Here is a 230686-nt window from a genome sequence, read left to right as displayed (position 1 = left end):
TTTCAAAACCTATGCTGGCACCCAAGGCGAATGCGGTGAAGAGACGAAGTGTAAATTCTAAGGTATTCATAACTTTTCTGTTTTTTATAGCATTCAGTGCATACAGAAAAGTATTTTGCTGAATGTTTAGTTGTTGTAATAATGTGACGGACCAGTATCCATAGTGACTTCTATTTGCTGCAAAGGTATTTCTACTTCTGATGAAAGGCCGTTAGAAAGACTTTAGAATATTATTAGAAAGTTATTAGAGAAAATGATGATGAGAGTTTTTTTAATAAAGACTTATATCGTTAATGTTATCATTTGATACTATCAATGATGAAGTATCACTATAAGATTGTGAGTGAGGTTTTGTTTTAATTGATTGTATTTCAGTTTAATGTGATGATTTACAGTTATGCATAGATTGACTAATGGTTACAGATTGGAGTTTAAGTTCTGATCTGTAACCCCATTTTAAGATAAAATTTCAATACATTTGGCGAAAAATGAGCTTGATACTACAGTTTTGTAGATAAAGCTTGTTTTATCCCCGGTTTCCAACCAAAAGTTGTCTGTATAAATTATATATTTTAGAAATGAAAAATTCAAACTTAGCGATTCCAGCTACACTTTTAGCGATCATCTGTGTACAGGGTGGAGCGTCAATTGCCAAGCAGCTTTTTCCGGCAATTGGAGCTATTGGAACCGTTACTTTGAGGATTGTACTTTCTGCAATTCTGCTTACCATCATCAATCGGCCCAAATTTTTAGAGTTTACTCCACAAAAATGGAAGTATTGTGCCATGTATGGAACAGGGCTGGCAGCTATGAACCTTATTTTCTATATGGCGATCCAAAGGATTCCTCTGGGCTTGGCTGTTACTGTAGAATTTGCAGGACCTTTATTTCTTGCGTTGGCATTGTCCCGTAAGCTTTTGGATGTAGTATGGGCATTATTAGCTTGTGTAGGAATATTACTTATTGTTCCGTGGAAAAGTGATCATATAGATCTTGTTGGGCTTGGGCTTGCCTTTCTGGCAGGAATATTCTGGGCGCTATATATTGTAATGGGTGGAAAAGTTTCTAAAATAATGGATGGCAAAGACGCTGTTACCACAGGAATGCTATTTGCCAGTCTTGTGATTATTCCCTTTACCATTTGGGATGGTGCTGTTTTCAATATTACACCTTCTATTTTTGTAAAAGGGTTGGGAGTAGCCATCCTGTCAAGTGCTTTGCCTTTTTCGTTGGAAATGATGGCCTTAAAAAAGCTTCCTGCAAAAACGTTCAGTATTCTGATGAGTCTGGAACCTGCATTTGCAGCCCTTTCGGGATTAGTATTTCTTGCCGAAGAATTGTCTTTTTTACAGTGGATCTCTATTAGCTGTGTCATTGCCGCAAGCATAGGAACTACAGTTTTCAATAAAACAGCTACAGCTCATAATTAAAAGATATTAATATTTAAAAACCATTAAGGGGTATAAGGTTTTAAGAAAAGTTAAGATTCAAATAAATTTGAATGAAGCATTCTTCTAATAAATATCTTTAAATATTTTCTTAATGGTTAAAAAGGTAGCTGTTAAGTTGTTTCAATATTAACAATCACCATAAAAACAGTCTTATTGTTTTCTGAAGTAACTTTAATGACTGCCTGATGAAGGTGAATAATCTTCTCAGTAAGGAAAAGTCCGATTCCATGACCTTTTTCATTTCTGGAATTTTCGCTTCTATAAAAAGGCTCGAAAATATGGGCCAGATCTTCTTGGGAAATAATAATTCCGGTATTGATAAAACTGATATACAATTTTTCGGTATCTGCCTGAACATCTATAGAGCATAAATGTTCTGGGGAATATTTGCAGGCATTATCAATAAGATTATTAAAAGCAACCTGTAGTAGATACTCATTTCCCTGTATAATCAGCTGATGTTCTTCTACGGCATCATCAATATTCAAGGAAACTTTATAGGCTGAATTTTCTTTGATAATTTTGGTATAGGATTCCAGAAGAACTTCATCAAGCCGCACTTCAGAAAAGCTGATTTCGTTAGGATCATAACTAGCCTTAGCAAGATCCATTAAACTATTGGATAATTTAACCATATTACGAGCGTCTTCTAAAGCGCATTGAATGGTAAGCTGGTATTCTTCTTTAGTCAATTCTTTTTTCGAGGCTAATTCCAGCTCTGTAATAATAGCGGAAAGTGGAGTCCGAAGTTCGTGAGAAATATTAGATACAAAGTATTTTTGCGAATCAAAAGAATTTTCAAGGCGTTCAAGCATTCCGTTAAAATTCTGAGCCAGCTCGTTAAGCTCATCTTTTTCTCCGGTGGTTTTAAGACGCAGCTGCAATTTTCCAGCAGTAATTCTTTTTATCTGACTGACCATTTCGCTCAGTGGGCTCAATGATTTTTTAGAAAGAAATATTCCGGCCAGATAAATTAATAATAAAATACTGATGAAAGAAGCAATACTGATGGTGAGGAGATGAGTAAGGTATTCATATCCATATTTGTCATAGGAAGCAGCTGTAACAGCGTAGGTATTTCCATTATGATGGTAGGTCATCCCAACAACCTGCAAGTCTTCCATAAAGAAACTTATCTTCTTTTTCTCAAATATCTGAGAAAGCATTTGAGGTGTTTCTTTTACATAATCCACTTTGGCATCATCATGATAAACAAGTTGTTTGTTTGAATCATAGATAGCCACCTGAACTTCATTAAGGGTTCTGTTGTTGTTTCTATACAGCTTATGCATTTCCTGTTCCGGCAAAGAACTTTGGAAGAATAAATCAGCTTTAGCAATAGCCTCATTCTGCAGTTCGCTGTAAAAAGATTTTTCCCGGGCTTCTTTTGAGGAATAATAAATGGTGATACTGTAAAACCCTAAAAGCATAGCCGTGATTAACGTAAAAAGCAGGGTAAGCCTTGTTCTTATCTTCATGTTGACGAAAATTACACTTTTACCGTATTAAGAATTTCCCGTTTCGTAGTCTTTTTTCAGAATAAAACCCATTCCAGCTTTGGTGTGGATGAGTTTATTTTCAAAATCCTTATCGATTTTTTTTCGCAGATAATTGATATAGACATCAATAAAATTGGTCCCAGTATCAAAATGAGTTTCCCATACTTTCTCTGCAATTTCACTTCTGGAAAGTACCTTCTCTGAGTTTTCCATCATAAATTTGAGCAGATTAAATTCCTTTGGAGTCAGTTTTATAGAAATATGATCTCTGCTTACTGTTTTTTGTTCCAGGCTCATTTCAATGCCTTCGTATTTAAGCACAAATATTTTTTGCTGCCTCTGTTGTGAAAAACGTTTTAAAAGAACATTGATTCTTGCAACCAATTCACGTATTTCAAACGGCTTGGTCATATAATCATCAGCACCGGCATCAAATCCTTCCAATTTGTCATCTGTAGTTCCCAATGCGGTAAGCATTACCACGGGAAGATTAGGTTTCAGAGCCTTTATTTCATTACAGAATTCGAGACCGTCTTTTTTAGGCAAAACAATATCAGTAACTACCAGATCATAGTTTTTTTGCAATGCCAGTTTCAATCCTGTTGATCCGTCATAGGCTGTGCTTACTTCAAATTCAGCTTCCTGAAGCCCTTTTGTGATAAGCTTGGAAAGTCTGTCATCGTCTTCTACTAATAAAATATGAGGCATAAGAATGTGTGAAGGGTTTTGTGGGGGTAAAGATGAGGTAATATTCTTCACAAATGTAATGATTTCTATTTTGTAATTTTGCCTTGAAATAACAATCAGAATACCGGAAATTAAAATGATTTTCAATAAAAAAATTAAAAAAGGAATTGTTACAGGCCTGCTTTCTCTTGTAATACTAGTGTTGATGCAGTGTAATTCCTATCAAGGTTCAATACAACTTCAAAATGGCGATTTACTTTTTGTAACTGCAAAACAAACCGGACTTTCAGGCGCTATTAATAATGTTACCCAAAAACAAAAGACAGCTTCTTTTGATCACATCGGGATTCTTGAAAAAGAAGGAAATAAAATATATGTTCTGCACGCGACTCCAAAAGGAGGCTCACAAAAGCAAAATCTAAAGGATTTTATGGAGGATCAGAAAAAAGATCAGCAAGATATTATTGTATACCGCCTGAAACCTGAATATCAAAAGTCCATTCCTGAAGCGGTCAAAAAGGCGTATTCCATGCTGGGAAAGCCATATAATTTCAATTATATTTTGGATGAAAGTTCTTATTACTGTTCAGATTTTGTGGAAAGAGCTTTTCGCAACGATCATATTTTTACATTAGAACCTATGACGTTCATAGATCCCAAGACGGGAAAGACTAATGCATTCTGGGAAGAATTTTATACTAAGAAAAATCTGAAAGTTCCTGAAGGAGAGCCTGGTTGTAATCCCAATGGATTGGCCGGATCGGAAAAATTGGAAAGGGTAGGAGACCTTTAAAAAGATTAGAAAGGAAGCTGGATGAGGGAGGCTGGAAGTTACTATTAGACATACAATCTCTGAAGTCTGGACCTAAAATTAAGAAAGACCTAAGTTTGATAAAAATAGTATTTTGATTTTAATAACTTAATGACTTCCTACCTCCAGCTTCAGGCTTCCTGACCTTATATTTTTTCCGAAATTGAATGAAAATAGATAGAGAAGCTGTAATGGCTTTTTTTTATGTTAAATTTTTAAAAATATTAGTCTACTAATTTGGTGGACTAATATTTTTTTATATTTTTGTGACAGATTTAAATGCAGAACGCAATATGATCTGAGTATTAACCCAAAAATGTTTAGAGATGATTACACCTAACCCAAGCTTGCAGGTTTTTCAAAATACACTGAATCTGCCTAAAAAAGAATTGTTATTGGAAATAGAGTTGAATGGCAAAATGAAATTTGAGCATTTAATGCATACCATCCATAATCAATTGGGTATTTGTCACAGAGTGTTATCAGCAAACGTAGAATATGTAAACGGATACAGTTTTGGTTCAGTACAATTATATATTAATGCAAATTTAGATGACTATCATCAGCTTGAGGTTTATCTGAATAAAAATAAACTTTTGAATACAACGGTGGAGTATTTCTGCCGAAAGTATTCTTAGGGGAGATTCATATAGTTTTAATTACTCAAAGTGTCCGGTTCTTTTACCGGGCACTTTTTATTTTGCATTAAATAATTTTTTATTCTCCCACAGATTCTACGGATTACGCAGATATTTAAAATGAAGAGTAAATATTAACCTATAAAAACTTCCAATCCTGACAATTATCCCAATTGAAGGAGTGAGAATTCCCCCTCCAGTGGAGGGGTGGTCATAAAAAGAACCTTTATTACTTTCTTAGACGCAAAGTTTACTCGCAAGATTATGTATTTTAAGACAGAAAAGAGATAATCAATTAAAATTGATTTGATGAAGCTTATACTAAGGAAAATACATTTTATCATAAAAAAAGCGCTCAGATTTCTCTGAACGCTCTATGGTAATAAAAATAAGTTTAGATTCTTTCGATGTCAGCACCAATTGCTTTCAGTCTTCCATCAATATTTTCATATCCTCTGTCGATTTGTTCGATGTTGTGGATAATCGATTTCCCTTCTGCAGAAAGAGCTGCAATAAGAAGGGCATTTCCGGCTCTGATATCCGGAGAAACCATTGTAGTTCCTCTTAAAGGAGATTCCTGATTTAATCCAATTACTGTTGCTCTGTGCGGATCACATAAAATGATTTGTGCTCCCATATCAATTAATTTATCTACGAAGAATAATCTTGATTCAAACATTTTTTGGTGAACCAAAATACTTCCTTTAGCTTGAGTAGCAACTACTAAGATAATAGATAATAAATCCGGAGTAAATCCAGGCCACGGAGCATCAGAAATAGTAAGGATAGATCCGTCAATAAATTTCTGAATTTTATAATGTTCCTGAGCAGGGATGTAAATATCATCACCACTTTGCTCAAGTTGAATTCCCAGTTTTCTGAAGGTATTAGGAATTACTCCCAATTGGTTCCAGTTTACATTTTTGATGGTAATTTCAGATTTTGTCATGGCAGCAAGACCAATCCATGATCCGATTTCTACCATATCGGGAAGCATTGTATGTTCTGTACCGTTCAGATGTTCTACCCCTTCAATCGTAAGAAGGTTAGATCCGATACCAGAAATATTAGCTCCCATTCTGTTCAGCATTTTACATAGTTGCTGAAGGTAAGGTTCACAAGCTGCGTTGTAAATTCTAGTTTTTCCTTTTGCAAGAGCTGCAGCCATCACGATATTAGCCGTTCCGGTTACAGAAGCTTCTTCCAATAGAATAAATTTTCCTCTAAGCTCTTTTGCTTTTAAAGAATAGAAATATTCCTCCTCATCATAATGGAATTCAGCACCAAGTTCCACCAATCCCTGGAAGTGGGTATCCAATCTTCTTCTTCCGATCTTGTCACCACCCGGAGTTGGCATATAAGCTTCACCATAACGAGCCAACATAGGTCCCATCAACATAATTGATCCACGAAGTTTGGCACCGTCTTTTTTAAATTCACTGGATTTTACATAGTCGAAGTTTACTTTATCAGCCTTGAAAGTGTAGTCTCCATGACCATTTTTAGTAACATTCACTCCGAAATCCCCAAGAATTTCAATCAGTCTGTTTACGTCATGGATATCCGGAATGTTTTTAATTCTTACTTCCTCATCCGTTAACAGAACTGCACATAAAATTTGTAGAGCCTCATTTTTGGCTCCTTGTGGAGTTATCTCACCCTGCAGTCTTTTTCCTCCTCTTATTTGAAATGTTCCACTCATTATTTTCTGTTTTTATGATTGTTATTATGCCTTCTTTTGTTGGGTTGGTTCTTGTTATTATTGTTGTTATTATTACCGCTATTTCGGTTGTTGTTATTATTGTTATTATTTCGGTTGTTATTAGTTGTATAATAAATCTTACTCTTTTCAAGAGAATCAATTCCTGTAAGATCCAACCTGTTTTCAGACAATTCTTTCAAATGTCTGAAGATAACATCATCCGTTACGTGCTCTTTATTGTAAACATTATAGGATTTCTTCATATTGTTGGCAATAACCTCAATAAGGGCTTCTTTTTCGTCACCCGTTTCCAGTTCAATTGCTTTTTCTATTAATTGAAGAATACTTTTTCCGTAAAATTTAAAGTCTCCCTGAAGTTTTGGGTACTCCATTCTTTTAGGTTTTTCTGCCAATTGTTCCATGGTAGGAAATGGATAAGGAGAGTCTACGTCCAAATCATGGTTTGCCAGAATAAAAAGATGATCCCAAAGTTTATGTTTATAATTTTCTTCGTCGCGAAGTTGTGGGTTTCTCTGACCCATAAAATCGATGATTGCCATAGCCATTTCGTTCCTTTCCTCTTTGGTAGGAAGTTCTTTGCAGCGCTCAACCAACTGTTGTATAATTCTGCCGTATTCGGGCATATGAAGCTGAGTTTTTTGGGTATTGTATTCCATAGTATGCAAATATATGGATTAAAAGAAAAATTGTTTCGAGAAACTTTAAAATTTATGATTTTTTAATGAAAATTTCAGATGCTATTCTTATATAAATATTATTTAAATTTAAAATATTTCTCCTTATTTTGAATTTGTTTTTAATAAAAATGTAATTTAGTTAATAGTTTGATAATTAGTTATTCCCATGAAAAAAACACATTTTATTCTTTCCCTATTGGCTTTAGCCCTTGTTAGCTCATGCCAGAATAATGATGAATTGAGTACGGAATCCGTGAAGAAGGAAGAAGTACATGATAAAATAGTCAATGTAACCCAACATGACGGAAGACCATTCAGTACAGGAAGCGAATCCGGATCAGTAAAAGGGAAATTTGTTGCCGGCCCAGGCGGTAGTGTTTTGATACAAGGGTTTTATTGGGATGTTCCCGATGGGGGCAATTGGTGGAATACTGTTAAAGATAAATTAACGGTTTGGTCTAATGCTGGAATTGGTGCTGTATGGCTTCCACCGGCTTCAAAAGCTCAAAATGGAGCGTATTCTATGGGGTATGATCCTACTGATTATTACGATTTTGGAAATTTTAATCAGAACGGAAGTACAGAAACCCGATTTGGATCAAGAACAGAGCTGGAAGCTTTAATTACAAAAGCCCATGCAGAAAATATGCAAGTTTACGCTGATATTGTTATCAATCATAACAGTGGCGGACAATCTGAAGCCAATCCATTTACGGGAACTAATACCTGGACCAATTTCTCTGGAGTTGCTTCCGGAAAATTTCAAAGAAACTACAATGACTTTTATAAAAACGCCTACGGAAATAATGATGAAGGTGCTTTTGGCGGATTTCCGGATTTATGCCATGCCAACCCTCATGTACAGGATTGGTTGTGGGAAAGAGATGATTCAGTGGCGAAATATTATAAAAATGTAATGAAATTTGATGGCTGGAGATTCGATTATGTGAAAGGATTTGGCCCTTGGGTGGTGAATACCTGGAATTCTAAAGTAGGTGGTTTTTCAGTGGGTGAATTATGGGATTCCAATGTCAATACACTGGAATGGTGGGCTAATAATGCCAATAGTTCTGTATTTGATTTTGCTGCATATTATAAAATGGATGAAGCTTTTGATAACGGTAATCTGAATGTGTTGAATGACGATATGATGTGGAAAAGAAATCCGTACAAAGCAGTAACCTTCGTTGCTAATCATGATACGGATATTATCAACAATAAAATGCCAGCCTATGCTTATATTCTGACCCATGAAGGATATCCGACTATTTTTTACAGAGATTATGAAGAATGGTTAAACAAGGAAAGGCTGAACAATCTGATCTGGATTCACAACAATAAAGCTACAGGAACTACTTCCATTTTATATACGGATAATGATGAATACATTGCAAGACGTAACGGATACAATGGAAATCCAGGACTGATAGTGTATATCAACACATCATCAAATTGGCAGGAAAGATGGATTGATACCAATTGGACTAATCAACAGATCAAAGATTTTACAGGACACTCGAGCTGGTACCCGACAACACAAGGAGATAAGCGGGTGAAAATTCAGTGTCCACCAAATAGTTATTCAGTATGGTCACTTAATTTATGAGTAATGAGTAATGAGTAATGAGTAATGAGTGGCGGATTCAGAGCTCAAAATTTAAATAATAAATTGTATTTCTCGCAGATTTTGCTGATAACGCAGATTTTTTACCTCTGTGTACCTCTGCGAAATCTGTGGGAAATTAAACCTGAATAAATTTTTTCTTCTGATGCTGATCCGGAAGAAAACACTTTTGGTTGGCCAGTTTCATTCTGTTTCTTGAAATAAGATCATAAGCTTTATCACTCAGAAAAGCAGGCATAATTTTACCAATAGCAGAAAGTTTATAAATTCCCCCCAAGATATTGGCAATTTGAAGTACTGCTCTTGATTTTATGAAGTAATATTGTTTGGGTTTCCAGAGGTATAAAGTATTGAAAACTTTGGTTTCTAAGCCTCTTTCTGATAAAAACTGCTGTCCGAATTCAGATTGAAGTGAAGCAAACATAAATTGGTCTTTCTTATCCCTTTCCAGAATCCATTGAACCCAGAAATTGCAGACACCACAATCTCCGTCAAAAAATACAATATGCTTGTTTTCCCAGCTTTCCACGACTTCTATTTATTAAACATGATCCTTCTTTCTGTATCTTCTTTGGCTTGTTTGAAATACTGAATAAGATCTGTACGTTGTTCATCGGTTAGTTTGGCATTCTGATGTCCCAGATAGTAAGATTCAAGCGGCATTTCTTTTTTCTCAACCATTTCCATACATTCTTCCAGTTTACGAAGCTGTCTTTGAGGTTCATATACTGCAAAGGTAGAAAAATTAAGATGCTTTCTGCCTTCATTAATATGATTTTTTACATACCATGAAACCGGTGAAATATTGGCATACCATGGATATTTAGTTTCATTAGAATGACAGTCATAACATGATGTCTTGATGATTTTTACTACTTTTTCAGGAGTGTTTTTTATTTTCAAAAAATCCATGCCGGGGGTAGGACGCGGGTTGGTTTTATCAATAGGAAAAAACTGAATGAAAATGAATGCTGCGAGGAGGAGGATAAGTATTTTTTTCATGGGGAAGAATATTTATGTTGATGAATTAAAGGTAGTTATTTTTTTTGATGGGATTGAAAAGATGGGTTGGAAGAAGGGAGACAGAAGCTGGAGGTACTTGAAGCCAGAGTAAAAATAGTATTTCTTTATATAAAATGAGAGAATCATTCAATCCATAAAATTTATGATGTCAGATTTCGTTATAGAAATATTTTCTTTTCATTTAAATAAGTCTTCTAAAGTTGTTTTCGGTCTATCATAACTTCCAGCCTCCAGCTTCCTTCTTCCAACCTATCTTCCTTACATTGAGTTATTCTAAATAGAGTGGAGGTTACCAAATGGATTTAAAAAATTACTAACTTAATACCACAATTGTGTCTTTAGTTTTAATGCTGACGGAAATGTTTCTTTATAGTTTTTAACTATCGTTGAAATAATTATTAATAGATTGTATTTATTGAATGAACGTTGTAAGTTTGTCATGTTCTTACAACAGAGGAATCACTTAAACTGTATTAATCAACATAAAAAATAAATAAACGACAATGGAAAAAGATTTGAATGACATCAGTAAATGCCCTTTTCACAACGGAACAATGAACAAGAGCGTAGCAGGTGAAGGTACTCAAAACAAAGATTGGTGGCCGGATCAGTTAAGAGTAGATCTTCTGCGCCAGCATTCATCACTGTCTGATCCAATGGATAAAGACTTCGACTACGCAGAAGCATTTAAAAGCCTTGATCTTGAGGCCGTAAAAAAAGATCTTCATGCTTTAATGACAGATTCACAGGACTGGTGGCCGGCAGATTTTGGTCATTATGGACCGTTATTCATCCGTATGGCTTGGCACAGTGCCGGAACTTACCGTGTAGGAGATGGTAGAGGTGGAGCAGGAGCAGGACAGCAACGTTTTGCACCATTGAACAGCTGGCCGGATAACGTAAGCCTTGATAAAGCAAGAAGATTGTTATGGCCTATCAAACAGAAATATGGCAGAAATATATCATGGGCCGATCTTTTAATCCTTACAGGAAATATAGCCCTTGAATCTATGGGATTCAAAACTTTTGGATTTGCAGGAGGACGAGCAGATGTATGGGAACCGGATGCAGATGTATATTGGGGATCAGAAAAAACATGGTTGGGTGGAGACTTACGTTACGCTCATGGTTCTGAAGGAGTAGTGGAAGGACATGCTGCTGTTTTGCCTACCGATGAAAAAGCGGATGGGGATATTCATTCCCGAAATCTTGAAAATCCATTGGCGGCAGTACAAATGGGATTAATTTATGTAAATCCTGAAGGACCGGATGGAAATCCAGATCCGATTGCAGCGGCTAAAGATATCAGAGATACTTTTGGACGTATGGCGATGGATGATGAGGAAACAGTTGCTTTGATTGCAGGTGGACATACTTTTGGAAAAACCCATGGTGCAGGACCTGCAGATCATGTTGGTAAAGAACCGGAAGCGGCGGGAATTGAGCAACAGGGATTAGGATGGTCAAGCAGCTACAAATCAGGAAGCGGAAGAGATGCTATTTCCAGTGGACTGGAAGTTACTTGGACTGAGACCCCAACCCAATGGAGCAATTATTTCTTTAAAAACTTATTTGAAAATGAATGGGAACTAACGAAAAGCCCTGCCGGAGCTCACCAATGGGTAGCGAAAGATGGCGCTGAAATTATTCCAGATGCATTTGATTCCAATAAAAAGCATAGACCAACTATGTTGACAACGGATCTTTCCTTACGATTAGATCCTGTTTACGAAAAAATTTCAAGACACTTCTATGAAAACCCAGATGCGTTTGCAGATGCTTTTGCAAGAGCATGGTTTAAACTAACTCACAGAGATATGGGGCCGCGTGCCCGTTACTTAGGCTCAGATGTTCCTCAGGAAGAATTGATCTGGCAGGATCCTATTCCGGAAGTAAACCATGAATTGGTTAATGATTCTGATGTTGATGCTCTTAAAGCTAAAGTTTTGAACTCAGGACTAAGTATTTCTGAACTGGCTTCTACGGCATGGGCTTCTGCATCTACTTTCAGAGGAAGTGATAAGAGGGGAGGAGCTAATGGTTCAAGAATAAGATTAGAGCCTCAAAGAAACTGGAAAGTAAATAATCCAGCGCAATTACAAAAAGTATTGGGAGTATTGGAAGGGATTCAAAATGAATTCAATGCTCAAAACGGAGGTAAGAAAATATCTTTAGCAGATTTAATTGTTTTGGCAGGAAATGCAGCTGTAGAAGCAGCCGCAAAAAATGCAGGATATGAGGTGAAAGTTTCTTTTGCACCAGGAAGAATGGATGCTTCTCAGGAACAAACGGATATAGAATCTATGGGATATTTAGAGCCAGCAGCTGATGGATTCCGTAATTATCTGAAAACAAAATTCACGGTTTCTACAGAGTCTTTATTAATTGATAAAGCTCAGTTATTAACACTTACTGCGCCGGAATTAACGGTATTAGTTGGTGGAATGCGTGCCTTGGATACTAACTTTGATGGTTCAAAACATGGTGTGTTCACCAGTCGTCCTGGAGCTCTTACCAATGATTTCTTTGTGAATCTTTTAGATATGGGAACTCAATGGAAAGCCATGTCAGACGAAAAAGAAGTGTATATGGGAACAGACCGTAAAACTGGCCAGCCAAAATGGACAGCTACCCGTGCGGATCTTGTTTTTGGATCAAACTCTGAGTTAAGAGCTATTTCTGAAGTGTATGGAAGTGCCGATGCACAAGGTAAGTTTATCAATGATTTTGTGGCAGCCTGGACGAAGGTGATGAATCTGGATAGATTTGATTTAATTTAATAGAGAATATTTTAAAATAACAAAAGACAGCACACTGTGCTGTCTTTTTTGTTTAAATAATAAGAAAAGGACTTAAAAAAAATAATATTATTTTAGATGATTTTCTTTAATTATTTCCCAAAATAAGTAAACTTTTTCATTATTTTGCTGAAACTGGAACTGGTTCTGATATCGGAGGATCAGCAAACAAGTTATTATAATAAAAAGAATCATGTGTGGTTTTAGAAAAAGTATTGTTTTTCAGTTGGAAAATTTCAAAACATCTTTTTTCAGAAAGGATACCTTCTCTGTATTTATCATTAAAATCTTTATATTTTTTTAATAATGAGTCTTTTTTAATAGTATTATGGCTAATCTTATTTTCAAAGAATTATTTATTATAAAATACAATAAAATTGTTTTTGTATTCAGTACAATAAAATAATGAATCAGTGTTGTAATCATATACAGAAGCTATTTGTATAAAATCTTTATTTTCATATTTTTGATACCTTATTTGGAGCATTCTATCTTTGCCTCCTCTACAATATGTAGAGTCCAATACATAGTCTATTGAGGATATTAGTTCCTTTTCAAAAGCGTTATGTTGATCTGGGTCTACTTTTTTATTTTTATTACAAGACATCAGCGATAGATTAACAATGATGAATAGTAAGAGTTTTTTCATTCCCTGTTATTTTTATTCTTATGTATGAATTTTAAATAGATTAAAAATAAAAATGAATACTCGTATTATAGGTTATAGCGAGCTCAAACATTTTAATGATATCTTCTATATCATCAGAAATTTTCTTTAATTCAATGAAGGAATTGGAAATATAATTTAAATCAGTAATATGTTCATCTTCAAATTGATCTATATTACTATTCGATGTTTTATTAATTAAAGAAAAAACTCCTTCATTCCATAATTTTTCAAATGCTTCATTGGTTAAATTGAGTTCTACAATTTGTTCCGAAGTTGCCAAATCATAATCTAATGCAGTTTCGGCTTCTTTGTCTTTGGGGACAATTATTAATTTTGGCATGTTCAATCTGTAATATAAAATGACTTTGAAAGTTTAATATAGACTTAATTTTATTGGTCTCCTTTTAATTTAATAATTTCATCTACTAATAGTGAAATTACATTTCTTGCCATAGCAATGAAGTCCTGATCTTCAGGTTTTATTGAAATAAACTCTATATCATAATCTCTACTTCCTTTTTCACCGGTCATGATAAAGCTGGATCCGGAATTAAAATCTCTTCCTTCAATATATGAAGTCCATGGAGATGGAGTTGCTTTATTACATATTTTGATGATATTTTTTAATTCTAAATCTGTCATTTTGTTGAGCTGGGTTTTAATTAAATAGCTTTGTGAAGGCGTCTTGTTTGTGGCTAGCATTAACAAATTACATTTATTTCAGTATTCCTGTAAAAGCTATACAATAATATCGAAATATTCAATTTTATGAAACTTAGTAAACAGGTTGCATATTGATGTTAAGTTTGGATAAAAGGAATAAATATAATATAAAAACCACTGCATTCACAGTGGTTTTGTTTTATCTGATTCAAGCGAAAGGGTTTGTATCAGTATTTTTTGTCAGCGCAAAGTCGGGAGACTTTGCGCAGCTGTGGTAAAATTATTATTTTTTTCTAAAGATGTAAGACCATGGTAATATAGAAAGTAATAATAAAACTCCTAAAAAGTATATTCTACCAGTATTATAAGTTTTAACAGGAAATATAAAAATATCTCTCTCTTTGTTATATACAACTTTTATTTTACTATTCACTGGATACTTTATACAATTACCATAATCTAGTTTTACATTATATGCCTTACCTCCTACACTTATCATCACTCCTGACTGAAGTTTTTCATAGGTCCTACAGCTTTGGTTTATAACTAATGTTTCAACTTGAGTACCCTCTTTAATAGTTTTTTCATACCCAAAGAATGAAAAAGTTGTATATAGAAATCCTATAAGTAGGAAAGCAATAATAAAAACTTGATTCTTTGAATAAATTTTATTTCCCATTTGGATCTTTTTCTGAAGTTAATTCACCTATAATTAGGTTACCTGTTTTTTTTGTTTTGGAATCATCTTTAAGAAAAAGTTCATTAGTCAAAGAGTTGGCTCCTAGTTTCTTATAAGAATCATTAACTATTTTCACTCCAGCCCAAGCTTCGTTATATCTATTTAGATCTTTTTCAGCTTCTTGGAGTTTATTAGTCCATTTTCGAATAGTTTTATTTCTCCTAAGGTTTGATATTTTATCTTTAATTCTTGCTACCTTATTGGCACTAATATTCATTTTCCTAAATAATTTCTGTTCTAGCTTATCTACATATTTTATTGGGATTACCTTTTCGAAACTGGCAGATAGTAATCCTCCAGTAAGTGATTTCCAAAAATCATACTCTTGTCCATCCTCTGTATTTAAATAATCAGCAGCAGTATTTCCAATAGTATTAACTAAAATATCAATTCCATTATTAATCATTTTTTGGAATATTGGTTTTCCGACACCACTTGTTACAACATTTTTTAGAGAATCTATTCCTCCTGTAGCAAACCCTGTAGCTCCGGAAATAGCTAGTGACCAGCCATTTATATTATTGGTCATTGCATGGCGAAGATTAAAATTTGAATCACCTAAAAAGTAATTGTAGCCAACCTGGCCTGCATAATCGGCTAATATTCCTATGATAGCACCTGCCGGTCCCGGAAATTCACCATCATTGTCAACAAATCCAATAGGGTCATTAAAAGTAAACGTATAAGGTGAGAATTCGGAAAGGTATTCAGAAGCAGGATCATGTACCCCCCAACGTCCTAGATCAGGCATATACATTCTTGCCCCATAATCGTACATTCCTGTCTCTTGAAGTTCCTTTCCGTTGTACTTATACTGATATGCAAAGTTCCCTAGCAGAGTATTATACCCCTCATGTTTTAATCCAAAAGGATAATAATTATTTTCCTCAATGATCTCAGCTCCTAATCCATTTTTAGAATAACTCAATCTGGTATTTCCAAGATGATCTGTATAATTATAAACATATTTTCCGGTCTCAACATTAAAATAGCCTTCTGCTGTTGGGAAGAACTTTAATATCGAATTGGTATATTGGAAGCCATCCAGATAATCGGTTGTTTCTGTTCCGAAAACCTTTCTCACCTTTACTCCATCTGCTCTGTACATATAATCAGTTACTTTGGAGTTTTGGGTAATCTTTCCAGGTAAATTTAGATAATTATATTGAATAGAAGAAATTCCTTTATCCACCTGAGTCGTCATATTTCCATTTACATCATAGGTAATAGTACTTCCGGTACTTCCAGCTGCTAATGGATATCCACTTAGGGCATTTCCGGTTCCTATTTCTTTAAGATAAGACAACTTATTACTTTGTTCCCCATTCTCATAATGGTATTCCAGATGGTCCATTACTTCTGGTGCTGTGTATCCTGGAAGCTGCTTTCCTCTTCTTAAAAGCGTTTTAATATTCCCATTAAGGTCATAGGTAAGCTGTTCGTGGTATTCTCCTCTTTCTAAATTCATGGCATCCCAGAAACGACCTTCCTTAAGGCGGTTAAGGGCATCGTATTCATAAGAATAATTTCTCAGTACAGCATCATTTTGAGTAGTCCATGACATCTGGGAAATGTTTCCGTTGTATTTTGCAGAGCCTGAATACTGATTGTTTGGGTTACTATAACGAAGTTCGTAAGCAAAAAGTTTATTCTGTAAATTGGTAGGGTCATTAAGTTTAGTCACCCAACCTCTTATATTGTAGGCATATTTAACACTCTGCAGCGGGCTGCCTGCGGTATTTCCTACATTTTTAACTCGCAATTGCCCCAGATCATTATAAAGGTTTTCAGCAAGAAGTTCCTGAGTTCCTCCATTTACCTGATTCCAATGTCTTACTAATCTTTCCTGATGATCATATTCAAAGGTTTCCTTAATGTTGACCTTCGGGTCATTGGCTGTTCTTTTATGCTCAATAAGGGTATATTCTGGGACTCCTGAAAATTTCAGAGAACTTTCAGTCTTGGTGTATCCGCCCAAATGATTTAAAGAGTGGGTAGCAATTACTCGTCCTCTCTTATCATAATAGGTATATACTTTTGTCCAGCTGTCATTTTCAATATTCTTAGTGTAGCTGGCTGTGGGAAGGCTTTTAGTACTCACTTCTGAATTCTGAGTCTGTGGTAATGCTTCCTGATTTAAAACCGTAGTGACTACTGGTGCTTCCTGAGGATAAGTATCATAATAATTGACACTCAGAATGGTTGGTATTTCTCCAATAAAGTAATTATCTGTATAGTATGCGGTAATACCATTTCGGCTAAATCCTGTTGTATTTCTTTCTTCAGTAATTACCAAATCCTTGATTTCATTCTGTCGACCTGCTCTTTCACCGCCTGTTAACAATCCTGTATAAACAATCCTTCCGAACTTATCATATTTGTTAATAATCCATTTGTTTTGATCTTTGAGATTGGCATCCTGAGATAAAATCAGCCTGTCTGATTTATCATATACCATCTTTTCCCAACCTTTGCCAGGTAGTTTCTTTTCTACAAGCCTGCTTCTACCATCATATCTGTACTGGTAGCAAAGATCTTCTTTTATTGTAGCGGAAACGGCTGATGCCACGGAGGCTAAAGGTGGGATAACAAATGCCAGCTGATCGTATTCATTATAGACATAATAAGTATCTGCATTTTCTGAGGAACTGATTACTTTTCTGACCAACAGAGTCTGTCCTTTACCATTTTTAAATTCTATGGTTTTATTATGGTCTTCATCGGTTACTGTATTTTTATACAACTGTGCCTCTCCATAGGTGCCAGATATGCTTAGTTCAGAGGAAGTAGCTCCATCTGGCCATGTAGTGACTGTTGTATATTTTTTAACTTCGCCCTGTACATTAGCTTCATATCCAAAAACAACAGGTTTGTTTTTCCAGTCATTACCAGGGCTATTCTGGTTTAAAACTCTATTAAGTGGAGAATTTTCCAGGGTTTTATGAGCAAAAGGATAGGAATCATTAATATCATTAGACTGATAATAACTATTCGCACTAGTTTCTACTCCGGTCTGAATATTTCCATTTAATGAGGCCATAGGAACAGGAAGCCAACTATCAACCTGTCTTCCAAATCCGTCATAAGGAATATGAGTTACAAGGTCTTTTCCGCTAGAGGTAGATTTTATACTGACAGCCTGTTTAGGTCTTCCCAATCCATCAAAAAACTGAATATTTTGTATTTGCTGAAGAGATCCGTCTGAAACTGTAGTGGGCACTAAATACTGTCTGGTATAAATATAATTTTCGGTACCTGGAATATTATTGGACGAATAATCTACAGTGATAGGGGTATAGGTTTCTCCACTACCAGAGGGTGCCCCGCCAATGTAAGCACGAAATGTACCGTTGACTGAACTGAATTTGAATCCTGGAAGCATGCGTATACTTACAGGGTCTGCCACTTCGGTATTAGGAGTAGGAGGGGTTGTTAAAACAATCTGTCCAAAATGATGAAGACTCCATAACAGCCCTATGCTTATATATATTTTTTTATGCATTATTCTATATTAGCAGGTTAATACTGTACAATGAAATGAGAATCATAAGACCCAATTTCTAAATTAACTGATAGGGATGTAGGTGATACTGTATGGAAAATATCTGCTGATATATATAATGGAACTACTAAAGCTCCTGTAGTGAATATTATTTTTTTCATAATTTGAGTTATTACGGTTTATAGTTATATTTAAATTCTTTTAATAGTTTTCCTGTGTTGCTTTGCTCTCTTATTTCTTTAAGTCGGTTAGCCGAATCATAAACATAGACCTCTCTGATTCCAGATGGTGGAGTGATGCTTCGAACCCCTATCAATGGATCATAGCTGTAGGTAGTGATCTGATAACCGGATAAAGCAGGGTTATTTCTGAAAGTATTTAATTCTTTAATGAGATTCTCATCTGAAGTATCCGTTCCTTGCTTAGCATCTAAGTCAGATGCATTGACTATACTGTCTATAAGAGATTGCCCAATGTTTTCAAGTTTTGCATTTTCAATCTTAGCAATTGGCTGAGTCCCATTATATCCCCAGATGATAACTGTGGAAACTCCACCCTTAGTTGTATATTGGAGAAGATTACCTTTTTTATCGTATTTATCATAGTTTACTTCAACAGATGGAATTGTAGGGTTTTGAAGATCATAAGATAATACAGAAATGGGAAGTACTAAATTTCCTGTTTGAAATGTTGGTGTTGAAGTTGGATAAATAGTTTCTGTTTTCCTTAAAGTATTAGCTGAATTATTTATAGTAATTATCTCTAGTGGGATACTAATCATATTTTTATCAATCATTAATTGATTTGCTTTATTATAAGCATATTTGAATGTTGTATTAAGAGTACTTCCCTCTGAAAATGATTCTTTCTTGGAGGTTAATTGAATAGGGTATAATGGTTCATCATAAAAATATTCTGATGTTTTTATGACCTTTTTTCCACCACTAAAATAGTCTGTATAGGTTTCTTTTCTCAATAAAAATGCATCAGTATGCTTTACAAATATAGGAAAGTAACCAGGTTGAGTAGTAGTATTTAAACCTATATAGGAGGGAAAAATACCATTGATAGAAACATCTGGATCCATCATTGAAGCACCTGCATAAATATTCCTTAATGGAGTTCCTCCCGGCCAATAATCAATGGGTGAAATTAGAGCATATAATAACATCTTTACATTTCTCTGATTATAATAGTCTGCTGTCGCTCGTGGTGGCCCGGAAAGATAAAAGTCTCTTTTAATAGTTTTTAAGGTATCATTGTCATTATTTAAGGCTATATATTTTAATAATTCACCATTTCTCCAATCTCTACTTTCCATAAATTCGTATTTTGCCTGAGTGCTCTCTACATAAGCAAGTGAATTATCTCCAGTTTGTAATGGAGGCTCAATATAATATTGATAAATTTCTTTACCTTTAGTATTATTGGCTGCATCTGTTTTAATCACTTCTACATTTGTATAGCCAATAGTTTTACCTTGGGTTCTCATCCCAGCAATAGCAGGTCTGACTGAAATTTCTGTTCCATCTTCAATAGTTTTTAAAGCACCTGTATCACCAGAACATGCATGACCTTTAATTTGTCCAAAACGATTATTTTTAGTATACATAGGAATATTAAACAATACTCCACTTGAAAGCTTGCTATTTTCTTCTTTTTTATAAAAGTATTTAGTTGAAGATGTATATTGATTTCTATCGTATTGTTTAATTTCTTTTATTCTGATTCCTCCGCCATAGACAATATCATCATATGGCTTGAAATTAGGATCTTTTTCATCCCAACTAAAAGTAATTTGTGAATAAAAAAAGATATAATCAGAAAGATTACTTCCCCAATTTAATCCACCCCAATATTCATGCTTTATTTCAGCATAAACTTTTTGATTGGGAACATCCGTATTATTAAAGCGATGTCTGTAAATTGATTGTGTATTTCCCATTGGAGATCCTTGAAACCAGTAGGTCTTTACGCCATTTTTGTAATAAAAAATACTTAATTCAGCAATTATAGAACTTTCGCTTATATGATTTGAAAAATTAGAAGCTTTAAAGGTGGAACTATAATCTATATTCAACGTTTCCTCTTTATCATAGTTTGTTAAATCAACTTCCCAAACATAAGTTTTTACAGGTCCAGCATCAGTTGTTGGTGCAGCAGGATCATCTGTAATTAAGTTAGGACCATTTGCATATCCACTTACTTTAAAAAAACTACTTTTTGTAGGTTTCTTTTTAGGGGGAAGAAAATAATGTTCTTCATTAGGCTTATATAAAAAAGAACTTGCTGTATTAGCTTCATAAATGTATTCATTCTTTCCACCCTCAGGATATGTAATCGATTTTAGTGAAAATGTTTTAACAAGGCTAGGGCTAACGTTTTTATCTGATTTCTGAATAACATTATTTCCAAGATCAGAAACAAACCCCTTAATGGTAGTAGGAATACCTGTCCTAGTATCAATGTATTTTATAGGGACATTGGGAAAACCATCATTGTTAAGTTGACCATTATAGTATCCCCAGTGATCTGTTGCATAAGATAATCGTTGTGTCATGTTGGAACTCTCATAATATTCAAATGAAGTAGAAATACATTTTCCACCCTTGTCACATTCATCATAAGAAATCAATTTTAATTTTTTAGCTGGATTTTCTGTTGGATCTGTAGTGCCTGAAGCTTCAATTATAGTTTGAAAATAATCATAATTAAATTTTTTTTCAGAAATGAACTCCCCTGATTTACTTCTAATAATAATCTTATCTAGTTTTTTTAAATCGCTAAAATCTAATCGATTAGAATAGATAAAGTTTACAATAGCATCTGTAGTCTCTATTTTATCTAATAGAGCTTCTTTCGTCGAGTATTGTGTATCAAAATTTGGGGTTATTCCTTCAGAACCAGATGGGTCTGGAAAATTACACCCTGTCCCATAATTATAGCGAGTGTATTTGATAAATTTCACTTGTGGAGGAAGTTCTCGTTTAAGAATATTATTCGATATATAAGAGAAATTAATTTCATTATTATCAGTTCCTTTTATTTTCTTAATTTTCCAAGCATTTGCTCCATAATAGTTACTTTCTGACATACCACCGTTATAACTGAAAGTTTCTACCCCATCTCCTCCAAAAGTATACTTTAATCCATCAGTAGCAGTAACATTAATAGTATCAATTTGATTTCTATTTGTTCTGATATTTTTGATATAATAATCAATCTTCAAATCTGACATTGGAAAAGTTGCAATCCTTTTATTTTTAGGATTATATAAAAAACTACCTGTAAAATTGTTTATAGATAAATTAAACTCATCTGACATGAGGTCAGCAATAGATTCATTATACATTCCATTTGTTGCAGAAATCAACCTCAGCTGTTGATTATCTATTCCACTAGTAAGAAATCCCTCAATATTATCATTGTGTTTCATAACTCCATTTTCATCTGTATATCCATTAACTTTTCTGGTAATAGGCGAAATAGTACCAATAGACCAGCCTAAACCTACAGTACCTGCAATTTCTGAAACTAGAATTCCTCCAGAATGGTAGTTTAACGTAATGGGAACTTCTGTACTTCCAGATTTAATAGTATAGATAGGTATTGAGATATTAGGAACTCCTGTATAGTTAGAAACAGGTGTCTCCTGATATTTTACCAAACTACTTGTTTCTGGCGCATACGGAAATATATTTCTAGGGTCTTTAAATATTTGGGAAAACCCGATTGAATATATGAGTATGAATATTATTGTTATTAAAATCTTCTTCATTATTATTACTTCTTAATAATTTTAGCATTTGCTGTTTTATTGTTATCCGTTTTTATTGTTACTAAATACCCCCCTTGTACCAAAGCCTGGGTATTAATCTTGGTAACTTTATTCTTTGTTTTAAAGTTCTGAAGTTGCCTTCCGCTCATATCATACAGCATAATGTCAGCCTCTTTAAAATCAAAACCAATTTCTACATACGCATAATCCGATACCGGATTTGGATAAATTTTAATATCATATTTCTCTATCAGATCATTCACTTGTTTATCACCCAGCTTTACAATCTTCCAGTTCTCCTTACCAAGTTCTTTGGCACTGGTTCCGGCTAAAATAATAGAACCATCTCTATTCAGTTTCAAATCTGAAAGTCTCTCTTCTTTTTGTCTGGATTCTCCTGCTACATGTTTCCGCCACTGTTCATTCCCGTTTCCATCCAGATACAGCATCCAAAAGGTTTCATCATTTTCTAGTATTCTTCCTTCGGCTTGAGTGTAACCACCTAACAAGATTCCTTTTGAAGATTGAGTATCTGCAGAATGAATCACGCTCATTCCCATTAGAATATCACGGTTTTTAAAATTGTAAGATTTTTGCCACTGCTCATCACCTCTTTCATTAAGAGCAATAATCCAAAGGTCTGTTCCTTCTTCAATCCCTACTGTTTTGTTTCCGGATCTTTCGGATCTGGATTCACCACCAATGATATAACCATTTGCAGTTAAAGCCAGTGTTCTGATATGATCATCTCCTTTACCTCCAAAATTCTTTTCCCACTCTACTTTTCCGTTTTTCTCCAGTTTGATAACCCAATAGTCGCCTTCACCGAAATTGCTGCTGGCTTTTGGCATTTGGCTAATGGTTGTTGAGCTAACAGATCTTTCACCAGAAGACTTCTCTTCGCGGGTTCTAACCCAGGAACCTGCATCGCGAATCTCAGAACTTCTTGAATAAATTCCCAATAAGGCTCCACCATCTTTTGTTGGAATCATTTTTTCAACTTCGTCTAAGCCTTTTCCACCTAAAATCAGTTGAGAGAGCTCTTTTCCGTCTTTATCCAGTCTGGTGATCCAGACATCTTTAGAACCAAAACCATTGGAAGTACTTTGTACATTTCCAGCAACAAAAAAACCTAAATCTGTACTTTGGATGACTGCTCTGGCTTCTTCATCGGAAGAAGTGCCTAGTGTTTTTTGCCATAATTCATCTCCGAATTCATTGATCCTGATCAGCCAGATATCTGATCCTCCCTTGGAATCTTCTTTTTTATCCAATCCTTTTCCTGAATAGGAGGTTCCAGCTAACAGAAAACCTCCATCCTGAGTAGTTACCGTTGCAGATAAGTAATCGTGGTTATTTCCTGAGAAATATTTTTCCCAGGCTTCATTTCCTTGCTGATTGAGCTTTATCAAGTGAAAATCGTAGCCATTGTTTTGTTTTTGGCTGTTAAGAGTTTGTGACTCGTTTTTAATTTGGATTGAGCTCCCTGTAATAAGGTATTGCTGATCGATGGTCGTGGTAATCTGGCTTAGAAAATCCTGAGTAGAGGATTTGATATCTTTTTGCCAAACAACTTCCTGAGCAGATACTCCTAAAACGGTGCACAAAGTCCATGCACTGAGATAAAGTTTTTTCATTCCCTGTTGTTTATTATTAGTCGTTTAAAATCACGCGAAATTAGTATTTTTTAACATTTGTTAACGCTCATTGTAGAGTGAATTAATATGAGTTTTATCACTAATTGATCGGGGTTAAGACTTAATTACATTAAAATAAAAAAGATATGGAGAGTCCTAAATTATGTCGTGTTAAAATCTAATTTTGATAGTTCTTGTTAAAAAATCCTTCAAGGTATTATTGAATGAAGAGGGATTGGGTTGGAGAAAAAATTATTATGAATGAAAATGAAATGTTATTTAATACTTTAAAGGATTATAATAGAAATGAAGGTGGCAAAGAATATTATAAAAAAATAAAGACCATTGTCTTGCAATGGTCTTTATTTTATTTTTAAGGAGTCAGTAAGTGTGATTCTTGATATGACTCATACAAACATGATGCTTCTGGATAGATCATTTACCAGACCAATCACTGTTGTTATATCCTTTAACTCCTACAAATTTTATTTTTTCTATTTTCATATTTGAGAAAAATTCAACAAAAGTATTATTCCATTCTCCATGATACTGCTGTACCATGCTTTTAATTTGAGGAGGAATCTCATCCTCAAAGGTAATTGTTATCCAGGGAATTTGATACCTGTTATCTAATGCTGGTTTATCCATATTAGAATCACATAAGAATAATCTTAAAATATAATATTTTTTTCCAGTATCTGTTTTGCTATCATAATCTAATCCTACAATATTTATATATTTTTTGTTGAGTTCAGTATTGAATTTGGAAAAATTCTGCCCATAAAATTGTGTTTTATTCGGAGCAATAGTAGTCAATTTAGGAACAACCCCGTTATAGAATTTAATGTAGTCGTGTATAGATAAGGACTGAGCTTTGCTGATATGTGTAAAACATATACCAATTATAAACAGGCTTTTTAAAAATATAGTTTTCATATTAAGTTTTTCATCATTGTATCAAATGGGTATTGATACCAACTCTATATTTGTTTTTTTTAGGATTACTGTTTGAGTTCACTTTAACTCTAATTTAGATATTGATTAAGAAATTGCTTGGATAAAGAAACTCTATTTTTGAAAACCTTCCAAAAACAAAAAAGCAACTTGCTGTAAATTAGCGAGTTGCTTTTGTTTGGTTGTAGACCCACAGGGATTCGAACCCCGACTGACGGTACCAAAAACCGGAGTGCTACCGTTACACTATAGGTCTGTTTTGATGCTGCGAAATTAGAAAAATTATTTGAAATACAAAAATCAAAATTAAAAAAATAGTAACATAATCGTTGTGGTGTAGCGTTATCAGTTGATTTCCAAATAATTATTTTTCACTAAAAATTGTCAAAATAGAAGAGGTTTTTAATACTAAATAATAAAATCTTATCTTTGCAAAAAAATTGGGCTCCAAAAGTTGGAGTAACCCATTAATAACTTATCCTTAGCGCAGCAAAAGGATTATTAAACATTTTTTATGTCAAATATTGTCGCAATCGTTGGACGTCCCAACGTAGGAAAATCCACGCTTTTTAACCGTTTATTAGAAAGAAGAGAAGCTATTGTAGATTCTACAGCCGGTGTTACCAGAGACCGTCATTACGGAAAATCTGACTGGAATGGAGTAGACTTTACCGTAATTGATACCGGAGGATATGATGTAGGTACAGATGATATCTTTGAAGAAGAAATCCGTAAGCAGGTACAATTAGCAGTAGATGAAGCTACTTCCATTATATTTATGATGAACGTGGAAGAAGGTCTTACAGATACCGATTACGAAATTTACAGACTTCTTAGAAGATCTAACAAGCCTATCTATATTGTCATTAATAAAGTGGACTCATCTAAAGAAGAACTTCCTGCAACAGAATTCTACCAGTTAGGAATCGATAAATATTACACTCTTTCTTCTGCTACAGGTTCTGGAACCGGAGATTTACTAGATGATATTGTTAGGGATTTCCCAACTACAGAATACAAAGATCCCTTCGAAGGATTGCCTAAAATCACTATCGCGGGTCGTCCAAATGTAGGAAAGTCTACAATGACTAATGCTTTATTAGATGTTGAGAGAAATATTGTAACAGATATAGCAGGAACTACAAGAGACAGTATTCAAACTTTATACAATAAATTCGGTCACGAGTTTGTATTGGTAGATACAGCTGGGATGAGAAGAAAGTCTAAAGTAAATGAAGACTTAGAATTCTATTCCGTAATGAGATCTATCCGTTCTATTGAATATTCTGATGTTGTCATCATCATGGTAGATGCTACTCAGGGATGGGAATCTCAGGATATGAATATCTTCGGATTAGCACAGAAAAACAGAAAAGGAATTGTAATCCTTGTGAATAAATGGGACTTGGTTGAAGACAAGCAAACCAATACAATGCGTGATTTCGAGAAAGCAATCAAGGATAAAATTGGTCAGTTCCAGGATATTCCGATTCTGTTCGTATCAGCTTTAACGAAACAAAGAATCTTGAAGGCTGTAGAAGTAGCGATGGAGGTATACGAAGACCGTAAAAAGAAGATCAAAACTTCAAAACTGAATGAAGTAATGCTTCCTATTTTCGAAAATACACCACCACCGGCGTTGAAAGGAAAATATATTAAAATTAAATATTGCGTTCAGCTTCCTACACCATCTCCGCAGTTTGTATTCTTCTGTAACCTTCCACAATATGTGAAAGAACCATATAAGAGATTTACTGAAAACCAGTTGAGAAAAGAATTCGGGTTTACCGGAGTTCCGATTGAAGTGTATTTCAGACAAAAATAAAAGAACATTATTCATAAAAAATCTGGTAAGGAAACTTACCAGATTTTTTATTTTAAATCACTTATTGAATACAAGTGGTTATAATAATCTTTACCGTGGAGTAGAAGCTTCCGCCTTTCTCTCTTTTTATCACAACCATTTTTCATAAACCAGCCTTACGGGACGATAGCCCTGTGAAGCCAGCCAACGCTGCATGGTATCATTGTTGCAAAGCGTAAAACGGTATATTTTTCGGATTTTATAGTCAGAATAAGTTTCTTCGAAAGTTGTATTGAGGGCAGAGTAGATCCCTTGCTTTCTGTATTCTTTTTTCACATATCCTTCAGAAACATAGAGGTCATCACCATCTCCCTGTTCAAAATTACTTTCATCTTTTTCGTCAATGTATCCAAATAGAAATCCTATAGCTTTTCCATCAGCTTCAGCAATGAGAAAGGTACCATCATTTTCTTCTTCACAGTCTGCCATAAATTGGAGATAATTGTCCCGAATTTGGCCCCAATCAGCGGTTTTATCATTCATATCTTTTTCAGAAACATGAAGTTCACCTACCAACTCATCTACAATCGATAGATTTTCTGTGATCTTTATTTTTTTAATGGAATAATTCATAATGGTGTTGTTTTTTTAGGTTTGGAAGAAGGAATTGAAAGTTTCTATCAGAAATTTATTAATGAAATGATGGCTATTTTTCTTTTGAATTTTTAAAAATTTCATCTCCCATCTTACTGCTTATTTATTTTCCTCTCAAAGGACTTCCATACCAGGAAGTATTATCAGAAAGAACTTCTCCTTTCATCACCAGTGAAAGAGGAGCAATGTTAACATTATTTCCTATTTCACTATCGTATAGTATAATGGTTCTGGAATTGATTGTTGTTTGGCTTCCGATTTTCACACTTCCTACTTTCATGATTCGGTCTTCAAAAAGGTGTGTTTGAGGTCCACAATCTTCATTCAGCATAGATTCATCACCAATGGATACCATGTCAAACTCTGTAATGTCAGTCGTGTTAAGCCATACTTTTTTTCCGATTTTCACTCCCAAAAATCGCATAAAGAACGGAAGCCATCCTGTACCACGGAGAAAGTCAAGAAAGAATAGAACGGGAAGAGCTTCATAGATCGTGGTAATTCCTTCACTTAGCCATACTTTCAGGCTATACATAGGCATTTCCGTTTTCTTATATTTTCCTATAAATATCCATTTGAGTAATACCGTAAAGAAAAAAGAGGGTAGAGCAACAATTCCAAGATAATAAAAAGGAGCAAGTAATAAAAGGTAATGGATTTTTCCTTCCAGATAAGTACTTGTATAGGCAATAAACAATACACTGCATATAATAACTACGGTTTGTGGAAGGATGATTCTTATGCCTTCTACAATCGCCCTTGCCAGTTTAAGGCGGAACGGAGGATTATAGGTAAGATTATCCTGAAACCCCTCTGATTTCTGTCTGGATGGAAGACCAATTGGAGGTGATCCGAACCAGTCTCTTTCAGAAGAATTTTTAAGCTGTTCCTCAGAAGGTGCTTTACTCAATACCCCAATCAGCATATTATCACCAAGTTCATATCCTTGCGGAATAAGTCCGCTGTTTCCTACAAAACTATTGTTTCCAATCGTTGTTTTGGATAAAATTAATTTCTCATTTCTTACATCATGCTCTCCCAGAATAACTGCATCAGCAATAAAAGAGCCTTCACCAATTTCCAGAAGATGGTGAGAAACATCACTGGCTGTAGATATTTCTGAGTTTTTACCCACTTTTGCTCCCATCATTCTATAAAATTTGCTGATATAAATGGATGCAAAAAGGGGATGCACAATAATAAGCGATAAATTAAAGATCTGATCCTTGATCCATTTTCGATAATAGGTGAAACTATATACCGGATAGATTCCAGGTTTCATGTTATACTGTAACATTCTCGTAAGAATACTCACGACAGCTATAAACAGTAAAATATATACAGTAGAGAGTATTGGAGCCTGCCACAGGTAATAAAAGCTATAGTCAGAGGAGCGGTCATCCAGATAATACAGAGTATAAAGTGTAGGTGCCAGGGGTAAAACAATCAGAAGCGGAAAGAAAAATAAAGAACATGAGTATAATAATGAATATCTGTTTCTCTTTGCTGCTGAAGATAAAGTAGGAACCTCGATTTCTTCTCCCGTTTTTACCCTTACCTTTTCTGCAGGACTGCCATTCCATACCTCACCAAATCCGATTTTTTCTCCTTCATTCAGACAGCTTAGATCCTGAAGTTCTCCAAATTCTTCAATAACCGTGTCTCCACAAACAATAGCCGAAGATCCCAGGTAAGAATGAGCTTTGATATGTACTTTTCTTATCTTTAAAATACCATTTTCAACAGAAGCATTGTCTATACTGCATCCCGAACTTGAATTTACATTTTCATCAATTGTAACAAGGTCTTCAGCAGCAATGGGTAATAAACTTAATTGGGCACTTGGATGTACTTTTACTCCCAATAATTTTAAATATTTTGGATATAAAGGGGTTTCTACAATGAATTCGGAAGGCATTAATCTCTTCATAGTTTTCCATAGCCACCATCTGAAATAATACCAGCCCCAAAGTGGATAATCTCCTTCCTTGATCTTTCCTATCACCAGCCATTTGGTCAAAACAATAATAAGAGAGTATACCGGTGGAATTAAAGTATACAATAAAAATGCACTTAATAAAGCATAATGCAGCCCATATCCATTAAGCTGGAAATAATAATAGCTTAAATAAGGGAAGAATATCTGAATACTCAACAGAGCAAATACCACCAGTAAACTTAGGGTCTGAGCAATATTACAGGCGATATACTGTAATGTTGAAACCTTGTGGAAAGGTTCATGGTTTGAAGCTTGTTGGGATTGCTTATTTTTAAGACATTCCGAATAAGCAGATAAAGGGCGGTTTTCGTAAATCTCCTTTAATGAGGCGGTTGGAATTCCTGCTTTTTGACGTAAATGGGATATCAAAGTAGCGGCAAGTAATGAATGTCCACCAAGATCTATAAAGAAATCCTGATTCAGATTAATGTCTTTTCCTGGAAATACCCATTTCAGTGTTTGTAACAATCTTTCTTCTACAGGAGCATCAGTGTCTATCTTAATGTTATCATTTTTTTCATGAACTGTAAAGCTTTCAGGAATAGGAAGTCGTTTTCTATCGATCTTACCACTTGGCATTCTTGGCATTTCCTTCATTTGGATAATGGAAATAGGAACCATATAGGGAGCTAGAAACTTAGCCAGTTCTTTTCTCATTTCATTTTCCTCAAATGAAATATCATTGCTCATAACAGCGTACCCTACAAGCTGTCCTTGTCCATTAGAATCCTCTTTTACAGCTACTGCAGCAGAAGAAACATCCTGGAGCTGGTTCAGGCGGGTTTCTATCTCTCCAAGTTCAATTCTGTAGCCTCGGAGCTTAATTTGGTCATCTATTCTTCCTTGAAAATCAATAAACCCATTTTCTCTTATGACAACAGCATCTCCAGTTCTATAGATTTTATCTCCGGGAAGTTCCGGAAAAGGATTGGAAAGAAATTTTTGTTCAGTAAGTTCCGGAAGGTTAAAATATCCATTGCTTACTCCCGGTCCGGAAATAATCATTTCACCACGTTCTCCTCTTGGAAGAATATGCATGTTTTCATCAACAACAGCAATATGATAATTGGGAAGAGGGGGACCAATGGTAAGTTCTTCCTGACTGTTCAGTTTAATCATATTGGATGAAACTGTGGTTTCTGTAGGACCGTAGCTATTGATAAATATTCTGTAAGGCTTTGCCCACTTTTCCTGAACCTGTTTGGTACAAGCTTCTCCACCTGTATTTATAAACCTGATGGCAGGAACTTCATCAATAATAGCTAAAATACTGGGAACAGCGTGAAGTACTGTGATTTTATTTTCTGTTAAAACATCACTAAGTTCATCAATTGCTTTTACAGTAGTAGCATCCGCAATCCAGATAGTAGCTCCGGCAAACAGGCTGATCCAAACTTCTTCACACCACATGTCGAAAGAGACAGAGAACCCCTGATAAACAATATCTGTATCTTTTATCCCTATGAAATCCTGCTCAGAACGTATCAGATGGCATATGTTCCTGTGGGAAATAGGAATTCCTTTAGGGTTTCCTGTACTTCCGGAAGTAAATAAAACATACGCCCAGTTATCCGGATTAGGATTAACATTAGGGCAAGGAATAATTTCTTTGGGTTGAGGAGGAATTGCTAATGGCTGACAGTGGATGTGAGCATCCGTATCTGAAAAATAAGTTTTAACATTAATATCAGTAAAAACTTTTTTTATTCTGTCTTCCGGCATTTCCCTGTCCAGAGGGATGTAAGAAGCTCCCGCTTTTAAAATACCAAGTATGGCAACGGGAAGTTCAAGACTTCGTGGATGCCAGACTCCTACGCGGTCGCCAGGTTGTACACCCTCGCTTTGCAATTGGAAGGCGATAGCATTGCTCCAGCTGTCGAGTTCAGCGTAAGAAATTTTTTTATCCTTAAATATAAAGGCAGTTTTGTCCTTATATTTTTCAAAGGTGGGAACCAGTAATTCAGGCAGAGTTTCATCTTTTATAAACTCTGGACTGATTTTTCCTAAAATCAGGCTTTTCATCATTAAAAAAATAAAATATTGGTGTTAGGGAAATTATATAAATATAGCTTATTTCTGTTCATGTTCAATCTGCGGATTCGTTTTTTAGTTGTAATTTTGCAATAATTAATGTTTACTAACTGTAATTAAAACCTAAAATCTTCATGCTTACTATTTTATCGCAAAACTTTTCCCTTGTTAATGAATGGATTAATGAACTTCGAAACGTTCAGGTTCAGCATGACCGAATGAGATTCCGAAGAAATATGGAAAGAATCGGAGAAATTGCGGCCTTTGAAATCAGTAAAGGATTGGAAGTAAGAGATGTTGAAATCCAAACTCCTTTAGATACCATTAAAAGCAGGGAAATTGCAGTACAACCAGTAATTACAACCATTTTAAGAGCTGGAGTTCCATTATTTGAAGGAATTCTTAATTATCTTGACAGAGCAGATTGTGGTTTCGTGGCAGCTTACAGAAAACACGATGCTAATGATTATTTCTCTATTAAGCAGGATTATCTGACTTGCCCAAGCATTGAAGGGAGGCCTTTGATTGTAGCAGATCCCATGCTGGCAACCGGAGCTTCCCTGATTGAAGCCATTAAAGATCTATTAACTAACGGCAATCCAACTCAGCTTCACATTGTAGCAGCCATTGCTTCAAGACAAGGTGTTGAAACCGTTCAAAATGCATATCCTGATGCTCATATCTGGGTAGGAGCTATTGATGAAAACTTAACATCAAAAGGATACATTACACCAGGATTAGGTGACGCCGGAGACTTAAGTTACGGAGAAAAACTTCAACGATAATTTAAGAAAGATTCCAGAAGTCTTTTATTAAATTCAATAATAAATTTGGTCGTACTTTATCCATGGGATGTTTTGTCTCAGGAAGTACGGCCAATTTTGCATTAGGCAGGCTTCTGTAAACATGAGCACTTTCCTCAAGTGTTACCATATTATCTTTATCTCCTACCATGATCTGAACAGGAGTATCTATAGAAGCAAGATGATCTTTCAGCGGTGGTTTTTTTCCGAGATCAATCATTAAATCAGCAATAGCAGAAAGTAATTGCTTCCATTTTAGACCATGTTGTTTCTCTAAAAGCTGAGCATATTGAGGAATTTTTTCAAGAATAATATCCGGATTAAGCATTTTGCTTTCTTTTAAAGCCTGCTCCTCAGTCCAATCGAATTTTGTTCCCAAAGTCATAATAGAATTGACATTTTCTGGATGTTTCATAGCATAACAAAGGGCAACATAACCACCCATGCTGTGTCCAAGAAAATATACATCCTTTAGATTGTTCTCAGTACAATATTCCGCTAATTCATGAGTGTATTTTTCTATACTGATTCCATCTGCAGGAAGTTCATTATCTCCATGTCCTGAAAATAAAGGAGTATGAATCGTAAAATAGACGGAAAGACTATTCAGGTAAGAATTAAATATTTCAGAATGACCTAAAGCTCCGTGTAATAAGACCAAATTCGGCATGATTATTTGTTTTCCGGAAAATTAAGCAAAAGAATTGGAACACAAAAACGAAGAATTATGCTGAAAAATTTAGGATTAAAAGGATAATCTGATTGAATTTGTTTACACGTCCATTGCCATCACCAGTACACTCACTTTGTTATCTCCGGCATTTAAAATTTCCCAGGCAATGGATGAAACAGTAGTTCCTGTTGTAAAAACATCATCAATGATAAGGATATGTTTTCCTGTAATAGGTTTAGTGAGAGAAAATGTATTAATAGTTTCCAGTCTGTGTTTCTTGTCTTTTAAGGCTTGGGCTTTAGAATAATAGTTTCTCTTGATTAATTGATGATCAAACGGAATTTCATAATATTTTGAAAGAACTTCTGTATATAAATGAAGTTGATTATAACCTCTTTCTCTCTGTTTTTTGGGATGAAGAGGTACACTTAACAAAAGATCAGGTCTCAGTTCTCTGAAATCCAATCGTTCAATAGTCCATTCTGCAAGAATTTTTCCGGTGATTTCTCTGTTACTGTATTTTAGTTCATGAATGATTTTCCTGCTTAAACTATCCTCTTCAAACTGAATAAGAGCGTAAGTATTCTCAACAGGAAACGAAAGCTTACATTGTTCTTTAACCGGATTATTTTTGGAATAGTCATAGTGCGTAAAATGAATTTGTCCGAAGCATAGATCACAAACCAAAAGATCTGCTTCAATAATTCTATTACAATGAAGACATCGGTTGGGAAAGAGTAGGTCTAATATCATAAGTGTGTTTTTACTAAGATATAAAATAGTTTTTTAATCTTTACTCTCAAACACTCAATCTTTTAAACTCAAAAATCCTTTTTTATCTTCTCAATAGCATTCTTCATACTAAGATTGAAATGTTCTTTTTCCAATCGTACCGGAGGAGCCTGTCTTACCTCACAATCCGGGATACTGCAGGATTCGCAGGTTACTCCCACATTGATAGTTTCTAACGATGGAGATTTTATAAAACTGATTTTTTTTATCGTTTGCGAGTTCAATAAAATGCCAAGACAATAACTTCTGTTGCTGCCATCAGAAAAAGGATTTTTCTGAGAAGTAGAAATAACCAGATAGCTTATTCCCTGATCTTTATAATGAGAAATTTGGGCATCTGTCAGCGTTTCATTTTCCTTTAAATGATGAAGGTTTTTCACGGCAATCCATCTTCTGCAGTAATGCTCATTCATAGCATTGGCATGAGGGGCCTGTTGATGATTAAGGTGCAGCTCCTTTAAAATTTGAATTTTTTCTGAACCTTTCTTTTTAACCAAACATAAATAAAACAAATCCTTAATTCCCATTTCCGCAGAAAGGATGTTAGTCAGACGATAATAGAATGTTTCCGGTGAATCTGTGAAACTATTGATAAGGCTGGCAAAGTTCTCAGGATTCCATGTATTTTGCTGGAAAAATTCTGAAGTTTTTTCAATGGCAGGTTCCTTTGATATTAATAACGCTCCTGCAAAATAAGAAGCATAGAAATTATTCAAGATTTCCTCAAAGCTTCCGAAATCAAGCCAGGAATATGTGGTAGGGCGAACTTTTAATTCCAAAACGTTGAACCCTATTTCTTTAGCCAGAATAAATGTTTTCTGATCCTTTTCAAGCTTTTTATTCAGAAGTAGTAATTTTTTTTCCGGAATAAACAGAGATCTTAGGTTGTTCAGTGTTCCATAACTTTCAAAATCTTCAGACTGAATCGTATAATTGAAATTCTCTGTAAGAATTCGCTCCAGAATATCAGACTTTAAATTTTTATCAATTTGAAGATGGTTTTCTTCGGTAAACTGACTTACCTTATCTTCAATTTCCGGGAAATAATTGTCATATAACTCCTGGAATGATCTCAAAACTGCAAAGTAGAACCTTTCCTTTCCAAGATTATAGTTCTGAGAAATTTCTATCAGTGCATTAATGAAAGCCGTTACTTTTTTAGGCGCATCGCTGATAATACTGATGAGGTTATTTTTGTTGATTCCGAATAATTCCAATGGAACTTCTTTGAAGAAATCGGATTGTAGAATTTCATTAAATGGAGCAAGACTTTTATCCAGTTTTGTAGAAACCAGGTCATCAAAAGTGCAGTTCAGAGCTTCAGAAAGCTGAATGATTTTATCATGTTTCGGATATTTTTTTCCATTTTCAATCTCATTAAGGTAAGATTTTGATAATCCGGTTTTTACAGCAAGATCCTGTAGAGACCAATTTTTCTTTTGTCTCTGCTGCTTCAGTTTTAGCCCGAAAACTGTTTTGATATAATCGCTTTCTGAATTCATTACTCAAATATAAATAAATAGATGCGATTATTCGCATAATAATTTTTTGAAAAAATTAGCGAACGTTCGCTGTTTGTGAAAATTTTTGTTTATGTTTGTAACATCAAGTCACAAAATCAATATGTTATGGAAACCAAGACTCAATTAAAAATTACGGCCAAGAAGCAGTTTGAAGAAATTTTCACTCCCGATTTGATAGATTTTTTAATAGCGCTTCATCAGAAATTCAATCAAAAAAGAGTAGATCTTTTAGAAGAACGAAAAAAAACGCAAAAAGAATTCGATCAGGGGAATCTTCCGAAATTTCTGAAGGAGACAGAAGAGGTCAGGAATGGTAATTGGGTATGTGCACCATTACCAGAAGATTTGCTGGACAGAAGAGTAGAAATTACAGGCCCGGTTGATCGTAAAATGATTATCAACGCTCTGAATTCCGGAGCCTTTACCTTCATGGCAGATTTTGAAGATAGCAGCTCACCAACCTGGGAAAATGGGATGGAAGGACAAATTAATCTTTCCGATGCGATTAACAGAACCATAGATTTTGTCAACGAAGCAGGAAAGGCTTATAAACTCAATGAAAAGACAGCTGTTTTATTGGTAAGACCAAGAGGATTACATCTTCCTGAAAAGCATATTAAAATTAATGATGAAGAAGCATCAGGATCATTGACAGACTTTGGAATTTACTTTTTCAGAAATGTGAAAAACCTTTTAGAAAAGGGAAGTGGCCCATACTTTTATCTTCCAAAATTAGAACATTATAAAGAAGCAAGATGGTGGAATGAAGTATTTGTCTTTGCTCAGGAATATCTGGGAATTCCACAAGGAACTATTAAGGCTACAGTTTTAATAGAGACTATTACAGCCTCATTCCAGATTGATGAAATTTTATACGAATTAAAAGAACACAGCTCCGGACTGAATTGTGGAAGATGGGATTACATCTTCTCATACATCAAAAAATTCAGAAACCTTCCGAAATTTATTGTTCCAGATAGAGATCAGGTAACAATGACTTCCCCTTTTATGAGCGCTTATTCAAAAAGAGTGATTGAAGGTTGCCATAAGAGAAATGTTCATGCAATGGGGGGAATGGCAGCACAGATTCCTGTAAAAAATGATGACGAAGCTAATAATATTGCTTTTGAAAAAGTAAGAAGCGATAAAGAAAGAGAAGTGAAAAACGGTCATGATGGAACCTGGGTGGCGCATCCTGCATTAGTTTCAGTGGCTAAGGATATTTTTGATGAGCATATGCCTTCTAAAAATCAGATCGATAAAAAATTTGAATACAATATACAGGAAAGCAATCTGCTGGAAATCCCAAAAGGAGAAATTACAGAGAAAGGAGTAAGAAAAAATATCAATGTCGGGATTCTTTATCTCGAAAGCTGGCTGATGGGAACCGGAGCAGCGGCTATTTACAATCTGATGGAGGATGCTGCCACTGCTGAGATTTCAAGAACGCAGATCTGGCAATGGCTGAAAAATGAAGCGGTATTAAGCGATGACAGAACATTAACCAGAAATATGATCCTTCAATGGGAATCCGAAGAAATGGACAATATTGAAAAATATGTTGGCGAAACCCGCTTTAAAAACGGAAAATTCAAACTTGCTAAAGAACTTTTCAATGAATTGATATTCTCAGAAAACTTTGAAGAATTTTTAACCCTGAAAGCATATCCCTTTATATAGTTAGATAGTGAGAGAATAGGAACATCTGAATATTCACGAAACCTCATATCCCGAACTCCAGAATTCAACAAACAAAATCCAAATATTATGAAAACAAGACGAGAACAAATCCAGGCTCTAGAGCAAGATTGGCTGATAAATCCACGCTGGAATGGCATAAAAAGGCCTTATACGGCAGAAGAAGTATTAAAACTTCGTGGCTCTTACAAAATAGATTATACCATTGCGACAGAAATGTCTAAGAAATTCTGGGAAAAATTAAATACCCAAGATTTTGTGGCAGGACTGGGAGCTTTAACTGGTAATCAGGCTGTGCAGGAAGTAGATGCCGGCTTAGAGGCGATTTATCTTTCAGGATGGCAGGTGGCGGCAGATGCTAACTTATCTGGAGAAATGTATCCGGATCAGTCTTTGTATCCAGCAAATTCAGTGCCTTCTGTTGTGAAAAAAATCAATAATGCTTTATTAAGAGCAGATCAGGTTCAATCGGTAAGTGGAGCTGGAGATAAAGAATATCTTGTTCCAATTATTGCAGATGCCGAAGCAGGTTTTGGTGGAAACTTGAATGCATTTGAACTCATGAAACAAATGATTGAGGCAGGTGCTGCCGGGGTACACTTTGAAGATCAGCTTTCTTCTGCAAAGAAATGTGGACATTTAGGAGGAAAAGTATTGGTTCCTACTCAGGAAGCCATTAATAAATTAGTTGCGGCACGTTTGGCAGCAGATGTATTGGGTGTTCCAAGTCTTATCATTGCCAGAACAGATGCTGATGCAGCAGACCTGCTTACCTCAGATATTGATGATAGAGACAAAAAATTCGTGACAGGAGAAAGAACTTCTGAAGGGTTTTATGTAGTAAGAAATGGAGTAGAACAGGGAATAGACCGAGGATTGTCTTATGCACCCTATGCAGACCTGATCTGGATGGAAACTTCAAACCCGGATTTGGAACAGGCGAAAAAATTTGCAGACGGAATTCATGCACAGTTTCCAGGAAAAATGCTTGCTTACAACTGCTCACCTTCATTCAACTGGGCAGCTAAACTAAGTGTGGAAGAAATGTCTACCTTCCGCGAAGAGTTAGCGAAAATGGGCTATAAATTCCAGTTTATTACCTTGGCAGGATTCCATGCTTTGAATACGGCAATGTTTGAATTGGCGTTGGCATATAAAGAAAGAGGAATGGCTGGATATTCAGAACTTCAGGAACGTGAATTTGCTTTACAATCAAAAGGATTCAGAGCGGTAAAACATCAGTCTTTTGTAGGAACAGGATATTTTGATGAGGTTCAGAATGTTGTTACCAACGGGTCTTCTGCTACCGTAGCAATGAAGGATTCTACAGAAACAGCACAGTTTCATTAAAAATCAGTTTTTTGCATTATACATATTTTCGAAGCTCTCTCCGTTTTTTGGGGAGAGCTTTATGTTAATGGGAATTTTAATGGTAAATATTTTGAACACTATGGATATTTATAACAATGTTTATATCCAGAAAAAGTCGAATGATTCTAAATGAAAAATTATATTATATTTGGACACTGAAAAAAAAGTGAATTTTTCAAAAAAAGTATATATCATAATGAAACTAATTAAATTATTTTTTATTGCAGCAGGATTAACTTTAACTGCTAATACTGTAAATGCTCAACAAAAAATCGGAAGTGTAAACACTGCAGATGTTTTTGAAAATATGACTGAGGTAAAAACAGCAGGGGAAGCTATTGATAATCTAACCAAAACAAAGCAAACTGAGATTGATAAGCTGATTAATGAATATCAGACGAAGTTGAAAGTAGCACAAGATAAAGAAAAAACATTCAACGAAACTAATAAAGAGGCCTTAACGAAAGAGCTTATTGCAGCACAAACAGAATTAGATAATCTGGGTAAAAAAATTGAAGAGGCTAGAGCACAGGCAGCTAAGGAAATTTCTGCTAAACAAGGCGAATTGTTTACTCCAATTCAACAGAAAATAAAGACTGCTATTTTTGCAGTGTCTAAGGAAAGAAACCTAAGCTATGTATTTGATATTGCAGCGCAGGGAAGTAATCTTGTGTACACAGACGAAAGTGAAGATATTACAGCACAGGTAAAAACAAAATTAGGAGCTTCGGCAACAGCTTCTAAGCCAGCAGCAGGAAAAGCTAAAAAATAATTTCAATCTATTGAATAGTATAAAAACGGAATCAGATCAGTCTGGTTCCGTTTTTTTATACAATAAAATATGACTTTTTGTATAAAGATTCATCGGAAACCTTTTATTTTAAATCTTAAATTTGAGTAAATATTTCAATGAAATGAGTTTGGTATATGAAAAACAGATTAAAGTAACGGAAGAACATATCGATCAGAATAATCACGTTAATAATGTTCAATATGTACATTGGGTAGAAGAAATAGCAGCAGAACATTGGGATCTCTTAAAGCATAAAACAGAATATGAAAATGATGTCTGGATGCTTCTGGATCATCATATCCGTTACAAAAAGCAGGTGTATCTGAATGATATAATTACAGTAAAAACTTATCCGCAAGCTCCGGAAGGAGCTAAGCAGCCGAGAAAAGTAGAGTTTTATTGTAATGATGAACTGGTTGTGGATTCAAGCACACTTTGGATTCTGTTTGATACAGAAGCAAAGAAAATAAAAAGGCCGGGAAATGACTGGCTGGAGAAATTAGAAGAACAGATTGAAGAATAAATTAAGAAAGATAACTGTTGAATATCTAGAGTATTTGTATTTAGTTACAAATAAATATAATCGTGGAACAGATACCAATACACTTACTGTAAAGGTATTTTTAAGCGGAGAGAAACAAACTCCATTAATTCTTGATTTTCTAACCGTTGATGATTACCTGATGGGACAGCTCTTAAATTCCGGAATCTTTTTGATGAATACAATAACAAATTCAATAGAAAGAGTCAATACAAATGAACCTAAGTATATACAAAAGCTTATTGTAAAGGGAAGAGAAAAGGGTTGGAATGGGAAAAATAGGATAGAAAAACAAAATGGACTGGATTATTTAGCTGAATTGGGGTATGAAATTGATTCATTAAAGCCCAAATAAAATGTACTGAATTATTATAAAATTCATAAATTTTGTAACATACTAAAGTTAGTAGCTGTCTTATTGAATGAAGATATCAAGAAACAATGAAGCAATCCGTTTTAGCAGCCCTATTTTTTAATGTATCCATTTTAGGATTCAGCCAGACAGCAGAACAGTCAAAAGCCATTGACAACTATATAAAAAATGTTATCCAAATCAATGAAATTCCTGGAATGGCTGTAGGAATTGTAAAAAATGATAAAGTAACCTTCCAGCAGTATTATGGGCGTGAAAACCTGGAAAGTGATGAAAAAGTGAGCTCTAAGTCCATGTTCAGGATATATTCCAATACAAAGCTGATGGCTAATATTGGTCTTTTTAAACTTGTTGAGGAGGGTAAACTGTCTGTAGACGATAAGATTTCAAAATATATAGATAACCTGCCCAAAGATTGGCAAAATATCGAGGTGAAAAATCTTCTTTCCCATTCTTCAGGGCTTCCGGATATGGCTGATGTAAAAGACCTTCCTGAAAAAGCAACCTTTAATGAAGTTATTCAACGGTTGTCAAATGAAAAAAATGAATTTGAAGCCGGTGATCATTATAGGTATAATCAGACGAATTATATGTTGATTAGTATGATTATTGAAAAAATAACAAGAAAAACTTTTGAAGAATATATTCTCGAAAATCAATTTCCGGAATCCAGAAATCAGGTGATTTTTTCTTCTAATTCTATTGAAAGAATCCCTAATAGAGTGGGAAAATATAATTATAATCCTGAGAAGAAGCAGTATGAGAAGCTAACTGAAATTAGTGGTGTAAGAGCCCATTCTGCCAATGGTCTGGCGGTTACTCTTCCTGCTTTTCTACAATGGAGCATCCATTTCAGTAAAAATGATTTTCTGAAACCGGAAACAAAGAAGATGATGTGGAAGCCGTTTGACTATAAAAATAACGGCTGGGAATTCGGACATGGCTGGGAAATTACAGATAATAATAAGACAAAATCATATGGTTTCTCGGGTGGAAATGTAAGTGCTTACAGTATTTTCCCGGATAAAAGTATGTCTATTATTGTCATGTATAATGCCAATAAAGGGTTCCCTGTAATGTACCAAATGGTAAATCATATTGCAGGAATTATAGATAAAAACCTGATGGAACCTTATATGTTGGCTGAAGAAATCACGATCACTGAATCCTTGGCTCATCCCAACCTGAAGAAGGAAACGTACGGATATAGAATAGAAAATGATAATGTGATTTTTTCTTACCAATACCCTAAGAACTCAAGTACAGAATTCATCAAAAGTGTTTCGGTGGCAGGTGTATTCAACAATTGGAATATGAATGATCCATCCTATCAAATGATTCTTAAAAAGAATAATGTCTTCGAGGTTGCAGTACCCAAATCTCAGTTTGAAAAAGGAAAAAGCTATGGCTTTAAGTTTGTGATGAATAAGAGTGGATGGTTAACGATTCCTTACAATGCGGCTAACACAGATGGAACGCAGGATAATAATTTATCCTTAAAAATTGATTAAAAATATATTTGAAAATCATTGTAATAGAGACAGTATTTTCTTTGTTAAGCGGTTTTGTCATATCTTTGCAATATGATACGTATTACAAAAATTTTTACATTCGAAACAGCTCACGTACTGTACAACTACGATGGGAAATGTAAAAATATGCATGGACATTCCTATAAGCTGTTTGTAACAGTGAAAGGAAAACCGATTAATGATATTGATAACCCTAAAAACGGGATGGTAGTTGATTTCGGAGATATCAAAAGTATCGTAAAATCTGAGATCGTAGACGTTTGGGATCACGCAGTGCTTTTAAATGCACTTACTCCTCATAAAGAGTTGGGTGATGATCTTGAGCAGAAAGGACATAAGGTAATCTATTGCAGCTTCCAGCCAACCTGTGAAAACATGCTGTATGCCATTGCTGCTAAAGTAAAATCAAGACTTCCGGAAGGAATTTCTCTGGCTTATCTTAAACTTCATGAGACTGAAAACTCTTATGGAGAATGGTTTGCAGAAGACAATCAATAATTATTATCCCATAAAGCTCACAAGGTGTTAAAAACAACAATTAATTTAGAACCTGGAAAAAAAGTATACTTTGCTTCAGATCAGCATTTCGGTGCACCTACTCCTAAAGAAAGTAAGGTACGTGAAGAGAGGTTTATACGATGGATGGATCAGATCAAGGAAGATGCACAGGTTTTATTTTTAATGGGTGATCTTTTTGACTTCTGGCATGAATGGAAACATGTAGTGCCAAAAGGATATGTTCGTGTTTTAGGGAAAATCGCAGAACTTAAAGACAGAGGAATCCATATTTATTTTTTTGTGGGAAACCATGATCTTTGGATGAAAGATTATCTTGAAGAAGAAATTGGCTGTACAGTTTTTTACCAGAAACAATATTTTGAAATGGGTGGAAAGCAATTTCTGCTCGCTCATGGAGATGGTTTAGGACCTGGTGATAAAGGATATAAAAGAATGAAAAAAGTCTTTACCAATCCAATAGCACAATGGTTTTTTAAATGGCTTCATCCTGATATAGCGATGAAAGTTGCCTTGTATCTTTCTCAGAAAAATAAAATGATCTCAGGCGAAGAAGACAAAGCGTTTTTAGGAGAGGATAAAGAGTTTCTTATCATTTATTCTAAAGAAAAGCTGAAGACCCAGAAGATTGATTATTTCGTATACGGACATCGCCACCTTCCTATGGTATTAGATTTAGGACAAAATTCACAATACATCAACTTGGGAGACTGGATTTCCTATTTTACCTATGGTGAGTTTGAAAAAGACTTTGAATTGAAAACTTTTGAGTAATAAAAACAAAAAAATTACCCCTAAAAAGAGGTAATTTGAGAATGAGTGGGGGACTCATTCTGTTTTTAATCCATATTCCGATTAAGTAATTGCAAGAAGTTTACCAAAGTCAGATTCTGATATTAAAAAACATTAAATAAAAATATTTTATCCTGATAATTGCTTTGTAATGAAGTAATAAGACGATTGAAAAAAAAATTATGGAACCGAAAAATATATTCAACATACAAACCGAACAGGACTTCCTGGATGCATCATTGAAAACATTTCGTTATCAGTATGAAAATGTTGAGATATATAGAAAGTTTGTAGATTTTTTAAACATCAATCCGGATGAGGTAAACGATGTATCGAAAATTCCTTTTCTTCCGATTGAAATGTTTAAAAACCATCAGATTCTGGATAAAAATGTGACTACGGACTTATTTTTTCAGAGCTCAGGTACTACACAGATGAATCTTTCAAAGCACTTCATTGCCAATACAGATTTATATGAAGAAAGTATTTATAAAAGCTTCGAACAATTCATTGGAAAACCGGAGGACTTTATTTTCCTTGGGTTATTGCCAAGCTATCTGGAAAAACAGAATTCATCATTGATCTATATGGTAGATTATCTGATGAAAAAATCGGCAAAGCCTGAAAACGGATACTTCCTTTACAATCATGCTGATCTTTTCAATCTTTTGAACCAGTTACAGGATAAAAAAGTAATTCTGTTCGGTGTCTCCTTTGCTTTGTTAGACTTTTTAGACTACTGTCATTCTGAGCATAGCGAAGAATCTCTAAGTATTCTTGAAAATCTAATCGTCATTGAAACCGGAGGAATGAAGGGCAGAAAGGAAGAAATGACAAAAGACGAACTACTGAAAATTTTACAGGAAGGTTTCAAAACAGATAAGATTTACTCAGAATATTCCATGACTGAATTGTTGTCTCAGGCATATTCTCTTGGAAACAATGAATATCTGTGTCCCAATTGGATGCGAATTAAGATCAGAAATGCTGAAGATCCTTTCTCCTATGAAAAAGAAGGCAGAACAGGAGCAATCAATATCATCGATTTAGCCAATACTCATTCATGTTCTTTCATTGCAACTCAGGACTTGGGGAAAATAATAGGCGATAAATTTCAGGTGTTGGGGAGAATAGATCACTCTGATATCAGAGGCTGTAGCTTGTTAGTGAGCTAATCAAAGATAATTTCGGGATTCATAATATTGAATTTTGGTTGTTGAAGAAAGTCTCATATCTCGCGTCTGAGTGTCTCTAATCTAAACTTTACATTATGCTTAAAATAGAAGAACTTGTTCACGCATACATCCATACCTATTGCGATTTTGAAAAAGAACTCGTACTTACCAATTATTTTCAGGCTGATTGGGAAGCGGATATACTCATTATTGATGCGGAAGGAATGAGCCATGAAATTGAGATCAAGCTTTCTAAAAGTGATTTTAAAAATGATTTTAAAAAATCATATATACATAAAGATACAGGAGAAAAATTTCTGAAACATGATAAAATTTCCTGTGGAGATTATGTCTGTAATGCCTTTAGTTTTCTATTACCAATGGGAATGGTAGACTCCAACCTCATTCCGGAACATTGCGGAATCATTGAATTTTACCATAATGCAGATACCTGGAATACGGAATTCTACATTATCCGTCCACCCAGAAGACTTCATCAAGATTCTTACTGGATGCTGAATGACAAAGACCTTTTCATTAGAAAAATGGCTTTAAATCTGCTTCAACGTAAAATGGAAATCAAAGGAAAGCATGAAGAACTTATTTTCAAAAATCCTTTTGATCTTAAAAATAAAAAGTAAAGTAATTATTTCTTCTAAAAACAAGATGAAATGACTAGCAATATAAGCATACCTATAAAACTAAATCTAACAGGTTTCAAAAAGTTATTAGGTTTATATCAGACACCATTCAACCTAGGAATATAATTCGCTTGCTTCATCAGCGGCAAAGTCGCACTTCTTTGCCTCCTAAAAATAATACTCCCTCATCATAAAACTTTGCGTTTAAAAAACAACCTTATAAAACAAAAAATCCTGTCAGATGACAGGATTTTATAGTTATATGTAATTCTAAAATTAATTAGTCAGCTACTTCTGCAGTATCTCTCTGAAGTAAGAATTTGTAGATTAATCCACCTACAATTCCTCCAAGAATTGGAGCTACCCAGAACAGCCAAAGCTGTGACATAGCCAATCCGCCTGTGAAAACTGCCTGCGAAAGGGATCTTGCAGGGTTTACAGAAGTATTGGTGATTGGAATAGAGATCAGGTGAATCAAAGTAAGAGCAAGACCAATAGCGATACCTGCAAACTTACCATTAGCCCATTTATCCGTAGCTCCCATAATAACGATAAGGAAGAAAGCTGTTAATAAAAACTCTGCAAGGAATGCTGCTCCCATACTGAAGGCTTTTCCGTTGTAGACTGCTTCTCCATAGAAATTGGTAGCAAATGCTCCAGGTGCTGAGAAATCTACAACTCCGGCTCCGTTAAGGATCGTGTATAGACATCCTGCAGCAACAATAGCACCAAGACACTGCGCTACGATGTAAGGGATAAGGTCTTTTGCAGAAAATCTTCCTCCCGCTAAAAGCCCAAAAGAAACCGCCGGGTTGAAGTGACCACCGGAAATATGTCCTACGGCATATGCCATCGTAAGAACAGTAAGACCGAAAGCTAAAGCAACTCCTAAAAGTCCAATGCCGATATCAGGAACACCCGCTGCAAAAACAGCGCTCCCGCAACCTCCGAAAACAAGCCAAAATGTGCCGAAAAATTCAGCAAAAAGTTTTTTTATCATATTGTTTATTTTTAAAATGTAACTCAAATGTAGAATTTATATCTTAAAGTAAAAAGTTAAAACTGAAAAAATATTTCAAAATTAGGGGAACAAAAATTGTAAATTCAATAAATTGGTTTGATGTTTGTTTGGGAATTGTTGGGATACTATTATAGTTGCTATTGAATGAGGTAACATAATTGTTTTATCCTTCCTTAGTAATTTAAAGTGGTGGTTAATGAGAAAGTTTCTTTGTGTGGTCTTTGTACCTTTTATGTATAGTTTACATTATTCGCAGACGGCTAAAAAAGCCCTTCCCTGCTATGATCTTACAACTGTTTTAAAGGTTGAGCCTACTGCGCTTTACAAAACCCATCTGGATGCCTCTAAAAGTTTTGGAGTACAGCTATTGAAGGATTCTAAAACAGTACAGAAGTATATTAATAAAGGAAAGTTTCATAAAATCAAGAAATCCGGAAAAGGATATCAGGTTCAGAAACTTGATTATAGTAAAGCCTATATGGTTTCGAAGGCGAAAACTACTTTGGAGAATATCGGTTCCAAATTCAGTAAAGCAACAAAAGGCGCAACCTTCACTGTTTCATCTATGACCCGAACTCTGGAAGACCAATGCAGATTAAGAAGAGTGAACTCTAATGCATCTTTAGGAATAAGCTCTCACAACTACGGCAACTCCTTTGATATTTCTTATGTAAGATTCAATAATATTCTTAAAAATAACCCGAAAATGGAAGCAGCCTTGGAAAAGGTTTTAAAGCATTATGCAGATGCTGGTAGAATTTATTACATAAAAGAAAGACAGCAGAGCTGTTATCATATTACAGTGCGGAATTATTAATTAAATTCCTACTTGCACAACATGTTTAGTTTATATAATTTTATACAACTAAAAACCATGCTTATGACAACATTAAACATCGTAGACTATTTACTTCCTGTAGAAGAATGCAGGATTGCTGCAGATGAATGGAGCCTTTGTCGTTCTAATTATTCAAAAATTAAGGAATTAATTCCTACAACTTATGTCTTTACGATTTCTGATGGTCCTCTTGAATGGATGAAAAGCTTCAGGGATTATCCTGAATTCTGTACTACAATGGGAATATGGAAGAATCAATTGATCCTGATTTTTTACCCTCTGAATGAAAAAGGAGACAGAATAGATCAAAAAGAATATCCTTATTGCGTTCTTTCAGAATTGGTAAGTGATATAAAGCTTCAGGAGGTACAGGAATATACCATTGTTAAAAATACCATTCTTTCCAAAGGACTTGAGAAAATTGAGAAAAATGCAGATATGGCTTTTCCTATATCCAATAAACCCATTCTTGAGCAGGATAAAGCGATAGAAGCTATTGAAAGCTGGAGAGAATCAGGGATGGATTGGTTTTACAAAGAATGTAATGAATCTAAAGGAATTGGCATTTTTAAAAGATTTTATGTTCCTACGGCAGACTTATGTCTTTCAGATGAAGGTTTGAAGGAAATTAAATGTTCTTTCGGACTTAAATATAATGAAATCTATGGGAAAATGTTGGTAACCCTTATTTTTATCTCTTTCCGCGAAAATTTACAGAATGCTGAACGCGCTCAGATGATGTCCAATACCTATGATTGGGCAAAACCATGTCCGCCTATCTGCCGTATACCAGGATTGGATGGGGAATTTTAAAATAATAAATAAAAGGAATGGCAGATCTTTATAAGACGATTTTATTCCTAAACTACGGATTGCTTCTTACAGTTATAGTTTTGGGAGCTGTTAAATACCGCATATTAAATTCTAAAGAAAAGCAGTATTTTTATTGTATTGCTTTTCTGTTTTTTATTGAACTGCTGAATCTGGTTTTACCTTATGTTTTCAAGCTTAATGATACTTCGTTTCTGTATCCATTCTACATTGCTGGAGAGTTTTTCTTATTAACAGGTCTATTCATCAGAAAATTAGCCTGGCCTAAATATCTTTTAGGGTTGGGTGCTGCAATTGCAGTGGGTTTTATGATTTCAAAATACGGTTTTGATGAGCCTGCCAATGCCGATATTGCAAAAGTTGTTTCCAATATTATCATTATTTGTTTATCAGGAGTAACGCTGATTGATGAGATCAAAAAAACATCCGCTCAGAATCGTTTTCTTTGGGTAGATGCCAGCATTTTTTTCTATTACTCCGTGTCGGTATTCATTTTCATTATTCAGCATCAGATTGTTAACCTTTCAGAAAACAATTATTATATTCTTTTCACGGCCAATAATATTTTTTCCAGTATTCTGTACTGTTCACTTTTATATACCTTCATCCGATTAAAGAAGTAACCTTAAATATCAACCTTTTGATTCTTATAATTGTTACCATAGCAATTATAGTTTCTTTTATAATACTCGCGTACAGAGCTTTTATAAGCAGAATTATGAAGGAAAAAAATGTGCAGCATGAAGCAGAAGTTCTTCATCAGAAAAAGCTGGCATTGGAAAACATCAAAGCTCAGGAAGAAGAACGGAAAAGAATTGCGGTGATGATTCATGATGATATAGGAAACAGACTTAATATTCTTTCCTTATGGCTTAATAATCTGGATACAAAAGGGGATGAGCTGATTAAAAAAAATATTCACAGCCAGATGTCTTCACTTGTGGATGCTGCCAGAAGTATTTCCCATTCATTATATCCTGTGAATTTAGAATCGGTGGGACTGGTTTTATATGCTGAGGAACTTATTGCTAACCTTTCCCATAAAATTAATATTTCCCTGCAGGTAATGCCCGGATATGAAAAGAAAGATATCTTTGTGGAAGTTCAGTTGTATCGGATTATTCAGGAATTTACCACCAATGTCATTAAGCATTCAACAGCAACAGATCTTTGGATTTATATTAAAGATTATCGGCAGAATATGGCAGTCGTTATTTCAGATAATGGGCAGGGATTTGAGTATGAAGAAGTAAAAAAGGGCATGGGAATCAAAAATATTGAATCCAGAATCAAGTCGATGAATGCCGTTCATAAATGGAAAAAATCTTTTTTAAATAAAGGAAGTCGTTTAATTATTAAAATTCCCAAACATCATGAGTTCCCAAATCAAAATAGCACTAATTGATGATGAGCAGCTGATCCTTGAAGGAGTAAAAATGCTGTTGTCCAATGAAAAAAATATATCCGTATGCCTTACTGCAGATAACGGGCCCGATTTTATAGAGTATCTTGGAAAACTTTCAGAACAAGAATTTCCTGATATAGCACTGGTAGACGTTCAGATGAAACCGATGAATGGTTTTGAACTGGTAGAAATTCTTAAAGAAAAATATCCCGATCTTAAGATCATTATTCTTTCTTCCCACTATAAAACATCCATCTTAGGATATATGGTTAAGCTTGGGGTTTCAGCTTTCCTTCCTAAAAATTCAGATAAGAAAACATTTATTGATGCCATTACAATGGTTGATAAAAATGGAGTTTTTTTTACGGCTGAAGATCATCAGATGTTGTTTACTTATATGAACAGTTCTGCCAAGAAAAATTCACTTTTTGAAACGGATGATGAACTGTCTGAGAGAGAAAAAGATGTTGTGAAATTAATCTGTCAGGAATTTACCAACAATGAAATAGGGGAGAAACTATTCATAAGTCCCAGAACTGTTGAAAGTCACAGGCAGCGTATTCTTGAAAAGATAGGTGCTAAAAATACAGTGGGAATAGTTATTTATGCCATTGTGAACAATATTTACTCTCTTGAAAAAATATAACTTGATTCCGTAGAAATACGGAATTTTTTATTTGGTACTTTTTACTCTAGCCAAACTGCACATTCTTCCGTTATTTTGAAATGTCTCTTTTAGGGATTTTAATAAAAACATAAATGCACAGAGAAGATCTGTAATAAAAAATTAACAAAAGAATGAATGTTAGTAGAGTGATTTCCGTCGGGATTTTCTTTGACGGCACGGGAAACAATGGAGTAAATGCACTTTCATCAGACAAACCGCTGAATAATAATGAAAGCTATCACGGTGCATTCACCAATATCTATAAATTGTACAAATCATTTATCGGTAATGAAAAAATATATATCGAAGGAATAGGAACCATCCCAGGCGGGGAAGATAGTAATTTCGCCATGACAACATGTGCCAATCCGCCCTATGGAAAAGGATATGCTTCAGATGATAAACTTCAGAAAGCAGAAGATTTTGTACAAAAAATTATCCATGATGAAGGAGATGAATATCATTTTTACCTATATGGGTTCGGAAGAGGAGGAATGCTGGCAAGAACCTTTAGTCATTGGCTTTTCTCAAACTATTCTTTTGCTAAGATAAGGGTGAAGTTTTTAGGAGCTTTTGATACCGTAGAATCAAAACCATTTAATACATATGATCTGCGCGTGCCTGATCAGGTGGAAAACGTATTACATATTTGTGCAGTCAACGAATGCCGGTTCTTTTTTCCATTAACTGGTATTTTTGAGAATTCAAAAATGATGCAGGATTGCCGGTTTAGAAATAATACATCCACCAGGAAAGAAATTTTTGTTCCGGGTGCTCATGCAGATATTGGTGGTGGCTATCTGGAAGGACCACAATCAGTTTATATTTCTACAAATTTTGCCAATACAGATGATCTGATTGGCTATATTAAAAATATAAGAAATAGAAAAACAGATGCCGAAGGAAATAAAATATGGGACGCTTTACTTTCAGAATTCGGAGTAGAAAGAAAAGATGCTTTTTCTAAAGCCTACCTCTGCAGAAATAAAGTGTATAACGAACTGTCAAAACTATATGGAAAACTGATGTTGCAGGAAACGAATGCCATTTCACCTGTTTTTGCATCAGGAAAAGATTTTGAAACAGATTATCACAGACATCCTTTACTAGAAGACTTATATGAAGAAATGAGGGTTTATGTAAAAGATCTTTTCATAGATAGAAAACCAGTATACAATTACAGTAAACTGGCGGATTACATCCATATTTCAGCGAATTTCGGACTTTTTCATGATGGTTTGTCGAAACGATCCGAGTACGAAGTGAATGTTGAACTTCTCAACAACGGATTAAATGTTTCAAGCAGCACCATGGTAGATCAGAAAAGTCATGCAAGGCTTTCTGCTGAGCTTCATCTTCCTGAGGATAATTTTGTAGCTGAATTTCTATACGGAACAAGTGTTCCCAATAACGATATCTGGACTCGTTCAATTATCAAAACTCCGGTAACAAGACTGGATGAAATAAATAATAAATGCTAGTCCTTATTTAGTTTTAAATTTTAGGTTGGGGAGCACTATGTTAGGTGTTCCCTTTTATTTGGAGTGTATTTTAGATCAATAAGTATAACTACTGAACCTTGAATTTGATATTTTATACTGTCGTTTTTAGGTTTCGATTCCTGTTACTTTGATATTTATATAAATATTGCACCTTCAGGATCCTCATTGGTATAGCTTCTTAATGTTTTTTTAAATAAATTTTACTGGAAAATCAGTCTATAAAAAGCTTCCTGTTTTGGGTCGTTTTTTTATTTCTGGGCTATTCATTTCTTTTTCCGTATTTTTGCACCCGAAAATTCATTATTCATTACTAATTATTAATTACAATGCTTTCGGTTCAAAGTTTAGGATTACATCATTCAGGAAATTATTTATTTCAAAACGTAAATTTCACCATTAAAAAGGATGATAAAGTAGGGCTCGTAGGAAAAAATGGAGCAGGTAAATCTACTTTATTGAAAATGCTGTCCAAAGAAATTAATTTCTACGAAGGAGAGGTTGTAACAGAAGGAAGCATTACCATTGGTTTCCTGAAGCAGGATCTTGATTTCGTAAAAGGAAGAACCGTTTGGGCTGAAACCATGCAGGCTTTTGAGCAAATTAATGCATGGAAGAATGAGCTGGAAGAGGTTAATCACCAAATGACTGTAAGAACTGATTACGAAAGTGATTCATACACGGATTTGATTAATAAAATGACCGAGCTGAATGACCTTTTAATGAACCATGATGCCTACAACTTGGAAGGCGACATGGAAAAAGTGTTGTTTGGTTTAGGATTTAAAGCCGATGATTTCCAAAAAATCACTGATGAATTTTCAGGAGGATGGAGAATGAGAATCGAATTGGCAAAACTTCTTCTTCAAAAGAATGATATCATGCTTCTCGATGAGCCTACCAACCACTTGGATATGGAATCCATCATCTGGCTTGAAAACTTCTTAAAAGATTATCCTGGAGCAATTGTTCTGGTAAGTCACGATAAGCAGTTCATGACCGCTGTTTGTAACCGTACTTTTGATATCAATAATAAGAAAGTTGACGATTATAAAGCCAACTATACCAAATATCTGGTGATGCGTGAAGATCGCCGTGAAAAACTGATTCAGGCTAAAAAGAATCAGGATGCGGAGATTAAGCAGATGGAAGATAACATTAATAAGTTCCGTGCAAGTGCTACTAAAGCATCGTTCGCACAGTCGCTTATTAAGAAATTAGATAAAATTGAGCGTATTGAAGTAGATAACGAAGACGTTTCAAAATTCAATATCCGTTTCGTACAGTCTATGGTTCCTGGAAAAGTGATTTTCGAAGCAGCTAAACTTGGAAAAGCTTATGGCCAGAAACAAATTTTTGATGATGTAGATTTCATCGTTCAGAGAGGAGACAGAATTGCGCTTTTAGGACAAAACGGACAAGGAAAAACAACACTAGCTAAAATTCTGGCAGGAGATATTAAAGATTATTCAGGAGCTTGGAATCTTGGGCATAATGTAAACATCGGATATTTTGCACAGAATCAGGAAGAGGTTTTAACACCTAATAAAACAGTTCTTGAAGAAGCAGAAGATGCTGCTACAGAAGAAACGAGACCTAGAGTAAGAGACTTATTAGGATCTTTCCTATTCCAGGGAGATGCTGTTTCTAAGAAGACAAAAGTACTTTCCGGAGGGGAGAGAAACCGTTTAGCACTTTGTAAACTGTTGCTTCGTCCTTTCAACACTTTGATTATGGATGAACCTACCAACCACTTGGATATTCAGTCTAAGGAGATTATTAAGTTGGCATTACAGAACTTTGAAGGTACGTTGATTGTAATCTCTCACGACAGGGAATTCCTTCAGGGGCTTTGTGATAAAATCTATGAGTTCCGTGATGGAAAAATGAAAGAATTCCTGGGAGACATCAACGAATATCTTGAATACAGACAAAAAGAAAGCATCAGAGAGATTTCTGCAGAAAAGGCGAAGCTTCATAGCGAAGTGAAGGAAGAACCTAAGAAAGTAGAAGAAAAACCTGTTGTGAGTACTAGTCAGACCTCAAATGTTATCACTAAAGAACAGAAAAATATTCAGAATAAAATCAAGAAGGTAGAAGAAAAAATTTCTGAGCTTGAAACTAAAGTAGAAGAAATGGAAGCTTCTTTCGCTAAAGAAAATCCTTCCGAAGAAACTTTAGAAAAATATAATAAAGCTAAAGAAGAGCTGGAGAATGCTCTGCAGGAATGGGAATACTTAGGAACCCAACTTGATTAATTCATCATACAAAAGCTTCATAATTTACTTTATGAAGCTTTTTTTTGTAACAAAATATCATTCTTTTCTACTTATCAATAGTGAATCGTAAAAGTAATTTAATGGAAGTTGTAGCTGAAAATTAAATTATTTTCATAATTTTGAACCATGATTAAAGAAAGCAGAAACTTAAAAGTATTTATTTCCAGGCTATTGTTTGGAGTATACTTCATCGCGCTGCTTTCTCAGAGCTTTCACCATCACGAATCTGTAGATTATTTTAAGGCGTTTAACCTTAAAAAAGTCGAAAATTCTATAACGAAAGCTATTTCTAAAGAGAAAGCGGGTGACTGTCTGGCCTGCCACTTTTTGGTGACCGGACACACATTAGCTCCTGAAGAATTTAGCTTTAGCTTTGAGCATTATACGCACGAAGTAAAGCAAATTATCGCTATTCAGGAAAAAATCTGGTCTCAGACCAAATTTACCTTTCAACTTCGCGGACCGCCCGCAATTTCCTAATCAATACATTCTTATTGGGTTTATAACTCTATGTCATAGAGTTTAAATGTTCACTGTTTAAAGTTATTGAAAAATAGCTTTTAGTTCGTAATGAGTAAATACTCAGCTGCTTACTTCTATAATTTTAAATGATGGCTTTTCATCATTGAAACATTTTACACGGTATCTTATAAATGGTATCAAGAATCTAAGCCCATTCAATAAATTTTAACGAAAAATGTACCTTTCATTAAAAGGGTACGCAATCAATCTATTTACAATGAAATTGATATATTGCCTGTTGCTGATCTTTTGTGGATCGGTATTTACGAGTGCACAGAAAACATATACTGTACAAGGAACGGTTCAGGATTTTCACGATAAAACGATGCTGGAAAATGCAGTAGTGAAGATTGGGAACTTTACAGCGAAAACAGATAAAAAAGGAGTGTTTTCCCTAAATAAAGTTCCTGCAGGGAAGTATACACTCATTGCAAAACATCCTGATTGCAATGATTATACTGAAAATATAGAAGTTGCTCAGGATGTTCATCTGGTTATTACATTGGAACATCATAGCAATGATATTGAAACCATTACAATACATGGAAATCATAAAAATAATGGTTCACTGGTTATTAAAACAGTCAGCAAATCTGATATAGAAAAGAATTCTACAGATAATCTGGGGAATTTATTATCTAAAATTTCAGGGGTAACTGCTTTGAAAACCGGAAATAACATCTCAAAACCCGTTATTCATGGGCTTTATGGAAGCCGTATCAGTATTTTGAATAATGGAGTACGACTGGCAGAACAGGAATGGGGAGTAGAGCATGCTCCCAATGTTGATATCAATAATTTTCAGCATATTGACGTGATTAAAGGAGCATCTGCCTTGAAATATGGAAGCGATGCCGTAGGTGGAGTTGTAGTGATGGAGCCGGAAGTTTTTCCTAAAAAGGATACAATTAAAGGGGCAATTGGGCTTACCGGAATTTCTAACGGAAGAGGTCTTGGAGTGGATGTAGATGTTGCTAAAACCTGGAAAAACGGCTGGGCTGTAAAATCAGGTGGAAGTATCAAAAAACTAGGAGATCAAAGTGCTCCTGATTATAATCTGAAAAATACAGGAATGGATTTTTCATCCTTCAATTTTACTGTTCAGAATAATACCTTTGAAAGAGGAATTTCTTTTGATTATTATCTCACTAATCAGAATATTGGGATTTTAAGAGATTCGCATGTCTCTACAAACGGAGATTATGAAAGAGCGATGAATGCCAACCCTCCTGTTTATTCAGGAAAGTTTAGTTATGATATTGATAATCCGAGACAGGTTGTTGAACATCATATTGCTAAGATTTCAGCATTCAAAAGATTTGAAAATATCGGAAAACTGTCAGCAACATATAGCTATCAGTACAATCACAGGCAAGAATACGATATCAGAAGAGGAGAATTGAAAGATACTCCGGCTCTTGATCTGGAACTAATGACCCATCAGTTTAATATTAATGATCTGATAGAAAGAGGGAAATGGTCTCTGGAAACAGGGATTGATGCTGGGTTTCAGAATAATTATTCAGATCCGGCGACAAAGGCAAGACGTCTGATCCCGAATTATGATAAATATTCTGCAGGAGCTTATTCTATTTTCAAGTATAAAATTTCACCTGAATTCAATTTTGAGACAGGAGCAAGATATGACTTCACCCGTTACGATGTGACCAAATGGTATGATATGAGTGACTGGGAGAAATTATATGCAGATACTTATCCACAATTTTATGTGAAGACAGATCAGAATAGAATTTTGACACGTCCTCAGCTTAATTATAATAATGTCTCCTTCAATGCAGGGTTGGAATATCGCCCCAATGCAAACTTTGATTTGAAATTTAATTATGCAAAAGTAGGCAGATCACCGAATGTTGCAGAATTGTTTTCAGATGGTCTGCATCATTCTGCAGGAGTGATCGAAACAGGAGATATGAGTTTAAAAAACGAACAGGGACATCAGTTTAATTTAAATATTGATTCAAAATTCAATGTTTTGAAAGGGTTGAATGTTTCTGTAAATCCTTATTTATTCATTACTAAAAATTTCATTAATGAAGTTCCGGTGGGAATCAAGGGAACAATAAGAGGTGTCTTTCCGGAATGGGAATACCAACAGATTGATGCAAAGATGTATGGAGTTGATTTAGATGTTAACTGGAAACTGACAGATGACCTTACCTATGTAGGAAAAGGAAGCTATGTCTATGGGAAGGATGATACAAACAACGAACCGTTGATTCTAATGATGCCACCAAATTTCTCCAATGCATTGCAGTTTAAAAAACAAAAATGGAATAATTTCTATTTCACTGTTGAAAATCAAACGTTTTTAAAGCAAACCAGATTCCCGATCAGAAATATACCCTTGGAACTTTATGAAAATGGTGAACTGGTAGATAAAGTACTGGATATTAGTACTCCACCAAAAGGGTATTCACTTTGGAATATCCAAACCGGAATTAACATCAGTAAAAACTTTTCTGCAGGACTTATCGTAAACAATCTGTTCAATACTTCATACAGAGAGTATCTGAATCGTTTGAGATTCTTTGCAAATGAGCCTGGAAGAAACTTTATTGTAAGCTTTAGATATAAATTCTAAAGATCTTAAAACTATTTAATCAAAATTTTACAATTTTAAAATTCTTAAAAATGAACAAACTATTCAATACTAAAAATATTATCAAATTATTAGCGGCTTTATTTATTACTGTTACAACAGTTATTTCCTGCCAGAGAAATGGCTCTGCAGAAGAAGATGATCTTCCTCAGGAAGAACTTACGAACATTGTTCTGTTGGTAACCGAAGAGGGAACTACAAATACAATTTCGTATGACTACAGTATCGGAGCGGGTGGAACGCCAACGATTCCTCTTAAAGATGGGAAGAGTTATACTGTTGAAGCAAAATTCAGAAACGGGAATGAAGATGCTACTAAGGAAATTATTGAAGCTAAAAACGAGCACTTTTTGATTTTTGATTTTCCAAAGTCTAATATTACTGTTGAAAGACAAGACGGAGGCGATTTAAGAGGTGATGGAAAAAGAGTAGGGTTAAGAACAAAATGGACAGTTGTAAAAGCTGTAAACGGTGAGGCACCATTCTTAAAATTAACTCTTATTCACTCTCCGCAAAGTGTAAATGACGCTAAATCAGGAACTGCCTGGGGAAGCGTAACAGGAGGGGAAACCGATGCAGAAGCGAAATACAACCTAAGTAATTAGGAATAATTAATCTTGTTTAAGCCACCGAAACTCTCGGTGGTTTTTTATTTAACAATATTTGGCTGTATTAGTTGATTTTAAATGGGTGATTCTCATAAAAAATTCATATTTTTGCAACCTAAAATTTTAATCAATAATGAAGGTTACCGCACAAAACCATGATGATGTAAGTGCATTGCTTACAGTGACATTGGAAAAATCTGACTACAAAGAAAAAGTAGAGAAGCAATTGATTAATTATGCTAAAAATGCGCAAGTTCCTGGATTCAGAAAAGGGAAAGTGCCTTTGAGTATGGTTAAAAAACAATATGAAGCAGGAATTGCATTTGAAGAAATCAACAGACAGGTTTCTGAAGCTTTGAACAGCTATGTTAACGATAACAAGTTAAGATTAGTTGGTCAGCCTATTCCTCAGCCAGTAAACGAATTCGATTACAATGCTGATCAGCTTGAAGTTGCTTTTGAAGTAGGATATGAGCCTGCATTTACTATAGATTTAGCTAAATATGAAGCGCCTCACTACAAAGTAGAAGCTTCAGAAAAAGAAATCAGCAAGAGTATTGAAAACATGCAGAAGCGTTTCGCTGAGCAAGTTCCTCAAGATAAAATCACTAAAGATTCTTACATCGCTTTAGAGGTTTCTCAAGTTGTGGAAGAAGATGCTGAAGGAGAACACCACCACCACCCAAAAAACATCACTGTTACAGGTGAAAACAAAGAAGCTTTCAAATTAGTAAAAGCTTTAAAAATGGATGGATCTGTAAAAGTAACTAAAGAAACTCTTGCAGGTGATGAAGAATTAGCTAAAGAATTAGGATTCAGCAAAGAAGAAGTAGAGCACCTACACCACAATGAAATTGAAGTAAAAGTAAAAGACTTCTATTCATTAAACTTAGCTGAACTTAACCAGGAGTTATTCGACAAAGTATATGGAGAAGGAAACATCAAGTCTGAAGACGAACTTAAAGATAAAGTTAAGACTGAATTAGACGAGTATTTCCAACAAAATGCTGATGTTCACTTTGTGAATAAAGTATTAGAGCAAGTTACTGAAAAAGAAGTAGTAGCACTTCCTGAAACTTTCTTAACAAAATGGTTAATGTTCTCTAACCAGAACGTTCAGTCTGAAGAGCAGGCTAAAGAAATCCTTGAAGCTGAGAAAAACCAATTGAGATACCAGATCATCGAAGGTAAATTGATGACTGATAACGAAATTAACCTTGAGTATGCTGATGTATTGGCACAAGCTGAGCAGTTAGTGAAAAACCAATTGGCTATCTACGGAATCCACCATTTAGGTGATGAGGAGATCCAAAAATATGCTGTTGAAATGTTAAAAGATCAGGAGCAAGTAAGACAAATCTCTTCTGAAGTTGCTATGGCTAAATTAAAAGATGTAATTCTTGAAAAAGCTAGCAAAAAAGAAACTAAAATTTCTCACGACGAATTTTTAGAAGAACTTAAAAAATAATTATACTCAGATATAAATATTTTAAAACCGTCAATTTTTTGGCGGTTTTTTTTTATTTCTGTTCTTTTGTTCTTTGTCTAAGTATCTTTCAGTATCGCGACTATAATTCATCATTCATCATTCATCATTCATCACTTATCACCCATCACTCATTACTCATGATTTATGTATGTCCGCCATTATTCCTATATTTACCCTTTAAACTTATTACATATATGAAAAAGATCATCATTCCATTTTTCTGTGCCGTACTATTCTCTGTTCCGGCAGCAGCTCAGAAGAAAGATGCCGCTTCTGTAACAACAGAGGCTGTAAAATCAAAGTTAACGGCTAAAGAAGTATTGGATAATTACTTTAAAGCATTAGGAGGAAAAGAAAAATTAGAGGGTGTAAAAACTCTTTATATGGAAAATACCATGTCTGCTCAGGGAATGGAAATTACCATGACTACCAGAAAAATGGGCAACAAATTTAAGTCTGTACAGTCGCTTATGGGGCAGCAGATGGTTCAGTTTTTTGATGGTGAAAAAGGATATTTTGACCAGATGGGAAGCAAAACTGCAATCCCTGCAGATAAAGTTGCTGAGCTTAAAAAAGCAAGACCAGTGGATGCATTAGCATTTGACGGAGCTACTTTTCAAAATGTTACCGTAGAAAAGCTGGATGGTAAAGATTATAACGTATTGTCTTCAGATAAAGGAAAATTTTATTTTGACACTGCAACAGGACTTTTATATAAAACGCTTGCAGGAGAAGGAAACGTAACGATTAAAAGCTATATGACTGTAGACGGACTACAATTCCCAGCTGATGTAGAAGCAGAAGGAGCTGGTCAGAAGGTGACTATTAAAACTACTAAAATTACAGTAAATTCCGGAGTAACGGATGCTGATTTTAAATAGTTAGAATAAGGGAGCCTGAGGCCGGAAGCTGGAAGTTATTGATGGGAAATCAATAGGAAAACACCTCCATCATCAAGCTTCCATCCTAATTACATAAAAAAGCCGGAATGTAGTATTCCGGCTTTCTTTTTTTATTCAGGTTGTCTATGAACCATATTCTTTCTTCCATTCATCGGCAGCACCGCTCAGAACATTGTAAAATTCTTCGCCATACTTTCTGATTAATGGGGTCTTCAGGAATTTATAAACAGGAACCTGAAGCTCTTTTCCAAGCGTACAGGCATCGCTGCATACATTCCATTCATGATAATTTAAAGCTGTAAATGCAGAGTATTCCGTAACACGGATAGGGTATAGGTGGCATGAAATAGGTTTCTGCCAGTCTACGGCACCATCTTCATATGCTTTTTCAATACCACATTTCGTAATTCCTTTATCATCAAAAGTTACATAAGCACATTCACGGTTTTCTACCATGGGAGTAACATACATTCCATCGTGTGGATCGGTAGTCCATGTACCTTGCTCTTCAAGGGCCTTAATGCCTTCCTGAGTAAGATAAGGTTTGATCTTGTCAAAAATACCGTCCAGTATTTCGAGCTCGTTTTTGTCCAGTGGAGCTCCAACATCACCTTCCACACAACATGCCCCCTTACATTTGCTAAGGTTGCACACAAATTCTTCGGAAAAGATTTCCTCAGAAATCAATTTATCGTCTATCTGAATCATAATTTTCTAAAATAAATCAAAATACGTACCTGCTTTAAAGGTAAGTAAACTTAAAATAATAAGCCATAAGCCGGCCTCTTTCATCCAATATTTGGGTAGGAATCTCATCATTCTGCTCAGAATAATACTTGACGGAAACGCCAGAAGTAATAAGTATTCATAGCTTTTATTCATGTATAGAATGATGGTAATAAGCTGAGCCAGGGAAAAGACCAACAGAAAAGTATATTTATATCTGCTTATCGGGCTTTTCTTATTATAGTTTTGAAAATGGTCATATACGGCATAAATAAGCATCAATGCCACTGGGATTAATGGGAATAACTCCGTATAATCTGTTACCGGTTTCATCTTTCCAAATGGGAAGTAATCAATATTCCATGAAGTGAATTGCACAAAATACATCACAGAGAAATAACTGAACACAATCAGAATCATTCCTAAAAGGAACCTGAAAAGATTTAACCCTACTTTGGCTGAAGTAGCAATCACGTGAATGATTACAAAAACCGCCATGGGCCAGGTCGTAGGAAGAAAAATGAAATTCAATGCTACGATGGCACCTACCAATACATAAGATTTCTTCCTTATATCTTCATCGGCACTCGTTAAGAGTAAGATGAGGAAGGAATTGGTTAACAGTGAAACTGCGATTCCTATGTCTAAATTACCCGGATATAGTCCAAAAATAAAGAACGTATATAAAAATAATGGGAGATGGGTCTGATAATTAAGGGCAATACTATGAAAACAAAAATATCCCAAAGCAATTCCCAAAAATGTAATCCCTGCAATAATTGCCTCATAAGTATTGAAATTCAGTATGTTAAATATTACGACTACTAAAAGAAGACAACCAATATAAACAGGAATTGAAAAAATATTGCTTTCTTTTGAAAGTAATTTAAACATTTTTTATAAATTTGTGCAAAGTTAATTTAAAAAAGGAAAATAATGACGTCTTTCTTTCTATTCTTAAGCAAAGTTTTCAAATCGAGTTTCGCATTCTTTGATACTTTCGGAAATGTTTTAAACTGGATTCTATTTATAGTTTGCTGTGTATTATTCACTTATTGGTGCTACGTACTAGTTGTAACCCTAGGTGGTGACAAAGATAAAGACTATTATTCTCCAACGGAAGGTAAGCACCCTTACTACGATCCGAACATCTACAAAAAAGAAGGTTAATTAATTGGTTATATAGTAAAAAACCGATCAAATAATTTATTTGATCGGTTTTTTTATTACTAACGATTAAAATTTTCTTTTACTTAGTCGTGGATTGGAAGTACCAAAACAGGGATATTTGAACTCTTTGTAAGTCCTTTGGTAAGACTTCCTACAAATACATCATAAATTCCGCTTCTTCCGTGTGATCCCATTACAATATAATCAGCATTTTTTTCCTTAGCATATTCAAGGATAATATCTTTTGCTAATCCTTGTTTTAGAAGATGCTCACAATCGATATCATGGGCAATGATTCTTTGCTCAATTTTATTAAGCTGAACCAATTCTTCCCTGATTTCATTGGCTTCCACTTCCGGAAAATATTGAAATCCCATATCACCAATCGCAAAGCCGATGTCTGATGGTGCAACATGGATTAGGTAAATTCTACCATTAAGTTGTTTTGCAAATTTTATGGCACCTTCTACCAGCTGGTCTGTTTTGTCCCCAAAATCTACGGGTAATACAATATTGATCATAACCTTTCATTTTGTTACCTAAAGATATGAAAAATTTACCAGACTTTTATATTAAATACTTATAATATTCGGATGTCAAGCATTTTTTCTTCCCCAAGGTAAGCTTCCAGAATGTCTTTTTCCTCTACTTTTCCAACTCCTTTTGGGGTGCCTGTATAAATAAGGTCTCCTACTCTTAAAGTGAAATACTGAGAGGCAAAAGCAATAATATCATCAAAACCGAACAACATATCTTTCGTATTTCCATCCTGAACTTTTTCTTTGTTTTTCAGAAGGGAGAAAGAAAGGTTATTAAGATCAAAGTTCTCTTTTTTAAAGAAATTTCCTACTACAGCAGAACCATCAAACCCTTTAGCAAGTTCCCATGGTAACCCTTTTGACTTTAATTCGCTCTGAAGATCTCTGGCTGTAAAATCTATTCCTAAGCTCAATTCTTCGTAATGTTTGTGAGCCGTTTCCTTCTGAATGTATTTTCCACCTTTAGATACTTTTATGACCACTTCCAGTTCATAATGGATGTCATTGGAGAATTCAGGAATATAAAAATCATTTCCCTTTAAAACCGCTGTGTCCGGTTTCATGAAAATAACAGGGTTCTCTGGAATGTCGTTTCCTAATTCTTTAGCGTGTTCGCTGTAATTTCTTCCTATGCAGATGATTTTCATAACTTTTTTATTTTTTACTTCGTCATTGCGAGAAACGAAGGCGTCTTTTTAATGATGTAAATGTTTTATTGTGCTTATTCGTGGGTAAATTCATTTCCACAATAATAACACACAAATTTATGGCTTGTCAGAAATGAAATGCCAAAAAAACTGGTAGCTCTGTCATCTCTGTAGATGTGATTGGAGCTGCATTTTGGACATACAAAATCAAATTCCGGATCTTCAATCGTATGTTCTACTTCTAACGAATATTGCTCATTGTCTTTATAGTCCTGAAGAACCTGAGTTGCTTTTTCCCTATCTTCTTCAAAAACCTGAAGCTGAATGCCGCCTACAGCTTGAGAAAGCAGCCAATCCGACTGAATAAGCTGTTCATTCGCAATGAAACTATTGATTCCGTTTTCAGCCAGAATCTGCTTGTCCCTGTTAGCTTCAAGGGCAGTTTCATAAAATTTAAAACGAACGAGGTTAGACATATTTAAAATTTGCTAGACAGTTGAATCTTAGTGAATACTTTTTTCGTATACAAAGGGAAGTCTGCATTCTGAAGCCATCCGAAATATCCAAGATCCTTCTGAAAAACAGCTTTTACACCTTGTCCTTTATACTTTCCGAAGTTGAAAACCTCTTCCTGCTTATCATTATATCCAATAAATCCGGCAAGATCTGCATTCTTATTATGGAAAGTGAATTCGCTTAATTGGGCAACTTCATTCGGAATATCGTCATATTTTCCAACCTGAGCGTCCAGAACTTCGAAGGTTGCCATCACATCTGCTTCTGCAGAGTGTGCATTTTCTAATGTTTTCCCACAGTAAAACTGATAAGCTGCTCCTAAATTTCTAGGTTCTTTTTTGTGGAAAATAGTCTGGGCATCTACCAATTTGAATTTGCTAAGATCAAAATCCATTCCTACTCTTAATAACTCTTCAGCTAAAAGAGGAACGTCAAATCTGTTGGAGTTAAAACCACCCAGATCCGTACCGGTAATCATTTCCATCACCTTAGAAGCTATTTCTCTGAAGGTAGGAGCATCTTTTACATCCTCATCGTAGATTCCGTGAATTTCACTGCTTTCTTTTGGAATGGGCATTTCAGGATTTATTTTCCAGGTTTTGCTTTCTCTGGAGGCATCCGGATTTACTTTTAAGATACAGATTTCAACAATTCTGTCTTTTCCGATGTTGGTTCCTGTAGTTTCCAGATCAAAAATACAAAGTGGTTTATAGAGTTTTAAGTTCATGTTAATCAATAATAATTTGAAAATATGTTCATCAAAAATCAAAAGTTTTACCCTTTGATTTCTATTTTAATTGTCTTTGAAAAATAAGTGATACCAATATATAATAAATAACCAGCATCGGAATTCCTACAGTCTTAAAGATTACAAGAATAGCAATTCCGCCTACTAACAATACCACTTTTGGATAGTTGTCTTTTAATGCTTTGGATTTAAACTTCATTGCCATCATTTTAATAGGGCTAATGAGAAGCCATGAAGTAAGGAATGAAAGGATAATCAACAGTAATGCATTTTCAAACAAGAAACTGAAAGTTCCGGTTTCCTTAAAAGCATAGTATAATCCAAATAAAAGAACGGTGTTGGTTGGGGTGTTTAATCCTTTAAAATAATACCTCTGTTCCTCATCAAGATTGAAGATCGCAAGTCTTAAGCATGAGAAAACGGTTACTACCAAACCAATATACTTAATTTCAAAAGGAAAATGTAGTCCAAGAAGTTCAGCACCGAATGGCTCTAATGCTTTATACATAGTAAGGCCCGGGATCACTCCAAAACTCACCATATCCGCAAGAGAATCAAGCTGAAGCCCCAGATTAGAGTTTGATTTTAAAGCTCTGGCTACAAATCCGTCAAAAAAATCGAAAATAGAGGAGAGGATAAGGCATATTGCCGTTGTTTGATAGTCTCCTAAAATAAGATGTATTACACCCACACAGCCTGCAAATAGATTAGCCAGGGTTAAGGCATTAGCCAGATTATTCTTTATAAAATCCATAAGTACAAAATTACAGTTTTTAAAAATTCTAACTCAAAATAATATGCACTAAAAAACGCAATAAAGTGATTTTGATGTAAATTTGCCCCATGAAATTTTTAAAAGGATTTAGAAAACAGGAAGTTCTGGCACTGCTTTACAGGATTTTTTTAGTCTATGCTTTTTACCAGATCGCAAGACTTTTATTCTGGTATTTTAATAAGGATCTGATTAAAGTAGACTCTGTTTCAGAGTATCTTAAGTTGGCATATCATGGTACAGCCTTCGATACGACGGCTATTTTGTATGTGAATGCATTATTTATACTGTTAAGTCTTTTACCCTTGGTAATCAATACAAAGAAAGGGTTTCAGAAAGTCCTCTTCTGGGTTTATTTTCTGACGAACGGATTAGCGTATGGCATGAACTTCGGGGATTTTATTTATTATAAATTTTCACAATCAAGGCTTACTTCAGCTGTATTTCAGGTAGCAGAGCATGAATCTAATGTTTCTCAAACGCTGATGATTTCTGTTGGACAGCATCCTTTTGTGCTGATTTGGTTTATCGTTTTAATGGGATTGTGGGTTTTCCTTTATAAAAAAGTAAAGGTAGATGAAATAAAGCCAACACAATTACTTCCTTATTTTTTATCTTCCATTGTTACTTTGTGTATCACCGCTGTTCTGGTGGTAGGAGGAATCAGGGGAGATTTCAAACATAGTACAAGACCTATCAATATGGTGGATGCTACCCGTTTTGTAACCAACCCATTGCAGGGGAATTTGGTTCTGAACAGTACGTTTTCATTCTTCAGAACGTTAAACACCAATAATTTCAAGGAAGTTCATTTTGTAGATGAAAAATATATTGAAGAAAATATACATCCCTATAAACTATATGACAGAAAGGTGGAAAACCACCCCAATATTGTTATTTTCATTGTAGAATCTTTTGGCAGAGAGTATTCCGGAGCATTTAATAAGGATAAGAATATTAAAGATTACGTTTCCTATACTCCATTTATGGATAGCCTGGCAACACAAAGTCTTATTTTTCCGAATACTTTTGCGAACGGAAGACAGTCTATTCATGGGATGAGCAGTGTTTTGGCTGGAATTCCGAGTCTTACGGATGCTTTTACAGGATCTCCGTACTCCAATCAGAAAATTCAGTCGATTGTATCTGTTTGTAATGATCTGGGATATGATACGTCATTTTATCATGGTGCACCTAATGGTTCTATGGGATTCCTAGGATTTGGAAATATTTTAGGATTCAAACATTATTTCGGAAAAACAGAATACAATCATGATGAAGATTTTGATGGGATGTGGGCAATCTGGGATGAGCCATTTCTTCAGTATTTTGCTAAAAATGTAGGGAAAAAGCAGCCTTTTATGACTACAGTATTTACAGCATCTTCTCATCATCCATTCAAAATTCCTGAAAAGTATCAGGGAAAATTCAAAAAGGGGAAAATAGAAATGCATGAGCCGATACAGTACACGGATTATTCCATTAAAAAATATTTTGAAACGGCTAAAAAACAACCTTGGTTTAACAATACGATTTTCGTTTTTACAGGAGATCATACCAACCAGATCTATTATCCGGAATATGAAAAGGCAATGAACCGTTTTGCCGTTCCATTGGTGTTATATTCTCCAAATCCAGCATATCAGCTTAAAGGTGAAAATCAGGAAATGGCTCAACAAATCGATATTTATCCAACACTTGCTGACCTGATTGGTTATAATAAACCTATCAGAAGCTGGGGAAGAAGTCTGGTAAGTGATAAAAAATATCCGGGAATTATGGTGAATTCGGATGGAAATAATGAACAGTTTATGATTGGAAATTATATCTATCGATTTGATGGCAAGGAAATTGTGGGTGTATATGATAAAACGGATCTTGCTCTTGAAAAGAACCTTATTGGCCAGCTGAAAACCCCTGAAGTAGAACGAGGGAAACAAACTGCAAAAGCATGGTATCAGGATTATATGGATAGAGTGATTAATAGGAAGCTTAGATAAGTAAATCCATTTGTAGGCTCTTTTATGCTTTGTATAATAAAAGTTTTTGTTCGTTAAGAATTAATTTATATTTTTATCAATACATAGAAAAGTATATTGTATTAAAATTAAAACTATAGAAATATGAAAAAAATAATGTTAACATTCGCGCTTTCTTTATTTGGTGTGATGACTTTTGCGCAGATAGAAGGAAAGTGGAAGACAATAGATGATGAAACTAAACAAGCTAAATCTATTGTAGAAATCTTTAAGAAGTCAGACGGGAAGTATTATGGGAAGGTTTCTCAACTATTGATAAAACCTGCTGATCCTAACTGTAACGTTTGTAAAGATGACAGAAAAGGAAAACCGATTTTAGGATTGGAGGTAATCAGAGGTATGAAAAAAGAAGGTGATGAATTTACAGGAGGTACTATTACAGACCCTAAAACAGGAAAAACATACAAATGTACCATTACAAAAAGCGGAGATAAGCTTAATGTAAGAGCATATTTGGGGGTATCATTATTCGGAAGAACCCAGACTTGGGAGAAAATTAATTAATATAAGTTTAAATAGAATTTTAAAATGACATTTCAGAAATGAAATGTCATTTTTTTTTGAAAAATTATGTAACGAAAATAAAATCTCCCCACTTATAGAATATGAGCACCGGACAGGAGAAAACATTTGTAGAATTTTTTAAGCCTAATCAAAAGCTTATCCATAAAATATGCAGGATATATACAGATAATGCTGAAGATCATGATGACCTTTTTCAGGAAATCACCATCCAGCTATGGAAATCTTTTCCAGGTTTTAAAGGAGAAGCTAAATTTTCTACCTGGATGTATCGTGTAGCACTTAACACAGCGATTACACTATTCAGAAAACCTCAGAAACAGAAGGCGCAAACGGTTGATATTGATGTTTCAACCCTCAAAATAGAATATGAGGCTTACGAAGATGAAGAACATAAGCTTCAAAAAATGTATAAAGCCATCTATGAATTGTCTGATGTGGAAAAAGCTTTAATCATGATGTATCTGGAAGATAAACCTTATAAAGAAATAGGAGAGATCCTTGGAATTACAGAAGGGAATGCAAGGGTGAAAATGAACAGAGCCAAAAATAATTTGAAAACCAAAATAAACACAAAATAGTATGGACGAATTAGAATTACTGAAAAAAGATTGGAACAAGGCATCAGACGATTTTAAAGAATATTCTGAAAATGAAATCTATAATATGATAAAACATAAATCTGTTTCCATCACCAAAACATTGCTGCTTATTGGAGGAATTGAGATTATATTATGGACCTTGTACGGCTATCTTGATCAACAGTTTCCCTATCTGAGAGTGGCTATGTTTTTAGTTTTTACAGGATTAATTATTTATCTGTTCAGTAAAATGAAAACCGGGCAGAACAGTATTGCATTAATGAAAAGTATTATGAATCTGAGAACGCTCATATTAGCATATGCATGTATTTCTTTGATGTTGGCGGTTGTTGATAGTATTATTCATTTCGATCATAATGTAAAAGATTTTATAGCAGGTTCTAAAGATGGATGGAATACAGCTCATCATATGAATAAATTACCCACTAATCCTGATACAATAGTCCCTGTAATGGCAAATTATATTGTTTTTGCAATTGTTTTGCTCATCACCTTTTATCTTTTGTATATAATTTATAAAAGAACTTATGGGAAAATTTTACATGATCTTAGAAAAAACTACAAAGAACTCAGCTGCCACGAAGAAAACCCTATTTAAATAAAATTAATATTAAGGCGTTCCATTCAAATGAGATACCTTTTTTGTTATGTTAGTAATAAAAAATCACTATTTTTGTAGTCTAAATTTTTCAAATAAATATGGCAGAATATACTTTTCGTGAGGTAATTGCACAAGCAATGAGCGAGGAAATGCGTAAAGACGAATCCATCTTTTTAATGGGGGAGGAAGTTGCAGAATACAATGGTGCGTATAAAGCTTCAAAAGGAATGTTGGATGAATTTGGTCCGAAAAGAGTGATCGATACACCTATTGCTGAGCTTGGTTTTACAGGAATTGCTGTAGGAGCTGCAATGAATGGTAACAGACCAATTGTAGAGTATATGACGTTCAATTTCTCATTGGTAGGTATTGATCAGATTATCAATAACGCAGCGAAAATCCGTCAGATGAGCGGAGGTCAGTGGAACTGTCCTATCGTTTTCAGAGGTCCTACTGCTTCTGCAGGACAATTGGGAGCTACACACTCTCAGGCTTTTGAAAACTGGTTTGCAAACGTTCCTGGTCTTAAAGTAATCGTTCCTTCAAACCCTTACGATGCAAAAGGATTGTTGAAAACAGCTATCCAGGATAATGATCCTGTTATCTTCATGGAATCTGAGCAGATGTATGGTGATAAAATGGAAATTCCTGAAGAAGAATACTACTTACCAATAGGAAAGGCAGAAATTAAGAAAGAAGGTACAGACGTTACTTTGGTTTCTTTTGGTAAAATTATGAAGCTTGCTATTCAAGCGGCTGAAGATATGGCAAAAGAAGGAATCTCTGTAGAAGTTATTGATCTTAGAACAATTCGTCCACTGGATTTTGATACGATTTTAACATCTGTAAAGAAAACAAATAGATTAGTGATCTTAGAAGAAGCTTGGCCATTTGGGTCAATTTCTTCCGAAATTACTTATATGGTACAGCAAAAAGCATTCGATTACTTAGATGCTCCAATCAAGAGAATTACTACTCCTGATGCACCTGCACCTTATTCAGCAGCATTATTTGCAGAATGGTTCCCTAAACTTGAAAAAGTAAAAGAGGAAATCAAAAAAGCGATGTACGTAAAATAATGATAGATTATAGAGAAAAACTTCCGAAAGGAAGTTTTTTCATTTATTATATTCATGAAGAAAAGTTCTTGACGTCATAAAATTAGTATAAATTTGCGCCTTTAAAATAAATAAGCTGATATGGCAGAAGTTACAGAAGAAGGTTATCATTTTGATATAAAGAAACTTTCTTTTATTGGAGTTTTAGTGTCTTTGGGAATTGTTTTTGGGGACATTGGTACCTCTCCGCTTTACGTAATGAAAGCAATTGTAAATGCGAGATCTCAAGGTAGTAATATGCCTTTCAATGAATATATAGAAGGGGCTCTTTCTTGTATTATTTGGACGCTTACCCTTCAGACTACCATAAAATATGTAATTATTGCGTTAAGAGCAGATAATAAAGGAGAAGGCGGGATTTTAGCCCTATTTTCCTTAGTTAAAAACCTTAAAAAAGGTTGGCTATATCTTATTGCAATTGTAGGAGCTGCAGCACTTATTGCGGATGGGGTAATTACCCCTTCGCTTACAGTAATGTCAGCAATAGAAGGGCTTGAGATCTATAATCCTCATACCCCTGTTGTTCCTATTACTATTGGAATTCTTATCGTAATATTTGTGGTACAGCAATTTGGCACTAGTTTTATTGGTAAATTTTTTGGACCAGTAATGGTAGTTTGGTTCCTAGTATTAGGAGGCTTGGGAGTTATGCATTTGAGTGAAAACTTTGAAATCCTAAGATCTTTTAACCCTTATTACGGCTACAAGCTAATTGTAAACTCTCCAAGTGCTATTGTTATTCTTGGTGCAGTTTTTCTTTGTACAACTGGAGCTGAGGCTCTTTATTCAGACCTAGGACATTGTGGGGCCAAAAATATAAGAGTAAGCTGGGCATTTGTGAAAATTATGCTTATTCTAAACTATCTTGGGCAAGGAGCTTGGCTTTTGACCAACTATAATAAACCTGGATTCTCTGTTGTAAACCCATTCTTTGGTATTATGGAAGAATGGATGATTATACCAGGGGTTATCTTAGCAACAGCCGCTGCAATTATTGCAAGTCAGGCCTTAATTACAGGCTCTTTCACAATTTTTTCTGAAGCAATGTCCCTCAACTTATGGCCTAATCAAAAAATTGATTATCCTTCCGGAGTTAAAGGACAAATGTATATTCCTAGAATCAACTGGGGACTTTTAATTTTATGTATCATCGTGGTTCTTCATTTTAGGGAATCAGGAAAAATGGAAGCAGCATACGGACTTTCCATTACAGTTACCATGTTGATGACCACAGTCTTATTAGTCTTCTGGTTATTGAAACATAGAGTAAGTAAAGTACTGATCCTTCTTTTTGCTTTAGTATATATGGCGATTGAATTAGGTTTCTTCAGTGCTAATATTATTAAATTCATGGAAGGCGGTTGGATTACTGTTGTATTGGCTGGGTCTATTGGAATTTCCATGTACGCATGGTACAACGGAAGATTAATAAAAACAAGGTTTATTCAGTTTGTAAAAATAGAAAAGTATATTTCTATTCTTAAAGACATGAAATTGGATGAAACCATTCCAAAATATGCTACAAATCTTGCTTATTTAAGCCGTGCTAAAAGAAATGATGAAGTAGAATCTAAAATTATTTATTCCATCATCAAAAAGCAGCCGAAGAGAGCAGATCATTACTTTATTTTAAGTATTGTAAATCAGGAAGATCCATATACATTCAAATATACAGTAGATGAAATTCTCCCGGGAACTGTTTATAAGATCAATTTCCTTTTAGGATTTAAAGTAGACCGAAGAATTAATGACTATTTCAATATGGTGTTGAAAGATCTTATGGCAGACGGAACCATTCCTTCAAGAAGCAGCCATCCGTCTTTAAGAGCTCATAATATACCGCCGGATCTGAAGTATGTTATCATTGATAACACCTATATCAACGATATCCTTTTAACTGTTAAACAGAAGATTACCCTCAATATTTACAACTTTGTGAAGTATATCGGAAGTGATGACTTTAAGGCTTGGGGAGTGTCTTCTCATAACGTTGAAGTGGAATCTGCACCAATTACAGAGCTTACAGTTTATGACAACAAAATTGAACAATCCGGGTACTTTCGTCATAACCCTTAATTGCAAGAGCATTTAACCATACTATCTATTTAAATAAAAATCAATAAATTTGTAGATAATTTTTTTAATGGATACAATACAAAAAGAAAAAAATATAGCTTTAATCAAGGATGTTTTAAGAAACTACTTATTAGAAAAAGGGTTTAGAAACACTCCTGAAAGATATACGATATTAGAAGAAATTTATAATATGGATCATCACTTTAATGTTGATGATCTGTATCTTCTGATGATGCAGAAGAAATACCATGTTTCTAAAGCAACTATTTATAACACTATTGAGATTTTCCTTGATGCAGGTTTAATCCGTAAGCATCAGTTTGGAGAAAAAACCCTTACTTCTTCATCTTATGAGAAGTCTTATTTTGACAAACAGCATGATCACCTGGTGATCTACAAAAAAGACTCAGATAAAGAAATCGAAGAAATTATTGAATTCTGTGACCCAAGAATACAAGGAATCAAAGAAGCCATTGAAGAAGCATTTGGCGTAAAAATTGATTCTCATTCGCTATATTTCTATGGCACTAAGAATGACTAATTAATGAGAATAATCCTTTTTCTGTTTATCTTTATTTCTACGCTTAGCTTTGCGCAGGATAAAACTCCTGTGAAGAGAGATCCTTATTTACAGAATCCCTCTACGGCTCAACCCAAACAGCTGAAACCCGAAGATAAAGTAAAGATCATCCATGCGGATGAAATAAAAAAAGACCCAGCTAAATACGATGGGAACCAATATTTTATTGGAAATGTTCAGATTGAACATAAAGGTTCAGTGCTTACAGCAGATGAAGTGATCATCTATCAAGAAGAGAATTTCGTAAAAGCAATAGGTAATACAAAACTTCAAAATGCAGATGGCTCTGTAATCACTGCAGGAGAAATGGAATATGATGGTAATACTCAAAAAGGTGTTGCCCGTAAAAATGTTGTCCTTACAGATCCAAAGCAAACGATCAAAACAGATATTCTGTACTATGACAGGCTTGCCAACCAAGCTTATTTTAATACAGGAGGAACTATTTCCGATAGTCAGGGAAATGTGATGTATACTAAGTCTGCAACCTATTTTCTCGATACCAAAATGATTGATTTTGTTGGAAACGTTAAAATAGACAATGCCCAGTACATCATTGAAGGAGTTAATATTAAGCAGAACCAGAATACCAAAGTAGCCGAATTTTTCGGACCTACTACTATTACCAACAGAGCTAATCCAAAAAACAGGGTTTACACAGAAAGAGGAACCTATAGAATGGAAACCAAAGAAGCTTTCCTGAATAAGAATTCCAAGATCTTTTATAATGATAAAATCCTTACCGGTGATGATATGTACTTTAATCAGATCACAGGTTTTGGTAAGGCTACCGGTAATGTAACTTTGGATGATCCTAAAGAGAGAAGGTATATAAAAGGAGGATATGGTGAAATCTTTGAAAAAAAAGATTCTTCAATGATGACCAAAAATCCTTACGCTGTAAAAATCATGGAAAAAGATACCGCCTATTTTGCAGCAGAAAATATTATATCTTACCAAAAACCGGATTCTTTAGATATCAAAATAAAGAAGAGTTTTTTAAGAGCCTATAAAAAAGCAAGAATATACAAATCCAATGCACAGGGAAGAGCAGACTCTATTGCTTTCAATGAAACGGATGGTGTTATGCACATGTATACAAAACCTATCTTATGGAGTGGTGAAAAACAGGTAACAGGTGATAAAGTGGAAGCCTATTTCAATACCCAGAATGAAAATATAGATTCTTTAAAAGTAATTGGAAATGCTTTTGCCATTAGCAAAGTAGACTCTTTAACTCTGAAAGATGAATTCAATCAGGTAAAAGGTAAATATATGACAGTTTACTATCAAGGTAACGACATTAAAGAAGCCAGGGTAGTTGGAAATGCACAGTCTATTGCTTATGTAGATGATGTAAACAAAGAAACCCAAAAGCCCGAAAGAATTGGGATTACACTTTCAGCCTGTGGTATTATTGGTGCTTTATTTGAGGACAGAGCTTTGCAGATTATTTCCTGTAGTATTGGTGCTACCGCTGATACCTATCCCATGAGTAAAATAGAACCTTCAAAAAGAAAGTTTCCGGATTTCAACTGGAATACCAAAGACCGGATCAGGAAATGGCAGGATGTATTAGTTGATAGTCCGAATTATGAAGAAATTAAATATTCTTCAGATAATGAACTCTATGATCAGGCTCAGAATGCTATAGAAAAAGAAAGGGCCAAAGAAGAAGCCAAGAAGCCAAAAAGAGTTAGGAAATAAGGTATTATTATGAAAAAGATATTATTGTTGTTATTTTTCCCTGTAGTGATTTTTTCACAAAATTTACAAGAAGGTGAATTTATATGGAGTAAGGAAAGAAAATTACAAAAAGAAGATTATAAGTTAATAACTCGTGATAATAATGTTCCAATAAGATCGGCGATCAATTTTTCTTATCATTTGAGAGGTTTTAATGTCTTTAATAATAATTTTAATAGAAATATTATCAACAAATTTTCCAGAAATTCTTCAGCATTAAATCCAGTTTCAGATAACATCTCGGCTATGATAGCTTATCAGCAATTGAATTTTGATCTATCTGAAGTGTATGCCCGAAAAATGAGAAAGGAACTTCTTATTCATAAAAATAAGCTTTGGAAAGGATTTGATTACGCTGACAGTATTTTTAATAATCTGACAGTTGAATATGTCAAAACTCAAGCTTTAATGAATGAAGAAACACATTATGGACTTAATGTTCAGAAGCTTCAAGATTGGAATCAAAAAATAAACGATGAGTTGGAAGGCCTTTCCGAGTTTGATTACAATAACACATCTAAAATTAAGATAAAGAAAAGTTCTAAAGAAGATATCTGATTTAGAATTCTATAAAATATTTCCGAAATGCAGAAAGATTTTTTTACATACCAAGCGCAAACAACCCAATTTGCTGCAGGCTTTGAAGTTGAAAAAGCGGAAGGAAGCTATATCTATGGTACAGATGGCAGAAAATATCTGGACTTTGTAGCAGGGGTTTCTGCCAATACATTGGGACATTCACATCCTAAAGTGGTTAATGCCATCAAAGAACAAGCTGATAAATATCTTCATGTAATGGTATATGGTGAATATGCCCAGGATAAGCCAATAGCGCTTTGTAAGTTGCTTGCAGAGGCTACTCCGGATCCTTTAGAAGTTACTTATCTTGTAAACAGTGGAGCGGAGGCGATTGATGGAAGTTTAAAGTTGGCAAAACGATATACAGGAAGAGAAGAAATTGTTTCTTTTAAAAATTCCTATCATGGAAATACGCATGGAGCTTTAAGTGTTTCCGGAAATGAAACTCATAAAAGAGAATTCCGCCCGTTATTGCCGATGGTTACTTTTATTGAATTCAATAATGAAAATGATTTCGATAAGATTACAGAAAAGACAGCTTGTGTCATTCTGGAAACGATCCAGGGAGCGGCAGGTTTTTTAGTTCCAAATAATGACTATCTCATAAAACTGAAGAGAAGATGTGAAGAAGTAGGAGCTCTTTTGATTTTGGATGAAATTCAGCCGGGATTCGGGAGAACCGGAAAACTATTCTCTTTTGAACATTTTGGAATTGTCCCTGATATTCTTGTCATGGGAAAAGGAATGGGAGGAGGTGTGCCTGTGGGAGCTTTTATGAGTTCTAAAGAAATGATGGAAACATTATCTCATTCTCCAAAGTTGGGACACATTACGACTTTTGGAGGAAACCCACTGATTGCAGCAGCGAGTCACGCTACCTTGAAAGAAGTTCTTGAAAGTGGCTTAATGGGAGAAGTTGAAGAAAAAGAAAAACTGTTCAGAGAGCTTTTAGTACATCCAAAGATTAAAAATATCAACGGTAAAGGCCTAATGCTTGCGGTGAATCTTGGAGAGCCGGAATATACCTTAAAAGTAGCTAAAAAATGCATGGAGAACGGACTTATTGTTTTCTGGCAATTATACAGAAATGAATATCTGAGAATATCTCCGCCCCTTACATTATCTCTTGAGGAAATTAGAGAAGGTTGTCAGATTATACTTGATATTCTAAATGAAGATTAAAGATAAAATCTCTCCAAATGGGGAGATTTTTTTTTATGCTTAACATGGTAATTTTAAAGGTTAATACTTAACATAATACATATTTTTTATCTCTGATAAATATCATGCAGATTCTTTAAAAAAGTAACTGCAATTTTGTGTAATAAAAAAATTAATTTATATATTGCGGGACGATAAAAACAAAGATTATATGGCGAAACATAAAGTCCATTACGAATTTCCAATGCATTGTTTATCAGAGATTTTATATGAATATCTGGCTACTGCAGAGGGGTTGTCTGAATGGTTTGCGGATGAGGTTACAGAGAAAGGCGATGATTTCTTTTTTAGCTGGGGTGGAGGCCCTGCAGAAAAGGCCACTTTGATCAGATATAAGCCTGAAGGTTTCGTGCGTTTCAGATGGGAAGAAGATGAAGGAACTAAAAACTTCTTTGAAATGACCATCACAATTGATGATATTACAGAAGACTTAGCCCTGAATATTACAGATTTCTGTGAAGAAGGTGATGAAGATGAAAACGCAATGTATTGGGAAAATCTTATTGAGAACCTCAGAATAAAATTAGGTGCTGCATAATGCAGGACTGTATCAAATGATAAAACTGATGAACGATTTATCGTTCATTATTTTTTTGTAAATAAATCACATCGAAAATTGGAAAATCAATATTTTACTTCAGACGAGTTGAATGTAAAGAACAGAGCCTTTCTTTGGGGCGATGCAGTAAAGGTTTCTTTCTTTGTAAGAGACGGTAAATTGATCATGGATGAAGAATGCTATTTCTTCCTGATGGCTTCCATGAGAAAGATGAGAATGAATATTCCCTTAACCTATACGCTGGAGTTTTTCCAGTTACTGTTCCAAAAAGAGATCATAGATGGGAAAGGAATAAAGAATGGAATTATCAATTTCCAGGTATTTAGAAATCAGGATGCCTTAACATTGGCCAAGTCTTCAATTTCCTATTTTTATGAAGTTGATGAGATGGATGATGTACTGGCAGTTCATCAGAGATCTCTGGATCTGGATCTGATTAAGGAAATTAATGTGAATAATAACCTCTTAAGTAATATCAGAGTACATTGTCCTGAAAACATCTACGGCGGAATTTACGCCCAGGAAAATGATCTTGATGATGTTATCCTTTTAAACCCTAATAAAAGAATTGCCCGTACTACTTCCGGTAACCTTTTGTTTATGGAAGGAGATGTTATTAAAGTTCCAAAGCAGACAGAAGGAGCTTACATCTCTCCTTTAATGGAAAACTTCGTTACTTTTTTACATAAAAATAAGCTGGCTGATATCCAGGAACACGAGATTATTGCATTTGAATCTCAGAAAGCAGAAGAAATTCTAATGATTTCTGATGAGAAAGGCATATTTTCTGTAGGTAAAATAAGAAATAAAACCTTTGAAACTTCCCGATTTAAAGAATTGGTAGAAAGTTGGAAAGAGAGTTTTAACTCATAAAATTGACAAACCCGGTAAACAACAACATTACAAAGTCCTTTACCGGGTTTTATTCTGATTAAATCAGAAATTGTTTCTCTATTTTAATTTTCGTTGATGATGTCAACGAATTTTTGTGCGATTTCCTTTTGTCCGTTTTCGCTGGTAATATAAGCTCTGTCTGCAGAGTTATTGATGAATCCCAGTTCAACCAATACAGCAGGTGCTTTGGTTTCTCTTAACATGTGAAGATTATTACGTTCTTCAATTTTACGAACTTTAAACTTTTTATAGATTTTCCCCGCCAGTTGTTTTGAGTCTTCAGAATTCTGAACATATACCTCAGTTCCGTGCATAGAAGTCTCTTTCTGAAGAGAAGTATTAACATGGAGTGAAATGACCATTTCAGGGTTCAATTTGTTGATTTGAGTAGTTCTTTCTGAAAGGCTGGGATAAGTGTCTTCATTTCTTATTAAAATCACCTCATATTGATTCTGCTTTCCACTAAGTTTTTGAATTTGTTTCGCAATACTTAGTGTAATATCTTTTTCAGTGAAATGATCATATACTGAACCATTATCATTTCCACCATGACCGGCATCTATGACAATATATTTCTTATTGAGAGGAGTAAATGATAAAAAAGCAGTCGAAAAGATTGATAAAGCAAGTAGTGTAATACCTTTCATTTCAATGATTTTGGTTTTTCAAAGAACGGAAAAACTTTCTTTAAAATTGGTTAACAGAATCTTAAAATTTGTTAATTATTTTACCGGTCTGAAAAGGATATTGCTAATTTAATGAAATATCCTCAGGTGAATTAGCCCAAAGTAAGAATTCTCCACCAAGATTCTGCATGATAGATTTCCATAGGGTTTGGTCATTTGGAAGAGTATAATCAAGATTGTAAACATCTACTACGGTCCACATTTTTCTCTGAACCTCACTATCTAACTGGTTAGGAGCCCATCCCGAATATCCAGAGAATATTTTTACATTGTGAATATCCAGTTCATTGGCTAATACAGCATTGATGATACGTTCAATGTCTTCGGTAAGATAATATTCATCCGTGATATCAGTAAAAACCTCAGTAACTTTTTTATCCCCTTTCACAATGAAAAAGACCTTGTCGTTTTCTACAGGACCACCATCATATACCTCAATCTTAAAATCAAAGAAATCTTTGAATTTACTGCTCATCTGACTATTCTTTTTATTCAGTATTAAACCGAAAGCTCCGCTCTCGTTATGTTCAATAACCAATACCACCGATCTTGAAAAAATATCGCCGGAAATGTCAGGTGTCGAGATTAATATTTTACCTTTGTATGAGTGATTCATACTCAAATTTAATAAAAAATATTTATGGAAAACCTGCATGACAAAAGAAAAGTGTACGATAAATCCCAACTTATTGAAAGTGAGATAAAACAAAATCCAATTGAGCAGTTTAGAGACTGGTTTTTGCAGGCTAGTGAGAGTCCTATGATCTCTGAAGTCAATGCTATGGCGGTTTCTACAGTAGAAGAGGATGGTTGTCCAAGAACAAGAATGGTGTTGTTAAAAGCGTATACTCATGAAGGGTTTATTTTTTATACCAATTACAACAGCAGAAAAGGAAAAGCCATAGAAAATAATCATAAAGCCTGTTTACACTTTTTCTGGCCAAATTTGGAGAGGCAAATCATTATCAAAGCTAATCTTGAAAAAGTTGCAGAAAACTTAAGCGATGGTTATTTTCATTCGAGACCGAAGGGAAGCCAGCTAGGTGCTGTAGTTTCTCCACAAAGCCAGGAAATTCCTAACCGTGAGTTTCTGGAAGAAAAGTTAAAAGACCTTGAAAAGGAATACGAAAATACGGAAGTTCCAAGACCTGATCATTGGGGTGGATATCTTGCAAGACCTTATGAAATTGAATTCTGGCAGGGAAGGCCCAACCGTCTTCACGATAGAATCATATATCAGTTGGAAGACCTGGACTGGAAGATCTCTCGACTGGCTCCATAAGAAGAAAGATGGAAGCGGAAAGTTTGGAAATGGGAGCTAGTACCAGATGTCATTATTCCTATTTTCAGCTGATTAATTGAAGGAAATATTTTTAAACATCAATAGAAGCGGACTTTAGTCCGCTTATTTATTATACGCACTTTAAAGGCTTTAGCCTAAGCTTAATCATCTCAATATCTTCATTCCTCTTAATGTTTTCTTTTAAGGGTAATTTTTCCTAGTTCTAATCACTTAGTTTGTATCTAAGCTCTGTATAGCTAATTAGAGGTATGTAGATTATTTGCGAACGAATTAAGGTCTATTTTTATTGAATTATAGTTGTATTTAGGAATTCAAATCCATAATTAATAATCTATCCAATATCGGTAATTATAAGGTACAAAAAAGGCTGTTTCGAAGAAACAGCCTTGAATTTTCGTAATCTGAATGATTATTTTTTCTTAGCACCAGAAACTGCATTTGATAAATCAGCTCCAGCCTTGAATTTAGCAACTTTTTTAGCAGCAATTTTAATTGGTTTTTTAGTTGCAGGGTTGATCCCTTGTCTAGCTGCTCTCTCAGCTACTGAGAAAGTACCGAAACCTACTAAAGAAACTTTTCCGTCTTTTTTCTTTAAAGTAGAAGTTACGTTACCAATGAAAGATTCTAAAGCTGCTTTTGCAGCCACTTTAGTGATACCTGCATCTTTTGCGATTGCGTCGATTAATTCAGACTTGTTCATAATTTTTAATATTAAAGTTAGTTCGTAATTATAGCAAATATAATACTATTTTCTAATTGTGCAATTTTTTTATTAAAACTTGTACAATTTTTTTACTTTTCAGTGAAAATGGTTAAAATATGATAATTCGTGTTTTCACGAAAAACCTACGTTACGGGTTACTAAAATCATGCCAAATGCTTATGTTTATTGACTTTAGCAAAAAGTTAATATTATTTCCTGTATTTATTAAATCCTAAATTGTGTATAAAGTATTGATGTTTTTAAGAATATAATTGTTAATAATATAAGTAATGATCTCTTTTTTTGTGTTTTACAAAATTAAACCCCGTTGTTTATGGGAGTTTTTTAATGGTAATGAAGGTCTGTTTTATTAATTTTTATTAATAAATTTGCAGCATGTTAATAGAAGTTTTCAAATCCAAGATTCATAGGGTAAGAGTTACGGCCTCAGACCTTAATTATATAGGAAGTATAACGATAGATGAAGATCTTATTGAAGCTGCCGGTTTGGTAGTGGGAGAAAGGGTCTATATTGTTAATGTAAACAACGGCGAGCGTTTCGATACGTATGTTATCAAAGGGAAAAGAAAATCCGGAGAAGTATGCCTAAATGGGCCTGCTGCAAGAAAGGTACAAAGGGATGATATCATCATCATTATTGCCTATGCGCAGATGACACCTGAAGAAGCAAAAGACTTCCAGCCGAAAATCGTTTTCCCGGATGAAAAAACAAACCTTCTTACGTAATTCATGGAGAAAACATCAAAAAGTCCTTTAAAATCAATCATTACAATAGTAATATCGCTTGCTTTTGCAGGCTTTTTTTTATGGCTTGCCTTGCGTGGGCTTGATTTTAAAGTGATTCAACAGTCATTGGCTAAGGCCAACTACCTTTGGGTATTGTTTGCATCTGTATTTGGTCTGTTAGCCTATTGGTTCAGAGCGATTCGCTGGAATCTGATGCTGGAGCCAATGGGACATAGTATTTCCAATTCCAATTCACTTTGGTCTATTTCATTTGGGTATCTCATGAACCTTACCATCCCTAGAAGTGGTGAAGTGGCGCGAGCTACAGCTTTGTATGGAGTGGAAAAAGTACCTGTAGACAAATCCTTCGGAACCATAATTCTGGAAAGAGTGGTGGACTTGATATGTATGCTCGGTTTCCTTGGTCTGACATTATTGTTTAAATATGAAGCAATTGTGTCATTCTATGAAAATTCAGGAGTGAATATCAATCCTAATAAAATTCTGCTTGTTTTTGCTGTATTGATTGGAGGTACTGTCTTGTTTTTTGCCTTTAAAAAGAAATTAGCAAATGTTCCGTTTCTAGGTAAGATTGTCAATTTTATAGATGGAATTTTTCAGGGACTGACTACCATTTTCAAATTAAAAGAAAAAGGGAAGTTCATATTATATACACTGGGGATCTGGATTTCCTATTATTTTGCAGCTTATCTGGTATGTTTTGCACTTCCTGAAACTTCAGCATTTACCTTTGCAGATGGTTTCTTCATTATTGTTGTGGGAACAATGGGAATGATTATTCCTGCCAGTGGTGGAATTGGCGCCTATAATCTGGCGATGAAGTATGGTTTTATGGCTCTTTTTATCTCAGTGGGAAAAAGTGCTGATCTTGGTGGTGAAATGGGGCTTACCTATTCTTTTATTTCCTTACCGCTTCAGATTGTAATTATGCTTGTAATGGGGCTTATCTCAATTCCAATGCTGGCAAAAGCAAGAAATGAAGCTGCTTCAAAGAAGGAATTTTAAAAAAGTAATTCAATAATTATATCATATAAAGGTTCAATTTTTTAATTGAGCCTTTTTTATTGCTGTTTATGTAAGTGAAAAAAGAGACTTAATTGTTTTATATCCATTATTTTTAACAAATAAATTTGGTCAATTCGTAAATCAAATCTATCTTAATGCAAAAAATAATTCATAACATAAAATACTATGGCAATTAATCTACAGAAAGGACAAAAGATTGAGATCGGATTGACTAAAATGACAATTGGACTTGGTTGGGATCCTAATGAAGGGACAGGCTACGACTTCGATCTTGATGCTTCAGCAATCATGATTGATTCTGACAGAAAATTAGTAAGCGAGGAATATTTTGTTTTTTATAATAATCTGACTTCGCCGGATGGAGCTCTTACCCATACCGGAGATGATCCAAGTGGAAAAAATAGTGATGGAGATGATGATGAAGCAATCATTATTGATCTTGATAAAGTAGATTCAAGAGTGGAAGAAATTCTTTTTGTAGTTACTATTGAAGATTTTGAAAGAAGAAAACAAAACTTCGGACAGGTGAGAAACTCTTATATCAGAGTAGTAGACAACAGCAATAATCAGGAGATTGCAAAATATGAGCTTGATGAAGATTTTTCGATTGAAACAGGCGTTGAATTCGGAAGACTGTATAAAAGAAGCGGAAGCTGGAAGTTTGAAGCTTCAGGAATAGGATACAGAGCAGATCTTGGGTTCTTCCTTGAGAAATATTATAAAGGACAAATCATCAAATAAATAATCAATACACTAATACACAAAACGATAGCTATGGCAATTAATTTACAGAAAGGTCAAACGATTGATTTAAGAAAAAACGACCGTGGAGAGAGTGTTTATGACCTTTCAAAAGTAACGATCGGTTTAGGATGGGACGTAAGAAAGCAAGGAGGTTTCTTTGGTAAGATATTTAGTAAGGAAGCAGAATATGATCTTGATGCAGTAGCATTTCTTTTAGATGGCAACGGAAAAGTTGCCAATCTTGGAAGAACGGTTCAGACGAATGACGGAAGACAGATGGGATTGTATCAGGGAGATGTGGTTTTCTTCAATTCTATGCAGCATCCAAGCGGAAATGTATGGTTAACGGGAGATAACAGAACCGGTGCCGGAGATGGAGATGATGAGCAGATTATTGTAAAGCTGGATCAGCTGGATCAAAGCTACCAGAAAATTGTATTCCTTGTTACTATTTATCAGGGAAGAGCCAATAACCAGCACTTTGGAATGATTGAAAATGCATTTATCCGTGCGGTGGATGCTACTGGTAAAGAAATTACCAAATACAGCCTTTCCGGAGATTCAAGTATGAACGGAATGTGTGCGATGGTTTTTGCTGAAGCATATCGTCATAATGGGGACTGGAAGTTCCGTGCTGTGGGAGAGCCTCACAATACAGATAACTTCATTGATATTCTGAGACAGCAGTATTCATACTCAAACTAGACTTTAGATTTCAATTTAACATAAAAGCCGGCTGGGAAGTCTTCGACTTCCTCCGCCGGCTTCAGAATTAATAACCACCTTATGACCAGAAGATTATTAGCCTATTTTTTACTGGATACTTCCGGCTCCATGAACGGGGAGCCCATCCAGGCACTGAACAACGGTTTCAACGGGCTTATCAGTATGCTTCGTGCAGATCCGCAAGCCATGGAAAGCCTTCATTTAAGTGTCATTACTTTTGATAGAGAAGTTAAAAATATCATTCCGTTAACTGCACTTGCCAATTTTTATCCCATGGAGATTAGCTGTCCGGATAGTGGCCCAACTCACACTGGGGCAGCACTGGAAATGGTAGCTGAGCTTGTTCAGAAAGACCTTGTAAAGGGGTCTGCTGATGAAAAAGGAGACTGGCAGCCGTTACTTTTTATATTTACGGATGGAAAACCTTCTGATATTCAGAAATACAGACAGATGATTCCGGTTCTTGGAGGCCTTGAGTTTGGAGCTATTGTAGGTTGTGCTGCGGGTCCTAAAGCTGATGAACAGTATCTGAAAGAACTTACCGATCATGTTGTAAAACTTGACACAACAGATGCCATCACACTTTCATCCTTTTTCAGGTGGGTGAGTTCTTCCATTACACAAGGTGGACATTCACAAAATACAACAGATCACGTAACATTGCCTCCGCCACCATCGGAGCTTACTATTATTATTTAAAAAATTGTCTTTACAGTTATGAGAAGGCTACCGATTTATTTTTTAATTGACGTCTCCGAATCTATGGTAGGAGACCCGATTGAGCAGGTACAGGAAGGAATTTCCGATATTGTTAGAGAACTGAAAAAAGATCCGTATTCATTGGAAACGGTTTATATTTCCCTGGTAGGTTTTGCAGGAGAGGCAGAAGTAATTACTCCGCTCCAGGATATTATCAGTTTCTATCCACCTAAAATTCCAATTGGAAGTGGTACCTCATTGTCGCAAGGCTTGATTAAAATCATGGATTGCATAGATCAGGATATTGTAAAAACAACGTACGATAGAAAAGGCGACTGGAAGCCAATTGTTTTTCTGTTTACAGATGGTGTTCCCACTGATGATGCTACCAAAGCAATCGAAAGATGGAATACTAAGTATAACGGAAAGGCCAATACCATTGCTGTTTCTATAGGAGAGAATACCAATTATAAACTATTGGGTTCACTGGCGGATAACGTTTTACTGTTCAATAATACAGATGAAAATTCGTATAAAGAATTCTTCAAATGGGTAACAGATTCTATTAAAACAACTAGCCAGAGTGTTACCGAAGCGAAGAAAGAAGGGATTAATCTTTCCAAAATCGATTCTGTGATCCTTGAAAAAGTAGATCCGCAGATGGAACAGCGCTTTCCGGACAATAATTTTGTAGTTCTTAATGGAAAATGTTCTGAGACGGATAAACTCTATTTAATGAAATTTAAAAAGACATTCGGGGAATCAAGTATTCCGGGGATGTCAACCAGATATTATAAATTGGAGGGAGCCTATAAAATTGATGAAAAGTCTTATTACAGGCTGTCTTCAGCCCAAAGGAGTAATCTGAAAATTTCAATAGAAGAACTTCAAGGGGGAACTTCCTGTCCGCATTGTGCAAATCCTATTGCGCTGGCAACCTGCGCATGTGGTGGAATTCATTGCCTGCAGGGAGAAGGATATAATAAATGCCCTTGGTGTGGAACTTCTGATTACTACGGATATTCGGGAGGTGGATTTGATATCAACAGAACGTTAGGTTAAATCGTATTGCCCATGAAAATACCTTCATTTTATTTTGGGATTGGAAAAAAGCCTGTGGAAAAAGGAACTATTCATAAAGAAAAGGAAGAGTTTAAAGATGCTCACTGGGTATTAAAGCATGCCCATTCAGGAAAATTCTATGAATTCACCCTTGAAATGGTTGATTTTCCGAATATCAACATTAAAAATATCGGCAACCTGGAAGAAACAGGACTTACGTTTGAAAATAACAGAATTTCCGGAATTCCTACAGCCCATAATATGTATCATCTGGATATAGAATTTTTCCATACGGAGGATAAAGAAAATACAGATGTTAAAAGAGTTCAGCTATTGGTTAATATTGATCCCAAAGATTTATGGAAGAATATTCCAAGTGATAAGGATGCTGATTTCTATAAAGAAGATGAGGTCTCTTTTCAAGGAGAATTTTCAGACAAAAAAATGGTTGTAGCTTCCAAAAGAGGCCGTTCTCATGCCCATGAAGGAAAATTCAGAGAAGATGATTTTGCAATAAATAAACTTCCTTTAGACTGGAATATCATTTCTATATCTGATGGTGCCGGTTCTGCTGTAATGGCAAGAGAAGGTTCAAGGCTGGCCACTGTTTCTGTTAATCATTTTTTCAGTTCTGCGGAAGTTGTAAGTGAAATTGAAAATAATGTCAACATTATTTATACTTCAGAAGATGTAAAAAAAGAACAGGAAGCCAAGGAGAATGTGATAAGACTCCTGTATGAAGGGGTTTTATATGTTCATCATACTTTGGAGAAAAGCGCTTCAGAAAATAAATTTTCTACTAATGATCTGCATGCCACTCTTGTTTTTTCTTTGGTTAAAAAATTCAATTTTGGATATGTGATCCTGAGTTTTGGAGTAGGAGACTGCCCGATTAACCTTATCAATACTGATTTTTCTGAGGTAAAGCTTTTAAATATCATGGATGTAGGAGAGTTCAGCGGTGGGACTCGTTTTATTACCATGAAAGAAATTTTCAACGATCATATTGTTTCCCGTTTCGGGATCACTTGTGTTAAGGACTTTTCATATCTGGTGCTCATGACAGATGGAATTTATGACCCAAAATTCCTTACTGAAAACAAGCTGGAAGATACAGGAAGCTGGAAAACATTTTTTAAAGATCTTAACGGAGATAATGATGATCTTGCAAAAGTAGATTTTATCAATGATACTGAAATTGCTCAACAACTACTTCACTGGACTGATTTCTGGAGCAGAGGAAACCATGACGACCGTACATTGGCCATAATTTATTAATTCAATATGAAAAACACCATTAAGGTTGTTTCTGTTCTGGATGCAGCCAAATCCTATGAATATGTAGATGACAAACCAATCCAGGGCGGAGTAAAAGATGTTTACTTTTCGCCAGACAGAGAGTATGTAGTTGCTTTTTACAGAAATCCGCTGGATGAAGGGCAGAAGGAAAGAATTATGAGAATTGTTTCTACCTATCTGCAAAACATTCAGAATGGGAATTCAGCAGACTATTTTCTGAATGAAATATTCAGATGGCCCTATGATATTGTGGAAAAAGATAGGCTGACAGGAATTGTGGTTCCTATTTACAATCAAAAGTTTTTCTTTGCTAAAGGATATGTAGGTTCGGATAATATTCAGGGTGAAGATAAAGTAGGGAAATGGTACACAGCTCCGATGTTCAGAAATCCACAGTATCCTTTGAGACTGGATCAGTCTGAACTGGGAGATTGGTTAAGCTATTTTCAGATCGCAATCAATATCAGTAGAGGTGTAAAGAAGCTCCATCAGATGGGATTAGCCCATTCCGATTTATCATATAACAATATTCTGGTAGATCCAGTGACCAAATCGGCCTGTATTATTGATATTGACGGACTTGTTGTCCCAAAATTATTCCCTCCGGAAGTAATCGGAACAGCAGACTTTATTGCGCCTGAAGTTTTAAAAACCCAACATTTGGGACTTCAGGATCCCGGAAGACATCTTCCTAATCAAAAAACCGATTTGCATGCTCTTGCAGTCCTGATCTATATGTATCTGTTAAGAAGACACCCTCTTCGTGGTGGAAAAATCTGGGATCTGGATTCTGAAAAGGATGAAATGATATCTATGGGTGAAAAAGCATTGTTTATAGAACATCCTAATGATCCCTCCAATAATGTAAGAGCAGATCATCTTAGAAAATGGGATACTTTCTGGGGTGACCCACAGAAGATTCCTTATACTGCAACAGGGCCATATATTGCAGATTTATTCAGAAAAACATTTATATACGGATTACATGATCCGATCCGACGTCCTACAGCCAATGAATGGGAAACTGCCTTATTGAAAACGGTAGACCTGATACAGCCTTGTAAGAATTCAGAATGTACAGAAAAATGGTATGTTTTTGATAACATGAGCAATCCTAAATGTCCTTTCTGTGGAACTCCACATCAGGGAACGCTTCCGGTTCTGGATCTATACTTCAGATTTGATGATGAGGTCTGGAAACCTGAAAATCATAGGTTGATGGTGTATCACAATCAATATTTATTCAAATGGCATGTGTCCAGAAAGGTGATCAGAAATGAAAATCTTACGATGCAGGATAAAATGCCGGTAGGATATTTTACTTTCCATCAAGGAAAATGGGTATTGGTGAATCAAAGTTTAGCAGGGATGAAAGACATTACAGAACAGAAAGAAATTCCACCGGGATCAATGGTAGAGCTGACTGATGGAAAGAAAATACTGTTATCAGCAGAAGAAGGCGGAAGATTGATCTATGTGACAATGGCCAATCAATAGTATTAAAATTCAATAGAAGCGGGCTTTAGCCCGCTTTTTATATTTCTAACAAATCCACTGGCTTTAGCCAAAACTTATTCTGTTCAATTTGAAAATATTCTAATTATTTCTCGCAGATTTTTCAGATTACGCCGATCAGATCTTTATGTATAATCATCAGTGTGATCTGTGGTAAAAAATCTGCTTTATCAGCTTAATCCGCGAGAGATTATATTTTATTCAGATCTTAATTGGAACTTATTAGAGCAAATTTATCTGCATTATTAAGATTTAAACCGGAGAAAATTCCATAAAGTAGGCATACTCATCTTCATCTACGATTTTAAAACCTAAACTGGAATAAAGATGCTGTGCCTGATTGGTTTTTAAAACACTTAAAGACGCTGTTTTTCCTGCTGCAGAAGCTTCCTCTAAAATATCAGTCAGGATTATTCTTCCCAATCCTTTACCTTGCTGGCTGGGATCAATCTGAAGTTGCATGATATCAATATTCGTTTCAGCTCTGTCTAATTTCAAGAGCCCAATAGGCTGATTGTCCAGAAAAATAATATGTGCCTTAGCAAACTGATCAAGAACCCGGCTAAGAGTCATTTCCCGGTCTGTAGGGAGATTGGATGCTGCATAATGCGGAACCATTGTTTTTATCCTCAGATCAAGGAGATAATCAATATCGTTTTCTGTCGCTTTTTGGTAGGTAAGTGGAGTTTTCATATTTTTTTTGAATTCGAATTTTAAGCCAGGTTTTTCCTGTTGATATAAAAGAATTAATAAATATCTACAACAATAATCCTCGGATTTTTTTGAACATCAATTATTAATTTCATTTTGATGGCCTGTTTTAAGAAAGTATGGACATGATAAACAGCTTGGATAAAATCCTGTCTGTTATCAGGGTAAAATACTTTTGTAAGAAATTTCATTTCCTCTTCAATAACTTCAGACATCAATTCATTTTGCAGATTTTCTGATTGTACTGTTTCAATGATGCTTTCTTCCTCTTCGGTTAATTCATCAGGATAATCATACAATTGACTGTCAATAATTTTTTTGGTAACCAGAATAAGAAAATTATTGAAATGTAAAAAATCTTCAGTTCGGATATTGATGCTCAGATCTTTTCCCTGTATTCCGGTAACAGGAAAAGAATCAATATAAGCTTCATACAGGTATCCATAGGCTTTGCACGCATTTGTGGTAGTAAGCTCATAGAGTTTAGTAATTCCTAAATAATCATATAAGGTCTTGAAATACTCCTCTCTTGCTTCTACAGAATCATTAGGAAATAAGGGATGTATTTGACTTTTAAAGAAATGCGTAATTTCATACAGATCATTGGGATGCATCATATTGATGTCATTTCCAACACATTCCAGGAGACTGTTGAAATTAATGTTATTGTTCTCAACCTGCTTTTCCTGATCTTCAATATAATTTTTGAACGTACTGGTATGGTAGATTCGGTGCTGGAGATCCTTGTACAGATTGCTGGCAGCTTTTGTACTATCAAACATGTAGATTGTAATATTTCTTTCCATATACCAGTTTGTTATCCTATTAATTTCAGATTTCAATAATAAATAAATCTGTTTGCTGCCTGCGGTTTTATTTAATCAAATGTAATATTTCTTTGGCGAAGATAGGCTTCATCCATATTTTCTTTTTCAAAATGATCAGGATACATTGTGATTTTTATATACTCTTCATCAGGGTAAAGACCTCCTAAAAACAATTCATTACCTACTAATTTTACCTGGATGGTAAGTGCATTAATAAGAATTTCTTCATCTTGTAATGTTTTGATATTAAAAATAAAGAGCCTCTGATAATGGTTATCTTTGTACTTAATAATCAGATGATTTCCATAAAAATATAAAAGACCATCTCTGAAAATGGGTTGTCCTAAGGTATTAACAGGTGGCTTCCAGGTAAGCACTTTCTTTTCCTTCAGCCTGACTCTAACTTCTTCTTTTCCAGCTTCATTACATTGCCACCATGCGATCATACCATCATTATTGATGGCCGTCTGATGTGGAGATACCGAATTTTCCGTACCTGAATGATCCGTCCAGATAATCTTTTGCTCACTGAGTTCTGTTTTAATATTATCAGTGAACAATTCTTCATCAATCAGGGAAAGGATTTCAGCCTGCGTCATTACTTTTTGTTTCTTGGGACGAAGATATTGATTTAATTGGAGCCAGAGAAGAAGAGAAATGCCGGAAGCTTTTTTCCGGCACTCAATCTCTTTTTAGATCAGTTCAAAAAAGTTTCTTCTGCCAATTTTTATTTTGATTTCTTTTATCAGTTCTATTTCCTGGTCAGGATTTAGAATTTTAACAGAATTAATTTGAACACCACCACTTTCAATAAGCCTTCTCACCGCAGATTTGCTGAGGTCATTTTTTAGTTGGTAGCAAAGTTCAAGAACAGTTGTTCTCTGTTGGTTATGATCTAAAGTATGGATGGAAACAGGCTCAAAGCTTTTCTCATCAAAATTCTTATTCTGAAACTGGTTATTGAAGAAAAGTTCTGCACTTTCAGCAGCGTCATCATCATGGTATTGACTGATAATATTTTTGGCAACCAGTTTTTTAATGTTCATCGGATTTTCACCGTTTTCCATTTTTACCTTTAAATTGTTTTTCTGCTCTATTGAAAAATCTGTGGTAAGATCGATGAATTCTCCAATTAAAGCATCTGGAATAGACATGGTTTTACCAAACATTTCATTCGGCTCATCCGTCAATCCGATAATGTTGTTCAAAGACTTACTCATTTTCTCTTTCCCGTCAAGACCTTTTAACAAAGGCATACACATGACAATTTGAGCAGGCATCTGATGAACTTCCTGCAGTTGTCTTCCCATCGTACAGTTGAAAAGTTGGTCGGTTCCTCCCATTTCAATGTCGCATTCAATTTTTACAGAATCAAAACCTTGCAGAATAGGGTATACCAGCTCATGCATGGCAATTGGTGTATTTTCTGTAAACCTTTTATTAAAATCATTTCTGTGCATCAGTTGGGCAACCGTAACTTTTGATAATAGTTGAATAACTTCAGAAAAATTCAATGCATCAAGCCAATCAGAATTGAAAACGATTTTTGTTTTTTCAACATCAATAATTTTCGAAAGCTGATTGATATAAGTTTGTGCATTATGCTGAACATCTTCAACGCTTAAAGGTTTTCTTGCCTTATTTTTCCCTGTAGGATCACCTATTCTTGCGGTAAAACTTCCCACCACAATGATAATCTGATGACCCAGATCCTGAAATTGTTTCAGTTTTTTTAGCACAACGGCATGTCCCAGATGTAAATCAGGAGCCGTAGGATCAAAGCCCAGTTTAATAGAAAGTTTTCTGTTTTCTTCTTTGGCTTGTTTTAATTTCTCTTCCAATCCGTTTTCCGGAAGGATAATAGAAACATTTTCTTGTAATGTATCAATCATGTTGTAATAGTTTTAAATGAAAAAAGCCCGGACAGTACTGTCCGGGCTCTATATGTTAAGTAGATTATTTAATTTAGATTACAGATATAGAAAGTCTTCCCGAACGATAGCTCGGAGTGTAATATTCACTGAAGAATGGAAGACGCAATATGCTGTTTAAGTGTTTCATTGATATTGTAAATATAACAGGATTTTTCCTGAAGTTCCAATATTTAAACCATTAAGATGTAGTGTAAGTGATTATAACAAGATTTGTTTTTTTAGAAAAAACTTAACCATTTACGTATCTTAATGGTCTAAAATAATGGTTCAAAACAATTTTACTTGCCATTTCTCAAGCTAATTCTGTGCCACAATTTGTTAAATTGACTTTATATGTTTTTTATCATGTTATAAGCGTTTTTCCATCTTATAATTGATAAGATCGATTCCTTTTACATTTACTATTTGTTCCTGGATGAGCCTGAAATCCATAGTTTCAAAAAATGATTTTGCTGTTTTGCTTACATCAGCAGTTAAGACCTTTTGGTTTTGATCTAAGGCTTCTTTTTCAATAAGCTTATAAAGTTGGGAAGCAATTCCCTGATGCTGATAATCCTTGTGAACAAACAACAAATCAATATAATTTCCTTGAGCAAGAGTACAGAAACCAACAATTTTATTCTCAGATTCAGCAATTAAGATATACTGCTCCTTCATTACATTTAGCCATCTTTCTTTATTTTCAGCACCGGATTTCCAGGCTTCAAGCTGAGCTGTATTATAATCCCGTTGGCAGATGGCTGTAATGGTGTTCTGAAAAAGAAGCAGCATTTCCGGAAGATCCTGTAAGTTTCCTTTTCTGATCCTGATCATCGGTTTATCGGATGTATTGCTGCTCATAGAGCTTTTGCTGTTCTTTATTGAATAATGGATAAAAAAGATTCATCTGCAGAATGGTATAATGTTGAATGGCTGTTTTTTTATTGAGTTTTGAAATCAGTCTGTTGTGAGTAAGCCAATTGTCTGCAATAATGAAAATCTGTTCTGTAAGGCTATTTGTGATAAATTCCGGAATATCTTTTTTGAAAATATCGTTTTTCTGAAGATCTGAAAATATCAATTGAAACTCTTCTTTCCTGTTGAAATTAATGCCCTCATATTGAGTTTTCACTTCCGGAATTTTATTCAGAATATCTATAAAATTGATGAAAATAAATCGGTAAGAATAAAAGATTTCACACGTAGAAGAAGTCAGTGTATAAAGATCTCCCAATGTTTTATTTTCTATTTTCTTCATTTTGTTCAGCAGATCATCCATTTTCAGAGTGAGTTCTTCAAAGAGGATTTTGGTAATATCTTCAGAGTGCTTGAAATGATAATGAAGATTTCCCGGACTGATGGAAAGTTCAGCCGCAATATGCCTTGTGGTAATATGGTTGTAACCCTTTTCATTAAAGAGCTCCAGTGCCTTCGCCAGAATTTTTTCCTTTGTGCTCATTCTTCAAAGATAAGAATAATTAAGAGTGGGAATAAATCATATTTTTTAAATTAGAACAATTGTTCTAATTTAGATATATTTGCAATATCAAATCTTATGACAATGGAAGGAAAACAAAAGTTTGATTACGAGGCTGCTGGAAAGAGTGAAAAGAAAAATGAAACCGATATTCAGGATATCATGGCAAAAGTACTGCAGGTTATCATTGGGTTTATTATGGCGGTACTGCACATGTAATGAAAAACAAGATTTCTTATTGGTTTTTGCTGGGTTTAGCCATTTGGGTAGTTATAATTCTGCTGAGAAAGAATGGTATTTTTATTCCTGTTATTAATAATCATTTTACAGATTTTATTACCATTCCAATGTACTGTTATCTGATAGAATACATCATGAATTCCCTGTTAGGATTTCGATGGAAGCCTGATTTTAAATTTGTTCTTACTTCCATTCTCTATCTGTCCTTTCTCTTTGAAGTTCTTTGTCCCAAATTATCTCCGTTATTTACAGGAGATATTTTTGATGTTTTATCCTATTGTATTGGCGGAATGATCTATTACTTTTTTTATATCAGACGATTTTCAGTTTTAAAAAGAGAAAAAAATAAACTTTTAACCAAATAAAAAAGCCGACAGATTCTTATCGAAAGAAGCTGCCGGCCGGGGTTATTGTCTTTATCCTGTTTTTTGTTTTGTAATGAATTGCCGGAAGATTAATTATTACCTCCGCCTGCTCTGTTAGATTCTTCAAACTTCACCTGTTTGGTAGCTCCTTTCACATTATTATTCCCGAATTTGTAAGTAAGAGAAAGATGAACATTTCTTGTAATTCCCTTGTATCGATAATCAATATTATAATCCGGATAATATTCTATTCCTTTTTCACGGTTGGTATTCAGAATATCATTTAAATAGAGGTTAACAAGAAGCTTTTTATCCATAAATGCTAACTTTAGTCCCATGTATAATGAAGCATTGGTGTAGTAATAGGTATTTCCGCTTCTGTTGGGAAGACTTCCCCCTCCTCCAAATAAAAAAGTCACTGTTTTTTCTTTATTGAGAAAGAAATTATTGTCGATATTCATATTGGCACTATACCCTGACGGAACAGGCAGAACGGAAGGATCATAAGATTTAGCTTTGGTGTAGTAACCATTCACAAAAATGTTAGATTCCAGCCATTTCAATTTGTTGTAATTATAACTGATATTGATCCCGGTTTGGTTTTCATTATAGAAATTTTTGGCGATGCTGTATCTGTAATTTTCATCAATCATTTGAATCCTGTCCCAGTTGTCTTTGTTATAACTGTGATAAAGGGTAATGTTGAGATTGTTATTCAAAACATATCCGAACTCAAAATTATCCGAGAATGATGGTAATAGATAAGGATTTCCGGTAGTATACTCAAAGTTGGAAGTAAAATATTTAAACGGATTCAGGTTCCCGAAATAAGGACGGGAAATCCTACGGGAATAGCTTAACGAGAATGAATTATTTTCATTAGGCTTGTAACTTAAATAAGCTGTTGGGAAAAATTTACCATACTTAATCCTTGCGGAGGAATTATCGTTCATGGAAATACCTTCCAGTGTTGTGTATTCATAACGAAGTCCGGCTTTAGCATCCCATTTTTCATTGATTTTAAAATTGGTAGAAAAGTAAGCAGCATAGTTCTCTTCGTTGTAAAAGAAGGTATTGGTTTTTCCACTGTTAAGCTCGTACAGGCCGTTTTTAATATCAAAAAAATTAAATTCAGAATCATTTTTAATCTTTGTGTACTTTAACCCTGATTCTGTTTTTATTTTTCCAAATGTTTTTTCCAGATCAGCCTGTCCTGAATAGATCCTGTATTTACTGATAGGATTAGCCATTGAATAAATAGCTTCAGGAGTATAGGTATTGGAAAAGTTTTTGGCATTGGAATTATTGAGCATTAAATTGGCCGTAAGATTCAACTTTCCTCCTGCACTATCTATTTTAGCTTCATAAAAAGCTGTTGCATTATGAACATTTCTGCTGTTTCTGTTACTGAAATCAGAAGAAATATTGATGAGGTCTTTTCCATTGAACCGTACCGAGTTACTTTCCCCTTTTTCTAAAGGGTTACTGTGTGAATAATTATAGTTAATCCCAAAAATATTTTTATCATTGATTTTATATTCAGCTTTTACATTTCCGCTTTTATACTTGTAATTATTAAGATTATCACCGTCTTTATTCCAGTAATTATTATTCGAGGTACCGGACATATTGTTATAAATATTGTATTGCCAGTAATTATCACCAGCGGATAAATTGGTACTTAGCGAGAGTTTTTCTCCCTGATAATTAAAGGTAGCTCCTCCTCTGGAAGAAACCGTAGGTTTTCCCCAAAAATAATTTCCTGAAGTCTGAATAGAACCGTTCCAGCCCAGATTGGCATTTTTCTTAAGAATGATGTTGATTAATCCACTTTTTCCTTCTGCATCGTATTTGGCTGGTGGTGTGGTGATCACCTCAATCTTAAGAATATCATCGGAACGGAGGGTTTTCAGATAATTGATCAGTTCCTGCCCATTCAGGTTCAGTAATCTGTCATTAATCATAACAGCTACATTGCTTTTCCCCGCGATACTTATCGCTTCATCACTGGTTTTTACCATGGGTGTTTTGGCAAGAGCTTCTATAGCATCAATTCCCTGAGAGGCTACAGAATTCTCTACATTGAAGACTAAACGGTCTACTTTTCTCTCGAATAATTTTTTCTTTGCGGTAATGGTTACGCCTTCTACCTTCTGTATTACAGGCTGGTCTTTGATCTGAATATCTTTCCTTGCATTTCCTTTTACTGCAATTTTTTCACTATTGGTTTTTACCCCGTCTTTTATGATCTCAAGTATATAATTTCCATCCTCTTTTAAAGGAATTTTGAACAATCCCTTTTCGTCTGTAATCGCTGAAAACTTAGCATTGTCTTTTGTGATAAGTACTTCAGTTTCCGCTACTGGTTTATCTTCCTTATCAATAACAGTTCCTTCCACACTTTGTGCAAAAACAAATGAAGAAGCTGCTAGACTTAAAAGAAGAATAATTTTCCGGTTCATATTTAGCTTTTTATACAAGACAATTGTTTTGCGGAGAATATTACATGAGTTTGTGAAAAATCTTTTTATTAAAAAATATCTGAACAATGTTTTGGCTATTTTTGTATCTAACATAAAAAGGTCAATTTCAATGCACGACAAGCTTTTACAATACATTCGTTCTGTCTATAATTTTTCACCAATAGAAATTGAAATGATTAAACAGTATTTTGAGCCTGTAGTTTTTTCTAAGAATACTGTGATAGAAGACTCCGGTAAGGTTCCCCATTATCTTTATTATATTGTTTCGGGATACCTCAGGTTGTTTTATGTGGATCAGAATGGTAATGAAGTGACCACACACATCAACTGTCCACCCGGATTTTTTACCTCTTATTCTCATTTTATCAACAGAACCATCTCAGATCATAATGTGGAATGCATTACAGCGTGTGAACTTTTAAGAATTACTAAAGAAGATCTTGATCATCTGGTGAATATAAGTCAGGCAATGAAAGATTTCAGTATTTCGGTATTTCAACAATCGATTACATATAATGAAAACCGTTCCAGAGAATTGTCTGCTTTAAATGCGGAAGAACGGTATCTTAAGCTTTTAAAAGATTATCCGGAAATTATACAGCATGTTCCTATTCAATATATCGCTTCATTTCTGGGAATGAAACCGGAAAGTCTGAGCAGGATCAGAAGAAAAATAATTAACTAACAAAAGTCAAGCAGATCCAAAACTAAGAGGTTGAACTTTGCTGTATTAAAATCAATACAATGACAAAGAATAATCTAAGCCTTGTTTCAGGAGCTAATGGACATTTGGGAAATAATTTAGTCAGATTTTTACTCAAACAAGGAATTCCTGTACGGGCAACGGTAAGGAATATCCATAATACAAAACCTTTTGAAGGATTGAACTGTGAGCTGATGCAAGCCGATATCACAGATAAAGCTTCTTTTATAAAGGCTCTTCAGGGAGTGGAAACTTTTTATGCTGTAGGAGCTTCCTTTAAATTATGGGCAAAAGATCCGAAGAAAGAAATCTACGATGTCAATATCAAAGGAACCCGTAATACTATTGAAGCAGCAGCAGAGGCTGGCGTGAAAAGAATAATCTATGTAAGTTCTATCGCAGCTCTGGATTATACTCAATTACCTACAAAGGAAAGCAACGGTTATAATCCTGATCGAAGGGATATGTACTATAATTCCAAAAATGATGGGGAAAAATTGGCTTTTGAACTGGCTTCAAAACTTGGAGTAGAACTTGTTTCTGTGATGCCTTCAGCCATGATTGGGAGTGAAGCTTTTTTACCTTTGAATGTTTCCTACGGCGTATTGAAGCTTATTCTGAGCAAACAAATTCCTGTAGACACAAAAATTACCCTGAATTGGATAGATGTGAAAGATGTTGCGGAAGGATGTTATCTGGCAGCTCAAAAAGGACGGCCCGGTGAGCGTTATATTTTGGCAAATGAAAAATGTATGACAATCACTGATACAACAATTTTGGCGAATACATTATATCCGGATTTAAAACTGAAAGTTCCAAGTTCTGTCCCCAAAGGAATTCTTTACACCATTGCTGCCTTGATGGAATTTACTGTAAAATTGAGCAGAAAAGCTCCAGTACTCACAAGAAAAGATATCTCCATGTTTTCCGGATTACAACAGGATTTTGATATTTCCAAAGCAAGAAACGAATTAGGCTTTGCTCCTAGAAGCCCTGAACAGGCTGTAAAAGAAGCTCTTGGTTATTTACTGACTCATCCTGAACTTTTGAAAGAAGTTTAGCATTACAACTGGATAATAGAACCTTTATAAAATTTAGTTAGGTCATACAAATCGTTGAAATATTTTTGAAGGTCTGTATTGCTTTTATCATCAAGACTTTGAAGTTTAGAATGATTTTCAGCTAATTCATATAATAACTTATTATCCGGTTTCAGATAATCCGAAAGAATATTTTCTTTTCCCTGTTCTCTGCTGAGAATTTCAGTAAGGAATATTCCATAGATCAGAAATTGATTAAAATTTTGTGCATTAACAATATAATTAAGGTTTTCCTGAGAAAGTTTTTCATATTCAGAAAGTACCTTTAAGAAAGTTTCAGTATGTATGGGCGATTGAATTTCGTAGAAAAGGTCAATGCCATTAATAAACAGTTGAGTTTTTATTTCTTCATGATCGGAAGGATAAGCTTTGTTGAACCATAAAAATATATTTAAAAGCTCTTCTCGGGTAAGTTCTTCCACTGAATCTTTTACTTTATCCTTGATGATTTCAAGACTGATTTTTCCATCAGGCTGAAGAAACTTTTGAAAATTCTCTTCCTCACGACAAAGCTTATTGTACAAATTGATTTTGGCAATATTTGGGTTGGTTTTGATGAAATAAAGTTCTTCTGTCATAACGAATTACCAAATATTTTTATAGAAATGGTAATTAAAGATACAAAATATGCCGAAACATAAGTTAAAAAATAATATGCGATGAATGGGAGTGAGTAGGTTGTAAACGAAGAGTATAAAGATTTTTTAAGTTTGAAAGCTCGAAGGAAGTTTTGAACCACATTAGAAACATAGAGTTTTGATGCTTACATAAGATCTCAAAAACTTTTGTTTAAGCAAAAAATGGTAAAGAAACAGATATGTGGTTTTTTTATTCTCTTATTGTACTCAAAATCTTAAATAGTTTGATGCAGCGCAATCCTGTTGCCTTCAGAATCTTCAAACTCAGCTACCGCAAAACCATATTTTTCGTCCGTTCTTTTTGGATAAAGAATTTTTCCTTCGTGCTGAAGAACCTTTTCCAGAGTAGCATCAATATTTTCAGTTTTAAAATAGATAATAACCCCATTTTTCGTAGGTTGATAAACATCACCTTTGGCGAGAGCTCCAGTAATACCGCTGTTTTTTTCTTCAAAAGGGAAGAGCGCCATTTCATAATGATCAATAATTTCTTTCTCAAAGCTGAAATTAAATACTGCAGAATAGAAGTCTTCAGCACGTTCAAGATCATGTACGGGAATTTCAAAATAGACGACAGGATTGGATGAATTCATTATTTATCTTTTAAATGATGGAAGTTCTTTTATTTCTTTTTTGAAAATGATAGTGGCAGCGATTGATCTGATGAGAGATCTGGCAATAGAAAGCGGATGCTCAGGGAATTCATGATCGTACTTTTCCAGTTCAGACTTATTCATTAAAGTGCCTTGTTTAAAATCAGGGTCATAAGGATCTTCAAACCAGTTTTTCATATTTTCTTCATCAATTTCTACCTCTCCAGCTTTGTGTAAACGGTCAAGGATAAGTGCATCTCTCATTCCAGTAATTCCAATTTCATCAGCCTGAATTTTTATTACATAGCTGCAGTTTTCAAAAGGAATGGTAATGGACGCAATATAGGCCATCCCGGTTTCTTCCTGAGGAATCTTAATAATGGTTTTCACACAAGGGATATTGTGAATATGAACAATATCTGTTTCAATAGTTCCACCATTAGAAGCCGCTGCGATATTCCGGTAGAACTTTTTCAGATAATCTAAATCCTGTGCGGTGGGAATATCTGGCTCTTTATCAAAAAAATGGAGGACAATTAGAGCAGATTGTTGCGGATTTACCCATCTTATGGCTTCATTGTCTTCTGAAACTTTAGTCCATCCCTCATCGGGAATGATTACAGAATGAAGGTAGGCTTTAATTTTTTTCTTCTTCTTGAAAAGATTAAACATGGCTTGTCTTTTATAGCTTAAATATCGCGCTATTTTGCCAATAATAAAAAAAATTCAGGAAATAATTTTGATAAAATCATTAGGGTTTTAATGAACAGATAGAGACACTCTATGATAAAAAATAGATAGACTTCTCTATTTTTTATGTAGCTTTGTCAAAACTTTTTGGGATGAAAAAAGAAAAAGTACGAGATAGAATCATCAGAGTGGCTTCAGAATTATTTTACAAGCAAGGATATAATTCTACAGGGATCAATCAGATTATTGCTGAAGCTGATATTGCGATTGGTTCGTTGTATAATCATTTTGCATCCAAAAATGATCTCCTTCAGGCTTATTTAATCAAGGAAGAACAGGATTGGTTTGAAGGTCTTGAAAAAAGTATGGCTCTTATTTCAGATCCTAAAGAAAAGATATCAGCAATTATTGATTACCGTAAAAAACTGCAACAGTCATCAAAGTTTGCAGGATGCCATTTCATTAAAATAGTTTCTGAAATTGGGGATGGAAATGCAGCCGTTTCCACTTTTGCAAAAAATCATAAAGAAAAACAGAAGGTTATTATCCAAGACATTGTGCAGGAGTATAATGAGCTTCATCAGCTGCCAGACTCCGATTTAATTGCTGAAAATATATTTTTATTAATAGAAGGTGCTGTTGTAACTTCCACCATCACTAAAAAAAATGATTCTTTTAACAAGATCAAAAAAATGATTATGGGTTTATTACTCTAATTTTTTCATGTATTAAAAAATAGATATATCTATATAAAAATGAAACATAACTATCTGAAATTATTGGTAATACTATTTGGTCAATTACTGACCATTATGGATATTTTTATTATCAATGTATCCATACCATCCATACAGCGTGATATTGATGCTTCTAACGGAGAAATGCAGCTGATGATAGCTGCTTATCTTATCGGATTTGCTTCTTTTCTCATTACAGGCGGACGTTTGGGAGATGTATACGGAAGAAAAAGGATTTTCATTATCGGATTGGTCTTTTTTATGATAAGTTCCATTACCTGTGGAATTTCACAGGGAGCTGTTCAGTTGATGATTTCAAGGTTGGCTCAGGGAATAAGTGCAGCGTTAATGGCACCACAGGTTCTTTCCATGATCCAGATTTTATTTCCTATCCACGAACAGCGTACAAAAGCAATGGGCTGGTATGGAATCACCATTGGGATTGGGACAATACTGGGACAGTTTCTGGGCGGATATTTTTCATCACTCACGGTTTTGGAAGAACCTTGGCGGCTTATTTTCCTAATTAATATACCAATTTGTCTGATCGCTATTTTTTTTAGCGTGAAAATAGTAGAAGAATCCAGATTCAGTATAAAACAATCCTTTGATAATTGGGGTGTTGTTCTTTTATCGATGGGACTTTTCGGTATGACATACACGCTTACCGTTTCTGAAAAGGAAGTCTTTTTTGTTAAGAACATACTGCTCATGATTACTTCTGTAGGAGTTTTAATCTTTTTTATCAAAAATCAGAAAGATAAATTGAGAAATAAAAAACCTTATTTGATTGATTTTGAGTTATTCCATTACAAAAATTTTAATCTTGGAATTGTGGCTGTTGCTTTCTTCTTCATTATGCTGGATTCTTATTTCTACATTCTCTCTTTATTTTTTCAGGATGGATTAATGATAGGTCCGCTGAGAGCCGGAGAAGTGATCGTTTTTCAAGGGTTAGGATTTATTCTGGCTTCAGTTTTCTCGGTAAAACTGATCCTGAGATATGGGAAAAAAGCCCTGATAGCAGGACTTGGGTTTATCATGTTGATTTTGATTCTTCAGATTAGTTTTTTCAATGGCCCCACCGAATTTTACCAATTATGCCTGTTACTATTTTTGCATGGAGTGGGAGTAGGCTCTGTGATTCCTTCATTAGCAAATATTGCTCTTTCAGGAATGCCTGAAAAATTAATAGGAAATGCCTCCGGGGTTTATAATACCTTTCAGCAGATTGCAGCCATCATCGGAATTGTAGCTGTAGGAAGTGTTTTTTATTATTTTCTGGGTGAAAAACCTTTAATACAGAATTATCATAAAGCTTTTACAGTGGCAATACTGATTAATATTTTATGTTTGGTTATAGTCCTTGTTACTGTTATTAAAGTACCTGATGATGTTCTTCCCCAAAACATACAATAGTTTATACACGATATGAGTCAGTTGTTGAATATTTAATCTTTCAGGCAGATTATTTTTCAACAGAAATTAATAACATCATAGGTCTGCGAAGTTCATCCCTCATTTCAGGAATTTCTTTCAGCATTTCTGAACTTGGCTCTGGTTCAATGATTTCCTTTATTTTGAATCCATGCTTTAATAAAGTGTTCAGATAGGAAGTTAAGGTTCTGTGGTACTTGATAACGTTTTCACCTAAAAAGGTTGTATTTCTTTTTCCTTCTATAAAATACTTGTCAACAGGCCAGCACGTTTTCTCTCCATCTTTATCGTAGACCCAGTCCTGAGTTCCTTCAGCAGTGAAAACAGGATGTTCTACAGAGAATACAAAATGTCCGCCTGCAGACAGCCATTGATAGATATTTTGAGCAATCTTATCGAATGATTCCACATAATGTAGTGTTAATGAACTTAAAATAATATCAAACTGTTCCGCAGGATAGTCAACATCTTCCAATGCTTTTCTTTCGTATACAATCCCCTCAAGATTGTTGATTTCCTGCGCTCGGACCAACATTTTTTCTGAAAGATCAATACCAACCACAGATTTCGCTCCATTTTCTATGGCATATCGGCAATGCCAGCCGAATCCACAGCCTAGGTCCAATACATTCTTTCCTTTAAAATCAGGAAGCATATTTTTTAAGGCATGCCATTCCCCAGCTCCTTCCAAACCCAATTGGGAACGGAGCATTTTCTCATACTGGTCAAAGAAAGATGGGTTATCATATTTGTTTTCTTTCATGATAGAGAAGGTTTAAGATTTTATATTGCTATTGATCGTAATGAATGATAAATTTACGACTATTAACCGGAAAAGTTTTAAAGCCCTGATTCAAACTTTTTCAAAAAAAAATCCTTTACCGAAATAAAGGATTGTATGTTATAGATGTAAAATGATTTTATTTTCTCCCTTCACGCACAGCACGAATTAAATCTTCGTTGCGTTTGTTAGCTCTTTCATTATTTAAAGACATCACAGCCCAAATCGCAGCAGGAAGCCAGCCAATTACAGTAATCTGTAAAATAAAACAGATAATTCCGGTAAGAACTTTTCCTCTAGCAATAAAAGATAAAAAGGGAAGGACAATAGCTAAAAACATGATGTAAATTTTTTAAAGGTTATTATGTCGTTTTATGATCAAATATATTGAAATTAATCAGATGAAAAAATGGGTAAATTATTCGCCCATATTTTTATTCCATAATTTTTCAGCATATTCTCTAAACTCTTTTGGCCCTTCTTTAAAGGCCTTGTCAAAGGTATAAGATCCTCCTTCAAATACGGGCTTACCGTGACTTTCCAGCCCTGTTCGTATTTTTGTTTCCCCACGCATGGCAAATTTCTGTTTTCCTTCATACATGATGACTTTTAAATCTGAAGGGCTTACATCGCCTTTACAGGCCATTTCATACATCACCCAAACTTCAGCAATCCCATTTTTATCAAGATCTGTTACACTTAAAGAGTTTTTCTTAAATGCGGCATCAATATCTACCATACAGTCTTTGATAAAGTCATTCACCTTCCATATCTGTTGGTTGTTTTCCAGGGAATAGCATTGGGCAAAAACTTCAGCATCACTGCCATCATTTTCATGGTGAAAGTTTTCATTGATGTAAACTCCGGTTTCGGAAGTAACCACTATATATTTTCCTGTCTTATCTTTCCATTGGAATCCGTCGTTAAAATTTCCTTTATATTTCAATGCTTTTGGAACCTGGGCAGAATCAATTCTTGTAGTGACCAAAGAATCTGTTTTCTCTACCTGATTAATTTCCGGAGCTTTTATTTCTGTTATTGAATCTTTCTTTTCGCTTTTACAGCTTAAAAAGAGTAGGAATGGAAGGGTATAAAGAAAGTCCGTTTTTTTCACAATTATTATATTTCTTGTTGGTCTGATAACAGGGCTCGAACCTGTGTCCTCCCGGGTGAAGAGCCGGGTACTCTGCCACTGAGCTATATCAGAAATCAGGATAGGTGCAGGGCTCGAACCTGCGTCAACCCGGTTAAAGAGCCGGATGTTCTACCACTGAACTAACCTATCCTAATATTTTGTTTTTCAGAGTTTTCCTGAAAAATATTTGTTTTGTCTTAAGACTTTAGCAAGAAAAGGATTGGAAACGGTTACTCCGTGTACGAGTTCCGGAGTAGGTTTAAACTCACTTACTCCATGAGTGCGGGGAGCAATCCATCCTGATTTTTCAGGATCAATGCCAGCATCTTTACAGGCATTAATGATCATTTCCTTGTTACAGAAGGCCTTTTCCTGAAAAACCTCCCATGGCAAAGGTACTAAATTCCAAACTTCTGTGTTAGGATCAATCTTTCCGCCGGTTGATAAATGCCATGCAATAACATCGGCTGCCATTAATCGCATCACCTTTCCGAAACAAATATCATCAAGAATAGAATCAAGACCTAAAGCATAAATCAGGTTCATCCAATTATCCCTGGCTTTATTCCAAGCTCCGGCTGTATTGTTCCAGGTAGTGGAATCATTACCTTTCTTAACGGCCATTGTTTTTCTGTAAATGTCGTTTTCATTCCAGAGCTCTTCAAGGTAATCTGAAATTTCTTCAAGGATCTTTGTCCATTTGCCTAAGAGTTTACCTTTTTGTTCATCATTGAGTTGATCTAAAACTTTAGCATCGGAATAAATATAAGAAATCGCTTCCCAATGGGCTTCGTTAGAATTTTTAACACATCTGTTGAACAGCATTTCACAAATTTCATCAAACGGTCTTTCCTGACTTTGATTGGTAAATGTACTTCTGAGGTTACTTCGTGCATTGAAATAAGCAATAAAGCATGCTGTATTCAGATCTTTGCTGAAATTTTCAAAACTGATGGTATGGGAAAGCCCGTGTTTGGCTATTTTCTGAAGCTCAATCTTCTTAGATTCATGAATGAATTTTTGAAGACGGATTTCAATTCGTTTTAAAAGTCTCCATTTCTTGTTGTAATTTCGTTTGGAAATGTCCAATCCAGCCAGTTTTCTAAGATCTTTATTCAGACGGTCACTTTTGAAATTATTCTCTCCGACTTCTTTATGAATTAATGGGGAAACTTCTTTCAAAAATGTTTCAATTCCTTCCACACTATGATATCCGGAATTTTCTTTTTCATTAATTTTAAAGATCTCAATAGCTTTTTTGATCTGCTTTTCTGCACCCACTGCTTTTCCAAAAGTTTCAAGCATTGAGGTATAGCCATAGACACTATTCTTCAAAGAACGGTTGGCCGCTTTACTCAAAGTTGCCAGTTCATGAATGGCTAAATGATTTCTCATCAACTCAACAATCATTTCCGCAACATCTTCGGGACGGCGGCGCTGATCTAAGGTTTGGTAAAGCTGTTCTATGGTATTCATTTTTTATCGTTTTGGAAATTACAGTTTTGCCCTGTTTATGGAATCAATTCCTTCATTGTTTTCTCTGTATTCATCAAGTCTCCCTGGGGAATCTGATGATTGAGATAAGTGAAAAGTAAATTGGTTACCCAGCTGTTTTCAATATCGTGAATATAATAAGAAGAAATCAATCCAAAATCGTCGGAAATGTAGGCTGGCAGTTCAGATGAACCTGTCGTTTTGAAGATGGAGATGAAAATTTCTTTGCGGATATGAGTAATAGCATCTTCAGTTTCTTCATCAATTGTTTTTTCTTCAAGAGCCTGATAAGCTTTCATCCATGCATCTGAAAACTCCGGAAGGTCTCTGTTATCCAGAATTTCATCAATCTTTTCCGAATCAATATGGTGAAAAGCAGCTTTTAATGATTCATTAAAAGCTGCTTCCAGTTTATTTATTTTGTCTTTCATTATTTAAAAAGCTCTTAACGGGATTGCGGTTCAAAATGCGCTTTAAAGGTAAGCGGATTCTCCATTTTTTCTTCAACATCTTCAAGATACTCTAAATATTCTGACTGATGTTTTTCCATATAAATCATAACAATAGTCAGGTTTACAAAAAGATTTTTATCCTCAGAGCCTAAGTTTAAAGCCATTTTTAAATAATCCAAAGCCTTCTCGTTTTCACCCATATCGGAATAAATTGCCCCGATATTGATTAAAGCAGAGGTGTTGTGAGGTTCAATAAGTAAAATCTCATCTAATTCTTTAACTAAAAGATCATTTAAAGTATCCCAATGATCCTCGTTCTCCCATCTTTTCGCTTGAAGTTTTTTGACATTTTCAAGTCTTTGTGATATGCTATTCATTTGTTTCTGAAGGTTTTCCTTCATATAATGCTTCTTATTAATTTTTTACTATCCAAAAGCTCTTTTCAATAAGCTTTCTACTTTCGGCTCGCTTCCTCTGAATGCTTTATAAAGCTCCATAGGGTCTTTTGTTCCACCCGAAGAAAGAAGTACTTTATATTTTGCAGCAATTTCCGGATTGAAGATTCCGTTTTCTTTAAAATACTGGAACGCATCAGCATCCAATACTTCTGCCCATTTGTAAGAGTAATATCCTGCAGAATATCCACCCTGGAAAATATGAGAGAAACTTGGGCTCATCGCTGTTTCAGGATTCGTAGGGTAAAGTGCAGTAGCTTTGGTGTATTGATCTTCAAATGCTTTTACACTTTCGTTTTCCAACTCTGCAACTTTTGTATGATAGTTCATATCAAGTAGTCCAAAACCTAATTGTCTTAAGGTCTGGTAACCTTCCATAAAGTTTTTAGACTGCTCAATTTTTTCAATTTTTTCGTCAGGAAGAACCTCTCCGGTTTTATAATGCTTTGCAAATGTTTTCAGGAATTCAGGCTCATAGCAGAAGTTTTCCAAAAACTGAGACGGAAGTTCTACAAAATCCCATTTCACAGAAGTTCCTGAAAGAGTAGGGTATTGAGTATCTGCCATCATTCCGTGAAGGGCATGCCCGAATTCGTGGAATAAAGTGGTTACTTCCTGGAATGTTAGTAAGCTAGGCGTATCTTTTGTTGGTTTGCTGAAGTTACAAACAATAGAAATATGTGGACGTGAATTTTCACCATTCTGTTTGTACTGGTTTTTGTAGCTCGTCATCCATGCTCCGGCTCTTTTCCCTTTTCTTGGGAAATAGTCAACGTACAGGAGAGACTTGTAATTTCCATTCTCTTTTACTTCATAAACCTTTACATCTTCATGGTATTTCGGGATGTCATTTCTTTCTTCAAATGTTAATCCGAATAATTTACCAGAAAGTCCGAAAACAGCATCCTGTACTTGGTTTAAAGGGAAATAAGGTTTTAGTTCTTCGTCATTAAGATCGAATTTCTGCTTACGAAGCTTTTCAGCATAAAAAGTGTGGTCATAGCTTTGCATGTCTTCAATTCCATCAGCTTTTGCCAGAGATTTCAATTCATCAACCTCTTTGTTAGCGTAGGGTTTTGCCTTTATTAGAAGTTCATTTAAAAAGTCAACAACCTTTGTTGGAGATTTTGCCATTCTTTCTTCTAACACGTAATCTGCATAATCTTTATATCCTAAAAGTTCTGCTTTCTGTTGTTTTAACTGAAGAAGTTCTTTGATGAGGTTTTGATTATCATATTCTCCACCATCAAAAGATTTTTTACCATTAGCTAATGCCAGTTCCTTTCTCAGTTCGCGGTTTTCAGCATACGTCATGAAAGGGATATAGCTTGGGTATTGTAAAGTCACTACCCAGCCTTCAAGATTTCTTTCTTTAGCTTCCTCTGCAAATTGCTCAACAATTGCTTCCGGAATTCCGGCTAATTGTTCTTTATCTGTAATATGTTTGAAATAGGCATTGGTAGAGGCCAGTACATTTTGTCCGAACTGAAGAGACTTTATAGAAAGATCCATGCTGATCTTCTTTAGTTTTTCTTTGTCTTCTTCATTCAATAGAGCACCACTTCTTACGAAACCTTTATAAGTTTCATTTAAAAGCATTTGCTGCTCTTCATTAAGGTTATATTTCTCCTTTTCATCATAAACCTTTTTGATTTTGTTGAAAAGTGCTTCGTTTTGAGAGATTTTGGAAGAATATTCCGTTAAAATCGGGGAAACCTCCTGAGCAATTTGTTGAATCTCATCACTGGTTTCTGCAGAATTTAAATTGAAAAAGATATTCGATACCACATCCAGCTGCTCACCGGAATAAGCTAATGCCTCAATCACATTTTCAAAAGTGGGCGCTTCAGGATTGTCAACAATAGCATTAATTTCTTCTTCAGATTGTTGAATTAATTCCTTGAAAGCAGGAAGAAAATCTTCATTTTTAATGTCACCGAACGGTGCTGAGTGATATGGTGTGTTAAATTTTTCTGTTAAAATATTCATTTTTCGATTTTTAGTTAAACGTAAATGTAAGGATTCATCGGGGAATCCCACCTGAAATGCTCAAAAATAATGCCTGAAAGCCAAGTTGTGACAAAAATGCATTATCTTTAAATAATCTTGTCCTATGCAAAGAGGGGATGATGTCAGAATATTTAATTTTGAAAACAGATGAGAGACTCATTTTGAAATAAATAACCTTAAATATATAGACTATGAAAACACTCTTAAAATTTATCGGCATCATCATTTTGCTGGTTATCGTATATGCTGTAATTGCTATGTTGGCTTTCAGTAAAGATTATCACTACGAAAAATCTGTTGTCATTAATGCCCCTAAAGAAAAGGTATGGCAATATGTAGGTTCTCTGAAAGGATACAATATGTGGGATCCTTTTTCAAAAGAAATAAAAAACATTAAGATTACGTATTCCGGAGAAGGAAATAAAATGGGGGATTCTTACCACTGGAAAGGAGATGATAGTGAAGGAGAACAATCTATTATAGAAACAGTACCTAATGAAAAACTGGGAACTCAGCTTCATTTTATAAAACCTTTTGAAGGAAATGCTAAAAGTGCTCTGGTATTAACTCCAGATGGAAACGGTACCAAAGTGACCTGGATGATTGATAATGAATTGAATACTATGATGAAGATTATGAAGCCTATGATGGACAGCAATATGGATAAAATGTTCGGGCAGGGACTGAATAACCTGAAGAAATTATCAGAAAAATAAAATGAAAAGCCTTGTAGAAAATTTTACAAGGCTTTTTTATAACTGATGACCACAATCACTAATTAGAAATTTTGTTGATGGTAAGTTTTTTGTAAAGTATTTAAAGTGTAAATATTATTCTAAAATATTATCTTTATATAAAGAAACGATTGTATGGAGAAGACTGTATTTGAAAAAAGTAATATCAGAGACTTTGTAAAAAATACCCTTACAGAAAAAATTGAGAAACTTAAAAACTTCATCGAATTTACTCTGGAGGCCAGCCGTGACATTAAGAAAACCCCCAAATATGATAGTATGCGGGAAGAAATGCAGGAGGAAATTTATCAGATGCAGAGACAGCTTGCTGCTTTGAATGATCTCAAACGAAACATGGGGAAAGTTCTGAATACTTCTACAGATAGGATTCAGTTGGGCTCTTTGGTGATTACCAATAAAGCCCGTTTTTATATTTCAGTGTCATTAGGCGAATTTTTCTTTGAAGGAGACCGTTTCTATGCGATTTCTTCTGAAAGTCCTATGGCCAAAAAAATGATGGGAATGAAAGCAGGAGATGAGTTTACATTGAACAAAATTCATCAGAAAATAGTGGAAGTGCTGTAATGTGAACAGTAAATTTTTGCTTCGCAAGTGAATCATCTACGGACTTAATCAATACAGCTTCAAATTTATTTGAAGTTTTTGTTTTTATTTTAATACTTTGGATGTCAAAATAGACAACCATGAAATTTGACCGCTTAAGAACCAATAGATTCAATCATTGGATGATTATACACCTGCGCTATCTTTTGGGATTTGCTTTTTTTCCATCCGGATTAGTGAAACTATTGGGAGAGAGATTCACAAGTATTTCAACAGATCATCCGATCGGATACTTTTTTGAAGCTTTATATCAGTCTGGATTTTATTGGAATTTCTTAGGTCTTGCTCAAATTACAGCTGGAATTTTATTGATGACACAGCGGTTTGCAACCCTTGGATCATTATTGTTTCTGACCATATTGACTAATATATGGATCATCACCATGAGTCTTTCTTTTGTAGGGACCTGGATGATAACTTCTTTAATGATGATTGCTGTGCTGATATTGATAATATGGGATCAACATAAATTTCTTCCGGTTTTTAATTATAATAAAGCAAGCACGGTAAAGGAGTATCCTGATCCCGGTTACAACTGGATCATTGCAGGAGTGATATACGCTATAAGCTTTATTGTTCTGTATATGCTGAACCCTATGAAAGGAGGAGGAGATGAGAAATGGTTGGTAGGATTATTTGTTTTAATCATTCTTGTAACCTTTGTTGTAAGTAATTATAAAGCATATAAAAATCATAAATTAGCTGTAAATACTTAATGTTTTAAATACAACAGATTGAAATTCATGTTGTAAATTTGCAGGTATGAATAAAGCAGAAGTTTTAAAAGAAATCATAGAGCAAAGAAGAAGTATTTTCCCGAAAGATTATACTGATGCAGAAATTTCTCAGGAAGTTATTGATGAAATTTTACATTCAGCGACTTTGGCTCCCAATCATAAACGTACCAAGCCTTGGCGTTTCAAGATATTTAAAGGAGAAGAAAAAGCGAAACTGGCTTCAGAAATGCAGGCTATTTATAAAGCAAGTCAGCCTGAACAATTATTCCTTGAAAAGAAATATAATGACATAGGTTTTAAAATTAATAAAGCCAATGTAGTAGTATCCATTATTGTGAATTTCAGTGGTATGGTTCCGGAGTGGGAAGAAATTGCCGCAACTTCAATGGCTGTACAAAATATGTATCTAAGCTGTACAGCAAATAATATTGGCTGCTACTGGAGTTCTCCTAGAATTGTTGATGATTTGAAAGAGTCTTTGACGATAGAGGAGAACCAGAAATGTCTTGGGCTTTTCTATATGGGAGCTGTATAATAATATGAAGAATTTTTACAGTAATTATAATGAAGAAGATTTGCTTGTGGCTTATCTTTATATGGTTGATCATACAGGCAAAATTAATGATGAAATGTATGAAGTAATCTGTAAGAAGTTCAATTATGATGAATTTGTACAGAAAGCCGAATACAGAAAAATTTTAATTAAAGAAAAAGGAAGGATCTCATTTGACGTTCACAATAGCGTTCAGAAAGGAGATAAAATAGACCTTATTCTTAAAAATATTTCTTCTGAAGTTATAGAGAGTGATGACCTGAAGATTTTTATTGTTGAAGAATTTGAAAAATTTGTCAAGGTAAAAGAAAACGATAAAATAGATAAAGACGTAATTTATAAAAGTCTTTTGGGAATTGTTGTAGGAACTATGGCTGGATTCCTTTTTCTAAAAACAGTAATTGCGTTTACACACTCATTTTCATTTTTTTTACTGGGACCTGTTTACATCATAAATTATTTTGTGATTTATGGTTTTACAAGAAAAACAAGAGATAATCTTATTGTGTTTCTAGCTGTTTTTATTTCCGTTATTATTTCTACCATTTTAACTTTTATTCAGATCATATAACAAAAAATAAATTATTTCATTTTTCAATCATCTATTTGGAAAATTTATCCTATCTTTGCACTCTTAAATATTTAACTGGGACGAGTTCCCGTAAAATTCAAACATTATGTCAGTAAAAATCAGATTACAAAGACACGGTAAAAAAGGAAAACCTTTTTTCCACATCGTGGTTGCAGATTCTAGAGCTAGAAGAGATGGTAGATTCATCGAGAAACTAGGAACTTACAACCCAATTACTAACCCAGCAACTATCGAGTTGAACGTTGATTCTGCTGTACAGTGGTTAAACAACGGTGCTCAGCCTACTGATACTGCTAGAGCTATTTTATCTTACAAAGGTGCTCTTTACAAAAAACACTTACAAGGTGGAGTTGCTAAAGGTGCTTTTGATGAAGCTGAAGCTGAAAAAAGATTTAGCGCTTGGGTAGATGCTAAAGAATCTAAAGTACAAGGTAAAGTTGAAGGTTTAGCTACTGCTAAAGCTGATGCTAAGAAAGCTGCTTTAGACGCTGAAGTAAAAGTAAACGAAGCTAGAGTTGCTGCTGCTGCACAAGCTGATGCTGATGCTAAAGCTGCTGAAGAAGCTGCTAACGCACCTGCTGAAGAAGTTGCTACAGAAGGAGAAGCTGCTGCTGAAACTGAAGAAAACACTGAAGCTTAAGAACATTTCCGGTTATGCGTAAAGAAGATTGCTATTTGTTGGGGAAAATCACACGCAGACACGGACTTGCGGGTAACGTTATTCTTAAATTGGATACCGACCAACCCGAGCTTTACAATAAATTGGAATCAATATTCGTTGAAATCAACGGATTATTGGTTCCATTTTTTATTGAAAAATCATCATGGAGCAAATTAGATGCTCTGAACCTTGCCTTCAAAAACTCTTCTGAAGCAATGGTAGACCAGGCTTTAGGTAAAAGTGTTTACCTTCCGCTGGCTTCTCTTCCAAAACTTACAGGTAAACAATTCTATTACCACGAAATCATTGGATTTGAAATTTTTGATGAAAATGATAACAACTGTGGAGTGATCAGATCTGTAAACGATCAGACGGCACAAGTGTATTTCATCACCAATTTAGATGGAAAAGAAGTAGTTATTCCTATGATTAAAGACTGGATTCTTGAAGTTGACAAAGATGAAAGAACAATCAAAATGCAACTTCCTGAAGGTCTTATTGACGTTTTTCTGGTTCCATCTAAAAAAGACGAATAATTTCCGTCTTATTTTTCTGTTATTATCCCAAAGAATAAACTATTTATTAGTTAATTAAACAATTTTCTAAATTCTCCAGGTGACTGTTTTGTCTTCTGTTTAAAGAGTTTACTGAAAGACTGTGGATGTTCAAAGCCAAGCTCATAAGCAATTTCACTTACAGATAAACTTGTTGTACTCAAACGCTCTTTAGCCAGGTCAATTAATTTATTCTGAATATGCTGTTGCGTGTTTTGTTGTGTATGAATACGTAGTAATGTTCCCAGATAATTGGGTGAAATATTCATTTGTTCAGCAATGGTCTTTACAGAAGGGCTTCCATTTTCCAAAAGATGTCCGATTTCGCAATATTGTGAAAGAATTTCTTCAAACTTATGGAGCAATTCATGACTTGATTTTTTCCTTGTTAAAAATTGTCGTTCATAAAAACGTTCCGAGTAAATCAACAATAGCTCAATCTGTGCAATAATAAGTTCCTGAGTGAATTTATCAATATTCGACTGATATTCACGTTCAATATTTTTAAAAATGTCAACAATAATGGTTTCCTCCCTGTCTGAAAGAAAAAGAGCCTCTTTTACCCGATAGCTGAAGAAATCATAAGATTTTATTTTCTTTGTTAAGGAAGTGTTCCATAAGAAATCGGGATGAATAAGTAATAAAAAGCCGGTAGGTTGAACTTCAATATTCTGTTTTATTTCCAGACTCAAAATCTGTTGTGGAGAAACGAAACATAGCACTCCTGAATCAAAATCATATTGTTCCTGTCCATAATTGAATCTCGGGTTCACATCTTTTTTCAGGCCAATCGAATAAAAATTCTGAATCCATTTCAATTCATCATCATCCACAGTATAATTTACTTTGCTGTAATCTATCAGGCTTATCAGCGGATGCTCTGGCTTCGGTAGATTGCAGAAAATATGAAAATCTGAAATAGAATTAAAACTAAGGAACTGTTTCATATGAGCTAAGTTAATTGTTTTTGGATAAAATTGTATCCTATTTTGTTTTGAAAAAAGCTTCGGCTCTGCTCAGACTGATCTCTAAAGATATTTGTAGGATGACTGAGTAGAGCCGAAGGTTAGTAAGTGATCACTATAAAATCATATTGCGGTTGAAATGGTTAGGCTTTCCCATTTTTTGGAATCTTTCGTTAAAATATCAATTTTCTGATTCAAAAACTCGATTGTTCCAACTCCCAATAATAAATGTACCGGCGGATTTTTTTCTTTACTGATCTGAATCAGCACGTCTGCTGCTTTCTCCGGATCATTAGGCTGATTACCATTGATGTCATGAAGATGAGCCTGTTCAGAAAGCCTGGCTGCTTCATAAGCCTGAATAGGATTAGCCGGAGTTTTTACGGAATCTTTCGTTAAAAAGTCTGTACGGAAATAGCCTGGATAAACAACGGTGGCATGAATTCCAAAGTCTTTTACTTCTTCAGCCAGAGCTTCTGTAAATCCGGCAACTGCAAATTTTGTTGAACAGTAAATTCCCCATCCCGGAAAATTTGCTGAATATCCGCCAACAGAAGAGATGTTGAAGATATTTCCTGATCTTTGCTCACGAAGATAGGGAAGGGCATTTCTGATTACATTTAATGTCCCGAAAACATTCACTGCATAATTTTCTCTGGCTTCTTCATCCGTAAGTTCTTCCAGTGTTCCGATCTGTCCATAACCTGCATTGTTGACAACTACATCAATCTGGCCGAAATGCTCCACTGTTTTTGAGATAACAGATTTTATATCATTGTTGTCTTTAATGTTGACACTGAGTGGCAGGAAATTGTCAGAAGTTTCTCCAAAAGAAGAAATCAGAGATTCAATGGTACGGCTTGTTGCGGCTACTCTGAACCCTTCAGACAATAATTTTTTCACTAATTCGTATCCTAAGCCTTTCGAAGCTCCTGTTACGAACCATACTTTTTTTGTTTCCATTTTTAAATAATTTTTTGTTTAAATAATGGTACAAAGATGGGTTGTTAAGGAAATGAAAAAGTATCCAAATCGTGTAATGATGTATCCAAATCGTGAATGATCATAAAATCCGGGTATTTTTGAGATAAGCTACACTGATCAGTCTTTAATCAATTTATAGACTTTTCTAAAGATTTTTTTATCTTCCTTCCTTATTTAATAGCAGGCAAAAGATATTGCTCTACTATCTTGTCTGCTTGTGAATGACCATAAGGTTTATTGTAAGCTGTTGCAGTAATTACTATTACTACAGGAATATGAGTGAATATAATAATTTTGTTTCCACCATTTCCGCTGGATTGATAAGCTTCAAAATTTTGATCTCCTACTTTATATACTTTTCTCCAGAATAAATATCCATACCCCTCAAAATCTGAATGGTCTGTAAAATAATTAGTGAATGATTTTTGAATCCAGGTTTTATCCAACACTGTTTTTCCATTCCATACCCCATTGTTTTTATAAAGTTGACCAAATTTTGCAAAATCTAAAGCTCTCATTTTTAATCCTCCAGCTAGTGAAGGCTTATGCTGAGGAGTAAATTGCCATTGATAATTGGTGATTCCCAGAGGTTGAAACAATTTTTTATCCGCATAATTTTCCAAACCTTTTGGAACGTTTTTATCTAAAATATCTCCGGTTATGACAACACCGGCAGTAAAGTAATTCCATTTTTTTCCAATTGTATTATCTGTCATAGGCACATCTAATGCAAATTTTACCCAATTTTCAGTAGGATACATATTTTCTTCATTGCCGGGAGATTCACTATCCTCATCATTTCCATCAAAACCGGAACTCATTGTTAATAAGCTTTTGATGGTAACACTATCTTTTTTAGGAGAATAGTTTTTAAATTGTTCTATGGGATAAAATGTTTTTAAATTTTGCTCCTCATTTTTTATATGGTTTTCTTTTATAGCAATTCCCATTAAAGCTGAAGAAAAAGATTTACCTACGGATCTTGTATCCTGTAAAGAATCTCTTCCAGAATGATTAAAATATTCTTCTAATAAAAGCTTTCCATTTTTTATGACCACAATACCCGTTATGTTTTTGAACCTTTCTTCTGCTATTTTTTTATTTAAATTTCTAATGATTTCGCTGTTCAATTTTTCCTTTGAAATATCCCATCCACTGTTAGGCTGAATAGGCTGAACAGTTATTTGTTGTTCTGAAATATTCTTTTGTGGAACATTAATATTTATTTCACCTTCTGCAATAATAGGTCCTGCCTGTATTGTTGTTGTTTTCAGGTAAGGGCGGATTTCAATTTTTAGAATATGATTTCCGTTTGTTAAAGCATCAATTCCGTCATGGATTAAGTAAAATCGCATCCATAAATATCTTCCCCATGAATCCTCATTGTTGATGCTGATCAAAGGAATTTTGAAAGCAGTTTTTAGTTTTTTACTTTCCAAAGTACCTGCTCCTGTATTCAGATTCTCTTTGTAAATCAGTTTTCCATCAACATAAAATGAGAACTGATAATTTCCGTTTTTAAGTAATTCATCAGCTGTAAACGATGGTTTAAGCTGGTGCAGATAATTCACCAGAGAATTATTAAAAAAGGCGTGAATACTAAGATTTTTATCTTCCTGTAAAGTTACAGAGGAGAGGATATTATTTTCTTTTAGATCATCAAGGTTGATAGCTGAGTCTAGAAATATAATTTTTCCAGAATATTTTTTCTGAATCGGGTTTTCAATTTTTTCAGGAGTAACAATATTTTGGCTTTGCGCCGGATAAAGATAAAATGTGAAAATAAAGATCAGTAGTATTAGAGGCTTCATTTTTAAATATTTTAGCAAAAATAAATAGGCTTTATCTTTTAAAATAGAATGAAATTAACATTGCTATTTTTTTAGAAGATTTCTGAATTTCAAAGGAGTTACTCCAATGTTTTCTTTGAAACAGCGAATGAAATGGCTTTGGTCTGCAAACCCACACTCTATCGCTATATCCGTTAAAGAAGTTTGTTTAGTGAGGAGCTCCAGTGATTTATTCAACTTTAATTTTCTGAGATATTCTCCTAAGTTACAATGGAAATATTTTTGAAAATCTCTGCTTAAATGGATCGGATGAATGTTTAATACTGTGGAAAGTTCAATGAGGCTTAATTTTTCTGTAAAGCTTTCGTGTAAAATTTCATTAAGTTGGCTCACCCATACCGGTTTCTTTTCAGTTTTATCTTTCCGGATACCGAACTGACTGAACAGATTTAGCAAAAGTTGATGGATAGCCAATTCAAAAGTATGATCTCTAGTTTGGTTTTCCTTAAATATTTTATAAACCAATAATTTTAAAGTGGGATCCTGTATATTAAAACTACCTTCTGCATCATTTTTTTGAACATCAAACCGGTCAAACCAATTTTGTGAAATTTCAATATGAAAGCCTCGTGTAAATATATCAGGTTTACTATTATAGTGTGGATCTTCCCAATGATGGTAGAGTAATGTGCCTGCAGAACATTCGTAAGTTTCTTTTTTGTTTCCCTCAATCATATTTCCCTGAAGCAGAAAAGTAAAATAAGCATTTTCATGATAATGCCAGTCAACATAAGGATGAGTATATTCAGTATCTGTGATTATTAATCCATCAAGATTAACAATATCGTTGGTGTCACCAAAATATTCGCCGTTATGTAAAGTTTTCATGATAAATTCTGTTTTAATCGTTCAATTTGTTCATACATTTTATTAAAGAACATTTTTCTCTCCCGGTTTCCGGATTCATTCAAAGATCTTGAATTCTTGATCTGATGCTCGAAATAGCTTAAAGAATCCTCACAGGTTATTTTATCATTTGTCATCATATATCCAAACATGCTGAACGGGATAAAAAAGGAGCATTGTTGCTCATTTTTAAATAAAATACTGTTGTTTAAAATCACCAGGTCATTAATGTAAATCTGAAAATTAGATTTTTCCAGGGTTTTATTTTCCAGTTCCATCAATAGATTTTTCAGGTCTTCCAAGATTAATTCAATATCATTATTATTAAGCAAACCCATTTCAGAATAAAAAGAAATCTGTCTTAAAGCACTCAAAATCGTAGTGTCATTCCAGATTTCTGTAACATTTTGTTTATCATATAAATTTCTGAGCATCTCATTTTTTACAGAGTGATATTGCATATTGAAATCCTGGAAAGGGCTTAGAAATTTATCCTGATTCAGTAAATTCATCCATACATAAAACTTAAAACGGGACAGAATAGAATCTGAAATTGTATAAAAAAACGGAATATCTTTAGCTGAATAATAGACTTTGGAGTTCGTAACATCTTGAAAAACATTCAGGATTTTAAGAGAGTTCTCAAAGTAATTTAAAAGGTCATCAGTGGTTTTTACAGGCTGTGTTCTTTGGACTACCAATTGATTTTCTGTTCCCAGAAACTGATCTAATGATATCTGGTAATATTTGGCGAGTTCAAGGGCTTCTTCAAAACTAAACTTGGCCTTCAATGAAGTTCTTCGATGGGCAGCATCATAACTGATATTGAGAATATTGGCAATTTCATCATTTAATGATTTGTCACCTATTTTTCTCCGGATTTCTTTTAGTAAAGTTTCCTGATGCATGGCTTTGTGATTTTCACAAATGTAATATTTTTTTCGAGGCAAAAACCTTTCTTGAAAGTATCCTTGTCATTATTTTTTGCGATTTTCACAAACGGGATGTTTTTTTTAATTTTTTTTCACATTCAATACTGGGCTTTCTGCTGATAATTTTGAATTATAATTTTAAAATCATGAGTTATGAAAGCACATTTTTTTTTAATCCCAATGCTTTTATTCAGTAGTCTGTTCCATGCTTCAGATACTATAAAAGTTGATTCTTTGAAACCAAGAGTTGTTGGATTTTCGCCTTCAAAAAATGTAAGAAATGTTAATGGAGTTTTATTTAAATATTTTGAAGAAGAGGAGGATTTTATTCCCAAAAAAGTAAACGGATTGGGGGTAGGGGGGAATTTTTTGGGCGTTTTTTTTCCTGTTTTATTGTTTTTTAATTTGCCGGATGCTATAAGTAAAGGAAGTCTGAATGATGATTATGAAGTTGTTCCGGAAAATAAAATGACTAAGATTAATGGAGTTCAGTTATCATTAATCAATATGGAACCTACTGTTACCAATGGGTTGGAGATAAATGTTTCGAGTAATATAAATACCTATGCCATAACGAATGGTGTGGCTGTTTCTCCGCTGTATAACCTGCATCATGAAATAAAAGGTGTTTCTGTAGCTCCGTTTGCTAATGTTGGACAGAAATGCAGAGGTCTTCAGATCGGACTTTATAACAGCTGCAAAGATTTTCGGGGAATTCAGATTGGAGCGTGGAATGAAAATGGAAAACGGAGATTGCCCCTCATCAATTGGAATTTTAAGAAACAAAAAATAAACGAGTAGCCATGAAAAATTTTGTTTTGACTGTTGTCTTTACAGCAATAATATTGAGCCTGAACTCATGTGTGAGCTTCAGTAGGAAAATGATTCAGGATGATCTCTTGGAGTTGAAGGATGAAAATGTTCAGATGATCAACGGACAATATGGATATAAAGGATATGAACATATCAGAAATGGTAACGTAAAATCTGATAAAACAAGGAATGTTGGAGAAATGCTGGATGTGAAAAGTGAGGCTGTAAAGAATGTTGATAAACTTATTATAAAATCAATGCCATTGGCTAAAAGTAAAATGTACGAAATACAGTTTATGCTTTTAAAAGAGGATACCCTTAAATATACTTTTACCTATAAAGCCCGACTGAAGAATGGATTGTTTTTACTGAAGAATTTCACTTCGCATTGTGATGAAATTCCTTATCTGTTTGGAGGTTGTCGGATTTTTCAGTCAAGAATAGGATTAACAAAAGATCATAATCTTCTAATTCAGGATTATTATGATAACAGTGGTGCTTTTTTGTTCTTTTTCTGGGCTGGTTATACCATCAACTATGCTGAAAAATACAAAAGAATTCATTAAACATAATAATCATGAAAAATATACCTTATTTATTAATTCTATCCCGTTTTATTACAGCTTTTGTTATTCTGTATCTGGGATATTATGTAGGAGAAGCAGCCAGAAAATATATTCTGATTCTCATGTATTTTGGATTGTTTACCGATATTTTTGACGGAATTATTGCCCGTAAAACGGGTGTTTCTTCAGAAAAATTAAGACGAATGGATAGTCAGACAGATCTTGTCTTCTGGTTATCTTTAGGATTTGCTACTTATTTCCTGAATCCAGATTTGATTATCAATGAATGGAAAAGCATTCTGATGATCTTCATCATGGAAGCGTTATGCTATATTGTAAGCATCTGGAAATTCGGAAAAGAAACGTGTACCCATGCTTTTTTAGCCAAAATGTGGAGCTTGAGCCTTTTATTGGCTTTTACTTATCTGATCGGTTTTCAGGAAGCAGGTTGGACTTTTAATCTGGCCGTGATGCTGGGATTGGTTTCCCATATAGATGTTATCCTTATTATTGTATTTCTTCCCCAATGGCAATACGATGTTCCAAGCTGTTATCATGCCCTGAAAATCAGGAACGGAAAGCAGCGAAAAAAGACCATTTTCTTTAATTAAAGCATTAAATAATTGATAAATGATTTTTAAAGACGGCGCAATCATCAACTTGCGCCGTTTTTTTGTAACTTTGCAACCATTAATTTTTATACAAAAATTTATTATCAACAAATGAAAAAGCAAACGATCAAAGAAATCCTAAAGGATTACAAGAAAGTATTACATCATGACATTACAGTTTACGGATGGGTAAGATCATTCCGTGCTAATCGCTTTATTGCACTTAATGATGGTTCTACGATTAATAATTTGCAGGTAGTTGTTGATTTCGAAAATTTTGATGAAGAACTTATCAAGAATATTAGCACAGCTTCTTCTCTTAAAGTTGTAGGTGAAGTAGTGGAAAGCCAGGGAGCAGGACAATCTGTAGAAATTGTTGCTAAAAAGATCATAATTTTAGGAGATAACTTTACAGAGGAGCTTCAAAGCACCATTCTTCAGCCTAAAAAACACAGCTTGGAGAAACTTCGTGAGCAGGCACACTTAAGATTCAGAACCAACTTGTTTGGAGCTGTTTTCAGAGTACGTCACGCAGTAAGTTTTGCAATTCACTCATTCTTCAACCAAAACCAGTTCTTCTATATCAACACTCCGGTTATTACTGGTGCTGATGCTGAAGGAGCAGGAGAAATGTTCGGAGTTACCAACTTCGATCTGAATAATATGCCAAGAACTGAAGAAGGAGAGATTGACTTCGCTCAAGATTTCTTTGGTAAGAAAACCAACCTTACGGTTTCAGGACAGCTTGAAGGTGAAACTGCTGCGATGGGATTAGGAAGAATTTATACATTCGGACCTACTTTCCGTGCAGAGAATTCAAACACTACAAGACACCTTGCAGAATTCTGGATGATTGAGCCGGAAGTTGCTTTCAACAACCTTGAAGATAACATCGACTTAGCTGAAGACTTCTTAAAATATGTCATTCAGTATGTATTGGATAACTGTAAAGACGATCTTGAGTTCTTAGACAAGCGTTTTGAAGAAGAACAAAAGTCAAAACCGGAAAAAGAGAGAGCAAAAGAAGGTCTTATCGAAAAACTTCAGAATGTAATCGCTAAGCGTTTCAAACGTGTAAGCTATACTGAAGCTATTGAGATCTTATTGAACTCAAAAGAAAATAAGAAAGGAAAATTTGCTTATCCTGTTGAAAAATGGGGTGCAGATCTTCAGTCTGAGCACGAGAGATATTTGGTTGAAAAACACTTTGAGTGCCCGGTTGTATTGTTCGATTATCCGAAAGAAATCAAAGCTTTCTATATGAAGCTGAACGAAGACAACAAAACGGTTGCTGCAATGGATGTTCTTTTCCCAGGTATTGGTGAAATCATCGGTGGATCTGAAAGAGAAGCAAGATTAGACGTTTTAAAACAGAAAATGGCAGAAATGCATGTAGATGAACATGAACTTTGGTGGTATTTAGATACCCGAAAATTCGGTTCTGTACCGCATGCAGGTTTCGGTTTAGGGTTAGAAAGATTAGTTCTTTTTGTAACGGGAATGACGAACATCAGAGACGTAATTCCTTTCCCAAGGACGCCGAAAAGCGCTGAATTCTAGAATCATAAAAAAAAGCCTTCATCATTAAGATAAGGCTTTTTTTATTTTTCAATAGTTTATTATGTAGAGAGTATAAAGCAAAAATCATGCTAAATGTATTTTTTATCAAATAAATTTATTAAATTCGTAGAATATGTTATGTTAAAACGCCAATATTAATATGCTTAAACAACACTTACAACTCAAATTAGGACAGAAGCTGGCCCCTCAGCAGATCCAGTTGATGAAGCTTATTCAGCTTCATACTCTTGAATTTGAAGAGGAGTTGGAGAGAGAGTTAGAAGAAAACCCTGCTTTGGAAATTGTAAAGGAGGATTCTAAGGAAGATGACTTTTCTTCCCTGGAAGAGGCTTATCAGGATGAGGGTACAGAAAGCATTGAAACAGACTTCGACGTTAACGAATATCTTTACGACGACGAACCTAGCTATAAAACTGCATCCAGTAACTACTCTCCGGATGATGAAGAATTTGACAATGAAAGTCTTTTAACTGAAGGACAGTCGTTATATGACTATCTTACGGAACAGATTCACCTGATCAACATCAGTGAAGAAGATCTGAAGATTGCAGAATACTTAATCGGTAACCTTGATACAGATGGATATCTGAGAAGAGAGATCAAATCTATTGTGGATGATCTTGCTTTCTCACAGGGAATTTATACTACTAAAGAAAAAGTAGATGATATCCTTGAAAACTATGTTCAGAAGCTAGATCCACCTGGAGTGGGAGCCAGAGGTCTTCAGGAATGTTTATTATTACAAATCGAAAAGAAAGTAAGCTCTGATAAAGCGGTTTCTTTAGCTGCTAATATCCTGAGATATCAGTTTGATGCTTTAACCAATAAGCATTACAACAAGATCATCCAGAAATATGATATTGAGGAAGAAGACCTGAAGGATGCTTTAGATGAAATTTCCAAACTGTCACCAAAAGTTGGGGGGAATTTTGATACTCAAACTATTACCATCAATCAGGAAATTATCCCGGATTTTGTAATTCAGGTGAAGGATGGGATGGTTATTCCTATGCTTAACAGCAAAAATGCACCTACCTTAAGAGTTTCTGAAGAATACAAAGACATTCTTACTACCTACTCACACGATAAAAACTCTTCTGAACACAAGCAGGCAGCTTTGTTTATCAAACAGAAGCTAGATGCTGCTAAATGGTATATTGATGCTATTAACCAGCGTCAGAATACTTTACTGCAGACCATTACAGCTATTGTTAAGTTTCAGAAAGGTTATTTTATTACAGGTGATGAAAAGTCTCTGAAGCCAATGATCCTGAAAGATGTGGCAGATATTACCGGGTTTGATATTTCTACCATTTCCAGAGTGGTAAAAAGTAAATATGCAGATACACCAAACGGTATTGTTTATCTTAAGGACCTGTTCTCAGACAGTTTAACCAATGATGACGGGGAAGAAGTTTCTACTAAAGAGATCAAAACTCATCTTCAGGAAGTTATCAGTAAAGAGAATAAGAGAAAACCTCTGACAGATGATGCTCTAGTAGTTATCTTAAAAGAGCAAGGATATAATATTGCCAGAAGAACGATTGCAAAATATCGTGAACAGCTCAATATTCCTGTTGCCAGATTAAGAAAAGAACTTTAAAATATAATAAAAAGCATTTCAATTTTGAAATGCTTTTTTGTTTTTATACATTGTTGCTAGAACCACCCCGTCAAAAATTCTTTGAATTTTCGCCACCCCTCCAGTGGAGGGGAATATGTGGTCTTTCGATTGTAGTATTCATTATACCATCTATAGAAATTGGGAGTTTTTAAAAACTTTTGTGACTGAATATTTCAGTTCAAGGCCTATCATTAAAGCAAAGCTATCTTAGTATTCTTAAAGTCTTATTAATTTTTAATGGTAAAGGTTTTTAAACTTTATGACTTTCCAATCCTAATTCTTTCATAGAGATTTCGCGCATTTCAACCTTTCTTATTTTTCCGGAAATGGTCATTGGGAACTCGTCCACAAACTTCCAGTATTTCGGAACTTTATAATGGGCAATTTTTCCCTTACAATAATCTAATAGTTCCTGTTCTGTAATAGTAAAACCTTTTCTTACTTTCACCCAGGCCATAACTTCTTCTCCGAATTTTTCACTTGGCACTCCAATGATCTGTACATCAAGAATATTGGTGTAAGTGTATAAAAAGTCTTCAATTTCTTTAGGTGAGATATTTTCCCCGCCCCGGATGATAAGGTCTTTAATTCTCCCGGAAATGGTAATATATCCATCTTTATCCATTACAGCCATATCGCCGGTATGCATCCAGCGGGCATCATCCAGTACTTTTTTTGTATTTTCGGGATCATTCCAGTATTTCAGCATCACAGAGTAGCCTCTGGTACAAAGTTCTCCATGTTCTCCACGTTTCAGAATTTTTCCACTTTCATCAATGATCTTTATTTCAAGATGATCCTGAACGGTTCCTACTGTGCTAACCTGTTTTTCTAATGGAGTTCCTATTAACGTTTGTGTAGATACCGGAGAGGTTTCTGTCATTCCATAGCAGATACTCATTTCTTTAATGTTCATGAGGCTTTCTACTTTCTTCATGATTTCCGGTGGACAAACAGAGCCAGCCATTACACCGGTTCTTAAACTTGAAAAATCATAAGCGTCAAAATCTTTTACAGCAAGTTCAGCAATGAACATGGTGGGAACACCGTAAAGAGAGGTGCATTTTTCATCGGAAACAGCCTTTAAAGTAATATCAGGATCAAAGCTGTCATTGGGAATTACCATACAGGCACCGTGGGCTGTACAGCACATATTTCCAATCACCATTCCAAAGCAGTGATAAAAAGGAACAGGAATACATACACGGTCTTTTTCCGTATACTTTAACCGGACGCCAATAAAGTATCCATTATTTAAAATATTGTGATGGGAAAGCGTAACTCCTTTGGGAAACCCCGTGGTTCCTGAGGTATATTGAATATTGACAGCATCATCAAACTGTACATGTTCTTCAAAACTATGGAGAACTTCGTCAGAAATTTCCTGGCCATTGTTTACAAAGTCTTCCCAGTTATCATCGAAGAAAATTTCGTGCTCTAAAGTGGGACATACTTCCTTGGCATATTCAACCATTTCTTTGTAGTTACTGGTTTTAAAATGTAAGGAAGAAAAGATAAAACGAATTTCAGACTGGTTCAGTACATAGGTAAGCTCGTGGGTTCTGTAAGCGGGATTGATATTCACTAAAATAGTTCCGATTCTGGCAGTGGCATATTGCAGAAGCACCCATTCATAGCGGTTGGAAGCCCATATTCCTATTCTATCACCACTTTTTGCTCCTAAAAAAATAAGTGCTTTGGCAACAGCGGTTGTTTGATTGTAAAATTCTTGATAAGTAGCTCTGTAACCTTGATGAACACTGATAAGTGCTTCTTGATTAGGAAATTTTTCGACAGTACTTTTAAGGTTTGCTCCAATAGTCTGTCCTAATAATGGAACTTCAGATGCTCCATAAACATATGATAAAGGCATAGTAAAAAGATTTGGTGTAATAAAATTAACAATAATATCTTGAACTATAGCCTATGAATGCTAATTTTCCTGAGAATCTATTTCTTTAAGCTGTTCCAGATTTTTGTCAAGTTTTTTGATAATAGTACCATATACCAGCCTGTAATATACCCAGATCATAGATATGGCCAACAATGTGCTAATGCTAATGGCAACAATAATAACAGTAAGGTCAGAGCCTGAAGGTTGTATATTTTGAGAGTTTAAAGCGTAAAATATAAAAGCAAGCAATACAACAGTAAAGGTAAGCAGTAATACAATACTAATCAGAATGAAAGCATTGACTGTTTTTTTGAAACCGATAATTCTTGTAATAAGCCCTTTAAGATTTTCCTCGATTTTTATTTTACGGTAATTCTGATAAAACTTCAGAACAAAATAAGCTGTAATTAATACGCTCAGGATTTTAATTGCTAAATAGAAGTGACTGAAATTGTTTTCGACTTCGGGGGCTTCATGAGTGCCCAGTTTTTCTAATATTTTACGGAACCCGTCGGACTCATCATCCTGGAAGAAATAGAATAAGCCCAAAACGGAAAAAAACAGGAACTCAAAAACACTGATCCAGAAAATATACTTTACATAATTACGTGATTTTCTATTCAGCATCTGACGAATCTCGCTGTTATCGTATTTAGGGGCTACAGGTTGTTCCTGCCATGTCTTTTTAAAGCTATCTAGATCAAATTCAGGCATATTTTTCCATCTGTTCTTTAAGGGTTTTCTTTAATCTGTTCATTTTCACGCGTGCATTAACTTCAGTAATTCCGAGGTTTTCTGCAATGTCCTTGTAAGGCAGATCGTCAAGATACATCATGACAATGGCTCTTTCTATATTAGGAAGAGTCTTGATTACCGTATACAAAAGCGAAATCTGCTGCTGTTTTTCATCATCATCTTCCACAAAATCTTTGTGGTTAATGTCCAGTTCATTCGTAGGAAGGCTTTTGCTTTTTTTTCTAAAGAGGGTAATGGCTGTATTAAGCGCTACACGATACATCCACGTTGAAATCTTGGAATTTCCTTTGAAAGAGTCATAACTTCTCCAGAGTTGCAATACAATCTCCTGAAAAAGATCCTCTTCATCTTCCAGTGAATTGGTATATAAGCGCGATACTTTAATAATCAGGCCCTGATTATCTTTAATGAGCTGCGCAAATTCTTTTTCTCTGGAATCCATAGATGTATAATGGCACGAAGATAATAATAATGTGGTAATTGGGGAAAAATAATTGTAGCGAATAGTAATTGAGTACAGAACGTTGAGAAAATAAAGGTAATTAAGCGAATTTGTAAACGCATCAAATCCTCCTTTTCCCGTGAAATTTATGTATCTTTGCATCCGCGAGAAAATCGGCTTGTTGATTTCCCGTTTACGGGAGGTAGGAAAGTCCGGACACCATAGAGCAGCAAAGCGGATAACATCCGTCACCCGCGAGGGTAGGACAAGTGCAACAGAAAGCAAGTACAGTTCGGCTGTAGTGAAACCAGGTAAACTCTTTGCGGTGCAATGGTAAGTATATCGGTTCTTTTCAGTAATGGAAATAGGGGCGGCTCGTCCTGAAAACCGAGGGGTAATCAGCTCAAGTGTTGCAGCAATGTACCACGTAGATAAATAACAGGCGCTTCTTCGGAAGTACAAAATCCGGCTTATAGATTTTCTCGTGATTTTTACAAAACATCTTTCTTTAGATTTTTATTCTTTAAATCAGTTTTGTATTGATTTGTAAAACAATATATTATGTATTTGTAATTCTAATATAAGACTTTTAGAAAACTAAACAAGACTTATCAACGACTTTCGTATTCTTTTGTTATCTCAAATTTGGTATAAAGAAATTGAGATGAAAATAGAATGCATTTTACAGTCTATTCCAGAAGCAAAACCAGGTTTTATTGTTATCCTACTGTATGTGGTGTTCATATATGGCTTATTTTGGGGAATTGATCAATGTTTGGGCTATCTTTTCTATGGGATAACAAACGAGATCATTATAAAAATTCTTAACAAGATTCTGTGGATTGGATGTATGTTTTTAAACTATAAAGTGGTAAAGCATTTCCTTTATCTGGTAAGGAAACAAAGAGAACGTCCTGTTATTTACCCTGTTTTGAACATTTCCAGAGAAGGAATGAATTATTACCCTGAAAATAAAGAAATTGAATGGGTAGACATTTCTGAAATACAGATTATAGATTCGGTGCTTTCCGTAACAGTGGATGTTAATCCTAATAAAGATTTTAAACTGAACCTGTCCACAACAGATCTCCAGAAACAAATGACACAGGATCGTTTTGAAAAACTATTGAAATATCATTATAAAAAAGAAGTCTATATTTACAATACGCCACCATCCTGTGGATGCGGTTGTTGATTTTAAGGGTATATACAGATAAAATGAATTGCAATGGAATCAGAAATTACTTTATATAAATCCCAACCAGAAAGGGCAGGATATTCTACAATTACAATTTTTACAATATCCTCAGTTGCCTTACTGGCAGCCTTTTGTGCAGTGGTTTTTCTTTTGTTTACCAATCAAAACTTCTTTTATATTTTAATCTCCATTCTTGTCCTTTTGGGGGTTTCAGTTTTTCTGTATGCTTCAGTAAAAATCTTAATTAGCTGCATTGCTGAACGGATGAAACCAGTTGAAGAACCTGTAAAAAAATTAACTATCAGCTCAAAAGGAATTTTTAATCATAGGACAGAAAGACAATTGATCTGGGAAGAAATCTCTGAGATCCAGGTTATAGATTCAATGCTTTCAGTGACCGTAGATCCACATCCTGAAAAAGACTTTCAGTTGAATTTATCAGATACAGATGTTTACAAGCAAATGACGAGAGCGGATTTTGAAAACCTACTCAAACATCATTATAAAAAAGAGATTTATACCTATTACACTCCTCCATCCTGTGGATGTGGTGGCTGATTAAATATTCGTGTGGAAATTAGTAATCAATTAAGATTTTTAATATCATGAAACCTGAATTTATCCCCATTCTATTGAATAATACCCAGCTAGATTATCTCCAAAGCCCTTTATGGAAAAGGATTTCAGATTACCAGATTGATCAGGCTGAAGTCGTGATTCCTTTTACCCGAAAACTGGCTCAGACTGAAGGCTGGACGAGAAGATTCTGCCTGATGGCCATTGAAGAATATAAAAAGTTTGTCTACTTATGCTGTATTTCCAAAAATGGGGCATCTCCTTCCATAGCCGTAGATAAAGTTTGGCATCTGCATTTACTCTATACTACCGAATATTGGAAAGAATTCTGTCCGAAAATTCTTGAAAGAGAATTACATCATTTTCCGAATGTAGGTGGAATTAACGATTATAACAAACATCAGGATTGGTATCTGGAAACATTGAAGCTTTATATCAATATTTTCAGGCAAAATCCACCTGAACCCTTCTGGCGGATTCCAAAAGAAATTGAACTATTCTTGTTGCCTGAAAGTGAAAATAAGGTAAAAACAATCAAACAGTTTACATGGAAAAAGACTTTTGAAGATTTGCATTCAAAAGTCTTTAGATATATTCATGGTAAATCGGTTTACCAATAAATTGATTTTTGTTACTCTGCTAACAACTGTTTTTTAGCCTGTTGCAGCTCTTCTTTATCTTTTTCCGAAAGCTGGGGATACTTAAGATTCATTTTTTCCAGGGTATCTATAATAATCTGAATAGCTGCCGTTCTGGCAAACCATTTATTATCTGCTGGAAGTACATACCATGGGGCATGCTCTTTTGAAGTTTCATTGATTGCTGTTTCATAAGCCTCCATATACTGATCGAATAGGGCCCTTTCCGGAAGATCACCTGCAGAAAACTTCCAGTTTTTTTCCTGTTCGTTGATTCTGTCTAATAATCTTTTCTTTTGTTCATCCTTAGAAACATTCAGAAATATTTTAATAATTGTGGTGCCATTCTGGGCAAGATGCTTCTCAAAGTTTCTGATGCTTTCGTAGCGGTTTTCCCAGAATTTATTATCGAAATCCTTTACAGAAGACCATGTTTTTTCACTTAAATTATATTCAGGGTGAACTTTACACACTAAAACACTTTCATAATGTGAACGGTTGAAAATTCCAATCATTCCTTTTTGTGGCAGAGCCAGATAGTGTCGCCATAGAAAATCATGAGAATATTCTTTTGAACTTGGGGTTTTAAAGCTGGTGACATTACAACCTTGTGGATTTACCCCTCCAAAAACATGCTCTATCATACTATCTTTTCCGGCAGCATCCATAGCCTGAAGTACAACCAGAAGAGATTGACTTCCATCAGCATAAAGCCTTTCCTGCAGCTCACGAAGTTTTTCTTTTTCCTGAATTAATAATTGAGTTCCTTCTTCTTTGGTAAGTTTTCCTTTATAAGAAGTAGAAGCTTTTTTAATTGAAAATTTTCCATCTACCTTAAAGTCGTCTGAGAAATTGGTGTCCATATATTTTTTTATTTAAAGATAAAAGATAAAAGATAAAAGATAAAAGATAAAAGATAAAAGATAAAAGATAAAAGATCTTGTCGTTAAACAACTATTTTTCTACTTCTATATCCACACGATCCACACGGATATCAACATCAATAGAGGTGGGCTTTAGCCCACCTAAAATCAAAATAAAATATATCCATTGGCTTTAGCCAAAACTTAAAATTATTGGTGTGAAGATTGATAAACGTATCATTTTAATATCTACTCACATAAATGTAATAAAAAAACCGCCTCAATAGAGACGGTTCTTTTATTTTTAAGTAGAGAATTACTTCGCAACAGCTTTTTTAGCAATTTTTGCAGCTTTTTTCTCTGCTTTAGCAGCTTCTTTTTGTTCTGCAGGAGTCAATACTTTTGCTTCAGGAGCATTAGCATCTACGTTTCCTTTGATGTAGATTACACTTCTGCTGTTTGCAGGGTCATTAGAGAAAACCTCAATCATTTTGTTGAATCCTCCCGTAAGAGCAGTGTTGTATCCAACTTTGATCTTAGCAGATTTTCCTGGCATGATCGGATCTTGGCTGAATTCTGGTGTTGTACATCCACAAGATGGTTTTACATTTGAAAGGATCAAAGGCTTATCTCCAGTGTTTGTTACTGTAAAGAATCTTGTACCATCAGAACTAGGCTTAATGTTACCATAGTCGAAAGTAGTTTTATCAAACGTAATTGTTTGTGCAGATGCAAGAGCAAATGTTCCGAATAATGCAATTCCTGCGATTAATTTCTTCATATTCTTGAATGTTAATATGTTTGTTAGATAAATTTTGTGAAACAAAGTTAAAAATTATTTTAATTCATGCTTAAAAATTTTTTTCTTTAGACTATTTTTGCAAATTGCAAGCCAAAGAAATAGAATTTATGCAGATTTCAGAAAAGTACAATCCACAGGAAACAGAACAAAAATGGTACAATTACTGGTTGGAAAACAAGTATTTCCACTCAGAGCCTAATGACAAACCACCATATACCGTGGTCATTCCGCCGCCAAATGTGACGGGGATACTACACATGGGACATATGTTGAACAATACCATTCAAGATGTTCTGGTCCGTCGTGCAAGAATGCGCGGGTTTAACGCTTGTTGGATTCCGGGAACAGATCACGCTTCCATTGCTACCGAAGCTAAAGTTGTTGCTAAACTGAAGTCTGAAGGAATCAATAAGTCTGATATTACCCGTGAGCAATTCCTTGAACACGCTTGGGAATGGACGAATAAATACGGAGGAACAATCCTTGAGCAGCTTAAAAAGTTAGGATGTTCATGTGATTGGGACAGAACCCGATTTACATTAGAAGATAAACTTTCACAACAGGTTATCAAAAGCTTTGTTGATCTTTATAACAAAGGGTTAATCTACAGAGGATACAGAATGGTAAACTGGGATCCGGAAGCAAAGACCAACATTTCAGATGAAGAAGTAATCTTTAAAGAGCAGAACGGAAAACTGTATTTCCTTAAATACAAGATTGAAGGTTCAGAAGAATTCCTTTCAGTAGCAACTACACGCCCTGAAACTATTTTTGGGGATACTGCTGTATGTATCAATCCTAATGATGAGAGATATGCTCACTTAAAAGGTAAAAATGTAATCGTACCCATTGTTAATAGAGTAATTCCTATTATTGAGGATGAATATGTTGACATCGAGTTTGGAACAGGAGCTTTAAAAATTACGCCTGCGCACGATACCAATGACTACGAGATCGGTCAAAAACATCAATTGAAAATGATTGATGCATTAGACGATGACGGAAACCTAAATGAACATGGTCTTCACTATGCAGGTCAAAACAGATTTGATGTAAGAAAACAGATCGCAAAAGAATTAGAAGAAAAAGATCTTTTACTAAAAGCAGAAGATTACGTAAATAAAGTAGGAACATCCGAAAGAACAGGTGCTGTTATTGAACCTAAAATTTCAGTACAATGGTTCCTTAAAATGTCTGAAATTGCTAAGCCAGCATTGGATGTAGTAATGGATGATGAAGTTAGATTCTATCCGGATAAGTTTAAAAATACTTACAAATACTGGATGGAAAATATCCGTGACTGGAATATTTCGCGTCAACTTTGGTGGGGACAACAAATCCCGGCGTATTATTACGGTGCAGGAGATGAAGATTTTGTAGTCGCTGAAACCAAAGAAGAAGCTTTAACATTAGCAAAACAAAAAACAGGAAATCAGGAATTAACAATAGAAGATCTTAGACAAGATGATGATGCACTAGATACCTGGTTCTCTTCATGGTTGTGGCCAATGTCTGTATTTGATGGATTACTTGATCCTGAAAATAAAGATATCAACTATTACTATCCAACTTCTGACCTGGTTACAGGCCCGGATATTATCTTCTTCTGGGTAGCCAGAATGATTATGGCAGGATTGGAATACAGAAAAGAAGTTCCATTCAAAAATGTTTATTTTACAGGAATTGTAAGAGATAAGCAGAGAAGAAAGATGTCAAAATCTTTAGGGAACTCTCCAGATCCACTTGAGTTAATGGATAAATATGGAGCTGATGGTGTTCGTGTAGGAATTCTATTGAGTTCTGCCGCAGGAAATGACCTTCTTTTTGATGAAGATTTAATGCTTCAGGGAAGAAACTTCATGACGAAGATCTGGAATGCATTCCGTTTGATTAACATGTGGAATCATGAAGATAAGCCAGCTATTGCTACAGATCATCAGGCTATCGAATGGTTCGAAAACAAATTAAATAAAACCATTATTGAGATTAATGATCAGTTTGAGAAATTCAGAATTTCTGATGCACTGCATTTGATCTATAAATTAATTTGGGACGATTTTTGTGGTTGGTATCTTGAAGCGATAAAGCCTAACTATGGAGAAGGTATTTCTAAAGAAGTGTATAACAAAACAATATATTTCTTTGAAGAGCTAATGAAGTTACTTCATCCGTTCATGCCTTTCTTAACAGAAGAATTATGGCAGACGATTTCAGAAAGAAATATTGAAGAAGCTTTAGTGGTTGCTCAGCAGAAAGAGGCTAGTGCGTTTGATGAGGCCATCATTAAAAACTTTGAGACTGCAGCAGAATTGATCTCTGGAGTTAGAAATTACCGTCAGACAAAAGGGATTTCACCAAGAGAAGCTGCTGAAATATATACCAATGCTACTGAATTTGCTAACGAAGCAGTAGTAAGAAAACTGGCAAATGTTTCTGAAATCCATTTCGGACAGAAAACAGATAAGCCAAGCTTTACATTCCTTGTTGGAGCTACAGAAGTTTCTATTCCTTTAAGTGAAAACTTAGATTTAGGAGAAGAAAAAGCTAAAACTGAAGAAGAATTAAAGTATCTGAAAGGATTCTTGATTTCAGTAGATAAAAAGCTATCCAACGAAAAATTTGTTGCTAATGCTAAACCTGAAGTTGTAGAGGTAGAGCGTAAGAAGCAAAAAGATGCTCTTGACAAGATTGCGATCCTGGAAGAGAAGCTGAAAAGTTTGTAATTTTAAAATAAAGACAATGCGTTGTCTTAATATCAGGCTGGGTACAGATGAAAAGTTGTATCCAGCCTGATGGTTTAAAAAAGATATAAAATGAAACATATAGAAAACATAAAAAAACTATTTTCGAAGGACTTTGTAGAAAGTCCCTTGTTAGAAAGTTTTGAAGTAGGGAAGATCTACCTTTCCAGTGGAAAACTGGTAGCTTGTGATCCCTTAATCACTAATGATATGCTTCCTTTTTCTACAGAATTCCCAAAAGGAGAATTCTCTGTAATGTTGCATAAAGAGAGAGACAGCAATTGTGTGGCCTATGCAGAAATTATTTTCAATACTGCAGAAATTAAAGACTGGAAGCTGGCAACTACTTCGGGACAGAATATTAAAGAACTGGCAGAAGGTGAAGTTTTCGGATATCCGGTAGAAAGCGGCATGGGTTGTTTCATGGATGTGGATACTCAAAGCAGCCTTAATGAACTGGAGCAGAAACTTTATCAAAACAAAGGCGGAGACTTCATGGGAATTTATGAAGAATTCTTCCATGAATATTTCTTTGATGAAAACGGAGCAATAGATCAATATGCATTTTTAAAGCCTTCAGAAGCTCATCCTGGGACTATATTTGCTTTTGAGACCGGATATGGGGAAGGTTTTTATGCGAGTTATATTGCTTATGATAAAAATCAATCACCAGTGAAGATTATTACAGAATTTATTGAAATAAGTTAGGTAAAATTAGTTATTTTTGGCACGGAATTTAGTCTGTTATAATTTTTAAACTAATATCAAACACAATGAATTTCTCATCAGAACAACCAAAAATTATCGTTGTAGGAAGCTCCTCAATAGATCTTGTTTTGGAAACCGATAAACTTCCCTCGCCTAACGAAACCGTTCTGGCAGTTAACTCAGAGAGCTATTTTGGTGGGAAAGGGGCCAATCAGGCAGTAGGAACTGCAAGACTGGGTGCCAGTGTTTATTTTATAGGTTGTGTTGGAATGGATCCCCTGGGGCAGCAAATCATGAGAAATCTGGTGGGCGAAAATGTGAATGTAGGTTTTGTACATGAAACTGATAAAGAGTCTACAGGAACAGCTTATGTGACCACTTCCGAAGGAAATGCCGCTATTGTGGTAGTACCTGCAGCTAATAAATATCTGAGTGTCTCTCATATTGACGAAGCAGACCGCTATTTTCATACTTCAGACCTGATCCTCGTACAGCTTGAGGTTTCTATGGATGTTGTAGAATATACCGTAAGAAAAGCAAAAAAATATGGTAAAAAAGTAGGCTTATATGCTTCTCCTGCTATGAGAGTAAACGATGCAATTCTGGAGGAGGTAGACTTTATTGTTGCCAAAAGTAATGAGTTGTTCATCATTTTTGGAGAAGAAAAAAGAGAAGAGGTTCTTAAAAAATACTTTAATAAAGTGTTTGTAAGGGACGATACCAATTCTACCATTTATTTTGATGGTACAGAAATGAAGTATTACAGAAAGAATAAAGAGAAGACCGTTTATAAGATGGGAATGGGAGATGCATTTACTTCTGGATTTGCAATTGCGCTTTGCCATGGGAACTCTGTAGAAGACTGTGTGAAGTTTGGAAATGAGGTGTCATCACGGGTTTCAGGAAATAAAGGTTCACAGACCGGATTGCCGAGAATGTCAGATTTCTTTTCTTAAAGCTATTTACGGCATATCGAAAGTTTAAAACTAAACATAATAATATACTGAAAATGTCCACTTTTATAGTGGATTTTTTCTTTTTATCCTATGGAAAAACTAATACTTACCACAGAAGATCATGCCTCCCTGACAGCCCATCTTTTTCAGCCTGAAAAAAAGAATGGGAAATTATTGCTTATGAACTCAGCCACAGGAGTAAAACAGCAGGTATATTTTTCTTTTGCCAAATATTTTTCTGAGCAGGGATTTACTGTGATTACTTATGATTACAGAGGAATAGGACTATCTAAACCTGAAAATATGAAAGGCTTCCATGGATCTATGAGAATTTGGGGTTCAAAGGATTATAAAACATTAACCACATACATTAAAAATCAGTTTCCAGAGTATAGAAAATTTTGTCTGGGACATTCCGTAGGTGCTTTAATTTTAGGAATGAATAAAGACTCTGAAATGTTTGAAGAGTTGATATTTGTAGGAACTCAGAATGCTTTTGTAGGAAATCTCAGATTGAAGACAAAAATTGAAGCGTATCTCGGATTCGGAATTGTACAGCCATTAACCACTTCATTGCTAGGATACTTTCCTGCAAATTGGTTTGGACTTGGAGAAAGTCTTCCAAAAAATTGTGCATATGACTGGAGAACCTTAATTTTAAACAAAAAATCAACCAACAGGCTGTTGGAGAAGATTGATGATTATTCTAAAAATTTAACGCAGAAAGTATTTGTAGTTCGTGCAGAAGATGATGTATGGTTAACAGAAAAAGGAGTTCTGAGTCTTTTAAACAATACGTATCCTAATCTTAAACCAACGTACAGGCTGGTAAAAACTATAGAGTCTGAGAAAAAAGAAATCGGGCATGTTAATTTTTTTAGAAACTACAATCACAAGCTCTGGGATATTATTTTAAATGAACTGATAGATTAATGAAAAGTACGATTAACAACACTGTAGAATTTGTAAAAGAAAAGTTAGAGGGAGCTGAAGCAGGACATGACTGGTTCCATATTGAAAGAGTGTGGAAGCTGGCTAAAAAAATAGCGGAGAAAGAAAAAGACTGTGATCCGGATGTGGTGGAATTGTCTGCATTATTACACGATATTGCCGATCCTAAATTTCATAACGGAGATGAGACGATAGCGCCGAAAATATCCAGAGAGTTTTTAGAAAGTCAAAATGTTCCCAGTGAAACCATTGAAAAGGTTTTATTTGTGATCGAAAATATATCTTTTAAAAACAGAAGTCAGGCACCGGCTAATCCGTCTATTGAACTGAAAATTGTACAGGATGCGGATCGTATTGATGCCATTGGAGCGATAGGAATCGCCAGAACATTCAACTTTGGAGGGTTTAAAAATAATCCAATGTACGATCCCAATGTTCAGCCTGATTTAAATATGTCTAAAGAACAATACAAAAAATCTAACGGAACAACGATCAATCATTTTTATGAAAAATTATTGCTTCTAAAAGATTTGATGAATACCGAACATGGAAAAAAAATGGCTCAGGAAAGGCATGATTATATGCTGAATTTCCTTGACCAGTTCTATAAAGAGTGGAATGTGGATTAACATTCTCTCAAAAAATCTGAAATCAGTATCTTTGCAGTATGGTATTTTTCATTCTTGTTATCTTTTGGGCGTGTATATTTTCTCTGGTTTTATATAAAATAAAATCGGGAAGAATGGCAAAATGGGCAAGACTGTTCCGTATTGTAACAGTGGTTTCTTCCATCTCAATTTTTACGTATTGGTTTATAAAGAAAAGTGCTGTGGCATTTGTAGATAACTCTGTAGGCTTACAGGTCATCAATAAACTTCCGCAGGCATTGGATTTTTATCTTATCAATGTTAATAAAGTTGATAATACTACGAAGCTTGAACCTAAACATGTAGGGAAAATACGTCCGGAATATTACAGAGTAGAATACCTGAAAATGGACAAGTCTGATGAGTATTGGATCGTAGGATATCTTGGAAAGAAGAATCTGGTTTACTTTTCACAGCATTCTGTTCCTAATAAGAATATAGATCAGATTGTAGAGGTCCAGAATTACATCAATCAAAGTATGAAACTGTCTGATGCTGCTAAAAAACAGGTAGATGCCTACAATTATGAAAATACAAAGTTGGGAATCTGGATTACATTAGATTTTCTGCTTTTATTTCTTAACCTGGTATTGCTTCTTAAGAAAAATAATAAAAACTAAATTATATATTCTCTCGCAAATTTTGCTGATCCGGCAGATGATTGTATGATATCAATCTGTTGTATTTGTAAAATCTGCGAGAGTTTTTATTAAGGATAATCCAGAAGATGCATAATCTGTTCTTTAAATTCCTCAGGGCATGCTCTTATTAATTTATCCTTATTTTGTTTACTGATTTGATGAGGTTCCAGCCATTCCGTTTTGTTGGAGTTTAGGCTATGATTGTCATATACTCTTTTTATAGTATGATCCTCATAGAAGGTATAGTCGTCTCCAAGCCAGTTGCTGGAGACACTGATTGTACAAATTTCCTTTTCCATGACATTTATTTTTAAGTATACCTTTTTCAGTTTGAATAGGGTATTACTCTAATGTATAAATTTTTCAGTTACGAAAAGGCTTTTATCGTAATTTGTCTTGTAAATTAAAATTAGTCTATTTAAAATTTTAATTAAAATAAGGTTCCTGTACTTTCAGTAGCCATTTGGGGAATATGGATGTCTGTCTTCCATTCTTCATTCATTTTTTTAATGAAATAAGCGGAAAGAAGTGGAGAAGCTTTCTCAATATTCTGGTGAACGAAGAAATACAGATTTTGAAGGCCGTCTTTTTTCCATTGAGCAAGATGTTTTAACCAATCATCCAGCCTTTCATAATCACTTTCTGCATTGGCTCCTACATATCGGATAAACGCATTGGGAGTCGTAAGACGCATATGAAGCATATCTCTTCTTCCGGCAGTATCTACGATGATGTTGGTGATATTATGGGCTTCAAAAAGCTCACAGGTCGTATTCAGAATTTCCTCATCGGTAAACCATTCTGTATTTCTTAGCTCAATAGCAAGAGGAACTTCTTTAGGCCATTCTTTTACGAATTTTTCCAGTCTGTCATAATCTTTAGGTTTAAAGTTATCATGCAGCTGAAGAAAGGCCATTCCCAGTTTTTCATCAAAATTAATAACGGCGGATGCAAAGTGGGTAACCGGATCTGTAACATCAATCAGCCTTCTGAAGTGAGAAACAGTGTTGGTGATTTTAGGGAAAAATTTGAAGTTTTCCGGAGTTTTTTCCTTCCATGTTTTTACCTGATCCGGAGTAGGCATTCCATAGAAAGTAGCATTTAATTCAATGGAATTAAATTGAGTGGCATAGTATGTTAACTCATCCTTGGTTCCCTTAGGATAAAATCCTTTAAGATCTGTCTTATTCCATTTGGCACATCCTATAGAAATATTTTCCAGTCCTTTTTTATTTAGGCTTAAAATTTCTTTGGTTCTGGAGTGATCTTTGGGAAGGGTGAAGTTTATTTTTGATGGGTCTTCTACTTGTCCGAATTTCATATTAAGCGGTTTTAATGTTTAAAATTAATCATTTTTTTGCTGTAATTTTCATAGAAAGGACATAAAATTGAGGATGAAACTGGTGGTGAACATTAAGTTTTTTTTAAGGAAATATTAAACTTTATGTTACGCAATGTTAATTCTATGTTACCATACTTCATATTTGCTCAGTCTAATTTTACAGCAAGTTTTGTAGCAATAAAAATATGAAGAAAAAATTGATCTGTGCTTTTGCTTTATTATCTTTTGGATTTGCATTTTCACAGGAAACCAGTTCTAAAATTTTTGGAAGATTAAAAGGAGTTTCTTCCGAAGTTACCGTGAAGGTAGTGCATATTCCTACCAACAGTACTTTTGAGACTAAAAGTAACAGCAAAGGGCAGTTTAGCTTAGATAATCTTCAGCCGGGAGGTCCTTATAAAATTGAAATATCTGATGGTTCACAGGTTATTTATGAGAATTCCAATCTGCAGCTTTCCCTAGGAAATAACGATTTACCCGTAGTAGAAGTGGGCAATAAGGAAAAGACGATTGATGAAGTGAAGATCATTTCAAAAAAGACCAATGTAAAATATGGAGTGGGTATTAATCAAGCCCAGATTTCAGGGCTGCCTAATATTAACCGTGGGATTCAGGACGTAACTAAATTAATTCCACAAAGTGCTAATAATTCTTTCAATGGAACAAATTTTCGTTACAACAACGTTACTATTGATGGTTCAATTAATAATGACGCGATTGGGTTCAGTCCTTCATTGGGTGGGCAAACGGGAACTTCTGGAATGCCCGGAAGTAGTACACGTTCCAACTCAATAAGCTTGGATGCAATTCAGGATGTACAGGTTTATATTGCTCCTTATGACGTGAAACTTGGAAATTTCCTTGGTGGAAGCATCAATGCAGTAACCCGAAGCGGTAGTAATGATGTTACAGGTTCCATGTATGTATATGGCAGAAATGCTGCTATTACGGGAAGAAACAGAGTAGGAGACAATTCCAAAATGCCAAGTGATTTCTCTGATTTTATTTATGGTGGAAGAGTAGGATTGCCTGTAGTAAGAGACAAAGTGTTTTTATTTACCAATCTTGAATACACGAAAAGGGTAGATCCTATATTTTATAATGCGAATGATCCTAATGCATTGATAGATGAATCGGTGGCTCAGAAACTTTCAGACTTTGTTCAAAAGAAATACGGATTTAACATAGGAAGTTTTAATGGATATAATAACTTTTCTGAAAGTGCTAAACTTTTCAACAAGTTAGACTGGAAGATTAATGATAAGCATACTTTATCCATCAAAAATAATACAGTGTTTTCACAAGCGTCCAATCTTGAAAGAGATGGAGCCAACTTCAGATTTGCAAGTATGGATTTTGTTCAGAAAAATACAGCATCCACTACTACTCTTGAGTTGAAAAGCCGTTTTAATGATAAATGGAACAATAATCTGGTGGTTGGGTATTCTTCTATTCATGACTACAGAGATCCAACTTCAGGAAATGCAATGTTCCCACAGGTTGAAATTACTCATAATGGTGGAACAATTTTGCTGGGAAATGATAGGGAAGCTACTGTTTTCAATATGAAACAGAAGACTTTTGAAATTACAGATAACCTTACCTATAAAACAGGAAATCACACCTTCTTGTTAGGAACTCACAATGAGTTATACAATATCAATTACGGTTTTGTAAATGCTTTGAATGGAAGAATTTCTTATAAATCGTTAAATGATTTTTATAATGGTACTCCTGCAAGGGTAAGAGGAACCTATCCTTTTGGTGGAAACAGCAGACAGGATCTTTTCGACAATCCTTATGCTCAATATAAAGTAAATCTTCTTTCATTATATCTGCAGGATGAGATCAATTGGGGCAGAGTAAGACTTTCTCCGGGAGTAAGAGTAGATTATACAGATTTACCTAATAAGCCGCAACTAAGTCCAAATGTTAATAATTCTCCTCAGGATCCTTATTTCGGAAATACTTATAACTACACTCCATTAAGTCAGCTAACCAATAGCTATCTTAATAAGCCAACATTGTCTCCAAGATTAGGATTTACCATTGATCTTACAGAAAACAGATCGATGGTATTAAGAGGAGGTTCCGGTATTTTTGTAGGAAGAATTCCGTTTGCATGGTTAGGGTATGCTTATTATAATGACGGAGTTGGTTTTGGAAGTTATGATATCAACGGACCAACATCAGCACAAATTGCACAATATGGGGATCCATTGGTTGGAAATAATCTTCCAAACTGGCAAAACCCAACGAAAGATCCAAAATCATCTAAAGTACAGGTTGACCTTATTGATAATAACTTTAAGATGCCAAGAGTATGGAGAAGTTCATTGGCTTTCGATTATACGATTGCCGGATATAAACTGACATTAGAAGGTATTTATACAAAAGTACTTTATGATCTGAAATTCCAGCAGGTTAATAAAACAGATAATGTGACGTATTATAGCTATGATGTGAATCATGAAATGCCGGTTTATACTACAAACATCAATAGTAAATTCTCTAACGCTTATTTATTGTCCAATACAAAAGAAGGGTATCGCTATAACCTGACTGCTCAGATTTCAAAATCATATAATTTCGGATTCAATTTCTTTGCTGCCTATACTTATGGTGACGCCAAAGATATTACCAATGGGATCAGAAACTCTATGGAAAGTAACTGGCAGATGAACCAATCGTTGACACCAAATGATCCTCAGCTAACGACTTCTAATTTTGCGATCAAGAACAGAATTGTAGCCAATCTGGGATATGTTTTTAATATTTCCAAGTCCAATAAGTTATCTACCAACGTGTATTTTAACGCACAGTCAGGAAACCCTTTCTCATGGGGATTTGTAAACAGTACTATTGCTAATACAGGACAGGCAGCAGGCCTTGCTTATATATTTAAAGACGCTGCCGAAGCTGCGAAATACATTGTTCCTATTAAAGACGGATCAGGAAACGTTTTGGTTACTGCTCAGCAACAGGTTGCAGATTATGAAAACTTTGTTAATAACAATGATTATCTGAAATCCAGAAGAGGAAAGTTTACCGAAAGAAATGGGGATACAACACCTTGGAATGTACAGGCAGATATCAGAATTATGGATGAAATCAGGCTGAGTGAAAAATCCAAGAACAATATTCAGATTTCCTTAAGTATCATCAACTTTACCAATTTATTGAATAAAGATTGGGGTAAGGTGTACTTTGTCCCTAATACATTCAACTCTACAGCAAGTGTAGGACTTACGAAGGCTGGGAATATAGCATCAGGGCAACCGTCAGCCGGAGATCCTACCTATAACTTTAAAACACCAGGATCTGCTTATACTATAGATCAGTTTGCATCAAGATTCCAGGCGCAGCTGGGTGTGAGATATAATTTTTAATACTTCTTTTTACAAATACTTCTTTCAAAGGTTCGGATTTTCTTTCCGGGCCTTTTTTACTGTATAAAACAATGGAAGAAATAATACTACTTAATAGTTGAGTACTGTTATTTCTTCCATTCTATCCAAAAATATCTTTTTTTGATAGCCTATTTTATCGTTTGTGTTACCATTCTGTTTGAAACGGTAGAATAGATACATCCCGTAGTTTTTAGACTGACCGTAATTGTAGCCGGAACAGACCGATAGGCAGTGTCTCCATAAGGTTCAACAATTTTACCATTGGAATCTTTCACGGTTCTTCCTTTAACGGTATAAGTCATTGTTGCTGTTCCTGTAAATCCGCTTGAAGGGTTGAATGTTACGATGCCTGTTGATTTGTTGTAGGTCCACGTTCCTGCAGGAGTTACTTTTTTACGGTATAAGGTAAGATCTATGTCATTAGTTTTTGTAAAACTGAATGTTGAATAATCAATATTGGTATTGCTTCCAGTAGGCGGGGTTGTAATGCTGATAGGGCCTTTGTATGCTATATCATTATTGAAAACCGAGATATTAACCGGTTGAAATTTACACGTAGAAGCTACATCATCATTTGTTACTGCTGAATAAGGAAGTGTTAATTTCACATTTCGGATAATATGTTGCTGGAATGCGGCTCCCGTAGAGGCTGCAAAACCTAACTTTAGAAAGGATGGAGTTATTGCATTGAGCGTTTGGGAAGTTGCAGCTCCTTCTACATCCGAAGTATTAAAGTCTGTAGTTTGAGGATTAGCATTTTCCGTATAAGGCACTGAGGTTTTGTAATGATAATAATTGATGACATTCACAGGCGTTCCGTTTTGTACGGTCTGGATATCAACTTTTATATCAAATCCGTCTGTAGTGGTACTGTTTATAAAATGGGGAATCAGGTCAAGGTATACTTTTCTGAATTCTCCGGCATTGTTTCTGAGATCAAACACTGAAGAAAGGGTGTTGGTAGTAGTTAAATAGCTTCTGTCATCTTGTAATACCCTGCCTACCGTTCCTGAATTACTTAAAGTAGATCGTGTAATCAGAACAGGATATCCTGTAAAGCCATCTCCTAATCCTGTTGTATTGATTGCGGCCCCTTTTGCTCCTCTTAAGGTTACATGACTTGTCGGTTGAGACCAGGTTACCCCTGCAATTCCATTTACCCTTGATTCTCCCTGAAAACGTTTTGATTTAAAATTCCCAAACTCATCCAGGGCAATACCCAGATAAGCAGATGATAAACCCGCCTTTCTCTGACTTGCGTAGGTGTTCTGTGCTCTGTTATATGCATAACCAAGGCCGGCTCCTGGCGCCCCTATTGTAGGACTTGTCACTGCTCCATCATATAGGAAAAAAGATAAGCCATCTCCGTAAGTACCACCTAGCGGGGTTCCGTTTTTCATGTCATATTCAAACTCAACATGAAGTCCGTTTACAGAAGTAAAAGTCCTTCCATTGATAAATAATCCCCCAAACTGCCCTGAGCTTGCAGGAGTAAGCTGTACCCCGGTAGAGGTATGTGAGGCGTTCCCCTGTATCGTAAGTTCAGAAGCTGAAGAAGCATTCATAAGCGAATTAGAATAAGAATAAAATCCGTAGATACTTGCAACTTCGGTACTGTCTGTCTGTGCATACATAAAGTTTGTAAGCAGTGCAAAAACCAGGCTCATCAAAGACAGCCTTTTAAAATTCTTTTTCATGGCTGTTTATTTTACAACAAATACGATATTGATGAAAGATGCTGAAGTCGCATTGGATAAAACATCATAATTCAATACACCCGTGCTGCTGACGCTGTTTATTTTAAAAACAGAAGTGTCATAACCCGTTACATAATAGTATAAATCTGTTGCATTAGGAAAAAAGGGTATCGAAGCCGGAGCAGATGCACTTCTGGCATTTGTTGGAACATTCGAAAACTGATTTTTATACAATGTGTACAGATCTTTCGTTTGGCCTGTTGAAGTTGTTGTGGTATCAAAAACTATACTCGGCATGTAGAAAAATTTAGATACATACGGAGAAAGGCATGTCCAATCCGGGGTTGCAGGCGTTCCTACATTTTGGCTGATGCATTTTTTGTTGACATCAAAAATAATGAGCCCTGTGGCTGGATTGGTAACAGAAGATAGATTACTGATTCTTGGTAGTAGCACCCCTTTGGAAGTACTTGTAACATCTAAAACTGCGCTCTGATCGGGAGAAGAAGTATTAATTCCTACCTGTGCGTAAAGAGTAATGCTGGCCATTGCCATCATTAGGGTAATAATTTTGTTCATTTCGAAATAATTGTTTGTGTTTATATTGTAGCAATTTTTTGCTATGAGTAATTTGCTATCTGAGTTTTATTTTTGTGTTTTTTTAAATTAAAAGGTGGATTAGAATACATTATATTGTGTTTATAATGTATTTATTTTTCTCTTTTATATTGTGTTTTTAAAAAATAATCAGTTCTAAGAATTACTTTTCAATCATCAAAAAAGTTTTGTTAATTTAAATTAAAATACAATCTTTATTTCGTATTAAATTTATGTTTAATAATAAGTCTGATGGTTGATATTTTCTTTGCTAAAAACTGTTTTATTTGGTTTATCTTCAACAAATGTAAATAAAATCACTTCATATTAATAATAAAAAAACAATGATAGAGGGACTTGATTCACTATTTGGGGAGTGCAAGCTTAATATTTTCTGTATTAATAGACGATTAAAAGAAAATAATTTTTTTAAACCTAAATGTTAAATTTTTGTTAAAGTTTAATTACAATAAAAAAAGCACACCCAAAAGGTGTGCTCCACTATATAGTGTGTTTATTATTTGATCTTATGCTTCGCAGCTTGAGCATGATACAAAGTTCACCATCATTTCTTTTGAAACGGAAGAACTTCTTTGGTAGTAAAGTGTTTTTACTCCTTTTTTCCAAGCTTCGATATACAGATAATTTACATCTTTTACAGGCATTGTAGAAGGAATCTGAAGGTTCAGAGATTGTGCCTGGTCAATGTATTGTTGTCTTTGTGCAGCCTGAGAAATGATCTCCATTGGAGAGATTTCCTTGAATGTTTTGAATACTGCCTTTTCTTCAGGAGTAAGCTCATTCAGATGTTGTACAGATCCGTGATTCAACATGATGGTTCTCCATGTCTCCTCATTATCCAATCCTTTTTCTTTCAATAGTTTTGCCAGGTATTTGTTCTTACGCATAAAGTTTCCTTTAGCCAGACCTGCTTTATAATAGTTGGAAGAGAAAGGCTCAATTCCAGGAGAAGTTTGTCCTAAAATTGCAGAACTTGAAGTGGTAGGAGCAATAGCCATTGTAGTGGTATTTCTTAATCCGTATCCTTTCAATACTTCCGGTTCTCCATAGATGTTGGCAAGTTCTCTTGAAGCTTGCTCAGCCTGATCTTTAATATGTCTGAATGCTCTTGCGTTGAACTGAGTAGCTTCAAAGCTTTCAAACGGAATCATATTTTTCTGTAGGTAAGAATGATATCCTAAAACTCCTAATCCAAGAGCTCTGTGACGCATTGCGAAGTTTCTTGCTCCCTGTAAGTAGTAGTTTCCTTCAGTTTTATCAATGAACTCAGATAATACAGCATCAAGGAAGTATACGGCTAATTTAACAGCATCTGTATCTTTCCACTCATCATACAATTCAAGGTTCATAGAAGACAGACAGCAGATGAATGATTCTTCCATTGTGGAAGGAAGCATGATCTCAGAACAAAGGTTACTTGCGTTTACCGTCATTCCATGGTCTTTATATACCTGTGGTTTGTTTCTGTTTACGTTATCGGTGAAGAAAATATAAGGAAGACCTTTTTGTTGGCGACTTTCCAATACTCTTGCCCAAACTTTACGTTTTTCCATATCACCGTCAATCATATCCTGCATCCAGTAATCTGGTACACATACTCCGGTAAATAGGTTTTGAATTGGACTACCAATATCTTTAATGGATAAAAATTCTTCAATATCTCCGTGGTCAATATCTAAGTAAGCAGCAAAAGCACCTCTTCTTACACCTCCTTGAGAAACAACATCCATAGCAGTATCAAAAAGCTTCATGAATGAAACCGCTCCTGAAGATTTTCCGTTATCAGTTACAGCTGTTCCTCTGTTTCTCAGCTCTCCGAAATATCCTGAAGTACCACCTCCGATTTTAGTCTGCATGATCACTTCACCCATTTTATGAGTAATTCCTTCAATGCTGTCCGGAATGTGAGCGTTGAAACAAGAGATTGGAAGACCTCTTTCTGTTCCCATATTAGCCCATACAGGAGAAGAGAAGCTGATCCACCCTTTTGTAATCATTTCTTTGAATGCCGCTTGAAGTTCCGGTTTGTATAATCTTTTTGCAGCAGCGGTGGTAATTCTGTCGATAGCTCCGTCTACCGTTTCACCTTTCAACAGATATCCTCTGTTCAGCATCTGCTCAGACTCTTCGTTGAGCCACCATATATTTGAATTTTGCTCTTCCATAGATGTTATATTTTCGAATTCCGGAATGAGATTCCCACTCCGGAATTTTGTTTTTTTATATTATTGATTGTAAAAATTCTACTTTGTGAGAGTCGTTCAGTCCGCTTTCATCTCTCAACCTTTGAAATTCCTTAAAAGAAGGAACATTCAAAACTTCATGCTGAACGTCTTCATTAATGTAGTTTGAATAATGTAGAAAAGTAACGCCATCCTCCTTTACGAAAACCTTGTATTCAAATGTTGACTGATCCAGATTTTTAAAATCATTCAAAAAATTTTGAATATTGGCTTTATTGGCAGGAACAAATTCAGGTTTTACGGTGTAGCTTACTATTACATTAATCATATTATTTGTGCTTATTAAGTTAACTGTTGTTCTGTTTTGAAGTATGAGGAATTATTAATCCTAATACTTTTTGACGCTCGCTTCGCTCGCGCCCTTACATTAGAACAAGTCGTTTGCTGTAATACTCTTATCGTGTTTCGTGTAATCTACAGGTCTTTTTGCAAAGAAATCATCTAATGAATTAGCAAAAACTTCCTCTTCGAACCAAACCATTGGTCTGTATTGTTCTGGAGTGATGTTATATCTTGTTTTCATGTTGATTTTCTTCAAACTATCATCTACACGGTATTTCATGAAGTTCAATAGATCTTCTTTAGATACGTTATCAATTTCTCCTAATTCAAAGATCCATGTAAGAATATCTCCTTCTTTTTCAATAGATTCGTCTACAAGAGTATAGATGTCTTCAATATCGCTTTCAGTTAAAAGATCAGGTTGTTCTTCACGGATTTTGTTGATAAGATAGATTCCTGCATTAGCGTGAATTTGCTCATCTACAGAAGTCCATGCAATGATATTGGAAACATTTTTCATGAATCCTTTGAATCTTGTGAAAGAAAGGATGATGGCAAATTGAGAGAAAAGAGAAACGTTTTCTACTAAGATACTGAATAGCAATAATGCAGAAACATATTCTTTAGGAGTAGCAGAGTTGGCATGCTTTAAAGCATTTCCAAGGAACTCAATTCTACCTTTTACCGCTGGAATTTCAATTACATTAAGGAATTCGTCATTATATCCTAATACCTCCAATAAACGGGAATATGCTTCAGAATGACGGAACTCGCATTCTGCGAAAGTAGATCCTAATCCATTGAATTCCGGTTTCGGAAGGTGGTTGTATAAATTCCCCCAGAATGTCTTTACAGACACCTCAATCTGTGCAATGGCTAAAAGCGCATTTTTCACAGCATTCTTTTCATGTGGCTCCAACTGCGAATGAAAATCTTGTACATCTGCAGTAAAGTCCACTTCCGAATGTACCCAGAACGATTTGTTGATGGCTTCTACAAATTGAAGAACCTCCGGGTATTCAAATGGCTTATAACTTACTCTCTTATCAAAAATTCCCATATTAAAATATCTTTATAATTAAATAATTCAGATCTCTGTGGATAATGTTCAGAAAGTATTTAACTTTTTGTTTTTGTGATGGTTGTGAATTTAAATTATTCACATTGTAAGTTTTCTTTTCTGAACAGAATCTATTTACAAAGTTCGAAAAAAAGAACTGATTTTGAAAGAGGTAAATACTAATAGGCTGACTTTTAGCTGTAAAAGTTTTCCACATTTACATGAAACAGGCACAAATAATAGGCTAGACGGCTATATAGGGTATAAATGCATGGAAAACTCAAGTTACAGTTAAACAAAAATTAATAAGTTGCTTTAAATAAAGGTTTAAAATGTTAAACAAAAAAATATTTGAATAAATTTTCATTCTTGTAACAATTTGAAAATATCATCTACTTATTGGGTATAAAACATACATCACTTAATGTTAGTAATTCAGGATTTACATAAATCATACGATACAGGAAAAAGCAAACTTCATGTTTTGAAGGGAATCAATCTGAATATTTCAGAAGGAGAGTTTGTTTCTATTATGGGAAGTTCCGGTTCCGGAAAATCTACCCTTCTTAATATTATTGGTATTCTGGATGAAAAAGATTCAGGAACCTATGAATTGGATGGCGTTCCTATTGAACATTTATCAGAAGTAAAAGCTGCAGAATACAGAAGTAAGTTTTTAGGATTTATTTTCCAGTCTTTTAATCTTATCAGTTATAAAACCGCTCTTGAAAATGTTGCTCTTCCACTATATTACCAAAATGTACCAAGAAAGGAACGTAATCAAAAAGCAATGGAATATCTGGAAAAAGTAGGGCTTGCACAATGGGCAGATCACCTTCCGAACGAACTTTCAGGGGGGCAGAAGCAAAGGGTAGCTATCGCAAGAGCTTTGATAACCAATCCGAAAGTGGTATTGGCGGATGAGCCTACCGGAGCATTGGATTCAAAGACCACTCATGATATTATGAAGCTTCTTCAGGATATTAACAATGAAGGAAAAACAATCATTGTAGTAACCCACGAACCGGATGTAGCAGCACAGACGAAGAGAAATGTTATACTGAAGGATGGTGTCATTGAAAGTGATGAGTTTATTAAACAGATTGTGCTTTAAACAATTTGATAATTTGAAAATGAGATAATTTGAAAATTGAATGATGCTATTCTTTTAATTTTTCAATCTTTTAATATTAATAAAAATGTTTGACCTAGATCGTTGGCAGGAAATATTCAGTTCTATCCGTAGTAATGTACTTCGGACAGTACTTTCGGGATTTACAGTAGCTTTAGGACTGTTTATTTTCATTGTACTTTTTGGAATAGGACAAGGGCTTCAGAACGCTTTCTCGGAAGGGTTTGCAGGTGATGCTAAAAATCTGATTACCATTTATACAGGAAAAACAACTTTAGCTTATAAAGGATTACAGTCCGATAGAAGTGTGAGTATGAATAATGATGACTATGACTTTCTTGTTAATACAGAAAAAGAAAAAGTAGGAGCATCCAGTCCAAGATATGCTACCAATTTAATGGTGAAATATGGAAAGGAAAGTGGTCTTTATCAGATTCATGGCGCAGAGCCGGGAGAGCAAATTATTGAAAATAGAAAGCTTGTTGATGGACGTTATATTAATTCTTTTGACCTGGCTAGAAAGCAGAATGTAGCAGTGATCGGAAGAATGGTTCAGAGAGACCTTATTAAAAACGGAGGTTCCATTGGTAAAGAACTGGATATTAACGGAACCATGTTTAAAGTTGTTGGAGTGTTTTCAGATGATGGTGGAGACAGAGATGAAAGACATATTACTGTACCCATTACCACTTTACAGCAGATGAAAAAAGGGTCTGACACGGTAAATACGGTTTATATTGCCTATAATGATAAATTACTTAACCCTCAGGACGCTATTAAATATGGAGATGAACTGAGAGATAAACTGAAAGCAAGAAAGAGTGTGTCTCCAGATGATGAAAATGGGGTTCGTGTATGGAATAATGCCAAAAACATGAATGACACATTCACCTTTATGGCAGTTCTTACTGCAATTGTAGGGTTCATTGGATTAGGGACATTATTAGCCGGGATTATCGGGATCAGTAACATTATGGTGTATATCGTAAAAGAAAGAACCAAAGAAATCGGGGTACGAAAAGCCATTGGAGCGAAACCAGCAGGAATTGTTGCCTTAATTGTTCAGGAAAGTGTAGTAATTACTGTGATTTCAGGATTTGTTGGAATAGGAGTAGGTGTGCTAACATTGAGCCTGATTGGTGACAGTCTTGAAGAGTTTTTCATTAAAAGTCCAAGTGTAGGTTGGGGATCTATCCTTATGGCATTTATTGCCTTGGTTTTTTCCGGATTGATCGCGGGATTTGTTCCAGCATACAGAGCTTCAAGAATTAAACCGATTGAAGCATTGAGAACAGAATAGTAATTTGAAAATAATATAAAATTGGAAATGCAGTAATGATCGCAATTTGTTGATTTACTCTTTTACAACTATTAATAATTTATAATTCAGAAAGGTGAATATCATATTTAAAATAGATACTTGGCAGGAAATTTATTATTCATTGAGGAATAATAAACTCCGCACATTTCTTACCATGATTGGAGTAGGATGGGGCATGTTTTTGTATGTAAGCCTTCTTGGGGCAGCAAAAGGTATGGAGAATGGTTTTGATAAATTGTTTTCAGGTTTTGCGACCAATTCAATTTTCTTGTGGGCACAGAAAACATCTATTCCTTATGAAGGATTTCCCAAGGGAAGAGAAGTGCATCTCAATTTATCTGATATGGATATGTTGAAAAGAAAACTGATAGGGATTGATTATATATCACCACAAAATGCCAGAGGAAGTTTTACCGGAACGCCTGGTGAATCAATGTCTAGGAATGGAAAAAGCAGTACATATTCTCTTACCGGAGATTATTCTGTAGGAAATAAAATATCAGAGAAGAAACTTATTTTTGGGCGGTACATTAATGATGCAGATGTTTCAGGAAATAAAAATGTAGTGGTTATTGGAGAAGAAATCTATAAGAACTTATTTGATTCCAAGAAAAATGAAAACCCAATTGGGAAATCTATCAATATAAAAGGAATATTCTTCAATGTTATTGGTGTTTTCAGAGTGAAAAAAGGAGGAGGTTTTGAAAATGATCAAACGGCTTTTATTCCACTTTCTACCTATACTAAAATGTATAATGCAGGTGAACAGATAGACTTGTTTGCGATTGTAAGTAAGCCTAATGTTAACGTTAATTCAGTAGAAGAAGAGGTAAAGCAGGTGCTGAAAAATAAAAATAAAGTTTCTCCAGAAGATACCAATGCTTTCGGAAGCTTTAATTTAGGAAAAGAATTTAAAAAATTGACAGGTTTCCTAACAGGGATGCAGCTTCTAACCATTATTGTAGGAACATTAACAATTCTTGCAGGAGTTATCGCTATTTCAAACATTCTTTTAATTACCGTAAAAGAAAGAACCAAGGAAATAGGAATCAGAAGAGCATTGGGAGCAAAACCAGCAGAAGTAAGAAATCAGATTCTGTTGGAAAGTGTTGTGATTACACTCTCATCCGGATTGCTGGGATTTATGTTTGGAATTTTTGTGCTGATGATTTTAAATATGGTCACCCAGGGACAAGACTCGTTTCCTTTTTATAATCCAACAGTAAACTACGGAAACGTATTTGCAGCCATGGCAGTGATGGTTGTATTAGGATTAATTATTGGAATGATTCCAGCACAAAGAGCGGTGAAAATTAGACCAATTGAAGCATTAAGAACAGAATAATAATTTGAAAATAATATAATTTGAAAATTTTAAAATGAAAAATGATCAGCAGCCATGTGGTATTAATCTTTTAATTTTTAAATCTTTCAATCCTTTAATTAAAAAATAAACTATACATATGAAAAAGAAATTCACTTGGAAAAAAGCCATTTATATCGTGTTGGGGCTTTTATTTGCAGTGGCATTGTTCTCGGGGATTGGTTACCTTGTGAAATCGAACTCCCAAGAAAGCGAGGCTTTCCTTACCCGTAAACCTAATATCCAGAATATGGATGATAAGGTAATGGCCACCGGAAAAATTGTTCCAAAGGAAGAAATTGAAATTAAACCTAACATTACAGGGATCATTGATAAAATTTTAGTGAAAGAAGGAGATAGAGTAGAAGTGGGTCAGCTGATTGCTACTGTGAAAATTGTACCAAGTATCTCTGAAGTAAATGCTGCTCAGCAGGAAGTTCAGAATGCACAGATTCAGATTAGCAATGCACAGATGAATGTAGGAAATATGCAGAAGCAATTTGAAATGCAGGATAAACTGTATAAGCAAGGTGTAGCTTCCAGACAAGAGTTTCTTAATTCCCAGCAACAGTTATTCTCTCAGCAGCAGACTCTTAAAAATGCTCAGCAACAGTTGAATACAGCACAAAAAAGATTACAGATTGCTAAAACCGGAGCTACTCCTGAACTTCAGGGGCAAGGTTTGGCAACCACACAAATTCGTTCCAAAGCTTCAGGAACAGTGCTTGAAGTTCCAGTAAAGCTGGGAAGCCAGGTAATTGAAGCGAACAATTTTAACGCAGGAACAACCATTTGTTCAGTAGCAGATTTGAACTCTCTGATCTTCAAAGGAGAAATTGATGAAGCTCAAGCAGGAAAATTGAAGCAAGGGATGGATATGAATATCGTAATCGGTGCATTACAGAATAAAACCTTCCCTGGTAAACTTACGATGATTGCTCCAAAAGGAAAAGATAATGCAGGAACCATCAAGTTCCCGGTAGAAGGAAACGTAGATAATCCTAACAACGAATATATCAGAGCTGGTTTCTCTGCGAATGGGGAAATCGTATTAAGCTCTCAGAAAAATGCTTTATTACTGGATGAATCTTTGGTTCAGTATGAAAAGAAGCAAGGGAAAGATGTTCCTTTTGTAGAAGTAAAGCAAGCAGATGGGAAATTTAAGAAAGTATACTTAAAACTTGGAGCTAGCGACGGAATTAATGTTCAGGTTCTTCCTGGATCCAATATTACAAAAGATTCTGAAGTAAAAGTTTGGAACCCATCAGATAAAGATAAAGAAGAGTTGAAAGAAAAAGCGAAAGCCAAATAATAAACTACACTATACATTTTAAACTGTTAGATCCCGGAGAGATATTCTTCGGGATTTTTTATGAACTTAAAATTCCTACTTTTGAATTAAATATCATAAAATGTGCAGGTACGCTCAAAAAACATATAAGTCTCACTATGTCTGTTTTCAATGTAGAAAATCATTTAAGCAGCCGGATGTGGATGATATTTTAAGACGAATCAAAAAAGAGAAAATTTATCATGAGCCCGATGGGGGAACGATTCGTAAAGTTGGGCATATTTTTACCAACCGTAAAACAAGTGGTCTTTTTACAAAAAATGATACTGAGGAACTAAGACAATTAGCATCAGAAATAGAAAATCGAACGATAAAATGCCCTGAATGCGGAAATATAATGGCTGATCTTGGGAAAGATTTTAAGGCTCCTAAGAAAACTGCTGTTAAAGAATGGGAAATTATAGAAAGTCTTTTTAAAACAGGAAAATGTTTTCATACCTGCGGTTGTTATGGGATGGGTTATATTCCTCAAACTTCTCGGGAGCATGAAGTTTATCTTAAGACGATACTAGAATCTTATCAGAAGTCTCTAGCCTTCTGTCAGAACAAAACTATAGAAGAATATACTGATAAAATGGAAGAGATTAATTATTGGTCTGAAAGAATAAATAAAATAAAGGATGAAATCAACCATCAGCAATTTAAAATTGTCTGAAATAACTTCCATCTTCCAGCCTCCCACATTTTTATTTCAACTTTAAAATGTAATAAATCAGAAGTTTAAAATGTCTTATTTTTAAATATAAAATATAGCCATGAAGAAAAATAGCCTGATTCTGATCCTTTTTATCATTGTAAAATTTGTTCTTCAGTATTTCTTACTAAGCCCGGGATATGACCTGCAACGGGATGAATACTTACATCTGGATCAGGGAAATCATCTTGCCTGGGGGTATCTTTCTGTTCCGCCTGTAAGCTCATGGATATCATGGCTAATAAAAATACTGGGTGATTCTGTATTTTGGATTAAGTTTTTTCCTGCCTTATTCGGTGCATTAACAATGGTTGTGGTCTGGAAGGCGATTGAAGAATTAAAAGGAGGCCTTTTTGCCTGTCTTCTTACGTCTTTGGGGCTGTTGTTTTCCTCATTGCTTCGTTTGAATATGCTATATCAACCTAATTCGTTGGATGTCCTTTTATGGACCTCCTTTTTCTATATCCTGATAAAATATGTCAATACCGAAAAAGTAAAGTGGTTGTATTGGGGTGGAATCATCTTCGGAATCGGTGTTTTGAATAAATACAATATTGCTTTTCTTGCATTAGGATTTATTCCTGCCCTTTTAATAACTAAACAAAGGAAGATTTTTACAAATCCTCATGTTTATGGAGCAGCTCTGTTAGCTTTACTCATTATTCTTCCCAATCTTATCTGGCAGTATCATCATGGCTTTCCGGTCATTCATCACATGAAAGAGCTTTCCTCCACCCAATTGGTGAATGTGAACAGATTTGATTTCTTGAAATCTCAGTTTTTATTCTTTATTGGAGTTACTTTTGTCATTCTGTTTGGCTTTTATGCCTTGCTGTTTTATAAATCTTTTGAAAAGCTTCGGTTTTTCTTCTGGGGCTATGTGATAACAATAGCATTATTTATGTTTTTCAGAGCCAAAGATTATTATGCCATAGGTATTTATCCTATTTATATAGGTTTCGGATCTGTTTATCTTGAAAATATTTTAAAAAACGGATGGCAGAGATTTCTAAAGCCAGTCTGTATTTTACATCCATTACTTCTGTTTGTGCCTATATATAATCTGGCATTCCCTAATAAAAGTCCTGAGTCTATAGTAAAGAATCCTGAATCTTATAAGAAATTCGGGCTCTTGCGCTGGGAAGATGGAAAAGACCATCCTTTACCTCAGGATTTTGCAGATATGTTAGGTTGGAAAGAGTTGGCTCAGAAAGTAGATAAAGAATATTTGAGACTATCGAAAACGGGAAACACTTTGGTGCTGTGTGATAATTATGGACAAGCTGGTGCAATTAATTATTACTCAAGGAAAGGAATAAAAGCTGTTTCATTCAATGCAGATTATATCAATTGGTTTGATTTGAGGAAAAAGTATAAAAATCTAATCAGAGTTAAAAACGAACCTGAAGATGAGCTTGAAGAAACTGGTGCTTTTTTTGAACACTCGGTAACAGCTGATTCAGTTACCAATCCCTATGCTAGAGAAAAAGGGGCTAAAATTTTCAGTTTTGAAGGGGCTAAAATAGATATCAGAAAAAGAATTCAGGATGAAATTTTGGAAGTGAAAGGAGTAGACTAATATCTTTTTGTTTACTGTAGAAATAAAGAACGATAATTAAAATCGAATAAGAATATAAAAAAAACATTATTGCAACAATATTGCATTAATGTTTTTTGTTTTAACTTTGTAGGATTAATTATTAAAATGACTATGCACAATAAAAATTTTGATGTTATCATTATAGGGGGAAGCTATGCAGGGTTATCTGCAGGAATGTCTTTAGGGAGATCTTTAAGAAATGTTCTAATTATTGATGAGGGAAAACCTTGTAACAGGCAAACACCATATTCGCACAATTTCGTTACTCATGACGGGAAAATTCCAAAAGAAATTGCTGCTCTGGCAAAAGCTGATGTTGAACAATATAAAACGGTAGATTTTTTTGATAGAAAAGTAGTAAAGCTCATGAAGAATGCTGATGGCTTTGAAGCTGAAGTATCTTCTGGTGAAAAATTCTATGCAAAGAAAATTATTTTAGCTTCGGGAGTAAAAGACGTTATGCTGGATATACCAGGGTTTGCTGAGTGTTGGGGGATTTCTGTTATACATTGTCCATACTGTCATGGCTATGAAGTGAAAAATGAAGTAACAGGAATTTTGGCTGATGGAGATATTGCTTTTGAATTTTCAAAACTGATTTTTAACATGACCAAGAAACTGACCTTATTTACCAATGGAAAATCTACTCTTACTCAGGAACAAATTAAAAAACTGAAAGATCATGAAATCAATCTTAATGAAGATGAAATGGAACGTATTGAACATGAAAATGGGCAGATTCAGAAAGTAGTCTTTAAAAATGGAAATAACGTTGCTTTAAAAGCTTTATATGCAAAGATTCCTTTTAAACAGAATGTTGAAGTTTCAGAAAGTTTAAATTATGAACTAACAGAGCATGGATTTATTAAAGTAGATTTCATGCAGAAAACAACGGTTCCCGGGCTTTTTGCCTGTGGTGACAATGTAACCATGATGCGGTCTGTAGCAAGTGCGGTAGCACAAGGTAATTTAGCAGGAGCAATGGTTAATAAAGAACTCTCGGAGGAAGAATTTTAATAGAAGTTAAATACGGGTTGGTGTCAAATATAATATTGAAAATTACTAAATTGAGTTTGTTGAATAAAATTTATAAATAGTCAATACTTTAAAGCTTTTATGAAATATCAGGTCTAAAATCATATTTTTTGATGCCAAAATCTCAATGAAAATTCCGTACATTTGGGGTGGAAAATTTCAAAAACTAAAAGTAAAATGGATATTATTTTCGACCTGATTGAAAAGGAAAGACAAAGACAGGCCCATGGATTAGAGCTTATCGCATCAGAAAATTTTGTTTCTGAAAACGTGATGAAAGCAATGGGAAGTGTACTGACAAATAAATATGCTGAAGGGTATCCCGGAAAAAGATATTACGGCGGATGTGAAGTAGTAGATGAGGTTGAAACATTAGCGATCAACAGAGCGAAGGAACTTTTCGGAGTAGACTATGTAAACGTACAGCCACATTCTGGATCTCAGGCGAATGCAGCCATTTATCTTGCTGTTTTGAAACCAGGAGATAAGATCATGGGAATGGATCTTTCAATGGGAGGACACCTTACTCACGGTTCTGCAGTGAACTTCTCAGGAATTCAGTATGAAGTAGTTTCTTACGGAGTAGAAAGAGAAACTGGTCTTATCGATTATAACCAAATGAGAGAAGTTGCTTTAAGAGAAAGACCTAAAATGATGATTGCAGGATTCTCTGCGTATTCAAGAGATCTTGATTATGCTAAATACAGAGAAATTGCAGACGAAATCGGAGCAACTCTTTGGGCTGATATTGCTCACCCTGCAGGTTTAGTAGCTAAAGGATTATTAAACTCACCATTTGAACATTGCCACGTAGTAACCACTACCACTCACAAGACTTTAAGAGGTCCAAGAGGAGGGATGATTATGATGGGGAAAGATTTTGAAAATACATATGGCCACAAAACTCCAAAAGGAGAAACAAAAATGATGAGCCAGGTATTGGATGGAGCGGTATTCCCAGGAATTCAGGGAGGTCCACTAGAGCATGTTATTGCAGGTAAAGCTGTTGCCTTCGGTGAAGCTTTAGATGGTCAATTCGAAACATATGCAAAACAGGTTAGAGCTAATGCTCAGGCATTATCAAAAGCAATGATCGATAAAGGATTTGATATCGTAAGTGGAGGTACAGATAACCACTTAATGTTGGTAGACCTTAGAAATAAAGGAGTAAACGGGAAAGAAACAGAAAAAGCATTGGTGCTTGCTGATATTACATGTAATAAAAACATGGTTCCTTTCGATGATAAATCTCCATTTACTACATCTGGTATTAGATTAGGGACAGCTGCTATCACAACAAGAGGATTGAAAGAAAATGATATGGAAACTATTGCAGGATTAATTTCTGAAGTAGTAGATAATATCAAAAATGAGGAAGTTCTTGCATCTGTGAGAAAGAATGTAAATGAATTAATGGAAGGTAAAGCATTATTTAACTACTAATAAAGCTTATAATATAATATAAAGAATGGGCGGAAGCTCATTCTTTTTTTATTCATATGGAAAAAAAATCTTTTACTTTTGATGAAATCAAGCTGAAACTGGTAAACTATTGCGTATATCAGGATCGTTGTCATGCCGAAGTAGAGCAGAAAATGAGAGAGTTTTTACTAATTGAAGAGGCAAAGGAAGAAATTATTCTTTACCTGATGAAGGAAAACTATCTTAATGAAGAAAGGTTTACCAGAAGCTATATCAGAGGAAAATTTTACATCAAACACTGGGGAAGGAATAAAATCAGAATGAATCTTAAGCAGAAACAAATTTCTGAAAAACTGATGAATATGTGTTTTGATGAAATATATGAAGATGATTATATAAAAACCATCACAAGAATTTATGAAGATTATTCTGCTAAACAAAAGGGACTGCAGGAATATCAAAAAAAAGCAAAGACTATAAAATATTTGATGAGCAGAGGTTTTGAATATGAGAAAATAAATGATATTTTTGACTGAAATTTGATTAAACCTTAAAAATCAATTTTTTTGAATTGAAAAAAAGAAGAAATAACTTTTTATGAAAGAATATTCTTCGTAAATATCACCCCTCGCTGAATTTTTATGGTATGATTTTTGTCAACCCTTTGCTCTATTAGCTGACTTCTAATGATTTCAGAAAATAGATAAACATCAAATTTATTTTTGATTTCAGTAACTGAATAGAATTTTATTTTATTTTTGCATGATTGTATCGAAATTATCATTGGTGGATAATTGAATCTTACACAAACTAAAAATATGAACACAAACATAGACAATGTACAATTCTCTTAGAAAAAAAATATTTGGAGGAGATAATGTTGTCAATCTCTCAGATGTAAGGTATCTTCCCAGGTGGATAATACTTATAATAGATATTATCATTTTGGTAATATCCCTATTTCTTTCTACATATATCATAGAAAAAATAACCCAAAAAGATTTTGTTTATCATGAAGATAAAAGTATTGTTTTTGCTTTTATTATAATGGTGAATACGATCTTTATGTATTTTTTTAAAACATATGCTGGAATCATCAGGCATTCTACTTTTATAGATTTGTTTAAATTACTTGTATCGTGCTTCAGTACAATGTTTGTTGTTGCTACAATCAATGTGATATACTTTTGGATTACAGGTGGAAAGTTTATTTTGACTCCTTATTTGGTGTTATACTTTGTCATTTCCTTTATGGGATTATTTCTCTTTAGACTTTATGTTAAAGAATTCTTTCACATAGTAAGAGAATACAGACGAAGCGCATTGAAAAAAAGAATTTTAGTGCTGGGAATTGATGAACAATCTATTGCTATTGCGAGAGCAATTTTAGATAACCCTAATCTTCCTTATCATGTAGTTGGTTTTTTAACCCAAAGAACTGATTCAAAAAGAGCATCACTTTTGGGTAAACCAATCTATGCAAAAGAAAAGATTGAAAATACTACCAAGGATGACCTTGTTATTGATGGAGTTATTATTGTAAAAGAAATGATGGCTAAGGATGAAATGAATGCGTGGGTCAATTTATTTTTAGAAAAAGACCTTAATGTTTTCAAAGCACCGTCAGTACAAAAATTAAGAGATAGTGATTTAGGAGGATCTATTAAAAATCTTCAGATTGAAGACCTACTTAATAGAAAGCCAATCAAGATTGAAAATGAAGAGGTTAAAAGCAGACACTACGGTAAAAATGTTTTGGTTACAGGTGGCGCAGGATCTATTGGTAGTGAAATTATAAGACAGGTTGCACAGTTTACTCCAGCTTTAATTGTTGTTTTAGATCAGGCTGAAACGCCTTTATATGATGTAGAGCTTGAAATGAAGGAGAAATTCCCTCATATAAGGTTCAAGTTTGTATTAGCTGATGTATCTAATATTCATAGAGTAGAACCATTATTTCAGACTTATAACTTCTCAATGGTATACCATGCGGCGGCTTATAAACATGTTCCTCTTGTAGAAAATAATCCAAATGAAGCAATTCGTGTAAATGTTTTAGGATCGAAGAATATTGCAGTTTTATCCAGTCGTTACAAAGTCAACCGATTTGTAATGATTTCAACTGATAAAGCGGTAAACCCTACCAATGTAATGGGGGCCTCCAAAAGAGCTGCTGAATTATTTGTTCAGTCTTTACAGCACGCTGAAGACAATACCACAAAATTCATTACCACAAGATTTGGAAATGTTTTGGGTTCTAACGGATCTGTTATTCCTCACTTCAAAAAACAGATTGAGGCAGGAGGGCCTGTTACCATTACACACCCTGATATTGTAAGATATTTCATGACCATTCCGGAAGCTTGTGAACTTGTTCTTCAGGCCGGAACTATGGGACAAGGAGGTGAAATTTTCGTTTTCGATATGGGAGAACCTGTTAAGATTCTCGATTTAGCAAGAAGAATGATAAAACTATCAGGATTTGAACCTAATATTGATATCAAAATTATTTATACAGGACTAAGGCCAGGAGAAAAACTATACGAAGAGTTGCTAAGTGACAATGCAAAAACCCTTCCTACACATAATGAGAAAATTATGATCTCCAAAGATCCTACAATGTCATTTTCGGAAATTGAACGCTTGGTTAATCAGATAACAGAAGCCTCTATAATGCAGGAAAAAGTAGAAGTGGTTAAGATTCTAAAGCTGATTGTACCGGAATTTATAAGTAATAATTCCATCTACGAGGTTTTGGATAAATAGGAAAAAATATAAATGTATATTTGTACAATTTTAAAATATGAAAAGTAGAATATTAGGGCTGTTTTCTATACTTTTATTGGTATCATGTAAGGTTAAAGATAATGCTCAGAATGATTTAAACTATATGCAGAATATAGAACAAGTGGCTATTGAATCATCTGCAAAAAATTCAGGTAATACAATTCAAACAGGAGATCAGCTTGTTGTTCTGATTACCGCTAAAGATATGGATGTTGTAAAACCATTTAATCAGAGTTATTCTTCCTCTGAGATTGTTCAACCTAATAATGTTTATGCAGGAGGGAATATGACTAATCAGGGAATCTCTACAGTACCAGGACCTACTTATATTGTAGATAATAATGGTAACATAGATTTTCCGGTTATTGGTGCAATTAATACAATAGGTAAAACTCTGGTTGATGTTAAAAATGAATTAAGAGAAAAAGTAAGTCATTATGTTATTAATCCAACAGTAAGTATAAGGCTTACCAACTTTAAAATTACAGTACTTGGAGAGGTTAATAGACAAGGAGATTATGTTATTACTAACGGACATGCAACTATTTTAAATGCTCTGGGACTTGCTGGTGATTTAACCGGATATGGAAAAAGAACAGATGTATTAGTAATAAGAACTGAAAATGGAACCGTTACTCATGGTAGAATTAATTTGCAAGATGCTAATTTAATTAACTCTCCGTATTATAACTTAAAACAAGGTGACGCCATTATTGTTCAATCAACTAAAGCAAAAGAAATAGTATCAAGACAGAATCCTAATACAGGCCTTTATCTGACAGCTATTTCCATTGGTGTTACTGCTATTGCTGTTGTTGTTGGTTTATTTAAAAAATAGAATTTATTTAATTAAATTATTACGACAATGTTGTTGATTTAATTGTTTAAAAAAATCACAAAAGAATGAAATCATATAATATAGCCATTATCGGACAAGGATATGTAGGATTGCCTTTATCTTTGGAGTTTGCTTACCATTATCCGGTCTTGGGTTTTGATATTAATAAGGAGAGAATTAATGAGCTTAATAATGGTCATGACGCAACTTTAGAAGCGGATATTGATAAACTTAAAGACTGTTTAAACCGTTATAAAGAATCAAAAGGAAATATTGGCTATAGAGGAACAAGTAATATTCAGGAAATGGACGGATGTAACGTTTTCATTGTAACAGTACCTACGCCTATTGATAAATATAATGCTCCAGACCTGAATCCATTGCTTACTGCATCAAAAATGCTGGGAGAAATTATTAAGAAAGGAGATATTGTTATATTTGAATCTACTGTTTTCCCTGGTTGTACAGAGGAAGAATGTGTTCCGATTCTTGAAAAACATTCAGGATTGAAATTTAATGAAGATTTTTTTGTAGGATATTCTCCTGAAAGAATTAATCCTGGTGATAAAATAAATACTTTAACCAGTGTAATGAAGGTCACTTCCGGTTCTACAGATGAAATTGCAAAGGAAATTGACAATTTATATAAGAAAATAATTACAGCAGGCACTCATAAAGCACCCAGTATTAGAGTGGCAGAAGCTTCAAAAGCTATTGAAAATGCTCAGAGAGATGTAAATATTTCTTTTGTTAATGAGCTGGCTCTTATTTTTGATAGAATGGGTATTGATACCAATGATGTTCTTGAAGCTGCCGGAACAAAATATAACTTTCTAAAATATAAACCCGGTCTCGTTGGTGGACACTGCATTTCCGTAGATCCATATTATCTGGCACATAAAGCTGAACAGTTGGGTTATCATCCCGATGTCATATTATCAGGGCGTAGGGTAAATGATTCAATTTCCAAATTTATAGCATCAAAAGTGATAAAACTACTTATTGCTAAAGGAAATATTATCAAAAACTCTCAGGCTTTAATTTTAGGAGTAACTTTTAAAGAAAACTGCCCCGATGTAAGAAATACAAAAGTTATTGATATCTATAATGAATTAAAGGATTATGGAGTAGACGTAGATATCTTTGATCCATGGGCAGATAGAGAGGAAGTGAAGCATGAATATGGTGTTACTATTCTGGATCAGCTTGAAGAAAACAAAAAATATGATTCAATTATCATTGCTGTATCCCACAAAGAATTTCTCACACTAGATTTTGAAAAAATCAAAAAAGAAGATAGCGTTATTTTTGATACTAAAGCTTGTATTGATAGAAGCTTAGTAGATGCAAGACTCTAAAATTAGAAAAACTAATTAAAACCGGTTGTTCAATATAACAACATAACAATTTGTAAAATTTAAAACTAAATAATGGATAATCCAGTTATTGAAGGATCAGAAAAAGAAATTAATATTCAGGAGATTATTAAGCCCTATTTAAGAAACTGGGTGTGGTTTATTATTGTTCCTATCATATGCTTAATAGCAACTTACTTTTATTTAAAGTTTGTTACACCTATATATAAAGTTCAGTCATCTGTTCTTATTAAAGATGCTAAAAAGACACCCGCTGCAGGAGGTGAGTTTGGTGTTTTACAAGACTTATCTGGTTTTGGAGGAATGGGTACAAATAGTATTGACAATGAAATAGAAATTTTCAAATCTAAAAAACTTATCTATGAGGTTGTAAAGCAAAATAATTTACAGACTTCAATATACACAAAATCCAAATTGAATGATGTGGAACTCTATAAAGAGACATCACCTATAACCATTCAAGTTATTAATGAAAAGGATTATTCAAATAAAATAACACCTGTAAACATTAAAATTTCTGGACAAAATATTGTTTTAACAAGTGATAGTTTCCCAGAAGTTAAAACACAATTTAATAAAACAGTAAGCTTACCTTATGCTAATATATTGATTAGCAAAAACCCTACATATAATAAATCTAAGGCTAAGGCTGGAGATGCTAGTAATATGTATTTCACCTATTCTTCTATAGAAGGGACTGTGAATTATCTACAAAGAATATTAGGCGTAAGCTTAGCTAATAAAGATGTAACTGTTATCAATTTATCATTAAATTATGCCAACATCAATAAAGCTAAGGATATTGTAGATACTTTAGTAAGAGTATATAATGATGATGCTATTAGTGATAAAAATTCAGAGTCTCAAAAAACTAAAGATTTTATTGATGATAGAGTAAATCTTATTTCAAAGGAATTAGGGCAGGTTGAAAATGAAAAAGAACGTTTTAAATCAAGCAACCAAATTACAGATCTATCCACAGAAGCCAAAATAAATCTTGAAACATCAGCCGAAGCTAGATCAAAACAAATTGAGTTAGAATCACAACTTGAGCTAACCAGTGCTTTAATTGATTTTATGGGAAGGCAAAATAATACCCAGGTATTACCTTCCAATGTAGGGTTAAATAATACGACTGCTTCTACTAATATATCAGCTTATAATCAGCTTGTTTTAGAGAGAAATAGATTGTTGGAAAATGCTACGCCTCAGAACCCTTTAATCATTGATCTTAATAAACAGATATCTTCTGTAAGAGGCTCCGTTATGGAAAGTCTGGTAAAAAACAGAACGGGATTGCAGTTAGCTAAGAATCAATATCTTGGCGAACAAAATAATATAAGTTCAAAAATTACCAAAATTCCTGCACAGGAAAAGATGTTTAGAAGCATTGAAAGACAACAACAGATAAAAGAAAACTTATATTTGCTTCTATTACAAAAAAGAGAAGAAACTGCAATTTCATTGGCGGTTACAGCAAATAAGGCTAGAATTATAGATTATGCGTATGCATCACCAGCTCCTGTAGCTCCTAAAAAAATGCTTTTTTTGGGCGGTGCATTGCTAGTTGGGCTTCTTTTACCTATTATTGTTATTTATCTTAAGGAAATACTTAATAATAAAGTTAAAAGTAAGAACGATTTGGAAAAACTTTCCCATGCTTCTGTATTGGGAGAACTACCAAGTGTTTTAAAAGGAGATTCAGATATTGTACAGGTGAATGATCTTTCACCAATGGCTGAAGCATTCCGTATTTTAATTACTAACATGAACTTTTTATTACCTAAAAAAGAAAAAGGAAAAGTTGTTTTTGTTACTTCTTCGGTTAAAGGTGAAGGGAAAACTTTTGTTTCTGTTAATTTAGCTTTGACATTAGCGACGCCTAAAAAGAAAGTGATTATTATAGGATCAGATATAAGAAACCCTCAGCTTCAACGTTATAATACATCAAGAAGAGGTTTAACTGGTTTGACGGAGTATTTGTATTCAGACCAAACCAAATTAGAAGATATCATACATGTTACTTCATTTAACCCACATTGTGATGTGATTTATTCAGGAATGATTCCGCCAAATCCAACAGAATTACTAAGCAATGGAAGATATGAAGAACTATTAGATAGTTTGAGAGATAAGTATGATTATATTGTTATAGATACAGCACCTCTATTATTAGTGACGGATACTTTCTTATTTGCAGATTTAGCAGATGCTACATTATACGTTACAAGGTCTAGATATACTGAAAAATCTCTTATTGAGTTTGCAAATAATAATATTGATAGCAAAAAAATTAATAATGTAGGTTTTGTACTTAATGACGTTGATAAAAATTATTATGGATACGGGAACAAGTATGGCTATGGTTACTCGGCTAAGGAAAAAAACTGGCTGGAAAAAATTAAAGAGAGATTGTAATGCCTAAAATTATTAATGTAATACTTTCCGGAGGAGTAGGTAGTAGACTTTGGCCCTTATCTAGAAAACATAGACCTAAGCAATACCTGAATATTTTTGGAGAGAAATCGCTTTTTCAATTAACAGCAATTAGAAATATTAGTCTATGTAATAGTTTAACTGTGATAGGTAATACTGATAATTTCGAACTGTCTTCAAAAGCATTGCAAGAGATTGATATAAAGCAATATCAACAAATAGTAGAAGCTTCACCGAGAAATACTGCTGCAGCTATAGCTTTTGCTGCATTTTCAGCTGATAAAGATGATATTTTACTTATAACACCGTCTGATCATTTAATAGAAGATGAAGATGAGTATGCAAGATCTGTTAATGAAGCAATTAATCTGGCGAAACAGGATTCGATTGTTACATTTGGTTTGGTTCCGACTAAACCTGAGACAGGGTTTGGTTATATTCAGGTAAAAGGTAATAACGTGATAGGATTCAGGGAAAAACCAAACAAAGAAACTGCACAAGAGTTTATATTAAAAGGTGATTTTTTATGGAATTCAGGAATGTTTTGCTTTAAAGCAGGTATTTTCTTAGAAGAGCTTAAAAAATATCAACCTGATGTTTATATAAAATCTGAGATTGCTTTTATTGCAAGAAACGAAAATAGGTTACCTATTGAAGAGAGTATGAATATTCCTTCTATATCTGTAGATTATGCCGTAATGGAAAAAACTGACAGACTTAAAGTAGTAAAATCAAATTTTAAATGGTCTGATATGGGATCTTTTGAATCCCTTTATAGCTATTTAAAGAAAAATGGTCATCCAACGGATGAATATGGTAATATGGTAATTGGAACAAGTATTCATACAGAATTTTTGGGACTCAAAAAAAGTATATTAGTTGCTACTGATGATGCAATTTTAGTACTGAAAAGAGAAAAATCTCAAAAAGTTAAGGATATTTATGAAAATTTATCCGATAAGAAATTAACATAAAAAGTACTGATTATATAAAGATGAAAAAATATGATTATCTAATAGTAGGATCTGGGTTATTTGGAGCTGTGTTTGCTCATAAAGCAAAATTAGCAGGTAAAAGCTGCTTAATAATTGATAAAAGAAACCATAAAGGAGGTAATATTTACTGTGAAAATGTTGAAGGAATAAATGTACACAAATATGGTGCTCATATTTTTCATACTAACGATAAATTTATATGGGATTTTGTAAATAGCTTCGTTGAGTTTAATAGATATACCAATTCACCTGTTGCAAATTATAACGGAGAGATATATAATTTGCCCTTTAATATGAATACTTTTAATAAGCTGTGGGGAGTTATTACTCCTAAGGAAGCTCAGGAGCATATAAAGAATCAGATTAAAGAACTCAACATTTATAATCCTTCGAATTTAGAAGAACAAGCTCTATCATTAGTTGGAACAGATATTTTTAATAAGCTTATTAAAGAATATACTGAAAAACAATGGGGAAGAGAGTGTAAAGATCTGCCTGCATTTATTATCAAAAGACTTCCTGTTAGGTTCACTTATGATAATAATTACTTTAACGATAAATACCAAGGTATTCCAATTGGTGGATATAATAAATTGATAGATGGTTTATTGGAAGGTATAGAAATTCAGTTGGATACAGATTATTTCTCAAATAGAGAGTATTTTGATTCTCTTGCTGAGAATACTGTTTTTACAGGTAAAATTGATGAATATTATGACTTCCAATATGGTAAACTTTCTTATAGAAGTCTACGTTTTGAGACTGAGGTACTAGACAATGAAAACTACCAGGGAAATGCTGTAGTGAACTATACAAGTAAAAATGAACCTTATACAAGAATTATTGAGCATAAGCATTTTGAATTTGGAACTCAAAGTAAAACTGTTGTCACTAAAGAATACTCATTAGAGGCAAGTAGTAATTCAGAACCTTATTATCCTATCAATGATGATGAAAATAATGAATTGTATAGAAAGTATAAAAAATTAGCAGACGAAGAAAAAAATGTCATTTTTGGTGGGAGACTGGCTGAGTATAAATACTATGATATGCATCAGGTAATTGGTTCTGCATTGAAGAAATCTAGAGATATTTTTGGACTATAGTTCTAAATAATAAACTTCAATTTTTCTGTATTACGATACTAGAAAAAATAAATTTGGTACATAAAAAGAATGGGTTCTTCTAAACTAATAAAAAATACACTTTTCCTTAGTCTGGTTCAAGTGGTTAACTATGTTTTTCCATTGATTACAATTCCATATGTTTCTCGAATAATAGGTCCGGAGGGATATGGGATATTTAATTATTCTACGGCTTTTATTGGTTATTTTATTCTTTTAATTGCTTATGGATTTGATTTGACGGGAACTCGAAAAATAGCTAAAGCAAATGGAGATAAAAATGTTATTAATAATGTTGTTTCAGAAGTATTAAGTGCAAGAATATTATTATTTCTATTTTCTATAATTATTTTTGTTATTGCTTTACAATTTTTTAAGCCTATTCAAAAAGATTTATGGACGGTGTCTATTTTATTTATAGGTTGTTTAGGTACTATAATTTCACCTCAATATATTTTTCAAGGTTTACAGGAACTCTCGGTTTTTGCCAAACTTAATTTTGTAAAAGGCATCTTAAATACTGTTTTAATTTTTACCCTGATTAAAAAAAGTGATGATTACATTTTTCTAGCGGTACTGAATACGTTATTCATTATTTTAATAAATGTATTTCTATTTATTTATGGTATTTGGAAATTTAAATTGTCGGTTAGGCTAATTTCGATAAATAAATCACTGAAAATCATTTTTAATGAACGACTAATTTTTTTTTCTACAGTAGTTATTAGTCTATATACCTCTACAAATACAATTGTTTTAGGTTTTTTTGCAGATAATAAAGAAATAGGGTATTATACAACAGGTCAGAGTTTCTTAAGTATTGTAAATTCAATCGTTGCAATGCCATTATCTACAGCAATTTTTCCATTTGTAGGAAAAGCATTTTCTATTTCTAAAGAGAATGGTATTAATACAATAAAGAAAATTATGCCCATTGTTTTTTACCTGACTTTAGGTGCTTCCATTTGCCTATTAATTTTTGCGCCTATTGCTATAAAATTATTTTATGGTCACAAATTTGATAAATCTATACCAGCTTTACAGATCATTTCTTTTTTACCATTTATAATTGGAATGTCTAATATTTTTGGAATACAGTTAATGCTTAATATGGGGCTAGATAAATTATTTTTTAAAACAACCTTTATAGCAAGTATATTTGGTGTTATCCTTAATATTTTTATGAGTAAAATGTGGGGATATATTGGAACAGCATGGAATTGCCTAATTATAGAAAGCTTTGTAACACTATATATGTACTTTAGTCTGACTAAAAAAAATATTTATCCATTTGATTTTAATTATTTTAAGTTTAGCAGTATTAAAAAAATGATTTTATTATCCCTTCAAAAAAAATAGATATTAATGAAAGTAGTAAAAAATTTTACTTTTGATTTTACTCCTAATTGGAGTTCAGAATTAAAAAATATTGCTTCTGCGAAACCTCGTGATGATGCAAAAAAAATAACAATTGATAATGGTTTCATAGACATTTTACCTAATTATAACGGTTTTGGAATAAAAGGAAAATTATTGTCTTTAATGAAAGTTTTAATCTCAATATTAAAGCTTCCCCAAAAATCAAAACTTTTCATCCAGTATCCGATACAATTAAATTATCTACAGTTTTTTTTACCTTTCTTGTTGTCTTTAAAACAGATTGAAGGAATATTGTATGTACATGATGTTATTTCAATAAGAGCACCTCAACATATAGACGCGAAGACAGAGAGTAAATTCTTCAATAATTTTAAAAAGATTATCTTGCATAATAATAAGATGATTGATGTTCTAAAGCCATTATTAAATAAGGATAGAACCGTTTTTTCTCTTAATATTTTTGATTATCTATTAAATGATGATTTTACAGAAAATCAGAATCAAAAAACTATTAGAGATGAAATTGTTATCAGTGGAAATTTAGGACGTTCTGTTTTTGTTAAAAATCTTTATCAGATAAAAAATAATAAATTTCATTTATATGGCCCTTTTTATGAAAATGAAAGAGAGGATAATAACGTAATTTATCATGGATCTGTTTCACCTGAAGAATTAAATGACAGAATTAAAAATTATGATTTTGGATTGATTTGGGATGGTGATAAAATTGAATCTTTATCTAATGGGGATGGAAATTATATGAAATATAACAATCCATTTAAATTTTCTGCGTACATAGCTGCCGGGCTTCCAATCATTACATCTAAAGAAGCAGGTATAGCAAAATTTGTTAAAGAACAAAATATAGGTGTTTTAGTTGATTCTTTATATGACTTAGATAATTTTAGAATATCAGAAGTTAATTATAAAGAATTTAAAAATAATGTTTTAAACTTACGCATTAAATTAATAAAAGGGCAGCAACTGAGTTCTATTTTACAAAAAATATTAAATTAAACAAAAACGATGAAAATTGCGTTATTAGGTAATAAAGACTTTGATAGTTTAGAGTTTCATATTCATGATTCATTACGTCATTTAGGTCATGAAGTTTTTTATATCGACATTAAAGATGTTGTTAAAATTCCTTTTAGGTTTAACTATTGGGGAATGAAGCTATTTCCTAAATACGATCTAAGTGTTTTTAAAAATATTGCTACTCGTATAATAGAACAAAGCCCAGATTTAGTAATTTGTACTTATCGATTTATTCATCCTCAATGTATTGAGATGATTAAGAAAGAACTTAAGAATTCATTGGTTATTCATATCAATCCTGATGCATTAACAACATTCCAAGGGCAGCAAATTTTTATGTCTCCATATGATGCTTATTTTACAAAGGATCCATTTATTGTGGATTTTATGAAAAATAAGATGGAGTTAAATACATTTTATTTTCCGGAGGCTTTTAATGATAGGGTTCATAATTTTAATATTGAGAATAGAAAGAAGCTTGAAGAGAAAATTAATATTGATGTTGTATGCTTTGGCAATTTGTATCCGTATCGATCAAAAATGGTTGAAAAGCTTATTGCTGCAGATATTGATGTAAAGCTTTTCGGAACTCCTGACCGTCGATATTCTTTAAATAAACTCAACAATAGGTTTCAAAATGAATTTTTAACAGGAAGCAGAAAAGCTGAAGTTCTGTTGGGTTCTAAAATTGTATTTAATAATTTTCACTATGCTGAAATAGAATCTGTAAATGCTAAGTTTTTTGAAATTGCTGGAATTGGAGCTTTCCAAATTTGTGATTATAAACCAACCTTGGATGAATATTCAATTATTCCAAAGGAAAAATTTACTTTTAATAAGATCAATGAAGCTATCGAACTAATTAAATATTATTTGGATCGACCACAAGAGCGATATGAATTGGCTGAAAAACAAAGATTACATTTCTTAGCTAATCATACCTACGATATTCGTATGGAACAATTGTTTAATATTTTAAATATTTAATGGAAGTATATATAGTTTTTGCCATATTTCTATTTCTATTTTCTTTTTTTGAACTTTTTAAAGTTGGAAACGGAAAATTTGGAAATCTATTTTTATTTCTATCATTCTTAGGTTCTGTTTTAATTGTAGGAGGAAGATGGTATACAGGAACAGATTGGGAAGTATATGAATATTTATTTAATGAGAGTACTACATTTAAAGAAGCACTTAGTGTTTGGCAAACAGAATTTGGATATGGAATATTAAGTTGGTTAGTCCGATCAGTAACTGATGATTATTCTGTTTTTTTGATAATCCATGCAGTACTTTTTTATGGCTTATTGATAATATCATTTAAGAAAATAATTCCATACCCTCAAACTGCTTTTTTTTATTACTTTACTACGAATCTTGGTATGGTGGGAGCCAACAGACAATTATTAGGAATTGTTCTTTTACTCTTTGGGTTAAGCTTTTTATTAAATAATAATAAAAAAAAGTTTTTTGTATTTTTAGTTAGTAGTTTTACATTTCATGCCACAGCCTATTTAGCTATCGTATATTATTTTTTAAATAGGTATATATCTAAAAAGGTGATAATAATTAGTATTATAATTGCTTTTTTATTCGGTATATCACCTTTACCATTGCAGGTGTTTGGTTCTTTGGGTGCATTAAATGAACATTTTATGAGTAAGACGGAGGCTTACCTTGATAGTGCTAAAGCAGCTGCTGAAGAATATGGGCTTACTGCTGCCGGAGCATTTAAACGTATTTTATTTCTCATAATATTTCTAGGAATAAGAGATAAAGCTGTAATTCGCCTGAAAAATTATAATTTGTTTTTTAATGGATACTGGGTGGGGATTTTAGTTTATTTAGTATTTTCTAGTTCTTTGAATGTTATGGTTAGCCGTGGAAGTTTGTATTTTAATTTAATGGAACCGCTACTTATTACCAGTATTTTTCTTATTGTTAAGAAACCTATTGAAAAATGCTTTTGCCTTATACTTGTGTTTATCGTTTCAATTTTGTTGATGTATCAGTCTATTGGTGGTTATCCAGATGCATTTGATCCTTATAAGGGGATTTGGTACAATCAAGATTTTGTAAGAAGACCTCATAGATAGGTTTTATAATAATTTATTATGAAAATATTTTACTTAGATAGAAAAGTTAATCCTAATGAAAGAAGTTTTGAAAAACTTTTTTCATATATTAAAGAATACGTTAAAAGTAATAAGATAACTATAGAAAATATTGAGAATCCTTATGATAATGGTATAGTAAATCTATTTCGAAGTATTTTTTTCTTTCGAAAACAGATCCATAAAAATGATATTGTTCATATTACAGGCCAAATCCATTTTGCTTCAATTGCATTAAAAACGAATAAAATTGTTTTAACAGTTCATGATCTTGGATTGTATAGAGAGCTTCCGTTTTTACGTTCTTTTATTTTCAAACTTTTCTGGATTTATCTTCCTTTTAGAAAAGTTAAAATTATTACAGTAATTTCAGAAAAAACAAAAGAGGAAATAATTAAATTTATGCCTTCTGTTGAAAATAAAATTATAGTTATACCTAACTGTGTTACAATTGAAAAAGCAGAAGAAAAGGTTAAGGAAAGTAAAGATTTGTGCAATGTTCTTATTGTAGGAACTAGATCAAATAAAAATATAGAGAGAGCGGTTCAAGCCCTAATTAACTTACCAATCAAAGTAATTATAGTAGGGAAACTTGCAGAAGATATAAATGAGGTTTTAATCTCAAACAATATAAATTTTGAAAATTATTATAATATTGCAGAAGCAGAGTTACTGCAACTTTATAAAAATGCAGACATTTTATTATTCCCTTCTTTGTATGAAGGTTTTGGACTTCCCATTCTTGAAGCTCAGGCTCAAAATGTAATAGTGGTTACTTCAGAAATTTCACCTATGAAAGAAGTTGCCGGAGAGGCTGCCATTATTGTAGATCCTTATTCTGTAGATAGTATTAAAAGTGGTGTTAAGAGTGTTCTCAATTTTTCTAATGAGGAAAAAGAAAAAATGATTAAAAAAGGTAAGGAAAACCTTAAAAAGTATACTATTGAAAATATTTCAAAAAAATATATAGAAATCTATGAAATTTTATAATGTTATTTTCACAATATTGCTTTCTTTTTTTACAACTATGATTTTTGGGCAGAAGCCAAAATCTAAGTTGGGAGAGCAAAAGTTATTGATTTCATTGAAAGATTTTGGTGCAGTTGGGGATGGGAAAAATGATGACAGTGATGCTTTTCAAAAGGCAATAGACTATTGTGAAAATAATAAGAGAAAGACTTTATTTGTCCCTTTTGGAAAATATTTATTAAAAAAGAGTGTTTACTTTAAAACTGGAGGTGTTCAACTTTTAGGAGAAGGGGCTCTGTTACGAGAGGAAAGTTGGATAGATCGTGAAAATCTGAAAAATGATGTTATTAATAGTAGTGAACTTGTTATTCCCAAAGATAATACAGGGATCGTATTTGATAAGAATGTAAGGGACCCGGTTAGGATTGTTGGCATTCAGTTTAGTAGTCAGCAAGGGAGACAAGTTGGGAAGACTACAGGGATTTTGTTTCAATCAGAATGGAATGGTCCAACTTGGCCTTTTATCATCGAACGTTGTCATTTCACAGGTTTTAATTATGCAATGAAATTTGCATCTTCAAACCAATATTTAGTCGCTTTTCTGCAATTTAGACAGAACGCATTTAATCAGAACGATGAATGTGTATATTTTTCTGATATTAATTCAACAAATAAACAGTCAGGTGTACGTAATTTAGCTTGGGGATTTACTTTTGAAGATAATATGTGTCATGATAATTCACGTGTAATCAGAGGTACATTTGCCAAGGATGCAGTAAATATTCGAAATAATAACATGGAGGGTAATATTAAGTATGCAAACGGGAATCCTCCTTCTTATATTGTTGATTTAGAAATAAGTAATGCTACAGTTAATTTTGAAGGCAATCATTTTGAGGCTATTCTTAGTGATGCAGTGTATGTATCTTCTGTTTTTGCAGATAAAAATGGTGAATATTTACCTTTTCCCAACACAACAGCTTTAAACCCTAAAAATAAAATATTTATAAAAGGTAATAATTTAGATGGAGCTGCTAGCAATTTTAAACCATTTACATTGAAGGGAATTCTGGTTTATAACTATGACCAGGTTAATTTATTCTTAGATCAATGTGATTTGCGTGTGAATGAAAGTAATGAAAAAAATGTCTTTTTAACAGAGTTTGCAAAAGAAAATGGTACAGTAATTAAAGTTCCAATTAACAATGGAAAAGAAACATTGAAAAGTTATTTAAATGCAAATAAACAAATTAAGAAAGCAACTGCACTTAATTTAAATGAGAAATTATCGAATCTAAAACAATTGAAAATTGAGGATAAATTTTTAGTTGCTAAAATTGAAGTAATAAATGAAGTTGGAACATTGTTTTTAGGTTCAACTACATTTGTAATTACTTATGAATTAAATAATGTAGTTAAGACTATATCTAAATCAGTAAATAGTAATTATGGATTTAAACAGGGTAGGAATCTTAGTATTGCAGTTGTACCTAATTTTCTTCCTAAAAATGCTCAAAATGCTCATTTCACAGCAATGGTTGATTATAGTAAAAACATTTTAGAAAACAGATATTTTTATTATAATACAGCTGCAGAATTACTTGTATTACAGAATCCTATTTTTGCAGTATCTACAAGATAAAAAATGAAAAAAAATATAATTATATCTGGTGTTAATTTCTCAGAAGGTGGCCCACTAACTGTTATGAAGTCAGTGCTAGAGTTTCTAGATGATAGTCTTTTTATAAATGATTATAATATCATAGCTCTTGTACATTCCAAAAAATTATTTGATAATTTGAAGAATATTGAACTTTTAGAATATCCTACTGTAAAAGCAGCATGGAAAAATAGAGTTAAATTTGAGTATTTTGAATGTGAAAATTTATCAAGAGAGCTGAATAGCCATTTGTGGTTGAGTTTACATGATATGACTCCAAATGTAATTTCAGAAAAACGTGCGGTGTATTGTCACAATGCTTCACCATTTTATAAGCAAAATCTGTTTGGCTTTTTCCGTAATCCTAAGAGATTTTTATATACAAAGTTTTATAAAGAACTTTACAGAATAAATATCCATAAAAATGATTTTGTTATTGTTCAACAAAAATGGATAAAAGATGGATTTCTAAAATTTTTCAATCTTAAAAATGACAAAGTAATTGTAGCCTTACCTAATCAGGAGGATAAAAATACTGAAAATTCAAATAAAACAGTGATTAATATAAAATCTGATCGTTTTATTTTCTTCTATCCTGCGTTTCCTCGTGAGTTTAAGAATTTTGAAGTAATTTGTAAAGCTGTTGAAATATTAAAAACAAAAGGAGTAGAGAATTTTGAAGTTAAATTAACCATTGATGGCTCTGAAAACTTATATTCTAAAAATATTGTTGATCGATTTTCTAAAAACAAAGAAATTGAGTTTGTAGGATTATTATCTAAAGATAAAGTTGATGATACTTATGCTATAGCAGATTGTTTAATTTTTCCATCAAAATTAGAAACTTGGGGATTACCCATATCGGAATTCAAAAAATATCAAAAACCAATATTAGTTGCTAACTTACCTTATGCATACGAAACAGTTGGGAATTATGATAAGGTTCGTTATTTTGATGTAGAAAATGAAAAAATATTGGCAGAAAATATGTTGTCGTTGATGAATGGAAGTATAGAATATACTAACAAAGGAGAAATTAAGTATGAAGATCCAGTATGTAGAAATTGGAATGAGGTATTTAAATTATTATTAAAATGAGTTTATTAAAAAGATACGGTTTAATAGGATTATTTAAAGTAGTTATTTTTAAAATAAGAAGTTTTTTCGTTTTTAAGAATGCCAGATTAATAAGATTCCCGATAGATATTCGAGGAAAGAAGTTTATAAAGGTATCAAAAGGTTTTACTACAGGTGTAGGTTGTAGGATTGAAGCCTATCCGGAACATAATCAAACTACTATGTTTTTTGGAGAAAACTTTCAAATGAATGATTATGTGCATATCACCGCAATGGAAAAAGTGCATATTGGAAACAATGTACTTTTTGCGAGTAAAATATATGTTTCAGATTGTTCCCATGGAAGTTATTCAGGAGACGAAAATGATTCAGATCCTAGTTCTATTCCACATGATAGAAAATTGTATTCAAAACCAATCATTATCGAGGATAATGTTTGGTTAGGAGAATTTGTTTCTGTTTTACCAGGAGTTACAATTGGTAAGGGCACAATTGTTGGTGCAAACTCAGTGGTATCAAAAAATTTACCCCCAAATGTAATTGCAGTTGGAACACCTGCAAAACCTATAAAGAAATATAATTTTGAATTCCAACGTTGGGAAAAAATATAAAAAATACAGATATAGTTAATTATGAAAAAAATACTGATTACAGGAGGTGCAGGTTTTATAGGATCTAATCTTGCTTTAAAATTGATTGATAAAGGCTATCAAGTTACTGTTTTGGATAATCTTTCACCACAAATTCATGGAGAAAATCCTGCTGAAACATCACCTTTATACTTAAGTATCAAAGATAAAGTGAAATTTATTTTAGGAACAGTTACCAGCGAAGAAGATTGGAAAAAAGCTATTGAAGGGCAAGATGCTATTGTACATTATGCGGCAGAGACAGGGACTGGACAATCCATGTATGAAGTGAAAAAGTATATTGAGGTTAATATTAATGGAACTGCTTTATTATTAGATTTATTAGTAAATACAAAACATAGTATTAAAAAAGTAGTAGTCGCTTCTTCACGTTCTATTTATGGAGAAGGAAAGTATATTAGCCAAGAATTAGGCGTAGTTTATCCTACACAACGTACTGCAGATTATATGGACCAAGAAGATTTTGAAGTAAAATATCCAGGTTCTTCTGCGCTAACTTTAGTGGGAACAGACGAAACGTCTAAAATTCATCCTTCTTCTGTTTATGGTATTACCAAACAGAATCAGGAACAAATGGTTTTAACGGTTTGCCAGACAATTGGGATTTCAGGAGTAGCTTTTCGTTATCAAAACGTGTATGGTCCGGGACAATCATTAAAAAACCCTTATACTGGAATTTTATCTATCTTCTCTACTCAAATTAAAAATGGAAATAAAATCAACATTTTTGAAGATGGAAAAGAAAGTAGGGATTTTGTTTTCATTGATGATGTTGTAGATGCAACGATTTTAGGGTTAGAAAAAGAAGAAGCAAATAATCAAGTTTTCAATGTTGGGACTGGTATTGCAACTAATGTTTTAGAAGTAGCAAATGGGCTGGTTAAAAATTATGGAGTAGAGGTTCCTATAGTGGTTTCAGGAAACTATCGTTTAGGAGATATTCGTCATAATTATGCTGATTTAACTAAGATAAATACTCTTTTGGGCTTTGAACCAAAAGTTACTTTTGAAAAAGGTCTTAAGAAGTTTACAGATTGGGTAAATACTCAAGAAGTACAAGAAGATCAGTATCAAAAATCGATTGACGAGATGAAAGCTAAAGGATTATATAAATAATAATATACTTGTGGATTTATATTCATTAAAAGGTAAAAATATACTGTTCTTTTTAGTAAAGAATTTCGGAGGCTATAATTTAATTATTGATAAACTAAAATCATATGGTGCTAATACCATTCATTATGATGAAAGGCCTGCTAGTAATAATTTCACAAAGGGTATTCTAAGAGTTGCTCCGCGGTTGATAAAAAATGATATTACTAAATATTATAATTCAATATTAAAAGACCTGGAAAAAACGAAGTTAGATTATGTATTGGTCATTCGGGGAGAAGTTGTTCCTGCATTTTTTTTAAAAAAAATTAAAGAATTAAATCCCAATTGTATTTTAATTTTTTACAATTGGGATTCTTTTAAAAATACTCCTAATACCTCTAACCATTTAGATTTGTATGATAAATCATTTTCATTTGATTTGGAGGATGCAAAAAAATTTAATATTAACTTTCTTCCACTTTTTTATTATGACCAGTTCAAAGCAGATTTGAGTGATTCTACAGTTAAAAAATATGATTTGTTATTTTTAGGAACTGCTCATTCAGATCGATATATTATTGCTAATAAACTCAGTAAATGGTGTGAAAAGAATGGTCTTACAGCATTCAACTACTTTTTTATGCAGGGGAAATTGGTTTATTTTATTAAACGTATAATTGATCCTACATTTAAGAAATTTGACTATAAGAAATTGAGCTTTAAATCTTTAACAACGCTGGAGATGGTGGGGTTTTATAAACAATCAAAAGTAATTTTGGACATTAATCATCCTTATCAGACAGGGCTCACAATGAGAACTTTTGAGGCGATTGGTGCAAACAAAAAACTTATTACTACTAATTCGGAAATAAAAAAGTATCCTTTTTATAATGAAGGTAATTTTTATATTATTGATCGGGAAAAGTTAGTTTTAGATAAGGCTTTTTTTGAAAAAGATTTTCAACCACTAGAAGATTGTTTATATCAAAAATTATCGGTGGATGGATGGTTAGAAAGTTTATTTACTCAAAAGAACATCGAATATTGGAACAAGATGTTAAGAAATTAATATATTGAAAATGTATAAATATTTTCTCAAAAGATTTTTTGATTTTTTTATGGCGTTTGTTGGGCTGATTATTTTAGCTCCTATATTTGTTATTGTAACCATAGGATTATTTATGGCTAATAATGGAAAACCCTTTTTCTTTCAAAAAAGACCTGGTAAGAATGGAAAAATTTTCAGCATTGTAAAGTTTAAAACAATGAATGATAAAAAGGATCAGAATGGAAATTTATTACCTGATGCTGACCGATTAACAGGAATTGGTTCTTTTGTGAGAAAAACATCCTTGGATGAAATTCCACAATTAATAAATGTTCTGAAAGGTGATATGGCATTAATAGGACCGAGGCCGCTATTACCTCAATATCTTTCATTGTATAATACAGAGCAAAAACGAAGACATGAAGTTAGACCTGGAATTACAGGCTGGGCTCAAGTGAATGGGCGAAATGCAATCTCCTGGAAACGAAAATTTGAATTAGACGTTTGGTATGTAGATCATGTATCCTTTTCTTTGGATGTAAAGATACTCTTCCTTACCATAAAAAAAGTATTTATAAAAGAAGGAATTTCTCAGGAAGGACAAGCAACAACAGAAGCTTTTAATGGATTTAATTAGAAAATAATGAAAAAAATAGCAATAATAGGTGCAGGAGGATTTGGGCAGGAAGTATACTGTATTTGGAGAGATCAGCTAGAGCATGAAGGGATAGATTATGAATTTGTTGGCTTCTACGACGATGCTGATGACTTATATGAGAACCGCTTTGGGAAAATACTTGGAAAAGTGGATGCTTTGAATCATGTTGATTATCCTTTGGAAGTTGCTATTGCAATAGGTAGTCCTCAGCTAATTTATCAAATAAGAAATAGACTCAATAATCCTAATTTAATATTTCCAAATATTATCCATCCTAGTGTTCAATTTTTAGGAAAAGAATCAATTCATTTAGGAGAAGGAAATATATTATCTTTGAATGTCATTTTTAGCTGCAATACAACAGTAGGGAATTTTAATATTTTTAATACCAGAGCTACTTTAGGACATGATGACATTGTAGGTGATTATAATGTTTTTAGTCCAAATGTTCAGATTTCAGGAGCTGTAACTATAGAAGATCTTAACTTATTTGGATTTAGTTGTGGGGTAATCCAGAGAAAAAAAATCGGAAATAGGAATATTCTAGGGGCTGGTGCGATATTATTGAGGACAATTAAAGATGAAGGAACCTATATAGGAACTCCTGCTGTAAAAATGAAAATATAATTAAAAAAATAAATTAGGAATGAACGAAAATAAATTTATAGAAGACTTTGCAACGATTTTTGATGATACAGAAGCATCAGAATTGACAATGGATACACAGTTCAAAAACTTGGAAGAATGGAGTTCTTTAGCTGCGCTAGGTTTACTGGCTGTTATGGAGGAAGAATATGACGCAGAATTATCTAGTAAGGATATTGAGAAATCCGAAACAATCCAAGACATCTATAATATCATAAAAGGATAATTATGGCATTTATTCAGATACCCAATGTATTAATTAAAGGTATTTCTGCCTGTGTTCCTAAAAACATAGTAAAAAACGAAAGCCTAGGAGATCTCTTCCCAGAAGATGAACTTAAGAAAACAATTGAATCCGTTGGAATTGTAGAGCGTCGTATTGTAGATACAGATACTTGTGCATCTGATCTATGTTTCAATGCTGCAGAACAATTGTTAAATGAAATGGATATTGACAGAAGTTCTATTGATGTTCTGATTTTTATGTCTCAGACTTCTGATTTTAGAATTCCGGCTACAGCTCCAATTCTACAACATCGATTAGGGCTAAGTAAAGATACATTATGTTTTGATGTTTCCTTGGCTTGTAGTGGATATGTTTATGCATTGACTACCGCATTGTCCTATCTGAACTTACCCAATGTAAACCGCGTTTTACTTTTAGATGGTGAAACATTCTCAAAAATAGTTAATCCAAAGGATAAAACAAATGCCTTATTGTATGGAGATGCCGGAACAGCAACTTTATTAGAGAAGGGGAATAGTGATTTCAATGCTGTACTTCATACAGATGGAGAAGGTTGGAGTGCGGTTTGTGTTCCAGGAGGAGGATCTAGAAAACCATTTTCGGAAGAAAGTTTGCTTGAAAAAGAACGAGAAGATGGAAGTATAGGAAATGATTTGGAAGTGTATATGAACGGAATTGATGTCTTCAATTTTACCCTACGTGTAGTTCCGAAAAGCATTAAAGAGCTTTTAGAAAAAACAGGTACTAACATTGCAGACTATGGATCTATAGTTTTCCATCAGGCGAATAAATTCATGATCGAGTTTTTTGCAAAAAAACTGAAATATGACATGGAAAATGTACCAATAAGTTTAGATAAATTTGGAAATACAAGTTCTGCAACAATTCCTTTAACTATTGTAAGTGAGTTAAGGAACTGGGAGGCAGAAAATAAAAAAATTGTCATAAGTGGCTTTGGAGCAGGTTTGTCTTGGGCAGCCGCATCAATAGATCTATCTAATACACATATTTGCGAATTAACAGAATACTAATGAAAGTACACCATTATGGATTAGCAACTAAGTCCATTGAGAAAAGTGTGAAAACATTTCTATCTTTAGGATATGAAAAGTGTTCCGAAGTTATTTTTGATCCCCTACAAGGTGTTAATTTATTGTTCTTAAAAAATGAGAACGATCATTTAATTGAATTGGTTGAGCCAGTCGCAGAAGAAAATCCTGTTTCTAAAATTTTATCTAAGTCAGGATCATCTTTATATCATATCTGTTACGAAGTAGAAAACTTTGAGCAAAAAATTGAAGAACTTAAAAAACAACGTTTTGTCCAGGTGATTTCGCCAACTCCGGCAATAGCATTTAATGGAAGAAACATTTGTTTTTTGTATAATCCTAACCTAGGACTTATTGAATTACTGGAAAAATGATGAGAAATTATATTTATAGAAATTATACTGTAGAATATCTTTTTGATAATTCTTCAATATTCAGTGGTTATGGTGACGTATCATTACCCGCAGAAGATTTTGACAATATTATATTGTTCTATCAGGTGGATCCAAGTAAAACCCCTGATAATCAAATAGACGAAATTGAGGAAATTAAATCAAAAATTTCATTAATTACAAACTTAATTACTGATAAAAGAGTTGTAATACTAACTCTGTCTGAAAATTTTCAGAATAACTGGCAAATTAAAAATGCAGAAGTTTCAGATGCTATCTCTAAGTTTAATAACGTCTTTTTAAAAGACCTTGTGCTTAGACAGTCTAACCTTAAGGTAATTGACATTAATCAATTCTTTGAAAAACAGCATTTAGACAAAGTAGATTGGAGGTTCTTTTTTACTTCGCAGATGATTATTAACCCTAAATTGGCTAAGCCTTTTAAAAAATGGTTTTTGTCACAGTTGGATTTTATAAGTTTGAAAAGAAAGAAATGCATTGTTCTTGATTGTGATAATACACTTTGGGGAGGAGTTGTAGGTGAAGATGGAGTGCATGGGGTAAAATTAGGACAAGACTATCCGGGAAATGCCTTTAAAAGTTTTCAGGAATTACTACTGGAATTATCCAGCAAAGGAGTGATTCTTGCTGTTTGTAGTAAAAATAACATTGAAGACGTACAGGAGCTTTGGAACAATAATCCTAACAATCTAATCAATGATAAAGTACTGTCTGCTTATCGAATTAATTGGCAGAACAAAGCTGAAAATATAAAATCGATTGCAGAAGAACTTAATATTGGTACAGATAGTTTTGTTTTTATTGATGATAATCCAATTGAGAGAGGCTTGGTTAAAGAATTTTTACCAGAAGTAACTGTACCAGATTTTCCAGAAAAACCTTATGAGTTGGTTAATTTCTTTTGGAGTGTTTATAATGAATATTTTTCAACTTTTGAATTGTCTAACGAAGACATAAAAAAGACAGAACAATATAAAGAAAACTTTTTCCGAAATGAAAGTAAAAAGGTTTTTGAAAATATGGATGATTATTTGTCCAGTCTTGATATTGTGGTAGATATTATCCCTGCTAATGATGGTAATATCACAAGATTAGCGCAGATGACCCAAAAAACAAATCAGTTCAATCTTCGTACTCAACGTTATACAGAACAAGATTTGAAAGCAAAGATGGATAATGGAGGACATATTTTCTGTGCTAACGTTAAAGACAAGTTTGGAGATAACGGAATAACTATCGAATGTATTATCGATGAAAATGAAGATGAGTTCTTCTTAGATTCTTATTTACTAAGCTGTCGTATTCTAGGGCGGGAAATTGAGAAGATAACCTTATTGAGTATCATTAAAAATCTAACTTCTGTAAGTAATAAGCCTTTGAAAGCAGAATATATTCCAAGCAAAAAGAATATAATGACAAAAGATTTTTTAGAAAAAGTAGGGTTTGTGTTAGAAAAAGAACTTGAAGATGGAACTAAATATTATAATTTTGATCCAATCCAAAATATCGAAATAAAAGACTATTATACAATTAATATAAAATAAAAACTATGAAAGAGAAGATTATAGGAATAATGGCTGAAGTATTTGAAATGCCAATAAATGAATTCCCAACTGAAATTACACAAGGAAATATTGAAAATTGGGATTCACTGAAGCACTTGAACCTTATTGTTGAATTAGAAGATGCTTTTGATAAATCATTCGAACCGGAAGAAATCGGTGAAATGACTTCTATGGATAAAATCATTGAGATGATTGAAAAATAAGAAGGATGGAGTTAACTAATCATAAAATATTAATTGTAGGGGCATCTTCAGGAATAGGTCAAGCAACAGCGATAGATCTTGCCAAAAAAGGTGCGAAATTAGTGCTTATTGCGAGATCGGAAGATAAACTAAAAGAAGTTTTAGAATCATGTGAAGGATCTGGGCATAGTTATTTTGCAGTGGATGTAAAAAATGAAAAAGAATTAGATGATGCTATTTCTTCCTCGGTAAAGGATACAGGTGAACCTTTTTCTGGATTTGTATATTCTGCGGGTCAGGAAGGAACTATTCCATTAAAATTTGTAAAATCTGATTTTTTAACAAATATTCTTCAGGTAAATACTATTCCCGCATTATTGATAACCAAGATTCTTCAGAAAAAAGGAAATTTCTCTTCTGAAGGTGGATCTATTATCTTTATCAGTTCAGTGATGGGAAATTTAGGACAACCTGCGAAAGCCGCTTATTGCATGTCTAAAGGTGGTTTAGTTGCAGCTTCTAAAGCTCTGGCTTTAGAATTAGCTTCTAAGAAAATTAGAGTTAATTGTATTTCGCCAGGAATGGTTACCACTGAAATGTCATCTAAAATTTTAGATTCGATTAGTGAAGAAAATATAAAAGAAATAAAAAAAATGCATCCGTTAGGCATAGGGGAAGTTGAAGATGTGGTGAGTGGAATTACATTTTTAATTTCAGATAAATCAAAATGGATTACCGGAATTGATTTATTAATTGATGGAGGATATAGTGCACAATAAAAAAAATACAATGTCACAAAAAATCTGGTTGTCATCCCCACACATGGGCGGCAATGAATTAAAATATATCAACGAAGCTTTTAGGGAAAACTGGGTAGCACCGCTAGGACCTAATGTGAATGGTTTTGAAGAAGATTTAGAAAATTTTTTAAATAAAGATGTAAAAGTTGCAGCTCTATCAGCTGGTACTGCAGCACTTCACCTTGCTTTAATTGAGTCTGGTGTTCAATACGGAGATGAAGTAATCTGTCAATCTATGACATTTTCAGCATCTGCAAACCCTATTGCTTATTGTGGAGCAATTCCTGTTTTTGTAGACAGTGAACCAGAAACATGGAATATCTGCCCAAAAGCATTAAAAGAAGCCATTGAAGACAGGATTCAAAAAGGCAAGAAACCAAAGGCTATCATTGTTGTTCATTTGTACGGGATGCCTGCAAAAATGGATGAGATTTCAAGTATTGCAGAAGAATATCAGATTCCAATTATTGAAGATGCAGCAGAAGCTTTGGGTTCTACCTATAAAGGACAAAACTGTGGAACATTTGGACGTTTTGGAGTTTTGAGTTTTAATGGGAACAAAATTATCACTACTTCAGGAGGAGGAGCTTTGGTTTGTCAAACTCAGGAAGATAAAGATAAAACGGTTTTCCTATCTACTCAGGCTAGAGATAATGCACCTCATTATCAACATTCTCATATTGGGTTCAACTATAGGATGAGTAATATTGTAGCAGGGATTGGACGAGGTCAGATGGAAGTTTTAAAAGATCGTATAGAAGCGAGAAGAGGAATGCATAACTTTTATGTTGATATTTTTAAAGATATTGATGGAGTAGATGTTTTCTCTGAGCCCAATTTAGATTTTTATTCTAATCATTGGCTTTCTGCAATCATTGTTAATCCAGATATTACAGGAAAAAACAGAGAAGATTTAAGACTCACATTTTTAGAAGATAATATTGAATCAAGACCGCTTTGGAAGCCAATGCATTTACAACCTGTTTTTGCTGATGCTCCTTATTATGGAACAAATATTTCTGAGAAATTATTTGAGAACGGATTGTGTCTACCATCAGGATCTAATCTTACAGAAGAAGAAAAAGAAAGGATTGCGAATGTAATCACTACGTTTTTTAAAGGTTAATTTTTTTCTGATGAATTATAGAAGGTTTGGGAAAATTATTTTTGATCGTGTTTTATCAATTCTTTTACTATTTTCCGTATTTCCTTTATTAATTCTATTATTCATAATATCAAGCTTGGATACTCAATCTAACGGTATTTTTTTTCAAAAAAGAGTTGGACAGAATGGAGAGATTTTTATTATTTATAAATTAAAAACAATTAATCCCCAAAAAGAAAAAATTTCCCCAATAGGATTAATACTCAGAAAGTATAAACTTGATGAACTTCCTCAGCTCTTTAATATTTTAAAAGGTGATATGAGTTTTGTAGGACCTCGTCCTGATATTGAAGGATATTATGATAGGCTGAAGGGTGATGATCGTAACGTTTTACAATTAAAACCCGGATTAACCTCTGAAGCGAGTATTAAATATAGTAATGAAGATGCTTTGCTAAAATCTCAGAAAGATCCTTTGTCATATAACGATAATATAATATTTCCGGATAAAGTAAAAATGAACCTGAACTATCTGGAAAATATTTCTTTTAAAGAAGATCTGAGAATCTTATGGAGAACATTTTTCAAAATATTAAAATAAATTTGAACCCCTATAATTAATAAGGATCCATAAATTATGAAAATTAAAGAAACCCCGCTTAAAGACTGTTATATTATAGAGCCTACTGTATTTGAAGACGATAGAGGCTACTTCTTCGAAAAGTTCAACGAAAAAAAATTTGAAGAACTTACAGGAATGAACGGACATTTTGTTCAGGATAATATTTCCAAATCTTCTTATGGTGTATTAAGAGGATTACACCTTCAGAAAGGAGAGCATGCACAGGCAAAACTAGTTTCTTGCCTTGAAGGAAGTGTTTGGGATGTGGCGGTAGACCTTAGAGAAGATTCTCCTACATTCGGAAAATGGTTCGGAATAGAGCTTACAGCTGAAAATAAATTACAGCTTTATGTGCCAAGAGGATTCGGTCATGGCTTTTCAGTATTAAGCACTCATGCTGTATTCTCTTATAAATGTGATAACTTTTATAATAAAGAATCGGAAGGAAGTGTGAAATTTAACGATCCCGATCTGAATATAGATTGGCAGATTGATGAAAAAGATGCTGTCCTTTCAGAAAAAGATGAAAACGCCCCTGGCTTTAAAGAAAAAAACTTTTAAAGTATACTATTGAAAACCACTTTTTTAAAGTGGTTTTTATTTTTGTAATCTTTACTCTTTAATATTTTGTATCTTTGCAGACTCAAAATCAAAAAGATGCGTACAAAATCGGTAGGGAAGAAAAAAATCAATGTAGTTACACTTGGATGTTCCAAAAATGTATATGACTCTGAAGTATTAATGAGCCAGCTGAAAGCCAATGGGAAAGAAGTTGTTCATGAAGACCGCGGAGATATTGTTGTTATTAATACCTGCGGATTTATTGATAATGCTAAAGAAGAGTCTATCAATACCATTTTAGATTATGTAGAAGCTAAAAATAGAGGGGAAGTAGAAAAAGTATTCGTTACAGGTTGTCTTTCTGAAAGATATAAACCAGACTTGGTTAAAGAAATTCCAGATGTAGATCAGTATTTTGGTACAAGAGATCTTCCTATGTTATTAAAGCATCTTGGTGCAGACTATAAGCATGAATTGGTAGGAGAGAGATTAACTACTACTCCTAAACATTATGCATACCTCAAAATTTCAGAAGGATGTGACAGACCATGTTCTTTTTGCGCTATTCCTTTGATGAGAGGGGGGCACGTTTCCACACCTATTGAGAAGTTGGTTTCTGAAGCTCAGAAATTAGCTAAAAAAGGAACTAAAGAATTAATTCTTATTGCTCAGGATCTTACTTATTACGGACTGGACATTTATAAAAAACGTGCATTAGGAGATTTACTGAAAGAGTTAGTAAAAGTAGAAGGAGTTGAATGGATACGCCTTCACTATGCTTTCCCAAGTGGTTTTCCTGAGGATGTTTTAGATATTATCCGTGAAGAGCCCAAAGTATGTAATTATATAGATATTCCTCTTCAGCATATCAATTCTGATCTGTTGAAGTCAATGAAAAGAGGAACTACCCACGAAAAAACGGATGCACTTTTAGGAAAATTCAGAGAGAAAGTTCCTGATATGGCAATCCGTACAACACTAATTGTAGGATATCCGGGAGAAACTGAAGAAAGATTCCAGGAGCTTAAAGACTGGGTAAAAGAGCAGAAATTTGACAGATTAGGTTGCTTTACCTATTCTCACGAGGAAAATACCGGTGCGTATGTGTTGGAAGATGATATTCCACAGGAAGTAAAAGAAGCAAGAGTAGAAGAAATCATGGAAGTACAATCTCAGATTTCTTGGGAAAAGAACCAGGAAAAAGTAGGTAAAGTGTTCAGATGTATCTTCGATCGTAAAGAAGGAAACTACTTTATCGGAAGAACAGAATACGACTCTCCGGATGTAGATAATACTGTTTTAGTATCTGCTGAAGATACCTATATTTCCATCGGAGAATTCGCAGATGTGAAGATTACTTCAGCAGAAGAATTTGACTTATATGGTGAATTACTATAGAAATATAAGACATTATTAATCAGGAAGAAAAGTTTTGTTTTCTGAGAGATGGAAGTTAAATATGTAAGGGATTTAACATAAATAATTTCATATCTTATTTTTTTTAAATATTTGGCTTTCAATGTATTGTATTTTTGAATATTAAGATTTTTTAATTTTCTATCATAAATTATGTAAATTAAAAAATTATGTCTTAAATTTGCGCCATAAGCAATGTTTTTAAATCATGTGCTATCAATAAGTTATTTATTAAAATTGGGTTGAAAATTCAAAAAATATGTTTTTTTTATTTAACTTAGTCTTAAGATAATAATCGCAAGTTGAGATACATTTTCCCTTTGGAAATATTGATGAAAAATAATGTAATTAAAATCTTTAAAAACTTATGAAAAAATTTTTATTAACAGCAACTATGCTCGTTGCCTTTACGGCTCTTTCACAGGCTCAGCAAGGGCGAGTGGGGATTAACACAACCACACCTGCCGCGACTCTAGATGTAGTAGCTAGTACTGATGCTACTAGGCCTGATGCCTTATTAGTCCCTCGTCTATCAAGAGCTGATTTAGAAGCTAGAACGGCAGCTTATGCTGACGGGAATGCTACTGCTGCGAGTGCTCAGAATGGAGCGCTTGTATTTATTAATGCGCTAGGTGGTGCAGGAACTGGTAAAACAGTTAATGTTACTGCAACTGGTTTCTATTACTATGATGGAACAAACGGAAACAACGTATGGAAACCTGTAGGTGGAGGCGGTGCTGATACCAGTATATATTTGAATGATGGTACTTTAGGCGGTCCTAGAACGGTTACTCAAGCAAACAATAACTTAACATTTACTACAGGTACTGGACAATTTGTTGTTAACGGTACAAATAATGTTAAGGGAGCGCAGTTTATGAATATTAGAGTTGATAATAGTACTACGGTTACTATTCAGCCTAATGATTATATGATTCATTGGACAGGAGCAGCTCCAGGAACTGTAACTTTACCCACTGCAGCATCTTCTGCAGGACGTGAATTATGTTTCTTCTCAGAAAATGACGTTTTAAATACAGGAGCTTTAGGTAACGGTGGAAATGTGAATGCAGGATTTGGAACTTGCATTATTTCAAATGGTGTAATCTGGATAACTAAAAATTCATTCTAAATATTTACTGATGAAAAATATATTTATAACTATGCTTGCTGTTGCTAGTATCTCTCTATCAGCACAGCTAAGAAACAATACGACACCTTCAAATGGTTCAATCAATACTAACACTGCCTTCTTAGATGCTTCATCTTCTGTATCATGGAATGGAAGTACTAATAATGGTAAAGGGTTAGTTTTTCCAAGAACAGACTTAGTGGCTATGACAACGTTAGCTGCTCCTGTGAATGGAATTCCTGCAAGTTATCCAACCAGATTAGATGGTATGATTGTATATAATACTGCAACCGGAACTGCAGCAACCGGAACTGCCGGAGTTTCTGTTATACCTGGATTTTATTACTATGATAATAAATCTGCTACTCTTAACGGAGGTACATGGAAACCATTTACAAGTGTACCTGTAAACCCTAAGCTAAATATCCTTACTACAGAAACAATAACTAATACTTTAGTTAATAATGCTCAGGTATATGCTATAAAAGGTCAGTTTACAGCTAGTGGTACATCTACAGCAGTAGATATTCCTGCGCCTGCTGGTATGACAGCTATGTATGGAATTACTATCTACAAGGCAGGTACAAATACAGTATATGACAGAAGTGTATATTCTTATAACGTTGTTGCTACTCCTGGAAATGCAATTACAGGTTCTCCTAGTATGTCTGTAGTGTATCCTAACGGAGTATACGATTATGTATTGGAATACTTAAAATAAAAGAATTTTATTTAATTACATATAAAACCAACGATTTAATCGTTGGTTTTTTCTTTTTTATTCTACAGATGAGAATATCATTCGGATCAAGAATAGAATTTGGAACCAAGCAAGAAGTGCAGTTAGTATGGATTAAAGAATGTGCAATCCTTTATTCCTCCAAGTTAAATTGTGAAATCTTTTATCATTAAAAGATTCTGCCGCTTTATTTGTGCTTGTTTGGAGGCAAGAATCAATGTTACATAGGTTTTAAATACAAGGTGTAAATTAAGCAATAAGAGGGAAGAGAAGCTTACTAAATAATGATAAGCTATCGTTTCATCAGAATCAATATTCCAGCGATTAGCTTTTTAGGTTACTAAAATATGATACAACTAAAAATAAAATCTTTACGTTTATAAAATTCAGAATACCTAATTTATATTCAATTCTTCACTTGATTTTTGAGATTGATACCTTTATTCTTGATAACACTCCTCTTATCATTTAAATAGCTTTAAATGGCTGCAGTCAATTGGATAGGATAAGTTGAAATTTTGGACCTTTTAAAGCCAAATATTTGATTAATTGAGAGAATGGGATCTTATCCTGTTCCTGATATCTAATATTAATTAAAAGTAATAGTATAGATTGTTCCCTATTTTATCATCGAAAAGCTTTTTAATTTGATTCTTATCACTTATTTTTGAGGTGCAATTGCAAAGAGAAGATGATCTTTCAGATAAATAATGAATTAAATATGAGAAGATTTCAGTTATTAATTCAACAAATATAAATTTTGCTATTAATATTGCTGTTAAAATATTCTTAGAAGACTTAGCTTTATAGCCCTTGAGCTATTCTATCAGCTATTTTACCCTATATCAACTCTTAACATTTACAGCTTTTTAAAAGTTAGTTTTATAGATATAACTAATATTTTTGAATTTTATAACTTGTTGATTTGTAATATTTTATGATTTTCTATTTTTGAAATTATGCATAAATTAGTTAATTAAATTAACATTTTGATGGTTTTTTTAACACTTTTTAACAACAGTCTTTAAAATCCCTATTCATAGGAGGTTACAGAGGTGATTAACATATAATTTGGTTTTTATTAACAGTTTTTAACAATTGGAATAGGGAGATAAAAGGATTCCTGATACTTTTGCCCTGTCAAACAATAAAAATTTCAAAATGATGAAAAGATTCATTCTCGTAATCATAATGATGATTTCAACTTTAGGTATTTATTCATTTACGAATAATGCCTTAGATGCGAAAAAAACAAGTTATGCATCGTACTACCACGATAAATTTAACGGTAGAAAAACTGCTAGCGGAGAAATCTTTGATAATTCAAAGTTTACTGCAGCAAACAGAACGCTTCCTTTTGGAACAAACGTTAAGGTTACAAACCTTAAGAATGGTAAAGAAGTAATAGTGAGGATTAATGATAGAGGCCCTTTCCATTCATCAAGATCTTTAGATATGTCTAAAGCTGCGTTCGATGAGATCGGAGATATCAGTCATGGTACAATTCCGGTTGAATATGAAATTGTCGATTAATCTTATGATTTAAATTAAAAAAGCCAGCTGATTTCAGCTGGCTTTTGTGTTGTTAGATATTAGAATTATTATACATTTACTTCTAATAGGGCAGGGCAATGGTCAGAATGTACTGCTTCTTTTAAAATAACAGCTCTGGTAAGCTTGTCCTTTAAGCCATAAGATGTGAAGTTATAATCCAGTCTCCAGCCTTTATTTCTTTCTCTTGAATTTTGTCTGTAGCTCCACCATGTATAATTATCGGGTTCATTGTTAAAAAACCTGAAACTGTCAATCAGTTCACATTCATTGATGAAATTGGTCATCCATTCTCTTTCCATAGGAAGAAATCCTGAAACGTTCTTTAGGCCAATAGGATTGTGAATATCGATAGCCTCGTGGCAGATATTAAAGTCTCCCGATATAATAAGGTTGGGAATTTCTTTCTTTAAATTCTTTATATATTCAAGGAAATCATGACAGAACTGCATCTTGAAATCTAGTCTTTCAATATTAGAAGCAGAAGGTACATACACTGAAATCGCAGAGAACCCATCAAAATCAGCACGGATAATTCTTCCTTCATTATCATAGCTTTCAATACCACAACCGTATTCTACATGATTAGGTTTTACTTTTGAGGCGATTCCGACCCCGCTATAGCCTTTTTTTACTGCTGAATGCCAATAACTGTGATATCCTAATTTTTCAAGGCTTTCGATGTCTATCTGATCGTTTCCGGCTTTACTCTCTTGAATACAGATCACATCCGGATCAGCAGTTTTAAGCCAGCCCAAAAAATCTTTGGTAAATGCAGCTCTGATTCCATTAACATTGTATGTAATTAATCTCATTAGTCTTCTATAAATATTTTAAAATTCTCGTTGTATTTTGTTGGGATAAATTCTGTGATGTCATAATCCGCTACCTGATGGATATGGAAAGGATCTTCTGTAATAATCTGTTCAACTTCATTCCTGGATGGAGCATTGCATATGATAATTCCCCCGGTTCTTGGTTCTTTTCTTCCTGAGGCTATAAATAGTCCTGAATCATAATATTTTTGAAGAAAGGAATTGTGCTCCGGAATATGTTGCTCAACATTTTCAATAGTCACCTTATACGTAAGCGAAATAATGAACATATTTTTATTTTTTACGAAGATATGAACTCTTGCAGACTATAAAAAAAGAAGCAGGAAAAATCAATTGATTTTTCCTGCTTTAAACCCAAAATTAAATAAACTACTTGGGTTCTAAGATACTGATAGGAATAATACATTCCTCCAATGAGATTCCACCATGTTGGTAGGTTTCTTTATAGTAATTTACAAAATGATTGTAGTTCTTAGGATAAGCAAGGAATATATTATTTTTAGCAAAGATATATTTCGAACTTAAGTTCCCTTTTGGAAGGAAAAGTTTTTCAGGGTTGGTAATTGCCCAAACATCGCTGTCATCATAGGTTAAGCTTTTCCCTGTTTTGTATCGGATATTGGTAGACGTTTCTCTGTCGCCAACTACTTTACTTGGCTTTTTAACGTAAACCGTTCCGTGGTCTGTGGTGATAACCAATTTATATCCGCTTTCTGCTGCTGCTTTAATAATCTTGATCAATGAAGAATTTTCAAACCAGTTAAGCGTTAGAGAACGGAAAGTTTTATCATCACGGATAAGCTGATCCACAATATGGTTATCCGTTTTCGCGTGAGAAAGAATATCAATGAAGTTATAAACAATCACCAATAAGTCATTGTTTTTATGCTGATTGAAATCATCATAGATCTTTCTTTCAAAATCAGCATTCAATACTTTGAGATACTTCATAGATTTGGATCCAAGACCAATTCTTTTCATCTGATCTTCAAGGAAGTCACGTTCAAACTCATTTTTGTTTCCTTCCTCGTTATCATTAAACCATTTATCCGGGAAACGTTTTTCAATCTCTGACGGCATTAAACCTGCAAAAAAAGAATTTCTTGCATATTGCGTAGCGGTTGGAAGGATACTATAATAATAATCTTCCGAAACTTTATTGTAATACTTCGTAAATAAAGGTTCAACCACTTTCCACTGGTCGTAACGAAGGTTATCAACCATTAATAAAAGTACTTTGTCTTTTTCAACTTCAGGTTTTACCTTTTCTTTGAAAAGCGTGTGGCTCATCAAAGGTTTATCGGAGTCAACAAGCCAGTCTGCATAATTTTTTTCAATAAACTTAGCAAACTGAATATTAGCTTCTTCTTTCTGTGACTGTAAAAGATCTGCAAATTCATTATCTGCAACCTTATCAAACTTAATTTCCCAGCTTAGGATTTTTTTATAATACTCAGCCCAATCCTGATAAGTTCTTAAATAAGAAAGTTCCATAGAAAGGTTTCTGAATTCCTGTTGATATTGTAAAATAGTTTTTTGTTCTACAAGATTATCCTGCTGAAGATTCTTTTTTAATGAAAGTAATATCTGATTAGGATTTACAGGCTTTAGGATATAATCTGCAATTTGGGAACCAATAGCCTCTTCCATGATGTGTTCCTCTTCACTTTTGGTTACCATTACTATTTTTAAAGAATTATCTTTTTCTTTAATCATAGGAATTGCTTCCAACCCGGAAATACCAGGCATGTTTTCATCTATGAGGGTTAGGGCAAATTTCTCTGAATCCATAAGTTCCAAAGCCTCATTCACATTGTTAACAGGGGTTACCTGATAACCTTTCTTTTCTAAAAATACGATATGAGGTTTAAGTAAATCTATTTCATCATCGATCCATAATATCTTTTCTGACATAATTTATTTTTTACATGGTTATTGTATCAAAATGTTGACCAAATCCTTTTAAATTCTCACAAATTCGAGAGTTTAAAAGTTAAATATTAGTTAAATGGAAATACCCCATGATATTTCCCATTTTTATAGCTTTCAATTCTTATTTTTAATATACAGCAAAGCTCTTTCCAAAACTTCATCTTTTCCGTTTTTTATTCCTTCTACACTTGGTTTTATAAGAATATCAGGGATAATTCCGATCCTTTGGGTTTCTCTTCCATCCGGATAATAAGCACCAAGGCCGGTAAAGCAAGTATCTAAGTCTGCAATTTTAAACTTGATAATATCTCCGTTAGCTCCCGAAGTATTACTGCCGATCACTTTAGCTTTTGGATGCTGCTTAAACATCATGGTTGTGGTCTCTGCCTGGCTTTGTGTATTTTCATCTACCAAAACAATTACATTTCCTTTATAATAATCGGGATTCTTTACTCCAATATTGTTCTTTCTGCTGTAAAATTTTCCGGGATAATTAGGTTCCGGGAAGTTAAACTGATAATAAACGGAGGACTGAGGAAGTAACAATTCACTTAAAGGGATGATGGTAAGCTTGGGATAATTTCTAAGATCGAAAATGATAGATTCCGAAGATTGGAGGTCTTTGTACATTTCATTCACTTCATCTTTAGCAAGGATTCCCATATTGACATACCCGATTTTCTTTTCCTCGTCCAGGAATTTCCATTTTTGAGAAAGCGGTACTTTTTTAACGATAATATCCTTAACAAAATATGTTTTAGCTTTTATCTCTATGTTTTGTCCGTTTCTTTCCAGCCTAACGGAAAGCGAATCATTGTTACTAAAAAGAAGCTTACTCTTAACCTTATTTACTTTCCCCCAGGAATTGGAAGCAGGAATGTAGGTTCCAAGGCTGTTAACCATTTGTGGAATTGTTTTTCCATTCACATCATAAATAACATCACCGATGTAGAATGGACTTTCCTCATGAAACCGGTTACCATTAATTTTTGTAATGACTAACTTTCCTTCTGCATAGGAATATTCTACCGGAAGTTTTTTGTTTCCATATAGATGAAGACTAATGAGGGATGAAAAAAGATAAGCGTGTGAATCATCAGTCTTTGCTACCAATTCAGCCAAAGCTAATTGATAATCTTTGTCATTGTTAATATTGAGAAATGTTGGAATCATTTCGGTGAGCGTATCATTCCAGTTTTGATCCGTTTCATATTTATAGGGAAAGAAATATTCTACATAATTCCAGTATCTGAATAATTCTAATAAATTAACCTGTTTAGATGTGAATTGCGATCCGTAAGAGTTTTCATTTCTGAAAAATATTTTTCGTCCTCCTTTTCCTATATAATAATGGTTCCCCATATTGCGGTTATTTTCAATATAGTGCAGTTTTTGAGAAAGTGCTGAAGTAAAGATGTAGGAATTGTCCATCCAACTCAGATCAAAGTTTTTCAGGAAATACGCCTTATCAGTTTCCTGTAGACATTCTGTACACTCATTAATTTTTCCAAGACTAGCAATCCAATTGGAGTACAGATTGTTTAATGCAGCTTTGTCATTGATTCTTTCAAGCTCATTGATCTTTTTGAAAAGCTGCTGATCCCAATTCAAATTTCCTTTTGCAACATGAGGATGGTAATACTTTAAAAATCCCCAAACTCTGCAGAGGGATTCCAGTTTTTGATTTTCAGATAAAACCTGTGCGGAAAAATGTAGACTTAAAAATAAAAAAATGAAAAGAGAATATTTTCTCATCAAAAGGATTGAGTTTTCTCAAAGATAAATGATTAATGGGATAATAGCAAAGGATTCTTATGAATTATTTGGGCGGGAAGCTGGGAGCTGGAAGAAGGAAGTTACTGGAGGTTGTTAATACTAAAATTCAATATATATTAAGTATTCAGAAGATCAATGGTTCATCCTTGCTTGTTGTACTCAAAAACTTTCAGGCTCCCTATTCCAGCTTCCACCTATTTAATACTAATTTAATAATGCCTCAAATTTAAAATTCCTAACTTTGTTTACTCATACAGACGTTTCAATGCAGAATAAGCTAAAAATTATCAACGATCCTGTTCATGGATTTATCAAAATTCCTCATGAAATTTTATTTGATATTACTGAACATCCTTACTTTCAAAGATTAAGAAGGATTGGTCAAACCGGTCTTTTGAACCTCATTTTTCCTGGGGCTACTCATACAAGGTTTCATCATGCGTTGGGAGCAATGCATTTGATGTTTACTGCTTTGGAAACTTTAAAACAGAAAGGAGTTAAGATTTCCGAGGAAGAGGAAAAAGGTGCTATGTTAGCCATTTTAATGCATGATATTGGTCACGGACCATTTTCTCATGCTTTGGAGAATATGCTGATGGACGACTGGCATCATGAAAAACTTTCTTTATTACTGATGAATAAGCTGAACGAAGAATTTAACGGACAGTTATCCATGGCTATTGAGATGTTTCAAGGGAAATACCATAGGAAATTTTTTAATCAATTGATATCATCTCAATTGGATGTAGACAGGTTGGATTATCTGAAAAGAGATAGTTTTTTTACAGGGGTATCAGAAGGAAATATTAATACTCAGAGAATTATTTCCATGATGAATGTATGTGAAGAAGGGGAGTTGGTGATTGATGCAAAAGGAATTTACTCTATAGAAAACTTTTTAACAGCCAGAATGTTCATGTACTGGCAGGTATATTATCATAAAACATCTGCATTAGCAGAATTTCTGTTGGTGAAGATTCTCGAGAGAGCAAAATATTTAATTTCTCAGGGAATTGAACTTCCGGCAACAGAGAATCTGAAATATTTTTTATACCGCGGAAAGAGTTCGGCAACAGATGAAGACATAGAAAGATTTACCAGTTTAGATGATAATGATGTGATTCAGGCTATGAAAGAGTGGCAGAATTCTGATGATTTCGTTTTATCCTATTGGTGTAAAAGTGTTATCCAGAGAAACCTTCCTAAGACTATTATTTCATCACATCCTTTTGATGGGAAGATTATTGAAGAAAAAGTAAAAATCACCAATGAATTTTTTGGAATTGATAACGGAAAAGAATTGGTTCATGAAATAAAAAGAAAACTTTTGCCCTACGATACCGAAAAGCAGCCGATTTATTTATTGCAGAAAAATGGCAAAAGAATCAAGCTTCATGAGTCAGAAGATCAGCTTTTATCAGGGTTGATGGTAAATAAAACCACTCGTTATATTCTTATGTTTCCAAGAGATATCTCCCGTTTGGATTCTTAAATAATATTAAAATTGAATATCTGAAATCAAAAAATGTTTGCAAATTATAGAATTTCTTATCTTTGCAGAATATGGAATTCACAGCTTCGCAAATTGCAAGTTTTATTGACGGAAAAATAATAGGTGATGAGAATGCACTTATTACAGGGGTTTCTCCAATTGAAAATGGAGAATCAGGGCATCTTTCTTTTATAGCACAGGATCGATTTTCTCATTTTTTAGATACCTCAAAATGCTCCGTAATCATCGTTTCGGAAAAACTTCTGAATGAAAATAGTTATAACCCTACCTTAATTGTAGTAAAAGATGCTTATTTATCTTTTCAAGTCCTGATGAACTTATATCAGGAGATGAGAGGAAGAAAAGAAGGAATTGAGGATGGTTCATCCATTCATGATTCAGCTATAATAGGGGATCAAGTTTATATAGGAGCATTTACATATGTTTCCGAGAAAGCTAAAATTGGGGATGGGTCACAAATTTATCCACATGTATATATTGGTAAAGGAGTAAAAATTGGTAAAAACTGTAAAATTGACAGCGGCGCCAGAATTTATGATTACTGTATCATTGGAGATAATTGTGTTATTCACTCTAATACAGTAGTAGGAGGTGATGGCTTCGGGTTTCAGCCTACAGCTGAGGGATTCAAAAAGATTCCACAACTTGGAAATGTAATCATTGAAGATGATGTAGAAATTGGTTCAAACTGTAGTATTGATAGAGCAACCATTGGTTCTACTATCATTGGAAAAGGAACAAAAATTGATAATTTGATTCAGATTGCTCATAACGTGAAAATAGGACAGAATAATGTAATTGCTGCACAAGCAGGAATTGCAGGTTCTACTACTATCGGAGACTGGAATCAAATTGGAGGTCAGGTAGGAATTGTTGGACACATCAAAATCGGAAACCAGGTGAAGATTCAGGCTCAGAGTGGCGTGAACTCCAGTGTTAACGATAGAGAAACCTTATATGGTTCACCAGCAATTAGCTATAATGACTATTTAAGAAGCTATGTTCATTTCAGAAATCTACCTGGAATAGTCAACAGAATAAATAATCTTGAGAATAACTCAAAAGATAATACTAATGAGTGATATGCAAAAAACGCTTCAGGAAGAGGTAACTCTTTCTGGAATAGGCCTTCATACTGGTAAAGAAGTAAAACTTACCATCAAACCCGCAAAGGAAAATACGGGATTTGTATTTGTAAGAACCGATTTAGAGGGCAATCCTCAGGTTGAAGCTGATGTTAATTATGTAGTAGCAACAGAAAGAGGTACAACATTAGAAAAGCTTGGCGTAAAAATTACCACCTGTGAGCACCTTTTGGCTGCTTTAGTAGGCTGTGATATAGACAATGCAGTGTTGGAAATGGATGCTTCTGAGCCCCCTATTTTAGATGGATCTTCAAAATATTTTGTAGAAGCTATCGAAAGTGTAGGAGTAGTAGATCAGAATGTTGCCAGAGAATATCTTGTAGTAAAAGAAGTTCTTACCTACAGTGATCCGGCTACAGGTTCAGAGATCACAATCATTCCTTCAGATACTTACGAAGTAACTACAATGGTAGATTTTGGGACTAAAGTCTTAGGAACTCAAAATGCTACGCTTAAAAATATTTCCGAATTTAAAGACGAAATTTCTTCAGCAAGAACATTCAGTTTCTTACATGAATTGGAAATGCTTTTAGATCACGGATTGATCAAAGGAGGAGATATCTCCAACGCGATCGTTTATGTAGATAAGGATCTTACTCCGGAAACTACAGAAAAATTGAAAAAAGCCTTTGGTAAGGATAATGTATCCATCAGACCAAACGGTATTCTTGATAATCTTAACCTAAACTATCCTAACGAAGCGGCAAGACACAAATTACTTGATGTAATTGGTGATTTAGCTTTGGCAGGAGTGAAAATTAAGGGTAAGGTAATTGCCAACAAACCAGGCCATTTCGTAAATACTCAGTTTGCGAAAAAACTAAATCGTCAGTGGAAATTGCAGAAAAAGAAAAACGTTCCGGATTTTGATTTAACAAAAGAACCGGTATTCGATATCAACGGAATTATGAAGCTTATGCCTCACAGACCTCCGTTCTTATTAATTGATAAAGTTCTTGAACTTTCAGACTCTCATGTAGTAGGATTAAAAAATGTAACAATGAATGAACCTTTCTTCGTTGGACATTTCCCTAAGGAGCCTGTAATGCCGGGAGTACTTCAGGTAGAAGCATTAGCTCAAACAGGGGGTATTCTTGTGTTAGCAAGCGTTCCGGATCCTGAAAACTATTCTACTTATTTTATCAAGATTGATAAAGTGAAATTCAAGAGAAAAGTAATTCCAGGAGATACCCTTATATTCAAAATTGAATTGATAGAGCCTATCAGAAGAGGTATTGTACACATGCAGGGGTACGGATATGTAGGAGACACAGTGGCAGTAGAAGCAGAGCTTATGGCTCAAGTTGCAAAAAATAAAGTTGATTAAATGATTCATCAGTTAGCAGCCGTAGATAAACGTGCGAAAATCAGCAAAAATGTAATTGTAGAACCATTTACTACAATTGCAGGTGACGTAGAAATTGGAGAAGGAACATGGATTGGTCCTAACGTTACCATCATGGAAGGTGCAAGAATAGGAAAAGATTGCAAAATCTTTCCTGGAACTGTAATTTCTGCAATCCCTCAGGACTTGAAGTTCGATGGTGAAGATACAAAGACTATTATTGGAGATAATACTACTTTAAGAGAATGTGTAACAGTAAATAGAGGAACAAAAGCTTTAGGGTATACCAAAGTAGGAAGTAATTGCCTTATTATGGCTACTTCCCACGTTGCCCATGACTGTATCATAGGAGATAATGTGATTATTGCCAATGGTTGTGGTATTGCAGGACATGTTGAAATCGGAGACTTTACTGTAATGGGAGGTTTATCTGCCGTTCAACAGTTTGGTAAAATTGGAAAACATACCATGATTTCAGGAGGGTCTTTAATTAGAAAAGACGTTCCACCTTATGTGAAAGTGGCAAGAGATCCTATTTCTTATGCTGGTATTAACTCAGTAGGTCTTAGAAGAAGAGGCTTTTCCAATGAGAAGATTTTTGAAATTCAAAAGATTTACAGAGCTATTTTCCAAATGAAGATGAATGTTTCTCAAGCGTTGGCATATATTGAAAAAGAAATGCTTCCTACAGCTGAAAGAGATGAAATCCTTCAGTTTATCCAAAACTCTCCAAGAGGTATTGTAAAGGGATACGGAACAGGAAAAGACAGCAACTAAAAGTGCTAATAACTAAGTAAAAAAAGATAATATATATTAATGGCAACAAGTAACGATATTAGAAAAGGTCTTTGCATCGAATTTAGCAATGATATTTTTAAAGTAATTGAGTTTCTTCATGTAAAACCAGGAAAAGGACCTGCTTTCGTAAGAACAAAACTAAAATCTGTGACAAACGGAAAAGTATTAGATAATACATTCTCTGCAGGACACAAAATTGAAGAAGTAAAGGTAATCACCAGAAAGTTCCAATATCTTTATGATGATGAGAACGGATTCCACTTCATGAATAACGACGATTTTTCTCAGCTATATTTAAATAAAGAAATGATTGAAAACTCAAACTTGATGAAAGCAGGTGAAGAAGTAACAATCATTTTGAAAGAAGCTGATGAAACTCCACTTTCTGCTGAACTTCCACAGTCTGTATATCTGGATGTTATTGAAGCTGATCCAGGTGTAAAAGGAAACACTGCTACTAACGCTCTTAAAAACGCAATCGTTGAAACAGGAGCAAGAGTAATGGTTCCTTTATTCATTGAGCCGGGAGACAGAATTAAAGTAAGTACTGAAGACGGTAGCTACTTAGAAAGAGTAAAAGAATAAATAAAATTTACATAAATTCGGTTTGCATTAGCAGTCCGAATTTTGTTTTATAAGAAAATCTATTGTTATGAGATTCCATTCTCCACAAAAGCTTAAAACAATCGCAGATTTAATAGGCTCAAAATTTGTTGGCCCGGAAGACTTTGAAGTTTTGGGTTCCAATGAAATCCACATGGTGAAACCGGGAGAGATTGTGTTTGTGAATCATCCCAAGTATTACGATAAGGCACTCAACTCTGCCGCTACCATTATTTTGATTGATAAAGAAGTAGATTGCCCTGAAGGCAAAGCGCTTCTGGTTTCTGATGACCCTTTCAGAGACTTTAATAAAATCAATACCCACTTTACAAGAATTTACAACTTTACAGAAGAGCTTCATGATGCTGAAATAGGAGAGGGAACAAGAATTCATTCCTCTGCAGTAATCGGAAACAATGTGAAAATTGGAAAAAATACTTTAATTTTCCCTAATGTAGTGATTGGTGACAGAACGGTTATCGGAGATAATGTCATCATTCAGTCCAATACGGTGTTGGGAGGTGATGCTTTCTATTACAGGAAACTGAATGGGAACTTTGACCGTTTGATCTCCGTAGGTAATGTAGTGATCGAAAATAACGTGGAAATAGGAAATGGATGTACCATTGACAGAGGTGTTACAGATTCTACAGTGGTAGGAGAAGGTTCTGTTTTGGATAACCAGATTCAGATAGGGCATGACACTATCATCGGGAAGAAATGTTTAATAGCTTCTCAGGTTGGAATTGCCGGTTGCTGTGTGATTGGAGATGAAGTAACCTTATGGGGGCAAGTGGGTATCGCTTCTGGAAATAAAATCGAGAGCGGATCTGTACTTTTAGGTAAAACCGGAGTGAACAGAGACCTTGAAAAAGGTACCTATATCGGAATGTTTGCCGAAGATTTCAAGACTTACCTGAAAAAAGAAGTAAAACTGAGAAATCTCAAATAAACAATTCCAAAGGTTTTGTCCAAAATCAAAGAAATTTGAGTAAATTTGTGAGCATTAATAAAATAATAAATAAATTAAAACAACAATAAAATGTCAATTTTAGTAAACAAAGATTCTAAAGTAATTGTACAAGGATTTACAGGGAACGAAGGAACTTTCCACGCTGGTCAGATGATTGAATACGGAACAAACGTAGTAGGTGGTGTTACTCCAGGAAAAGGAGGAAGCGAGCACTTAGGAAAGCCTGTATTCAACACAGTAGCTGACGCTGTTGAAAAAGCAGGAGCAAACGTAAGTATTATTTTCGTACCACCGGCATTTGCAGCAGACGCTATCATGGAAGCTGCTGAAGCAGGAATTAAAGTAATTGTATGTATTACTGAAGGTATTCCTGTAGCTGATATGGTAAAAGTAAAATCTTATATTGCTGATAGAGACTGCAGATTAATCGGACCAAACTGCCCTGGAATTATTACTTCTGAAGAAGCTAAAATTGGTATTATGCCAGGTTTCGTTTTCAAAAAAGGTAAAGTAGGTATCGTTTCAAAATCAGGTACTCTTACTTACGAAGCTGCTGATCAGGTTGTAAGAGCAGGTTACGGTATTTCTACAGCTATCGGTATCGGTGGTGACCCAATTATCGGAACTACTACAAGAGAAGCTTTGGAATTATTTATTAATGATCCTGAAACTGAAGCTGTTGTAATGATTGGAGAAATTGGTGGTGGATTAGAAGCTGAAGCTGCTAGATGGTATAAAGCTAGTGGATCTACTAAGCCAGTTGTAGGATTTATTGCTGGACAAACAGCTCCAAAAGGAAGAACAATGGGACACGCTGGTGCTATCGTAGGTGGTGCAGAAGATACAGCTCAGGCTAAAATGGAAATCATGAGAGAGAATGGTATCAACGTTGTTGATTCTCCTGCTGATATCGGTGCTACTGTAGCGAAGATCCTAGGATAATATAAAACCAAATAAATATGAAAAAACTTTTATTAACCTCAGCTTTAGCTCTTTCTACGTTATCCTTTGCACAGGTGCAGTGGAAAAACACAAGATTTGGACTTACAGCTGGATTAAACTATTCCAGAGTATCTAATGCCCATAATCCTTCAGGTCCAAGATACACCTTCCAAGGTGGAGCTTTGGCTTTAATTCCCATAGGAAAGGCAAACCAGTTTTATATTCAGCCTGAAGTTTTATACTATGGAGGAGGAGAAACAGGTAAAGATAGTGATGCTAAGAACATGGATGGTTATAATGCAGTATATGCTAATAACTATCTGAGTGTACCTCTTTATTTCAAAGGGTACTTTTCAGAAGCAGAATCTGAATTCTTTGGACTATTGGGACCTAGATTTAACTTTTTACTAAGCCAAAATGTTAAAGATGTTCCCGCAAACAGACCTTATTATGATCCGGATGTTACTGATCCTTCCCAACCTTCAGGGGTCAATGGAAAAGCAAACAGCTTTAACTGGGGAATAGGACTAGGAGTAGGATATAGCTATAAGAGACAACTTGAAGTAGCTTTAAAATATGACTTAGGCCTTGGAGATACTTACCCTGGTCTTAAAAAAGAAACCAAAGGTACAGATAAGAAAAAGTCTGAACAGGTGATAGCTCTTACCTTAAGCTATATATTCAAATAAATAATTTTATTCAGAATATAAATAAGAAATCCCGGAAAGTAATTTCCGGGATTTTTTTTGAATTAAATCCATGAAAGGAATATGTTGGTAACTAATAAGAAAGGTTAGTTAAAACACAGATAAAACTAGATGATGATCCATTCGCTTAAAAAGAATCAATGAAATTGATTCCACCTTTGCTTCCTTAAAAAAGTATACTATAAAGATGCTAAAACTTTGCGTCAAACTTAAATCTCTCTCTTCATTTTCCAAATAAAATTAAAAATAGGTGGATCTTTATTTTTCACCATATACTCTGTAATTCAGAAGACGTGGCTTTATATAAAAAAGAGCAAATTCACAGATCTGCAAATTTGCCCTTTTTAAGTTTTTTTTAGCTTTCTGAACTAGCCTTTAATCCATTTCCAAAGCTCCTTTAAGGTAGCCTTATTTCCATACATCAAAATTCCTACACGATAAATTTTTCCAGCTAGGAATATCATAAAGACCGTGGTCGCCAATAATAGCACAATAGATAAAGCTATCTGCCAAGCCGGAACTCCGAAAGGTATTCTGGCAATCATGGCCACCGGTGAAGTAAATGGAATAATTGATAACCAGAAGCCCATTGGGCCATCAGGATTATTCATTAATGAGAAACTTCCATACATTCCCAGAGTTAATGGTAAGATCGCAAATAAAGTGAACTGCTGAGTTTCTGTTTCATTATCTACTGCAGAACCAATAGCTGCATAAATAGAACTGTAGAAAATATATCCTAACAGGAAGAAAACAATGAATACAAAAATAATCAGTGGGAAATTCAGCTCCAATAAACTGTGGGAAATCTGAGTAGCAAGCTGCGCCATATCCAATTTACTGGTAATTTGCTCACTGGCACCGGGAACATTCTGTTGTAGAGGAGAGAATCCGGTATTTAAAACCAAAGCTCCAATTACAGACATGGTGATCCAGATCAGAAACTGGGTAAGAGCAACCATTGTTACCCCAAGAATTTTACCCATCATCAGTTCAAAAGGTTTTACAGAAGAAATGATAATTTCTACAACACGGTTGTTCTTTTCCTCCAAAACGCTTCGCATTACCCTTACTCCATAGATAATAATAAACATGAAGGTAACGTACATCAAAACCATACTAAGCCCCGATTTAACGCCAAAAGTAAGGTCAGAATCCTCCTTATTATTGTCTGCAACATTAATGGTCTTCAGACTGAAACTTTTATCAAGATCATTCAATTGAGTTTCCTGGATCCCTAATTGTTTGATTTTTTCCTTTTTAACAACATTGGAAATATCGGAAACAATTTTTTGTTTTGTATCAAAACCCATTTTACTATTGATAACCAGCCTTGCTCCCGTTTCTAGCTCTTCATAATTCTGACCTTGTAATTCTGGTAAAATTAAAATTCCATCCAGAGATTCGTTTCCTTTTAAATTATTGATTTTAGAATTTTCATCTGCTGCAGAAACAAATACATAATTCAGTTTATCATTTGATTTCAGCTGATTGGTGAATAAACCACTTTTGTCAACCACTTCAATAACGCTGTGTGATTCATTGGCTTTGAACATTAATCCAATTACTGCCCCAAAAGCAATAATCATAACAGGTGCCAATAAAGTCAATATGATAAAGGATTTTTTCTTAACCTGAGTAAGAAATTCCCTCTTTGTAATTAAAAAAATATTTTTCATAAAATTAAGAATGGTTACTTACAGCGTTAATAAATACCTCGTTCATACTTGGAATTCTCTCATCAAATGATCTTACTTTCCCTACATGTACAAGATCAAGAAGAATATTGTTTTGATCCGTTTCATTTTTAAGGTCAAAAGAAACTAGACTGTTTTCATTGGAAAAGTTGAAAATCTCATATTTATTTCTGAAGATGTCCAATTGTTCATTGTTCACTTCAGAAAGCGTAATTCCAAAAATATTTTTTTTGAATTTTTCCCTTACATCAAAAACTCTTCCGTCAATAATCTTCTTGGAGTTGTTAATCAATGCCACATAGTCACACATTTCCTCTACACTCTCCATTCTGTGAGTCGAAAGAATAATGGTGGTTCCGTTATTCTTAAGATCAATGATCTGATCTTTTATTAAGTTGGCATTTACAGGATCAAAGCCTGAGAAAGGTTCATCAAGGATTAAAAGATGAGGTCTGTGAAGTACGGTTACCACAAACTGAATTTTTTGGGCCATTCCTTTAGATAATTCGGAAAGCTTTTTCTTCCACCATTGGTCGATATTTAGCTTGTCAAACCATTTTTTTGCTTCATTCAGAGCGTCATTTTTACTCATTCCTTTCAGTTCCCCAAAATAAAGAATCTGATCACCCACACTCATATTTTTGTATAGCCCTCTTTCTTCAGGCATATAACCGATATCTTTGATGTGGTTTGGGTTTAGCTTTTGTCCATTGATTAGAATCTCTCCGGAGTCTGCTTGGGTAATTTGGTTAATGATACGGATGAATGAGGTTTTTCCGGCTCCGTTGGGCCCTAAAAGTCCGTAAATACTTCCTTTAGGAACATGGATGCTGAAATCATCCAATGCGACCTTTTTTCCAGTATTATAGGTCTTTTTAATATGTTCAGCTTTTAGCATTAAGTTGTTTTTTACAATTAGTATAAAAAAGTCCTTAAAGTTACGGAAATATTAAACGAGATTGGTATAAAAGAAAAAATCCTGATGATTATCAGGATCTTAATTTATTGTTTCACGATTTGAGTAACTTTTTGCGTATTGTCGCTCAAAATATAACGAATCAGATATTTTCCGGGTTTTAATTTTTCAATATTAATCTCTCCGGAGTTCATATTGACTGTATAGTTGGCAACCTGCATACCCAAAATAGAATAAAAAGTCACACTTTTGATTCTTAAAGAAGAATCTTTTGCCTTAATGATAAGGAAATCCTTTGCAGGATTTGGATAGGCAAGCAAAACACCATCATCAGCTTTCTGATTGATGGAACTCGGCTCTCTAAGCTGAGCTTGTAAATTGTTGGAAAATCCAACAAAAGCGCCTACAAATAGAAATAAAAGTAAAAGTTTTTTCATCAAATTTATAATTTCTCGAATATATATAACAAATATAACAAATTCTACAATTTCATACAATAGTTTTTTGTATAACTTATAGTAAATTTGTAGAAACTTATTCAAAAAGTATTCCAAAATGATACATTCAAGAAATAGAAGACTTAGAGTTAATGAATCTATCAGAAGTTTGGTAAGAGAAAATGTGCTTACAACTGATGATTTTGTAATGCCGATCTTCGTAATGGAGGGCGAAAACATGCAGGAACCGATCCCGTCGATGCCGGGAATTTTTAGGCGAAGCATAGATTTAACAGTAAAAGAATGTAAGGAATTATTTTCTTTAGGCGTAAAAGCTGTCAATTTGTACATGAAGGTGTCTGAAAATCTGAAAGACAATACCGGAAAAGAAGCATGGAACAAAAACGGATTGATGCAGAATACAATCAAAGCGATTAAAGATGCAGTTCCGGGAATGGTGGTGATGCCTGATGTTGCTTTAGATCCTTATTCAATCTACGGACACGACGGAATTATTGAAAACGGAAAAATTTTAAATGATGCTACCAACGAAGCATTGGCAAAAATGTCAGTATCTCATGCAGAAGCAGGGGCAGACCTTGTTGCACCAAGTGATATGATGGATGGCAGAGTTCAGGTGATTCGTGAAGCATTGGAAGAAAGCGGGTTTACAGATGTTGGTATCGTAAGTTATGCTGCAAAATATGCAAGTTCTTTCTATGGACCTTTTAGAAGTGCTTTAGACAGTGCTCCAAAAGAAAATGTTGAAATTCCGAAAGATAAAAAAACGTATCAGATGGATTTTCACAACTCTCGTGAAGCTTTGAATGAAGTATTTAAAGATATTGACGAAGGAGCGGACGTTATTATGATTAAACCGGGGCTTCCTTATCTGGATATCGTTGCTAAAGTACGTGAAGCTATTGATCTTCCGATTGCTGTTTATAACGTAAGTGGAGAATATGCAATGGTAAAAGCGGCAGTTCAGAACGGATGGCTTGATAATGATAAAACTATTATTGAAAATCTTACATGTTTCAAAAGAGCAGGTGCCGATATGATCTTCACTTATTTTGCTAAGGAAGCAGCAATGATTTTAAATAGATAAAAGAATTACCTATACATAAAAAATAGACTGTCAGTAAGGCAGTCTATTTTTTTAACAAGATTATTAAAATATTTTCATAATAATTCTTTATATGGAGAATATTCTTATATTAGAATTCTAAAAATTAAAATAGATAATTATGAAAAATTTAAAAAAGATCGAAAGAAACCAATTGAAAGGAATTAAAGGAGGAGAAGTAATCATTGATGACCCGAATTGCGGTATGCTGTGTAAAGGTATTTGGCATCCATGTACAATCAATCATGTAGCTTGTCCAGATTAATTTGATAAAATATAAGAAAGCTGTCTCAATGAGGCAGCTTTTTTGTTGTATAATGTAATACTATTTTGTTATCCAAAACATGCTTTGTAATGAGGATGTCCTTCATGAATAGGACTTTCTCCGCCTTTATCATCCACACAGACATTGGTAGGGCATAGATACCAGCCGAAGGGACACTTGCCTTGCGAATCAGGAAAACGGATATTTCCGCCATGGATATTCTTTAAATCTTTTTTAGTTAATTTTTTCATGATAATTATTTTTTATTGGTTTGTGAGCCTAAAATAGTAAAAATATGTCACATGGTGTTGATATTTGAAGGGAAATGTGTTTTTTTGATAGATAATTATCAAACTGTTTGTCATCCAAACAAAAGATGGATGGTGTCTTCAAAGAAGTGAAGAGACGGGTAAGAATTCAAGTTTTGAAACATGGATACGGTATCTGTTATCTATGAATTATTAGTCATATGGCTTGCCTTATTAATTCATGATAAAAAATAAGAATGCTGCCTCATTGAGACAGCATTTTATATGACTTATTTGGACATGATTTTATTTATCTTCCCTGACAGAAGGGATCTTCAGGGTGTATAGGATTGTCGGGATGGGCTAAAAGACAAATTTTTGTTGGACACAGATACCATCCAGGAAAACAGTTCCCATTTTTATCAGGATAGGTATAATAATAACCTCCTTTGATTTGTTTTAAATCTTTTTTTGTTAATTTTTTCATGGTGATTATTTTATTAATTAGTCAATCTAAATTAATGAAAATATATCACATGATATTGATATTTAATTATAACCAACCTTTTCTTCCGTAAACATAGGTGTCATCAAACTGTTTATCACTCATAAACAGATATAGAATCCCTTCGATAAAAGGAATGATGGAAGCCGCTCCCAAAGTAACGATGTTGAGAACAATTTGAATAATTCCTTCTTTGGTATATCCAAGATAAAATTTATTTAAAGCCAGCCAGCCTACAAGAATACCCAACAGAGCCGCAGGGAGCTTTTTTTCTGAACGGTAAGGAATATTCGCCTGTTGTTGGTTTCCTGTATTTTCTGTTTTTGTGTAACCGTAATTTTCCATTTCTTAGTATTTGTAATTGATTTTGTATAGTATAAGTAGATTGAAATCATGAAAAGTTACAATGATTTGGAAGTGACAGGTTTAGATTTTTCAGATAAACAAAGTGTATATTGATGTAAAGAGAATTTATATTTTTGATATATTTGCCTTATGATTTTACGCGGAGAAAACTTAATCAAAGAATACGGTCCTAAAAAAGTTGTAAAAGGCGTTTCTGTACAGGTTCAGCAGGGAGAAATTGTTGGTTTGCTTGGTCCTAATGGAGCAGGAAAAACTACATCGTTTTATATGATCGTAGGGTTGGTTAAGCCTACTTCAGGAAAAATTTTCCTGGATAAGCAGGAGATTACTACAGATGCTATGTACCGAAGAGCCCAAAAAGGAATCGGATACCTGGCACAGGAAGCTTCGGTTTTCAGAAAACTGTCTGTAGAGGAAAACATCATGGGAGTATTGCAGTTGACAAAACTTTCCAAACGTGAACAGCAAATCAAATGTGATGAACTGATTGAAGAGTTTTCTTTACAGCATGTTCGTAAAAACAGAGGAGATCTTCTTTCCGGAGGAGAAAGACGTAGAACGGAGATTGCCCGTTGTTTGGCTACAAGCCCAAACTTTATCCTTCTGGATGAGCCTTTCGCTGGAGTAGACCCTATTGCGGTAGAGGATATTCAAAAGATTGTAAGAAGTCTTGTAGATAAAAATATCGGAATTTTGATTACCGACCACAATGTACAGCAAACGCTTGCTATTACCAACAAAACGTATATTATGTTTGAAGGAAAGATCCTTAAAGAAGGTCTTCCGGAAGACTTAGCCAATGATCCACAGGTAAGAGAAGCTTATCTTGGAGAAAACTTTGTATACCAAAGCATCTTAGATAAACCGAAGAAGAAAAAATACGCTTACAACATCTGGGCAGGGAATTTTGATTCAAAAGCTCACCTACAGGGATTCGTGGATGAAAACTTCAAAGAGTATGATAATCTGAGGCTGATGTATGGTTTTGAAGATGTCAGTTTTGCTTCATTAGGTAACTCAGAGATTGAGCATATCTTTAGTGAAGTAGTGGATAAAAATGCCAACAATTCATTTGTGTTTCAGAAAAAAGAAATCAATTCTCAATATTCCTTGGAACAGGCAGAAGCTGAATCTAAAAAAGTAAGCCAGCCGGAGCTTCATTATCTTACGACGTATATGTATGAAGGGTAGGTGATTTCAATGAGTAGAGATAAGGCTAATTTCAGTTGCAGTAGAACTTCTTTGTAAAAATGATCATGAATCAATTTTTTGAGAATTGAATATGATTTCCCAATTATTAAAAGCAAGATCAGATAAATAATGTTGATTCATACTGGTGATGAAAGCCTGGTAAGCAACATCTAGAAAAGATTTTAATTTACAATTGTATGAAATAAATACACAAGGTTTCGAAGTACAATTGATAATTGGAGTATCATCTTGTTCTAATAGATCTATAAGACTGCCCAGTCCTGTTTTATTGGCCTTTTCAGAGATAGTTATTCCTCCACTTTTTCCTCTTTTGGTAATGACTAGACTGTTTTGAGCGAGAAACTGAACCACCTTAATAAGATGATTACGGGATATGTTCATTTTCTCTGATAATTCATCTAAAGAACAAGAGCTTCTTATCTTATTATTTTGATTCAGATATATTAAAACCCGCAAACTATAATCTGTAAAGTGGTTCAGTTTCATTGATGATTAATTTAAATGAAGTAATTGAGGACCGAATTCTTCATAAAGGATATTTTCTTTGCCAATACCAAGTTCTATTAAAGAATTATATTGTGCTTTTATAAAAGCTTCGGGCCCACAAATATAATACTTTGCTTTATCAATCAGAATTTCCTCTTTCATTTTATGTAAGTCAATTCTCCCTTTTTTTATCGTTTCAGAGTCTCGATCAACTGTTTCATAAAAAATATGAGTTGTTAACCATGAATTGTTTCTGTTAAGATCTTCTATATGATCACTGAATGCATGTACTTTTTCGTCTCTACAGCTATGAAGCCAGATGATAGTATTGTTCTGCAACGTTTTCTTTTGAGTTTCCAGCATACTTAATAATGGAGTAGCACCTATTCCACCACTAATTAATACTAATGGATCTTCTGAATTAGGGTCTGCATAGAAAATGCCTGCAGGAGCACTTACCCATATCTCATCACCTATATTTTTCTGATGAAGCGTGTTGGATACCATACCATCTGGTAAATCTTTATTTTTTTCTTTTTTTACGGAAATTCTATAATGATCAGGGGAAAATGCTGATGATAAACTATACTGTCTTGGCTGCTCATGCCCCAATGAAGGAATAAAAGTTTTTATGGAAATAAATTGGCCAGGAAGATAGTTTGCTATTGCTTTCTCATCTTTTGGCTTTAGATAGAAAGATTTTATTTCTGTACTTTCTTCAACGATTTCTGCAATGATGAATTCTCTCCAGCCTTTCCAGCCTCCATTTTTGCTCAATGTCGATTGATAGATCTCATCTTCTATGGAGATCATCACTTGGGCTAGTTCATTATAGGCTTCTATCCACGCTTCAATGAGCTCAGGACTCGCAGCTTCCCCCAATACTTCCTTTATAGATGAGATCAAATGTAAGCCCACAATATCATATTGCTCTGGAGTGATATTTAGACTTACATGTTTATTTCCTATAGATTTTAATGCATTTATAAGAACTTCTGGGTTTTCAATATTTTCAGCATAGGCAAGGACAGCTCCAGCTAATGCATTTTGCTGTTTGCCGCTAGCCTGATTTCCCATATTGAAGATATTTTTTAATTCAGGATTATGCTTAAACATTCTGGTATAAAAATGTTTTGTCAGATCTGTTCCATTGCTTTTTAAAACTGGAACTGTTGCTTTTACGAGTTCTTTTTGCTTAGTATTCATCTGATATTTTTTTTAATGTTGAAGCAAATGTACAAAAAATATTTAATTGTTGTATTTAAAATACAACAATTAAATATTTCGATCAATAACTAATAAGAAATAGGTTTGATCTGTTTTTTATAGGTTGTTTTTGAAAAAAGGGCTAATTTTACTTAACATCATTTCCTTATGGCAAAACCATTCAACAGAACAGTTACTTTATTCGGAATTTACAAGCAGCTTGTTCCATTCATCAGACCTTACCGACTCATGATCTACGGGACATTGTTTCTTACTTTTCTTGGAGCTCTGGCAGCACAGGTAAACCCTATTGTTCTTAAATATACAGTAGATGAGGTGACCAAATTGACCCATCTTCCAGATCCGATGACGGCAGGAATTCACATCCTGATCATCATCTCCATTATTTTACTGGGAAAAGAATTATTGAATATTTTCATCAACTTCGGACAGAAATTTTATGGAGAAAAAATAAGGATCAATGTCAGTTCTGTTTTGGCACAATCCGCAATCGACAAAATTTTAACCTATCGTGTAGCTTACTTTAATGATGAAAATCATGAATCAGGAAAATTACAGATCAGGATAGATCGTGGAATTGAAAGTTTAACAAAACTTGTACAGAATTTCTTCATTGATATTCTTCCGCTTTTTTCCAACGCAATCATTGCGCTCATCATTATGTACATGCAGAATGTGTATGTGGGAGCAGTTTCAACGATCATTGTTCCAATCTATTTTTACATAAGCTCATTACAGGCTAAAAAACTGAGCGGAGTACGTCGACAGCTCAGAAATCAGAGAGAAAAGAAAACTTCCGGCCTTTTGAATCTGGTAAACTCCATTATGGTGATTAAAAGTTTTGTCCGTGAAAAATTTGAAGGCAAAAAACAATATGACCTCCAGATGCAGCTGATGGAAAGCCAGATGTTCACAAGAAGAACCAATTTTATTTATGACGGATTAAAAACCTTCATTGAGCAATTCGGGGTGGTTCTAATCATTCTTCTAACAGTTTATCTGGTATTGGATCAGCAGATGACTATTGGAGCTATTATGCTTCATATTATGCTGTTCAACAATGTATCGGCACCCATCCGTCAATTGCACAGGATTTATGATGATATGAATGATGCAATGATTTATGCAGAAGGTTATTTTGATATTCTTAATGCCGATAATGAAACAGAACCGAACGGAGATTTTGTAGAGAAAAAAATTAAAGGAACTTTTGAACTTAAAAATGTAAACTTTTCTTATCCTAACGGAGCGCATGCTTTACATGATGTTTCCATGAAAATTGAAAACGGGAAAACAACCGCATTGGTAGGATTAAGCGGAGCTGGAAAATCAACAATCATTAATCTTCTATGTAAATTTTATCTGCCGGATTCTGGAGAAATTCTGTTGGATGAAGTTAATTTAAATAAATATGATAACACATTTCTGAGAAGTGATCTGGGGCTTGTTCTTCAGAAAAACCATATTTTCCAGGGAAGCATTGAAGACAACATCCGTTATGGTGATATGAATGCCAATTTTGAAGAAATTCAGGCTGCAGCAAGAAAAGCATATCTTCACGATCAGATTATGGATCTTCCTACCGGCTATCAGCATGATGCAACTCAGCTTTCAGGAGGACAGCAACAAAGAATTGCGATTGCAAGACTGTTTCTGAAAAATCCACCGATTATATTTCTGGATGAACCTACGGCAAGTCTTGATGCTATTGCCACAGAACAGATTAAAAATTCACTGGATGCCATTAAAGAGGGGAGAACTGTTGTCATTATTTCCCATTCATTATCTCAAATCCTTGATTCGGATACAATTTATGTGATGAAAAAAGGTAGAGTAGTAGAGAATGGAACTCATGATGAACTTTATAACAAAGAAGGCACTTATCGTGAAATCTTTGATGCTTCAGCACGAAGCCTAAATCTCGATAAACTGGTGAATACTCTTAAAGAAAATTAATAATTTTGTTGACTTACTTTTTCAGTCAACAACTCTCAATTCATGAACGACCATTATCTAAAAAAACTCGACCGCGTAACAGCTATTCTTACCCAATTGCAGTCTAAACCTGTAGTAAGGGCGCAAGATCTGGCTGAAAAATTCGATGTCAGTGTAAGAACTATTTATCGGGATGTAAAAACGCTTGAGAATGCAGGAATTCCAATCGTTGGAGAAGCAGGAACAGGCTACTCTCTGATGGATGGGTACAAACTTCCACCGGTGATGTTTACTAAAGAAGAGGTCTTGAGTTTTATTACTGCCGAAAAGCTGATGCAGAAGTTTTCTCATCAGAGTTTGGGAAGTCACTATCAGACCGCCATGGAAAAGGTACGTTCTGTGTTGAGACATTCAGATAAAAACCTGATTCAGAATATTGAAAAACAGATTGATGTTTTTAATTTTCATACCCAACAGAAAGAGGGAAATTCTCTAAAGAATGTAATTCCTATTATTCTGGAAAGTATTGCAGAGAAAACACAGCTGAATATTGAATATCAAACGGTAGATTCAAAAGTAACCAACAGAACCATTGAAGCGGTAGGGATTTTCTTTGAGTTTAATTTCTGGTATATCATGGCCTACTGTACGCTGAGGAAAGATTTTAGACAGTTTAGGGTAGACAGAATTCTACAAATTTCTAAAACACAAACTCCTTTTTTACAGGAATACGGTCAGATTAACGATTACAGAAAGTCACACGGAAATAAAGTCAAAGCCAAACTTTTGGTAGATAAAAAAATAATGGCTCATCTCGTCAATTCCAAAAAATACTACGGTTTGGTTGAAGAAGTAGAAACCGATCAGGGAATGGAACTTACTTTTGAAACAGAATGGATCAATGACGGATTCCCAAGATGGGTTATCACTTTTGCAGATTATGCTACGATTCTTGAACCGGAAAGTCTTCGTATAAGAATGAATGAAATTCTTGTCAAAATGATGGACAGACATCAATAAAAACCCCAGCAGAGAACTGCTGAGGTGGATTGACTTTTATTGGTAATAGATGAAATGGTTTATTAAACTGTTTTTATTAGAATCTCTCCCAGAAGAAAGGCGGTTCAATACCTAAAGCTCTTAAATAAACGTATCCTTGTGCACGGTGGTGAATTTCATTATCTATGAAATAAAGGATATTCTCATATACCGGAAACTCATATTGTCCGAATAAGTTAAAAGTCTCTTGAAAACGCTCTTCAGTAATTTGTCTGAAATAATGATTGATGACCCCAGTTTCTTCATCCCATTTTTTTAGGATTTCCTCTTTAGTCTTTGGATTAATTCCCTCCTCGCTGTATGCTTCCATATTGTTTTCAATGATTCCTTTTAGGGCAACTCCACCAATATTGAGAAGTTCCGTTGCCATTTTAGAGAAAGGCCTCATTCCACCAATTGAAAATTCAAATAATTCTTTTTCAGGAAAAGCATCAACTACTCTTCTTGTCAGGTTTCTGTGCCCTTGCCAGTCCTTTAATAATTGCTCAGTAGTCATGAATTGCTTGGTTGCAGTTGCTGTAGTTGTCATAATGTATCGTTTTTGTTTGTTATTGTTGATACAAAGGTAAGAGCAGGTGATGACAACAGTTTGTCAGTAGGATTTTTGCTGCTGAAAAAATATTTTATTTCTTTGCTAAAATATTGAAGACTACTTTTCCGTTTAAGAGAAGTATATTAATAAAAAGAAAATGATTATTTAGAATTATGAAGAAGTATATTTTGCCTGTTATGGCCACTTTTTTATTAGTATCATGTAATAAAATTGAAGAAAAAATAGACCAGACATTTCAGGAAACTACAGAAAAGGTACAGCAGAAAGCTCAGCAAGCGGTAGAAGAAACTGTTAAAAAAACAGTTAATGAATCTATTAATTCATTAACCAATTCTGAGGATGTAAAATTCAATACCGTTTTTCCTAATGCTGGATCTGATATGATTTCAGAAGAGAAAGGGAAAAAAATAAAACTTCCCACCGGTACCGAAGCATATATCTTTAAATATAAAGCAGACATCGCAGTAGTGCTTCCTTTTTTAGAAAAGCAGACGACCACTAATGAAGGAAAGTCAGATAAAACAGCAAGAAAAATTGATGGACAAAGCATTATTAGTAAGATAAGCCTTCTTGCAAAGTTTCTTCCGGATAATACCTTTGATACTAGCTTTCTAGAAGATATTAAAACGGATAAAAGTATTCAATATTATAAGCTGAAGAGATTTCCCAACAGTAGTACAATGATCTACAATCCAAAAAATCAGACCATCATACAATACGTAGAGGTAAATAAATAATTTGTATTGGCCGGCTTTTGCCGGCCATTTTTTATGGTCATTGCTATAGGTAAAGCAATTTCAATCTATTGAAATTACTCATCAGAAAAAATAAAATCATTATTTTTCGTAATTTAAGTTAATTATTTTTCGTGTTGAATAGTAAGTTATTGCTATGTTTCTTTTTTAGATTATAAATAAGCAATTTTATACTCTTTTAATTAGTTTTTATTTTTGTAAATCAATAACGTTTTGTCGAGTTGGTGGTAAAATTTATATCATATATTTGATTTTCATGTTTTGTGTTTAATTTTTTTCTAAATTTATTTAATTATTAATACTTGACATGAAAAAGAAAATCTTTAAAAAAAAAATCTATGCATTAGTGCTTAGCGGAGCTGGTACTATGGCATATGCTCAGGAAACTGTAAAAGAAAACAATATAGATGAAGTTGTGGTTACTACGGGGAGAACTAAACCCAGAACCATAATTACCTCTGCAATTCCTATTGATAATATTTCAGCTGTACAGTTAAAATCTACAGGGCAGATTACTTTTGATAAAGCTTTGACATATGCTGTGCCTTCTTTTAATTCATCACAGCAAACTGTTTCTGATGCAACGGCTCATTTTGATCCTGCAGATTTAAGAGGGTTAGGGCCTTCCAGAACATTAGTGTTGGTTAATGGGAAAAGAAAAAATCAAAGTGCTTTAATTTATGTAAATGATACACCGGGAAAAGGTGAGGTAGGGACGGATCTGAAAAGTATTCCATCTGCTGCCTTACAGAATGTAGAGGTATTGAGAGATGGTGCATCTGCACAATACGGTTCTGATGCTATTGCAGGAGTAATTAATATTATTCTTAAGAACAGCGTTGGAAAAAGTACAGTCAATCTTTTTTCAGGGATTACTTCAAAAGGAGACGGCTTTAATATCGGAGCAGATTTTAATACAGGAATCCGAGTTGCAAAAAATGGAAGTTTGAACCTTACATTGGGGTATTCTTCCCAAAATAAAACAAACCGTGCAGGATCTACTACAAAAGATGCGCTTTTTGGAGTAGAGAATGCCTGGACGCAAGCTAATCCTGGCTTAGGAATGACTATAGGGCAACCGGAAACAAAAGTTGCCAATATGTTTGTGAATTTTGAATTACCAACAGGTGAAACAGGCAAATTTTATGCTTTTGGAGGAACAACTTATAGGAATGGAACTAGTTATGGTTTGTATAGAACACCCTATTGGGTAACTTCAGATTTTGGTTTGTTAACTCCAAAAGGACAGTCTTATAATGGATTTCAACCAGAATTCAAAACAGATGTTTATGATTATAATTTAACCTCCGGATGGAAAGGTATGTTTGGAAAATGGAGTTTTGATGGGAGTGCAACCTTTGGCTCTAATGCAGTAGATTATGTTGTAGGAAATACTATTAATACATCTTTGGGTGCAAAGTCACCCACCCGTTTTAAAGCAGGTGGTCATCAGTTTAGTAATATTATAGGAAACATTGATATCAACCGGAATTTTGGTACGTTTGTTTTAGGAGGTGGTGTTGAAGTACGCAATGAAAACTATCAGGCAAAGGCAGGAGAGGAAGCATCCTATATAGGAACTGGTGCAGAATCATTTCCGGGACTGCAGCCTCAAAATGAAGTCAATAAAAATCGTCAGAATATCGGAGCTTATGTGAATGCTGAATGGGATATTACAAAAAACTTGTTACTTGGAGGAACTGTGAGGTATGAAAAATTCAGTGATTTTGGAAATAATGTTTCCTGGAAAGGAAATGCAAGATATAAGTTGTTAGATGATAAATTAGTTTTCCGTGGATCTGTTTCTACAGGATTTCGCGCGCCTTCATTACACCAGATTTATTATTCTAATGTTCAAACCAAAATTACAGGGAATACTGTAGCTAATCAGGGTACTTTTAATAATGACTCTCAAATTGTAAGATCTGATCTTGGAGTACCAAAATTAAATGCTGAAAAAGCTTTTAATATTACTGCGGGATTTGCCGTGAAACCTTTTAAAAATCTGACTATTACAGCAGATTATTATAGAATAAAAATTAAAGACCGAGTACTTTTCTCAGGAGATATTGGTTATAAAACCGGTGCTCCGGGTAGTCCTGATACAACAAACCCTGTGGAAGTAATATTAGACAATAATAAAATAACTTCCTTGAAGTTTTTCACCAATGCTGTAAATACAGTTACTCAAGGAGTAGATTTTGTAGCTAATTATTATACTTCCGCTATTGGTAAAGGAAGATTGGGAATTATTGCTGCTTTCAATTATAACGAAACTAAAATAGTAGATAATATTGCAGTTCCTCGTATTTTGGCTGGAAATGGCTACTCAGAAAACTTTTTTGATAGAAAAGAACAATCCAGAATTACCTCTGCAAGGCCAAAAACAAAAACTATTCTTAGTCTTTCGTATGATATTTCAAAGTTTAACTTTAATCTTAATAATACTTACTTTGGTTCTGTTACTTGGCAGCATGCTACTGATCCTGCCAAAGATCAGACATTTTCTGGTAAGGTAGTTACAGATATAGTTTTAACATATAAAATCACGAATGACCTTAAAGTTTCCGGAGTCGTAAATAATTTATTTAATATTTATCCAGATATAATAGACAGCAAAGGAGATGTAGTAACAGATCTTGGAGGAAGATTCAAATATCCTTGGGAGGTCAATCAGTTTGGATTTAACGGAACAATTTTTCAGCTCAATGTTAATTATACTTTTTAATCTATAAATAAAGGAATTAACATTCGCTTTGTTATGCTTAACAAAGAGTAAACCATATCGAAAGGTACAAAACCCACCTATGCAAATATTAACTGACATTAATTTCTAATGTCAGTTAATCATTTTTTTCAGATAGAATAGGGATTTATTACTACATTTTACTTTTCACATTGTACAAAAAAAGGTATTTTAGTAGTATGAAAATTTATACAAAAACAGGAGATAAAGGCCAAACGGCACTATACGGCGGAACAAGAGTTTCCAAAGCCAGTGCAAGAGTGGACAGCTATGGAAATATAGACGAGTTGAATTCTTTCATCGGAATTGCAAAAAGCCATATTGAAGATGAAGAAGTTCTTAGACAATTGAAAAAAATTCAATTTGATTTATTTACAGTAGGTTCTGAAGCAGCAACACCAGTGGATAAACTGATGCTGGCAAATGGGAAATCACGTCTTCCGATCATTATTTCAGAAACAGAAATTGAAGAACTGGAGCAATGGATGGACTCTTTTGAAGAAAAACTGGAACCCCTTCAGTACTTTATTCTTCCCGGAGGTGGAAAACCTGCAACATTCTTACATGCAGCAAGAACCATCTGCAGAAGAGCAGAGCGTTCATTGGTATTCTTAAATGAGGCTGAAGAAGTACGTCCTGAACTTATTAAATATTTAAACAGATTATCAGATTATCTTTTCGTATTGGCAAGATACATCTCAAAATTGAACAACGAACCGGAAGAATACTGGAACCCGAATGAGAGATAAAGTATTACTTTTCATCAACGGAGATGCTCCGAAATCTTTACCCAATCCTGAAAGTTATGATTTGATAGCCTGTACAGACGGCGCTTTTCACTATCTTAAAAGAATGGGCTTTGCTCTGGACAAACTAGACTTTATTTCGGGTGATTTTGATTCCCATTCCGGATCGGATGAAGACATGTATCAGGATAAATTTATCCTTACTTTAGATCAGGATAAAACAGATTTTCATAAGGCGTTGGAAATTATTTTGGAAAAAGGATTTTCAGTAGTTGATGTTTTTGGTGGAAGTGGAGGAGAACAGGACCACTTTCTTGGAAATCTTACCGTTGCCTATGCTTTCAAAGATCGCATGAAAATTAAATTCTATGATGAGTTTTCAGAATATTATTTTATTCCAAACGATTTTACATTGAAAGGAGTAAAGAATAAAATGATTTCCCTTTATCCTTTTCCATCAGTGAATAATATTACAACCAAAGGACTCAATTGGCCTTTAACAAACGGAAGTTTAAGTATCACTTCAAGGATAGGAACCCGTAATTTCGCGATTGAAGATGAAGTTTCGGTAGAATATGAATCTGGAGATGTGTTATTTTTTGTCGGGATAAACGAAATAGAATATCCAAGCATATACTAACAATATATAAGGGGTATCCCAAAAAAATACAATGTGATTTTTGCAGAATCACTATCAATAGAAACGGGCTAAAGCCCGTTTAATAAAAATAAAATAAAGTCCATTGGCTTTAGCCAAAACTTAAAATAAATCTTAAACTACAAAAGGTACAAAAGCTTAAATATTCAAAAACTTTCGTACCTTTTGTGGTAAACCAAAAAACTATTGAATACATTAATCAAAATACCGGTTATTACCCTTTCATTATGCTGTATATTCTCATGCAAAACACAGCATTTTGAAACCCCGGAATACGGTAAAAATGAAACGGAAAAAGCTCTTACAATCAAAAAGGTTCATAATTTCCGGGCAGTAGGCAATATTAAAAATACCGAAGGAAGAGCTTTAAAAGAAGGAATGTTCTACAGAAGTGCCAATCTTCATAAGCTTAAAAAGAAATCTTTTGCTCAGATCGAACAATTAGGGATCACAGAAATTATAGATTTAAGAAATTCAAAAGAAATTTCTCAGAGTCCGGATCAGCTTCCGGATAGGATCGCGTATAAGAAATATTCCGCTTTTGAAGACGAAGGCGATCAGTTGTCACAGGCAAGAAAACTTGTTCTGAAAGGAAAAGTAAATGCTTCCGATGCAGACAAAAGAATGATTGATTTCTACCGTGAATACGTTACGGAAAATCCAGAGATCATAAAAACCATCATTACGGAGATTATGGAATCGGAGAAACCGATTCTTTACCACTGTACTGCGGGAAAAGACAGAACAGGAATTGTTACAGCTTTAATCCTGACGATATTGAAGTTTGACAAAGAAACGATCTATAATGAGTACCTGTTATCTAATAACTTCAGAAAACCTTTGGTAGAGAAAAGGTTACGGTTAGCCAATAACTTGCATTTTCTTTATCCGAAGATGGATTTACAGGTTCTCGAAAAATTAAGTTGGGTAGAAAAAAGATACCTTGATGCAGCTTTTGAAGAGATCAATAAAAAATATGGCTCTACAGATGCTTATATTCAGCAGGTATTGGGCATTTCTGAGGCTAAAAGAATCCAATATATTCAAAAGTTTACCCACTGATTATCAAGCCTAAATTCCCACAAAAGAGAATATTGAGGGATTATTTAAAATTATAATAATTTTAACATCCAAAAATCAAACTTTTTTAGCAATTTTGCATTTCTTAATTCACTTGTTTAGAAATGAAAATAAAGTACTCGGAACTTATTGATCAGACATTATATTTTCCTACGGAGGAATTTAATGTTTCTGAGAACAATTTGTTGTTTCACGATGTTCCATTGATGGACGTTGTTGAGCAATTTGGCACTCCGCTAAAGATTAGCTATTTGCCGAGAATTTCTCAAAATATTCAAAAAGCCAAAAGCTGGTTTAAAGAAGCTTTTGAAAAAATTGAATATAAAAAGAATTACACCTACTGTTATTGTACAAAATCCAGTCATTTCAATTTCGTATTGGAAGAGGCCTTGAAGAATGACATTTCAATAGAAACGTCTTCTGCCTATGATATGGATATTGTAAAATCTCTTTATGAAAAAGAGAAAGTAGATAAAAACATTGAAGTAATCTGTAATGGATTCAAAACTGATGATTATCTGACAAAGATCTCAGATATGATTAACAGTGGTTTTGAAAACATTACTCCGATTCTGGATAATTACCGTGAATTGGATAAACTTACAGAAAGTATAGATTCTACCTTCAATATCGGAATCAGAATTGCTTCTGAAGAAGAGCCGAAGTTCGAATTTTATACCTCAAGATTAGGAATCGGATATAAAGATATCATTCCATATTACAGTCAAAAGATCGCCGAACACCCGAATGCAAGATTGAAAATGCTTCACTTTTTCATCAATACGGGGATTAAGGATACATCTTACTACTGGAACGAGTTATACAAATGTCTTCGTGTATATGCACGTTTGAAGAAAATTGCTCCTGAAGTAGACTCATTGAATATTGGTGGTGGATTCCCAATCAAAACTTCGTTGAACTTTGATTACGATTACCAGTATATGGTAGAAGAAATCGTTTCTCAGATCAAAAAATTCTGTGAAGAAGAAGGAGTAGAAGAACCAAACATCTATACTGAATTCGGAAGTTTTACCGTTGGGGAAAGTGGGGCTAACCTTTATAAAATCATCTCTCAGAAACGTCAGAACGACAGAGAGAAGTGGAATATGATTGACTCTTCTTTCATGACCACTCTTCCTGATACATGGGCGATTTCAAGACACTTCATCATGCTTCCGCTGAACCGTTGGGAAGATACTTATGAAAGAGTATTCCTTGGTGGGTTAACATGTGATTCAGACGATTATTATAACTCTGAGCAGCATACAAATGCTATTTATCTACCAGTTTTCAGTGATACCAAGCCTTTGTATATTGGATTCTTCCATACAGGAGCTTATCAGGAAACTATTGGTGGTTACGGTGGAGTACACCACTGTCTGATGCCTCAGCCAAGACACGTTCTGATTCAGAAAGATGAAAACGGTGAGTTACAGTATGAAATTTTCCGTGAAAAACAGGAACCGGAAGATGTATTGAGACTTCTTGGATATAAATAATTTTGTTATCAATAGGAACGGGCTTTAGCCCGTTCAATAAAAAATATAATCCATTGGCTTTAGCCAAAACTTACACAAAATAAAAGCTCTCAGATTCTGAGAGCTTTTTTATTTAAAAATATTTTGAAATTTTATCCAGTTCAAGTTCTTCATAATCAGAAACCACGGTGTCTGCCAGTGTATAATCTTGATTTTTCGAATGCGGACTTCTGTAGGCAGCACAGAATATTTTAGCTCTGTGAGCAGCCAAGATCCCATTCGTAGAATCTTCAATTACCATACAGTTTTCAACAGGCTCACCAGCAATTTCAGCAGCCAGAAGGAAAACTTCAGGATGAGGTTTAGATTCTTTTAAATCGGCACCACTGATTTTTCCACTGAAATATTTTTCCAATCCGAATTTATCAAACACCATATTGATGGTTGTCATGGTGGCAGAAGAAGCTAAAATAAGCTTGATATCATTTTCATGGTAATGCTGAATAAGGCTTCTTACTCCAGGAATTAGATCAAACTCATCATCATTATAAAAATAATCTTTAAAATGGGACCTTTTGATGCCAGCAATGGATTCGTAAGTCTGATCTAAATTAAATTCCTTGATCAGAGTTTCTGAAACCCTTTTGGTGGACGCACCAGTGAAAGAAGTGTATAAATCTTCGGAAACTGCAATTTCCAATTCATCAAACGTTTTGAAATAGGCTTTTCTATGTAATGGTTCGGTGTCTACAATGACCCCATCCATATCGAAAAGTACAGCTTTTAAAGACATATTTTAAGTTTTTTACAAAAATAGGAAATTGAGTTGAAAGGGGAAAGTTCAATAAGACGGGAAGCTAGAAGAGGGAAGCTGGAGGTTATTGCAGAATAAGTTTTACTGTCACTATGATAAATAGATTAAATAGTAATAAAATTGAATTCAAATTATTCTTTTGCGCTTCATGACTTTTGACTTCTTAAGAGATATTAAAATATTTAATTTCAAGTTCGGATTAATGGATAATTATCATTTACAAACTCTCCACACACTTACTCTCCAACTCACAAACTCTTCGTATCTTTGTCACCAATTTCAACATTAAAATTTTTAAATAAAGCATGAAAACATACGCAGGAATTCCAGAGGAAAACGCAACGTTGGAGAATTCGAAAGTAATGTTGGTAACAGTTCCTTACGATGGAACTTCAACATGGGGAAAAGGAGCAGATAAAGGTCCTGAATTATTTCTAGACGCTTCTGAAAACATGGAACTTTATGACATTGAAACACAAACTGAGCCTTATCTTCAGGGTGTGTATTTAGCTGGAGAAGTTTCTGAAAACTCTACTCCTGAAGCAATGACAGAAGCTGTTTATCAGAAAACAAAAGAGCTTTTGAACAATGAAGGAAAAGTATTCACTTTATTCGGTGGTGAGCACTCTGTTTCTATCGGTTCTATCCGTGCAGTAGGAGAGAAGTTTGAAAACCTTACCGTTCTTCAGTTGGATGCTCACACAGATTTACGTCCTGAGTTCCACGGATCTACTTCTAACCATGCTTGTGCAGTGTTTGAAGCTAACCAGAAACATAACTTAGTTCAGGTGGGAATCCGTTCTATGGATGCTGAAGAAGCTCAGTATTTACCGGAAGGAAGAGTATTTTTTGCTCATGAAATTGCTAATAATGAGAACTGGGTGAATGATGTATTGGAAAAAGTTTCAGGAAACGTTTATATTACGATTGACCTTGACGCTTTTGATCCTTCTATTGCTCCATCTACAGGAACTCCTGAACCAGGTGGATTACAATGGTACCCAACATTGGAATTATTAAGAAAAGTATTCGAAAAATGTAACGTAGTGGCATTTGATATTGTAGAATTAATGGATTCTCCAATGGCTAAGCCAACAGCTTTCTTAGCGGCTAAGTTATATTATAAAATGCTTGCTTATAACGATATCTATAACAACAATAACTAATATTCCGCAAGAATCGGATTTTTTCTGCCGTGTATTCTTTGGAAATTTGTGAGATAAAAACAGAGTAAGATGTCCACACAAAGTCAAATAGATTACAACAGAATTGCTAAAGCGATAGAATATATCCAGAGCAATTTCAGGCTTCAGCCAAGTTTGGAGGAAGTGGCAGAGAATATTCACTTAAGTCCGGCCCATTTTCAGAAGATTTTCACAGATTGGGCAGGAACAAGTCCGAAAAAATTTTTACAGTTCATCAGCCTTGAACATGCTAAAAGTTTATTGAAGGAAGAAAAGGCAAGTATTTTTGATACCGCTTATGAAACGGGATTTTCCAGTACCAGCAGATTGCATGATCTGTTTGTAAAAATAGAAGGAATGTCTCCGGCTGAATATAAAAACGGTGGAAAAAGTCTTGTCATCAATTATAGTTTTTCAGAAAGTCCATTTGGAAATATCCTGGTAGCTTCCACAGAAAAAGGAATCTGCTATATGGCTTTTGAAAATGATAAAGAAACAGCATTAGGGAATTTACAGCATAAATTTCCTAATGCTTCTTTTTTTGAAAAACAGGACGCCCTTCAGAAAAATGCGTTGTCCATATTCGATAAAGACTGGACAAAGCTCAACACGATCAAACTTCATTTAAAAGGTACCGATTTTCAGTTAAAAGTCTGGGAAAGTCTATTAACTATTCCTATGGGAAAACTGTCTACTTATGGCAGCCTTGCAGAGAAAATAGGAAACCCTAAAGCTTCACGAGCTGTGGGAACAGCCATAGGAAGTAATCCTGTAGCATTCCTTATCCCTTGCCATCGTGTCATCCAATCTACGGGACATCTTGGCGGCTACCGATGGGGAAGTGATAGAAAACAAATGATTGTGGGCTGGGAAAGTTCACAGCTTTACTCTTAATACCAATATTTAAAATAAACTTCTATTTTTATTGATGCTGCTTTATGTGCTAGAAAAAGCAGCCGGAAAATTTATGTTTTATCTTATCTTTGATCGAAAGTATTATTTATAAAGAAATACTTTTTTAGTAAGAACCATGAATTTTAAAATTGCAAATAGCATAGGCTTGATAGCTCTTGAGTATGATTTTAATGGGTATAGTGAATGTCTGACAATAGGAAAGGAACCGGCTCTTTTTTTATGGGATGATTGTGATGATCCGGGAGATGAAAATATAGTGCTTTTTTCCATAACTGAGGAAAATAAGAATCGTATTAATAAAGCACTTGAAGGAGTTGATTTTAATATAGATTATACAGATAGAGTAGAAGATCTGTTTCAAACTTTGCAACCGCTATTGGGTTTAATGCAAAATGGAAATTATAGATTAAATTTTTCGGAAAATAAAGCATGGTATATTTATAGCAAGGCTGCCGTTTGTGCAGAAGAAAGACTGGATAAAAAAGAGGTGGAAAAAGAGATCAGAAAGTATGATAAGAAATTATCACAAAACCTTATCTATAATTATGAATCTTATGATGCTTACAGAGATACATATTGTTTTAATATATATGAATATCCTTTCATTGCCTGGAAATCCGAGAAAGAAATTGATAAGGAACTTGTAAAATATTATACAGATCTTATTTTATCAGGAGTAAGGCCATTTGCTGTTATTCTGAAGGGAAAATATGGGAAAGATGATTATTTCCACGAATATATTTTGGACGGCCACCATAAGCTTTCTGCTTATAAAAATTTAAAAATAGAACCCCTCTTTGCCATTATTGAGTTTTTTCCGGAAGAAGAGTCAGAAATAAAAATGGATATGGAGCGTATTTCTCAAATGTTATACCCATGGCAGTTCAATCATTACTACGATACATGGAGTGCATATAGAAAACGGAATTATTTACAAAAGAATCCGGATAGCCTGCTCAAAAAGCATTTCAAAAACGGTTTTATTACCTTTCTTTATCCTGATGGGAAAAAAAGAGCAGAAGCATTTTTTATCAATGATGTGATGGATGGTGAATATAAATACTGGTATAATAATGGTGATTTGTGTATTGTGGGGAATTATGCACTGGGTACAAGGATAAATAAGTGGATATATTATTTTTCAACAGTTAAAAATACATTGCCTTATGTAGCAAAAGAAGGTTGTATAGAAAACGAATATATTTATAAAGACGGATATCCACTGGTTCATAAACGATGGGATAAAGAAGGAAAGATTAACTTCATAGAATATTTCAAAAATGAAATAATTAAATTTCCTTTGACTGAAGAGATGATTTTGAAATACTCTGTCGAAGGATATGAAAATATAATAAAGGAAAGAGAAGCAAAAAATAAATCTGAAAAGGAAAAACAAAATATTAAGCTTGCTAAAATAAAGAGAGATGAAAGAGTATATGAATGGTTAAAGCTAATACTCATTGCTGTTATCTTTATTTTTCTTTACTATATTTTTTTATAAATAAACTTATACGAATTATATTAGAGCTGTTATAAGATTGTCCTTTTATAAAAAAAAAAAATTATGCTAAGCCTGTTCGAGGATATATCAGACTATCCCTTAAATATCCTTCCAAATGACGGAACTGTTTATTACTATGGGAAAGTTTTCTCAAAGGAGAAATCCGATTTTTATTATGATTATTTGTTTAATCAGATCCCATGGGAAAATGATGAAGCAATGATTTTCGGAAAACTGATTTTAACAAAGCGCAAAGTTGCCTGGTTCGGAGAGAAACCTTTTGAGTATACCTATTCAAAAAGGACTAAACATGCAAAATTCTGGACTCCTGAATTATTGGAGCTGAAGAAAAAATGCGAAGAAGTTTCAGGTGAAACTTATAATTCATGCTTGCTAAATCTATACCATGATGGCAGTGAAGGAATGGCTTACCACAGCGATGGAGAAACAGATCTGAAAAAACACGGAGCTATTGCCTCTCTGACTTTCGGAGCAGAAAGAAAGTTTTTATTCAAACATAAAACAACAAAAGAAAAGGTAGAAATATTCTTGGAAAACGGAAGTTTATTAGTTATGAAAGGAACCACTCAGGATAATTGGCTTCACAGGCTTCCCCCCACAACAAAAGTGAGAACTCCAAGGGTAAACCTTACTTTCAGAACTATTGAAGAATAAAAATTCAAGCAGATTTTACCATAATTATCTGTAGTTAAAAATATCTTACAGTTTACTCTAGCGAGCCTTGTCAAGGCTGCTTCCCTAACAAAAGTGAGCAGACCAAGAGTAAATCTTACGTTCAGAACCAATGAAGAATAAAAACTCTTGCAAATTGAGTAAATCATACAGATAATCATCTGTGAAAATCAGTGCAATCTGTGGGAAATAAAATTATTCTTTTATAACAATGATCAGCGAAATCGGCTTAATCATAGAGATACCCAAAAACAAAAAACGCTGTTCATCTGAACAGCGTTTGTAATTTATTTCAAGATTTCAGCTTCAATAGAACTGTCACCATACAATTTTATAAATACTTTGGTATAATCTTCTTTGGATGCAAAGTTTGGATTATCCATAAATTTCTGAGGATTCAGAGCAAAAAGCGGAAACCATGTACTGCTGATCTGAATCTGTATTTTATGCCCTTTTTTGAAGGTATGAACCACATCCTGAAGTCTGAAGTTGACTGCTGTTTTCTGATCAGGAACTAAGGCTTCTCCTTTCTCCTTGGTATTTCTGAATCTTGCAGGCATAATTTCGCTTCTTACCATCTGATGGTAGTTTCCGTAGATTACACCATCTTTCTTTTCTGCCGGTTTAAAATCTTCAGGATATACATCAATTAGTTTTACGGCAAAATCAGCATCTGTAGAAGATGAAGAGATATTCAGTTTAGCCATAATTTCCCCTGCGAAAGTCATATCTTCTGTCAATACATCGGTTGTAAAAGTTAGTACATCAGGTCTTCCGACTGCAAATCTTTGGTCTTCTGACATATAATTTTTAGGAGTAAATCCATTAAAATCTTTTAAATGGTCAGAACTTAAAACAGGATTGTTAGGGTCGCTATAATATTCTGAATATCCTTGTCCTGAAGTCTTTTTCAACGTTTTGTCAGAAAGATAGAAGTTTACTTTTTGAGCATTTTTAGGTGGATAAGATGCAAATTCTTTCCATTGTTTAGCTCCGGTATCATACATCAAAGCTTCCGGAAGTCCTGCATCTTCTTTGGTATTACCTTTCAGGTAGTGATTGAAAAATTTTGTTTCTACATTTTTCTGGTAATATGTGGCAATGCTGTCTCCGAAATAGGTTTCACTGTGAAAATGCTTACCTTGTTCCTGAGACCATCCACCATGAGAGAAAGGTCCCATTACAATTGTATTTTTAGCTTTTGGACTTGTTTTTTCAATCGTCTTGTAGATATTTAATGGTCCTGCAAGATCTTCAGAATCAAACCAGCCTCCAACAGTCATTACCGCGTGGTTAATATTCTTAAGATGAGGAAGGAGTCCCCTTTTTTGCCAGAATTCATCATAGTTGGTATGATTCATAATTTCTGTCATGAAGAAATTATCTTTATAGTACTTCTCATAGCCATCCTTCAGGGTTCCCATATCTCTGTAGAATTTTAAGCCATCTTCAGAAGTTTGTTTAATGAAGGAATCCATGTACCATGCTTTTTGTTCAGGTTTTGTTTTCTGAACTCCAAAAACAGGGAATGTTCTGAAATATCCCAGCATAAATCTTCCGTTGTGAAGAAAATCATCATTCCAGAAATCAGAAATAGGAGCCTGAGGAGAAGATGCCACTAATGCCGGATGCTGCGCTAATGTTCCTACAGCCGTATAAAAACCAGGATAAGAAGTCCCGAATTGTCCTACCTTTCCATTATTATCTTTAACGTTTTTCAAAAGCCAATCGATGGTGTCGTAGGTATCTGTACTTTCGTCCACATCTTTTTTAGTTTTACGTTCTACTTGAGGAGTCATATTGGTGAAAGTTCCTTCACTCATATATCTTCCTCGTACATCCTGATACACAAAAATATATTTGTCTTTCATCAGGTAAGCGTTAGGCCCCACTTTGGTTTTATATTCATTTTCACCATAAGGAGCAATGCTGTAGCAGGTTCTCTGCATCAGGAACGGATACTTGTTCTTGTTTGAAATATCTTTAGGAATATAAACCGCCGTGAAAAGCTTTACTCCATCACGCATCGGAATATAAAATTCCTTCTTGGTGAAATTATCTTTAACGAAATTGTCTTTTTGTTCCGTACTCTGAGCCTTTCCCAGAATGAAAAGGAGAATGAATACAATTGAAATATGGGTCTTCATAAGTAAAATTTGTGGCTAATTTAGAAATAAAAATACTTTTACGGTGTTTTCTCAGATGAATCTTCCTGTAAAAGTGAATTTGTTTTAATTTTTTCCTATTGATTATGGAATTTGTAAATGGATTTTTGTGGTTGATATAGAACCACCCCGTCAAAAATTCTTTGAATTTTTGACACCTCTCCAGCGGAGGGAAATGTGTAGCCTTTCGACTGGGATATTGGTGAAAATCGGAGATTTTCAGTAAACTTAAGTGTACTTTTCAAACAGTTAGTAGTAACTTAAATAACTTAACTGTTCAAAATTTTTGTGGTTAAAGAATCTTGTGATTAACCAATAAAAAAGCCGGAAAATTTTCCGGCCATTTATTAAAATATATAAAAGTATGGTGTTTATTTATTTTTCGGTTTTTTACCCGCAAACTTATTCAGTTTCAAGCTAAGGGAAAACATGATGTATCGTTTCAGAATCAGATCTTCACGGTCTTCAAAATAAGAATCCGTAATGGTTCTTTTTACACTTTGATTTTGATTCAATACATCGTAGACCTTGATTTTTGCAGTCAGCTGTTTATTGTAGAATGAATATCCCACACTGGCATTCCAGAAATAAAAATCTTTTTTAAACCCGGGAGCAATATTCGAATTGGTGTTGTAAGAAAAATCATTTCCGATGAAAAAAGCCTTTTGGAAGAGATAATTAGTGAGCTCAACTTTTAAAGACTGTGTGGTCGTATTTACGCTGTTAATGTTATAGTTGGTATAATCAGAAAAGCTGTATCCAAGACTGTAAGAT

General features: G+C 34.2%; 222 protein-coding genes, 3 tRNA genes, 1 other RNA gene and 1 pseudogene (2 of these 227 only partly in view). 143 read left to right on the top strand and 84 right to left on the bottom strand.

Translation table 11 applies throughout. The annotated features are described in order from the left end of the window. A protein-coding gene (locus BLS98_RS16780) for an MgtC/SapB family protein (protein ID WP_089737664.1) crosses the window boundary here: on the bottom strand, nucleotides 1–70 show its 5' end (the start). The gene continues 629 nt to the left of window position 1, outside the view; 70 of the gene's 699 nt are visible here — the first part of the coding sequence; it begins with the start codon at nucleotides 68–70; its stop codon lies off the left edge, out of view. A 508-nt stretch (nucleotides 71–578) separates the two neighbouring features. Between BLS98_RS16780 and BLS98_RS16775 the strand changes: the two genes are divergently transcribed. After that, entirely contained in the window at nucleotides 579–1430 is an 852-nt protein-coding gene (locus BLS98_RS16775; RefSeq protein WP_089737663.1) for an EamA family transporter, read from the top strand. 131 nt (nucleotides 1431–1561) lie between these two features. On the opposite strand, the gene BLS98_RS16770 is transcribed toward BLS98_RS16775, so the two are convergent. Next, a complete protein-coding gene (locus BLS98_RS16770) occupies nucleotides 1562–2929 on the bottom strand; it encodes an ATP-binding protein (RefSeq protein ID WP_089737662.1) in 1368 nt (455 codons plus the stop codon). Nucleotides 2930–2956: 27 nt separating this feature from the next. After that, nucleotides 2957–3658, bottom strand: a complete 702-nt coding sequence (locus BLS98_RS16765) for a response regulator transcription factor (RefSeq protein ID WP_089737848.1) — start codon at nucleotides 3656–3658, stop codon at nucleotides 2957–2959. 115 nt (nucleotides 3659–3773) lie between these two features. Between BLS98_RS16765 and BLS98_RS16760 the strand changes: the two genes are divergently transcribed. Beyond that, nucleotides 3774–4430 (top strand): YiiX/YebB-like N1pC/P60 family cysteine hydrolase, encoded by a 657-nt coding sequence (locus tag BLS98_RS16760; RefSeq protein ID WP_089737661.1) that lies wholly within the window; start codon nucleotides 3774–3776, stop codon nucleotides 4428–4430. Nucleotides 4431–4774: 344 nt separating this feature from the next. Continuing rightward, nucleotides 4775–5086 carry a cysteine methyltransferase gene (locus BLS98_RS16755; RefSeq protein ID WP_089737660.1) on the top strand — a complete coding sequence of 104 codons (312 nt, stop codon included), beginning with the start codon at nucleotides 4775–4777 and terminating at the stop codon, nucleotides 5084–5086. A 394-nt stretch (nucleotides 5087–5480) separates the two neighbouring features. Here BLS98_RS16755 and murA read toward each other — a convergent pair whose 3' ends face one another. Continuing rightward, nucleotides 5481–6788: a UDP-N-acetylglucosamine 1-carboxyvinyltransferase gene (murA, locus tag BLS98_RS16750; RefSeq protein ID WP_089737659.1), complete on the bottom strand. Its 1308-nt coding sequence runs from the start codon at nucleotides 6786–6788 to the stop codon at nucleotides 5481–5483. Then, nucleotides 6788–7465, bottom strand: a complete 678-nt coding sequence (locus BLS98_RS16745; RefSeq protein ID WP_089737658.1) for a DUF4290 domain-containing protein — start codon at nucleotides 7463–7465, stop codon at nucleotides 6788–6790. Before BLS98_RS16745 ends, murA begins: the two co-directional genes overlap by 1 nt. Nucleotides 7466–7652: 187 nt before the next feature. On the opposite strand from BLS98_RS16745, the gene BLS98_RS16740 reads away from it, so the two are divergent. Further along, complete coding sequence (locus tag BLS98_RS16740; protein WP_089737657.1) at nucleotides 7653–9092, top strand: alpha-amylase; 1440 nt, start codon at nucleotides 7653–7655, stop codon at nucleotides 9090–9092. 136 nt (nucleotides 9093–9228) lie between these two features. Here the strand turns inward: BLS98_RS16740 and BLS98_RS16735 are convergent, their stop codons facing one another. Then, nucleotides 9229–9639, bottom strand: coding sequence for a thiol-disulfide oxidoreductase DCC family protein (locus BLS98_RS16735; protein ID WP_089737656.1), 411 nt, complete (start codon nucleotides 9637–9639; stop codon nucleotides 9229–9231). A 5-nt stretch (nucleotides 9640–9644) separates the two neighbouring features. Beyond that, nucleotides 9645–10112 carry a heme-binding domain-containing protein gene (locus BLS98_RS16730; RefSeq protein ID WP_089737655.1) on the bottom strand — a complete coding sequence of 156 codons (468 nt, stop codon included), beginning with the start codon at nucleotides 10110–10112 and terminating at the stop codon, nucleotides 9645–9647. A 524-nt stretch (nucleotides 10113–10636) separates the two neighbouring features. Here BLS98_RS16730 and katG point away from each other — a divergent pair. Then, nucleotides 10637–12913 carry a catalase/peroxidase HPI gene (gene katG, locus BLS98_RS16725; protein WP_089737654.1) on the top strand — a complete coding sequence of 759 codons (2277 nt, stop codon included), beginning with the start codon at nucleotides 10637–10639 and terminating at the stop codon, nucleotides 12911–12913. 370 nt (nucleotides 12914–13283) lie between these two features. On the opposite strand, the gene BLS98_RS16720 is transcribed toward katG, so the two are convergent. The 9 genes from BLS98_RS16720 to BLS98_RS16680 all read right to left on the bottom strand — a co-directional run bounded on the left by BLS98_RS16720 (nucleotide 13284) and on the right by BLS98_RS16680 (nucleotide 25130). Beyond that, a complete protein-coding gene (locus BLS98_RS16720) occupies nucleotides 13284–13580 on the bottom strand; it encodes a hypothetical protein (protein ID WP_089737653.1) in 297 nt (98 codons plus the stop codon). Between the two features lie 40 nt (nucleotides 13581–13620). Next, nucleotides 13621–13941, bottom strand: coding sequence for a hypothetical protein (locus BLS98_RS16715; protein WP_089737652.1), 321 nt, complete (start codon nucleotides 13939–13941; stop codon nucleotides 13621–13623). A 50-nt stretch (nucleotides 13942–13991) separates the two neighbouring features. Further along, nucleotides 13992–14243, bottom strand: coding sequence for a hypothetical protein (locus BLS98_RS16710; protein ID WP_089737846.1), 252 nt, complete (start codon nucleotides 14241–14243; stop codon nucleotides 13992–13994). 304 nt (nucleotides 14244–14547) lie between these two features. Then, the gene (locus tag BLS98_RS16705; protein ID WP_089737651.1) at nucleotides 14548–14943 is read right to left on the bottom strand and encodes a hypothetical protein; all 396 of its coding nucleotides are present in this window, start codon (nucleotides 14941–14943) and stop codon (nucleotides 14548–14550) included. Further along, a complete protein-coding gene (locus tag BLS98_RS16700) occupies nucleotides 14933–18505 on the bottom strand; it encodes a DUF6443 domain-containing protein (RefSeq protein ID WP_089737650.1) in 3573 nt (1190 codons plus the stop codon). Before BLS98_RS16700 ends, BLS98_RS16705 begins: the two co-directional genes overlap by 11 nt. 172 nt (nucleotides 18506–18677) lie before the next feature. Then, nucleotides 18678–22283 (bottom strand): hypothetical protein, encoded by a 3606-nt coding sequence (locus tag BLS98_RS16695; RefSeq protein ID WP_139166142.1) that lies wholly within the window; start codon nucleotides 22281–22283, stop codon nucleotides 18678–18680. 5 nt (nucleotides 22284–22288) lie between these two features. Then, on the bottom strand, nucleotides 22289–23920 hold the full coding sequence (locus BLS98_RS16690) for a T9SS type A sorting domain-containing protein (protein WP_089737648.1): 1632 nt from the start codon (nucleotides 23918–23920) through the stop codon (nucleotides 22289–22291). A 435-nt stretch (nucleotides 23921–24355) separates the two neighbouring features. Continuing rightward, nucleotides 24356–24856 carry a hypothetical protein gene (locus BLS98_RS16685; protein ID WP_089737647.1) on the bottom strand — a complete coding sequence of 167 codons (501 nt, stop codon included), beginning with the start codon at nucleotides 24854–24856 and terminating at the stop codon, nucleotides 24356–24358. A 203-nt stretch (nucleotides 24857–25059) separates the two neighbouring features. Beyond that, nucleotides 25060–25130 (bottom strand) — tRNA-Gln (locus tag BLS98_RS16680). Between the two features lie 258 nt (nucleotides 25131–25388). On the opposite strand from BLS98_RS16680, the gene der reads away from it, so the two are divergent. Continuing rightward, nucleotides 25389–26699 carry a ribosome biogenesis GTPase Der gene (gene der / locus BLS98_RS16675; protein ID WP_089737646.1) on the top strand — a complete coding sequence of 437 codons (1311 nt, stop codon included), beginning with the start codon at nucleotides 25389–25391 and terminating at the stop codon, nucleotides 26697–26699. 129 nt (nucleotides 26700–26828) lie between these two features. On the opposite strand, the gene BLS98_RS16670 is transcribed toward der, so the two are convergent. Both BLS98_RS16670 and BLS98_RS16665 read right to left on the bottom strand, forming a co-directional pair. Next, nucleotides 26829–27311 carry a GNAT family N-acetyltransferase gene (locus tag BLS98_RS16670; RefSeq protein ID WP_089737645.1) on the bottom strand — a complete coding sequence of 161 codons (483 nt, stop codon included), beginning with the start codon at nucleotides 27309–27311 and terminating at the stop codon, nucleotides 26829–26831. A 124-nt stretch (nucleotides 27312–27435) separates the two neighbouring features. Then, a complete protein-coding gene (locus BLS98_RS16665; RefSeq protein WP_089737644.1) occupies nucleotides 27436–31356 on the bottom strand; it encodes a Pls/PosA family non-ribosomal peptide synthetase in 3921 nt (1306 codons plus the stop codon). 140 nt (nucleotides 31357–31496) lie between these two features. Here BLS98_RS16665 and upp point away from each other — a divergent pair, with 140 nt between their 5' ends. Beyond that, nucleotides 31497–32147, top strand: coding sequence for a uracil phosphoribosyltransferase (gene upp, locus BLS98_RS16660; protein WP_089737643.1), 651 nt, complete (start codon nucleotides 31497–31499; stop codon nucleotides 32145–32147). A gap of 1 nt (nucleotide 32148) precedes the next feature. On the opposite strand, the gene BLS98_RS16655 is transcribed toward upp, so the two are convergent. From BLS98_RS16655 to BLS98_RS16645, 3 genes are all read right to left on the bottom strand, one after another. Beyond that, the gene (locus tag BLS98_RS16655; protein ID WP_089737642.1) at nucleotides 32149–32835 is read right to left on the bottom strand and encodes an alpha/beta fold hydrolase; all 687 of its coding nucleotides are present in this window, start codon (nucleotides 32833–32835) and stop codon (nucleotides 32149–32151) included. Between the two features lie 102 nt (nucleotides 32836–32937). Further along, nucleotides 32938–33591, bottom strand: a complete 654-nt coding sequence (locus BLS98_RS16650) for a ComF family protein (protein WP_089737641.1) — start codon at nucleotides 33589–33591, stop codon at nucleotides 32938–32940. Between the two features lie 68 nt (nucleotides 33592–33659). After that, nucleotides 33660–35132 (bottom strand): helix-turn-helix domain-containing protein, encoded by a 1473-nt coding sequence (locus BLS98_RS16645; RefSeq protein WP_089737640.1) that lies wholly within the window; start codon nucleotides 35130–35132, stop codon nucleotides 33660–33662. A 126-nt stretch (nucleotides 35133–35258) separates the two neighbouring features. Between BLS98_RS16645 and aceB the strand changes: the two genes are divergently transcribed. The 10 genes from aceB to BLS98_RS16595 all read left to right on the top strand — a co-directional run bounded on the left by aceB (nucleotide 35259) and on the right by BLS98_RS16595 (nucleotide 44585). Further along, a complete protein-coding gene (gene aceB / locus BLS98_RS16640; RefSeq protein WP_089737639.1) occupies nucleotides 35259–36833 on the top strand; it encodes a malate synthase A in 1575 nt (524 codons plus the stop codon). Nucleotides 36834–36920: 87 nt separating this feature from the next. Beyond that, on the top strand, nucleotides 36921–38201 hold the full coding sequence (aceA, locus tag BLS98_RS16635; RefSeq protein WP_089737638.1) for an isocitrate lyase: 1281 nt from the start codon (nucleotides 36921–36923) through the stop codon (nucleotides 38199–38201). 217 nt (nucleotides 38202–38418) lie between these two features. Then, on the top strand, nucleotides 38419–38994 hold the full coding sequence (locus BLS98_RS16630) for an OmpH/Skp family outer membrane protein (protein WP_089737637.1): 576 nt from the start codon (nucleotides 38419–38421) through the stop codon (nucleotides 38992–38994). 121 nt (nucleotides 38995–39115) lie between these two features. After that, a complete protein-coding gene (locus BLS98_RS16625; protein ID WP_228425367.1) occupies nucleotides 39116–39538 on the top strand; it encodes an acyl-CoA thioesterase in 423 nt (140 codons plus the stop codon). Then, entirely contained in the window at nucleotides 39528–39911 is a 384-nt protein-coding gene (locus BLS98_RS16620) for a hypothetical protein (RefSeq protein WP_089737635.1), read from the top strand. The genes BLS98_RS16625 and BLS98_RS16620 overlap by 11 nt, the downstream gene beginning before the upstream one ends. Before the next feature lie 86 nt (nucleotides 39912–39997). Continuing rightward, nucleotides 39998–41440, top strand: coding sequence for a serine hydrolase (locus BLS98_RS16615; protein WP_089737634.1), 1443 nt, complete (start codon nucleotides 39998–40000; stop codon nucleotides 41438–41440). 72 nt (nucleotides 41441–41512) lie between these two features. Further along, nucleotides 41513–41959 carry a 6-pyruvoyl trahydropterin synthase family protein gene (locus BLS98_RS16610; protein ID WP_089737633.1) on the top strand — a complete coding sequence of 149 codons (447 nt, stop codon included), beginning with the start codon at nucleotides 41513–41515 and terminating at the stop codon, nucleotides 41957–41959. Between the two features lie 24 nt (nucleotides 41960–41983). After that, entirely contained in the window at nucleotides 41984–42751 is a 768-nt protein-coding gene (locus BLS98_RS16605) for a UDP-2,3-diacylglucosamine diphosphatase (RefSeq protein ID WP_089737632.1), read from the top strand. A gap of 200 nt (nucleotides 42752–42951) precedes the next feature. Next, nucleotides 42952–43944, top strand: coding sequence for a LuxE/PaaK family acyltransferase (locus tag BLS98_RS16600; RefSeq protein WP_089737631.1), 993 nt, complete (start codon nucleotides 42952–42954; stop codon nucleotides 43942–43944). A 95-nt stretch (nucleotides 43945–44039) separates the two neighbouring features. Continuing rightward, nucleotides 44040–44585, top strand: a complete 546-nt coding sequence (locus BLS98_RS16595; protein ID WP_089737630.1) for a hypothetical protein — start codon at nucleotides 44040–44042, stop codon at nucleotides 44583–44585. A 280-nt stretch (nucleotides 44586–44865) separates the two neighbouring features. Here the strand turns inward: BLS98_RS16595 and aqpZ are convergent, their stop codons facing one another. Further along, on the bottom strand, nucleotides 44866–45582 hold the full coding sequence (gene aqpZ, locus BLS98_RS16590; RefSeq protein WP_066694103.1) for an aquaporin Z: 717 nt from the start codon (nucleotides 45580–45582) through the stop codon (nucleotides 44866–44868). Nucleotides 45583–45802: 220 nt separating this feature from the next. Between aqpZ and BLS98_RS16585 the strand changes: the two genes are divergently transcribed. From BLS98_RS16585 to BLS98_RS16530, 12 genes are all read left to right on the top strand, one after another. Beyond that, nucleotides 45803–46423 (top strand): DUF5715 family protein, encoded by a 621-nt coding sequence (locus BLS98_RS16585; protein ID WP_089737629.1) that lies wholly within the window; start codon nucleotides 45803–45805, stop codon nucleotides 46421–46423. A 63-nt stretch (nucleotides 46424–46486) separates the two neighbouring features. Further along, nucleotides 46487–47257 carry a hypothetical protein gene (locus BLS98_RS16580; protein ID WP_228425365.1) on the top strand — a complete coding sequence of 257 codons (771 nt, stop codon included), beginning with the start codon at nucleotides 46487–46489 and terminating at the stop codon, nucleotides 47255–47257. Nucleotides 47258–47274: 17 nt separating this feature from the next. Beyond that, complete coding sequence (locus BLS98_RS16575) at nucleotides 47275–47898, top strand: hypothetical protein (RefSeq protein ID WP_089737627.1); 624 nt, start codon at nucleotides 47275–47277, stop codon at nucleotides 47896–47898. Nucleotides 47899–47993: 95 nt separating this feature from the next. Next, nucleotides 47994–48680, top strand: a complete 687-nt coding sequence (locus tag BLS98_RS16570; protein ID WP_089737626.1) for a sensor histidine kinase — start codon at nucleotides 47994–47996, stop codon at nucleotides 48678–48680. Next, nucleotides 48649–49326, top strand: a complete 678-nt coding sequence (locus tag BLS98_RS16565; RefSeq protein ID WP_089737625.1) for a response regulator transcription factor — start codon at nucleotides 48649–48651, stop codon at nucleotides 49324–49326. The genes BLS98_RS16570 and BLS98_RS16565 overlap by 32 nt, the downstream gene beginning before the upstream one ends. Nucleotides 49327–49478: 152 nt before the next feature. Beyond that, entirely contained in the window at nucleotides 49479–50828 is a 1350-nt protein-coding gene (locus BLS98_RS16560) for a T6SS phospholipase effector Tle1-like catalytic domain-containing protein (RefSeq protein ID WP_089737624.1), read from the top strand. A gap of 347 nt (nucleotides 50829–51175) precedes the next feature. Then, complete coding sequence (locus BLS98_RS16555; protein WP_089737623.1) at nucleotides 51176–53104, top strand: ABC-F family ATP-binding cassette domain-containing protein; 1929 nt, start codon at nucleotides 51176–51178, stop codon at nucleotides 53102–53104. Between the two features lie 147 nt (nucleotides 53105–53251). Next, nucleotides 53252–53605: a hypothetical protein gene (locus BLS98_RS16550; protein ID WP_089737622.1), complete on the top strand. Its 354-nt coding sequence runs from the start codon at nucleotides 53252–53254 to the stop codon at nucleotides 53603–53605. 259 nt (nucleotides 53606–53864) lie between these two features. Continuing rightward, complete coding sequence (locus BLS98_RS16545) at nucleotides 53865–56249, top strand: TonB-dependent receptor (RefSeq protein ID WP_089737621.1); 2385 nt, start codon at nucleotides 53865–53867, stop codon at nucleotides 56247–56249. Between the two features lie 50 nt (nucleotides 56250–56299). After that, on the top strand, nucleotides 56300–56872 hold the full coding sequence (locus BLS98_RS16540; protein WP_089737620.1) for a hypothetical protein: 573 nt from the start codon (nucleotides 56300–56302) through the stop codon (nucleotides 56870–56872). Nucleotides 56873–57008: 136 nt separating this feature from the next. Further along, nucleotides 57009–58343 carry a trigger factor gene (locus BLS98_RS16535; protein WP_089737619.1) on the top strand — a complete coding sequence of 445 codons (1335 nt, stop codon included), beginning with the start codon at nucleotides 57009–57011 and terminating at the stop codon, nucleotides 58341–58343. A gap of 215 nt (nucleotides 58344–58558) precedes the next feature. Further along, the gene (locus tag BLS98_RS16530) at nucleotides 58559–59245 is read left to right on the top strand and encodes a hypothetical protein (RefSeq protein ID WP_089737618.1); all 687 of its coding nucleotides are present in this window, start codon (nucleotides 58559–58561) and stop codon (nucleotides 59243–59245) included. A 144-nt stretch (nucleotides 59246–59389) separates the two neighbouring features. Here the strand turns inward: BLS98_RS16530 and BLS98_RS16525 are convergent, their stop codons facing one another. Both BLS98_RS16525 and BLS98_RS16520 read right to left on the bottom strand, forming a co-directional pair. After that, nucleotides 59390–59974 (bottom strand): DUF3109 family protein, encoded by a 585-nt coding sequence (locus BLS98_RS16525; RefSeq protein WP_089737617.1) that lies wholly within the window; start codon nucleotides 59972–59974, stop codon nucleotides 59390–59392. A gap of 6 nt (nucleotides 59975–59980) precedes the next feature. Continuing rightward, a complete protein-coding gene (locus BLS98_RS16520; RefSeq protein ID WP_089737616.1) occupies nucleotides 59981–60886 on the bottom strand; it encodes a DUF6427 family protein in 906 nt (301 codons plus the stop codon). 42 nt (nucleotides 60887–60928) lie between these two features. Between BLS98_RS16520 and BLS98_RS16515 the strand changes: the two genes are divergently transcribed. Next, on the top strand, nucleotides 60929–61162 hold the full coding sequence (locus BLS98_RS16515) for a DUF6341 family protein (RefSeq protein WP_045500551.1): 234 nt from the start codon (nucleotides 60929–60931) through the stop codon (nucleotides 61160–61162). A gap of 83 nt (nucleotides 61163–61245) precedes the next feature. Here BLS98_RS16515 and BLS98_RS16510 read toward each other — a convergent pair whose 3' ends face one another. From BLS98_RS16510 to BLS98_RS16490, 5 genes are all read right to left on the bottom strand, one after another. Continuing rightward, nucleotides 61246–61683 carry a universal stress protein gene (locus BLS98_RS16510; protein ID WP_089737615.1) on the bottom strand — a complete coding sequence of 146 codons (438 nt, stop codon included), beginning with the start codon at nucleotides 61681–61683 and terminating at the stop codon, nucleotides 61246–61248. 59 nt (nucleotides 61684–61742) lie between these two features. Next, complete coding sequence (locus BLS98_RS16505; protein ID WP_089737614.1) at nucleotides 61743–62348, bottom strand: fumarylacetoacetate hydrolase family protein; 606 nt, start codon at nucleotides 62346–62348, stop codon at nucleotides 61743–61745. A 74-nt stretch (nucleotides 62349–62422) separates the two neighbouring features. After that, entirely contained in the window at nucleotides 62423–62824 is a 402-nt protein-coding gene (locus BLS98_RS16500; RefSeq protein ID WP_089737613.1) for a putative signal transducing protein, read from the bottom strand. A 2-nt stretch (nucleotides 62825–62826) separates the two neighbouring features. Continuing rightward, a complete protein-coding gene (locus tag BLS98_RS16495) occupies nucleotides 62827–63591 on the bottom strand; it encodes a 3'-5' exonuclease (protein ID WP_089737612.1) in 765 nt (254 codons plus the stop codon). 61 nt (nucleotides 63592–63652) lie between these two features. Further along, nucleotides 63653–64366: a CDP-alcohol phosphatidyltransferase family protein gene (locus tag BLS98_RS16490; protein ID WP_089737611.1), complete on the bottom strand. Its 714-nt coding sequence runs from the start codon at nucleotides 64364–64366 to the stop codon at nucleotides 63653–63655. 89 nt (nucleotides 64367–64455) lie between these two features. On the opposite strand from BLS98_RS16490, the gene BLS98_RS16485 reads away from it, so the two are divergent. The 12 genes from BLS98_RS16485 (at nucleotide 64456) to BLS98_RS16430 (ending at nucleotide 76900) form a co-directional block, all read left to right on the top strand. Next, a complete protein-coding gene (locus tag BLS98_RS16485; protein WP_089737610.1) occupies nucleotides 64456–66384 on the top strand; it encodes an LTA synthase family protein in 1929 nt (642 codons plus the stop codon). A 123-nt stretch (nucleotides 66385–66507) separates the two neighbouring features. Then, nucleotides 66508–66927: a DUF2147 domain-containing protein gene (locus tag BLS98_RS16480; RefSeq protein WP_089737609.1), complete on the top strand. Its 420-nt coding sequence runs from the start codon at nucleotides 66508–66510 to the stop codon at nucleotides 66925–66927. 101 nt (nucleotides 66928–67028) lie between these two features. Then, complete coding sequence (locus tag BLS98_RS16475) at nucleotides 67029–67526, top strand: RNA polymerase sigma factor (RefSeq protein ID WP_089737608.1); 498 nt, start codon at nucleotides 67029–67031, stop codon at nucleotides 67524–67526. 1 nt (nucleotide 67527) lies between these two features. Then, a complete protein-coding gene (locus tag BLS98_RS16470; protein WP_089737607.1) occupies nucleotides 67528–68145 on the top strand; it encodes a hypothetical protein in 618 nt (205 codons plus the stop codon). Between the two features lie 101 nt (nucleotides 68146–68246). Then, a complete protein-coding gene (locus BLS98_RS16465) occupies nucleotides 68247–69227 on the top strand; it encodes a pyruvate dehydrogenase complex E1 component subunit beta (protein WP_089737606.1) in 981 nt (326 codons plus the stop codon). 120 nt (nucleotides 69228–69347) lie between these two features. Continuing rightward, complete coding sequence (locus BLS98_RS16460) at nucleotides 69348–71342, top strand: KUP/HAK/KT family potassium transporter (protein WP_089737605.1); 1995 nt, start codon at nucleotides 69348–69350, stop codon at nucleotides 71340–71342. Between the two features lie 67 nt (nucleotides 71343–71409). After that, a complete protein-coding gene (locus tag BLS98_RS16455; protein ID WP_002976876.1) occupies nucleotides 71410–71883 on the top strand; it encodes a Fur family transcriptional regulator in 474 nt (157 codons plus the stop codon). Between the two features lie 3 nt (nucleotides 71884–71886). Next, complete coding sequence (locus tag BLS98_RS16450; RefSeq protein WP_089737604.1) at nucleotides 71887–73629, top strand: OstA-like protein; 1743 nt, start codon at nucleotides 71887–71889, stop codon at nucleotides 73627–73629. 9 nt (nucleotides 73630–73638) lie between these two features. Then, a complete protein-coding gene (locus BLS98_RS16445) occupies nucleotides 73639–74226 on the top strand; it encodes a hypothetical protein (protein ID WP_089737603.1) in 588 nt (195 codons plus the stop codon). Between the two features lie 27 nt (nucleotides 74227–74253). Continuing rightward, complete coding sequence (locus BLS98_RS16440) at nucleotides 74254–75429, top strand: aspartate aminotransferase family protein (protein ID WP_089737602.1); 1176 nt, start codon at nucleotides 74254–74256, stop codon at nucleotides 75427–75429. Nucleotides 75430–75619: 190 nt separating this feature from the next. Then, nucleotides 75620–76006, top strand: coding sequence for an START-like domain-containing protein (locus tag BLS98_RS16435; protein WP_089737601.1), 387 nt, complete (start codon nucleotides 75620–75622; stop codon nucleotides 76004–76006). A 78-nt stretch (nucleotides 76007–76084) separates the two neighbouring features. After that, nucleotides 76085–76900 carry an aminotransferase class IV gene (locus tag BLS98_RS16430; protein ID WP_089737600.1) on the top strand — a complete coding sequence of 272 codons (816 nt, stop codon included), beginning with the start codon at nucleotides 76085–76087 and terminating at the stop codon, nucleotides 76898–76900. 83 nt (nucleotides 76901–76983) lie between these two features. On the opposite strand, the gene BLS98_RS16425 is transcribed toward BLS98_RS16430, so the two are convergent. Next, nucleotides 76984–77568: an N-acetylmuramoyl-L-alanine amidase family protein gene (locus tag BLS98_RS16425; protein ID WP_089737599.1), complete on the bottom strand. Its 585-nt coding sequence runs from the start codon at nucleotides 77566–77568 to the stop codon at nucleotides 76984–76986. A 103-nt stretch (nucleotides 77569–77671) separates the two neighbouring features. Next, nucleotides 77672–78223, bottom strand: coding sequence for a YqgE/AlgH family protein (locus BLS98_RS16420; RefSeq protein WP_089737598.1), 552 nt, complete (start codon nucleotides 78221–78223; stop codon nucleotides 77672–77674). 24 nt (nucleotides 78224–78247) lie between these two features. Between BLS98_RS16420 and pdxH the strand changes: the two genes are divergently transcribed. Next, on the top strand, nucleotides 78248–78889 hold the full coding sequence (gene pdxH, locus BLS98_RS16415) for a pyridoxamine 5'-phosphate oxidase (protein WP_089737597.1): 642 nt from the start codon (nucleotides 78248–78250) through the stop codon (nucleotides 78887–78889). Nucleotides 78890–79319: 430 nt separating this feature from the next. Here pdxH and BLS98_RS16410 read toward each other — a convergent pair whose 3' ends face one another. Beyond that, entirely contained in the window at nucleotides 79320–79610 is a 291-nt protein-coding gene (locus tag BLS98_RS16410; RefSeq protein WP_027379880.1) for an HU family DNA-binding protein, read from the bottom strand. A gap of 399 nt (nucleotides 79611–80009) precedes the next feature. Here BLS98_RS16410 and panD point away from each other — a divergent pair, with 399 nt between their 5' ends. The 8 genes from panD to BLS98_RS16370 all read left to right on the top strand — a co-directional run bounded on the left by panD (nucleotide 80010) and on the right by BLS98_RS16370 (nucleotide 87434). After that, nucleotides 80010–80360 carry an aspartate 1-decarboxylase gene (panD, locus tag BLS98_RS16405; RefSeq protein ID WP_029294648.1) on the top strand — a complete coding sequence of 117 codons (351 nt, stop codon included), beginning with the start codon at nucleotides 80010–80012 and terminating at the stop codon, nucleotides 80358–80360. Nucleotides 80361–80363: 3 nt separating this feature from the next. After that, nucleotides 80364–81386 carry a lysylphosphatidylglycerol synthase transmembrane domain-containing protein gene (locus tag BLS98_RS16400; protein WP_089737596.1) on the top strand — a complete coding sequence of 341 codons (1023 nt, stop codon included), beginning with the start codon at nucleotides 80364–80366 and terminating at the stop codon, nucleotides 81384–81386. Nucleotides 81387–81572: 186 nt separating this feature from the next. Further along, nucleotides 81573–82148: a TerD family protein gene (locus BLS98_RS16395; protein WP_089737595.1), complete on the top strand. Its 576-nt coding sequence runs from the start codon at nucleotides 81573–81575 to the stop codon at nucleotides 82146–82148. Between the two features lie 33 nt (nucleotides 82149–82181). Then, a complete protein-coding gene (locus BLS98_RS16390; protein ID WP_089737594.1) occupies nucleotides 82182–82856 on the top strand; it encodes a TerD family protein in 675 nt (224 codons plus the stop codon). Nucleotides 82857–82937: 81 nt separating this feature from the next. After that, a complete protein-coding gene (locus BLS98_RS16385) occupies nucleotides 82938–83576 on the top strand; it encodes a vWA domain-containing protein (protein WP_089737593.1) in 639 nt (212 codons plus the stop codon). An 18-nt stretch (nucleotides 83577–83594) separates the two neighbouring features. Continuing rightward, nucleotides 83595–84638 (top strand): TerY-C metal binding domain-containing protein, encoded by a 1044-nt coding sequence (locus BLS98_RS16380; protein WP_089737592.1) that lies wholly within the window; start codon nucleotides 83595–83597, stop codon nucleotides 84636–84638. A gap of 12 nt (nucleotides 84639–84650) precedes the next feature. After that, nucleotides 84651–85916, top strand: a complete 1266-nt coding sequence (locus tag BLS98_RS16375; protein WP_089737591.1) for a protein phosphatase 2C domain-containing protein — start codon at nucleotides 84651–84653, stop codon at nucleotides 85914–85916. A 6-nt stretch (nucleotides 85917–85922) separates the two neighbouring features. Beyond that, a complete protein-coding gene (locus BLS98_RS16370; protein WP_089737590.1) occupies nucleotides 85923–87434 on the top strand; it encodes a helix-hairpin-helix domain-containing protein in 1512 nt (503 codons plus the stop codon). 270 nt (nucleotides 87435–87704) lie between these two features. On the opposite strand, the gene BLS98_RS16365 is transcribed toward BLS98_RS16370, so the two are convergent. The 6 genes from BLS98_RS16365 to BLS98_RS16340 all read right to left on the bottom strand — a co-directional run bounded on the left by BLS98_RS16365 (nucleotide 87705) and on the right by BLS98_RS16340 (nucleotide 92362). After that, a complete protein-coding gene (locus BLS98_RS16365) occupies nucleotides 87705–88145 on the bottom strand; it encodes a GNAT family N-acetyltransferase (protein WP_089737589.1) in 441 nt (146 codons plus the stop codon). 53 nt (nucleotides 88146–88198) lie between these two features. Further along, nucleotides 88199–88969 carry a hypothetical protein gene (locus tag BLS98_RS16360; protein WP_089737588.1) on the bottom strand — a complete coding sequence of 257 codons (771 nt, stop codon included), beginning with the start codon at nucleotides 88967–88969 and terminating at the stop codon, nucleotides 88199–88201. Between the two features lie 71 nt (nucleotides 88970–89040). Continuing rightward, on the bottom strand, nucleotides 89041–89589 hold the full coding sequence (locus tag BLS98_RS16355; protein ID WP_089737587.1) for a hypothetical protein: 549 nt from the start codon (nucleotides 89587–89589) through the stop codon (nucleotides 89041–89043). Nucleotides 89590–89682: 93 nt separating this feature from the next. After that, nucleotides 89683–90882 carry a tyrosine--tRNA ligase gene (gene tyrS, locus BLS98_RS16350; protein WP_089737586.1) on the bottom strand — a complete coding sequence of 400 codons (1200 nt, stop codon included), beginning with the start codon at nucleotides 90880–90882 and terminating at the stop codon, nucleotides 89683–89685. Nucleotides 90883–91272: 390 nt separating this feature from the next. Continuing rightward, nucleotides 91273–91764: a GNAT family N-acetyltransferase gene (locus BLS98_RS16345; RefSeq protein ID WP_089737585.1), complete on the bottom strand. Its 492-nt coding sequence runs from the start codon at nucleotides 91762–91764 to the stop codon at nucleotides 91273–91275. Next, nucleotides 91742–92362 (bottom strand): TetR/AcrR family transcriptional regulator, encoded by a 621-nt coding sequence (locus tag BLS98_RS16340; RefSeq protein WP_089737584.1) that lies wholly within the window; start codon nucleotides 92360–92362, stop codon nucleotides 91742–91744. The genes BLS98_RS16345 and BLS98_RS16340 overlap by 23 nt, the downstream gene beginning before the upstream one ends. A 102-nt stretch (nucleotides 92363–92464) precedes the next feature. Here BLS98_RS16340 and BLS98_RS23685 point away from each other — a divergent pair, with 102 nt between their 5' ends. Continuing rightward, nucleotides 92465–92599 (top strand): hypothetical protein, encoded by a 135-nt coding sequence (locus tag BLS98_RS23685; protein ID WP_262487360.1) that lies wholly within the window; start codon nucleotides 92465–92467, stop codon nucleotides 92597–92599. After that, nucleotides 92599–92985 carry a hypothetical protein gene (locus tag BLS98_RS16335; RefSeq protein ID WP_089737583.1) on the top strand — a complete coding sequence of 129 codons (387 nt, stop codon included), beginning with the start codon at nucleotides 92599–92601 and terminating at the stop codon, nucleotides 92983–92985. The genes BLS98_RS23685 and BLS98_RS16335 overlap by 1 nt, the downstream gene beginning before the upstream one ends. 89 nt (nucleotides 92986–93074) lie before the next feature. Here the strand turns inward: BLS98_RS16335 and BLS98_RS16330 are convergent, their stop codons facing one another. Beyond that, a complete protein-coding gene (locus BLS98_RS16330; RefSeq protein ID WP_089737582.1) occupies nucleotides 93075–95447 on the bottom strand; it encodes an outer membrane beta-barrel family protein in 2373 nt (790 codons plus the stop codon). A 130-nt stretch (nucleotides 95448–95577) separates the two neighbouring features. Between BLS98_RS16330 and BLS98_RS16325 the strand changes: the two genes are divergently transcribed. Then, complete coding sequence (locus BLS98_RS16325) at nucleotides 95578–96153, top strand: Crp/Fnr family transcriptional regulator (RefSeq protein ID WP_089737843.1); 576 nt, start codon at nucleotides 95578–95580, stop codon at nucleotides 96151–96153. Nucleotides 96154–96212: 59 nt separating this feature from the next. Then, entirely contained in the window at nucleotides 96213–97232 is a 1020-nt protein-coding gene (locus tag BLS98_RS16320; RefSeq protein ID WP_089737581.1) for an NAD-dependent epimerase/dehydratase family protein, read from the top strand. 2 nt (nucleotides 97233–97234) lie between these two features. Here BLS98_RS16320 and BLS98_RS16315 read toward each other — a convergent pair whose 3' ends face one another. From BLS98_RS16315 to BLS98_RS16305, 3 genes are all read right to left on the bottom strand, one after another. Further along, nucleotides 97235–97849 carry a hypothetical protein gene (locus BLS98_RS16315; protein ID WP_089737580.1) on the bottom strand — a complete coding sequence of 205 codons (615 nt, stop codon included), beginning with the start codon at nucleotides 97847–97849 and terminating at the stop codon, nucleotides 97235–97237. A gap of 275 nt (nucleotides 97850–98124) precedes the next feature. Beyond that, a complete protein-coding gene (locus BLS98_RS16310; protein WP_089737579.1) occupies nucleotides 98125–98502 on the bottom strand; it encodes a VOC family protein in 378 nt (125 codons plus the stop codon). A 3-nt stretch (nucleotides 98503–98505) separates the two neighbouring features. Then, the gene (locus BLS98_RS16305; protein ID WP_089737578.1) at nucleotides 98506–99174 is read right to left on the bottom strand and encodes a hypothetical protein; all 669 of its coding nucleotides are present in this window, start codon (nucleotides 99172–99174) and stop codon (nucleotides 98506–98508) included. Between the two features lie 170 nt (nucleotides 99175–99344). Between BLS98_RS16305 and BLS98_RS16300 the strand changes: the two genes are divergently transcribed. Continuing rightward, the gene (locus tag BLS98_RS16300; RefSeq protein ID WP_089737577.1) at nucleotides 99345–99908 is read left to right on the top strand and encodes a TetR/AcrR family transcriptional regulator; all 564 of its coding nucleotides are present in this window, start codon (nucleotides 99345–99347) and stop codon (nucleotides 99906–99908) included. Nucleotides 99909–99947: 39 nt separating this feature from the next. Next, on the top strand, nucleotides 99948–101348 hold the full coding sequence (locus tag BLS98_RS16295) for an MFS transporter (protein WP_089737576.1): 1401 nt from the start codon (nucleotides 99948–99950) through the stop codon (nucleotides 101346–101348). Nucleotides 101349–101397: 49 nt separating this feature from the next. On the opposite strand, the gene BLS98_RS16290 is transcribed toward BLS98_RS16295, so the two are convergent. The 9 genes from BLS98_RS16290 to BLS98_RS16250 form a co-directional block, all read right to left on the bottom strand. Beyond that, nucleotides 101398–102129 (bottom strand): class I SAM-dependent methyltransferase, encoded by a 732-nt coding sequence (locus tag BLS98_RS16290; RefSeq protein ID WP_089737575.1) that lies wholly within the window; start codon nucleotides 102127–102129, stop codon nucleotides 101398–101400. Nucleotides 102130–102286: 157 nt separating this feature from the next. Next, the gene (locus BLS98_RS16285; protein WP_181575115.1) at nucleotides 102287–102487 is read right to left on the bottom strand and encodes a YqaE/Pmp3 family membrane protein; all 201 of its coding nucleotides are present in this window, start codon (nucleotides 102485–102487) and stop codon (nucleotides 102287–102289) included. A 78-nt stretch (nucleotides 102488–102565) separates the two neighbouring features. Further along, a complete protein-coding gene (locus BLS98_RS16280; protein WP_089737573.1) occupies nucleotides 102566–103261 on the bottom strand; it encodes a M949_RS01915 family surface polysaccharide biosynthesis protein in 696 nt (231 codons plus the stop codon). Between the two features lie 20 nt (nucleotides 103262–103281). Next, nucleotides 103282–103354, bottom strand: a tRNA-Lys gene (locus tag BLS98_RS16275). A gap of 4 nt (nucleotides 103355–103358) precedes the next feature. Further along, nucleotides 103359–103433 (bottom strand) — tRNA-Lys (locus tag BLS98_RS16270). A 14-nt stretch (nucleotides 103434–103447) separates the two neighbouring features. After that, nucleotides 103448–104758, bottom strand: coding sequence for a hypothetical protein (locus BLS98_RS16265; protein ID WP_089737572.1), 1311 nt, complete (start codon nucleotides 104756–104758; stop codon nucleotides 103448–103450). A gap of 35 nt (nucleotides 104759–104793) precedes the next feature. Further along, on the bottom strand, nucleotides 104794–105207 hold the full coding sequence (locus BLS98_RS16260; RefSeq protein WP_089737571.1) for a hypothetical protein: 414 nt from the start codon (nucleotides 105205–105207) through the stop codon (nucleotides 104794–104796). Nucleotides 105208–105221: 14 nt separating this feature from the next. Beyond that, nucleotides 105222–105629 carry a tetratricopeptide repeat protein gene (locus BLS98_RS16255; protein ID WP_089737570.1) on the bottom strand — a complete coding sequence of 136 codons (408 nt, stop codon included), beginning with the start codon at nucleotides 105627–105629 and terminating at the stop codon, nucleotides 105222–105224. Nucleotides 105630–105653: 24 nt separating this feature from the next. Beyond that, nucleotides 105654–107672 carry a M3 family metallopeptidase gene (locus BLS98_RS16250; protein WP_089737569.1) on the bottom strand — a complete coding sequence of 673 codons (2019 nt, stop codon included), beginning with the start codon at nucleotides 107670–107672 and terminating at the stop codon, nucleotides 105654–105656. A gap of 212 nt (nucleotides 107673–107884) precedes the next feature. Here BLS98_RS16250 and BLS98_RS16245 point away from each other — a divergent pair, with 212 nt between their 5' ends. The 7 genes from BLS98_RS16245 to rimM all read left to right on the top strand — a co-directional run bounded on the left by BLS98_RS16245 (nucleotide 107885) and on the right by rimM (nucleotide 112130). Further along, a complete protein-coding gene (locus BLS98_RS16245; protein WP_089737568.1) occupies nucleotides 107885–108409 on the top strand; it encodes an SRPBCC family protein in 525 nt (174 codons plus the stop codon). Between the two features lie 153 nt (nucleotides 108410–108562). Next, on the top strand, nucleotides 108563–109012 hold the full coding sequence (locus tag BLS98_RS16240; RefSeq protein ID WP_089737567.1) for a hypothetical protein: 450 nt from the start codon (nucleotides 108563–108565) through the stop codon (nucleotides 109010–109012). A gap of 119 nt (nucleotides 109013–109131) precedes the next feature. Further along, entirely contained in the window at nucleotides 109132–109767 is a 636-nt protein-coding gene (locus BLS98_RS16235; protein WP_089737566.1) for a DoxX family membrane protein, read from the top strand. Nucleotides 109768–109813: 46 nt separating this feature from the next. Beyond that, nucleotides 109814–110323, top strand: a complete 510-nt coding sequence (locus tag BLS98_RS16230; RefSeq protein ID WP_089737565.1) for a nitroreductase family protein — start codon at nucleotides 109814–109816, stop codon at nucleotides 110321–110323. A gap of 4 nt (nucleotides 110324–110327) precedes the next feature. Continuing rightward, a complete protein-coding gene (locus BLS98_RS16225) occupies nucleotides 110328–110912 on the top strand; it encodes a hypothetical protein (RefSeq protein ID WP_089737564.1) in 585 nt (194 codons plus the stop codon). Nucleotides 110913–111018: 106 nt separating this feature from the next. Next, nucleotides 111019–111573, top strand: a complete 555-nt coding sequence (locus BLS98_RS16220) for a 30S ribosomal protein S16 (protein WP_089737563.1) — start codon at nucleotides 111019–111021, stop codon at nucleotides 111571–111573. A gap of 14 nt (nucleotides 111574–111587) precedes the next feature. Beyond that, the gene (rimM, locus tag BLS98_RS16215) at nucleotides 111588–112130 is read left to right on the top strand and encodes a ribosome maturation factor RimM (RefSeq protein WP_089737562.1); all 543 of its coding nucleotides are present in this window, start codon (nucleotides 111588–111590) and stop codon (nucleotides 112128–112130) included. A gap of 50 nt (nucleotides 112131–112180) precedes the next feature. Here the strand turns inward: rimM and BLS98_RS16210 are convergent, their stop codons facing one another. From BLS98_RS16210 to BLS98_RS16190, 5 genes are all read right to left on the bottom strand, one after another. Then, a complete protein-coding gene (locus tag BLS98_RS16210; protein ID WP_089737561.1) occupies nucleotides 112181–113095 on the bottom strand; it encodes a helix-turn-helix domain-containing protein in 915 nt (304 codons plus the stop codon). A 141-nt stretch (nucleotides 113096–113236) separates the two neighbouring features. Next, nucleotides 113237–114076, bottom strand: coding sequence for an SDR family oxidoreductase (locus tag BLS98_RS16205; RefSeq protein WP_089737560.1), 840 nt, complete (start codon nucleotides 114074–114076; stop codon nucleotides 113237–113239). Nucleotides 114077–114267: 191 nt separating this feature from the next. Then, a complete protein-coding gene (locus BLS98_RS16200) occupies nucleotides 114268–115908 on the bottom strand; it encodes a serine hydrolase domain-containing protein (RefSeq protein ID WP_089737559.1) in 1641 nt (546 codons plus the stop codon). 63 nt (nucleotides 115909–115971) lie between these two features. Next, a complete protein-coding gene (locus BLS98_RS16195; protein ID WP_089737558.1) occupies nucleotides 115972–116775 on the bottom strand; it encodes a helix-turn-helix transcriptional regulator in 804 nt (267 codons plus the stop codon). Then, nucleotides 116772–117701 (bottom strand): helix-turn-helix domain-containing protein, encoded by a 930-nt coding sequence (locus BLS98_RS16190; RefSeq protein ID WP_089737557.1) that lies wholly within the window; start codon nucleotides 117699–117701, stop codon nucleotides 116772–116774. The genes BLS98_RS16195 and BLS98_RS16190 overlap by 4 nt, the downstream gene beginning before the upstream one ends. Nucleotides 117702–117878: 177 nt before the next feature. Here BLS98_RS16190 and BLS98_RS16185 point away from each other — a divergent pair, with 177 nt between their 5' ends. The 5 genes from BLS98_RS16185 to rpoN all read left to right on the top strand — a co-directional run bounded on the left by BLS98_RS16185 (nucleotide 117879) and on the right by rpoN (nucleotide 122899). Then, entirely contained in the window at nucleotides 117879–118526 is a 648-nt protein-coding gene (locus BLS98_RS16185) for an LA_2272 family surface repeat-containing protein (RefSeq protein WP_089737556.1), read from the top strand. A gap of 2 nt (nucleotides 118527–118528) precedes the next feature. Continuing rightward, a complete protein-coding gene (locus BLS98_RS16180; protein ID WP_228425363.1) occupies nucleotides 118529–119104 on the top strand; it encodes a hypothetical protein in 576 nt (191 codons plus the stop codon). A gap of 11 nt (nucleotides 119105–119115) precedes the next feature. Further along, nucleotides 119116–119715 (top strand): CDP-alcohol phosphatidyltransferase family protein, encoded by a 600-nt coding sequence (locus BLS98_RS16175; protein ID WP_089737554.1) that lies wholly within the window; start codon nucleotides 119116–119118, stop codon nucleotides 119713–119715. Between the two features lie 111 nt (nucleotides 119716–119826). Beyond that, a complete protein-coding gene (gene asnS / locus BLS98_RS16170; RefSeq protein WP_089737553.1) occupies nucleotides 119827–121275 on the top strand; it encodes an asparagine--tRNA ligase in 1449 nt (482 codons plus the stop codon). A 160-nt stretch (nucleotides 121276–121435) separates the two neighbouring features. Then, complete coding sequence (gene rpoN / locus BLS98_RS16165) at nucleotides 121436–122899, top strand: RNA polymerase factor sigma-54 (RefSeq protein WP_089737552.1); 1464 nt, start codon at nucleotides 121436–121438, stop codon at nucleotides 122897–122899. 271 nt (nucleotides 122900–123170) lie between these two features. Here rpoN and BLS98_RS16160 read toward each other — a convergent pair whose 3' ends face one another. Genes BLS98_RS16160 through BLS98_RS16150 form a run of 3 tightly spaced genes read right to left on the bottom strand, consistent with a single transcriptional unit; the run spans nucleotide 123171 to nucleotide 126012 of the window. Further along, nucleotides 123171–124793, bottom strand: a complete 1623-nt coding sequence (locus BLS98_RS16160; RefSeq protein WP_089737551.1) for an AMP-binding protein — start codon at nucleotides 124791–124793, stop codon at nucleotides 123171–123173. Between the two features lie 60 nt (nucleotides 124794–124853). After that, a complete protein-coding gene (locus BLS98_RS16155; protein ID WP_089737550.1) occupies nucleotides 124854–125528 on the bottom strand; it encodes a beta-carotene 15,15'-monooxygenase in 675 nt (224 codons plus the stop codon). Further along, nucleotides 125521–126012, bottom strand: coding sequence for an RNA polymerase sigma factor (locus BLS98_RS16150; protein WP_045500386.1), 492 nt, complete (start codon nucleotides 126010–126012; stop codon nucleotides 125521–125523). Before BLS98_RS16150 ends, BLS98_RS16155 begins: the two co-directional genes overlap by 8 nt. 165 nt (nucleotides 126013–126177) lie before the next feature. On the opposite strand from BLS98_RS16150, the gene rnpB reads away from it, so the two are divergent. From rnpB to BLS98_RS16130, 4 genes are all read left to right on the top strand, one after another. Then, nucleotides 126178–126501: RNase P RNA component class A (gene rnpB, locus BLS98_RS16145), an RNA gene on the top strand. 175 nt (nucleotides 126502–126676) lie between these two features. Then, on the top strand, nucleotides 126677–127207 hold the full coding sequence (locus BLS98_RS16140) for a hypothetical protein (RefSeq protein ID WP_089737549.1): 531 nt from the start codon (nucleotides 126677–126679) through the stop codon (nucleotides 127205–127207). Nucleotides 127208–127240: 33 nt separating this feature from the next. Beyond that, nucleotides 127241–127768: a hypothetical protein gene (locus BLS98_RS16135; RefSeq protein ID WP_111994822.1), complete on the top strand. Its 528-nt coding sequence runs from the start codon at nucleotides 127241–127243 to the stop codon at nucleotides 127766–127768. A 47-nt stretch (nucleotides 127769–127815) separates the two neighbouring features. After that, entirely contained in the window at nucleotides 127816–128406 is a 591-nt protein-coding gene (locus BLS98_RS16130; protein ID WP_089737547.1) for a glycine-rich domain-containing protein, read from the top strand. Nucleotides 128407–128417: 11 nt separating this feature from the next. Here BLS98_RS16130 and BLS98_RS16125 read toward each other — a convergent pair whose 3' ends face one another. Both BLS98_RS16125 and BLS98_RS16120 read right to left on the bottom strand, forming a co-directional pair. Further along, nucleotides 128418–129287 carry a polyphosphate kinase 2 family protein gene (locus tag BLS98_RS16125; protein ID WP_089737546.1) on the bottom strand — a complete coding sequence of 290 codons (870 nt, stop codon included), beginning with the start codon at nucleotides 129285–129287 and terminating at the stop codon, nucleotides 128418–128420. Nucleotides 129288–129603: 316 nt separating this feature from the next. Continuing rightward, entirely contained in the window at nucleotides 129604–130068 is a 465-nt protein-coding gene (locus BLS98_RS16120) for a DUF1573 domain-containing protein (RefSeq protein ID WP_089737545.1), read from the bottom strand. A gap of 128 nt (nucleotides 130069–130196) precedes the next feature. Between BLS98_RS16120 and BLS98_RS16115 the strand changes: the two genes are divergently transcribed. The 6 genes from BLS98_RS16115 to BLS98_RS16090 all read left to right on the top strand — a co-directional run bounded on the left by BLS98_RS16115 (nucleotide 130197) and on the right by BLS98_RS16090 (nucleotide 136712). Continuing rightward, nucleotides 130197–132812, top strand: a complete 2616-nt coding sequence (locus BLS98_RS16115; RefSeq protein WP_089737544.1) for a valine--tRNA ligase — start codon at nucleotides 130197–130199, stop codon at nucleotides 132810–132812. A gap of 90 nt (nucleotides 132813–132902) precedes the next feature. Next, nucleotides 132903–133538 carry a DUF4241 domain-containing protein gene (locus BLS98_RS16110; protein WP_089737543.1) on the top strand — a complete coding sequence of 212 codons (636 nt, stop codon included), beginning with the start codon at nucleotides 132903–132905 and terminating at the stop codon, nucleotides 133536–133538. 65 nt (nucleotides 133539–133603) lie between these two features. Next, nucleotides 133604–134494, top strand: coding sequence for a ribokinase (locus tag BLS98_RS16105; protein ID WP_089737542.1), 891 nt, complete (start codon nucleotides 133604–133606; stop codon nucleotides 134492–134494). 90 nt (nucleotides 134495–134584) lie between these two features. After that, on the top strand, nucleotides 134585–135427 hold the full coding sequence (locus BLS98_RS16100) for an alpha/beta hydrolase family protein (RefSeq protein WP_089737541.1): 843 nt from the start codon (nucleotides 134585–134587) through the stop codon (nucleotides 135425–135427). After that, nucleotides 135427–136074 (top strand): HD domain-containing protein, encoded by a 648-nt coding sequence (locus tag BLS98_RS16095; RefSeq protein ID WP_089737540.1) that lies wholly within the window; start codon nucleotides 135427–135429, stop codon nucleotides 136072–136074. Before BLS98_RS16100 ends, BLS98_RS16095 begins: the two co-directional genes overlap by 1 nt. Before the next feature lie 113 nt (nucleotides 136075–136187). Then, entirely contained in the window at nucleotides 136188–136712 is a 525-nt protein-coding gene (locus BLS98_RS16090) for a hypothetical protein (RefSeq protein WP_167356244.1), read from the top strand. Between the two features lie 89 nt (nucleotides 136713–136801). Here BLS98_RS16090 and BLS98_RS16085 read toward each other — a convergent pair whose 3' ends face one another. Both BLS98_RS16085 and BLS98_RS16080 read right to left on the bottom strand, forming a co-directional pair. Next, nucleotides 136802–137032 carry a hypothetical protein gene (locus BLS98_RS16085; protein ID WP_089737538.1) on the bottom strand — a complete coding sequence of 77 codons (231 nt, stop codon included), beginning with the start codon at nucleotides 137030–137032 and terminating at the stop codon, nucleotides 136802–136804. Between the two features lie 131 nt (nucleotides 137033–137163). Next, nucleotides 137164–138054 (bottom strand): DUF72 domain-containing protein, encoded by an 891-nt coding sequence (locus BLS98_RS16080; RefSeq protein WP_089737537.1) that lies wholly within the window; start codon nucleotides 138052–138054, stop codon nucleotides 137164–137166. Between the two features lie 206 nt (nucleotides 138055–138260). Here BLS98_RS16080 and BLS98_RS16075 point away from each other — a divergent pair, with 206 nt between their 5' ends. Continuing rightward, complete coding sequence (locus BLS98_RS16075; protein ID WP_089737536.1) at nucleotides 138261–141464, top strand: TonB-dependent receptor; 3204 nt, start codon at nucleotides 138261–138263, stop codon at nucleotides 141462–141464. Between the two features lie 149 nt (nucleotides 141465–141613). Here the strand turns inward: BLS98_RS16075 and BLS98_RS16070 are convergent, their stop codons facing one another. The 5 genes from BLS98_RS16070 to BLS98_RS16050 form a co-directional block, all read right to left on the bottom strand. Further along, a complete protein-coding gene (locus tag BLS98_RS16070) occupies nucleotides 141614–143182 on the bottom strand; it encodes a hypothetical protein (RefSeq protein ID WP_089737535.1) in 1569 nt (522 codons plus the stop codon). 6 nt (nucleotides 143183–143188) lie between these two features. Next, nucleotides 143189–143761, bottom strand: a complete 573-nt coding sequence (locus tag BLS98_RS16065; RefSeq protein ID WP_089737534.1) for a hypothetical protein — start codon at nucleotides 143759–143761, stop codon at nucleotides 143189–143191. A gap of 545 nt (nucleotides 143762–144306) precedes the next feature. Then, on the bottom strand, nucleotides 144307–145965 hold the full coding sequence (locus BLS98_RS16060; RefSeq protein ID WP_089737533.1) for a ribonucleoside-diphosphate reductase subunit alpha: 1659 nt from the start codon (nucleotides 145963–145965) through the stop codon (nucleotides 144307–144309). Nucleotides 145966–146020: 55 nt separating this feature from the next. Then, nucleotides 146021–146311, bottom strand: coding sequence for a hypothetical protein (locus tag BLS98_RS16055; protein ID WP_089737532.1), 291 nt, complete (start codon nucleotides 146309–146311; stop codon nucleotides 146021–146023). 99 nt (nucleotides 146312–146410) lie between these two features. After that, on the bottom strand, nucleotides 146411–147385 hold the full coding sequence (locus tag BLS98_RS16050) for a ribonucleotide-diphosphate reductase subunit beta (protein ID WP_089737531.1): 975 nt from the start codon (nucleotides 147383–147385) through the stop codon (nucleotides 146411–146413). 424 nt (nucleotides 147386–147809) lie between these two features. Here BLS98_RS16050 and BLS98_RS16040 point away from each other — a divergent pair, with 424 nt between their 5' ends. The 40 genes from BLS98_RS16040 (at nucleotide 147810) to BLS98_RS15840 (ending at nucleotide 190557) form a co-directional block, all read left to right on the top strand. Next, nucleotides 147810–148499 (top strand): ABC transporter ATP-binding protein, encoded by a 690-nt coding sequence (locus tag BLS98_RS16040; RefSeq protein ID WP_089737529.1) that lies wholly within the window; start codon nucleotides 147810–147812, stop codon nucleotides 148497–148499. 85 nt (nucleotides 148500–148584) lie between these two features. Next, complete coding sequence (locus BLS98_RS16035) at nucleotides 148585–149817, top strand: ABC transporter permease (protein ID WP_089737528.1); 1233 nt, start codon at nucleotides 148585–148587, stop codon at nucleotides 149815–149817. 94 nt (nucleotides 149818–149911) lie between these two features. Further along, nucleotides 149912–151183 carry an ABC transporter permease gene (locus BLS98_RS16030; protein WP_089737527.1) on the top strand — a complete coding sequence of 424 codons (1272 nt, stop codon included), beginning with the start codon at nucleotides 149912–149914 and terminating at the stop codon, nucleotides 151181–151183. 118 nt (nucleotides 151184–151301) lie between these two features. After that, the gene (locus BLS98_RS16025) at nucleotides 151302–152513 is read left to right on the top strand and encodes an efflux RND transporter periplasmic adaptor subunit (RefSeq protein ID WP_181575114.1); all 1212 of its coding nucleotides are present in this window, start codon (nucleotides 151302–151304) and stop codon (nucleotides 152511–152513) included. A gap of 178 nt (nucleotides 152514–152691) precedes the next feature. Next, entirely contained in the window at nucleotides 152692–153207 is a 516-nt protein-coding gene (locus BLS98_RS16020; RefSeq protein WP_139166141.1) for a hypothetical protein, read from the top strand. 100 nt (nucleotides 153208–153307) lie between these two features. Next, complete coding sequence (locus tag BLS98_RS16015; RefSeq protein WP_089737524.1) at nucleotides 153308–154825, top strand: glycosyltransferase family 39 protein; 1518 nt, start codon at nucleotides 153308–153310, stop codon at nucleotides 154823–154825. 132 nt (nucleotides 154826–154957) lie between these two features. Further along, complete coding sequence (locus BLS98_RS16010) at nucleotides 154958–155863, top strand: NAD(P)/FAD-dependent oxidoreductase (protein ID WP_089737523.1); 906 nt, start codon at nucleotides 154958–154960, stop codon at nucleotides 155861–155863. Nucleotides 155864–156058: 195 nt separating this feature from the next. After that, complete coding sequence (gene glyA, locus BLS98_RS16005; RefSeq protein ID WP_089737841.1) at nucleotides 156059–157324, top strand: serine hydroxymethyltransferase; 1266 nt, start codon at nucleotides 156059–156061, stop codon at nucleotides 157322–157324. A gap of 50 nt (nucleotides 157325–157374) precedes the next feature. Further along, a complete protein-coding gene (locus tag BLS98_RS16000; protein ID WP_394331780.1) occupies nucleotides 157375–157839 on the top strand; it encodes a regulatory protein RecX in 465 nt (154 codons plus the stop codon). Between the two features lie 301 nt (nucleotides 157840–158140). After that, nucleotides 158141–160069 carry a polysaccharide biosynthesis protein gene (locus tag BLS98_RS15990; protein ID WP_089737520.1) on the top strand — a complete coding sequence of 643 codons (1929 nt, stop codon included), beginning with the start codon at nucleotides 158141–158143 and terminating at the stop codon, nucleotides 160067–160069. A 37-nt stretch (nucleotides 160070–160106) separates the two neighbouring features. Beyond that, complete coding sequence (locus BLS98_RS15985; RefSeq protein WP_089737519.1) at nucleotides 160107–160928, top strand: polysaccharide biosynthesis/export family protein; 822 nt, start codon at nucleotides 160107–160109, stop codon at nucleotides 160926–160928. 65 nt (nucleotides 160929–160993) lie between these two features. After that, the gene (locus tag BLS98_RS15980; RefSeq protein ID WP_089737518.1) at nucleotides 160994–162286 is read left to right on the top strand and encodes a nucleotide sugar dehydrogenase; all 1293 of its coding nucleotides are present in this window, start codon (nucleotides 160994–160996) and stop codon (nucleotides 162284–162286) included. Between the two features lie 72 nt (nucleotides 162287–162358). Further along, nucleotides 162359–164722 (top strand): GumC family protein, encoded by a 2364-nt coding sequence (locus BLS98_RS15975; RefSeq protein ID WP_089737517.1) that lies wholly within the window; start codon nucleotides 162359–162361, stop codon nucleotides 164720–164722. Next, the gene (locus tag BLS98_RS15970; protein WP_089737516.1) at nucleotides 164722–165714 is read left to right on the top strand and encodes a mannose-1-phosphate guanylyltransferase; all 993 of its coding nucleotides are present in this window, start codon (nucleotides 164722–164724) and stop codon (nucleotides 165712–165714) included. Before BLS98_RS15975 ends, BLS98_RS15970 begins: the two co-directional genes overlap by 1 nt. 20 nt (nucleotides 165715–165734) lie before the next feature. Further along, nucleotides 165735–166841: a UDP-galactopyranose mutase gene (gene glf / locus BLS98_RS15965; protein WP_089737515.1), complete on the top strand. Its 1107-nt coding sequence runs from the start codon at nucleotides 165735–165737 to the stop codon at nucleotides 166839–166841. A gap of 69 nt (nucleotides 166842–166910) precedes the next feature. Continuing rightward, nucleotides 166911–168218 carry a flippase gene (locus tag BLS98_RS15960; protein WP_089737514.1) on the top strand — a complete coding sequence of 436 codons (1308 nt, stop codon included), beginning with the start codon at nucleotides 166911–166913 and terminating at the stop codon, nucleotides 168216–168218. Nucleotides 168219–168224: 6 nt separating this feature from the next. After that, on the top strand, nucleotides 168225–169256 hold the full coding sequence (locus BLS98_RS15955) for a hypothetical protein (protein WP_089737513.1): 1032 nt from the start codon (nucleotides 168225–168227) through the stop codon (nucleotides 169254–169256). 9 nt (nucleotides 169257–169265) lie between these two features. After that, nucleotides 169266–170264 carry a CgeB family protein gene (locus BLS98_RS15950; protein ID WP_089737512.1) on the top strand — a complete coding sequence of 333 codons (999 nt, stop codon included), beginning with the start codon at nucleotides 169266–169268 and terminating at the stop codon, nucleotides 170262–170264. Beyond that, nucleotides 170264–171373 carry an EpsG family protein gene (locus BLS98_RS15945; RefSeq protein ID WP_089737511.1) on the top strand — a complete coding sequence of 370 codons (1110 nt, stop codon included), beginning with the start codon at nucleotides 170264–170266 and terminating at the stop codon, nucleotides 171371–171373. The genes BLS98_RS15950 and BLS98_RS15945 overlap by 1 nt, the downstream gene beginning before the upstream one ends. Before the next feature lie 18 nt (nucleotides 171374–171391). After that, a complete protein-coding gene (locus BLS98_RS15940) occupies nucleotides 171392–172381 on the top strand; it encodes a glycosyltransferase family 4 protein (RefSeq protein ID WP_089737510.1) in 990 nt (329 codons plus the stop codon). Beyond that, complete coding sequence (locus BLS98_RS15935; RefSeq protein ID WP_089737509.1) at nucleotides 172368–174002, top strand: glycosyl hydrolase family 28-related protein; 1635 nt, start codon at nucleotides 172368–172370, stop codon at nucleotides 174000–174002. The genes BLS98_RS15940 and BLS98_RS15935 overlap by 14 nt, the downstream gene beginning before the upstream one ends. Before the next feature lie 3 nt (nucleotides 174003–174005). Next, nucleotides 174006–175118, top strand: a complete 1113-nt coding sequence (locus BLS98_RS15930; RefSeq protein WP_089737508.1) for a glycosyltransferase — start codon at nucleotides 174006–174008, stop codon at nucleotides 175116–175118. Beyond that, the gene (locus BLS98_RS15925; RefSeq protein ID WP_089737507.1) at nucleotides 175115–175708 is read left to right on the top strand and encodes an LbetaH domain-containing protein; all 594 of its coding nucleotides are present in this window, start codon (nucleotides 175115–175117) and stop codon (nucleotides 175706–175708) included. Before BLS98_RS15930 ends, BLS98_RS15925 begins: the two co-directional genes overlap by 4 nt. A gap of 21 nt (nucleotides 175709–175729) precedes the next feature. After that, entirely contained in the window at nucleotides 175730–176863 is a 1134-nt protein-coding gene (locus BLS98_RS15920; RefSeq protein ID WP_089737506.1) for an NAD-dependent epimerase/dehydratase family protein, read from the top strand. A gap of 10 nt (nucleotides 176864–176873) precedes the next feature. After that, nucleotides 176874–177911, top strand: a complete 1038-nt coding sequence (locus BLS98_RS15915) for a WaaS/CpsH family glycosyltransferase (protein WP_228425361.1) — start codon at nucleotides 176874–176876, stop codon at nucleotides 177909–177911. A gap of 10 nt (nucleotides 177912–177921) precedes the next feature. After that, nucleotides 177922–178527 carry a sugar transferase gene (locus tag BLS98_RS15910; RefSeq protein ID WP_089737504.1) on the top strand — a complete coding sequence of 202 codons (606 nt, stop codon included), beginning with the start codon at nucleotides 177922–177924 and terminating at the stop codon, nucleotides 178525–178527. Nucleotides 178528–178533: 6 nt separating this feature from the next. Beyond that, nucleotides 178534–179175: a PglD-related sugar-binding protein gene (locus BLS98_RS15905; protein WP_089737503.1), complete on the top strand. Its 642-nt coding sequence runs from the start codon at nucleotides 178534–178536 to the stop codon at nucleotides 179173–179175. A 19-nt stretch (nucleotides 179176–179194) separates the two neighbouring features. After that, complete coding sequence (locus BLS98_RS15900; RefSeq protein WP_089737502.1) at nucleotides 179195–179419, top strand: acyl carrier protein; 225 nt, start codon at nucleotides 179195–179197, stop codon at nucleotides 179417–179419. A 2-nt stretch (nucleotides 179420–179421) separates the two neighbouring features. After that, complete coding sequence (locus BLS98_RS15895) at nucleotides 179422–180471, top strand: 3-oxoacyl-ACP synthase III family protein (protein WP_089737501.1); 1050 nt, start codon at nucleotides 179422–179424, stop codon at nucleotides 180469–180471. Beyond that, a complete protein-coding gene (locus BLS98_RS15890) occupies nucleotides 180471–180863 on the top strand; it encodes a VOC family protein (RefSeq protein ID WP_089737500.1) in 393 nt (130 codons plus the stop codon). Before BLS98_RS15895 ends, BLS98_RS15890 begins: the two co-directional genes overlap by 1 nt. Continuing rightward, nucleotides 180860–182446 (top strand): HAD-IIIC family phosphatase, encoded by a 1587-nt coding sequence (locus BLS98_RS15885; protein ID WP_228436028.1) that lies wholly within the window; start codon nucleotides 180860–180862, stop codon nucleotides 182444–182446. The genes BLS98_RS15890 and BLS98_RS15885 overlap by 4 nt, the downstream gene beginning before the upstream one ends. 5 nt (nucleotides 182447–182451) lie before the next feature. Further along, nucleotides 182452–182670: an acyl carrier protein gene (locus BLS98_RS15880; RefSeq protein WP_089737498.1), complete on the top strand. Its 219-nt coding sequence runs from the start codon at nucleotides 182452–182454 to the stop codon at nucleotides 182668–182670. Between the two features lie 5 nt (nucleotides 182671–182675). Then, a complete protein-coding gene (locus BLS98_RS15875; RefSeq protein ID WP_089737497.1) occupies nucleotides 182676–183428 on the top strand; it encodes an SDR family NAD(P)-dependent oxidoreductase in 753 nt (250 codons plus the stop codon). A 10-nt stretch (nucleotides 183429–183438) separates the two neighbouring features. Further along, on the top strand, nucleotides 183439–184575 hold the full coding sequence (locus tag BLS98_RS15870) for an aminotransferase class I/II-fold pyridoxal phosphate-dependent enzyme (protein ID WP_089737839.1): 1137 nt from the start codon (nucleotides 183439–183441) through the stop codon (nucleotides 184573–184575). A 10-nt stretch (nucleotides 184576–184585) separates the two neighbouring features. Then, entirely contained in the window at nucleotides 184586–185155 is a 570-nt protein-coding gene (locus BLS98_RS15865) for a sugar transferase (RefSeq protein WP_089737496.1), read from the top strand. A 36-nt stretch (nucleotides 185156–185191) separates the two neighbouring features. Further along, nucleotides 185192–185737: a dTDP-4-dehydrorhamnose 3,5-epimerase gene (gene rfbC / locus BLS98_RS15860; RefSeq protein WP_089737495.1), complete on the top strand. Its 546-nt coding sequence runs from the start codon at nucleotides 185192–185194 to the stop codon at nucleotides 185735–185737. A 96-nt stretch (nucleotides 185738–185833) separates the two neighbouring features. Next, nucleotides 185834–187135, top strand: a complete 1302-nt coding sequence (gene rimO / locus BLS98_RS15855; protein ID WP_089737494.1) for a 30S ribosomal protein S12 methylthiotransferase RimO — start codon at nucleotides 185834–185836, stop codon at nucleotides 187133–187135. A 385-nt stretch (nucleotides 187136–187520) separates the two neighbouring features. Continuing rightward, nucleotides 187521–188285, top strand: coding sequence for a hypothetical protein (locus tag BLS98_RS15850; RefSeq protein ID WP_089737493.1), 765 nt, complete (start codon nucleotides 187521–187523; stop codon nucleotides 188283–188285). 10 nt (nucleotides 188286–188295) lie between these two features. Next, nucleotides 188296–189006: a hypothetical protein gene (locus BLS98_RS15845; RefSeq protein WP_089737492.1), complete on the top strand. Its 711-nt coding sequence runs from the start codon at nucleotides 188296–188298 to the stop codon at nucleotides 189004–189006. 1179 nt (nucleotides 189007–190185) lie between these two features. After that, nucleotides 190186–190557, top strand: coding sequence for a septal ring lytic transglycosylase RlpA family protein (locus BLS98_RS15840; protein WP_027374598.1), 372 nt, complete (start codon nucleotides 190186–190188; stop codon nucleotides 190555–190557). A gap of 68 nt (nucleotides 190558–190625) precedes the next feature. Here the strand turns inward: BLS98_RS15840 and BLS98_RS15835 are convergent, their stop codons facing one another. From BLS98_RS15835 to BLS98_RS15820, 4 genes are all read right to left on the bottom strand, one after another. Continuing rightward, nucleotides 190626–191390 carry an exodeoxyribonuclease III gene (locus tag BLS98_RS15835; protein ID WP_089737491.1) on the bottom strand — a complete coding sequence of 255 codons (765 nt, stop codon included), beginning with the start codon at nucleotides 191388–191390 and terminating at the stop codon, nucleotides 190626–190628. Then, the gene (locus tag BLS98_RS15830; RefSeq protein WP_089737490.1) at nucleotides 191390–191680 is read right to left on the bottom strand and encodes a YciI family protein; all 291 of its coding nucleotides are present in this window, start codon (nucleotides 191678–191680) and stop codon (nucleotides 191390–191392) included. The genes BLS98_RS15835 and BLS98_RS15830 overlap by 1 nt, the downstream gene beginning before the upstream one ends. Before the next feature lie 100 nt (nucleotides 191681–191780). After that, the gene (gene porX, locus BLS98_RS15825; protein ID WP_089737489.1) at nucleotides 191781–193325 is read right to left on the bottom strand and encodes a T9SS response regulator signal transducer PorX; all 1545 of its coding nucleotides are present in this window, start codon (nucleotides 193323–193325) and stop codon (nucleotides 191781–191783) included. Nucleotides 193326–193457: 132 nt separating this feature from the next. Next, on the bottom strand, nucleotides 193458–195098 hold the full coding sequence (locus BLS98_RS15820; protein ID WP_089737488.1) for a S41 family peptidase: 1641 nt from the start codon (nucleotides 195096–195098) through the stop codon (nucleotides 193458–193460). Nucleotides 195099–195384: 286 nt separating this feature from the next. Between BLS98_RS15820 and BLS98_RS15815 the strand changes: the two genes are divergently transcribed. From BLS98_RS15815 to BLS98_RS15780, 8 genes are all read left to right on the top strand, one after another. Continuing rightward, nucleotides 195385–196611: an HD domain-containing protein gene (locus BLS98_RS15815; protein WP_089737487.1), complete on the top strand. Its 1227-nt coding sequence runs from the start codon at nucleotides 195385–195387 to the stop codon at nucleotides 196609–196611. Nucleotides 196612–196682: 71 nt separating this feature from the next. Beyond that, on the top strand, nucleotides 196683–197714 hold the full coding sequence (gene lpxD, locus BLS98_RS15810; protein WP_089737486.1) for a UDP-3-O-(3-hydroxymyristoyl)glucosamine N-acyltransferase: 1032 nt from the start codon (nucleotides 196683–196685) through the stop codon (nucleotides 197712–197714). Next, nucleotides 197707–199104 carry a bifunctional UDP-3-O-[3-hydroxymyristoyl] N-acetylglucosamine deacetylase/3-hydroxyacyl-ACP dehydratase gene (locus BLS98_RS15805; RefSeq protein ID WP_089737485.1) on the top strand — a complete coding sequence of 466 codons (1398 nt, stop codon included), beginning with the start codon at nucleotides 197707–197709 and terminating at the stop codon, nucleotides 199102–199104. The genes lpxD and BLS98_RS15805 overlap by 8 nt, the downstream gene beginning before the upstream one ends. After that, the gene (lpxA, locus tag BLS98_RS15800; RefSeq protein WP_089737484.1) at nucleotides 199105–199899 is read left to right on the top strand and encodes an acyl-ACP--UDP-N-acetylglucosamine O-acyltransferase; all 795 of its coding nucleotides are present in this window, start codon (nucleotides 199105–199107) and stop codon (nucleotides 199897–199899) included. It abuts the gene before it with no gap. Nucleotides 199900–199938: 39 nt separating this feature from the next. Continuing rightward, nucleotides 199939–200505 (top strand): elongation factor P, encoded by a 567-nt coding sequence (efp, locus tag BLS98_RS15795; protein ID WP_089737483.1) that lies wholly within the window; start codon nucleotides 199939–199941, stop codon nucleotides 200503–200505. Nucleotides 200506–200572: 67 nt separating this feature from the next. After that, complete coding sequence (locus BLS98_RS15790; RefSeq protein WP_089737482.1) at nucleotides 200573–201475, top strand: UDP-3-O-(3-hydroxymyristoyl)glucosamine N-acyltransferase; 903 nt, start codon at nucleotides 200573–200575, stop codon at nucleotides 201473–201475. A gap of 90 nt (nucleotides 201476–201565) precedes the next feature. After that, a complete protein-coding gene (gene sucD, locus BLS98_RS15785; RefSeq protein WP_002977143.1) occupies nucleotides 201566–202438 on the top strand; it encodes a succinate--CoA ligase subunit alpha in 873 nt (290 codons plus the stop codon). A 17-nt stretch (nucleotides 202439–202455) separates the two neighbouring features. Then, nucleotides 202456–203127, top strand: a complete 672-nt coding sequence (locus tag BLS98_RS15780) for a porin family protein (RefSeq protein WP_089737481.1) — start codon at nucleotides 202456–202458, stop codon at nucleotides 203125–203127. 386 nt (nucleotides 203128–203513) lie between these two features. On the opposite strand, the gene BLS98_RS15775 is transcribed toward BLS98_RS15780, so the two are convergent. The 3 genes from BLS98_RS15775 to BLS98_RS15765 form a co-directional block, all read right to left on the bottom strand. Further along, complete coding sequence (locus tag BLS98_RS15775) at nucleotides 203514–204824, bottom strand: ABC transporter permease (protein WP_089737480.1); 1311 nt, start codon at nucleotides 204822–204824, stop codon at nucleotides 203514–203516. Between the two features lie 4 nt (nucleotides 204825–204828). Next, nucleotides 204829–205740, bottom strand: a complete 912-nt coding sequence (locus BLS98_RS15770; RefSeq protein ID WP_089737479.1) for an ABC transporter ATP-binding protein — start codon at nucleotides 205738–205740, stop codon at nucleotides 204829–204831. 104 nt (nucleotides 205741–205844) lie between these two features. Beyond that, complete coding sequence (locus tag BLS98_RS15765; RefSeq protein ID WP_089737478.1) at nucleotides 205845–206195, bottom strand: T9SS type A sorting domain-containing protein; 351 nt, start codon at nucleotides 206193–206195, stop codon at nucleotides 205845–205847. 118 nt (nucleotides 206196–206313) lie between these two features. Here BLS98_RS15765 and hemB point away from each other — a divergent pair, with 118 nt between their 5' ends. Continuing rightward, nucleotides 206314–207303: a porphobilinogen synthase gene (gene hemB, locus BLS98_RS15760; protein WP_089737477.1), complete on the top strand. Its 990-nt coding sequence runs from the start codon at nucleotides 206314–206316 to the stop codon at nucleotides 207301–207303. A 139-nt stretch (nucleotides 207304–207442) separates the two neighbouring features. Continuing rightward, nucleotides 207443–207586 carry a bacteriocin-like protein gene (locus BLS98_RS23395; protein WP_167356243.1) on the top strand — a complete coding sequence of 48 codons (144 nt, stop codon included), beginning with the start codon at nucleotides 207443–207445 and terminating at the stop codon, nucleotides 207584–207586. Between the two features lie 68 nt (nucleotides 207587–207654). Here the strand turns inward: BLS98_RS23395 and BLS98_RS15755 are convergent, their stop codons facing one another. The 3 genes from BLS98_RS15755 to BLS98_RS15750 all read right to left on the bottom strand — a co-directional run bounded on the left by BLS98_RS15755 (nucleotide 207655) and on the right by BLS98_RS15750 (nucleotide 208684). Continuing rightward, nucleotides 207655–207837, bottom strand: coding sequence for a hypothetical protein (locus tag BLS98_RS15755; protein ID WP_089737476.1), 183 nt, complete (start codon nucleotides 207835–207837; stop codon nucleotides 207655–207657). Between the two features lie 307 nt (nucleotides 207838–208144). Continuing rightward, nucleotides 208145–208321: a bacteriocin gene (locus tag BLS98_RS23095; protein ID WP_139166140.1), complete on the bottom strand. Its 177-nt coding sequence runs from the start codon at nucleotides 208319–208321 to the stop codon at nucleotides 208145–208147. Nucleotides 208322–208387: 66 nt separating this feature from the next. After that, on the bottom strand, nucleotides 208388–208684 hold the full coding sequence (locus tag BLS98_RS15750; RefSeq protein ID WP_089737475.1) for a TM2 domain-containing protein: 297 nt from the start codon (nucleotides 208682–208684) through the stop codon (nucleotides 208388–208390). Between the two features lie 150 nt (nucleotides 208685–208834). Between BLS98_RS15750 and lptB the strand changes: the two are divergent. Next, nucleotides 208835–209560: pseudogene (gene lptB, locus BLS98_RS15745) on the top strand (LPS export ABC transporter ATP-binding protein); the annotation flags it as partial. Between the two features lie 399 nt (nucleotides 209561–209959). Here lptB and BLS98_RS15740 read toward each other — a convergent pair. Together BLS98_RS15740 and hmpA are read right to left on the bottom strand one after the other, a co-directional pair. Next, nucleotides 209960–210403 carry an RrF2 family transcriptional regulator gene (locus BLS98_RS15740; RefSeq protein WP_089737473.1) on the bottom strand — a complete coding sequence of 148 codons (444 nt, stop codon included), beginning with the start codon at nucleotides 210401–210403 and terminating at the stop codon, nucleotides 209960–209962. Nucleotides 210404–210409: 6 nt separating this feature from the next. Then, nucleotides 210410–211609 carry an NO-inducible flavohemoprotein gene (gene hmpA / locus BLS98_RS15735; RefSeq protein ID WP_089737472.1) on the bottom strand — a complete coding sequence of 400 codons (1200 nt, stop codon included), beginning with the start codon at nucleotides 211607–211609 and terminating at the stop codon, nucleotides 210410–210412. A gap of 249 nt (nucleotides 211610–211858) precedes the next feature. Here hmpA and BLS98_RS15730 point away from each other — a divergent pair, with 249 nt between their 5' ends. Both BLS98_RS15730 and BLS98_RS15725 read left to right on the top strand, forming a co-directional pair. Further along, nucleotides 211859–213586 carry an ABC transporter ATP-binding protein gene (locus tag BLS98_RS15730; RefSeq protein ID WP_089737837.1) on the top strand — a complete coding sequence of 576 codons (1728 nt, stop codon included), beginning with the start codon at nucleotides 211859–211861 and terminating at the stop codon, nucleotides 213584–213586. Between the two features lie 42 nt (nucleotides 213587–213628). Continuing rightward, complete coding sequence (locus tag BLS98_RS15725; RefSeq protein ID WP_089737471.1) at nucleotides 213629–214585, top strand: helix-turn-helix transcriptional regulator; 957 nt, start codon at nucleotides 213629–213631, stop codon at nucleotides 214583–214585. Nucleotides 214586–214661: 76 nt separating this feature from the next. On the opposite strand, the gene BLS98_RS15720 is transcribed toward BLS98_RS15725, so the two are convergent. Next, nucleotides 214662–215153 (bottom strand): DinB family protein, encoded by a 492-nt coding sequence (locus tag BLS98_RS15720; RefSeq protein WP_089737470.1) that lies wholly within the window; start codon nucleotides 215151–215153, stop codon nucleotides 214662–214664. 176 nt (nucleotides 215154–215329) lie between these two features. Here BLS98_RS15720 and BLS98_RS15715 point away from each other — a divergent pair, with 176 nt between their 5' ends. From BLS98_RS15715 to BLS98_RS15690, 6 genes are all read left to right on the top strand, one after another. Next, a complete protein-coding gene (locus tag BLS98_RS15715) occupies nucleotides 215330–215914 on the top strand; it encodes a hypothetical protein (RefSeq protein ID WP_139166139.1) in 585 nt (194 codons plus the stop codon). 325 nt (nucleotides 215915–216239) lie between these two features. Continuing rightward, nucleotides 216240–218660, top strand: coding sequence for a TonB-dependent receptor plug domain-containing protein (locus BLS98_RS15710; protein WP_089737468.1), 2421 nt, complete (start codon nucleotides 216240–216242; stop codon nucleotides 218658–218660). 197 nt (nucleotides 218661–218857) lie between these two features. Further along, a complete protein-coding gene (locus tag BLS98_RS15705) occupies nucleotides 218858–219427 on the top strand; it encodes a cob(I)yrinic acid a,c-diamide adenosyltransferase (protein ID WP_089737467.1) in 570 nt (189 codons plus the stop codon). Further along, the gene (locus BLS98_RS15700) at nucleotides 219417–220064 is read left to right on the top strand and encodes a thiamine diphosphokinase (protein ID WP_089737466.1); all 648 of its coding nucleotides are present in this window, start codon (nucleotides 219417–219419) and stop codon (nucleotides 220062–220064) included. The genes BLS98_RS15705 and BLS98_RS15700 overlap by 11 nt, the downstream gene beginning before the upstream one ends. Before the next feature lie 204 nt (nucleotides 220065–220268). Continuing rightward, nucleotides 220269–221144 (top strand): tyrosine-protein phosphatase, encoded by an 876-nt coding sequence (locus BLS98_RS15695; protein ID WP_089737465.1) that lies wholly within the window; start codon nucleotides 220269–220271, stop codon nucleotides 221142–221144. A gap of 122 nt (nucleotides 221145–221266) precedes the next feature. After that, nucleotides 221267–222661 (top strand): type III PLP-dependent enzyme domain-containing protein, encoded by a 1395-nt coding sequence (locus BLS98_RS15690; RefSeq protein ID WP_089737464.1) that lies wholly within the window; start codon nucleotides 221267–221269, stop codon nucleotides 222659–222661. 112 nt (nucleotides 222662–222773) lie between these two features. On the opposite strand, the gene BLS98_RS15685 is transcribed toward BLS98_RS15690, so the two are convergent. After that, complete coding sequence (locus tag BLS98_RS15685; RefSeq protein ID WP_089737463.1) at nucleotides 222774–223433, bottom strand: HAD family hydrolase; 660 nt, start codon at nucleotides 223431–223433, stop codon at nucleotides 222774–222776. A gap of 326 nt (nucleotides 223434–223759) precedes the next feature. On the opposite strand from BLS98_RS15685, the gene speB reads away from it, so the two are divergent. From speB to BLS98_RS15665, 4 genes are all read left to right on the top strand, one after another. Beyond that, complete coding sequence (gene speB / locus BLS98_RS15680) at nucleotides 223760–224620, top strand: agmatinase (protein WP_065394861.1); 861 nt, start codon at nucleotides 223760–223762, stop codon at nucleotides 224618–224620. A 69-nt stretch (nucleotides 224621–224689) separates the two neighbouring features. Continuing rightward, on the top strand, nucleotides 224690–225532 hold the full coding sequence (locus BLS98_RS15675; protein ID WP_089737462.1) for a bifunctional helix-turn-helix domain-containing protein/methylated-DNA--[protein]-cysteine S-methyltransferase: 843 nt from the start codon (nucleotides 224690–224692) through the stop codon (nucleotides 225530–225532). A gap of 136 nt (nucleotides 225533–225668) precedes the next feature. Beyond that, a complete protein-coding gene (locus BLS98_RS15670) occupies nucleotides 225669–227054 on the top strand; it encodes a toxin-antitoxin system YwqK family antitoxin (RefSeq protein ID WP_089737461.1) in 1386 nt (461 codons plus the stop codon). A gap of 63 nt (nucleotides 227055–227117) precedes the next feature. Then, a complete protein-coding gene (locus tag BLS98_RS15665) occupies nucleotides 227118–227729 on the top strand; it encodes an alpha-ketoglutarate-dependent dioxygenase AlkB family protein (RefSeq protein WP_089737460.1) in 612 nt (203 codons plus the stop codon). 305 nt (nucleotides 227730–228034) lie between these two features. Here BLS98_RS15665 and BLS98_RS15660 read toward each other — a convergent pair whose 3' ends face one another. Next, complete coding sequence (locus BLS98_RS15660; protein WP_089737459.1) at nucleotides 228035–229894, bottom strand: CocE/NonD family hydrolase; 1860 nt, start codon at nucleotides 229892–229894, stop codon at nucleotides 228035–228037. Between the two features lie 389 nt (nucleotides 229895–230283). Next, nucleotides 230284–230686, bottom strand: partial view of a TonB-dependent receptor gene (locus BLS98_RS15655; RefSeq protein ID WP_089737458.1) — the final stretch only. Its footprint extends 2306 nt past the window's final position; 403 of the gene's 2709 nt are visible here — the last part of the coding sequence; its start codon lies off the right edge, out of view; the stop codon is at nucleotides 230284–230286.

Source organism: Chryseobacterium jejuense (assembly GCF_900100075.1).
Lineage (GTDB): Bacteria > Bacteroidota > Bacteroidia > Flavobacteriales > Weeksellaceae > Chryseobacterium > Chryseobacterium jejuense.
Note: the sequence above shows the minus strand (reverse complement) of the source record. Positions and strands in the feature narration are given on the sequence as shown.

Bases quoted from the DNA above. Each gene is read 5' to 3' on its own strand.
- BLS98_RS15750 (WP_089737475.1), bottom strand. From the start codon at position 208,684: ATGGAAAATTACGGTTACACAAAAACAGAAAATACAGGAAACCAACAA.
- BLS98_RS16265 (WP_089737572.1), bottom strand. From the start codon at position 104,758: ATGAATACCATAGAACAGCTTTACCAAACCTTAGATCAGCGCCGCCGT.
- BLS98_RS15905 (WP_089737503.1), top strand. From the start codon at position 178,534: ATGAAAAAAATAGCAATAATAGGTGCAGGAGGATTTGGGCAGGAAGTA.
- BLS98_RS16125 (WP_089737546.1), bottom strand. From the start codon at position 129,287: ATGGACACCAATTTCTCAGACGACTTTAAGGTAGATGGAAAATTTTCA.
- BLS98_RS16065 (WP_089737534.1), bottom strand. From the start codon at position 143,761: ATGAACAAAATTATTACCCTAATGATGGCAATGGCCAGCATTACTCTT.
- BLS98_RS16445 (WP_089737603.1), top strand. From the start codon at position 73,639: ATGAAAAAGATATTATTGTTGTTATTTTTCCCTGTAGTGATTTTTTCA.
- BLS98_RS15885 (WP_228436028.1), top strand. From the start codon at position 180,860: ATGATGAGAAATTATATTTATAGAAATTATACTGTAGAATATCTTTTT.
- rpoN (WP_089737552.1), top strand. From the start codon at position 121,436: ATGCTTAAACAACACTTACAACTCAAATTAGGACAGAAGCTGGCCCCT.
- BLS98_RS16540 (WP_089737620.1), top strand. From the start codon at position 56,300: ATGAACAAACTATTCAATACTAAAAATATTATCAAATTATTAGCGGCT.
- BLS98_RS16090 (WP_167356244.1), top strand. From the start codon at position 136,188: ATGGCAAAATGGGCAAGACTGTTCCGTATTGTAACAGTGGTTTCTTCC.
- BLS98_RS16035 (WP_089737528.1), top strand. From the start codon at position 148,585: ATGTTTGACCTAGATCGTTGGCAGGAAATATTCAGTTCTATCCGTAGT.
- lpxD (WP_089737486.1), top strand. From the start codon at position 196,683: ATGGAATTCACAGCTTCGCAAATTGCAAGTTTTATTGACGGAAAAATA.
- BLS98_RS16300 (WP_089737577.1), top strand. From the start codon at position 99,345: ATGAAAAAAGAAAAAGTACGAGATAGAATCATCAGAGTGGCTTCAGAA.
- glyA (WP_089737841.1), top strand. From the start codon at position 156,059: ATGGATATTATTTTCGACCTGATTGAAAAGGAAAGACAAAGACAGGCC.
- BLS98_RS16195 (WP_089737558.1), bottom strand. From the start codon at position 116,775: ATGAAAACTTTACATAACGGCGAATATTTTGGTGACACCAACGATATT.
- lpxA (WP_089737484.1), top strand. From the start codon at position 199,105: ATGATTCATCAGTTAGCAGCCGTAGATAAACGTGCGAAAATCAGCAAA.
- BLS98_RS16120 (WP_089737545.1), bottom strand. From the start codon at position 130,068: ATGAAGAAATTAATCGCAGGAATTGCATTATTCGGAACATTTGCTCTT.
- BLS98_RS15970 (WP_089737516.1), top strand. From the start codon at position 164,722: ATGCCTAAAATTATTAATGTAATACTTTCCGGAGGAGTAGGTAGTAGA.
- murA (WP_089737659.1), bottom strand. From the start codon at position 6,788: ATGAGTGGAACATTTCAAATAAGAGGAGGAAAAAGACTGCAGGGTGAG.
- sucD (WP_002977143.1), top strand. From the start codon at position 201,566: ATGTCAATTTTAGTAAACAAAGATTCTAAAGTAATTGTACAAGGATTT.
- BLS98_RS15955 (WP_089737513.1), top strand. From the start codon at position 168,225: ATGAAAGTAGTAAAAAATTTTACTTTTGATTTTACTCCTAATTGGAGT.
- BLS98_RS16200 (WP_089737559.1), bottom strand. From the start codon at position 115,908: ATGAAGCCTCTAATACTACTGATCTTTATTTTCACATTTTATCTTTAT.
- BLS98_RS16325 (WP_089737843.1), top strand. From the start codon at position 95,578: ATGCACGACAAGCTTTTACAATACATTCGTTCTGTCTATAATTTTTCA.
- BLS98_RS16010 (WP_089737523.1), top strand. From the start codon at position 154,958: ATGCACAATAAAAATTTTGATGTTATCATTATAGGGGGAAGCTATGCA.
- BLS98_RS15975 (WP_089737517.1), top strand. From the start codon at position 162,359: ATGGATAATCCAGTTATTGAAGGATCAGAAAAAGAAATTAATATTCAG.
- BLS98_RS23395 (WP_167356243.1), top strand. From the start codon at position 207,443: ATGAAAAATTTAAAAAAGATCGAAAGAAACCAATTGAAAGGAATTAAA.
- porX (WP_089737489.1), bottom strand. From the start codon at position 193,325: ATGTCAGAAAAGATATTATGGATCGATGATGAAATAGATTTACTTAAA.
- BLS98_RS16560 (WP_089737624.1), top strand. From the start codon at position 49,479: ATGAATGTTAGTAGAGTGATTTCCGTCGGGATTTTCTTTGACGGCACG.
- speB (WP_065394861.1), top strand. From the start codon at position 223,760: ATGAAAACATACGCAGGAATTCCAGAGGAAAACGCAACGTTGGAGAAT.
- BLS98_RS16690 (WP_089737648.1), bottom strand. From the start codon at position 23,920: ATGAAAAAACTTTATCTCAGTGCATGGACTTTGTGCACCGTTTTAGGA.
- BLS98_RS16140 (WP_089737549.1), top strand. From the start codon at position 126,677: ATGAAAATAGAATGCATTTTACAGTCTATTCCAGAAGCAAAACCAGGT.
- BLS98_RS16510 (WP_089737615.1), bottom strand. From the start codon at position 61,683: ATGATCAATATTGTATTACCCGTAGATTTTGGGGACAAAACAGACCAG.
- BLS98_RS16230 (WP_089737565.1), top strand. From the start codon at position 109,814: ATGAATAAAGCAGAAGTTTTAAAAGAAATCATAGAGCAAAGAAGAAGT.
- BLS98_RS16330 (WP_089737582.1), bottom strand. From the start codon at position 95,447: ATGAACCGGAAAATTATTCTTCTTTTAAGTCTAGCAGCTTCTTCATTT.
- BLS98_RS16340 (WP_089737584.1), bottom strand. From the start codon at position 92,362: ATGAGCACAAAGGAAAAAATTCTGGCGAAGGCACTGGAGCTCTTTAAT.
- BLS98_RS16255 (WP_089737570.1), bottom strand. From the start codon at position 105,629: ATGAAGGAAAACCTTCAGAAACAAATGAATAGCATATCACAAAGACTT.
- BLS98_RS16160 (WP_089737551.1), bottom strand. From the start codon at position 124,793: ATGCCTTTATCATATGTTTATGGAGCATCTGAAGTTCCATTATTAGGA.
- BLS98_RS16550 (WP_089737622.1), top strand. From the start codon at position 53,252: ATGATTAAAGAAAGCAGAAACTTAAAAGTATTTATTTCCAGGCTATTG.
- BLS98_RS16485 (WP_089737610.1), top strand. From the start codon at position 64,456: ATGAAATTTTTAAAAGGATTTAGAAAACAGGAAGTTCTGGCACTGCTT.
- BLS98_RS16500 (WP_089737613.1), bottom strand. From the start codon at position 62,824: ATGTCTAACCTCGTTCGTTTTAAATTTTATGAAACTGCCCTTGAAGCT.
- BLS98_RS16665 (WP_089737644.1), bottom strand. From the start codon at position 31,356: ATGATGAAAAGCCTGATTTTAGGAAAAATCAGTCCAGAGTTTATAAAA.
- BLS98_RS16105 (WP_089737542.1), top strand. From the start codon at position 133,604: ATGAATTTCTCATCAGAACAACCAAAAATTATCGTTGTAGGAAGCTCC.
- BLS98_RS16240 (WP_089737567.1), top strand. From the start codon at position 108,563: ATGGAGAAGACTGTATTTGAAAAAAGTAATATCAGAGACTTTGTAAAA.
- BLS98_RS15765 (WP_089737478.1), bottom strand. From the start codon at position 206,195: ATGAAAAAACTTTTACTTTTATTTCTATTTGTAGGCGCTTTTGTTGGA.
- BLS98_RS15895 (WP_089737501.1), top strand. From the start codon at position 179,422: ATGGCATTTATTCAGATACCCAATGTATTAATTAAAGGTATTTCTGCC.
- BLS98_RS15675 (WP_089737462.1), top strand. From the start codon at position 224,690: ATGTCCACACAAAGTCAAATAGATTACAACAGAATTGCTAAAGCGATA.
- BLS98_RS15930 (WP_089737508.1), top strand. From the start codon at position 174,006: ATGAAAAAAAATATAATTATATCTGGTGTTAATTTCTCAGAAGGTGGC.
- tyrS (WP_089737586.1), bottom strand. From the start codon at position 90,882: ATGATTGATACATTACAAGAAAATGTTTCTATTATCCTTCCGGAAAAC.
- BLS98_RS23685 (WP_262487360.1), top strand. From the start codon at position 92,465: ATGGAAGGAAAACAAAAGTTTGATTACGAGGCTGCTGGAAAGAGTGAA.
- BLS98_RS16575 (WP_089737627.1), top strand. From the start codon at position 47,275: ATGGCAGATCTTTATAAGACGATTTTATTCCTAAACTACGGATTGCTT.
- pdxH (WP_089737597.1), top strand. From the start codon at position 78,248: ATGGAAAACCTGCATGACAAAAGAAAAGTGTACGATAAATCCCAACTT.
- upp (WP_089737643.1), top strand. From the start codon at position 31,497: ATGCTTACTATTTTATCGCAAAACTTTTCCCTTGTTAATGAATGGATT.
- BLS98_RS15820 (WP_089737488.1), bottom strand. From the start codon at position 195,098: ATGAGAAAATATTCTCTTTTCATTTTTTTATTTTTAAGTCTACATTTT.
- BLS98_RS15910 (WP_089737504.1), top strand. From the start codon at position 177,922: ATGTATAAATATTTTCTCAAAAGATTTTTTGATTTTTTTATGGCGTTT.
- BLS98_RS16150 (WP_045500386.1), bottom strand. From the start codon at position 126,012: ATGGATTCCAGAGAAAAAGAATTTGCGCAGCTCATTAAAGATAATCAG.
- BLS98_RS16130 (WP_089737547.1), top strand. From the start codon at position 127,816: ATGAAACCTGAATTTATCCCCATTCTATTGAATAATACCCAGCTAGAT.
- BLS98_RS16505 (WP_089737614.1), bottom strand. From the start codon at position 62,348: ATGAAAATCATCTGCATAGGAAGAAATTACAGCGAACACGCTAAAGAA.
- BLS98_RS16080 (WP_089737537.1), bottom strand. From the start codon at position 138,054: ATGAAATTCGGACAAGTAGAAGACCCATCAAAAATAAACTTCACCCTT.
- BLS98_RS15755 (WP_089737476.1), bottom strand. From the start codon at position 207,837: ATGAAAAAATTAACTAAAAAAGATTTAAAGAATATCCATGGCGGAAAT.
- hmpA (WP_089737472.1), bottom strand. From the start codon at position 211,609: ATGAATACTAAGCAAAAAGAACTCGTAAAAGCAACAGTTCCAGTTTTA.
- BLS98_RS16695 (WP_139166142.1), bottom strand. From the start codon at position 22,283: ATGAAGAAGATTTTAATAACAATAATATTCATACTCATATATTCAATC.
- BLS98_RS16175 (WP_089737554.1), top strand. From the start codon at position 119,116: ATGAAAAATATACCTTATTTATTAATTCTATCCCGTTTTATTACAGCT.
- BLS98_RS16450 (WP_089737604.1), top strand. From the start codon at position 71,887: ATGAGAATAATCCTTTTTCTGTTTATCTTTATTTCTACGCTTAGCTTT.
- BLS98_RS16055 (WP_089737532.1), bottom strand. From the start codon at position 146,311: ATGATTAATGTAATAGTAAGCTACACCGTAAAACCTGAATTTGTTCCT.
- BLS98_RS15875 (WP_089737497.1), top strand. From the start codon at position 182,676: ATGGAGTTAACTAATCATAAAATATTAATTGTAGGGGCATCTTCAGGA.
- BLS98_RS16050 (WP_089737531.1), bottom strand. From the start codon at position 147,385: ATGGGAATTTTTGATAAGAGAGTAAGTTATAAGCCATTTGAATACCCG.
- BLS98_RS16585 (WP_089737629.1), top strand. From the start codon at position 45,803: ATGAGAAAGTTTCTTTGTGTGGTCTTTGTACCTTTTATGTATAGTTTA.
- BLS98_RS15720 (WP_089737470.1), bottom strand. From the start codon at position 215,153: ATGACAACTACAGCAACTGCAACCAAGCAATTCATGACTACTGAGCAA.
- BLS98_RS16370 (WP_089737590.1), top strand. From the start codon at position 85,923: ATGAAAAACACCATTAAGGTTGTTTCTGTTCTGGATGCAGCCAAATCC.
- BLS98_RS16630 (WP_089737637.1), top strand. From the start codon at position 38,419: ATGAAACTAATTAAATTATTTTTTATTGCAGCAGGATTAACTTTAACT.
- BLS98_RS16495 (WP_089737612.1), bottom strand. From the start codon at position 63,591: ATGAACTTAAAACTCTATAAACCACTTTGTATTTTTGATCTGGAAACT.
- BLS98_RS16475 (WP_089737608.1), top strand. From the start codon at position 67,029: ATGAGCACCGGACAGGAGAAAACATTTGTAGAATTTTTTAAGCCTAAT.
- BLS98_RS15665 (WP_089737460.1), top strand. From the start codon at position 227,118: ATGCTAAGCCTGTTCGAGGATATATCAGACTATCCCTTAAATATCCTT.
- BLS98_RS15775 (WP_089737480.1), bottom strand. From the start codon at position 204,824: ATGAAAAATATTTTTTTAATTACAAAGAGGGAATTTCTTACTCAGGTT.
- BLS98_RS16440 (WP_089737602.1), top strand. From the start codon at position 74,254: ATGCAGAAAGATTTTTTTACATACCAAGCGCAAACAACCCAATTTGCT.
- BLS98_RS16465 (WP_089737606.1), top strand. From the start codon at position 68,247: ATGGCAGAATATACTTTTCGTGAGGTAATTGCACAAGCAATGAGCGAG.
- BLS98_RS15945 (WP_089737511.1), top strand. From the start codon at position 170,264: ATGGAAGTATATATAGTTTTTGCCATATTTCTATTTCTATTTTCTTTT.
- BLS98_RS16290 (WP_089737575.1), bottom strand. From the start codon at position 102,129: ATGAAAGAAAACAAATATGATAACCCATCTTTCTTTGACCAGTATGAG.
- BLS98_RS16320 (WP_089737581.1), top strand. From the start codon at position 96,213: ATGACAAAGAATAATCTAAGCCTTGTTTCAGGAGCTAATGGACATTTG.
- BLS98_RS16070 (WP_089737535.1), bottom strand. From the start codon at position 143,182: ATGAAAAAGAATTTTAAAAGGCTGTCTTTGATGAGCCTGGTTTTTGCA.
- BLS98_RS15770 (WP_089737479.1), bottom strand. From the start codon at position 205,740: ATGCTAAAAGCTGAACATATTAAAAAGACCTATAATACTGGAAAAAAG.
- BLS98_RS16490 (WP_089737611.1), bottom strand. From the start codon at position 64,366: ATGGATTTTATAAAGAATAATCTGGCTAATGCCTTAACCCTGGCTAAT.
- BLS98_RS16110 (WP_089737543.1), top strand. From the start codon at position 132,903: ATGAAACATATAGAAAACATAAAAAAACTATTTTCGAAGGACTTTGTA.
- BLS98_RS15790 (WP_089737482.1), top strand. From the start codon at position 200,573: ATGAGATTCCATTCTCCACAAAAGCTTAAAACAATCGCAGATTTAATA.
- rfbC (WP_089737495.1), top strand. From the start codon at position 185,192: ATGAAAATTAAAGAAACCCCGCTTAAAGACTGTTATATTATAGAGCCT.
- BLS98_RS16720 (WP_089737653.1), bottom strand. From the start codon at position 13,580: ATGAAAAAACTCTTACTATTCATCATTGTTAATCTATCGCTGATGTCT.
- BLS98_RS16245 (WP_089737568.1), top strand. From the start codon at position 107,885: ATGAAAACACTCTTAAAATTTATCGGCATCATCATTTTGCTGGTTATC.
- BLS98_RS15740 (WP_089737473.1), bottom strand. From the start codon at position 210,403: ATGAAACTGAACCACTTTACAGATTATAGTTTGCGGGTTTTAATATAT.
- BLS98_RS16520 (WP_089737616.1), bottom strand. From the start codon at position 60,886: ATGTTTAAATTACTTTCAAAAGAAAGCAATATTTTTTCAATTCCTGTT.
- BLS98_RS16770 (WP_089737662.1), bottom strand. From the start codon at position 2,929: ATGAAGATAAGAACAAGGCTTACCCTGCTTTTTACGTTAATCACGGCT.
- BLS98_RS16765 (WP_089737848.1), bottom strand. From the start codon at position 3,658: ATGCCTCATATTTTATTAGTAGAAGACGATGACAGACTTTCCAAGCTT.
- BLS98_RS15690 (WP_089737464.1), top strand. From the start codon at position 221,267: ATGAAAATAAAGTACTCGGAACTTATTGATCAGACATTATATTTTCCT.
- panD (WP_029294648.1), top strand. From the start codon at position 80,010: ATGTTAATAGAAGTTTTCAAATCCAAGATTCATAGGGTAAGAGTTACG.
- BLS98_RS16180 (WP_228425363.1), top strand. From the start codon at position 118,529: ATGAAAAATTTTGTTTTGACTGTTGTCTTTACAGCAATAATATTGAGC.
- rimM (WP_089737562.1), top strand. From the start codon at position 111,588: ATGCGTAAAGAAGATTGCTATTTGTTGGGGAAAATCACACGCAGACAC.
- BLS98_RS16310 (WP_089737579.1), bottom strand. From the start codon at position 98,502: ATGAATTCATCCAATCCTGTCGTCTATTTTGAAATTCCCGTACATGAT.
- BLS98_RS16115 (WP_089737544.1), top strand. From the start codon at position 130,197: ATGCAGATTTCAGAAAAGTACAATCCACAGGAAACAGAACAAAAATGG.
- BLS98_RS16480 (WP_089737609.1), top strand. From the start codon at position 66,508: ATGAAAAAAATAATGTTAACATTCGCGCTTTCTTTATTTGGTGTGATG.
- BLS98_RS15685 (WP_089737463.1), bottom strand. From the start codon at position 223,433: ATGTCTTTAAAAGCTGTACTTTTCGATATGGATGGGGTCATTGTAGAC.
- BLS98_RS15940 (WP_089737510.1), top strand. From the start codon at position 171,392: ATGAAAATATTTTACTTAGATAGAAAAGTTAATCCTAATGAAAGAAGT.
- BLS98_RS16390 (WP_089737594.1), top strand. From the start codon at position 82,182: ATGGCAATTAATTTACAGAAAGGTCAAACGATTGATTTAAGAAAAAAC.
- BLS98_RS16755 (WP_089737660.1), top strand. From the start codon at position 4,775: ATGATTACACCTAACCCAAGCTTGCAGGTTTTTCAAAATACACTGAAT.
- BLS98_RS16060 (WP_089737533.1), bottom strand. From the start codon at position 145,965: ATGGAAGAGCAAAATTCAAATATATGGTGGCTCAACGAAGAGTCTGAG.
- BLS98_RS16530 (WP_089737618.1), top strand. From the start codon at position 58,559: ATGAAAAAGATCATCATTCCATTTTTCTGTGCCGTACTATTCTCTGTT.
- der (WP_089737646.1), top strand. From the start codon at position 25,389: ATGTCAAATATTGTCGCAATCGTTGGACGTCCCAACGTAGGAAAATCC.
- BLS98_RS16375 (WP_089737591.1), top strand. From the start codon at position 84,651: ATGAAAATACCTTCATTTTATTTTGGGATTGGAAAAAAGCCTGTGGAA.
- BLS98_RS16775 (WP_089737663.1), top strand. From the start codon at position 579: ATGAAAAATTCAAACTTAGCGATTCCAGCTACACTTTTAGCGATCATC.
- BLS98_RS15960 (WP_089737514.1), top strand. From the start codon at position 166,911: ATGGGTTCTTCTAAACTAATAAAAAATACACTTTTCCTTAGTCTGGTT.
- BLS98_RS16565 (WP_089737625.1), top strand. From the start codon at position 48,649: ATGAGTTCCCAAATCAAAATAGCACTAATTGATGATGAGCAGCTGATC.
- BLS98_RS16705 (WP_089737651.1), bottom strand. From the start codon at position 14,943: ATGGGAAATAAAATTTATTCAAAGAATCAAGTTTTTATTATTGCTTTC.
- BLS98_RS15990 (WP_089737520.1), top strand. From the start codon at position 158,141: ATGTACAATTCTCTTAGAAAAAAAATATTTGGAGGAGATAATGTTGTC.
- aceA (WP_089737638.1), top strand. From the start codon at position 36,921: ATGAAAACAAGACGAGAACAAATCCAGGCTCTAGAGCAAGATTGGCTG.
- rimO (WP_089737494.1), top strand. From the start codon at position 185,834: ATGCGTACAAAATCGGTAGGGAAGAAAAAAATCAATGTAGTTACACTT.
- BLS98_RS16355 (WP_089737587.1), bottom strand. From the start codon at position 89,589: ATGACGCAGGCTGAAATCCTTTCCCTGATTGATGAAGAATTGTTCACT.
- BLS98_RS16210 (WP_089737561.1), bottom strand. From the start codon at position 113,095: ATGAAACAGTTCCTTAGTTTTAATTCTATTTCAGATTTTCATATTTTC.
- BLS98_RS16710 (WP_089737846.1), bottom strand. From the start codon at position 14,243: ATGACAGATTTAGAATTAAAAAATATCATCAAAATATGTAATAAAGCA.
- BLS98_RS15880 (WP_089737498.1), top strand. From the start codon at position 182,452: ATGAAAGAGAAGATTATAGGAATAATGGCTGAAGTATTTGAAATGCCA.
- BLS98_RS16685 (WP_089737647.1), bottom strand. From the start codon at position 24,856: ATGAAAACTATATTTTTAAAAAGCCTGTTTATAATTGGTATATGTTTT.
- BLS98_RS16285 (WP_181575115.1), bottom strand. From the start codon at position 102,487: ATGTTTTTAGCTATTGTCCTTCCCTTTTTATCTTTTATTGCTAGAGGA.
- BLS98_RS16135 (WP_111994822.1), top strand. From the start codon at position 127,241: ATGGAATCAGAAATTACTTTATATAAATCCCAACCAGAAAGGGCAGGA.
- BLS98_RS16650 (WP_089737641.1), bottom strand. From the start codon at position 33,591: ATGATATTAGACCTACTCTTTCCCAACCGATGTCTTCATTGTAATAGA.
- BLS98_RS15725 (WP_089737471.1), top strand. From the start codon at position 213,629: ATGAACGACCATTATCTAAAAAAACTCGACCGCGTAACAGCTATTCTT.
- BLS98_RS16535 (WP_089737619.1), top strand. From the start codon at position 57,009: ATGAAGGTTACCGCACAAAACCATGATGATGTAAGTGCATTGCTTACA.
- BLS98_RS16555 (WP_089737623.1), top strand. From the start codon at position 51,176: ATGCTTTCGGTTCAAAGTTTAGGATTACATCATTCAGGAAATTATTTA.
- BLS98_RS16205 (WP_089737560.1), bottom strand. From the start codon at position 114,076: ATGGAAACAAAAAAAGTATGGTTCGTAACAGGAGCTTCGAAAGGCTTA.
- BLS98_RS15925 (WP_089737507.1), top strand. From the start codon at position 175,115: ATGAGTTTATTAAAAAGATACGGTTTAATAGGATTATTTAAAGTAGTT.
- BLS98_RS16225 (WP_089737564.1), top strand. From the start codon at position 110,328: ATGAAGAATTTTTACAGTAATTATAATGAAGAAGATTTGCTTGTGGCT.
- BLS98_RS15830 (WP_089737490.1), bottom strand. From the start codon at position 191,680: ATGTTCATTATTTCGCTTACGTATAAGGTGACTATTGAAAATGTTGAG.
- BLS98_RS15865 (WP_089737496.1), top strand. From the start codon at position 184,586: ATGAATTATAGAAGGTTTGGGAAAATTATTTTTGATCGTGTTTTATCA.
- hemB (WP_089737477.1), top strand. From the start codon at position 206,314: ATGATACATTCAAGAAATAGAAGACTTAGAGTTAATGAATCTATCAGA.
- BLS98_RS16470 (WP_089737607.1), top strand. From the start codon at position 67,528: ATGGACGAATTAGAATTACTGAAAAAAGATTGGAACAAGGCATCAGAC.
- BLS98_RS16185 (WP_089737556.1), top strand. From the start codon at position 117,879: ATGAAAGCACATTTTTTTTTAATCCCAATGCTTTTATTCAGTAGTCTG.
- BLS98_RS16155 (WP_089737550.1), bottom strand. From the start codon at position 125,528: ATGCCTGAATTTGATCTAGATAGCTTTAAAAAGACATGGCAGGAACAA.
- asnS (WP_089737553.1), top strand. From the start codon at position 119,827: ATGAAAAAGCAAACGATCAAAGAAATCCTAAAGGATTACAAGAAAGTA.
- BLS98_RS16515 (WP_045500551.1), top strand. From the start codon at position 60,929: ATGACGTCTTTCTTTCTATTCTTAAGCAAAGTTTTCAAATCGAGTTTC.
- efp (WP_089737483.1), top strand. From the start codon at position 199,939: ATGGCAACAAGTAACGATATTAGAAAAGGTCTTTGCATCGAATTTAGC.
- BLS98_RS16315 (WP_089737580.1), bottom strand. From the start codon at position 97,849: ATGACAGAAGAACTTTATTTCATCAAAACCAACCCAAATATTGCCAAA.
- BLS98_RS16410 (WP_027379880.1), bottom strand. From the start codon at position 79,610: ATGAACAAGTCTGAATTAATCGACGCAATCGCAAAAGATGCAGGTATC.
- BLS98_RS15660 (WP_089737459.1), bottom strand. From the start codon at position 229,894: ATGAAGACCCATATTTCAATTGTATTCATTCTCCTTTTCATTCTGGGA.
- BLS98_RS16615 (WP_089737634.1), top strand. From the start codon at position 39,998: ATGAAGCAATCCGTTTTAGCAGCCCTATTTTTTAATGTATCCATTTTA.
- BLS98_RS16365 (WP_089737589.1), bottom strand. From the start codon at position 88,145: ATGAAAACTCCACTTACCTACCAAAAAGCGACAGAAAACGATATTGAT.
- BLS98_RS16525 (WP_089737617.1), bottom strand. From the start codon at position 59,974: ATGATTCAGATAGACGATAAATTGATTTCTGAGGAAATCTTTTCCGAA.
- BLS98_RS15730 (WP_089737837.1), top strand. From the start codon at position 211,859: ATGATCTACGGGACATTGTTTCTTACTTTTCTTGGAGCTCTGGCAGCA.
- BLS98_RS16655 (WP_089737642.1), bottom strand. From the start codon at position 32,835: ATGCCGAATTTGGTCTTATTACACGGAGCTTTAGGTCATTCTGAAATA.
- BLS98_RS16040 (WP_089737529.1), top strand. From the start codon at position 147,810: ATGTTAGTAATTCAGGATTTACATAAATCATACGATACAGGAAAAAGC.
- BLS98_RS16220 (WP_089737563.1), top strand. From the start codon at position 111,019: ATGTCAGTAAAAATCAGATTACAAAGACACGGTAAAAAAGGAAAACCT.
- BLS98_RS15980 (WP_089737518.1), top strand. From the start codon at position 160,994: ATGAAATCATATAATATAGCCATTATCGGACAAGGATATGTAGGATTG.
- BLS98_RS16025 (WP_181575114.1), top strand. From the start codon at position 151,302: ATGAAAAAGAAATTCACTTGGAAAAAAGCCATTTATATCGTGTTGGGG.
- BLS98_RS16095 (WP_089737540.1), top strand. From the start codon at position 135,427: ATGAAAAGTACGATTAACAACACTGTAGAATTTGTAAAAGAAAAGTTA.
- glf (WP_089737515.1), top strand. From the start codon at position 165,735: ATGAAAAAATATGATTATCTAATAGTAGGATCTGGGTTATTTGGAGCT.
- BLS98_RS15710 (WP_089737468.1), top strand. From the start codon at position 216,240: ATGAAAAAGAAAATCTTTAAAAAAAAAATCTATGCATTAGTGCTTAGC.
- BLS98_RS15715 (WP_139166139.1), top strand. From the start codon at position 215,330: ATGAAGAAGTATATTTTGCCTGTTATGGCCACTTTTTTATTAGTATCA.
- BLS98_RS16545 (WP_089737621.1), top strand. From the start codon at position 53,865: ATGAAATTGATATATTGCCTGTTGCTGATCTTTTGTGGATCGGTATTT.
- BLS98_RS16015 (WP_089737524.1), top strand. From the start codon at position 153,308: ATGAAGAAAAATAGCCTGATTCTGATCCTTTTTATCATTGTAAAATTT.
- BLS98_RS16760 (WP_089737661.1), top strand. From the start codon at position 3,774: ATGATTTTCAATAAAAAAATTAAAAAAGGAATTGTTACAGGCCTGCTT.
- BLS98_RS16580 (WP_228425365.1), top strand. From the start codon at position 46,487: ATGACAACATTAAACATCGTAGACTATTTACTTCCTGTAGAAGAATGC.
- BLS98_RS16305 (WP_089737578.1), bottom strand. From the start codon at position 99,174: ATGTTTAATCTTTTCAAGAAGAAGAAAAAAATTAAAGCCTACCTTCAT.
- BLS98_RS15870 (WP_089737839.1), top strand. From the start codon at position 183,439: ATGTCACAAAAAATCTGGTTGTCATCCCCACACATGGGCGGCAATGAA.
- BLS98_RS15950 (WP_089737512.1), top strand. From the start codon at position 169,266: ATGAAAATTGCGTTATTAGGTAATAAAGACTTTGATAGTTTAGAGTTT.
- BLS98_RS15700 (WP_089737466.1), top strand. From the start codon at position 219,417: ATGAGAGATAAAGTATTACTTTTCATCAACGGAGATGCTCCGAAATCT.
- BLS98_RS16460 (WP_089737605.1), top strand. From the start codon at position 69,348: ATGGCAGAAGTTACAGAAGAAGGTTATCATTTTGATATAAAGAAACTT.
- BLS98_RS16075 (WP_089737536.1), top strand. From the start codon at position 138,261: ATGAAGAAAAAATTGATCTGTGCTTTTGCTTTATTATCTTTTGGATTT.
- BLS98_RS16645 (WP_089737640.1), bottom strand. From the start codon at position 35,132: ATGAATTCAGAAAGCGATTATATCAAAACAGTTTTCGGGCTAAAACTG.
- BLS98_RS15780 (WP_089737481.1), top strand. From the start codon at position 202,456: ATGAAAAAACTTTTATTAACCTCAGCTTTAGCTCTTTCTACGTTATCC.
- BLS98_RS15900 (WP_089737502.1), top strand. From the start codon at position 179,195: ATGAACGAAAATAAATTTATAGAAGACTTTGCAACGATTTTTGATGAT.
- BLS98_RS16700 (WP_089737650.1), bottom strand. From the start codon at position 18,505: ATGCATAAAAAAATATATATAAGCATAGGGCTGTTATGGAGTCTTCAT.
- BLS98_RS16745 (WP_089737658.1), bottom strand. From the start codon at position 7,465: ATGGAATACAATACCCAAAAAACTCAGCTTCATATGCCCGAATACGGC.
- BLS98_RS15705 (WP_089737467.1), top strand. From the start codon at position 218,858: ATGAAAATTTATACAAAAACAGGAGATAAAGGCCAAACGGCACTATAC.
- BLS98_RS15890 (WP_089737500.1), top strand. From the start codon at position 180,471: ATGAAAGTACACCATTATGGATTAGCAACTAAGTCCATTGAGAAAAGT.
- BLS98_RS16395 (WP_089737595.1), top strand. From the start codon at position 81,573: ATGGCAATTAATCTACAGAAAGGACAAAAGATTGAGATCGGATTGACT.
- BLS98_RS16360 (WP_089737588.1), bottom strand. From the start codon at position 88,969: ATGGAAAGAAATATTACAATCTACATGTTTGATAGTACAAAAGCTGCC.
- BLS98_RS16400 (WP_089737596.1), top strand. From the start codon at position 80,364: ATGGAGAAAACATCAAAAAGTCCTTTAAAATCAATCATTACAATAGTA.
- BLS98_RS16715 (WP_089737652.1), bottom strand. From the start codon at position 13,941: ATGCCAAAATTAATAATTGTCCCCAAAGACAAAGAAGCCGAAACTGCA.
- BLS98_RS15840 (WP_027374598.1), top strand. From the start codon at position 190,186: ATGATGAAAAGATTCATTCTCGTAATCATAATGATGATTTCAACTTTA.
- BLS98_RS16380 (WP_089737592.1), top strand. From the start codon at position 83,595: ATGAGAAGGCTACCGATTTATTTTTTAATTGACGTCTCCGAATCTATG.
- BLS98_RS16250 (WP_089737569.1), bottom strand. From the start codon at position 107,672: ATGAATATTTTAACAGAAAAATTTAACACACCATATCACTCAGCACCG.
- BLS98_RS16085 (WP_089737538.1), bottom strand. From the start codon at position 137,032: ATGGAAAAGGAAATTTGTACAATCAGTGTCTCCAGCAACTGGCTTGGA.
- BLS98_RS15845 (WP_089737492.1), top strand. From the start codon at position 188,296: ATGAAAAATATATTTATAACTATGCTTGCTGTTGCTAGTATCTCTCTA.
- BLS98_RS15815 (WP_089737487.1), top strand. From the start codon at position 195,385: ATGCAGAATAAGCTAAAAATTATCAACGATCCTGTTCATGGATTTATC.
- aceB (WP_089737639.1), top strand. From the start codon at position 35,259: ATGGAAACCAAGACTCAATTAAAAATTACGGCCAAGAAGCAGTTTGAA.
- BLS98_RS16335 (WP_089737583.1), top strand. From the start codon at position 92,599: ATGAAAAACAAGATTTCTTATTGGTTTTTGCTGGGTTTAGCCATTTGG.
- BLS98_RS16570 (WP_089737626.1), top strand. From the start codon at position 47,994: ATGAAGGAAAAAAATGTGCAGCATGAAGCAGAAGTTCTTCATCAGAAA.
- BLS98_RS16455 (WP_002976876.1), top strand. From the start codon at position 71,410: ATGGATACAATACAAAAAGAAAAAAATATAGCTTTAATCAAGGATGTT.
- BLS98_RS15850 (WP_089737493.1), top strand. From the start codon at position 187,521: ATGAAAAAATTTTTATTAACAGCAACTATGCTCGTTGCCTTTACGGCT.
- BLS98_RS15670 (WP_089737461.1), top strand. From the start codon at position 225,669: ATGAATTTTAAAATTGCAAATAGCATAGGCTTGATAGCTCTTGAGTAT.
- BLS98_RS15920 (WP_089737506.1), top strand. From the start codon at position 175,730: ATGAAAAAAATACTGATTACAGGAGGTGCAGGTTTTATAGGATCTAAT.
- BLS98_RS16730 (WP_089737655.1), bottom strand. From the start codon at position 10,112: ATGAAAAAAATACTTATCCTCCTCCTCGCAGCATTCATTTTCATTCAG.
- BLS98_RS16295 (WP_089737576.1), top strand. From the start codon at position 99,948: ATGAAACATAACTATCTGAAATTATTGGTAATACTATTTGGTCAATTA.
- BLS98_RS16235 (WP_089737566.1), top strand. From the start codon at position 109,132: ATGAAATTTGACCGCTTAAGAACCAATAGATTCAATCATTGGATGATT.
- BLS98_RS16100 (WP_089737541.1), top strand. From the start codon at position 134,585: ATGGAAAAACTAATACTTACCACAGAAGATCATGCCTCCCTGACAGCC.
- BLS98_RS16425 (WP_089737599.1), bottom strand. From the start codon at position 77,568: ATGAAAGGTATTACACTACTTGCTTTATCAATCTTTTCGACTGCTTTT.
- BLS98_RS15935 (WP_089737509.1), top strand. From the start codon at position 172,368: ATGAAATTTTATAATGTTATTTTCACAATATTGCTTTCTTTTTTTACA.
- BLS98_RS16420 (WP_089737598.1), bottom strand. From the start codon at position 78,223: ATGAATCACTCATACAAAGGTAAAATATTAATCTCGACACCTGACATT.
- BLS98_RS16190 (WP_089737557.1), bottom strand. From the start codon at position 117,701: ATGCATCAGGAAACTTTACTAAAAGAAATCCGGAGAAAAATAGGTGAC.
- BLS98_RS16435 (WP_089737601.1), top strand. From the start codon at position 75,620: ATGGCGAAACATAAAGTCCATTACGAATTTCCAATGCATTGTTTATCA.
- katG (WP_089737654.1), top strand. From the start codon at position 10,637: ATGGAAAAAGATTTGAATGACATCAGTAAATGCCCTTTTCACAACGGA.
- BLS98_RS16600 (WP_089737631.1), top strand. From the start codon at position 42,952: ATGGAACCGAAAAATATATTCAACATACAAACCGAACAGGACTTCCTG.
- BLS98_RS16385 (WP_089737593.1), top strand. From the start codon at position 82,938: ATGACCAGAAGATTATTAGCCTATTTTTTACTGGATACTTCCGGCTCC.
- BLS98_RS16595 (WP_089737630.1), top strand. From the start codon at position 44,040: ATGCTTAAAATAGAAGAACTTGTTCACGCATACATCCATACCTATTGC.
- BLS98_RS15835 (WP_089737491.1), bottom strand. From the start codon at position 191,390: ATGAGATTAATTACATACAATGTTAATGGAATCAGAGCTGCATTTACC.
- BLS98_RS16670 (WP_089737645.1), bottom strand. From the start codon at position 27,311: ATGAATTATTCCATTAAAAAAATAAAGATCACAGAAAATCTATCGATT.
- BLS98_RS16260 (WP_089737571.1), bottom strand. From the start codon at position 105,207: ATGAAAGACAAAATAAATAAACTGGAAGCAGCTTTTAATGAATCATTA.
- BLS98_RS16610 (WP_089737633.1), top strand. From the start codon at position 41,513: ATGATACGTATTACAAAAATTTTTACATTCGAAACAGCTCACGTACTG.
- BLS98_RS16740 (WP_089737657.1), top strand. From the start codon at position 7,653: ATGAAAAAAACACATTTTATTCTTTCCCTATTGGCTTTAGCCCTTGTT.
- BLS98_RS23095 (WP_139166140.1), bottom strand. From the start codon at position 208,321: ATGAAAAAATTAACAAAAAAAGATTTAAAACAAATCAAAGGAGGTTAT.
- BLS98_RS16345 (WP_089737585.1), bottom strand. From the start codon at position 91,764: ATGAGCAGCAATACATCCGATAAACCGATGATCAGGATCAGAAAAGGA.
- BLS98_RS15985 (WP_089737519.1), top strand. From the start codon at position 160,107: ATGAAAAGTAGAATATTAGGGCTGTTTTCTATACTTTTATTGGTATCA.
- BLS98_RS15805 (WP_089737485.1), top strand. From the start codon at position 197,707: ATGAGTGATATGCAAAAAACGCTTCAGGAAGAGGTAACTCTTTCTGGA.